The sequence below is a fragment of the Bradyrhizobium sp. JR4.3 genome, assembly GCF_040547695.1.
Classification (GTDB): domain Bacteria; phylum Pseudomonadota; class Alphaproteobacteria; order Rhizobiales; family Xanthobacteraceae; genus Bradyrhizobium; species Bradyrhizobium canariense.
On sequence record NZ_JBEPQF010000002.1, the window covers coordinates 222,155 to 450,971 of the forward strand.

General features: G+C 64.0%; 206 protein-coding genes and 1 tRNA gene (2 of these 207 cut by a window edge). 95 read left to right on the forward strand and 112 right to left on the reverse strand.

The features are described from left to right. Positions 1–789 carry the beginning of an MFS transporter gene (locus tag ABIB91_RS04390; RefSeq protein WP_354159688.1) on the reverse strand. The gene continues 837 nt to the left of window position 1, outside the view, so 789 of the gene's 1,626 nt are visible here — the first part of the coding sequence; its start codon is at positions 787–789; the stop codon falls past the left edge of the window. 343 nt (positions 790–1,132) lie between these two features. On the opposite strand from ABIB91_RS04390, the gene ABIB91_RS04395 reads away from it, so the two are divergent. Beyond that, the gene (locus tag ABIB91_RS04395) at positions 1,133–1,804 is read left to right on the forward strand and encodes a response regulator (protein WP_007599462.1); all 672 of its coding nucleotides are present in this window, start codon (positions 1,133–1,135) and stop codon (positions 1,802–1,804) included. A 1,093-nt stretch (positions 1,805–2,897) separates the two neighbouring features. Here the strand turns inward: ABIB91_RS04395 and ABIB91_RS04400 are convergent. Continuing rightward, positions 2,898–5,738: an ATP-binding protein gene (locus tag ABIB91_RS04400; RefSeq protein ID WP_354159686.1), complete on the reverse strand. Its 2,841-nt coding sequence runs from the start codon at positions 5,736–5,738 to the stop codon at positions 2,898–2,900. Positions 5,739–5,935: 197 nt separating this feature from the next. On the opposite strand from ABIB91_RS04400, the gene ABIB91_RS04405 reads away from it, so the two are divergent. The 3 genes from ABIB91_RS04405 to ABIB91_RS04415 all read left to right on the forward strand — a co-directional run bounded on the left by ABIB91_RS04405 (position 5,936) and on the right by ABIB91_RS04415 (position 8,045). Beyond that, positions 5,936–6,355 (forward strand): organic hydroperoxide resistance protein, encoded by a 420-nt coding sequence (locus ABIB91_RS04405; protein ID WP_354159684.1) that lies wholly within the window; start codon positions 5,936–5,938, stop codon positions 6,353–6,355. A 37-nt stretch (positions 6,356–6,392) separates the two neighbouring features. Beyond that, on the forward strand, positions 6,393–7,424 hold the full coding sequence (locus tag ABIB91_RS04410; RefSeq protein ID WP_354159682.1) for an alpha/beta fold hydrolase: 1,032 nt from the start codon (positions 6,393–6,395) through the stop codon (positions 7,422–7,424). 117 nt (positions 7,425–7,541) lie between these two features. Beyond that, positions 7,542–8,045, forward strand: a complete 504-nt coding sequence (locus tag ABIB91_RS04415) for a cytochrome P460 family protein (RefSeq protein WP_354159989.1) — start codon at positions 7,542–7,544, stop codon at positions 8,043–8,045. 10 nt (positions 8,046–8,055) lie between these two features. Here ABIB91_RS04415 and ABIB91_RS04420 read toward each other — a convergent pair whose 3' ends face one another. From ABIB91_RS04420 to ABIB91_RS04445, 6 genes are all read right to left on the reverse strand, one after another. Next, positions 8,056–11,565, reverse strand: a complete 3,510-nt coding sequence (locus tag ABIB91_RS04420) for a PAS domain-containing hybrid sensor histidine kinase/response regulator (RefSeq protein ID WP_354159680.1) — start codon at positions 11,563–11,565, stop codon at positions 8,056–8,058. A 393-nt stretch (positions 11,566–11,958) separates the two neighbouring features. Further along, on the reverse strand, positions 11,959–13,188 hold the full coding sequence (gene hemA / locus ABIB91_RS04425; RefSeq protein ID WP_018458160.1) for a 5-aminolevulinate synthase: 1,230 nt from the start codon (positions 13,186–13,188) through the stop codon (positions 11,959–11,961). A 201-nt stretch (positions 13,189–13,389) separates the two neighbouring features. Further along, on the reverse strand, positions 13,390–14,451 hold the full coding sequence (locus ABIB91_RS04430; protein ID WP_354159678.1) for an MBL fold metallo-hydrolase: 1,062 nt from the start codon (positions 14,449–14,451) through the stop codon (positions 13,390–13,392). Between the two features lie 94 nt (positions 14,452–14,545). Then, positions 14,546–16,699: a methyl-accepting chemotaxis protein gene (locus ABIB91_RS04435; protein ID WP_354159676.1), complete on the reverse strand. Its 2,154-nt coding sequence runs from the start codon at positions 16,697–16,699 to the stop codon at positions 14,546–14,548. A gap of 164 nt (positions 16,700–16,863) precedes the next feature. Next, a complete protein-coding gene (locus ABIB91_RS04440; RefSeq protein ID WP_007599475.1) occupies positions 16,864–17,589 on the reverse strand; it encodes an outer membrane protein in 726 nt (241 codons plus the stop codon). A gap of 223 nt (positions 17,590–17,812) precedes the next feature. Then, positions 17,813–18,133 carry a hypothetical protein gene (locus ABIB91_RS04445; RefSeq protein WP_007599476.1) on the reverse strand — a complete coding sequence of 107 codons (321 nt, stop codon included), beginning with the start codon at positions 18,131–18,133 and terminating at the stop codon, positions 17,813–17,815. A 236-nt stretch (positions 18,134–18,369) separates the two neighbouring features. Here ABIB91_RS04445 and ABIB91_RS04450 point away from each other — a divergent pair, with 236 nt between their 5' ends. Beyond that, positions 18,370–18,717, forward strand: a complete 348-nt coding sequence (locus ABIB91_RS04450) for a hypothetical protein (protein ID WP_354063639.1) — start codon at positions 18,370–18,372, stop codon at positions 18,715–18,717. Positions 18,718–18,842: 125 nt separating this feature from the next. Then, positions 18,843–19,136, forward strand: a complete 294-nt coding sequence (locus tag ABIB91_RS04455; protein WP_354159673.1) for a hypothetical protein — start codon at positions 18,843–18,845, stop codon at positions 19,134–19,136. A 90-nt stretch (positions 19,137–19,226) separates the two neighbouring features. Here ABIB91_RS04455 and ABIB91_RS04460 read toward each other — a convergent pair whose 3' ends face one another. Both ABIB91_RS04460 and ABIB91_RS04465 read right to left on the reverse strand, forming a co-directional pair. Next, positions 19,227–19,436, reverse strand: a complete 210-nt coding sequence (locus tag ABIB91_RS04460; protein WP_007599488.1) for a hypothetical protein — start codon at positions 19,434–19,436, stop codon at positions 19,227–19,229. Beyond that, positions 19,433–19,597: a hypothetical protein gene (locus ABIB91_RS04465; protein WP_162847230.1), complete on the reverse strand. Its 165-nt coding sequence runs from the start codon at positions 19,595–19,597 to the stop codon at positions 19,433–19,435. Before ABIB91_RS04465 ends, ABIB91_RS04460 begins: the two co-directional genes overlap by 4 nt. Positions 19,598–19,943: 346 nt before the next feature. Here ABIB91_RS04465 and ABIB91_RS04470 point away from each other — a divergent pair, with 346 nt between their 5' ends. After that, complete coding sequence (locus tag ABIB91_RS04470) at positions 19,944–20,213, forward strand: hypothetical protein (RefSeq protein WP_246648674.1); 270 nt, start codon at positions 19,944–19,946, stop codon at positions 20,211–20,213. A gap of 18 nt (positions 20,214–20,231) precedes the next feature. Here the strand turns inward: ABIB91_RS04470 and ABIB91_RS04475 are convergent, their stop codons facing one another. From ABIB91_RS04475 to ABIB91_RS04495, 5 genes are all read right to left on the reverse strand, one after another. Continuing rightward, positions 20,232–21,851, reverse strand: a complete 1,620-nt coding sequence (locus ABIB91_RS04475) for an ABC transporter ATP-binding protein (RefSeq protein ID WP_354159670.1) — start codon at positions 21,849–21,851, stop codon at positions 20,232–20,234. 2 nt (positions 21,852–21,853) lie between these two features. Continuing rightward, positions 21,854–22,693 carry an ABC transporter permease gene (locus ABIB91_RS04480; RefSeq protein WP_018458168.1) on the reverse strand — a complete coding sequence of 280 codons (840 nt, stop codon included), beginning with the start codon at positions 22,691–22,693 and terminating at the stop codon, positions 21,854–21,856. Further along, on the reverse strand, positions 22,690–23,661 hold the full coding sequence (locus ABIB91_RS04485; protein WP_354159668.1) for an ABC transporter permease: 972 nt from the start codon (positions 23,659–23,661) through the stop codon (positions 22,690–22,692). Before ABIB91_RS04485 ends, ABIB91_RS04480 begins: the two co-directional genes overlap by 4 nt. A gap of 203 nt (positions 23,662–23,864) precedes the next feature. Further along, positions 23,865–25,415, reverse strand: coding sequence for an ABC transporter substrate-binding protein (locus ABIB91_RS04490; protein ID WP_354159666.1), 1,551 nt, complete (start codon positions 25,413–25,415; stop codon positions 23,865–23,867). A gap of 218 nt (positions 25,416–25,633) precedes the next feature. Then, positions 25,634–25,945 (reverse strand): hypothetical protein, encoded by a 312-nt coding sequence (locus tag ABIB91_RS04495; protein WP_007599501.1) that lies wholly within the window; start codon positions 25,943–25,945, stop codon positions 25,634–25,636. A gap of 177 nt (positions 25,946–26,122) precedes the next feature. On the opposite strand from ABIB91_RS04495, the gene irr reads away from it, so the two are divergent. Beyond that, entirely contained in the window at positions 26,123–26,605 is a 483-nt protein-coding gene (irr, locus tag ABIB91_RS04500) for a Fur family transcriptional regulator Irr (protein WP_354159664.1), read from the forward strand. A gap of 7 nt (positions 26,606–26,612) precedes the next feature. Here irr and ABIB91_RS04505 read toward each other — a convergent pair whose 3' ends face one another. After that, a complete protein-coding gene (locus tag ABIB91_RS04505; protein WP_354159662.1) occupies positions 26,613–28,163 on the reverse strand; it encodes a winged helix-turn-helix domain-containing protein in 1,551 nt (516 codons plus the stop codon). Between the two features lie 134 nt (positions 28,164–28,297). Here ABIB91_RS04505 and mddA point away from each other — a divergent pair, with 134 nt between their 5' ends. Both mddA and ABIB91_RS04515 read left to right on the forward strand, forming a co-directional pair. Beyond that, a complete protein-coding gene (mddA, locus tag ABIB91_RS04510; RefSeq protein ID WP_354159660.1) occupies positions 28,298–29,083 on the forward strand; it encodes a methanethiol S-methyltransferase in 786 nt (261 codons plus the stop codon). 229 nt (positions 29,084–29,312) lie between these two features. After that, positions 29,313–29,735 (forward strand): GFA family protein, encoded by a 423-nt coding sequence (locus tag ABIB91_RS04515; protein ID WP_354159658.1) that lies wholly within the window; start codon positions 29,313–29,315, stop codon positions 29,733–29,735. A 48-nt stretch (positions 29,736–29,783) separates the two neighbouring features. Here ABIB91_RS04515 and ABIB91_RS04520 read toward each other — a convergent pair whose 3' ends face one another. After that, a complete protein-coding gene (locus tag ABIB91_RS04520) occupies positions 29,784–31,343 on the reverse strand; it encodes a winged helix-turn-helix domain-containing tetratricopeptide repeat protein (protein WP_354159656.1) in 1,560 nt (519 codons plus the stop codon). A gap of 433 nt (positions 31,344–31,776) precedes the next feature. On the opposite strand from ABIB91_RS04520, the gene pcaB reads away from it, so the two are divergent. Beyond that, positions 31,777–33,138: a 3-carboxy-cis,cis-muconate cycloisomerase gene (gene pcaB / locus ABIB91_RS04525; RefSeq protein WP_354159987.1), complete on the forward strand. Its 1,362-nt coding sequence runs from the start codon at positions 31,777–31,779 to the stop codon at positions 33,136–33,138. Positions 33,139–33,251: 113 nt separating this feature from the next. Next, positions 33,252–34,508, forward strand: coding sequence for an aminopeptidase (locus ABIB91_RS04530; protein WP_063994582.1), 1,257 nt, complete (start codon positions 33,252–33,254; stop codon positions 34,506–34,508). Here ABIB91_RS04530 and ABIB91_RS04535 read toward each other — a convergent pair whose 3' ends face one another. Further along, positions 34,509–35,063: a hypothetical protein gene (locus tag ABIB91_RS04535; protein ID WP_354159655.1), complete on the reverse strand. Its 555-nt coding sequence runs from the start codon at positions 35,061–35,063 to the stop codon at positions 34,509–34,511. Between the two features lie 235 nt (positions 35,064–35,298). Between ABIB91_RS04535 and ABIB91_RS04540 the strand changes: the two genes are divergently transcribed. Continuing rightward, positions 35,299–35,754, forward strand: a complete 456-nt coding sequence (locus tag ABIB91_RS04540; RefSeq protein WP_007599517.1) for a cupin domain-containing protein — start codon at positions 35,299–35,301, stop codon at positions 35,752–35,754. Positions 35,755–35,852: 98 nt separating this feature from the next. Here the strand turns inward: ABIB91_RS04540 and ABIB91_RS04545 are convergent, their stop codons facing one another. The 8 genes from ABIB91_RS04545 to ABIB91_RS04580 form a co-directional block, all read right to left on the reverse strand. Further along, entirely contained in the window at positions 35,853–36,902 is a 1,050-nt protein-coding gene (locus ABIB91_RS04545) for an amidohydrolase family protein (protein WP_354159653.1), read from the reverse strand. A gap of 117 nt (positions 36,903–37,019) precedes the next feature. Beyond that, positions 37,020–37,541, reverse strand: coding sequence for a hypothetical protein (locus ABIB91_RS04550; protein ID WP_354159651.1), 522 nt, complete (start codon positions 37,539–37,541; stop codon positions 37,020–37,022). A 76-nt stretch (positions 37,542–37,617) separates the two neighbouring features. Continuing rightward, a complete protein-coding gene (locus ABIB91_RS04555) occupies positions 37,618–38,562 on the reverse strand; it encodes an EamA family transporter (protein WP_354159649.1) in 945 nt (314 codons plus the stop codon). Positions 38,563–38,632: 70 nt separating this feature from the next. Continuing rightward, a complete protein-coding gene (locus ABIB91_RS04560) occupies positions 38,633–39,448 on the reverse strand; it encodes an MBL fold metallo-hydrolase (protein ID WP_007599521.1) in 816 nt (271 codons plus the stop codon). 59 nt (positions 39,449–39,507) lie between these two features. Next, entirely contained in the window at positions 39,508–39,912 is a 405-nt protein-coding gene (locus tag ABIB91_RS04565) for a type II toxin-antitoxin system VapC family toxin (protein WP_354159646.1), read from the reverse strand. Further along, positions 39,909–40,163: an AbrB/MazE/SpoVT family DNA-binding domain-containing protein gene (locus ABIB91_RS04570; protein WP_354159644.1), complete on the reverse strand. Its 255-nt coding sequence runs from the start codon at positions 40,161–40,163 to the stop codon at positions 39,909–39,911. Before ABIB91_RS04570 ends, ABIB91_RS04565 begins: the two co-directional genes overlap by 4 nt. A 67-nt stretch (positions 40,164–40,230) precedes the next feature. After that, positions 40,231–41,757: a permease gene (locus ABIB91_RS04575; RefSeq protein WP_354159642.1), complete on the reverse strand. Its 1,527-nt coding sequence runs from the start codon at positions 41,755–41,757 to the stop codon at positions 40,231–40,233. After that, entirely contained in the window at positions 41,754–42,503 is a 750-nt protein-coding gene (locus ABIB91_RS04580; protein WP_219681133.1) for an ABC transporter ATP-binding protein, read from the reverse strand. The genes ABIB91_RS04575 and ABIB91_RS04580 overlap by 4 nt, the downstream gene beginning before the upstream one ends. A gap of 263 nt (positions 42,504–42,766) precedes the next feature. On the opposite strand from ABIB91_RS04580, the gene ABIB91_RS04585 reads away from it, so the two are divergent. The 6 genes from ABIB91_RS04585 to ABIB91_RS04610 all read left to right on the forward strand — a co-directional run bounded on the left by ABIB91_RS04585 (position 42,767) and on the right by ABIB91_RS04610 (position 49,553). Next, positions 42,767–43,642 (forward strand): branched-chain amino acid ABC transporter permease, encoded by an 876-nt coding sequence (locus tag ABIB91_RS04585; protein ID WP_354159640.1) that lies wholly within the window; start codon positions 42,767–42,769, stop codon positions 43,640–43,642. 4 nt (positions 43,643–43,646) lie between these two features. Next, positions 43,647–44,798: a branched-chain amino acid ABC transporter permease gene (locus tag ABIB91_RS04590; RefSeq protein WP_027515317.1), complete on the forward strand. Its 1,152-nt coding sequence runs from the start codon at positions 43,647–43,649 to the stop codon at positions 44,796–44,798. Further along, entirely contained in the window at positions 44,795–45,553 is a 759-nt protein-coding gene (locus tag ABIB91_RS04595) for an ABC transporter ATP-binding protein (protein ID WP_007599535.1), read from the forward strand. The genes ABIB91_RS04590 and ABIB91_RS04595 overlap by 4 nt, the downstream gene beginning before the upstream one ends. 4 nt (positions 45,554–45,557) lie before the next feature. After that, the gene (locus tag ABIB91_RS04600) at positions 45,558–46,346 is read left to right on the forward strand and encodes an ABC transporter ATP-binding protein (protein WP_354159985.1); all 789 of its coding nucleotides are present in this window, start codon (positions 45,558–45,560) and stop codon (positions 46,344–46,346) included. Between the two features lie 89 nt (positions 46,347–46,435). Continuing rightward, entirely contained in the window at positions 46,436–48,274 is a 1,839-nt protein-coding gene (locus tag ABIB91_RS04605) for an AMP-dependent synthetase/ligase (RefSeq protein ID WP_354159637.1), read from the forward strand. 79 nt (positions 48,275–48,353) lie between these two features. Beyond that, positions 48,354–49,553: an ABC transporter substrate-binding protein gene (locus ABIB91_RS04610; protein WP_354159635.1), complete on the forward strand. Its 1,200-nt coding sequence runs from the start codon at positions 48,354–48,356 to the stop codon at positions 49,551–49,553. A gap of 160 nt (positions 49,554–49,713) precedes the next feature. On the opposite strand, the gene ABIB91_RS04615 is transcribed toward ABIB91_RS04610, so the two are convergent. Both ABIB91_RS04615 and ABIB91_RS04620 read right to left on the reverse strand, forming a co-directional pair. After that, complete coding sequence (locus ABIB91_RS04615) at positions 49,714–50,838, reverse strand: lysozyme inhibitor LprI family protein (protein ID WP_354159633.1); 1,125 nt, start codon at positions 50,836–50,838, stop codon at positions 49,714–49,716. A 176-nt stretch (positions 50,839–51,014) separates the two neighbouring features. Further along, positions 51,015–51,746 carry a transglutaminase-like cysteine peptidase gene (locus ABIB91_RS04620; protein ID WP_354159631.1) on the reverse strand — a complete coding sequence of 244 codons (732 nt, stop codon included), beginning with the start codon at positions 51,744–51,746 and terminating at the stop codon, positions 51,015–51,017. Between the two features lie 620 nt (positions 51,747–52,366). Between ABIB91_RS04620 and ABIB91_RS04625 the strand changes: the two genes are divergently transcribed. Together ABIB91_RS04625 and ABIB91_RS04630 are read left to right on the forward strand one after the other, a co-directional pair. After that, entirely contained in the window at positions 52,367–59,950 is a 7,584-nt protein-coding gene (locus ABIB91_RS04625) for a VCBS domain-containing protein (RefSeq protein ID WP_502916946.1), read from the forward strand. Positions 59,951–60,012: 62 nt separating this feature from the next. Continuing rightward, positions 60,013–62,244, forward strand: coding sequence for a CHASE2 domain-containing protein (locus tag ABIB91_RS04630; RefSeq protein WP_354159627.1), 2,232 nt, complete (start codon positions 60,013–60,015; stop codon positions 62,242–62,244). A gap of 184 nt (positions 62,245–62,428) precedes the next feature. On the opposite strand, the gene ABIB91_RS04635 is transcribed toward ABIB91_RS04630, so the two are convergent. Next, positions 62,429–64,024, reverse strand: a complete 1,596-nt coding sequence (locus ABIB91_RS04635) for an ABC transporter substrate-binding protein (RefSeq protein ID WP_219681149.1) — start codon at positions 64,022–64,024, stop codon at positions 62,429–62,431. 210 nt (positions 64,025–64,234) lie between these two features. On the opposite strand from ABIB91_RS04635, the gene ABIB91_RS04640 reads away from it, so the two are divergent. The 12 genes from ABIB91_RS04640 (at position 64,235) to ABIB91_RS04695 (ending at position 77,501) form a co-directional block, all read left to right on the forward strand. Continuing rightward, on the forward strand, positions 64,235–65,893 hold the full coding sequence (locus ABIB91_RS04640; protein ID WP_354159625.1) for an ABC transporter substrate-binding protein: 1,659 nt from the start codon (positions 64,235–64,237) through the stop codon (positions 65,891–65,893). Between the two features lie 190 nt (positions 65,894–66,083). Next, a complete protein-coding gene (locus ABIB91_RS04645) occupies positions 66,084–67,037 on the forward strand; it encodes an ABC transporter permease (protein ID WP_354159623.1) in 954 nt (317 codons plus the stop codon). A 208-nt stretch (positions 67,038–67,245) separates the two neighbouring features. Further along, the gene (locus tag ABIB91_RS04650; RefSeq protein WP_354060920.1) at positions 67,246–68,148 is read left to right on the forward strand and encodes an ABC transporter permease; all 903 of its coding nucleotides are present in this window, start codon (positions 67,246–67,248) and stop codon (positions 68,146–68,148) included. Positions 68,149–68,150: 2 nt separating this feature from the next. Next, the gene (locus ABIB91_RS04655) at positions 68,151–69,212 is read left to right on the forward strand and encodes an ABC transporter ATP-binding protein (protein ID WP_354159621.1); all 1,062 of its coding nucleotides are present in this window, start codon (positions 68,151–68,153) and stop codon (positions 69,210–69,212) included. After that, positions 69,209–69,406 (forward strand): hypothetical protein, encoded by a 198-nt coding sequence (locus ABIB91_RS04660; protein WP_106941722.1) that lies wholly within the window; start codon positions 69,209–69,211, stop codon positions 69,404–69,406. The genes ABIB91_RS04655 and ABIB91_RS04660 overlap by 4 nt, the downstream gene beginning before the upstream one ends. Beyond that, positions 69,403–70,818 (forward strand): amidase, encoded by a 1,416-nt coding sequence (locus tag ABIB91_RS04665; RefSeq protein ID WP_354159619.1) that lies wholly within the window; start codon positions 69,403–69,405, stop codon positions 70,816–70,818. The genes ABIB91_RS04660 and ABIB91_RS04665 overlap by 4 nt, the downstream gene beginning before the upstream one ends. Further along, complete coding sequence (locus ABIB91_RS04670; RefSeq protein WP_219682973.1) at positions 70,815–71,792, forward strand: ABC transporter ATP-binding protein; 978 nt, start codon at positions 70,815–70,817, stop codon at positions 71,790–71,792. The genes ABIB91_RS04665 and ABIB91_RS04670 overlap by 4 nt, the downstream gene beginning before the upstream one ends. Before the next feature lie 97 nt (positions 71,793–71,889). Then, positions 71,890–72,159 carry a GlsB/YeaQ/YmgE family stress response membrane protein gene (locus ABIB91_RS04675; protein ID WP_148738875.1) on the forward strand — a complete coding sequence of 90 codons (270 nt, stop codon included), beginning with the start codon at positions 71,890–71,892 and terminating at the stop codon, positions 72,157–72,159. A 260-nt stretch (positions 72,160–72,419) separates the two neighbouring features. Further along, positions 72,420–74,165 (forward strand): type I secretion system permease/ATPase, encoded by a 1,746-nt coding sequence (locus ABIB91_RS04680; RefSeq protein ID WP_354159616.1) that lies wholly within the window; start codon positions 72,420–72,422, stop codon positions 74,163–74,165. Further along, entirely contained in the window at positions 74,162–75,496 is a 1,335-nt protein-coding gene (locus ABIB91_RS04685; protein WP_007599563.1) for an HlyD family type I secretion periplasmic adaptor subunit, read from the forward strand. Before ABIB91_RS04680 ends, ABIB91_RS04685 begins: the two co-directional genes overlap by 4 nt. A 173-nt stretch (positions 75,497–75,669) precedes the next feature. Further along, positions 75,670–77,148: an AMP nucleosidase gene (locus tag ABIB91_RS04690; protein WP_354159614.1), complete on the forward strand. Its 1,479-nt coding sequence runs from the start codon at positions 75,670–75,672 to the stop codon at positions 77,146–77,148. A 77-nt stretch (positions 77,149–77,225) separates the two neighbouring features. Next, positions 77,226–77,501: a DUF1488 family protein gene (locus tag ABIB91_RS04695; RefSeq protein ID WP_007599567.1), complete on the forward strand. Its 276-nt coding sequence runs from the start codon at positions 77,226–77,228 to the stop codon at positions 77,499–77,501. A gap of 118 nt (positions 77,502–77,619) precedes the next feature. On the opposite strand, the gene ABIB91_RS04700 is transcribed toward ABIB91_RS04695, so the two are convergent. Then, the gene (locus ABIB91_RS04700) at positions 77,620–78,708 is read right to left on the reverse strand and encodes a Zn-dependent alcohol dehydrogenase (RefSeq protein ID WP_027570101.1); all 1,089 of its coding nucleotides are present in this window, start codon (positions 78,706–78,708) and stop codon (positions 77,620–77,622) included. Between the two features lie 44 nt (positions 78,709–78,752). Beyond that, positions 78,753–80,537 carry an acyl-CoA dehydrogenase family protein gene (locus tag ABIB91_RS04705; protein ID WP_354159611.1) on the reverse strand — a complete coding sequence of 595 codons (1,785 nt, stop codon included), beginning with the start codon at positions 80,535–80,537 and terminating at the stop codon, positions 78,753–78,755. A gap of 232 nt (positions 80,538–80,769) precedes the next feature. Here ABIB91_RS04705 and ABIB91_RS04710 point away from each other — a divergent pair, with 232 nt between their 5' ends. Together ABIB91_RS04710 and ABIB91_RS04715 are read left to right on the forward strand one after the other, a co-directional pair. Next, positions 80,770–81,471, forward strand: a complete 702-nt coding sequence (locus ABIB91_RS04710) for an SDR family NAD(P)-dependent oxidoreductase (RefSeq protein WP_354159609.1) — start codon at positions 80,770–80,772, stop codon at positions 81,469–81,471. A 111-nt stretch (positions 81,472–81,582) separates the two neighbouring features. Further along, complete coding sequence (locus ABIB91_RS04715; RefSeq protein WP_354159607.1) at positions 81,583–82,413, forward strand: enoyl-CoA hydratase; 831 nt, start codon at positions 81,583–81,585, stop codon at positions 82,411–82,413. 51 nt (positions 82,414–82,464) lie between these two features. On the opposite strand, the gene ABIB91_RS04720 is transcribed toward ABIB91_RS04715, so the two are convergent. Together ABIB91_RS04720 and ABIB91_RS04725 are read right to left on the reverse strand one after the other, a co-directional pair. Beyond that, entirely contained in the window at positions 82,465–83,088 is a 624-nt protein-coding gene (locus ABIB91_RS04720; protein WP_354159605.1) for a GNAT family N-acetyltransferase, read from the reverse strand. 81 nt (positions 83,089–83,169) lie between these two features. Then, positions 83,170–83,373 carry a DUF1127 domain-containing protein gene (locus ABIB91_RS04725; protein WP_007599575.1) on the reverse strand — a complete coding sequence of 68 codons (204 nt, stop codon included), beginning with the start codon at positions 83,371–83,373 and terminating at the stop codon, positions 83,170–83,172. A gap of 110 nt (positions 83,374–83,483) precedes the next feature. On the opposite strand from ABIB91_RS04725, the gene ABIB91_RS04730 reads away from it, so the two are divergent. Further along, positions 83,484–84,383 carry a transcriptional regulator GcvA gene (locus tag ABIB91_RS04730; RefSeq protein ID WP_007599576.1) on the forward strand — a complete coding sequence of 300 codons (900 nt, stop codon included), beginning with the start codon at positions 83,484–83,486 and terminating at the stop codon, positions 84,381–84,383. 141 nt (positions 84,384–84,524) lie between these two features. After that, the gene (locus tag ABIB91_RS04735; protein WP_007599577.1) at positions 84,525–85,856 is read left to right on the forward strand and encodes an MFS transporter; all 1,332 of its coding nucleotides are present in this window, start codon (positions 84,525–84,527) and stop codon (positions 85,854–85,856) included. Between the two features lie 83 nt (positions 85,857–85,939). Here ABIB91_RS04735 and ABIB91_RS04740 read toward each other — a convergent pair whose 3' ends face one another. From ABIB91_RS04740 to ABIB91_RS04750, 3 genes are read right to left on the reverse strand one after another with little or no spacing between them, the layout of a single operon-like run. Next, the gene (locus tag ABIB91_RS04740) at positions 85,940–86,353 is read right to left on the reverse strand and encodes a Rieske (2Fe-2S) protein (RefSeq protein WP_007599578.1); all 414 of its coding nucleotides are present in this window, start codon (positions 86,351–86,353) and stop codon (positions 85,940–85,942) included. Further along, positions 86,353–87,462 carry an amidohydrolase family protein gene (locus ABIB91_RS04745; protein WP_354159602.1) on the reverse strand — a complete coding sequence of 370 codons (1,110 nt, stop codon included), beginning with the start codon at positions 87,460–87,462 and terminating at the stop codon, positions 86,353–86,355. Before ABIB91_RS04745 ends, ABIB91_RS04740 begins: the two co-directional genes overlap by 1 nt. Positions 87,463–87,485: 23 nt before the next feature. Next, positions 87,486–88,544 (reverse strand): amidohydrolase family protein, encoded by a 1,059-nt coding sequence (locus tag ABIB91_RS04750; RefSeq protein ID WP_354159600.1) that lies wholly within the window; start codon positions 88,542–88,544, stop codon positions 87,486–87,488. Between the two features lie 168 nt (positions 88,545–88,712). On the opposite strand from ABIB91_RS04750, the gene ABIB91_RS04755 reads away from it, so the two are divergent. After that, positions 88,713–89,195: a CinA family protein gene (locus ABIB91_RS04755; protein ID WP_354159599.1), complete on the forward strand. Its 483-nt coding sequence runs from the start codon at positions 88,713–88,715 to the stop codon at positions 89,193–89,195. Between the two features lie 29 nt (positions 89,196–89,224). Here the strand turns inward: ABIB91_RS04755 and ABIB91_RS04760 are convergent, their stop codons facing one another. The 8 genes from ABIB91_RS04760 to ABIB91_RS04795 all read right to left on the reverse strand — a co-directional run bounded on the left by ABIB91_RS04760 (position 89,225) and on the right by ABIB91_RS04795 (position 97,969). Beyond that, positions 89,225–90,697: an amidase gene (locus tag ABIB91_RS04760; protein WP_354159597.1), complete on the reverse strand. Its 1,473-nt coding sequence runs from the start codon at positions 90,695–90,697 to the stop codon at positions 89,225–89,227. 231 nt (positions 90,698–90,928) lie between these two features. After that, positions 90,929–91,900, reverse strand: coding sequence for an iron exporter MbfA (gene mbfA / locus ABIB91_RS04765; RefSeq protein ID WP_354159595.1), 972 nt, complete (start codon positions 91,898–91,900; stop codon positions 90,929–90,931). A gap of 62 nt (positions 91,901–91,962) precedes the next feature. Next, complete coding sequence (locus ABIB91_RS04770; RefSeq protein WP_354159593.1) at positions 91,963–93,114, reverse strand: alpha/beta hydrolase; 1,152 nt, start codon at positions 93,112–93,114, stop codon at positions 91,963–91,965. Between the two features lie 133 nt (positions 93,115–93,247). Continuing rightward, entirely contained in the window at positions 93,248–94,117 is an 870-nt protein-coding gene (locus ABIB91_RS04775; RefSeq protein ID WP_354159591.1) for an MBL fold metallo-hydrolase, read from the reverse strand. A 16-nt stretch (positions 94,118–94,133) separates the two neighbouring features. Further along, complete coding sequence (locus tag ABIB91_RS04780) at positions 94,134–95,327, reverse strand: serine hydrolase domain-containing protein (RefSeq protein ID WP_354159589.1); 1,194 nt, start codon at positions 95,325–95,327, stop codon at positions 94,134–94,136. Positions 95,328–95,352: 25 nt separating this feature from the next. Then, positions 95,353–95,964, reverse strand: a complete 612-nt coding sequence (locus ABIB91_RS04785) for a glutathione S-transferase family protein (protein WP_354159587.1) — start codon at positions 95,962–95,964, stop codon at positions 95,353–95,355. 183 nt (positions 95,965–96,147) lie between these two features. Next, positions 96,148–96,990, reverse strand: coding sequence for a fumarylacetoacetate hydrolase family protein (locus tag ABIB91_RS04790; protein WP_354159585.1), 843 nt, complete (start codon positions 96,988–96,990; stop codon positions 96,148–96,150). Between the two features lie 130 nt (positions 96,991–97,120). Beyond that, a complete protein-coding gene (locus tag ABIB91_RS04795) occupies positions 97,121–97,969 on the reverse strand; it encodes an MBL fold metallo-hydrolase (protein WP_354159583.1) in 849 nt (282 codons plus the stop codon). Positions 97,970–98,092: 123 nt separating this feature from the next. Between ABIB91_RS04795 and ABIB91_RS04800 the strand changes: the two genes are divergently transcribed. Further along, positions 98,093–98,572, forward strand: coding sequence for a DUF3775 domain-containing protein (locus ABIB91_RS04800; RefSeq protein ID WP_007599599.1), 480 nt, complete (start codon positions 98,093–98,095; stop codon positions 98,570–98,572). Between the two features lie 12 nt (positions 98,573–98,584). Here ABIB91_RS04800 and ABIB91_RS04805 read toward each other — a convergent pair whose 3' ends face one another. The 3 genes from ABIB91_RS04805 to ABIB91_RS04815 all read right to left on the reverse strand — a co-directional run bounded on the left by ABIB91_RS04805 (position 98,585) and on the right by ABIB91_RS04815 (position 100,997). Then, on the reverse strand, positions 98,585–99,574 hold the full coding sequence (locus tag ABIB91_RS04805) for an NADPH:quinone reductase (protein ID WP_354159581.1): 990 nt from the start codon (positions 99,572–99,574) through the stop codon (positions 98,585–98,587). Further along, positions 99,571–100,353 carry an SDR family oxidoreductase gene (locus ABIB91_RS04810; protein WP_354159579.1) on the reverse strand — a complete coding sequence of 261 codons (783 nt, stop codon included), beginning with the start codon at positions 100,351–100,353 and terminating at the stop codon, positions 99,571–99,573. Before ABIB91_RS04810 ends, ABIB91_RS04805 begins: the two co-directional genes overlap by 4 nt. Positions 100,354–100,484: 131 nt before the next feature. Beyond that, on the reverse strand, positions 100,485–100,997 hold the full coding sequence (locus ABIB91_RS04815; RefSeq protein ID WP_354159577.1) for a CvpA family protein: 513 nt from the start codon (positions 100,995–100,997) through the stop codon (positions 100,485–100,487). A gap of 104 nt (positions 100,998–101,101) precedes the next feature. Between ABIB91_RS04815 and ABIB91_RS04820 the strand changes: the two genes are divergently transcribed. Further along, positions 101,102–101,863 carry an SDR family oxidoreductase gene (locus tag ABIB91_RS04820; protein WP_354159575.1) on the forward strand — a complete coding sequence of 254 codons (762 nt, stop codon included), beginning with the start codon at positions 101,102–101,104 and terminating at the stop codon, positions 101,861–101,863. A gap of 153 nt (positions 101,864–102,016) precedes the next feature. On the opposite strand, the gene ABIB91_RS04825 is transcribed toward ABIB91_RS04820, so the two are convergent. Next, positions 102,017–103,615 (reverse strand): GMC family oxidoreductase, encoded by a 1,599-nt coding sequence (locus ABIB91_RS04825; protein WP_354159573.1) that lies wholly within the window; start codon positions 103,613–103,615, stop codon positions 102,017–102,019. A gap of 115 nt (positions 103,616–103,730) precedes the next feature. Further along, complete coding sequence (locus tag ABIB91_RS04830) at positions 103,731–105,188, reverse strand: coniferyl aldehyde dehydrogenase (protein ID WP_354159571.1); 1,458 nt, start codon at positions 105,186–105,188, stop codon at positions 103,731–103,733. Positions 105,189–105,500: 312 nt separating this feature from the next. Between ABIB91_RS04830 and ABIB91_RS04835 the strand changes: the two genes are divergently transcribed. Continuing rightward, positions 105,501–105,577, forward strand: a tRNA-Met gene (locus ABIB91_RS04835). 135 nt (positions 105,578–105,712) lie between these two features. Here the strand turns inward: ABIB91_RS04835 and ABIB91_RS04840 are convergent. Continuing rightward, positions 105,713–107,209: a tetratricopeptide repeat protein gene (locus ABIB91_RS04840; protein ID WP_354159569.1), complete on the reverse strand. Its 1,497-nt coding sequence runs from the start codon at positions 107,207–107,209 to the stop codon at positions 105,713–105,715. Between the two features lie 488 nt (positions 107,210–107,697). Next, on the reverse strand, positions 107,698–108,009 hold the full coding sequence (locus ABIB91_RS04845; protein WP_035973552.1) for an ArsR/SmtB family transcription factor: 312 nt from the start codon (positions 108,007–108,009) through the stop codon (positions 107,698–107,700). 93 nt (positions 108,010–108,102) lie between these two features. On the opposite strand from ABIB91_RS04845, the gene ABIB91_RS04850 reads away from it, so the two are divergent. Beyond that, complete coding sequence (locus ABIB91_RS04850) at positions 108,103–108,855, forward strand: SDR family NAD(P)-dependent oxidoreductase (RefSeq protein ID WP_354159567.1); 753 nt, start codon at positions 108,103–108,105, stop codon at positions 108,853–108,855. Between the two features lie 181 nt (positions 108,856–109,036). Here the strand turns inward: ABIB91_RS04850 and ABIB91_RS04855 are convergent, their stop codons facing one another. After that, positions 109,037–109,528, reverse strand: a complete 492-nt coding sequence (locus tag ABIB91_RS04855; protein WP_354159565.1) for a hypothetical protein — start codon at positions 109,526–109,528, stop codon at positions 109,037–109,039. 263 nt (positions 109,529–109,791) lie between these two features. On the opposite strand from ABIB91_RS04855, the gene ABIB91_RS04860 reads away from it, so the two are divergent. From ABIB91_RS04860 to ABIB91_RS04870, 3 genes are all read left to right on the forward strand, one after another. Continuing rightward, positions 109,792–112,848 (forward strand): ATP-binding protein, encoded by a 3,057-nt coding sequence (locus ABIB91_RS04860; RefSeq protein WP_354159563.1) that lies wholly within the window; start codon positions 109,792–109,794, stop codon positions 112,846–112,848. A gap of 313 nt (positions 112,849–113,161) precedes the next feature. Beyond that, the gene (locus tag ABIB91_RS04865; RefSeq protein WP_354159561.1) at positions 113,162–114,379 is read left to right on the forward strand and encodes an OpgC domain-containing protein; all 1,218 of its coding nucleotides are present in this window, start codon (positions 113,162–113,164) and stop codon (positions 114,377–114,379) included. A 46-nt stretch (positions 114,380–114,425) separates the two neighbouring features. Beyond that, positions 114,426–114,914 carry a DUF2059 domain-containing protein gene (locus ABIB91_RS04870; protein ID WP_354159559.1) on the forward strand — a complete coding sequence of 163 codons (489 nt, stop codon included), beginning with the start codon at positions 114,426–114,428 and terminating at the stop codon, positions 114,912–114,914. Positions 114,915–115,232: 318 nt separating this feature from the next. On the opposite strand, the gene ABIB91_RS04875 is transcribed toward ABIB91_RS04870, so the two are convergent. Continuing rightward, positions 115,233–116,435 carry an MFS transporter gene (locus ABIB91_RS04875; protein ID WP_354159557.1) on the reverse strand — a complete coding sequence of 401 codons (1,203 nt, stop codon included), beginning with the start codon at positions 116,433–116,435 and terminating at the stop codon, positions 115,233–115,235. 191 nt (positions 116,436–116,626) lie between these two features. On the opposite strand from ABIB91_RS04875, the gene ABIB91_RS04880 reads away from it, so the two are divergent. The 3 genes from ABIB91_RS04880 (at position 116,627) to ABIB91_RS04890 (ending at position 119,561) form a co-directional block, all read left to right on the forward strand. Next, entirely contained in the window at positions 116,627–117,427 is an 801-nt protein-coding gene (locus ABIB91_RS04880; RefSeq protein WP_354159556.1) for an MBL fold metallo-hydrolase, read from the forward strand. A gap of 154 nt (positions 117,428–117,581) precedes the next feature. Next, complete coding sequence (locus ABIB91_RS04885) at positions 117,582–118,598, forward strand: alpha/beta fold hydrolase (RefSeq protein ID WP_354159554.1); 1,017 nt, start codon at positions 117,582–117,584, stop codon at positions 118,596–118,598. Positions 118,599–118,613: 15 nt separating this feature from the next. After that, the gene (locus tag ABIB91_RS04890) at positions 118,614–119,561 is read left to right on the forward strand and encodes a fatty acid desaturase (RefSeq protein WP_354159553.1); all 948 of its coding nucleotides are present in this window, start codon (positions 118,614–118,616) and stop codon (positions 119,559–119,561) included. Positions 119,562–119,631: 70 nt separating this feature from the next. Here the strand turns inward: ABIB91_RS04890 and ABIB91_RS04895 are convergent, their stop codons facing one another. Next, positions 119,632–119,865, reverse strand: coding sequence for a hypothetical protein (locus ABIB91_RS04895; protein ID WP_007599629.1), 234 nt, complete (start codon positions 119,863–119,865; stop codon positions 119,632–119,634). A 100-nt stretch (positions 119,866–119,965) separates the two neighbouring features. Beyond that, positions 119,966–120,985, reverse strand: coding sequence for a helix-turn-helix transcriptional regulator (locus tag ABIB91_RS04900; RefSeq protein ID WP_354159550.1), 1,020 nt, complete (start codon positions 120,983–120,985; stop codon positions 119,966–119,968). Positions 120,986–121,067: 82 nt separating this feature from the next. Between ABIB91_RS04900 and ABIB91_RS04905 the strand changes: the two genes are divergently transcribed. Continuing rightward, the gene (locus ABIB91_RS04905) at positions 121,068–121,712 is read left to right on the forward strand and encodes a glutathione S-transferase family protein (RefSeq protein ID WP_354159548.1); all 645 of its coding nucleotides are present in this window, start codon (positions 121,068–121,070) and stop codon (positions 121,710–121,712) included. A 64-nt stretch (positions 121,713–121,776) separates the two neighbouring features. Here ABIB91_RS04905 and ABIB91_RS04910 read toward each other — a convergent pair whose 3' ends face one another. The 4 genes from ABIB91_RS04910 to ABIB91_RS04925 all read right to left on the reverse strand — a co-directional run bounded on the left by ABIB91_RS04910 (position 121,777) and on the right by ABIB91_RS04925 (position 125,594). Beyond that, entirely contained in the window at positions 121,777–122,562 is a 786-nt protein-coding gene (locus ABIB91_RS04910; protein ID WP_354159546.1) for an enoyl-CoA hydratase/isomerase family protein, read from the reverse strand. Between the two features lie 12 nt (positions 122,563–122,574). Further along, the gene (locus ABIB91_RS04915) at positions 122,575–123,684 is read right to left on the reverse strand and encodes a cyclic nucleotide-gated ion channel (protein WP_354159544.1); all 1,110 of its coding nucleotides are present in this window, start codon (positions 123,682–123,684) and stop codon (positions 122,575–122,577) included. Positions 123,685–123,796: 112 nt separating this feature from the next. Continuing rightward, positions 123,797–124,015, reverse strand: a complete 219-nt coding sequence (locus ABIB91_RS04920) for a hypothetical protein (RefSeq protein WP_354159542.1) — start codon at positions 124,013–124,015, stop codon at positions 123,797–123,799. Between the two features lie 133 nt (positions 124,016–124,148). Next, positions 124,149–125,594 (reverse strand): TAXI family TRAP transporter solute-binding subunit, encoded by a 1,446-nt coding sequence (locus ABIB91_RS04925; protein ID WP_354159540.1) that lies wholly within the window; start codon positions 125,592–125,594, stop codon positions 124,149–124,151. 401 nt (positions 125,595–125,995) lie between these two features. On the opposite strand from ABIB91_RS04925, the gene ABIB91_RS04930 reads away from it, so the two are divergent. Beyond that, entirely contained in the window at positions 125,996–126,343 is a 348-nt protein-coding gene (locus ABIB91_RS04930; protein ID WP_018458457.1) for a DUF3307 domain-containing protein, read from the forward strand. 275 nt (positions 126,344–126,618) lie between these two features. After that, complete coding sequence (locus ABIB91_RS04935; protein ID WP_219682946.1) at positions 126,619–127,017, forward strand: hypothetical protein; 399 nt, start codon at positions 126,619–126,621, stop codon at positions 127,015–127,017. Here the strand turns inward: ABIB91_RS04935 and ABIB91_RS04940 are convergent. Next, a complete protein-coding gene (locus tag ABIB91_RS04940) occupies positions 127,014–127,337 on the reverse strand; it encodes a YkgJ family cysteine cluster protein (protein WP_007599647.1) in 324 nt (107 codons plus the stop codon). The two genes, ABIB91_RS04935 and ABIB91_RS04940, sit on opposite strands and share 4 nt — an antisense overlap. A 13-nt stretch (positions 127,338–127,350) precedes the next feature. Continuing rightward, positions 127,351–128,049 (reverse strand): helix-turn-helix transcriptional regulator, encoded by a 699-nt coding sequence (locus ABIB91_RS04945; RefSeq protein WP_007599649.1) that lies wholly within the window; start codon positions 128,047–128,049, stop codon positions 127,351–127,353. A 113-nt stretch (positions 128,050–128,162) separates the two neighbouring features. Between ABIB91_RS04945 and ABIB91_RS04950 the strand changes: the two genes are divergently transcribed. Then, positions 128,163–128,468 (forward strand): hypothetical protein, encoded by a 306-nt coding sequence (locus tag ABIB91_RS04950; RefSeq protein ID WP_354159537.1) that lies wholly within the window; start codon positions 128,163–128,165, stop codon positions 128,466–128,468. 37 nt (positions 128,469–128,505) lie between these two features. After that, on the forward strand, positions 128,506–129,234 hold the full coding sequence (locus ABIB91_RS04955) for a glutathione S-transferase family protein (protein ID WP_354159535.1): 729 nt from the start codon (positions 128,506–128,508) through the stop codon (positions 129,232–129,234). 312 nt (positions 129,235–129,546) lie between these two features. Here ABIB91_RS04955 and ABIB91_RS04960 read toward each other — a convergent pair whose 3' ends face one another. The 11 genes from ABIB91_RS04960 to ABIB91_RS05010 form a co-directional block, all read right to left on the reverse strand. Continuing rightward, positions 129,547–130,698 carry an ABC transporter substrate-binding protein gene (locus tag ABIB91_RS04960; protein WP_354159533.1) on the reverse strand — a complete coding sequence of 384 codons (1,152 nt, stop codon included), beginning with the start codon at positions 130,696–130,698 and terminating at the stop codon, positions 129,547–129,549. Positions 130,699–130,776: 78 nt separating this feature from the next. Further along, positions 130,777–131,208: an acyl-CoA thioesterase gene (locus tag ABIB91_RS04965; protein ID WP_007599654.1), complete on the reverse strand. Its 432-nt coding sequence runs from the start codon at positions 131,206–131,208 to the stop codon at positions 130,777–130,779. A 10-nt stretch (positions 131,209–131,218) separates the two neighbouring features. Continuing rightward, positions 131,219–131,980 carry an SDR family NAD(P)-dependent oxidoreductase gene (locus tag ABIB91_RS04970; RefSeq protein WP_219682940.1) on the reverse strand — a complete coding sequence of 254 codons (762 nt, stop codon included), beginning with the start codon at positions 131,978–131,980 and terminating at the stop codon, positions 131,219–131,221. Between the two features lie 26 nt (positions 131,981–132,006). Further along, on the reverse strand, positions 132,007–133,890 hold the full coding sequence (locus tag ABIB91_RS04975; protein WP_354159530.1) for a feruloyl-CoA synthase: 1,884 nt from the start codon (positions 133,888–133,890) through the stop codon (positions 132,007–132,009). Continuing rightward, positions 133,887–134,696: a crotonase/enoyl-CoA hydratase family protein gene (locus tag ABIB91_RS04980; protein ID WP_007605285.1), complete on the reverse strand. Its 810-nt coding sequence runs from the start codon at positions 134,694–134,696 to the stop codon at positions 133,887–133,889. The genes ABIB91_RS04975 and ABIB91_RS04980 overlap by 4 nt, the downstream gene beginning before the upstream one ends. A gap of 181 nt (positions 134,697–134,877) precedes the next feature. Continuing rightward, positions 134,878–135,177, reverse strand: coding sequence for an addiction module antidote protein (locus ABIB91_RS04985; RefSeq protein WP_007599661.1), 300 nt, complete (start codon positions 135,175–135,177; stop codon positions 134,878–134,880). A 3-nt stretch (positions 135,178–135,180) separates the two neighbouring features. Beyond that, positions 135,181–135,477 (reverse strand): type II toxin-antitoxin system RelE/ParE family toxin, encoded by a 297-nt coding sequence (locus ABIB91_RS04990; protein WP_354159528.1) that lies wholly within the window; start codon positions 135,475–135,477, stop codon positions 135,181–135,183. 69 nt (positions 135,478–135,546) lie between these two features. Beyond that, entirely contained in the window at positions 135,547–136,008 is a 462-nt protein-coding gene (locus tag ABIB91_RS04995) for a DUF3237 domain-containing protein (protein WP_354159526.1), read from the reverse strand. 12 nt (positions 136,009–136,020) lie between these two features. Next, complete coding sequence (locus ABIB91_RS05000) at positions 136,021–137,340, reverse strand: TRAP transporter large permease (RefSeq protein WP_354159524.1); 1,320 nt, start codon at positions 137,338–137,340, stop codon at positions 136,021–136,023. A 2-nt stretch (positions 137,341–137,342) separates the two neighbouring features. Further along, positions 137,343–137,852: a TRAP transporter small permease gene (locus ABIB91_RS05005; protein ID WP_007605289.1), complete on the reverse strand. Its 510-nt coding sequence runs from the start codon at positions 137,850–137,852 to the stop codon at positions 137,343–137,345. A 199-nt stretch (positions 137,853–138,051) separates the two neighbouring features. Beyond that, complete coding sequence (locus ABIB91_RS05010; protein WP_354159983.1) at positions 138,052–139,068, reverse strand: TRAP transporter substrate-binding protein; 1,017 nt, start codon at positions 139,066–139,068, stop codon at positions 138,052–138,054. A 215-nt stretch (positions 139,069–139,283) separates the two neighbouring features. Here ABIB91_RS05010 and pobA point away from each other — a divergent pair, with 215 nt between their 5' ends. Next, positions 139,284–140,453: a 4-hydroxybenzoate 3-monooxygenase gene (gene pobA / locus ABIB91_RS05015; RefSeq protein WP_354159522.1), complete on the forward strand. Its 1,170-nt coding sequence runs from the start codon at positions 139,284–139,286 to the stop codon at positions 140,451–140,453. A gap of 218 nt (positions 140,454–140,671) precedes the next feature. Beyond that, positions 140,672–141,091 (forward strand): PaaI family thioesterase, encoded by a 420-nt coding sequence (locus tag ABIB91_RS05020; RefSeq protein WP_007599679.1) that lies wholly within the window; start codon positions 140,672–140,674, stop codon positions 141,089–141,091. Between the two features lie 85 nt (positions 141,092–141,176). Here ABIB91_RS05020 and ABIB91_RS05025 read toward each other — a convergent pair whose 3' ends face one another. Then, on the reverse strand, positions 141,177–142,061 hold the full coding sequence (locus tag ABIB91_RS05025) for a LysR family transcriptional regulator (protein ID WP_354159520.1): 885 nt from the start codon (positions 142,059–142,061) through the stop codon (positions 141,177–141,179). Between the two features lie 120 nt (positions 142,062–142,181). Here ABIB91_RS05025 and ABIB91_RS05030 point away from each other — a divergent pair, with 120 nt between their 5' ends. Continuing rightward, on the forward strand, positions 142,182–142,805 hold the full coding sequence (locus tag ABIB91_RS05030) for a pyridoxamine 5'-phosphate oxidase family protein (RefSeq protein ID WP_354159518.1): 624 nt from the start codon (positions 142,182–142,184) through the stop codon (positions 142,803–142,805). 224 nt (positions 142,806–143,029) lie between these two features. Here ABIB91_RS05030 and ABIB91_RS05035 read toward each other — a convergent pair whose 3' ends face one another. From ABIB91_RS05035 to ABIB91_RS05045, 3 genes are read right to left on the reverse strand one after another with little or no spacing between them, the layout of a single operon-like run. Continuing rightward, entirely contained in the window at positions 143,030–143,761 is a 732-nt protein-coding gene (locus ABIB91_RS05035; protein WP_354159516.1) for an ABC transporter ATP-binding protein, read from the reverse strand. Next, positions 143,758–145,527, reverse strand: coding sequence for a branched-chain amino acid ABC transporter ATP-binding protein/permease (locus ABIB91_RS05040; RefSeq protein WP_007599692.1), 1,770 nt, complete (start codon positions 145,525–145,527; stop codon positions 143,758–143,760). Before ABIB91_RS05040 ends, ABIB91_RS05035 begins: the two co-directional genes overlap by 4 nt. 7 nt (positions 145,528–145,534) lie before the next feature. Beyond that, complete coding sequence (locus tag ABIB91_RS05045) at positions 145,535–146,575, reverse strand: branched-chain amino acid ABC transporter permease (RefSeq protein ID WP_007599693.1); 1,041 nt, start codon at positions 146,573–146,575, stop codon at positions 145,535–145,537. Between the two features lie 176 nt (positions 146,576–146,751). Between ABIB91_RS05045 and ABIB91_RS05050 the strand changes: the two genes are divergently transcribed. Then, complete coding sequence (locus ABIB91_RS05050) at positions 146,752–147,273, forward strand: MarR family winged helix-turn-helix transcriptional regulator (protein ID WP_219682933.1); 522 nt, start codon at positions 146,752–146,754, stop codon at positions 147,271–147,273. A gap of 59 nt (positions 147,274–147,332) precedes the next feature. Here ABIB91_RS05050 and ABIB91_RS05055 read toward each other — a convergent pair whose 3' ends face one another. From ABIB91_RS05055 to ABIB91_RS05100, 10 genes are all read right to left on the reverse strand, one after another. Beyond that, positions 147,333–149,429, reverse strand: a complete 2,097-nt coding sequence (locus ABIB91_RS05055) for a putative bifunctional diguanylate cyclase/phosphodiesterase (protein WP_354159513.1) — start codon at positions 149,427–149,429, stop codon at positions 147,333–147,335. A 222-nt stretch (positions 149,430–149,651) separates the two neighbouring features. Then, complete coding sequence (locus tag ABIB91_RS05060; RefSeq protein WP_354159511.1) at positions 149,652–150,935, reverse strand: glycerate kinase type-2 family protein; 1,284 nt, start codon at positions 150,933–150,935, stop codon at positions 149,652–149,654. Between the two features lie 193 nt (positions 150,936–151,128). Next, positions 151,129–152,358, reverse strand: a complete 1,230-nt coding sequence (locus ABIB91_RS05065; protein WP_007599704.1) for an ABC transporter substrate-binding protein — start codon at positions 152,356–152,358, stop codon at positions 151,129–151,131. A 239-nt stretch (positions 152,359–152,597) separates the two neighbouring features. Beyond that, positions 152,598–153,824 (reverse strand): ABC transporter substrate-binding protein, encoded by a 1,227-nt coding sequence (locus ABIB91_RS05070; RefSeq protein ID WP_354159509.1) that lies wholly within the window; start codon positions 153,822–153,824, stop codon positions 152,598–152,600. A gap of 120 nt (positions 153,825–153,944) precedes the next feature. After that, positions 153,945–155,180 carry an ABC transporter substrate-binding protein gene (locus ABIB91_RS05075; protein ID WP_007599706.1) on the reverse strand — a complete coding sequence of 412 codons (1,236 nt, stop codon included), beginning with the start codon at positions 155,178–155,180 and terminating at the stop codon, positions 153,945–153,947. A 31-nt stretch (positions 155,181–155,211) separates the two neighbouring features. Further along, a complete protein-coding gene (locus tag ABIB91_RS05080; protein WP_007599707.1) occupies positions 155,212–156,228 on the reverse strand; it encodes a branched-chain amino acid ABC transporter permease in 1,017 nt (338 codons plus the stop codon). A 2-nt stretch (positions 156,229–156,230) separates the two neighbouring features. Next, on the reverse strand, positions 156,231–157,109 hold the full coding sequence (locus tag ABIB91_RS05085) for a branched-chain amino acid ABC transporter permease (RefSeq protein ID WP_007599708.1): 879 nt from the start codon (positions 157,107–157,109) through the stop codon (positions 156,231–156,233). 12 nt (positions 157,110–157,121) lie between these two features. Next, a complete protein-coding gene (locus ABIB91_RS05090; protein WP_007599709.1) occupies positions 157,122–157,835 on the reverse strand; it encodes an ABC transporter ATP-binding protein in 714 nt (237 codons plus the stop codon). Beyond that, a complete protein-coding gene (locus tag ABIB91_RS05095) occupies positions 157,832–158,629 on the reverse strand; it encodes an ABC transporter ATP-binding protein (protein WP_007599710.1) in 798 nt (265 codons plus the stop codon). The genes ABIB91_RS05090 and ABIB91_RS05095 overlap by 4 nt, the downstream gene beginning before the upstream one ends. Before the next feature lie 66 nt (positions 158,630–158,695). Then, complete coding sequence (locus ABIB91_RS05100; RefSeq protein ID WP_007599713.1) at positions 158,696–159,562, reverse strand: IclR family transcriptional regulator; 867 nt, start codon at positions 159,560–159,562, stop codon at positions 158,696–158,698. A 128-nt stretch (positions 159,563–159,690) separates the two neighbouring features. On the opposite strand from ABIB91_RS05100, the gene ABIB91_RS05105 reads away from it, so the two are divergent. The 6 genes from ABIB91_RS05105 (at position 159,691) to ABIB91_RS05130 (ending at position 168,391) form a co-directional block, all read left to right on the forward strand. Next, positions 159,691–161,787 (forward strand): 3-hydroxyacyl-CoA dehydrogenase NAD-binding domain-containing protein, encoded by a 2,097-nt coding sequence (locus tag ABIB91_RS05105; RefSeq protein ID WP_354159505.1) that lies wholly within the window; start codon positions 159,691–159,693, stop codon positions 161,785–161,787. Positions 161,788–161,992: 205 nt separating this feature from the next. Next, positions 161,993–163,687 carry a dicarboxylate--CoA ligase PimA gene (pimA, locus tag ABIB91_RS05110; protein ID WP_354159503.1) on the forward strand — a complete coding sequence of 565 codons (1,695 nt, stop codon included), beginning with the start codon at positions 161,993–161,995 and terminating at the stop codon, positions 163,685–163,687. Further along, positions 163,684–164,871, forward strand: coding sequence for an acetyl-CoA C-acyltransferase (locus ABIB91_RS05115; RefSeq protein WP_354127154.1), 1,188 nt, complete (start codon positions 163,684–163,686; stop codon positions 164,869–164,871). Before pimA ends, ABIB91_RS05115 begins: the two co-directional genes overlap by 4 nt. Before the next feature lie 132 nt (positions 164,872–165,003). Beyond that, a complete protein-coding gene (gene pimC, locus ABIB91_RS05120) occupies positions 165,004–166,194 on the forward strand; it encodes a pimeloyl-CoA dehydrogenase large subunit (RefSeq protein ID WP_027570171.1) in 1,191 nt (396 codons plus the stop codon). 132 nt (positions 166,195–166,326) lie between these two features. After that, positions 166,327–167,469 carry a pimeloyl-CoA dehydrogenase small subunit gene (pimD, locus tag ABIB91_RS05125; protein ID WP_354159501.1) on the forward strand — a complete coding sequence of 381 codons (1,143 nt, stop codon included), beginning with the start codon at positions 166,327–166,329 and terminating at the stop codon, positions 167,467–167,469. A gap of 148 nt (positions 167,470–167,617) precedes the next feature. Beyond that, positions 167,618–168,391, forward strand: a complete 774-nt coding sequence (locus tag ABIB91_RS05130) for an SDR family NAD(P)-dependent oxidoreductase (protein ID WP_354159499.1) — start codon at positions 167,618–167,620, stop codon at positions 168,389–168,391. A gap of 14 nt (positions 168,392–168,405) precedes the next feature. Here ABIB91_RS05130 and ABIB91_RS05135 read toward each other — a convergent pair whose 3' ends face one another. Next, positions 168,406–169,299, reverse strand: coding sequence for a hypothetical protein (locus ABIB91_RS05135; RefSeq protein WP_354159497.1), 894 nt, complete (start codon positions 169,297–169,299; stop codon positions 168,406–168,408). A gap of 1 nt (position 169,300) precedes the next feature. Beyond that, positions 169,301–170,659, reverse strand: a complete 1,359-nt coding sequence (locus ABIB91_RS05140; RefSeq protein WP_354159495.1) for an MBOAT family O-acyltransferase — start codon at positions 170,657–170,659, stop codon at positions 169,301–169,303. A gap of 419 nt (positions 170,660–171,078) precedes the next feature. Between ABIB91_RS05140 and glpK the strand changes: the two genes are divergently transcribed. Further along, positions 171,079–172,584, forward strand: coding sequence for a glycerol kinase GlpK (glpK, locus tag ABIB91_RS05145; protein WP_354159493.1), 1,506 nt, complete (start codon positions 171,079–171,081; stop codon positions 172,582–172,584). A gap of 266 nt (positions 172,585–172,850) precedes the next feature. After that, positions 172,851–173,456 carry a GNAT family N-acetyltransferase gene (locus ABIB91_RS05150; protein ID WP_354159491.1) on the forward strand — a complete coding sequence of 202 codons (606 nt, stop codon included), beginning with the start codon at positions 172,851–172,853 and terminating at the stop codon, positions 173,454–173,456. Positions 173,457–173,739: 283 nt separating this feature from the next. Here the strand turns inward: ABIB91_RS05150 and ABIB91_RS05155 are convergent, their stop codons facing one another. Next, a complete protein-coding gene (locus ABIB91_RS05155; protein WP_354236189.1) occupies positions 173,740–174,171 on the reverse strand; it encodes a DUF6636 domain-containing protein in 432 nt (143 codons plus the stop codon). Positions 174,172–174,288: 117 nt separating this feature from the next. Between ABIB91_RS05155 and ABIB91_RS05160 the strand changes: the two genes are divergently transcribed. Continuing rightward, positions 174,289–174,918, forward strand: a complete 630-nt coding sequence (locus ABIB91_RS05160) for a glutathione S-transferase family protein (RefSeq protein ID WP_354159981.1) — start codon at positions 174,289–174,291, stop codon at positions 174,916–174,918. A gap of 197 nt (positions 174,919–175,115) precedes the next feature. Here the strand turns inward: ABIB91_RS05160 and ABIB91_RS05165 are convergent, their stop codons facing one another. From ABIB91_RS05165 to metF, 5 genes are all read right to left on the reverse strand, one after another. Further along, complete coding sequence (locus tag ABIB91_RS05165) at positions 175,116–176,123, reverse strand: DUF3592 domain-containing protein (protein WP_354159487.1); 1,008 nt, start codon at positions 176,121–176,123, stop codon at positions 175,116–175,118. Between the two features lie 83 nt (positions 176,124–176,206). Beyond that, a complete protein-coding gene (locus tag ABIB91_RS05170; protein ID WP_219682920.1) occupies positions 176,207–176,995 on the reverse strand; it encodes a hypothetical protein in 789 nt (262 codons plus the stop codon). Beyond that, positions 176,956–177,087, reverse strand: coding sequence for a hypothetical protein (locus tag ABIB91_RS05175; protein ID WP_007599743.1), 132 nt, complete (start codon positions 177,085–177,087; stop codon positions 176,956–176,958). Before ABIB91_RS05175 ends, ABIB91_RS05170 begins: the two co-directional genes overlap by 40 nt. Positions 177,088–177,602: 515 nt before the next feature. Further along, entirely contained in the window at positions 177,603–181,466 is a 3,864-nt protein-coding gene (gene metH, locus ABIB91_RS05180) for a methionine synthase (protein WP_354159485.1), read from the reverse strand. 6 nt (positions 181,467–181,472) lie between these two features. Beyond that, on the reverse strand, positions 181,473–182,393 hold the full coding sequence (metF, locus tag ABIB91_RS05185; RefSeq protein ID WP_354159483.1) for a methylenetetrahydrofolate reductase [NAD(P)H]: 921 nt from the start codon (positions 182,391–182,393) through the stop codon (positions 181,473–181,475). Between the two features lie 393 nt (positions 182,394–182,786). Between metF and ABIB91_RS05190 the strand changes: the two genes are divergently transcribed. Beyond that, entirely contained in the window at positions 182,787–183,800 is a 1,014-nt protein-coding gene (locus ABIB91_RS05190) for an LLM class flavin-dependent oxidoreductase (protein WP_354159481.1), read from the forward strand. Between the two features lie 45 nt (positions 183,801–183,845). Here the strand turns inward: ABIB91_RS05190 and ABIB91_RS05195 are convergent, their stop codons facing one another. Continuing rightward, entirely contained in the window at positions 183,846–184,691 is an 846-nt protein-coding gene (locus ABIB91_RS05195) for a prephenate dehydratase (protein WP_354159479.1), read from the reverse strand. 21 nt (positions 184,692–184,712) lie between these two features. Next, complete coding sequence (locus ABIB91_RS05200) at positions 184,713–185,453, reverse strand: 3-deoxy-manno-octulosonate cytidylyltransferase (RefSeq protein ID WP_007599748.1); 741 nt, start codon at positions 185,451–185,453, stop codon at positions 184,713–184,715. Positions 185,454–185,684: 231 nt separating this feature from the next. Between ABIB91_RS05200 and ABIB91_RS05205 the strand changes: the two genes are divergently transcribed. The 6 genes from ABIB91_RS05205 to ABIB91_RS05230 all read left to right on the forward strand — a co-directional run bounded on the left by ABIB91_RS05205 (position 185,685) and on the right by ABIB91_RS05230 (position 194,172). Next, positions 185,685–186,239 (forward strand): c-type cytochrome, encoded by a 555-nt coding sequence (locus ABIB91_RS05205; protein ID WP_354159477.1) that lies wholly within the window; start codon positions 185,685–185,687, stop codon positions 186,237–186,239. A 207-nt stretch (positions 186,240–186,446) separates the two neighbouring features. Beyond that, complete coding sequence (locus ABIB91_RS05210) at positions 186,447–188,348, forward strand: extracellular solute-binding protein (RefSeq protein WP_354159475.1); 1,902 nt, start codon at positions 186,447–186,449, stop codon at positions 188,346–188,348. Between the two features lie 14 nt (positions 188,349–188,362). Then, on the forward strand, positions 188,363–190,243 hold the full coding sequence (locus ABIB91_RS05215) for an extracellular solute-binding protein (RefSeq protein WP_354159473.1): 1,881 nt from the start codon (positions 188,363–188,365) through the stop codon (positions 190,241–190,243). Beyond that, positions 190,240–191,349, forward strand: coding sequence for a microcin C ABC transporter permease YejB (locus tag ABIB91_RS05220; protein WP_007605353.1), 1,110 nt, complete (start codon positions 190,240–190,242; stop codon positions 191,347–191,349). Before ABIB91_RS05215 ends, ABIB91_RS05220 begins: the two co-directional genes overlap by 4 nt. After that, positions 191,349–192,530, forward strand: coding sequence for an ABC transporter permease (locus ABIB91_RS05225; RefSeq protein WP_007599755.1), 1,182 nt, complete (start codon positions 191,349–191,351; stop codon positions 192,528–192,530). Before ABIB91_RS05220 ends, ABIB91_RS05225 begins: the two co-directional genes overlap by 1 nt. A 4-nt stretch (positions 192,531–192,534) precedes the next feature. Beyond that, positions 192,535–194,172, forward strand: coding sequence for an ABC transporter ATP-binding protein (locus ABIB91_RS05230; RefSeq protein ID WP_354159471.1), 1,638 nt, complete (start codon positions 192,535–192,537; stop codon positions 194,170–194,172). Between the two features lie 6 nt (positions 194,173–194,178). On the opposite strand, the gene ABIB91_RS05235 is transcribed toward ABIB91_RS05230, so the two are convergent. Both ABIB91_RS05235 and ABIB91_RS05240 read right to left on the reverse strand, forming a co-directional pair. Continuing rightward, positions 194,179–195,033: a C40 family peptidase gene (locus ABIB91_RS05235; protein ID WP_354159470.1), complete on the reverse strand. Its 855-nt coding sequence runs from the start codon at positions 195,031–195,033 to the stop codon at positions 194,179–194,181. Next, complete coding sequence (locus ABIB91_RS05240; protein WP_354159468.1) at positions 195,026–196,399, reverse strand: leucyl aminopeptidase family protein; 1,374 nt, start codon at positions 196,397–196,399, stop codon at positions 195,026–195,028. Before ABIB91_RS05240 ends, ABIB91_RS05235 begins: the two co-directional genes overlap by 8 nt. A 200-nt stretch (positions 196,400–196,599) precedes the next feature. Between ABIB91_RS05240 and ABIB91_RS05245 the strand changes: the two genes are divergently transcribed. The 3 genes from ABIB91_RS05245 (at position 196,600) to ABIB91_RS05255 (ending at position 199,521) form a co-directional block, all read left to right on the forward strand. Beyond that, a complete protein-coding gene (locus ABIB91_RS05245) occupies positions 196,600–196,803 on the forward strand; it encodes a hypothetical protein (protein ID WP_007599763.1) in 204 nt (67 codons plus the stop codon). A gap of 266 nt (positions 196,804–197,069) precedes the next feature. Further along, on the forward strand, positions 197,070–198,584 hold the full coding sequence (locus tag ABIB91_RS05250) for a metallophosphoesterase family protein (RefSeq protein WP_354159466.1): 1,515 nt from the start codon (positions 197,070–197,072) through the stop codon (positions 198,582–198,584). 94 nt (positions 198,585–198,678) lie between these two features. Next, complete coding sequence (locus ABIB91_RS05255; protein ID WP_354159464.1) at positions 198,679–199,521, forward strand: tetratricopeptide repeat protein; 843 nt, start codon at positions 198,679–198,681, stop codon at positions 199,519–199,521. A 60-nt stretch (positions 199,522–199,581) separates the two neighbouring features. Here the strand turns inward: ABIB91_RS05255 and ABIB91_RS05260 are convergent, their stop codons facing one another. From ABIB91_RS05260 to ABIB91_RS05305, 10 genes are all read right to left on the reverse strand, one after another. Next, positions 199,582–200,556: a type II secretion system F family protein gene (locus ABIB91_RS05260; protein ID WP_007599767.1), complete on the reverse strand. Its 975-nt coding sequence runs from the start codon at positions 200,554–200,556 to the stop codon at positions 199,582–199,584. A gap of 9 nt (positions 200,557–200,565) precedes the next feature. Then, entirely contained in the window at positions 200,566–201,543 is a 978-nt protein-coding gene (locus tag ABIB91_RS05265; RefSeq protein ID WP_219682907.1) for a type II secretion system F family protein, read from the reverse strand. Between the two features lie 16 nt (positions 201,544–201,559). Further along, complete coding sequence (locus tag ABIB91_RS05270) at positions 201,560–203,020, reverse strand: TadA family conjugal transfer-associated ATPase (RefSeq protein WP_354159461.1); 1,461 nt, start codon at positions 203,018–203,020, stop codon at positions 201,560–201,562. A 21-nt stretch (positions 203,021–203,041) separates the two neighbouring features. Beyond that, positions 203,042–204,310, reverse strand: a complete 1,269-nt coding sequence (locus tag ABIB91_RS05275) for a CpaE/TadZ family protein (protein WP_354159459.1) — start codon at positions 204,308–204,310, stop codon at positions 203,042–203,044. Next, positions 204,307–205,044, reverse strand: a complete 738-nt coding sequence (locus tag ABIB91_RS05280) for a CpaD family pilus assembly protein (RefSeq protein ID WP_354159457.1) — start codon at positions 205,042–205,044, stop codon at positions 204,307–204,309. The genes ABIB91_RS05275 and ABIB91_RS05280 overlap by 4 nt, the downstream gene beginning before the upstream one ends. Positions 205,045–205,061: 17 nt before the next feature. Then, a complete protein-coding gene (locus ABIB91_RS05285) occupies positions 205,062–206,537 on the reverse strand; it encodes a type II and III secretion system protein family protein (RefSeq protein WP_354159979.1) in 1,476 nt (491 codons plus the stop codon). Between the two features lie 11 nt (positions 206,538–206,548). Next, a complete protein-coding gene (gene cpaB, locus ABIB91_RS05290; protein WP_219682905.1) occupies positions 206,549–207,346 on the reverse strand; it encodes a Flp pilus assembly protein CpaB in 798 nt (265 codons plus the stop codon). A gap of 127 nt (positions 207,347–207,473) precedes the next feature. After that, a complete protein-coding gene (locus tag ABIB91_RS05295; protein WP_007599781.1) occupies positions 207,474–207,998 on the reverse strand; it encodes an A24 family peptidase in 525 nt (174 codons plus the stop codon). A 121-nt stretch (positions 207,999–208,119) separates the two neighbouring features. After that, positions 208,120–208,260: a hypothetical protein gene (locus ABIB91_RS05300; protein ID WP_198288341.1), complete on the reverse strand. Its 141-nt coding sequence runs from the start codon at positions 208,258–208,260 to the stop codon at positions 208,120–208,122. Positions 208,261–208,332: 72 nt separating this feature from the next. Next, positions 208,333–208,497 (reverse strand): Flp family type IVb pilin, encoded by a 165-nt coding sequence (locus ABIB91_RS05305; protein ID WP_007599783.1) that lies wholly within the window; start codon positions 208,495–208,497, stop codon positions 208,333–208,335. A gap of 261 nt (positions 208,498–208,758) precedes the next feature. Here ABIB91_RS05305 and ABIB91_RS05310 point away from each other — a divergent pair, with 261 nt between their 5' ends. The 4 genes from ABIB91_RS05310 to ABIB91_RS05325 all read left to right on the forward strand — a co-directional run bounded on the left by ABIB91_RS05310 (position 208,759) and on the right by ABIB91_RS05325 (position 211,749). Beyond that, the gene (locus tag ABIB91_RS05310; RefSeq protein ID WP_354159455.1) at positions 208,759–209,586 is read left to right on the forward strand and encodes a sterol desaturase family protein; all 828 of its coding nucleotides are present in this window, start codon (positions 208,759–208,761) and stop codon (positions 209,584–209,586) included. Positions 209,587–209,739: 153 nt separating this feature from the next. Next, a complete protein-coding gene (locus tag ABIB91_RS05315; protein ID WP_007599785.1) occupies positions 209,740–210,237 on the forward strand; it encodes a pilus assembly protein N-terminal domain-containing protein in 498 nt (165 codons plus the stop codon). Between the two features lie 286 nt (positions 210,238–210,523). Continuing rightward, the gene (locus ABIB91_RS05320; RefSeq protein WP_007599786.1) at positions 210,524–211,096 is read left to right on the forward strand and encodes a TadE/TadG family type IV pilus assembly protein; all 573 of its coding nucleotides are present in this window, start codon (positions 210,524–210,526) and stop codon (positions 211,094–211,096) included. A gap of 23 nt (positions 211,097–211,119) precedes the next feature. Then, positions 211,120–211,749, forward strand: coding sequence for a TadE/TadG family type IV pilus assembly protein (locus tag ABIB91_RS05325; RefSeq protein WP_354159452.1), 630 nt, complete (start codon positions 211,120–211,122; stop codon positions 211,747–211,749). A gap of 77 nt (positions 211,750–211,826) precedes the next feature. On the opposite strand, the gene ABIB91_RS05330 is transcribed toward ABIB91_RS05325, so the two are convergent. From ABIB91_RS05330 to ABIB91_RS05340, 3 genes are all read right to left on the reverse strand, one after another. Continuing rightward, complete coding sequence (locus tag ABIB91_RS05330) at positions 211,827–212,039, reverse strand: cold-shock protein (RefSeq protein ID WP_007599788.1); 213 nt, start codon at positions 212,037–212,039, stop codon at positions 211,827–211,829. Between the two features lie 266 nt (positions 212,040–212,305). Then, positions 212,306–212,593 carry a translation initiation factor IF-1 gene (gene infA / locus ABIB91_RS05335; protein WP_007599789.1) on the reverse strand — a complete coding sequence of 96 codons (288 nt, stop codon included), beginning with the start codon at positions 212,591–212,593 and terminating at the stop codon, positions 212,306–212,308. A gap of 23 nt (positions 212,594–212,616) precedes the next feature. After that, entirely contained in the window at positions 212,617–214,197 is a 1,581-nt protein-coding gene (locus tag ABIB91_RS05340; protein WP_354159450.1) for a DEAD/DEAH box helicase, read from the reverse strand. 479 nt (positions 214,198–214,676) lie between these two features. On the opposite strand from ABIB91_RS05340, the gene urtA reads away from it, so the two are divergent. The 15 genes from urtA (at position 214,677) to ABIB91_RS05415 (ending at position 228,814) form a co-directional block, all read left to right on the forward strand. Then, complete coding sequence (urtA, locus tag ABIB91_RS05345) at positions 214,677–215,999, forward strand: urea ABC transporter substrate-binding protein (protein WP_007599797.1); 1,323 nt, start codon at positions 214,677–214,679, stop codon at positions 215,997–215,999. An 84-nt stretch (positions 216,000–216,083) separates the two neighbouring features. Then, the gene (gene urtB / locus ABIB91_RS05350) at positions 216,084–217,691 is read left to right on the forward strand and encodes an urea ABC transporter permease subunit UrtB (protein ID WP_007599798.1); all 1,608 of its coding nucleotides are present in this window, start codon (positions 216,084–216,086) and stop codon (positions 217,689–217,691) included. Further along, the gene (gene urtC, locus ABIB91_RS05355; protein ID WP_007599799.1) at positions 217,688–218,866 is read left to right on the forward strand and encodes an urea ABC transporter permease subunit UrtC; all 1,179 of its coding nucleotides are present in this window, start codon (positions 217,688–217,690) and stop codon (positions 218,864–218,866) included. The genes urtB and urtC overlap by 4 nt, the downstream gene beginning before the upstream one ends. Continuing rightward, positions 218,863–219,624, forward strand: a complete 762-nt coding sequence (gene urtD / locus ABIB91_RS05360) for an urea ABC transporter ATP-binding protein UrtD (protein ID WP_354159447.1) — start codon at positions 218,863–218,865, stop codon at positions 219,622–219,624. Before urtC ends, urtD begins: the two co-directional genes overlap by 4 nt. A 3-nt stretch (positions 219,625–219,627) precedes the next feature. Beyond that, on the forward strand, positions 219,628–220,323 hold the full coding sequence (gene urtE, locus ABIB91_RS05365) for an urea ABC transporter ATP-binding subunit UrtE (protein WP_007599806.1): 696 nt from the start codon (positions 219,628–219,630) through the stop codon (positions 220,321–220,323). A gap of 31 nt (positions 220,324–220,354) precedes the next feature. After that, the gene (locus tag ABIB91_RS05370) at positions 220,355–221,185 is read left to right on the forward strand and encodes an urease accessory protein UreD (protein WP_354159445.1); all 831 of its coding nucleotides are present in this window, start codon (positions 220,355–220,357) and stop codon (positions 221,183–221,185) included. A gap of 24 nt (positions 221,186–221,209) precedes the next feature. Next, positions 221,210–221,512 carry an urease subunit gamma gene (locus ABIB91_RS05375; RefSeq protein WP_007599811.1) on the forward strand — a complete coding sequence of 101 codons (303 nt, stop codon included), beginning with the start codon at positions 221,210–221,212 and terminating at the stop codon, positions 221,510–221,512. A gap of 111 nt (positions 221,513–221,623) precedes the next feature. Then, positions 221,624–221,929: an urease subunit beta gene (locus tag ABIB91_RS05380; protein WP_007599812.1), complete on the forward strand. Its 306-nt coding sequence runs from the start codon at positions 221,624–221,626 to the stop codon at positions 221,927–221,929. Between the two features lie 57 nt (positions 221,930–221,986). Then, complete coding sequence (locus ABIB91_RS05385) at positions 221,987–222,526, forward strand: HD domain-containing protein (protein WP_354159443.1); 540 nt, start codon at positions 221,987–221,989, stop codon at positions 222,524–222,526. A gap of 37 nt (positions 222,527–222,563) precedes the next feature. After that, on the forward strand, positions 222,564–224,279 hold the full coding sequence (gene ureC, locus ABIB91_RS05390; protein ID WP_007599814.1) for an urease subunit alpha: 1,716 nt from the start codon (positions 222,564–222,566) through the stop codon (positions 224,277–224,279). 142 nt (positions 224,280–224,421) lie between these two features. Beyond that, positions 224,422–224,721 carry a putative quinol monooxygenase gene (locus ABIB91_RS05395; protein ID WP_007599815.1) on the forward strand — a complete coding sequence of 100 codons (300 nt, stop codon included), beginning with the start codon at positions 224,422–224,424 and terminating at the stop codon, positions 224,719–224,721. Between the two features lie 14 nt (positions 224,722–224,735). After that, positions 224,736–225,359, forward strand: a complete 624-nt coding sequence (ureE, locus tag ABIB91_RS05400; protein ID WP_354159441.1) for an urease accessory protein UreE — start codon at positions 224,736–224,738, stop codon at positions 225,357–225,359. Beyond that, entirely contained in the window at positions 225,340–226,068 is a 729-nt protein-coding gene (locus ABIB91_RS05405) for an urease accessory protein UreF (protein ID WP_354159977.1), read from the forward strand. The genes ureE and ABIB91_RS05405 overlap by 20 nt, the downstream gene beginning before the upstream one ends. A gap of 157 nt (positions 226,069–226,225) precedes the next feature. Further along, a complete protein-coding gene (ureG, locus tag ABIB91_RS05410) occupies positions 226,226–226,849 on the forward strand; it encodes an urease accessory protein UreG (RefSeq protein WP_354159439.1) in 624 nt (207 codons plus the stop codon). A 297-nt stretch (positions 226,850–227,146) separates the two neighbouring features. Further along, positions 227,147–228,814, forward strand: coding sequence for a CHASE domain-containing protein (locus ABIB91_RS05415; RefSeq protein WP_219682899.1), 1,668 nt, complete (start codon positions 227,147–227,149; stop codon positions 228,812–228,814). Here ABIB91_RS05415 and ABIB91_RS05420 read toward each other — a convergent pair. Further along, on the reverse strand, positions 228,811–228,817 hold the end of the coding sequence (locus ABIB91_RS05420; protein WP_354159975.1) for a TetR/AcrR family transcriptional regulator. 602 nt of this gene lie beyond the right edge of the window; 7 of the gene's 609 nt are visible here — the last part of the coding sequence; its start codon lies beyond the right edge, outside the window — the gene reads right to left on this strand; the stop codon is at positions 228,811–228,813. The genes ABIB91_RS05415 and ABIB91_RS05420 overlap by 4 nt on opposite strands.

A 228,817-nucleotide genomic window follows, 5' to 3' on the forward strand; every position in this document is an offset into this window, starting at 1 on the left:
TTGCAGGAAGAACAGCGCGTAGAACTGGCCGGTGTACCAGACCACGCCCTGGCCCATCACGCCGCCAAGCAGCGCCAGCAGCACGAGCTTGCCGTTCTGCCAGTTGCCGAAGGCTTCCGTCAGCGGGGCCTTCGAACTCTTCCCCTCGTCCTTCATCTTCTGGAAGATCGGGGATTCGTTGAGGCGGAGCCGGATCCAGACCGAGACGCCGAGCAGCAGCACGGAGACGAGGAACGGAATGCGCCAGCCCCATGCCGCGAAGTCGGGTTCGCCGAGCGCGGAGCGCGTGAACAGGATCACCAGCAGCGACAGGAACAGGCCGAGCGTCGCCGTGGTCTGGATGAAGGAGGTGTAGTAGCCGCGCTTGCCGTTCGGAGCATGCTCCGCGACGTAGGTCGCCGCACCGCCATACTCACCGCCGAGCGCCAGGCCCTGGGCGAGACGCAGCGCGATCAGGATGATCGGGGCCGCGATGCCGATGGTCGCCGCATTGGGCAGCAGGCCGACGATGAAGGTCGACAGACCCATGATCAGGATGGTGACGAGGAAGGTGTATTTGCGGCCGACGATGTCGCCGACACGGCCGAACACGATTGCGCCGAACGGGCGCACCAGGAAGCCCGCCGCGAAGGCCAGCAGCGCGAAGATGTCGCGGGTTGCCGGCGGATAGGCCGAGAAGAACTGCGCGCCGATGATGCTAGCCAGCGAACCGTAGAGATAGAAATCGTACCACTCAAAGACGGTACCGAGCGAGGAGGCGAGAATGACGAACCGTTCGTCCTTCGTCATCCCTCCCGCGCCTGCTTGAGACACAGCCAATGTCGACATGTTGAGTCGCTCCCCGAAAAATCGTTTCCTCGCGCCCTGGATGTCCGGTCATGCCGGATCAACCCAAGCCTTGCCCCCAAGGTAACATTGGCGTGAAACCCGCCCCAATACGACTTTCGGCCTTTCGCACTGACGCTCACCTGACGCCGCGGGCGTTCCATCCGGCAACATAGTGCCGGCCTGTGGATTAACCCCGTTGCCGCAAAGGGATAATGTCCACTTGCATGCCACGGCTGGTCGGGAAACAATTGACCAAGGCCCTGCGCCGGCCTACCGGCCCGGTGCGATTGCCAGCAAGAGAACGATGAACGCTCCCTCCACCCATCTCGTCATTGCCGATGACCATCCATTGTTCCGCGCCGCGCTGCGGCAGGCGGTGGCGGGCGTCCTGAGCTCGGCCAGGATCGACGAGGCTGGATCGTTCGAGGATCTGACCAAACTTTTGGAACAGACCTCCGACGTCGACCTGATCCTGCTCGACCTCTCGATGCCCGGGATCTCCGGCTTTTCCGGCCTGATCTATCTGCGCGCGCAATATCCGGCCATTCCGGTGGTGATCGTATCGGCGTCCGACGACAGCGCCACCATCCGCCGCTCGCTCGATTTCGGCGCCTCCGGTTTCATTCCGAAGCGATTCGGCGTCGAGACCTTGCGCGATGCCATCCTCAAGGTGATGGAGGGCGACGTCTGGGTTCCCGCCGACACCGATCTGTCGGCAGTCGCCGACCCCGACATGACGCGCCTGCGCGACCGGCTGGTGACGCTGACGCCGCAGCAGGTCCGGGTTCTGATGATGCTGTCGGAGGGATTGCTCAACAAGCAGATCGCTTATGAGCTCGGCGTCTCCGAGGCCACCATCAAGGCGCATGTCTCGGCGATCCTGCAAAAGCTCGGCGTCGAAAGCCGGACCCAAGCCGTGATCGCTGCCGCGAAAATTGCCGGCGGCCAGTGGAAGCAGGGTACCCCGACAGGGTGAGCCTGGAAGAGGGCCTCTCGCAGCCTGTAGCCCGGATGAGCGAAGCGACATCCGGGACCGCTAGTGCGGCTAGCTAGCGAAAACCCCGGATATCGCTTCGCTCATCCGGGCTACGGGACCGCGCCTGTGTCGCGCGGCTGTCAATCCTTATGCCCAAAAATATTCCACTTTGCCGAAATTCGGTTTTAGCGTATGTGTCGCTCATCCCGGCTCATCCTTGAGGGGCGATCTTGTGGTCGTCACGTTCGCGAGCCGGGCTTGCGGTGGACGCGGCAGCGTTCGGGTACGAGTGGCTAAGGGCAGGGCGGATTGCTCTCCGTGAGCCCAAGGCTTCGTTCCGACGAGCGGCGCTGCTAGGCTTCGTCTCGTCTGTAAGTTTCCGGCTCTGTCGACAGGGCTGGAAAAACTGCGGCGAAATGGCGAGCCGTGCGTACGGCAAAACCGTGTGGTCCTGGCCGTCGTTGCTACGGTCAAGCCCTGGCGAATGCGGCATCTGCGTCAACCGGCGCGGTGTCGGTGACTTTCGTCGGGACGAGGGAGGCCAAAAGGAACTCGGCTCCCGGGAGAGCACGGCACAAGCCGTCCAATCATCGCGCAGGGAAGGCCGAGTGATTGGCACCACCTGTATGCTGCTGTGCGGTTTCCTTGCGCACCATTTTCGCGCAGCGGACCGCGGGTGCCAGCCGGCACCCGGCCTTCCCTGCGCCCTCTTGGACAAGAGGGTGGAGTGACGAAGCAAAGCTCGGGCGAAACACGCCGCGAGGACGCGAAGGTGTGTCTGCAAGTTGAATCTGCATTGGAGGATGACGATGCTGCCCCTTGCTCCGTCATTGCGAGCGCAGCGAAGCAATCCAGTGTCTTTCCGCAGAGGGATTCTGGACTGCTTCGCTGCGCTCGCAATGACGATGTGGAGAGAACGTGCGACATACTCCGCTCTCGTGCCCCGGACGCAGCGCAGCGTCCCTTCGACGATGCGCTGCAGAGCCGGGGCCCATCTCGCCGCACTGTATCATGTCACTGCTGGGTCCCGGTTCTGCGCAGCAACGCAAGAGCGTTGCAGCGCGCCCAGGACACGAGCTGCACCGAGTCCGCGTCACAATGTTTGCAACAACTTGTCGGCGGCCCGGATATCGGCTGTCTCTGAGCCCTGGGCGAAGCCTTCATACGCCAATTGAAGCCATCGCTTCGCTTCCTCGCGCCGGCCGCGTTCGGCAAGGAGCCCCGCGAGATCGATCGCGGCCCGCAGCTCCCAGGCTTTGGCGCCTTTGCGACGACTCAATTCCAGTGATTGGACGAAGTGGGCTTCTGCCTGATCAGCGTCGGGCTGGGGCCTCGCCAAGAGAACCCTTCCCTTCATGCGCAGCAGCTCGGGCATGTACAGATGATCGCCGCTTTGCTCGACGAGGCGGATCGCATCGTCGATCAGGCCCGCACTCCGCTCGATCTGCCCAAGCGCCATCAAGCCCTGAACAAGCGCGATGTTGAACGTCGTGGTGAGCAGCTCGTAGCCGGCATCGTGGAGCTCACGCAGACACGTCCCGATCGTCTCGACGCCTTCGGCGGCATGGCCGCGCCGGATCGCCAGTTCGCCTTTGACGCCGCGGCCGACCGCAAGATAGGGGCCCATGGAGCGCGATTCGGCATGGGCGATGAAGCGGTCGATGTTCTCTTCCGCGGCATCGAGGTCTCCGCTCCAGAGATCGATCGAGACCGCCCAGATCAACGCAATGCAGAGCGTGATCGGATGGTCCATCTGCGCGGCCTCGACGACCGTCTGTCGGGCCAGTTGCAGCGCATCCGCGGGGCGGCCCTGCAACCAGAACTCGCGCGCGAGCGAGATGCCGGCCCGGTTGCGGTGATCGAAGCCATAGACGGTGCTGATCCGTTCCGTGCCCGGCCCATGCCAGGCGGCCTCCAGCATCGTCAGCGCGTCGCGGTGCTCGCCGGCAAGATGCAAGGAGACACCGAGGAGCGAATGGGCGAGGGCGAGGGAGGCGGCATCGCCGAGTGTCCCGGCGACCGTAAGGCTTTGCTGCGCATAGCCGAGCGCGGCGTCGAACTGTCCCATCCGCTCGTGGAAGATATGCATGCGCCCGAGCAGCTGGAGCTGGTTCGGCGCGTCGCCGCGCGCCTCGGCGATCGCAAGGCTTCGGCTCAAGGCGGCACGCGCCGCTTCGCTGCCGCCGCGCGTGAACATCAAGGTCAGTCCGAGCGCGGCCTGGATGTGCATTTCCTCGGCGCCGCCGCGCGAGAAGGGATCGATCGCAAGCAGCGCCCGTTCAGACCAGCGCCGGCACTCGACCAGCAACGACATCGCGAGAAAAATTGGCGCTGCAGCTGCGGCCAGTGCAATGCCGATGCTGGCATCGCCGTCCATGCCAAAACACCAGTCCAGCGCCGCGCGCACGTTGTGAAGCGCGGAAAAGTGGATCGCGCGCTCGTCGGCGCTCGGCACCGTGGCCCACGTCGTGCCGGCCTGCTCCAGCCATTGCCGGTAATAGGTCGCGTGCCGGGCGGCGAGCGCCGCGTCATCAGGCTCGATCTCGAGCAGATAGGCGCGCGTCGTGTCGAGCAGACGGTAACGCATCATGGCGCCGACCGGCCGCGCCGCGACCATCGACTTGGCCACCAGGCCGTCGATGGCGTCGAACAGGCGGGAGCGGTCGACACGTTCGTCCGGCACGATCTCGAGTGCGGCGTCGATGGTGAAGTGACCGGCGAAAACCGCGAGCCTGCGCAGCACGAGGCGTTCGATGTCGGACAAGAGCCCGTAGCTCCATGCCAGCGTCGCCTGCAACGTCTTCTGTCGCGGCGGCGCGGTGCGCTGGCCCTGCCAGAGCAGATTGAGGCGCTCGTCGAGCAGTGCTGCGGTCTGCTCCAGGCCGTAGGCTTCGACGCGGCCGGCGGCGAGTTCGATCGCCAGCGCCATGCCGTCGAGCTTGCGGCAGATCCCGGCGACGATCGCGGCATTGACATCGTCGAGCGCGATCTGCGCGCCGCCGGCCGTGGCACGTTCGAGGAAGAGTTGAAGCGCGGGATAAGTCTGCGCCGCGGCCGCCGTCAGCCCAGGATTGTCGGGCGGAACGGCGAGCGGCGCCAAGCGATAGACCTGCTCGCCCTCGACCCGCAGGGCTTCGCGGCTCGTCGCCAGGATATGGACATGCGGTGCGGCGTGGAAGATGTCGGCGGCCAGCGGCGCCGCCGTGGCGATGACGTGCTCGCAATTGTCGAGGATCAGCAGCATCCGCTTGTCCCTGAGATGCGCGAGCAGGGCAGGCAGAGGATCCTCGGTTTGCGCCGGCAAGCCCAGCATCAGCAGGATCGAGGTGATCACGAGATCGGGATCGCTCAGCGCGGCAAGATCGACGAAATGTGCGGCGTCGGAAAATGTCGCGAGCAGATCGTGAGCAATCGCAACCGCAACGGCGGTCTTGCCGACACCGCCCGGGCCGGCGATCGTGACGAAGCGCGAGCCAACGAGCCTGTCGGAGACGGCGGCGACCGCATCGTCGCGCCCGACCATCCGTTGCAGCCGGTTCGGCAGTTTGACGGGCGGCAATTCCGTTTGCGCGGCGGTGCGCCGCTCTGCCGGGATATTCACCTGCGAGATTGGCGCCACGAAGCAATAGCCGCGGCCGGAGAGTGTGGTGATGTAGCGGGCACCGTCCTTGCCGTCGCCAAGGGCCTTACGAAGCGCCGCGACGTGAAAGCGGAGATTGGCGTCCTCGACCGTCATGCCGGGCCACACCAGCGCCATCAGATCATACTTGCTGACGACCTGGTTCGGCCGCGACATCAGTGCGAGCAGCGTGTCGAAGGCCTTTGCGCCGAGCGGCAGCGCGACGCCGTCGCGCGTCACAAGTCTTTCATTTGGCGTCACGGTGAATGGCCCAAACGAGAGGGTTCCCGTTGCGGTGCCGGCCGGCTCGATCATGGCGGAATCCTGATCCCTTCGAGCGGATCGGATAGCCAGATGATCGCAATCCGGCAAGGCCGTCCGCCGCCGCGATCAGACCGCGAATGCAGGCCCTTTGAGGAGCGCGAACCGAGACCTCACAACTTCTCACAAGTCCCAACGGGTGTGTCGCGGCAGCCGCTGCTAGTCAGTTGTGCGACGGCAAGGAGACCTTCATGACCCAGGCGGCAAAGTTGCTTTACACGTCCCGGACCCACACCAGCGGCGGGCGACAGGACGGGATATCGCGCAGTTCCGACGGCCGCCTGGATGTCAAGCTGTCGCCGCCGGGCGGCACCGGCATCGGTACCAATCCCGAGCAATTGTTCGCGGCCGGCTGGTCGGCCTGCCTCGAGGGCGCGATGGAGATCGCGGCCCGCAAGCGGAAGATCGAGCTCCCCAGGAAATGCGCGATCGATGCGGAGATCGACCTGGTGCTCGACGAGGGCGCTTATTCCCTCAGGGCACGCCTCGATGTCAGCCTGCCCGGCCTCGATCGCGAGATCGCGCGCGGGATCGTCGATGAGGCGCATCAGACCTGTCCCTATTCCAAGGCCGTCCGCGGCAACATCGACGTCACGGTCGCGCTGATCTGACGGCACCACCTCCAACCATCAACAAGGTAGCACCATCATGAAACAGATCATCGATCAGCACCGCCGCCAGTTTTTCGGCATCGCCGCCGGAACCGTCGCCACCGGCCTCGGCGTGATCGGCCTCGCCCACGCCGAATCGGAAGCGCCGCGCTCTTCCGCGACGAACGCGTCGTTCGGCGCGATCAAGCAGATCGATGCCGGCGTCCTCAACGTCGGCTACGCGGAGGCCGGTCCTGCGAACGGCCCCGTCGCGATCCTGCTGCACGGCTGGCCCTACGACATTCACGCGTTTGTCGACGTCGCGCCGATCCTGGCAAGGGCAGGCTATCGTGTCATCATCCCCTATCTCCGTGGTTACGGCTCGACCCACTTCCTCTCCGCCGAGACGCCGCGCAACGGCGAGCCGGCGGCAATGGCCGCCGACATCATCGCGCTGATGGACAAGCTCGACATCAAGAAAGCGGTGGTCGCCGGTTTCGATTGGGGCGCGCGCACCGCCGACATTATCGCCGCGCTGTGGCCGGAGCGCTGCCGCGCGCTGGTGTCGGTCAGCGGCTATCTGATCTCCAGCCAGGCCGCGGGCAATGCGCCGCTGCCGCCGTCGGCCGAGCTGCTGTGGTGGTACCAGTTCTATTTCTCGACCGAGCGCGGCCGCGCAGGATACGCGAAGTACACGCATGATTTCGCAAAACTGATCTGGAAGCTGGCTTCGCCGCGGTGGAAGTTCGACGACGCCACCTTCGACCGCAGCGCGGCGGCGCTGGACAACAAGGATCACGTCGCGATCACGATCCACAATTACCGTTGGCGGCTCGGGCTCGCTCAGGGTGAAGCGAAATACGAGGAGCTCGAAAAGAAGCTCGCGGCAGCTCCCGTCATCGACGTGCCGACGATCACGATGGAAGGCGACGCCAATGGCGCGCCGCATCCCGACCCAAGCGCCTATGCCAAGAAATTCTCGGGCCGATACGACTACCGCCTGATCACCGGCGGCATCGGCCACAATTTGCCCCAGGAAGCCCCAGAAGCGTTTGCCAAGGCCGTCATCGACGCCGACGGCGGTGCTTGATGATTTTGGCCACTTCGGTCCGGCAAGGCCGGACCGAGGCCTGACATGCGATCGCAGTTCAATGAAGCGTCAGCGAAAATGAAATCCGGAAAGTCAAGAATTCCATCCTCTACGGCGATGATCGTGTTGGCCGTGCTCCTCCTCGTCGTTGTCCTGACCTGCGTGCCGTATCTGGTCACGATCGCGTTCGCGCACGGGCAGGCCGATGCCTCGCCGATCTTCGGCGTCACTGTCCCGGAAGGCTACAAGCAGTGGGAGCTGATCGCGCCGGCCGAGGAGGCGGCTCCCCTGGACGAGCTGCGTGCCGTCGTCGGCAACAGGACCGCGATCGATGCTTATCAAGACAACAAGCTTCCGTTCCCGGACGGCACAATTCTGGTCAAGCGGGCCTGGAAGCGGAAGCAACCGCCCGAATTTGCGTCCGCGACGATTCCCGGTGAGGCCACCACCGTCCAGGTGATGGTGAAGGATTCCAGAAAATATGCCTCGACCGGCGGCTGGGGATTTGGTCGCTTCGTCAACGGCAAGCCGGTCGACGAGGCCCAGCATCGCACCTGCTTCGCCTGCCACGAAGCTCGTGTGAAGAGCCGCGACTACGTGTTTACGAGGCTTGCACCTTGAGTGCGGAAGTTCACTCCGCCGCCACCATCTGCTGCGTGCGCCACTGGCCGAGCAGGGCGCGCAGCGAAGCCGGCTTGACCGGCTTGTTGAGCACCGCGACCTTTTCGTCGCGCGCAGCCATTTGCACGGCGGGGCTGCGGTCGGCGGTGATCAGGATCGCGGGGATGCCGTCACCGAAGCGGCGGCGGATGTCGCGGATCGCCGCGATGCCGTTGCCGCGGTCGAGGTGGTAATCGACCAGCAGGCCGGTCACGCGGCGGCCGGCAGTTTCGATCGCGGCGATCGCGCCCTCGGGATCGGCGACCGCGATCACTTCGGCGTCCCAGGCCTTCAGCAGCGTGCGCATGCCGTCGAGGATCGCGGCGTCGTTCTCGATACAGACGATCAGGGTCCCCGAGATCGAGGTGCGTGCGAGCGGCGTCGCACTGGTCACGGCCGCGGTGTGGGTGATCGCCTTCGCCGTCGGCACCGTCACGGAAAACACCGAGCCGCCGCCGACATTGGAATCGATGGCGATGTCGTGCTTGAGCACGCGCGCCAACCGCTCGACGATCGACAGGCCAAGGCCGAGGCCGCGGGCAATCCGCGCGCCCTGCTCGAGGCGGTGGAATTCCTTGAAGATCTCGCTGCGCTTGACCGCCGGGATGCCGACGCCGGTGTCGTAGACGCAGATCTTGAGCGAGGCGCCGCGACGGCGGCAGCCGACCAGCACGCGCCCGCGCGGGGTATATTTGATCGCGTTGGAGATCAGGTTCTGGAGCAGCCGCCGCAGCAGGAGACGATCCGACTCGACCGGCAGCGAGCACGGCACGAAGACGAGCGCCAGATTCTTGGCGCGCGCGATCGGCGCGAACTCGATCTCCAGCGAACGCATCAGATCGGCCATCTTGAAGCTCGAGATCGAGGTCGTCATCGCGCCGGCGTCCAGCCTGGAGATGTCGAGCAGCGCGCCGAGGATCTCCTCGATCGCCTGGAGCGATTCGTCGATGTTCTCGACCAGTCGCGTCTCCTCGCCGCTGTGCTGACGCTCGACCAGGCTCGTGACATAGAGCCGCGCCGCGTTCAGCGGCTGGAGAATGTCGTGGCTGGCGGCGGCGAGAAAGCGCGTCTTGGAGATGCTGGCGTCTTCGGCCGCGCTCTTGGCCAGCGCCAGCTCGGAATTCAGCCGGGTCAGCTCCTCGGTGCGGTCGCGCACCCGCTTTTCCAGCGTCGCATTGGCGCGCTCGAGCGCTTCGGCCGCCTCGAACGTGGGCGTGACGTCGGTGAAGGTAATGACGAAGCCGCCGCCGGGCATGCGGTTGGTCAAGATCTCGATCACCATGTGGCGGTCGGGCAGGCGCTCGAGATAAGGCTCGCCGTCGGTGGTGTAAGCCAGCAGCCGGCGCTCCAGCATGGCCTCGCGCTCGATCGGATCGGTCGGCTCGCTCACGCCCATGAATTCCAGGATTTCACGCAAGGGCGTGCCGAACTGGATGAAATGCGGGGGAACATTGAGGAGATCGCCGAACTGCCGGTTGGAGCAGATCAGTTGCAGATCGGCATCGAACACCGCGATGCCCTGGCGCACATGGTTGAGCGCGGTCTGGAGGATCTCGCGGTTGAAATGCAGCGCCGCATGGGAATCGTCGAGCAACTTGAGCGCAGCCTTCGCCGACACCGTCCGTTTGCGCAACAGCAGCGACATCACCAGACGCGAGGAGGCTGCGCCGATCGAGGAGGCGATCAGGTGCTCGGCGTGCTGCAGCAGCTCGAAATCGGCGGGCGCCCCGGACTCCAGCCGCACATTGCGCCGCGCGGAGAATGCCTCGAACGAATGCCGCGCGCGGTCAGGCCCGAGATATTGCGCCACCGTGGTCTGGATGTCCTGCACCGTGACGGTGGTGCGCCAGCGCCGGAAATTCGGGGAAATCGGCGCGAGCGTGTTGGGGACGAACAGATCGGCCTGGACCAGCTCGATCGAAGACGGCCGGCGCGCCAGCGACAGCAGCACATAGGTGAGGATGTTGAGCGACAGCGACCAGACGACGCCGTGCATCAGCGGCGGCAAATCGGCGCCGAACAGCGCCTGCGGCCGCAGCGCCTCGATCCCGAACGGGCCGTGCTGGAGCAGCAGGATCCCCGCCGTCGAAGTATCCATGAAGCTCGGGATGAACAGCGTGTAGAGCCACACCGCGAAGCCGACCAGCATGCCGCCGATCGCGCCGCGCGCGGTCGCGCGCCGCCACAGCAGTCCGCCGAAGAAGCTTGGTGCAAGCTGGGCGATGGCGGCAAAAGACAGCAGGCCGATCGCCGCGAGCTGAGTGTTGCCGAGCGCGCGGTAGTAGAAATAGGCCATCACCATGATGGCGAAGATCGCGAGCCGGCGCGAACGCAACAGGAAGTCGCTGAAATCGGCGCCGCCGGTGCGCCCCTCGGGTCGTCGTTGCAGCACCAGGGGCACCACGAGGTCGTTCGAAACCATGATGGAGAGCGCGACGCATTCGACGATCACCATCGCGGTCGCCGCCGACAGGCCACCGACGAAGACGGCGACGCTGAGCAGATCCGCGCCGCCCTCCATCGGCAGCGCCAGCACGTACATATCAGGATCGGCCGCGCCGAACGGGAAGCTGACGAGACCGGCGAACGCGATCGGGATCACGAACAGATTGATGGCGATAAGATAGAGCGGAAACAGCCAACGCGCGCGGCCGACCTCGGCATCCGAGGAATTCTCGACGACGCTGACGTGGAACTGGCGCGGCAGTAGCATGATCGCGCAGAGCGACAGCAGCGTCATGGTCAGGAAGTTGCCGATCGACGGCGAATAGTTGATGACGCGCACCGCCTCCGGTGTCTTCATCGCGCGCTCGATCAGTTCGTGCGGCGAGAACATCCAGAACGTGACGAAGATGCCCGCGGCGAGGAAGGCGACCAGCTTGATGATGGATTCGGTTGCGACCGCCAGCATCAGGCCGTGCTGGTGCTCGGTGGCGTCCGTCTGCCGCGTGCCGAACAGCACCGCGAAGGCCGCCATCGCCAACGTCACCATCAGCGCCACGTCGCCGACGATCGGGATGTGGGAGAAGGCCTGGTCTTCGCTCAGGATGGTTTCGAGCGAGGAGGCCACCGCCTTGAGCTGCAGCGCGATGTAGGGCACCGAGCCGATGATCGCGATCAGTGCGACAGTTGCCGCCACCGCCTGGCTCTTGCCATAGCGCGCGCCGATGAAATCGGCGATCGAGGTGATGTTGTGGGCCTTGGCGAGCTGGATCACACGGCGGAGGACGCCGGCGCCGAGCCCGATCATCAGGATCGGGCCGACATAGATCGCGAGGAAGTCGGTGGAGGTGCGGGTGGCGAAGCCGACCGAGCCGAAGAAGGTCCAGGAGGTGCAGTAGATCGCCAGCGACAGCGGATAGATCAGCCCCGAGGCGCGGCCGCGCCCGGCCCGCGAGCGGCGGTCGCCATGGCTCGCCACCAGGAACAGAAAGCCGATATAGCCGAAGGCGGCGGCGATCACGCCCCAATCGTGCAGCATGGCGAGCGTGCTTCTCCCGGGGGCGCGCTGGCTGCGCCCGATCTCATTTTCCCTGTAAATCTAGCGCGTTGGGCGGGTGGAGGCGACAGCGAAATCCCGCGCGGGCGCGGGAACCGGGGTTGTCGTTAAGGTGCGCTGCCCCAAAGCTGCGCTGCCTCGGGCTCACCGAGAGAGTCCCCGCGCGGTACCCCCCTCCCTGACCCTCCCCCACAAGGGGGGAGGGAACGGAGAGAGCGTCCGCGTCGCAAGAATTCGAGACCGACCGTTACGCTGTGCGGCTACCCGATGTAAGGAGCCGCAACTCTCTCGCTCCCTCCCCCCTTGTGGGGGAGGGTGGGGAGGGGGGTAGCTCCGGGGACGGTGAAACTTAGATCGAAGAGAAGGCGAAGAAGCCTACTCCGCCGCCAGTGACTTCTCGCGAAGCGGCAAACCCAGGCGGTCCCACACTTGCAGCAGGGCTTCGGCGAGCTGATCGATCAGGCCGTCGTCGTGATAGGGCGAGGGCGTGATGCGCAGGCGTTCGGAGCCCTTGGCGACCGTCGGATAGTTGATCGGCTGGATGTAGATGCCGTGCTGTTCGAGCAAGAGGTCGGAAGCCTGCTTGCACTTCTCGGCATCGCCGATGAACAACGGGACGATGTGGGTGTCGCTCGACATCACCGGCAGGCCGGCGGCGTTGAGGATCGCCTTGACCCGGGCGGCGCGGTCCTGGTGACGCTCGCGCTCCCAGCTCGACGTCTTGAGATGCTTGATCGCGGCGGTCGCGGCCGAGCAGATCGCCGGCGGCAGCGCGGTGGTGAAGATGAAGCCCGGCGCATAGGAGCGCACGGCGTCGATGATCTGACCGTTGGCGGCGATGTAGCCGCCGAGGCAGCCGAACGCCTTGGCGAGCGTGCCTTCGAGAATGTCGATGCGATGCATCACGCCGTCGCGCTCGGCGATGCCGCCGCCGCGCGGACCGTACATGCCGACGGCGTGGACCTCGTCCACATAGGTCATCGCGCCGTACTTCTCGGCGAGGTCGCAGATCTTGGCGAGCGGGGCGATGTCGCCGTCCATCGAATACAGGCTCTCGCAGGCGATCAGCTTGGGCCGGCTCGGGCCGGCGGCCTTCAACAGCGCTTCGAGATCGGCGAGGTCGTTGTGGCGGAACACGACCCGCTCGCAGCCGGACTGGCGGATGCCCTCGATCATCGAATTGTGGTTGAGCTCGTCCGACAGGATCAGGCAGTTCGGAATGAGCTTTGCGATGGTCGCGATGCCGGTCTGGTTCGAGACGTAGCCCGACGTGAAGAGCAGCGAGGCTTCCTTGCCGTGGAGATCGGCGAGCTCGGCCTCGAGCTGCACCAGCGGATGATGCGTGCCGGCGATGTTGCGGGTGCCGCCGGCGCCGGTGCCGACGCGGGTCGCGGTCTCGACCATCGCGCCCACCACCTTCGGGTGCTGCCCCATGCCGAGATAATCGTTGGAGCACCAGATTACGACGTCGCGCTTGCCCTTGGGCGAGTGCCAGAGCGCATGCGGGAACCGGCCGGCGATGCGCTCGAGATCGGCGAACACGCGGTAGCGCCGCTCGGTGTGGAGACGATCAAGGGCGGAATTGAAGAACTGGGCGTAATCCATCGTCAAACCTGCAGCGGAACCGACCAAAGACCCGCATATCCTTAGAGCTTTTCCAGCTCCAATGTCTATGCGCTATCCCACATTTGGACCTGCGGGGCATTTGGGCAAAATGCCCTATCGTGCGATTTGAAACTTGATCCGGATCAAGTTCGCGCGAGATGCGATGTTGCCCTGCAACATCCGCGGAAGTGAAGTCGGCGCTCAGGTCGTCCTGAACTGCAGCACGCCGTCCTTCATCTCAGCCGTCAGCCGGCCTTCCACGATCATGTAGTTGATATGAGCGACCAGCTCGCCGGCGGCGAAACCCATCTGGTGTTCGTCCAGCACGTGCTTGTTGAACACCACGGGCACCAATGCGCGCGAGGTCTGCGGCACCTCGCGGCAGGCTTCCGCGATCAGGCGGCAGCGCTCCTCGTGGTGATCGGCGAGCTGCTTGATGCGGGTCTTCAGCCCGTAGAACGGCACGCCGTGGCCGGGCAGCACCAGCACGTCATAGGGCAGCGTCGTGGTGAGGCTGGCGAGCGAGGCCAGATATTCGCCGAGCGAGTTCTGGTCGGGTTCGACCGCCCACACGCTGACGTTCGGCGAGATCTTGCTCAGGACCTGGTCGGCCGAGAGGAACAGCTTGTCGTCGGCGCAATACAGCATCACCTGGTCGAGCGCGTGACCGCCGCCGGTGATCACCTTGAAGCGGCGCGTGCCGATCACGACGTCCTCGCCATGCGAGATGCGGCGGTAGGACGGCGGCAACACCGAGACGCGCTTGAGATAATCCTGGCCGCGGCCGAGCAGCTTTTCGGTGAGCGACTCGTCCATGCCGTGGCGGCGGAAGAACAGCCGTTGCGCCTCCTGCCGCTCCTCGGTGCCGCGGTTCTGGTGATAGACCGATTGCAGATATTCGACCTGCGACATCACCAGCGGGCAGTTGAACCGCTCGACGATCCACCCGGCCAGACCGACATGATCGGGATGGGAATGGGTCACGATCAGGCGCGTGATGTTGACGCCCTTCAGCGGTCCGTCGAACAGCTTCGTCCAGGCTTCGATCGTCTCCTCATTGCCGAAGCCGGCATCGATCATGGCATAGCCGTCGCCGTCGGCGAGCAGGTAGATGTTCACATGGTTGAGGCGGAACGGCAGCTTCAGCCGCGCCCACAACACGCCGGGCTTCACCTCGACGACCTGTTCGGGGCCGGGATGCTGTTCCCAGGGATAGCGCAGGGCGTCGGCGGAGGACTGCACGGTGTCGGTCTTTGCGTTCATGCTACCGGCTTAAACCCGCTCGCTGCGGCGCGCCAGCCGAAAAAGGGCGCTGGCGGGGCCCGCATAGCGGTCATTCCGGGTTACGGAACGGCGCCTACGCCGCCCGCATGTTGTTGAGAAACGCGTCGATCTCTCCGCGCAGCATGTCGGCCTCGCGGCGGAGCGCGTCGGAGGCACCGAGCACTTCGTTCGCCGCTGCGCCGGCTTCCGCCGAAGCCGTGGAGACGCCGACGATGTTGCTGGAGACCTCGCTGGTGCCACCGGCCGCATGCTGGATGTTGCGGGCGATCTCGCGTGTCGCCGCGCCCTGTTCCTCGACCGCGGCGGCGATCGTCGTGGTGACGTCGTTGATCTCGCCGATGATCCGGCCGATGCCCTGGATGGCGCCGACCGCCGAAGTCGTCACCGACTGCATGCTGGCGATCTGGCTACGGATCTCGTCCGTCGCTTTCGCGGTCTGGCTCGCGAGGCTCTTCACCTCGGAGGCGACCACCGCGAAGCCGCGGCCGGCTTCGCCCGCGCGCGCCGCCTCGATGGTGGCGTTGAGCGCCAGCAGATTGGTCTGCGAGGCGATGGTCTGGATCAGGTCGACCACGACGCTGATGCGGCTCGCGCTGTCGGCGAGGCTCTGCACCGTGGCGTCGGTCGCGCCGGCTTCGTCGACCGCCTTCCTGGCGATCGCGGCCGAGGTGACGACCTGCTTGCTGATCTCCTCGATCGAGGACGAGAGCTGCTCGGTGCCTGACGATACGGTCTGCACGTTGACCGAGGTCTCTTCGGCTGCGGAGGCAACCGCGTTCACCAGCGCATTGGACTGGTCTGCCGTGTTCGACATGCTCTGCGCGGTCGATTGCATCGAATTGGCCGATTGCGCGAGATTGTCGAGCGCGGAGCGGACCGTGCCCTCGAATTCTGCAATCTTCGCCTCCATCTGCGCCGCACGCTCGGCCTTGGCGACGCGATCCCTGTCCTGCTCGCTCGCAAGCGCCCGGGCTTCGATCATGCTGTCGCGGAACACCGTCAGCGTTTCCTTCATCGCGCCGATCTCGTCGTTCTGCCGGGAGCGGACGATCTCGGTGTCGAGGTCGCCGGCAGAGAGCAACTGCATGGCGCGTTGAAGCTCGCGAATACGGCGCAGGATGTTGCGGCCGACATAGAGCCAGACGAACAGCGCCGAGCCGACCAGCGTCAGAGCGCCGAGTGCCAGCATCGCGGTCGTCGCGAGCGAGATCTCCTGCCGCGCCTGGAAGGTCGACGCGTTGGTCTCCTTCTGCACACCCTCGACCAGCTGCTGCACGCTGATGCCGAGGCCGACATTGAGCTTGCGGGTCTCGTCCAGGATGGTCTGGCCGTAGTCGATCGCGTCGAGCTCCTTCTGGCGGATCTTGAACACGCCGGACTTGCCTTCGCCGAAGGCGAACAGCTTTTGCACGGTGTCGCGCACCGCTTGCATCGAGCCCATGTTCGGCAGGTCCTCGAGGTTCGATTTGACGCGGTCGCGCGTCGCCTTGAACTCTTTCTCGATCGCCTCCAGCGTATCGCTGTTGTTGGCCGACAGCGCCGCCATCATGTCGGCGGCCATCAGATTGCCGTTGGCGGAGATGGTCGCGACCTGGGAGACGGTGCGGGCGGCTTCGGTGGCATCATCGGCGGAAACTTCCGCCGCGCCGAGGATCGCGTTCAGGCGCGTTTGCGCATCCAGCATGGCAGGACCGGCCGCACCGACGAAGGTGAGCTGCGCCTTGCGGAGTGCTTCATATTGCTTGTCATGCAGCGCGCCGGCATCGAGCCGCTCGCGCGCGGCCGACACCAGGCTCTGGGTCGCCTCGTCGATGCTCTTGGCGGTGTCGCGCAATGCGGTTGCGATCTGCTTGTCGGCGCCGAGTTCGATGATCTCGCCAAGCTTGGCCATGGCAAGCTGCTGGATCTCCTGCACCTTCTTGGTGCGTTCGTTCAGCGCCTCATCGGACGGCGACGCCAGGAGACCCGGCCCCTGCGCCGCGAGCGTTGCGCTTTGCGATGCGAGTTGAAGGCTGGCGGAAAGGCGCGGGATGTCGCGGCCGCTCAGGTCCATCATGGTGCTGCCGAGATGGTTGAAGACGAAGCCGGCGCCGGCTGCAATCACGAGGCCCATGCCCGCGATCACCGCGAAGGCCGTGAACAGGCTGCCGCGCACGCCCCATGTCGGCGTTTTGAAACGGGGCCGGATACGACCAAGCAAACGGCCAAGGCCCAGACGGATCGCCATCGAAATTCCCCCACGCGTGATCTTTATGTTTTCGCCGCGGAGTATCCTCGGGTCAGGTTAAAAAATCGCAAGTCGCTCAATTGGTTGCGCACGTTCCGCACAGCGAAAAAAGAAGGGCCGGCAACGATGCCGGCCCGTCATCATGATAAGGTTTTGATAACCGTTCAGTAGCGCGCGACCGCCGAGTTGGCCCAGTTGAAGCGGTAGTTGACGCCCGCCTTGATGGTGTGGTCGTCGGTGGTGAAGTTGCCGGTGCCCGCCAGCGGACCACCGGTGAAGTGCGCGTCGCCGAAATTGTAGTACTGGTACTCGGCCTTGGCCGACCAGTTCGGGGCGAACATGTATTCGAGGCCGGCGCCGACGGTGTAGCCGTTGCGGTGATCGCCCGTGATGACGAAGGCCGCCGGCACGCCGCCGACAGTGACCTTCTCGTTGTTGTCGGAGTAGGCGTAGCCGCCCTTCACATAGAGCAGGCCCGGACCCCAGGTGTAGCCGACGCGGCCGGTGATCGAGCCGAGACCGCGCTGGTCGTTGGTGTAGGCGACGCCGCCCGGGAACACCGCGCCGACGCTGCCGGAGAGCCAGGAATACTGGCCTTCGACGCCGACGACGAAGTTCGGGTTGAACTGCCAGTCCGCACCAGCCTGCACGCCGCCGAGGAAACGGCCGTTGCCGTTATTGCCGGTGGAGAGGCCGCTGAAATTGTTGTCGCTGGAGAACGCGCCGCCGACATGGCCACCGATGTAGAAGCCGGTCCAGTTGTAGATCGGCGCGGCATAAGCGGGCGCGGGCGCCTTATAGTAATTGCGGTTACCGAGATCGGCACCGACCGCCGGCGCAGCAGCGCCCAGCACGAGCAGCGCAACGGTCGCAAACAGAATCTTCTTCATCGTCCAAACTCCAACACTTAGGTCCCCGGCAGGCGCGCTTTCCGCGCCGTCGTTGATTTTGCAGATAGCTCGCTTTTGACGAAAATGCTGTCACATCCGTGGCACAGCGGCAGCCAACCTAACGTATTGGGCCGTAAATGATTTTCGTGCTTAATGTCGGCTTAAGAAGTGGTGAAGGAAGGCTTAACTCGGCGCTGTCAGTGTAACTTGCGCGCGCATCTCATTAACCAAGACGGCGCCGCGCCTCATCGCGCATCTGTTCGCGGAATGCAGCGCGCTTTGCGGGCCGGTCTTCCTCGCGCACGTCATGACGATCGAAGACGTCGAACTTCTCCAGGATCGGGTAGCGCTCGCTCGCCATCGCGAGCACGCGCAGCACCTTGGTCGCGGACGGTGTCGGGCCGCTGACTTCCCAGCGCCGGATGGTGTCGGCGCCGCCCTTCTCCGGCAATCCGCAAAGCCGGGCCATGTCGGCCGCGGTGAGCTTGCGTTCGAGGACGTCCGAGAGATCGTTGCGGAGTTGCTTCAGTTCGGGACCGGTCATATCGCCTCAATACGCGAAGTCGATGAGGTGAATGCACTAGAGCATTATCGGTTCTGATTGAATCAGAACCGAAGCTCTAGATCCTTGTTTCGACGCGTTTTCTTCACGCGAACCGGCATCCACTTCGCTCGAAAACGCTTTAGCGCTGATTCGGGTCCATCCGAAGGCGAGGCGCGGTAGCGGGCGGGCGTGCTAGTCTCGCGCCCGCCGGGCTCAGCAAAGGAAAGAATAGTCGCATGCCCGTGTTCAAGCTGCCTCTGTCGGGGGACGTCGTGCAGTCCATCAACCCGATCACGTCGTTCTTCAGCCCGGCCGGCGGCCAGTTCGGTCTCGTGAACATCACGGTGGGCCAATCCTCGGCGCCCGATGTCGAGAAGGACCTACTGTCGGATGTCGGCAGTTACGGCAAGCAGATCGGCCAGGTCGCGGATGCGCTGCTCGTGGTCATTGAGCATCTGGAAGCGCTCGGTGACAGCGCACTCGGCGATGACAAGGCAATCGCGGCCTTCAAGGAGCTGATGCACTCGGTCGCGACCGTCAAGGAGCGCCACAACCGCAAGGCCTGTCGTCCGCGGCGGCGCTGATCATGCCGTGCGACCGCGCTCCGGCACCTTCGTGTGCGCACGGAGTTATGAACGGAAGTGCTATGGAATTCTTCCGAACAATGAACACTTGGCGTACGGGGTCTACGGCGACGAAAGGATCAGCGATGACAGGCATCAAATTCGCGATTGCCGCACTTATCACGGTTGGCCTAGCTACGACCCCCTCCGTTGTCGAGGCGAAGAAGCACAGGTCCGCCAGACACTACAGCTCCGTTATGGCGGCCCCGAGTTATGGCAGCGTTGGAGGGTCGATGGCCGTGCCGTCGAGGGCTTACGGCAGCTCAGGACAGACGGTGGGGACGGTCACGGCGCCGTCGATCGGCACGTATAATTGGCCTTCCGTCGGCGTCACCAACTCGGTTCCGACCTGGAGCAATACCAACCCGCCGGTCAGATAGCACACGAACGCTCTGGGCGAGAGCCGATGTCGATCAGCGCGGCCGGTCGCAAGGTGAAGATCGCAACGCCCCAGCAGGGAGCATGCATCCTCAGGCGCCCCGGCCGGCCTGTTGGCCGATCACGCAGCGCCATCCCGCGAGGCGCTCGGCCGGATGCTGGTTCATCCATTCGGCAAGCTGCGGCGCACCCATCAGGCACGATTGCATCGAGACGTCGGCGAAATCGGATGTGGTGACGGTTTGCTCATGACAGTTCGCTGGAGAGGCGAGGTTGCAGAGCACGGCGATGATCTTGATCACGCGAGGTTGCCTCCGTCGCTGCGACGCGCGGAGGCTCCGCTTGATCGTTCGCTCACCGGATCAGCCGGCGGGAAGATGCTGTCGTAGATCGCGCGCGCTTCCTGGATGAGGCGAATGCGCTCGCGCTCGGATTTCGAGACAAACTCAATAACCTGGCCCATGTCGTCTCCAATAGATTCTCAATCCATCATCACATGATGGAAATCATTTCATCTGGATGTGGGGTGTCGCCTTCGGCTTTGCAGCCGTGCGGGCGATCACGAGGGATAAAAAGCCCGTGAGGATTCCGCTCCTGAGGGGGACCGGGGTACCTTCAGCGATGCGCCGATCTCACGGCGCATCTGTTCGGCGGGGACCGCTTCGCAGCATCGTGATGAAGAGTTGAGCCCCGCGGGATGATGGCACTGCGGCACATTTTGTCGCGCGTGGAGTTGTAAGGTCACTCAGTGCACGGGTGCCTCGACGAACGGCATCGCGATTGAGAGACCGCGCCCGAAAGGATCAGCCATGACAAGAACGAAACGCTCCATTGCTGCACTTATCGCTCTCGGATTGGCTGCAGCGCCACTCGCCGTCAACGCACAAACGTCGGGGACGGGGACACCAAGCAGCACGAGCGGACGCTCCGGAGCACCAGTACAGCAAGGGACTATTGGAAGTTCCGGGCAGACCGTCGGGACCGTGACAGCGCCATCGGTCGGAACGTCCAACCAGCCCTCCGTCGGCGTAACAAACTCGGTCCCCACCTGGAACAACACGAATCCCCGACCGAAGTAGAAATCGCGATCGGCTGACTTACGCCGCCGGCGCGCGATCCTTGCGCCCCGGCACTGCCGCGAGCAGCTCGCGCGTATAGGCATGTTCGGGCGCGGCGAACAGCTGCGCGGTCGGCTTCAGTTCGACAATGGCGCCGCGCTGCATCACCGCAATGCGATCGCAGATTTGAGCAGCGACGCGCAGATCGTGGGTGATGAACAGCATCGACAGGCCAAGACGCGCCTTGAGGTCTTCAAGCAGTCTCAGCACTTGCGCCTGCACCGACACGTCGAGCGCGGAGACGGCTTCGTCGGCGACGATGATTTCGGGTTCGAGCGCGAGCGCGCGCGCGATGCCGATGCGCTGGCGTTGGCCACCGGAGAATTCGTGCGGATAGCGTTCGAGTGCGCCGGCATCGAGGCCGACCATCTTGAGGAGATCGCGGGCGCGGTCGAACGCCACCTTCGGATCGGTGCCGGCCGCAATCGGGCCGTCGGCGATGATGTGGCCGACCTTGCGCCGCGGATTGAGCGAGGCGAACGGATCCTGAAAGATCATCTGGATGCGGTGGCGCTCGGCGCGCAGCGCCTTGCCCGCGAGCTTTGTGAGATCGGTCTCGCCGATCCGCACGGTGCCGCGATCGGCTTCGATCAGCCGCATCACAAGACGGGCCACCGACGATTTGCCGGAACCGGATTCGCCGACCAGGCCGAGCGTCTCGCCCTTGAGAATCGTGAAGTTGACTTCGCGTGCGGCATCGACGCGACGGTCCTCGCGAAACCAGCCGCCTGAGGTGACGTAGGTCTTGTCCAGTCCGATCACCTCAACCGCTTTGGCCTGGTCGCCGAGGGGGTTGCGGGCGGGCGGGTCCATCGTGGGCACGGCGGCGAGCAGCGCCTTGGTGTAGTCGTGCTGCGGCGCGTTGAAGACGGCCGAGGCGGGGCCTTCCTCGACCACCTTGCCGTGGCGCAACACGATGACCTGGTCGGCGATGTCGGCGACCACGCCGAAATCATGGGTGATGAACATCACCGCCATGTTGCGATTGCGCTGGAGGTTGCGGATCAGTTTCAGGATCTGCGCTTGCGTGGTGACGTCGAGCGCGGTGGTCGGCTCGTCCGCAACCAGCACCGCCGGTTCGAGCGCGAGCGCCATCGCGATCATGGCGCGTTGGCGCTGGCCGCCGGAGAGCTGGTGCGGATAGGCGCGCACGATGCGCTCGGGGTCGGGGAGGCCGACCTCGCGCGCCAGCGACAGCGCCTTGGCGCGCCGCTCCCTCGGCGTGAGCAGCCCGTGCGCCTCGAACATCTCCGCCATCTGATCGCCGATCCGCATCAACGGATTGAGCGCGGTCATCGGCTCCTGGAAGATCATCGCGAGCCGGCGGCCGCGCAGATCTCGCCAGCCGTCGTCGTCGAGTTTGAGCAGGTCGCGGCCTTCGAACTGGATCTCGCCGGAGGTGACGGTGACCGTGTCAGGCAACAGTCCCATCAGCGCATGCGCGCACATCGATTTGCCGGAGCCGGATTCGCCGACGACGCAGACGATCTTGCCGGGCCGCAGATCGAGCGAGACGCCGTCGACCGCGAACGGACGCTCGGCGCCCTTGGGCAACGCGATCCGCAAGTTCTTGATGGAGACGGCGGGCGGAGCGGTCATGATCAGCGGCCCTCCCGCGACAGCCGCGGATTGAGCGCGTCGTTGAGGCCTTCGCCGATCAAATTGAGGCCGAGCACCGAGATCAGGATGGCGACGCCGGGAAACACGGTGATCCACCACGCCTGGCGGATCACGGTGCGGCCGGCACCGACCATGTAGCCCCAGGAGATCAGATTGGGATCGCCGAGGCCGAGGAACGCCAGCGAGGATTCGAGCAGGATAGCGGTCGCCACCATCAGCGAGGCCAGCACGATCACAGGCGACAGCGTGTTCGGCAGGATTTCGCGCAGGATGATCCAGGTGTTGCTCTGGCCCGTGACCACGGCCGCCTGGACGTACTCCCGCGTGCGCAGCGACAGCACCTCGCCGCGGACGAGGCGCGCGACCGGCGGCCAGCTTACCAGCGCGATCGAGGCGACGATCGAATAGATCGAGGGCTGCAGGATCGCGACCAGCACGATCGCGAGCGCAAAGCTAGGAATGGTCTGGAAGAACTCGGTGAAGCGCATCAGGGCGTCGTCGACCCTGCCGCCGAAATAGCCGGCCATGGCACCGATCGGCACGCCCACGACCAGCGCCACCAGGGTGGAGACCATGCCGACGAGCAGCGAGACGCGTGCGCCAAAGATCATGCCGGCGAACACGTCGCGGCCGAGCGCGTCGGTGCCGAGCGGCACGGTCGCGAGCGTGAACGGCGGCAGGAACGGCCGCTGCACCATGCGCCAGGGCGAGTTCGGGAACAGCATCGGACCGAACAATGCGACCGAGATCGCAAGCAGCAGGATGATCAGCCCGATGACGCCGCTCGGGCTTCTCAGCATCGATTTCCAGAATTGTTTCATGTGGTGAATTCGATGCGCGGGTCGACCAGGCGATAGACCAGGTCGGTGATGAGGTTGAAGGTCAGGACCATGGCGGAGCAGATCACGAAGACACCGAGCAGCAGATTGTAGTCGCGCTGGAGCAGGGCGTCGTACATCAGGCGTCCGATGCCGGGCCAGGCAAACACGGTCTCGGTGATGACGGCGCCGCCGATCAGGGTGCCGGAGTGGACGCCAGCGAGTGTCACGACGGGCAGCAGCGCGTTGCGCAGGACGTGGCGACGCTGGATCACGGCATCGGACAGGCCTTTGGCGCGCGCGGTCTTGACGAAGTCGAGACGCTTCACCTCCAGCATCGAGGCGCGCGTCATGCGGGTGTAGGTCGCCATGAAGAACACGCCGAGCGTCATCGCCGGCATGATCAGGTGCCTTGCGACGTCGACCACATGGGCAAGGCCGGTGAGGTTGGCGCCGACCGTCTCGTAGCCGAAGCTCGGCAGCCAATCCATGGTGACCGAGAACAGCAGGATGCTCATGAGCGCCACCCAGAAGATCGGCATGGCGTAAAAGATGAGCGCAAAGACGGTGATCGCGGTGTCGAGAAAGGTTCCGGCAAAGCGCGCGGCGAAGGTGCCGAAGAGAACGCCGAGCACGAGCGAGATCGCAAACGCCGTCAGCGTCAGTAGCAATGTCGCCGGCAGCCGCTCGCCGATCAGCTTCGCCACCGGCGCCTGCTGGCGGGAGGAGAAGCCGAGGTCGAGCGTAGCAATGCCTTTGACATAGATGAAGAGCTGCTCGGGCAGCGGCTTGTCCAGGCCGAACTTCTCCCTGAGCTGCTGGACGAAGATCTGGTCGCTCGCCCCGGCCTCGCCCGCCATCACGACGGCGGGATCGCCGGGCGCGAGCCGGATCAGGAAGAAATTAAGGACGACGATCGCAAGCAGGACGATCACGCCCTTCACGACACGCTGAGCGACGAAGGAGAGCATCTAGAGGGTCATATCTTGGAGCGTGACCTGAAGCCACGGGGGCATTGTGCTCCCTCGCCCCGCTCTTGCGGGGAGAGGGTTGGGGCGAGGGGCCTCTCTCCACGGGCGAGAATGCCGATGGATCTGTACCCCCTCACCCGCCGCGCTCTGCGAGCGCGTCGACCTCTCCCCGCAAGCGGGGAGAGGTGAAGGAAGGCACGCCCTCACTTGTCGAGCCATGCGTCCTTGAAGCCGTCATTGACGCCGATCCCGGTGGTGATCAGGTTCTTGACTTTGCAGCGCATGATGGTCGGGAATTGCAGCTCGAGCATCCAGGCCACCGGCACGTCCTCGACCAGGATCTTCTGCGCCTTCTCGTAGATCTCCTTGCGCTTGGAGTCCGGCGTAGCAACCGCGCCGTCGGCGAACAGCTTGTCGATCTCCGGGTTGGAGTAACCCTCGACGTTGTTGAACACCTGGCCCTTGGCGATGGCGCTGGAGACGTAGTTGCGGCCGACGCCGAGCGCGGGATCGCCGTACTGGTAGAGATAGGTGAAAGCGATGTCGTAGTCCCAGTCTCCGATCTTCTGGTTGCCGCCGGCAACGTCGGTGGCGATGGTCTCGATGTTCATGCCGACGTCCTGGAGGTTCTGCTTCACGGCTTCACCCCAGCGCTGCCAGGTCTCGCCATAAGCGAGCGGCAACAGGCGGATCTTCTCGCCCTTGTAGCCGGCTTCCTTCAGCAGCGCCTTGGCCTTGGCGGGATCGTAAGGGTATTTCGGCACGTCGTTGGTATAGTATTTGATGGTCGAGGCCGACGGGCCGGTCGCGACCTTGCCGAGCCCGTTCCAGATCACGTCCTTGGCGAAGTCGCGGTCGATCGCAAACATGACCGCCTGCCGCACTCGCTTGTCGGCGAGCGGACCCTGGCGATTGTTGAGCCACAGCCAGGCCAGCGGCGAGAAGAACTCCCAGCCGGCGCCGGTGACGCAGGTGTCCTTCAGCTTGGACAGCCGCGGCACGTCGAAATTCTCGACCGAGCCGCCGGGCAGCACGTCGACCTTGCCGGTCTCATACGCCACCGAGCGCGCCGCGGCATCGGGAATGATTTGCCAGTAGATCTCGTCGAGATAGGGCTTGCCCTTCTCGTAATAGTTCGGGTTCTTGACCAGGCGGATGAAAGAGCCCTTCTGCCATTCCTTGAACATGAAGGGGCCGGTGCCGACAGGGGCGTTGTTGTAGGGATTGGTCTTCCAGTCGGTGCCTTCGTAGAGATGCTTCGGTACCATCGGCATCGAGCCGACCTCGAAGATGCCGAGGAACGGACCGAACGGCTGCTTCAGCGTGAACACCACCGTGTAGTCGTCGGGAGCCTCGACCTTGTCGACCTGCGCCAGATTGTTGCGGGCACGCGCGTGGGTCTGCTTCAGCATCTCGATTGAGAACAGCACGTCGGCGGCGGTGAAGGGCTTGCCGTCGTGCCAGGTCACGCCCTTCCTGAGCTTGAACGTGTAGGTTTTGGCGTCCTCGCTGACGCTCCAGCTCTCGGCGAGCTCCGGCTGCGGTTCGAGCTTGGGGCTGTAGCGCAGCAGGCCTTCGAAAATGTTGCCCGACACCATCTGCACCGGGCCGTTCTGGACCATCGCCAGCATCAGGCCGGGCGGCTCGGGCTGAATCACGGCATTGATCGCTCCACCCGCTTTCGGCTCTTGCGCCAGCGCCGGGGCCGCGAGGCCGCAAGCCAGGAGGACACCAAGCAACACTCGTTTTGACATGTCGTATCTTTCTCAAGCGAGACCAGCCGCAAACGCTTCGCACGTCATGGCGCGCAAAGCTACGGCAGGCCCATCCCAGTCCCCATCCGGGATCGAGGCTCACACAGTCTCATTCGGCGCCGCAAGATGAAAGTCTCGACAGTGTTCGCCCAAAAAATGTACAGCGCGTCCTGTTATGGCATTTGACGCCCAAGCCGGCGCCGCCGCGCCGCCCTGCTTCAGGAGGGCCGCAGCACCCGTTGCAACTCGGCAAGCGCGTCCGCGAGTTGCTCCCGGTGCGCGATGTCGTCCTTGGGGATGGCCGCGACACTGCCCGCGAGTTCGCGCAGGATTCCGGCGAGCAGGCCGAAATTGAGGTGCAGGTGCACCGATTTGCGCTCGTCCGCCGTGCCCGGATGCTGCAGCACCAGCGCAACGCCGCTTCCGTCGAGACGTGCCTCGAACCGCGATGAATGCCCGAAGGTGCCGACATAGAACTTGTCGGGATATTCGAGCGCGATCTCTGCCTTGTCGGGAACCGGCTTGGACATGTGAGCCTCATTGATGTCAAGCTATTCTGGCCGGGAATAAACTCGGCCGCCTTGCGATAGGTCAGAGGCGGGCTCGTTCCGGATTTGATTCGGATCAAAGCCGGGCTGCCGCTTCTGCGATCTGATGGCAGGACGGGTGAAGCCCCGCGTGCCCGGTCAACTGCGAGTCCATCGGCGATGAACGTCCATTCCACCCCACCCGAAGCGGATTCAGACGATATCGCCATCTCCTTCGCGGACGAGGCGTCGGCGCGTTGCGCGCAATTGCTCGGCGATGCCGGCCTCAGGCTGACGCGCCACCGCCTGGCGCTCGGCCAAATGCTGTTCCTCTGCCCTCATCGTCATGTGACAGCGGAGGGGCTTTATGAAGAAGCCACCGCCGCCAATCTGCGGCTGTCGCTTGCGACCGTCTACAACACGCTGAACCAGTTCACCGAAGCCGGCCTGTTGCGGCGGATCGCGGCCGACGGCATCAAGTCGTTCTTCGACACCGATACGTCCGTGCATCCGCATTTCTACCTCGAAGGCGAGGATGTGCTGGTCGACGTCGCCGACGGCCTGACCTTCACCAGGATGCCCGAGGCGCTTCCGGGCCACGAGATCGCGCGGCTCGACGTCGTCGTCCATCTGCGCCGGAAGCGTGACGTAGACCCGGCATGACGATCGTCTAGCGCAAGCCCGCCCGCCGAAACCCTTCCAGATAGTGTTCGCGGTCGGCGTCGTTCGCCCATGGCAATTGCGTCGCGATCCAGCGCAGCGAGATGTTGGGCTGCGTGCGGCGGAGCTCGCCCAGCGCCATCTCCGCAAGCACGCCGTCGCCGGTCATGCCGGCAGAAACCGCGAGCACGCGGTAGGCGCCGGTAAGGTCGCCGCGGTGGCGGATCGCCTCCCGCGCGAGCGTGATGGCCTCGCCATAGCGCCGCTCGGTGAAGCGGGCATAGCCGGCGATGCCGTGATAGATCGCCAGGGATGGATCGCGCGGCGAGAGCCGCATGGCCCTCTGCGCTGCCTCGAACGAATCCTTCGGCCGCCCGGCATAGGACAGCGCGAGTGCGTAATAGCCCTGCGCCAGCGAGAAGTTCGGATTGAGCGCGAGCGCCTGCTCGAACTCGGACAGCGCGTCCGCAAGCCGTCGCGTCGAGAAGTAGACGCTGCCGAGCGCGGCGTGCGCCCAGGCATCCTCGTGGTCGCAGCGCACCGCGGCGAGCGCGGCGGCTTCCGCCACCGGCGCCACCACGGCGAGCTCGGCCCAGCCGAGATGCACGCCGAACATGTGATTCGCCGCGAGCACCGACAGCGCCTGGCCGTAGTTCGGGTCGATCCCGACCGCGCGCTCGAGCAGCGCCCGCGCGGTCTCGTGATCCCGCCGCGTCACCCGCCAGTAATGCGACAGCGCCCGCATCAGGAGATCCCAAGCATCCAGGCTCGCGGGGGGCTTGCGATGGGCGCGAAAACTTTCCGCCGCATGAATCTGCGGCTCGATCGCCGCCGCGATCGCGTTGGTGATTTCGTCCTGCACGGCGAACACGTCGACCAGCTCGCGGTCGTAGCGCTCGGCCCAGAGATGGCTGCCCGTCGTGGCGTCGTTGAGCTGCGCGGTGATGCGCACCCGGTTGTCCGACTTGCGCACGCTGCCTTCGACGACGTAGCGGACGCCGAGTTCCTCGGCGATCTGCCGGATGTGGACAGCGCGGCCCTTGTAGGTAAAGGACGAGTTGCGGGCGATCACCATGAACCAGCGCTGCTTCGACAGCGCGGTGAGGATGTCCTCGCTGATCCCGTCGCCGAAATAGTCCTGTGCGGGATCGCCGCTCATGTTCTCGAAAGCGAGCACCGCGACCGCGGGACGGTCCGCCAGGGCGCGCGGCAGGGCAGCGACGGGTTGCGCGGACGCAGTCGCGGCTGCCACTTCTTCCCGGACTTCGCCGACGAAACGAAAGCCCTTGCGCGGAATGGTCTTGATCAGCCGCTGGCTCGCACCGTCATCGCCGAGCGCCTTGCGCGCGGCGTTGATCCGGCTGTTCAGGGCGGAATCCGAGATGATCCGATCGCTCCAGATCTGACTGATCAGGTCATCCTTGCTGACCACACGGGTGCGCTGCGCCACCAGATAGAGCAGGAGATCGAACACCTGCGGCTGCAGCGGCACAGCCGCACCGCTGCAGGTGAGTTCCCGCAGGTCGCCGTCGAGCACGTTGTTTTCAAAGCGAAATCGCACGTTTTTGTCGTCTCAAGCAAAAATCAAAGTCGTCTCAGGCGAAAATCAACCGTCCGTGAAAGTCTTGGGACCTCCGGTGCGGCATGGTGCAGCGACCAATGAAGTGCCGGCGTTTTGGCACAACGGAGCTGTTTATGACCCAAATTGATCATCAGGTTCATCCTATCGGCCCGGTTGCGGGCTCACGCATTTTCAAGTTCATCGCCTTTCTGTACGGAATTGCGGCGTATCTCGTGTTTTTCGTCACCATTCTCTACGCCATCGGCTTCGTGATGGGGCTGGTGGTGCCGAAGACCATCGACACCGGGACCGACACGCCCGTGGCCGAGGCCGTCATCATCAACCTGCTCGTGATGGCCCTGTTTGCGGTCCAGCACAGCGTAATGGCGCGCCGGCAATTCAAGGCCTGGTGGACGCAGTACGTCCCCAAGCCGGTCGAGCGCAGCACCTATGTGCTGTTTGCGAGCCTGTCATTGCTTCTCCTGTTCTGGCAGTGGCGTCCGCTGCCCACGGTCATATGGGACGTCGCGAACCCGGATCTTGCTGTGACGATCGTCACGCTGTCGCTGGTGGGCTGGGTCCTGGTGTTTACCTCGACCTTCATCATCAATCACTTCGAGTTGTTCGGATTGCATCAGGTGACCAATCATCTCGTCGGTAAGGAGGCGTCGCCGCCGCGCTTCAAGACGCCGCTGCTCTACAAGTTCGTCCGTCATCCGATCTATCTCGGCTTCATCATCGCGTTCTGGGCGGCGCCGGTCATGACCGCGGGCCATCTGCTGTTCGCCGGCGTGACCACGGCCTACATCTTCGTCGGCATCGCGCTGGAGGAGCACGACCTCATCGATCTCTTCGGTGACGAGTACCGGCAGTACAAACAACGAGTGTCGATGCTTATTCCCTGGCGCAAGTCGGTATAGCTTGCGCGTCGTTCGGCCGCGTCCGCCGAAAGGAGGACGCGCGGCGGCGCCGAGGCGCGTAACGGAGCTTGCCGACCCGGCCTTCCACGTTTCTCGGGGTGAATCCCCCTCACCCCGACGCTATCAGTGCGAGCGAAGCTCGTCGCGACCCCCGCATTCCTTTTTGCCGAGTTATCGGCAAACAGGAGCGGGGAGAGGAATCTAATCAATCATCAACGGAGACGACCTAATGAAACATGTTGGAAACTGCTTCTGTGGCGCGGTCACGATCGAGGTTACAGGCGCGCCGGAGGCGATGGGCTATTGCCATTGCAGTTCGTGCCGCTCGTGGTCGGGCGGTCCGGTGAACGCCTTCAGCCTGTGGAAACCCGAAGCCGTGCGCATCACCGAAGGTGCAGAGAATGTCGAGACCTTTACCAAGACGCCGCTCAGCCAGCGCAAATATTGCAAGAAGTGCGGCGGCCATCTCATGACCAACCATCCGCCGCTCGGCCTGGTCGACGTCTTCACCGCCACCATTCCCACCCTCGCCTTCGCGCCCGGCGTCCACGTCAATTACGCCGAGACGGTGCTGCCAATGCGCGACGGCCTGCCCAAGCTCAAGGATTTCCCGGCCGAATTCGGCGGCAGCGGCGAGATGATGCAGGAGTGATGCGCTTTCTTCTCTCCTCTCCCCGCAAGCGGGGAGAGGAGAGATTCGCTATGTCATCCCCGCGCGCCGCAATCCCTCGAGGTAATGCTCGCGATCCTCGTCCCGCAGCATCGGTAGCTCGCGCGTGATCCAGGCGAGCGAGATGCCCGGTTGGGCGCGGCGCAAGCCTTCCAGGGCGGAAGCCGCGCGCGCGGGATCTCCCGACATTCCGGTGGCGGCCGTCAGCACGCGATGCGCGCCGACGAAATCGGCGCGCTGCCGCATCGACTCGCGCGCCATCTGTGCGGCGCCTTCGTAATCGCGGCCGATGAACCGGGCATAGGCCGCGACGCCGCAATAGATCGCCGCGAGCGGGTCGCGCGGGCTCAGCCGCAGCGCGCGGCGCGCGGCGACATCGCCGTTCTGCCATCGTCCGGCGTAGCACAGCGTCACGCCGTAGAAGGCGTGCGCCATCGCAAAGTTCGGATTGAGGTTCAGCGCCAGCTCGAATTCCGCCAGTGCGTCGTCGAAGCGGCGGCGGAATAAATAAGTGTATGCCAGGCCGTGATGGGCCCAGGCATCCTCACGATCGGCCTCCACCGCCGCGAGCGCGGCGCGCTCGGCGACCGGCACGGTCGCGGCCATGTCGGACCAGCCCATATGCGCGCCGAAGATGTGGCTGGTCGCGAGCAGGCCGAGCGCCTTGCCATAGGCGGGATCGAGCGCGACGGCCTTTTCGAGCAATCCTTGCGCGGCGGCATTGTCCTCGCGGGTGATGCGCCAGTAATGCGACAATGCGCGCATCACGAGGTCCCAGGCATCCAGGCTTCCCGGCGGCTTCTGCTGGGCGCGAAAACTCTCGGCGGTATAGAGCTGCGGCTCGATCGCGGCGACGATCGCCTCGGTGATCTCGTCCTGCACGGCGAAGATGTCGGCAAGCTCGCGGTCGTAGCGTTCGGCCCAGAGATGGCTGCCGGTCGAGACGTCGTTGAGCTGCGCGGAGATGCGCACGCGATCGCCGCTCCGCCGCACGCTGCCTTCGAGCACGTAGCGCACGCCGAGCTCGCGCGCGACCTCGTTCATGTGCACCGCGCGGCCCTTGTAGATGAAGGAGGAGTTGCGCGCGATGACGAAGAACCAACGCAGCTTCGACAGCGCGGTGATGATGTCCTCGCTGATCCCGTCCGAGAAATAGTCCTGCTCGCGGTCGCCGCTCATGTTGGTAAAGGGCAGCACCGCGATCGCCGGCCGGTCCGGTAGCGGCAGCGGGGCCTGCAGAAGCTTCGCTCCGAAATCGGATTCCGGCGCGGTTGCCCCACGCTTGGTCTCGACGTCGCCGACGAAACGAAAACCCTTGCGTGAGATGGTGCGGATCAGCGCCTGGCTCGCGCCGCTGTCGCCGACCGCCTTGCGTGCCGCATTGATCCGGCTCGTCAGAGTGGATTCGGAGACGCTGCGCCCGTGCCAGATCTTGTCGATCAGCTCGTCCTTGCTGACCACCCGGTCGCGGTTCTCCATGAGGTGGACGACCAGATCGAACACCTGCGGCTCCACGGCAACGGGAACCTGCTCGCGGCTCAGCTCGCGCAAGTCGGTATCGAGCAGGTGATCCCGGAACAGAAACTGCACGTCGAAACTCAGACCTCACGACGACATCGGGCAACGATGAAATCAAGACGGATTTCGGCTGATGTCTGTGAGTCCACCGAGGGGCCTGCCCGGTTCACCACGATCGCGTGATGGCAGGCATGCAGTTTACGGGGAGGAATGCAGCCTTGGTTAGAACGTGGCCGGTTCGGCCGGATTGTCGCGATTTCCTCACGTCATTGCGAGCGTAGCGAAGCAATCCAGCCTGTCGCCGCGCAGACAGCGTGGAGTGCTTCGTCGCAAGGGCTCCTCGCAATGTCGGTGTTGAGGCAATGGCGTGCGGGAGCTTCCCATGTTGTCCTGGCCTTCGCCGCGATGGCATCGAATGTGTGACGAACAATGAATGTCCATTGCCGAACAGTTCCGCGTGCGTAAGCTGCCGACCACACAAAACACCAACCACGAAGAAACGCCCATGCCCGCTTTTCATGCCTCGACCACCGTGCTCGATTCCGTGCTGTTCCGCGATGCCTTCGGCACGCCGCAGATGCGGGAGGTGTTTTCCGATATCGCGACGGTCGCGCGCTATGCTGAGGTCGAGGTGGCACTGGCGAAAGCGGAAGCGAAGTGCGGGGTGATTCCCCACGATGCCGCCGACCAGATCGCGGCGCGGACCGATGTTGCCGCGCTCGATTTCGACCTGTTGCGGCAGGAGACCGATGTCGTCGGCTATCCGATCCTGCCGCTCGTGCATCAGATGGTGAAGCAATGCGGCGATGCCGGCCGCTATGTGCATTGGGGCGCGACCACGCAGGACATCATGGACACCGCCGTGGTGCTGCAATTGCGCGCCGGGCTCGAGATCGTCGAGCAAGACATCGCCGCGCTGCGCACAATCCTTGCCGACCTCTCGAAGCGCTACCGCGACACGCCGATGGCGGGCCGCACCCATCTCCAGCAGGCGCTGCCGGTCACCTTCGGCTACAAGACCGCGATCTGGCTCGCGATGTTCGACCGCCACGCCGAGCGCCTCAGTGAATTGAAGCCGCGCGTCCTGGTCGGCCAGTTCGCCGGCGCCGCCGGCACGCTGGCCTCGCTCGGCGACAAGGGGTTCGAGGTGCAGGAAGCGCTCTGCGCCGAACTGAGGCTTGGCGTCCCCGCTTCGACCTGGCACGTCGCACGCGACGGTTTTGCCGAGGCCGTCAACTTCCTGGCGCTCGTCACCGGCTCGCTCGGCAAGATCGCGCTCGACATCATGATCATGGCCTCGACCGAATTCGCCGAGGTCTACGAGCCCTTCGTCAAGGGACGCGGTGCTTCCTCGACTATGCCTCAGAAGCGCAACCCGATCTCCTCGGAACTGATGCTCGCGGCGTCGAAGGCGGTGCGCCAGCACGCCGGCCTCATGCTGGATGCCATGGTGCAGGATTTCGAGCGCGCCACCGGGCCCTGGCACGCCGAATGGATGGCGATCCCCGAGAGCTTCGTACTGACCGCCGGCGCCTTGCACCAGGCGAAGTTCGCGCTCGCCGGCCTCATCGTGGATGAAAGCAAGATGAACGAGAATCTCGCCGTCAGCCGCGGTCTGATCGTGGCCGAAGCCGTCATGATGGGGCTCGCGCCGCAGATAGGGCGGCAGGAGGCCCATGACGTGGTCTATGACGCCTGCCGGCTCGCCAATGAGAAAGGTCTTACGCTGGCGGACGCGCTCTCGTCCGATTCCCGCGTCTCTGTCAGAATCGACCGTGCCACGATCGAGGCGCTGACATCACCGAAAAATTACCTCGGCCTTGCTCCCGCCATGGTCGACCGGGTGCTGAAATCGGCAACGCGTTGAAAACCAAAATGCGCGAAACTGCGTATCTTTGGGGGGTCGCAAGGCACTCGCGCACTTGTGTCTCGCGATGCTAGACTTAGATTGGACGAGAGACGTTCGGCAGAGGATCCGGCATGACTGATCAACGCATCACCTCCACTCCCATCGATCCCGTGAAGCTCGACCGGCTGGCCGAGGTGGCGGTGAAGGTGGGCCTGGGCTTGCGGCCGGGCCAGGATCTGCTCTTGACGGCACCTGCGATCGCGTTGCCGCTGGTGCGGCGGATCGCGGTGCATGCCTACAAGGCCGGCGCCGGCATCGTGACGCCCATTCTCTCCGACGAAGAGATGACGCTGGCGCGCTATCGCCACGGCCACGACGACAGCTTCGATCGCGCCGCCAACTGGCTCTACGAGGGCATGGCCAAGGCGTTCTCGAACAACACCGCGCGTCTCGCCATCGTCGGCGACAATCCGATGCTGCTCTCGGGCGAAGATGCTTCCAAGGTCGCGCGCGCCAGCAAGGCCAATTCCATGGCCTATCAGCCGGCGCTGGAAAAGATCGTCAATTTCGACACCAACTGGAACATCATTGCCTACCCGAGCCCGTCCTGGGCGAAGCAAGTCTTTCCGAACGATCCTGAAGAGGTCGCGATCGGCAAGCTCGCGGACGCGATCTTCGCAGCGTCCCGCGTCGATCGCGACGATGCGCCGGCCAATTGGGCGAGCCACAATGCGGTGCTGCGGGAGCGCACCAACTGGCTCAACGGCCAGCGTTTCCGCGCGCTCCAGTATTCGGGACCGGGCACCGACCTCACCATCGGGCTCGCCGACGGCCATGAATGGGAGGGCGGCGCCTCGCTCTCCAAGAACGGCATCAGCTGCAACGCCAATATCCCGACCGAAGAGGTCTTCACCACGCCGCATTGCCGGCGCGTCTACGGCCATGTCGTGAGCTCGAAGCCGCTATCCTACCAGGGCACGCTGATCGACAACATCGCGGTGCGCTTCGAGGACGGCCGGATCGTCGACGCCAAGGCTTCGCGCGGCGAGGAGGTACTGAACAAGGTGCTCGACACCGACGAGGGCGCGCGGCGTCTCGGCGAAGTGGCCCTGGTGCCGCATTCCTCGCCGATCTCGCAGAGTGGGTTGTTGTTCTATAATACGCTGTTCGACGAGAACGCGGCCTCGCACATCGCGCTCGGCCAGTGCTACTCGAAGTGCTTCGTCAACGGCGCCCAGCTCACGCCGCAGCAGATCGCGGCGCAAGGCGGCAACCAGAGCCTGATCCATATCGATTGGATGATCGGCTCGGCCGAGACCGACATCGACGGCATTCTGGCCGACGGCAGCAAAGTGCCGGTGTTTCGCAAGGGCGAATGGGCGAAGTAACTACGCCGCCGCGTTGCGCAGCATCGGGCTGTTGTCGATGCTGAAGCGGTTGAACAGCGTCGTGAACGGGCTGCCGTCGGTGGCCCGCACGACGGCGTCGGAGGCCGCCACCGCGTCGTAGAGCGCACCGACCGGATCATTCGCCTCGGGCAGGTCGAGACCCCCGCGGATTTGCTCGCGGGCCTCGTTGACGTCGTCCTCGTCGTCGAGTGTGGCCTCCAGCGCATCCGCCGCCCGCCGCATCTCATGGAGATCACCGCCGGCGGAAAATTTGAGGATGTCGAGCCAATAGGGGCGCGCCACGACGAGCTTGACGAAAGCCTCGAAACTCTTCGCGATGATTCCCGCGCGGCCTTCCGACGAGACGTAGAGCACATTCTGAGACGGCAGCAGAACGAACGCGCCGCCGGAGCCGTCACTGCCGATTTGCCGGGGGCTTTCGATGCCGTCGACGGTGAACCAAGGCTCCTCGTCGGTTGCGAAGGAGACATCGAGGCTGCCGAGCCAGGCCACGACCTCGCCTTGAGTTGCGAGAACCTCCGGGGTGAGGGGCATCGGCATGGCTCCTTTCAGATAGCTTCGCGCACTTTGTCGCACCCCGGAAAAGAAGGGTTCATGTGCGCGAAATTGCAGGGAAATTGCGGCGTTAACCGTTTCGCGTCTGCAACTTGCGGCTGATTGTCGGGCCCTGCGTAAGAAAGAATTAAAAACCGGCTACTAGCGTTCCCGCCATCTTTGAACAATCCGGGCCGAGACCCGGCGGATCATATTTTATCCCCTGGGGGAACAGATGTCGCGCGCATTGATTGAAATCAGTAGTTGCAATGTAGATCTCGAGCTGCGGCCGATCGAACCGTCCTGGATCATCGAAGGCAATCCGGTGTCGCGCTCGCACATCCTGTCCACCAGCGCCGACGGCACCGCTTCGACCATCATCTGGGCCTGCACCGAAGGCCGCTTCAACTGGTATTACGACATCGACGAGACGATCATGATCATGGAAGGGTCGATCGTGCTCGAAAGCGACGGCATGCCGCCGAAGCGCTACGGCCCGGGCGACGTCATTTTCTTCCGCAACGGCGCGCATGCCAAATGGCATGTCGAGGGCCACGTCAAGAAGATCGCCTTCTGCCGCAAGACCAATCCCGTGATGATCGGCTTCCTGATCCGCGTCCTCAACAAGCTCAAGAAGATCTTCGTCTCCACCGGCGAGCGCCGTCCTGCCTCGCTGATGGGCGCCGGTTAGAGTTCAATCAGCTTCAAGGACGCTTCCCAGCGGTCACGACGGAACAGGGGGCCGGGATCAACATCCCGGCCCCTGTTCTCGTCATGGCGCCAATCACTTTAAGGCAGATCGAGCCGGTAGAAATCACTCGCGGTCTGCGAGAACAACGCCGTCTTCTCGGTCTCGCTCAAGGGCGCCGCGATACGCTTGAAGGCGTTGAAGATTACCTGATAGCTGCACTGGCCCTTGTCCGGCGGGAAATTGCTCTCGAACATCGCGCGCGTGGGTCCAAACGCCTCGATGCAGGTTTCAATGTAAGGCCGCCACGCCGCGGCAAGCTCCTCGGATAACGGCGGCCTCTCGCGCAAATGGAAGTCGTAGCCGAGCAGGCACATCGCGAGCCCGCCGAGCTTCACCACGACGTTCTCGCATTTCGCGATCTCCCGGATCGAGGCGCGCCATTGCGCAAACACCTCCTCGCGTCGCCCGGCAAAGCGGCCGATTCCGGCCGGGCCGCCGCAATGGTCGAGCACGATCCTGGTGTCGGGAAATGCGCGGGCGAGCTCGGTCAGCTCGCCGATTTGCGGATGGAACAGCCAGGCGTCGAAGCTCAGGTTCAGCGGCGCGAGACAGGCAAAGCCCTTCCGGAAGGTCGGGTCCTGCAACAATCCCTGCGGCCGGCTCGCATACATGCCGGCGACTGCGGGATCTGCGTCCCAGGCCGAGGAATGCCGGATGCCGCGGAAGCGACCGTTGCCCGCCGCGATCTCGGCCTCCAACACCGGTTGTGCGGCATCGCCGAGCAGCAGGTTGACGTGGCTGACGATGCCGGCGCAGATCGCCGCCTTGCCATAGCCGCCGCTGGCGCTCATCGCGGCGACGCCATTGGCGAACTCGACCTCGCCGACCGGCCGGAATGCTTCGGGCCCGTGCGCACGATACATCGAGCGGCAATCGACATAGACGGTGGCGGTGATGTTGTGGCCGGAGGCGATATCCGCCGCCATCTCCTCGATCAAATAGCGGTGCCCGCGATTCCAGAGATGGTGATGGGGATCGACGACCGGCCGCGAGGGATCGATGATCTCCTCCCGATGGAGCGCGAGCCAGTCCTCGCGCGGCTCGACGAATAGCCCGCTCGTGTTGGCGGGCAAACCGCTTGCAGCCATCGGCGTTCGCTCCCTTGATGTATGCTTCTTGTTCTGGGAGCCTAACACCTCGTTCTCGCGTGCAGCAGCGCGCGTTTCGCAACCGCACCCGTCATCGCGGGCACAGCGGCGCCGTCGTCAATCTTTGCGCCGCTTCGCCCTCACATCGACCACAAGCCGCCAATCGGTTGCGGTGGCCGGCTTGACCTCGCCGAGCCAATGGAAGAAATCCTCGGCGATCTCCGTAAAACTCCAGCGCGTCAGGTCGCCGGCTTCGGTCGTGCCTTCCTGCACGATGTCGGCATCGCGTGGGCGGCCGATCTGCTGGCGGAATATGCAGCGGCCGGGATCGAACCAGGAAATCCGCCAGGCATCGATGGTCGGATCATAGACCCGCAGCGTCGTACCGTACCAATTGCCGGCGATCGGCAAGGCCGGGCTGCCAGCCTGGCGCGGAATGATCCAGACGTCTTGCACGGCGCGGCCCTCCAGCACCCAGCCGAAATGGATTTCGCCGGGCGCGGTGTGTTTCGTTCCATCGGGTCCATGGGCGGTGATCTCGGCGTCCCAATCGCCGACGAAGCGGCCATAAAGCTGGAGCGCCGCCGCGTGCTCGGGGTGCGGTCCGTCCGCGTGCAATAATCTCGCAAAGTCGGTCATGTCCCATCTCCTGTTTGCGAGGAGATCAGCACGACCGGACGGCAGCCGACTTGGAGAAAATTGCGCGGCGCCGCCGTCAAGTCTTGTTGGGCGACAGATGCCCTATGCCAGGACTGGGCCTATCGTTCGTTCGTCGGCTCGTCGCGCGTTCCGCGAGCCAAATGACGATGACGGAGACAATCACGAGACCCGCACCAAGCAACATCAGGCGCGAAAATGGCTCGCTCAGCACGAGGGTGCCGAGCAGTACAGCGATCACCGGGTTGACGAAAGTGTAGGTCGACACCAACGAGGTCGAGACGTTTTCCAGAAGCCAGTTGTAGGCAACGAATCCGATCACGCTGCCAGCGATGATCAGCCAAAGCGCCGCTGCAAGCGAGGTCAGCGAAACCTCGCTCGGCCTGAAGTTTCCAATCTCGCCTGTCAGCCAACTGATCGCAAACAACACGCTGCCGCCGATCGAAAGCTGGATGCCCGAAAGCGGGATAGCGGATGCCTGGCTCGACATGCTCCGGGACAAGACAGTCCCGGCCGACCATGACAAGGCCGCAGCCAGCAGCCAGACGACGGGAAGGATACTGATGCCGGCCTGCTCGACGTTTTGCCACGCCACGAGTCCGACGCCGAAGAAGCCCGGCACGAGAGCGAGCAGGGCGAAGGGCTTCGGTCGCTGATCGCCGGGGAACCAGACATCGATCAGCAGGATCCAGAACGGGATCGTGGCCAGCACGATGGCCGCCACGCCCGAAGGAACCGATTGCTGCGCGAAGGCGAGTACGCCATGGCAACCGACAAAGAACAGGAGCCCGCACAGGCTCGCCCTTATCCACGCCTGCGCGGATAGGTTCGCGACCTCACCGGCACTCATGGCCAGCAACAAGATGCCGCCACAGAACGAACGCAGCGCCATCAGCAGAAATGGCGGAATCGATTTCAGGCCCAAAGTGATGGCGAAGTAGGTGGAACCCCACAGCAAGTAAATGGCCGCAAATGAGCCTATGACCAGCAACCTTCTGCTCATGATTGCTCCGATCGTAACTGATTTCGAAGCAACCAAGTCGGAGGAGGCTCATGCGTTCCGGCTTGGCGCGTCACACCCCGTCGAGGATGATCACCGTCGGCTTCGACGGCAACGCATCCCGAGACATCCGGAAACTTCGTTCCATGCGCCGGTCGATCTCGAACTGCTGGCCGATACGTTGCATGAAATCGTCGAGCGGGGTGGCGAAGCGGTGCATCGGCAGCACGACCGAGGCGCGCAGCCGCTTGGTGATCTCGGAGACGCCGTCGAGCGACATGGTGTAGGTGCCGTCGATCGGCACCATGACGATGTCGAGCCGCCCGATCTGGGCAAAATGGCTGTCGTCGAGCTTGTGGTGAAGATGGCCGAGATGGCCGATGCAGAGGCCCGCGACCTCGAAGATGAAGATCGAATTGCCGTCGCGGATCATGTCGGCGCCGGAATCGTCGCCGAAATAGCGGCGGATGTCGGTGGTGACGTTGCGGATGAAGGTGTCGCCGATGCGCTCCGACACGATGGCCGGCTTGCCGTCCTCGCCCCAGCCATGCAGCACATGAGGAATGCGCTTGTCGGGATATAAAGAATAGTGCGTGCTGTGGGCCCGGTTCATGGTGACGACATCGGGCAGCCGGCCCACTTGATAGGCCCCGCTATAGTCGGTCGCGATGCGCAAGCCGCCGGGCGTGTCGATGAAATAGGTGGAATGGCCTGCATAGGTAATCTGGACTTCAGCGGAGGCTGCGGCCTGCCGGAACGCGACCGGCGTCACGCGGGGTGCCGCATTCGCCATCGCCAGGCATTCGCTGCGCTGAGGTGATTGCTGCGCGAAGGCAGATGTTACCAGCCAACCGAGAAGCGCACAGACCGTCAGCAACAATCGAGACATCAGGAACCGTCCGGCGCTTATCGACGATCTGATGAGTGTATCTACGAATTATCCTCGCGTCATGTGGTGCCGGCGAGCCGCGCCATTCCACCGCTTGCTTTGATCAGTTTCACGGCCGCTTTGTCGAACGACACGAAAGTATCGGCCCCAAGCCAGTTGCCTTCGTGGGCGATGACGCCATCGGCAAAGTCACCCCCGGCCTCGAGGAGCGCTAATCCAGCCTCAGCTATGGGCCGGTTGACGACGACATTGGATGCATTGATCAAGTGCCGGATCGAAGCCGCGATATTTCCAGCAGAGGTTTTGTAGCCTCGTGAGAGGACCCAAGCTAACTCACATAATGCGGGGATCGAGATGGCTATGAGGTCCGCGTTCTCGAGAAGGGCTTCGGCCACCTTGCTCTGTTCTGCATCATCTTCGACCAGCACCCGTACCAGGACGTTGGTGTCGGGTGTTATCTTCATCGCTTGCCCGCCCAGCCGTCAGCAATGACCGCATTCATCTCCTCGATCGAGAGCGATCGACCGTTCGTCTTTCCCTTCAGAAAGCCGAAGGCATCCGAAATCTCTCCGGTGGGCCGAACTGCTCTCACCTCGACTCGCCCGCCAGGAAGCTTTTCTATCGAAATCTTGTCGCCCGGATGTACACCGAGGTGCTCCAGGAGGTCTTTCCGTAGCGTAACCTGCCCCTTTGCCGTGACCGTGAGCGTGCTCATGGGATCCCTCAATACTGAGATCTCGATAGGTAAGGCATTTTATCCTTACTTTCAAGGCAGGCGGCCTTCACTCCCGCCTTGGGCTGAACTTCCAGGTGAGGGCGACGAGGCCCGCGGTGATCAGGCCGCTGACGAGACCGACGATGGGCAGCGTGAGCACCAGCGCGGCGCTGGCAGCCCAACCGATCGAGGAGAACGCCTCGGCGAAGGTCGCAAGCCGCGACGAGGTCTGGCGACGGCGAAATTGGCTGCGCCGGGCCTGCACCCGGAACCAGAGCTGGATTGCGGTGGCGGAGGCCGCGCTGACGATGACCGCACCGGCGCTGACCGCGGCCTGGAACGCCGAGGCGAAAGCGAGCGCCGCGATCAGCGGGCAGAAGACGATGGCGATCGCGATCAGCACCACCTCGATCTTGGCGCGGATGACGCTGGACGGCGTCAGCGGCGCGGTCGCAACCAGGTCGGGCGCGTCCTCGCCCGAGATCGTCAGCCAGGCAAGCCCGCCGGCGAGTTGGCCGGCCGCCATGACGATGACGGGCGTGATCAGCGTCAGCGCCGCGGAGCTGTCGGCAAAGTTGCGCCAGAGCAGCAGCGCCGGCGGCACCAGATAGAGCAGCTGCATCAGCGTCTGCGAGATCAGCCAGGGATCGCGCCAGAGCAGCGAAAATTCCTTGCGCCGCAGGGCATGCTGACGCGATCCGCCGCGGAACGGGCGCTCCTTCGCGCTGCGACGGCCGGACGCGCCATAGGCGGCGGCATCGATCGCCGTGTCGGCGAAGCGGCCCGAGAAGATCGCCATGACGCTTCCGAGCAGCACGAGCCCGAGCGCTAGGAGCAGCAGCAGCGCTTCGGCGTCTCCCATCGCCGCCCGCGCCGGCCACCACCAGATGCTGTCGGCATCGGGCGCGTAAGCGGCCAAGCTACCCGAGGTCAGGATGGTGAAGCGCGACAGCGTGCCGTAGGACATGATCGCCGCCACCTGAAGCGCGATCACGAAGCCGGCGCCGATGATGGCGGCGAGGATCTGGGCGACGAACCGTGTCCGCGCCGGACCGATCAGGCGAAAGAGCACGATGGTGACGGCGATCGCGATCGCTGCGGCCGACAGGCCCATGGCGACAACGACGCCGAACGCAGCAAGCCAGCGCGCGCCGCCCCCGAATACCAGCACGTCGATGAAGGGCGTCGAGAACAGCAGCGCCATCACCGTGATGGCGAGCGCGATCGCGGCGATGCGCACCGAGAACAGATTGGCCAGCGTCGCGGGTGAGGACATGATGAGGTCGAGATCGGCGCGTGCGTAAAACACCCGGGTCACCGATTCGATTGCCTGCGACAGCATCAGCGTCCAGGCGAGAAAAATCGTCGCCGAGATCACGATCAGCGAGGATTTGTCGAGTGGCAATTGCAGGTCGGCGAAGCGGCCGATCACCGCCCAGGCCGGTACGTGCAGCAGCGCCGCGAAGAACAGCAGGCCGATTACCGCGGCACGTGTTCGTTTGCGCCGCCCGCCGGTCATCATGGCGAGCCATTCGCGCCAGGCGAGCCGGAGCTCGTGGCGGGCGAACCAGGACAGCGCGGTGGCCGAGCTCATGCGGCTTCCGGAAGCGTCACCAGCGCGATGAAGAGATCTTCCAGGCTGGTGTCGGCGTGCCCGTTTTGCTGCCGGAGCTCGGTCAGCGTGCCCTCGGCAACCAGGCGGCCGGCTGCGATCACACCGATACGGTCAGCCATGCGTTCGGCGACCTCGAGGATATGCGTGGTCATGATGACGGTGCAACCGGCGCGGACGCGCTCGCTCAGGAGTCCCTTGACATGGCGGGCGGAGACGGCATCCAGTCCCGTCAGCGGCTCGTCGAGGATGATGAGGCGGGGATCGTGCACCAGGGCGCCGGCGAGGGCGACCTTCTGGCGCATGCCCTTGGAAAAACCCTCGCAGCGTTCGTGCCGGTGCGGCTCGAGCCCGAGCGAGTTCAGGAGACCCGCAGCGACCGGTTCCGAGGCCGATGGTGCGATGCCCCACAGACCGGCCACGAATTCGAGATATTCGAGCGGCGTGAGCTTGTCGTAGATCATGGGCTCGTCGGAGACCCACGCCATCACCTGCTTGGCGGCGACGGGGTTTTGGAGCGCATCGATGCCGAAGATGGAGACCGCGCCGGCATCGGGCCGCAAAAGGCCTGCAACCATGCGCAAAGTGGTGGTCTTGCCGGCGCCGTTGGGGCCGACCAGCGCATAGAATTCGCCGGCATGGATGGTGAGATCGAGGTTATCGACCGCCAGACGGTCAAAACACTTCGTTAACCCCATGACTTCGAGCGCCGAGTCGTCCGTCTTCATGGCGGCCACACCTTGCGGTTTTGCATCGCTCGCGACCATGCCCCGAAGATGTTTCGGCACCGTGAATCGCGCTGCCGCAAATTCCGTCATCCGGATTGGACTAATGGCAAGTCACCGTTTGTTGACAGCGCTTGGCGGTTCAGGCTGAATTGGCAAAGGGACGAATGGCGCTAACGCAGCGAAACGACTGCGTAGCGACTGAACACAAGATGCGGCAAGGCGGTCAGGAAGAACCGCCGGTTGTATCGGGAGGATGCGCGACGATGCTGGATTTCGTTCAGCAGCTGGTCAGCGGTGTTGCGCTCGGCTGCGTCTACGGCCTGATCGCGCTCGGCTTCGTGCTTGTCTATAAGGCCACCGAGGTCGTCAATTTCGCGCAGGGCGATTTGATGATGCTGGGCGGCTTCTTTGCCTTCACCTTCATTGGCATGATGGGGCTGAACTACTGGGTCGGCTTTGCCGGCGCGGTGGCGGCAATGGCGCTGTTCGGCATGCTCGCCGAGCGCGTGGTGGTGCGGCCGATCCTCGGCTATCCGCAATTCTCCATCATCATGGCCACCATCGGGCTCGGCTATTTCCTGCGCTCGGTCTCCGGCATGATCTGGGGCACCGACGATTTCAAGATCGACACGCCCTTCAGCCAGGGCGTGCTGCGGATCGGTTCGCTGGTGCTCGCCCATGACAAGCTCTCGGTGATCGCGGCCACCGTCATCCTCTGCGCCCTGCTCTGGCTGTTCTTCAACAAGACCACGCTCGGGACCGCGATGCGCGCCAGTTCCGAGAACATGCTGGCCGCCTATTACATGGGCATCCCGGTCAAGCGCGTGGTGTCGATCGTCTGGGCGATCAGCGCGGCGGTTGCGACCTGCGCCGGCGTGCTGCTGGCGCCGATCACCTTCATCCATTCCAATGTCGGTCTGGTGCTGGGGCTGAAAGCGTTTCCGGCCGCCGTGCTCGGCGGCTTCGGCTCGATCCCCGGCGCCGTCGTCGGCGGCGTCCTGATCGGCGTCATCGAGAGCATGGCCGGCTTCTATCTGGCCGAGGGCTGGAAGGACGTCGCGCCCTACGTCGTGCTGCTCGCCGTGCTCTTGCTCAAGCCCGAAGGTCTGTTCGGCCTTCATGTCCGCAAGAAGGTCTGAACGCATGCGCTTCCTGTTCAAGACCGACTACGAGGACGACATCAGGCTGTTTCCGCATTCTGGCTATTACGTCTCCTACGGTCTCCTGCTGGCCGTGCTGCTGATCGCGCCCTATGTGCTCTCCAGTTATCTGATGAGTCAGCTCGTCTTCGTCTGCATCTATGCGACCGTCGGCGTGGCGCTGCTGATTTTGACGGGTTTCACCGGGCAGGCCTCGCTCGGGCATGCTGCGTTTCTCGCGATCGGTGCGTATACGGCGGCCTATTTGCAGAAATATGGTGTGCCGTTCCCGGTCTACTTTCTCGCCGCCGGGCTCCTGACCGGGCTGATCGGTGCGCTGGTCGGATTCCCCGCGCTGCGGCTGCAAGGCATTTATCTCGTCATCGCCACCATCTCCTTCGCCTTCATCGTCGAGGAGATTCTGGCGCGATGGGAGAGCGTCACCAACGGCAACGAGGGCATGCGGATCAAGGCGGTGTCGCTGTTTGGGGTCGCAGTCTCGCGCGACAGCCCCACTTTCTATTTCCTTTGCCTCGCCGTGCTGGTGCTGACCATCGTCGGCACGCTCAATTTGCTGCGGTCGCCCACGGGGCGCGCCTTCGTCGCTATCCGCGACAGCGAGACGGCGGCGCGCAGCATGGGCGTCAATGTCGCGCTGTACAAGGTGAAGTCCTTTGCGATCTCCGCGGCGATCACCGGCTTCGCCGGCGTGTTGTTCGCGCACAAGCTCTCCTTCATCTCGCCGGAGATGTTCACGCTTCAGCTCTCGATCGAGTTCATCATCGTGATCCTGATCGGCGGCACCTTCAGCCTGCACGGCGCAGTGCTGGGAGCGATCTTCATCGTGATGATCGATCCGTTCCTGACCTACCTCAAGGACGACATGCCCGGCATCATCGCCGGCATTGCAGCGACGTTCGGAGCGGGCACGCAAGCCGCGGCCAATGTCCAGTCCAAGGTCGCGGCCTTTGCCTCGCTCAACGGCTTGAAAGGCGCCATCTACGGCATCATCATCGTATTGTTCGTGCTGTTCGAACCGCTCGGGCTTTACGGCCGCTGGCTCAAGATAAAGCTCTTCTTCCAGCTGTTCCCGCTTTACAAGCGCGCCACTTTCAAGCGGCAGAAGATCTACGTGAAGTCGGAGCGCAACCGATGAGCTATTTTCGCGCCGAGAGTTTGTCGCTGCATTTCGGCGGGCTGAAGGCCGTCGATGCGGTGTCGTTCGCGGTCGAAAAGGGCGAGATCCTCTCGATCATCGGGCCGAACGGCGCCGGCAAGAGCTCGATTTTCAACCTGATTTCGCGGATCTACCGGCCGACCTCGGGTCGCATCTTCTTCGAGGATCAGGACATCACGGAGCAGCCGCCCCATGACATCGCAAGGCTCGGCATCGCCCGCACGTTCCAGAACATCGAGCTGTTCGAGAATGCGACGGTGTTGTCGAACCTGCTGGTCGGCCGCCACCGGCATTCGACCACGCAGCTTTGGCAGGAGCTGTTGTTCCTGCCAGGCGTACGCGCCGACGAGAAGGTGCATCGCCGCAGGGTCGAGCAGGTCATCGAATTCCTCGATCTCGAGCCCTACCGCGACAAGCTGATCTCGGGTCTGCCTTACGGCGTGCGCAAGGTGATCGAGCTGGCGCGCGCGCTATGCTCGGAGCCGAAGCTGATCCTGCTCGACGAGCCGTCCTCGGGCCTCAACGTGGAGGAGACTGACGACATGTCGTTCTGGATCCGCGACCTGAAGAGCGAGCTCGGCGTCACCGTGCTGATGGTCGAGCACGACATGTCGCTGGTCAACCGCGTCTCCGACCGCGTCATCGCGCTGAACTACGGCAGGGTGCTGGCGATGGGCTCGCCGGCCGAAGTGCAAGAGCACCCCGATGTCGTCGCCGCCTATCTGGGAGCCTGACGCGATGGATGCCGTGGCGACACCAGATATCATCCTGAAACTCTCCAACATCGAGAGCTATTACGGGCCGATCATGGCGATCCGCGGCATCTCGCTCGAAGTGCCGCGCGGCCGCATCGTCACGCTGCTGGGCGCCAACGGCGCCGGCAAGACCACGGTGCTGAAGACGATCTCGGGCATTCTCGACCCGCAGAAGGGCGCCATCGAGTTCATGGGCAAGTCGATCCAGCGCATGGAGGCGGACAGGATCGTGCGGCTGGGCCTCAGCCACGTGCCGGAGGGACGCGAGGTGTTCCCGTTCCTCTCCGTGCGCGAAAACCTGATGATGGGGGCCTATCCGCGCAGCGATCGCGACGGCGTCGCGGAAGATCTGGAGCGCGTCTACGCCTATTTCCCGCGGCTGAAGGAGCGCATCAACCAGCCGGCCGGACAGCTCTCGGGCGGCGAGCAGCAGATGCTCGCAATCGGCCGCGCGCTGATGAACCGGCCGACGCTGTTGCTGCTCGACGAGCCCTCGCTTGGGCTGTCGCCGCTGCTGGTGAAGGAGATCTTCGCCATCATCCGTCGGGTCAACGAGGAGCAGGGCATGTCGATCCTGCTGGTCGAGCAGAACGCCAAGGTGGCGCTGGAGACGGCGCACTATGGCTATGTGCTGGAGATCGGCCGGATCGTGATGAACGACAGCTGCGACCGCTTGATGCATTCGAAGGACATCCAGGAATTCTACCTGGGCGCCAAGGAAGCGGGCGCACGAGGCGAGCGGCGCTGGAAAAAGAAGAAGACTTGGCGTTAGAGGAAGCCTTAAATACCAAAGCCCATCCGCTAATATAGACCGCCGGCAAGGCAGGCAGTGGAGGGGAGCGCGACAAGGAGGAGACGTGCATGGCCCGACCGGCGGTGCTGACGGTCGCTGACACGATCGCGAAAAGCTTTTTGCGCGCCGCGGAGACGCGGGGCGACAGGCCGGCTATACGCGAGAAGAAATTCGGGATCTGGCAGCCGACCAGCTGGCGCGAATGGCTGGAGATCTCGAAGGAGATCGCCTACGCGCTGCACGCCATCGGCTTCAGGCCCGGCGACGTTGCTTCCATCATCGCCAACGCCGTGCCGGAATGGGTCCATGTCGACATGGGCATTCTGTGCGCCGGCGGCGTCTCTTCCGGGATCTATCCGACCGATGCCTCATCCCAGGTCGAATATCTCGTCAACGATTCCCGGACGAAAGTGATCTTCGCCGAGGACGAGGAGCAGCTCGACAAGATCCTGGCCTGCCGCGCACGCTGTCCGTCCCTGCGAAAGATCATCGTGTTCGACATGGAGGGCCTTAGCGGCTTCTCCGACGACATGGTGATGTCGCTCGACGAGTTCCGCGCGCTCGGGCGCAACCACATGGCCGGCCGCGAGGCGCTGTGGCAGGAGATGGTCGACAGTCGCAGCGCGAGCGATCTCGCGGTCCTCGTCTATACATCCGGCACCACGGGCCCGCCCAAGGGCGCCATGCACGCCAATCGCAGCGTCACGCACCAGATGCGGCACGCCGATGATTTCATTCCAGCGCGCGAGAACGAGGAGCGGCTGATTTTCCTGCCGCTCTGCCACGTCGCCGAGCGGATCGGCGGCTATTACATCTCGGTCGCGCTCGGCTCGGTGATGAATTTTGCCGAGAGTCCCGAGACTGTGCCGGACAATCTGCGCGAGGTGCAGCCGACCATCTTCCTCGCGGTGCCGCGGATTTGGGAGAAGTTCTATTCCGCAATCACCATCGCGCTGAAGGATGCGACGCCGTTGCAGCAATGGGTGTACCGCCGCGCCATCGACATTGGTTATCGCATGGTCGATTGCAGGATCGAAGGGAAGCCGCCGCCGCTGTCGTTGCGCATCGCCAACGGCATCGCTTACCGGCTCGCTTTTCGCAACATCCGACGCATGATCGGGCTCGACCGATGCCGCATCGCCTTCACCGGCGCGGCGCCGATCGCGCCGGAGCTGATCCGCTGGTATCTCGCGCTCGGCATCGACATTCACGAGGTCTACGGGCAGACCGAGAATTGCGGGGTCGCCACCATGATGCCGGCGGAACGCATCAAGCTTGGCTCGGTCGGCAAGGCGGTGTCGTGGGGTGAAGTGGCGCTGTCGCCCGACGGGGAGATCCTGATCAGGGGCGACTTCCTGTTCATGGGCTATCTGAACCAGCCGGAGAGGACAGCAGAGACCATCGACCATCGCGGCTGGCTGCATACCGGCGACGTCGGCACCATCGACAATGAGGGCTTCGTCCGCATCACCGACCGGATGAAGGACATCATCATCACCTCGGGCGGCAAGAACATCACGCCGTCCGAGATCGAGAATCAGCTGAAATTCTCGCCCTACATCTCGGATTCCGTGGTGATCGGCGACAAGCGGCCATACCTCACCTGCCTCGTGATGATCGACCAGGAGAATGTCGAGAAGTTCGCGCAGGACCACGACATCCCCTTTACCAATTATGCCAGCCTGTGCCGCGCGGCGGAGATCCAGGATCTGATCTGGCGCGAGATCGAAGCGGTCAATGCCAATTTCGCCCGCGTCGAGACCATCAAGAGATTCTATCTGATCGAACGCCAGCTCACTCCGGAGGACGAGGAGCTGACGCCGACCATGAAGCTGAAGCGCGGCTTCGTGAACAAGCGTTATGCCGCCGAAATCGACGCGATGTATCCGGCGCGGGCGGTGGCTTGAACAATCTTGTTTAAATAACAGCGAAGGAGTGATGGCCCCACCCTTCGCACCATAAGGGCCCCAAGGAGAGGAGACGTCAATGTCGAGATCGTTGAGAACGTTCGGCTTTGCGGCAGGCGCGGTGGTGCTCACCTGTCTGCCCGCTGTCGCGCAAACCAAGGTCACCAATGAAGGCATCTCGGCGTCCGAGATCGTCATCGGCACCCATCAGGATCTGTCGGGGCCGATCAAGGTCTGGGGCGTGCCGGTCTCCAACGGCATGAAGATGGCGGTCGAGGAAATCAATGCGGCCGGTGGCATCAATGGCCGCAAGATCAGGATGATCCTCGAGGACAACGGCTACGATCCGAAGAAGGGCGTGCTGGCGTCCCAGAAGATGGTCGAGCGCGACAAGATATTTGCAATGATCGGCTCGATGGGATCGGCGCCGACGCTCGCCGCGCAGGACATCCTGTTCGATGCCGGCGTGCTCCAGCTCTTCCCGCTGACCGCCGCCGAGTTCACCTTCAAGTTCGACCCGGCTAAGCCGCAGGAGCGGCTGAAGTTCAACAACCTCTTGCCCTATGTCGAGAGCACGCGCGCCGCGCTGAAATACATGGTGGAGTGGAAGAACTTCCAGAAGCCCTGCATCATGCACCAGGACGACGAGTACGGAAAGAACGTGCTCGACGGCTTCACCCAGCAATTGACGGCCATGAAGCTGCAGCCGGCCTCGGTGACGAGCTACAAGCGCGGCGCCTCCGATTTCAGCGCGCAGATCGCCAAGATGAAGTCCGACGGCTGCGACCTCGTCGTGCTCGGCACCGTGATCCGCGAGACCATCGGCGCGATGACGGAGGCGAAGAAACTCGGCTGGGACGTCACCTTCCTGGGGGCAACGCCGACCAACGTGCTGGAAGTGCCGGCGCTCGGCAAGGACGCCGTCGAGGGCCTCTATGCGGCGAGCGGCTTCGAGATCCCCTATGAGGACACCGCCAAGGGCAAGGTCCACGACTGGCTCATCAACTACAAGAAGATGTTCAACACCGATGCCAACACGCAGGCGATCATCGGCTACAATGCGGTGACGACGTTTGCGTTCTACGCCAACAAGGCGGGCAAGGATCTCACCGGCCAGAAGATGCTGGACGCGCTGGAATCGGGCGACAAGTTCCTCGACATCTTCAACTCGCCGCCGACCAAATTCTCCAAGACCGACCACCTCGCCAACACCATCACCCAGGTGCAGCAGGTCAAGGGCGGCCGCTGGGTTCTGGTGAAGGACAACCTGATGTTTTGATTTCTTCGCCTCTCCCCGCATGCGGGGAGAGGCCGGGATTTGCGCAGCAAATTCCGGGTGAGGGGGCTCTCCGCGAGTCGAACTGTCACCGGATTCGCTGAAGCAGCCCCTCACCCCAACCCTCTCCCCGTAAGAACGGGGCGAGGGAGAGCACACAGCCCTACGATCCCCCACCCGCGGTGCCTGAATTCACCGGGGCCAGCTCGTCTTCCCGGCAGCGCCAGCCATCGGCGGCTTTGACAAACGCAAATGTGCGCTGGATTCGCAGGCGGCGCGTGACGTTGAAGGCGTCTGCGGAGCGCTCCTTGTTGCTGACGCCAGGCTGCGGACGACCCGTTCTGGCGTCCCAGCAGGTGCCCGTGCACGTCGTGGCGATCTTGCTACAGGTGGCGAAGGGCGCCAGCACGGCCATCTCGATTTCGCCCGTGACCTGCGCCTCCTGCTCGCCCACCTGGCTGTCGAGCGCATAGACGCGGTTGATGCGGAGGAAGTTGCCGCAGGAATTGGCCGCGTGGATTCGCGCGGCACAGAAGTCGACGGCATCGGTGTCGGGCGCGCGGGCTGCGACCTGCCGGCCGAACACCTTCTTCGGATCGCCTTTCGCCGCGCCAATCTCGTCGGTCTTGTGCTTCAGATAGCCGGCGAGACAGTCCTCCGCGGACTCGAGCTCCCCGAGCGGCACGTTCTCCTTGCCGACCAGATTGCATTTGCGATCGCGCTCCCGCGTCCACCGGCCATATTCGGCGAAGGCAAAGCGTGCCGCGGTCGGATCGAGCTTGCCGATCAAGCCGAGGACCTGGCTGTTCAAGTCGGTCTCGGCAAGCGCCAGCGACGGGTCCGCACAGATCAGTGCGCCCGCGGCGGTGTTGGCCGCGAGACAGTCGAAATCCGGATCGCGCACGATCGCAGCGCGCTCATCGGTCACCTTCAGAAGACATGCCTTCACGCGGTCGAAATCGTCGGTGCGGATCGCGGTCTGGCCGACGATGCCGCAACCGAGGTTGCGCTGGCGAATCCAGATCGCGTTCTCCTCGATCCCAGGCAGGCGATCGGGCAGGCGGGCAAGCCGTGCCTCGATTCCCGTGCTCAGCTTCTCGGCGGCGGCGGCAAGCTCGGCATCACCGCAGAACAATTGATTGCCGGGATCGCGGATCTGCTGGCAGTTGTTCCTGGCGAACAACGGCAGCCTGTCGGCGACGGAGCGGTCGGACGGGCTGGATTGCGCGAAGCCTGGCGCCGCCGGCAACGCCAGCAGTGCAAGCATAGTCAGCACGATGAACCGCATTCCGGTCGCCCCCGCATAGCCGCGGCCATGCTAGCGTCCCGAATCGCGCGGCGAAATGGCTTTGTGGGGTAAGCTACTTGATCCTGGTAGCCCGGATGGAGCGCAGCGCAATCCGGGATTCGTGCGACAGGCGGCGGCCCCGGATTTCGCTTCGCTCCATCCGGGCTACAAGAAAGTCAACGCGCCTCGGCGGCGATCATCGAGAACCGCACGGGTTCGTCGACATACTTCATCACGGCCGACTGGTAGAGCACGAACAACGGCTGGTAGCTCCGTGCGGCGTCGTCCTCGACCATCGCCATGCGGCGGTTGTCGAGCATCAGCCAGTGGCCGTCGAGCCGTGCAGCGACAACCGCATGCTCTTCGCCGGCCCTGACGTCGCGCACCACGACGATGCGGAGATCTTCGGCGGCAATGCCCGCGAGCTTAAGAGCGGCGAGCTTGGCAATGGCATAGTCCTCGCAATCCCCGGCGCCACGCGCGAAGGTCGCGAGAGGTGAACTCCAGACGTCCTCAGGACCGTCAGCGGCGGCACGGATGGCGAGGTTGATCGCGCGATTGGTCTCGCCCAGCAGAGCGCGGCCGTCGCGGCTGCGGGCCTGGTCGACGATGGCCAGCAGTTTCAGCGCAGCCGGCGAAGCGCAATTGTCCCGGTCGCCGTCGCACAGCGCGAGCTGCACCATGTCATCATCGAGCCTGGACCTCAGCGCGAGCCATTTTTGTTGCAGGCTGCCGGCGGAGATGGCGAAGGCGAACACGCCGAACGGCTCGGCGGATTTGCGCACGAGGACGCCGGCTCCCGGCGACAACAGCGTGCCAGCGCGAAGCTCGGCGGCCGATCCGAGCAGGATCAATCCGCACAGCACTAGGATTGCGCGCCAGGCGCGCGAACGAGCAGCGGTCTCCATCTGACATCCCCTTCCGGCTTCGCCAGGTCCCCCTCGACCTGCACGTGCCGGGCTTTGTTGCTTTCGCGGAGATAGTGCGAGGCAGGCGGTTTTGTTCTGCTTAACGCGCCCGGCTGGGGTCCCAAAACCGGGCAACAGGCTGAAACGGGCCTGCTCATATTGCGTAAAATTTTACGATTCGCCGGCTAGGAGAGCGGCAGTTGCCGCGAAGAAGGACCAATTGCAGGCACAAGTTGTGGTGGAACTGATTCTGCGCCTTATGGCTAACGGCTCGCTATTTCACGGCTTCTGTTAGTTGGATCACAGATTTGGCCCCGTATTTGCCGCAGGGTGGTGCGGGGCACCACGAACAAAAGATGACATAAGTATCTATTGTGGGATTTCTGCAATATAATACATGAGGTTACTTGGAATGAGCGAAAATAAGCGCTGCTTTACGTATGAGTATTTGAAAGATTACTTTGACTTCTCTGCAGGTGCCCAGCCGCCTGAGAGCATCGACCGCTTGGTGATGCGAAATCACACAAGCAATAGGTGGTTTCGCTAAGGACTTGGTAATGATATGCAAGTTTAGGCGAGCGATACTTACTTAGATTTTAACTCCTTTTTTGGTGCCCGGATTGAATTACGCTGGCAAATTTGACGCCGCGATTTCCTTGGACGGCTTGGGTTCCCGATCGCCCGCCGATGGCCACGTCGATTCCTTTACCGCAAAGGCACATGGTCATGTGCCTGACGGCGCATTCGTCGTTCCCGACCCGAACCTGATCTTCAACGGCGATTTCAAGCGCGCCGGTTTCGACCTCGTGCTGTCCCATGACGGCCACGACTTCGTCGTTCACGACTATTTTAGGGGCGACAAGCGCGCGGCGATCGCCTCGCCCGACGGCGCGCACCTCACCGGCGACGTCGTCAACGCACTCACCGGCCATGTGCAATATGCGCAGGCCGCCTCCGGCATTGCCGCCGCCCAGGTCATCGGCCACGTCACCAAGCTCTCCGGCAGCGCGACCGCGGTTCGTAACGGCGTCTCCGTCATCCTGAACAACGGCGACAACGTCGAGAAGGGCGACGTGGTCTCGACCGGTGGCGACTCGACGCTCGGCATCACGTTCATCGACGGCACGGTGTTCGGCCTGTCCTCCAATGCGCGGATGGTGCTGAACGAGATGGTCTACGACCCCAACGGGTCGAACAATTCCTCTCTCCTCAGTCTGGTCGCGGGCACCATCACCTTCGTTGCCGGCGAGACCGCCAAGCACGGAGACATGAAGGTCGACACGCCAGTCGCCACCATGGGTATCCGCGGCACGGCGGTGCTGAGCCAGATCAACTTCGTCGTTCCCGCCGGCGGCGGCGATCCGCAGCCGCAGGCGAGCTTCCAGGTGCTGGTCGAGCCGAACGGCACGACGGGCTCCTACATCCTGTTCGACAAGGTCACGCTGCTGCCGATCGCGACGGTCAACCAGGCCGGCCAGATGATCCAGATCAGCGGCGGCAACGTCTCGATCTCCAATGCGCTGATGTCGCCGGACATCCAGAAGCTGATCACGGACGTGTTCACGCTGAAGTTCACGGACAACAACAGCAACACCAAGCTGACCCAGAACTTCACCGACTCGATCACGCAGACCGGCAACATTGTCGTGATCAAGACGGACACCGGTGCCACCGCGACCGCGACCTTCACGAATCTCAATCAGCCGGGAGCGCAGGATTCCGGCCATGATCCGTCGAGCAGCACCCGCATTCCCGGCCCGCCCGATGCACGCAGCCTTGATCTCAATGGGAATGTGCAGAAGGCGTTCGCGCTGACTGAGCGTGCGGATACGACCGGCGACACGACGCATTCCGACACCATCTCCGGCCTGATCACCTTCGTCGACCAGAACCTGGGCGACCGGCCGACGGTGAGCATAGACCTCGGCGACGCGCCGAACTATCTCTACAAGAATGCCGGCCAGCAGGATGTCACCAGCGCGCTCTCTGCACTCCAGAAGCAGGACATCGCGGCAACGCAAACCCAGATCAGCGTCGCCGCAGCCGGCGGTAACAACAACAACGGCTCGGCGGTCTGGACCTACACGATTCCCGACCACGTCTTCGACTTCCTAGCGGCCGGTGAAACGTTGACGCTGACTTACAAGGTTCGCGTCAACAATAATTTCTCGGTCAATCCCGAAACGTCGCCCATCGACATCACCATCACGATCACCGGCACCAACGACAAGCCGGTGATCACCACCAGCGTTCCCGTCATCATCTTCGAGGGCGGCACCAGCAAACCCGGTGGCCCGCTCACCAGCGAGGTGCCGACTTCGGGCACGCTGACCTTCACGGATGTCGACCTCACCGACGCCCACACGGTCGCGGTCAAGCTGACCAGTGCGACCCTGCCTGATGGTAGCGTTCCGCCCGGCCCACTCGCGGCGTTCCAGAGCGCGATGTCGGTCGCGATCGCGGCGGGCGCCGATAGCACCGGAGACGGCACCGGCACCATCAACTGGTCGCTGGCTGACCTGCCGGTCTATCTCGCCGACTTCATCCCCAAGGGTGAGGTGCTGACGCTGGTCTACACCGTGACGCTCAAGGACGCGCAAGGCGCCACCTCGCAGCAGACCATCACCGTCACGATCACCGGCACCGACGCTCCCGCCGTGGTGTGGATCGCGACCGACAAGCCCGGTGCTCCCTCCGGCGGCTTCTGGAAGGATGCGGCCAATTGGGCAACCGGCACGGTCCCGACCATCAATGACGACGTCATCGTCATCACCGACCAGCTGCATGGGCTGACGCCGTCCTATCCGGTGACAATCGACACGGCGGCCTACGCCAAGTCGATCACGATGAACGACTACGACACCGCGGTCGGCCACAAGGCACCGGAAGTCATCAACAAGAGTGCGCTGACGATTGCGGGCGAGATCAGCCTCAAGGCCGATTCGAAGCTCACCAATTTCGCAGCAAGCACGATCTCGGTTGGTGGCAAGGCCGAGTTCCTGGACAGTAGCGTGCTCACCAATGCCGGCTATCTGACGCTTGCGGCCGGTGGCGATTTCGCTGGCGGTACCACGATCGCCAATTCCGGCACGATTGAGCTGTCCGGCGGCACGCTGAAGACGCTGGCCGCAATTAACAATGCCGGCGGCACGCTCAAGGCCGATGCCGGCACGACGCTGATCGTCGACACCGCCACGATCAGCGGCGGCACGGTCACCATTGCCGGCACGCTGGAACTCGACGGCACCAGCGTCCTCAAGGACGGCACGCTGAACAATTCAGGAGCGGTCAACGTCAAGGGCACGGCGGATTTCGCCCACGAGACCGTCTCCAACGCCTCCGGCGGCACGATCACGGTGCTGGCGAATGGCTGGCTGACCATTGATCAGGGCTCGACCGTTACCAATACCGGCAACGTCACGATCGATGCCGCTGGCAAGCTGACAGTGAGCGGCGCCACCATCAGCGGCGGCACGATCAACGGTCTCGGCACGATCGACGTTGCCGGCGCCAGTACGATCGACGGCGGTGCGACGCTGAGCACGAGCACTGTTACCGCCGATGCCAAGCTGACGCTGGACGGCATCACGGTTTCGGGCTCGACGATCACGGACAATGCCGGCATTGAGCTCGACAACACCGTCAAGCTCCAGGACGGCGCCAGCATCCAGGGTGGCGCGGTCGCCAATATCGGCGCGCTGAAGATCGCCGGCGCTGCAACGCTGCTCAATGACGTCGTGACCAACACCGGCACGGTGACGGTCGATGGCGGCCAGACGTTGACACTGTCCAGCACGGAGATTTCGGGCGGGGCTGTCAACGGCGTCGGCACGATCGATGTCATCGGCGCCAGCACGTTCGATGGCGGCGCCACGCTGAGCACGGCCACAGTTATCGCCGATGCCAAGCTGACGCTGGACGGCATCACGGTGTCGGGCTCGACGATCACGATCACGGACAATGCAGGCATCGAACTCGACAACACCGTCAAGCTCCAGGACGGCGCCACGGTCCAGGGGGCCTCAGCTGCGTCCAAGGGTGCGATCACCAACAACGGCACGTTGGAGATCGCCGGCGCGGCGACGCTGCTCAACGACATCCTGACCAACACCAGCCATATCGTCGCGATCGATGATGGACAGACGCTGACGCTGGCCGGCACCGAGATATCAGGCGGCACCATCAACAATTTCAACGGTGCGTCCGGCGGCACGGTCAACGTCGCCGGCGACAGCAAGATCGATGGCAACGCGGCGCTGAACAAGGGCGCTATCACGGTCGAAAACGGCATCACGCTGACGCTCGACGACGCGACCGTGACCGGCAGCGCGATCGCCAACGGCGGCATTGTCAAGGTCGATGCAACCAAGAAGCTGACGCTGGCGGGTGCGACCCTGACCGGCGGCACGCTCACCGTCGTCGGTACGCTTGCTTCCTCCGGCGCCACGACCATCACCGAGGCCAATATCTCGAATGGCACTCTGCTCGAGTCGACGCTCGACGGCCTACTGGCGCTGGTGGCGACGAATCCCGCTACCACGATCACGAACAGCGGCACGATCCGGGCCAGCCACGCCGAGCTCGACGTCAGCGGAGAGGCCGTCACCAACACGGGCACGCTTGCAGCCATCAATAACGGCACGCTGAAGCTGATTTCGAACACGGTGGTCAACGCAAGCGGTACCGTCTCGGTCGAGTCCGGCTCGACACTCGATCTCCAGGGCGCGACCATCGACGGCGGCACGGTCACGATTGCCGGTATGCTCGAATCGACCGGCACGAGCGCGATCGACAACGCCGACATCACCAACACCGGCACGATCACGGTCACCAGCGGCACGCTGACGATCGATCCCGCCACGCTTCACACCATCACCAATCACAATCTGATTCAGGCGAATGGTGGCGTGCTCGGCGTCTCCGGCGAAGACATCTCCAACACCGCGGATCTCGAGGCGATCAACTATGGTACGCTGAAGCTGACAAATCTGACTGTCAGTAACAGCAGCACCGGAGCGATCACGGTCGATGGTCACTCGAAGCTCTATCTGACCGACGTCTCGATCAACGGGGGCAGCCTGAGCAATGCCGGCAATCTCTACAGCGCGGGCGTCGATACGGTCACGGGCAGCGTCGCCAATACCGGCATCATCGAGGTCCAGAGCGGCACGCTCGACCTTGCGGGCGGCATCGCCGGTTCAGGCAAGGTGATCGTCGATATCGGCGCGACGCTGGAGTTTTCGGGCGCGACCGGTTCGATCCACATCGTCAATTCCGGCTCGATCGTGGGCACCGGTGGCAATGCGGCGATCCACATCCAGCAGGACACGACCGGTTCGGTGATCGACAATTCCGGCACCATCGGGCCGGCCGCCGCCTTGAGCGTGACCTCCGCGACCGATGCGATCGTCGAGACCGACGGCAGCCTCACGATCAACAACACCGGCCACATCAACGGCAATATCTCGGTCGCCAGCGCGACCTTCAACAACGAGTCCGGCGGCACCTGGACGGTCGCCGGCACGAGCGTGTTCGGCAATGCGTCGACGATCGTCAATGACGGTGTCATCGATCTCCTCAACGGCGCCTCGATCTCCCTGAGTGGGCCTGGCCTCGTCAATCACAACCACATCGACAGCTGGGGCACGGTGTCGATCTCGGGCACCATCGCCAATACCGGCACCATCGAGGTCCATGATGGCGAGTTGTCGCTGTTCGGATCGCTTTCGGGCACGGGCTCGGTCACCGTAGATGTCGGCGCGCTGCTGAAGCTCGAAGGCACGGTCGCGCAAACGATCGCACTTCACGGCAACGGCGCCGCGCTTGAGATCGATACGGACACGTTCGGCGGCTCGATCGCAGACTTGTCCGTGAACGACACGATCGAATTATCGACGATCCAGTGGGGCCCCGGCACCAGCGCCGTCTACGTGCCCAATGCTGCCGATCCTGCGAGCGGCGGCATGCTCACGGTCACCGGCAACGATGGCAAGGCCATCGACCTGATCCTCGTCGGCGACTATCGCAACGCGCACTTCGCGGGCAGCGACGATGGCGGCCACACGCTGATCACGATGCATGCGATCGACGACGCGCCGGCGTTCGACATGGTCAATGCATCCCTGACCGCGAACTTCTCCGAGCGCGAAAGCACCACCGGCTCCGGCGATTCCGACCCGCTGCCCGCCGCAACCGGCTCGATTCACTTCACCGACATCGACCTGACGGACCGTCCGATAGCGACAGTTGCAGTCACCGACCAGGCTGTGACCTGGCTGGATGGCGGCACCGACCTCACCGCGTCGCTCACCGACGACGAGACCGCCGCGTTGAAGGCCGCGCTGATCTATGGGCAGACTGGCAAGAACAACGGCACCGTCACCTGGAGCTATTCGATCCCCGACGGCGCGCTGGACTTCCTCGCCAAGGACCAGACCGCGAAGGTCGACTCCACCATCACGCTCACGGACGATTACGGCAAGATCCATACGGCCGAGGTCAGCGTCACCATCACTGGCAAGAACGACATTCCGACATTGGCCGCGGTCACCACGGGTCCACTTGTTGACACCGCCGCCACCGATAGCTTCCCGAACATCACGGGAACGCTGGTCGGGACCGACGCCGACCATGGCGAGACGGCAACGTTGCACTACGCGGTGATGGATGGAGCGAACGCGGTCACGGCGGTCGCCGGTCATTACGGTTCGCTGACGGTGGATGCCGTCGGCAGCTACAGCTACGTTCCGGATGCTGCGGCGATCAACGCGCTGTCGGCAGGCCCTTACTCGGACGTCTTCACGATTCAGACCAAGGACGCGCAGGGTGCTGTCGGCACGGCGTCATTCACGGTCGCCGTCACCGGCGCCAACGACACGCCGGTGTTGTCCAATGGCAGCATCGGGAAACTCACCGACACGGCCGCAGCGGATAGTTTCTCCGACCTTACGGGACAGGTGGTCGGGACCGACGTCGACACCGGCGACACGCTGAGCTATGCCCTGCTTGACGCAGGTCACCAGGCCGTCGCGACGGTCACGGGTCATTATGGCGCGCTGACGCTCAATAGCAACGGCAGCTATAGCTACGTTCCCGACGCTGCGTCGATCAACGCCCTGCCGGGAGGCTCCTATTCGGATAGTTTCACGGTCCAGATCACCGACGCGCATGGCGCTGCCACCACCGCGACATACACGGTGGACCTGACGGGCGCCAACGACACGCCGAAGCTGTCCGATCTCAACATCGGCTCGCTCACGGACACGGCTGCGACTGACAGTTTCGCCAATCTCACCGGCAAGCTGGTCGGGACCGATGCTGACAGTGGCGAGACGGGGTCGCTGACCTATGCCGTGCTTGATGCGACGCATCATGCGGCTGCAACGGTCGCGGGCCACTACGGCTCGCTAACGGTGAACGCGAACGGCAACTACAGCTACGTTCCGGATGCAACCGCCATCAACGCACTGCCGCAGGGATCCCATTCGGATACGTTCACGATACAGACGACGGACGTTCATGGGGCCGCGGGCACGGCGACACTGACAGTCGGCGTGACCGGCGCGAATGACACGCCGATGTTCGATCTCGATCACGTGAGTGTTAGGCAAGACGACGACGAGCAGGTGATCGTCCATGGCCTTTCGTTGGTCGACCCGGACGCTGCTCCGAATGAGATATTCACGCTGGCTGCCACGACTGAGGCTGCCGGCAGCAATGCGAGCCCGTCGTCGCGCTCCGGTCTATTTGCAAACATCAATGGGAGCCTGAATACCGTTATCTACAATGAAGGCAGCGCAGAGCCGCCCACGGACAAGATCACGCTCACCGTGACCGACGGGCACGGGGCGAGCGATACCATTCACTTGATTTTCAACCTTCCTGAAAGTGCGAACGACCACGCGCGGATCACCGGCACGACCGGCAAAGATCTGTTCATCGGAACCGGCTATCAGGATCAGTTCGTGTTCGCGGCCGACTCGAACCGCGATATGATCGTGAATTTCACGCCGGGTCAGGACCACATCGATCTCTCGGCAGTTGTGACGACCTCCAATCTTTCCGCCTGGATGGCCCAGCATGTGGCCGGGTCACCTACCAATTCGGCGGACACCCTGATCACGATCGACGCGGCAGACACGATCGTCCTGAAGGGCGTCACCGCGGCCCATCTCCATGCGAGCGACTTCATCGTCCACGCCTGATGACCGCTTGGGTGCCAAGCCGCCGGCTGCCATTGCCCGTGAAAGCGTGATATTCAACCGCCATGAAACGTCTCAAAATCCTGCGGCGGTGGTTTGCGCGGAAGTTGGGGTTTGCGCGGCTGATGTGCCTTGCGCTGCTGGTCGTGTTTGCCGGCGCTCGCCTGTGGGATCCGCCGCCGATCCAGGAACTGCGGCTGCGCACCTTCGACATGTTTCAGTTGATCGATCCGCGCCACAAGGCGGCGCGGCCGGTCACGATCGTCGACATCGACGACAAGAGCCTCGCCAAGCTCGGCCAATGGCCGTGGCCGCGGACGCGGATCGCCGACATGATCCAGAACCTTACCAGCAACGGCGCGGTCGCGATCGGCTTCGACGTCGTGTTCTCGGAGGCCGACCGGCTCAATCCGGATCTGGTCGCGAGCCACATGCGCTACCTCGACGATGCCACCCGCGCCAAGTTGCGCGAGCTGCCGAGCAACGACCAGATCCTTGCCGAAGCGATCAAGCGCTCGCGCGTGGTGCTGGGCGAGACGGGGCTTCCAGCAGTCTTGTCCGAACTCGACAAGTCACTTCCATTCACCGGCGTAGCGACGCTCGGGGAGGACGGGTCTGAACGCTTCATGTTCGACTTCCCGGGCTTGTTGCGCAACGTGCCTGTGATCGAGAAGGTCGCGGCCGGACGCGGCCTGTTCTCGATCAGACCCGAGCGCGATGGCCTGATCCGCCGCGTGCCGATGATCCTGCGGGCGCAGGACAACATCATGCCCTCGCTGAGCCTGGAGATGCTGCGCGTCGCCACCGGCACGCCGACGCTGCTGATCAGGACCGACAAGAGCGGTATCCGCACGATCCGCCTCAAGGGCCTGGAGATCCCGACTGACAAGAACGGCCAGCTGTGGATGCATTACGCCCGCCCGGACCCCTCGATCTACGTCTCTGCGGCCGATGTGCTCGACAATAGCGTGTCGCCCGGCAAGATCGCCGGCAAGCTGGTCCTGATCGGCACCTCCGCGGGCGGGTTGAACGACCTCAAGACTACGCCGGTGTCCTCGACCATGCCCGGCGTCGAGATCCACGCCCAGGTGCTGGAGAGCGTGCTGAGCGGCGCGGTGATCTCCCAGCCCGGTTATGCGCTCGTTGTCGAGCTGCTCGCCGCGCTCGTCATCGGCTTGCTCGTCATCATCTTCACGCCGAACCTCGGACCGGTCCGCCTCGTACTTGCCGGCGCGACCTTCGCCGCGATCCTGATCGGAGTGTCCTGGTTCTACTATGCCCAGCGCCGCTATCTCATCGACTTCACCTATCCGCTGCTCTCGACCACCGCGATCTATCTGACGCTGATCTTCGCGAGCTTCGTGCGCGAGCAGCGGCAGCGCGTGCAGATCCGCGGCATGTTCGCGCAATACATGTCGCCGGTGCTGGTCGAGCAACTCGCGCAGTCACCGGAAAAGCTCGTCCTCGGCGGCGAGGAGCGCGAAATGACGATCATGTTCTCCGACGTGCGCGGCTTCACCACCATATCGGAGACCTACAAGCACGATCCGCAGGGCCTGATCGCGCTGATGAACCGTTTCCTGACCCCGCTGACCGATGTGATCATCGATCAGAAGGGCTATATCGACAAATATATGGGCGACGCCATCATGGCGTTCTGGAACGCGCCGCTCGACGATGCCGAGCACGAGGTCAACGCCTGTGAGGCCGCGATCCAGATGTTGGAGAAGATCGACGCGGTGAACAAGGACCGCGAGCAGGAGGCCATTGATGGCGGTCACGTCTACCTCCCGCTCAATGTCGGTATCGGTCTCAACACCGGCATCGGCGTCGTCGGCAACATGGGCTCCGACCTGAAGAAGAACTATTCCGTGCTCGGCGACAGCGTGAACCTGGCGTCGCGCCTCGAAGGCCAGTCGAAGGAGTACGGCTTTCCCATCATCGTCGGCTCGAGGACCGCGCTCGCCGCCAAGGACAAGTTCGCGATCCTCGAGCTCGACTTCATCATGGTCAAGGGCAAGACCGAGCCCGAAGTGATCTACGCCATCGCCGGCCGCGAGGACGTGATGCATTCCGGCGCCTTCCAGCGCCTGCGCAACGTCACCATCGAAATGCTGGCCTGCTATCGCGGCCGCGACTGGCAGGGTGCGCTGGACGCCATCGAACGCGGGCGCAGGAGCGAGGATGCCGACACGCTGGAAAAGCTGTTCAAGCTCTATGAAGTGCGTATCAAGGAATTCCAGGTGAATCCGCCGGCGGAGGGGTGGACCGGGGCCTATGCACTGCTGACGAAGTAGGGGGCAGATGTGCGGTTTTGAAGCTAACCACACACTCGCTGTCGTCCTGGCGAACGCCAGGACCCATTACCCCAGGGAGAAGTTGTTACGGCGAGCGGCCAACCACCAATCTTCGGCAAACGAAATTCGGTGGTTATGGGTCCTGGCTTTCGCCAGGACGACGGCAGAGGGTTGAGCTGTCGCCTCACTCCGCCCCGATCGTCGTCAGATCCTGGAACCAGTGCTGTGCCTGGACGAACTGCTTGACCTTGGGCGACAGCGCATGCGGGTTGGTGTCGTGCACCACCCACACCAGCGTGGCGTCGTCGACGATCAGCGCGTGCGCCTGCGCCAGCAGCTCGTCCTGCTTGGTGCTGTCGAAAGTCTGCTTGGCCTCGTCGATCAGCGCGTCGACCTTCGGGTTCTTGTAGCCGCCCCAGTTGACGCCCACCGGCGCGATCTGGCTCGAATGGAAGAAGCGGACGATGGCGTAAAGCGGGTCGGAGGTGACGTAGGCGATGTTGTTGGCGGTGATGCCGGCGTTCATCTCGTCGGCCGCGCCCTTGCGCCAGTGCGTATAGAGCGTCTCGAGCTCCACGACCTTGAAATCGATGTCGATGCCGATCTCCTTGAAGCTCTGCTGCAAAAATTCATTCATCGGCAGCGAGAGCATCTGGCCGGTGCCGCCCTGTGCGATGATGAAGGTCGCTTTCAGCGGCTTCGCCTTCGAGTAGCCGGCTTCCTCGACCAGCTTCTTCGCCGCGGCGACATCGTATTTCAGCTCGAAGCTCGGCTTGCCGAACCACGGGCTCGACGGATCGACCTGTCCCTTGGCGGGTTTCGCAAGGCCATTCATCAGGCCCACCACGGCCTCACGATCGATCGCGAGGTTCAGCGCCTTGCGCAGGCGGATGTCGGTCCAGGGCGAACCCGGCAGCACGCTCAGATGATAATTCCAGACATGCGGCGTGACGTTGTCGACGAGCTTCATGCCGGCCGCCTTGAGCTGCGGCACGGCATCCGGCGCCGGCGTTTCGATCAGATCGACTTGCCCGGCCAGCAGCGCATTGGTGCGCGTCAGCGCTTCCGGCATCGGCACCAGCACGAGCTTGTCGACCTTGGGAATGCGCTTCTTGTTCCAGTAATCCGGATTCTTCGTGAGCTCGGCGAGTTCGCGCGGCACCAGTTTGGTCAATTTGAACGGGCCGGTCCCCGAGGGCTGGCTCGCGAACTTGTCCCAGTCCTTGCCGAGCTTCTCGTATTGCGTCGGGCTTGAGACCAGGAACCACAGCATCTGATAGGGAAAGAAGGAATCGACCGTCTTGGTGGTGATCTCCACCGTGGAGTCGTCGATCTTGGCGTAGCTCGCGACAGAAGGCAGGCGGGTCTTGACCTGGGCACTCTGGCGCTTATCGAATTGCGGCGCCTTGTCGTTGAGCACCTTGTCCAGATTCCAGATCACGGCGTCGGCGGTGAACTCGCTGCCGTCGTGAAACTTCACGCCCTTACGCAAGGTGAAGCGCCATTTGGTCTTGTCGGTATCGTCGACCTTCCATTCGGTGGCGAGCCCCGGCACCAGTTTGCCGGGTCGATCGGCGACGTCCATCTCCCAGGCCACGAGCGGATCGTAGATGGTGTAGGCCGTGAACTGATAGGCGCCGGCGCCGCGATCGGGCTGGCCGGTGGTCAGCGGGATGTCCGCCATCGAAATGCCGTAGCGCAGCACCGTTTCGGCGCCCGCCGGAATCGCGGACAACGCCAGTGCAAGCACGGCGAAACAGGTCGATAGTCGGATACGCATGGCCAAAGCTCCAAGGAAGACTTCAAGGGAGAATTGGAGCCAAACCTGCAATCTTGATGCCAGAATAGGCAGCGAGGTGCTTTCGCCGACGTGTCATCACAAGGACTTGTCGTCGCAGGGGCAATTTGCAGAATAAGTTTCCCCATTGGCATAGGCATTGCATACGATTGCATCAAAATTAGTCATCGAAGCCGGAAAAGGATTGAGGCAATGCTGATCAACAAAAACAAGACCCGCGCGGCGCTGATCGCGTTGCTGGCGCTCAGTAGCGCGGCTGCGTGGCCGCGCGTCGCCAGTGCCGAAACCGTGCTGCGCATCGCCATGACGGCTGCCGATATTCCGCGCACGCTGGGCCAGCCCGATCAGGGTTTTGAAGGCAACCGCTTCACCGGCCTCACCATGTATGACGCGCTCACCGGCTGGGACCTGTCCTCGGCCGACAAGGCGAGCGTGGTGATCCCCGGCCTTGCCACCGAGTGGAAGGTCGACGATGCCGACAAGACCAAATGGACTTTCAAGCTGCGCTCCGGCGTCACCTTCCATGACGGCTCGCCGTTCAATGCGGACGCCGTGGTGTGGAACGTCGAGAAGGTGCTGAAGCAGGACGCGCCGCAATTCGACGCCAGCCAGGTCGGCGTCACGGCCTCGCGGATGCCGACGCTGGCGTCCGCGAAGAAGATCGACGACATGACGGTCGAGCTCACCACCAAGGAGCCCGATAGCTTCCTGCCGATCAACCTCACCAATCTCTTCATGGCGAGCCCGGCGAAGTGGCAGCATTTCTACGAGAAGGCGGAAGGCGCTGACGCCAAGGCCAAGTCGCAGGCCGCATGGACCGCGTTTGCCAAGGACGCCGCGGGCACCGGCCCGTGGAAGATGGCCGCGTTCACCCCGCGCGAGCGGCTGGAGCTGGTCAAGAATGCGAGCTACTGGAACAAGGACCGCGTGCCCAAGGTCGACAAGATGGTGCTGTTGCCGATGCCGGAGGCGAACGCGCGCACCGCGGCGCTGCTCTCCGGGCAGGTCGATTGGGTCGAGGCACCGGCGCCGGACGCTTTGCCCGAGCTCAAGCAGCGCGGCTTCAAGCTCTACGCCAACGAGCAGCCGCACGTCTGGCCGTGGCAGTTCTCGCGCGTCGAGGGCTCGCCCTGGAACGACATCCGCGTGCGTAAGGCAGCAAACCTCTGCGTCGATCGCGAAGGACTCAAGGACGGCCTGCTCGCGGGGCTGATGGTGCCCGCGACCGGCACCTTTGAGCCCGGCCATCCCTGGCGCGGCAAGCCGACCTTCGAGATCAAGTATGACAAGGCGGCTGCGCAGAAGCTGATGCAGGAGGCCGGTTTCGGCCCGAACAAGAAGCTGACGGTGAAGACCCAGACCTCTGCCTCCGGCTCGGGCCAGATGCAGCCGCTGCCGATGAACGAATATCTCCAGCAGGCGCTGGCCGAATGCTATTTCGACGTGCAGCTCGACGTCATCGAGTGGAATACGCTGTTCACCAATTGGCGCCGCGGCGCCAAGGATCCCAGCGCCAACGGCTCGAACGCGACCAACGTCACCTACGCGGCGATGGATCCGTTCTTCGCGCTGGTGCGCTTCCTGCAATCGGGCATGGCTCCGCCGGTCTCGAACAATTGGGGTTTCATCAACAATCCCAAGTTCGACGAGCTGGTGAAGAAGGCGCGGCAAACCTTCGATCCCGCCGCGCGTGACGCGGCGCTCGCCGAACTGCACGCGGCCTCCGTCGATGACGCAGCCTTCCTCTACGTCGCCCACGACGTTGGCCCCCGTGCCATCAGCCCGAAGGTGACAGGCATCGTGCAGCCAAAGAGCTGGTTCATCGACTTCTCGCTGGTGTCGATGCAGTAATTCTCTCAGCTTGCTCAGTGCACCCTCTCCCCTTGTGGGAGAGGGTGGCCTCGCAAAGCGAAGCCGGGTGAGGGGTCTCTCTCCGCGAGTGACCATCTCTCATTAGGAATAGCTGTACTCGCGGAAACAACCCCTCATCCGGCGCTTCGCGCCACCTTCTCCCGCAAGGGAGAAGGAAGAAAGAACTGCAGTGCTCGCCTATATCGCCAGACGCATCGTCTACGTCGTCCCGATCGTCATCAGCGTCGCGCTGGTGTGTTTTCTGCTCGTGCACATCACGCCGGGCGATCCGCTGGTGGCCGTGCTGCCGGCTGACGCCTCGCAGGAGCTCGCCGCGCAGCTCCGCACCGCCTATGGTTTCGACCGCCCGCTGCCGGTGCAGTTCGGGCTTTGGCTGCTCCGCGCAATTCATGGCGATCTCGGCAATTCCATCGCCACGGGCCGCCCGGTGCTGGCCGAGGTCATGCGCGCGGTCAGCAACACGGTCACGCTGGCGATTGCGGCGGCGATCATCGGCTTCACCATGGGCATCCTGCTCGGCCTGATCGCCGGCTATTTCCGCGAGACCTGGATCGACAAGCTGGCGACATCCTTTGCCATCGCCGGCGTTTCGGTGCCGCATTACTGGCTTGGCATGGTGCTCGTCATCATCTTCTCGGTTCAGCTGAACTGGCTGCCCGCCGTCGGCGCCGGACCCGGCGGCTCGGCCGCCTGGGCCTGGGACTGGGCGCATTTGCAATATCTCGTGCTGCCGGCGATCACGACCTCGGTGATCCCGATGGGCATCGTCACCCGCACGGTGCGCGCGCTGACCGGCGACATTCTCAGCCAGGACTTCGTCGAGGCGCTGCGTGCAAAAGGCCTGCACGAGCGCGGCGTGTTCCGCCACGTCATCAAGAACGCCGCGCCGACCGCGCTCGCGGTGATGGGACTTCAGCTCGGTTACATGCTTGGCGGCTCGATCCTGATCGAGACCGTGTTCTCCTGGCCGGGCTCGGGCTTCCTGCTCAACTCCGCGATCTTCCAGCGCGACCTGCCGCTGCTCCAGGGCACGATCCTGATCCTGGCGCTGTTCTTCGTCTTCCTCAATCTGCTGGTCGACATCGCGCAAGCCGCGATCGACCCGCGCATCAAGCGGGGCTAGCGATGAGCGAGGCTGGAGCCGTGAAAAGGGTGCGCTCCCTCCCCCGCCTGCGGGGGAGGGTTGGGGAGAGGGTGCCTCCTCAATCGAGAGTCCCCAAGAGGAGAGAGCCCTCACCCGGCGCTGCGCGCCGACCTCTCCCGCACGCGGGAGAGGTGCACCGCCGCCTTGGCGAGGATCGAATCCCTCGATGCATAACGGAGGCTCGCCGATGAGCGAGCTTCCGTTGTCCGTCACCTCCGATGCCGCGCTTCAGTCCGCGCCCGCGACCAAGGCGCGCGGCTATTGGGCGACCGTCGGCCGTCGGATCCGGCGCGACAAGGTCAGCATGGTCTGCGCGCTGGTGCTGCTGCTGATCTTCCTGTCGGCGATCGTTGCGCCATGGCTCGGTCTGGAAGATCCGTACAAGGGCTCGATGATCCGGCGCCTTCGGCACATCGGCACAACAGGCTACCCGCTCGGCACCGACGAGCTCGGTCGCGACATGCTGGCGCGGCTGATCTATGGCGGGCGGCTGTCGCTTCTCATCGGCATTTTGCCGGTGATCCTCGCCTTCTGTATCGGCACCTCGCTCGGCCTCGTCGCCGGCTATGTCGGCGGCAAGCTCAATACCGCGATCATGCGCACGATCGACGTGTTTTACGCGTTTCCGTCTGTGCTGCTGGCGATCGCGATCTCCGGCGCGCTGGGCGCGGGCATCCTCAATTCCATCGTGTCGTTGACCGTCGTGTTCGTCCCGCAAATCACCCGTGTCGCCGAAAGCGTCACCACCGGCGTGCGCAACATGGACTTCGTCGACGCCGCGCGCGCCTCCGGTGCCGGTCCCTTCACCATCATGCGCGTGCACATTCTCGGCAACGTGCTGGGTTCGATCTTCGTCTATGCCACCAGCCTGATCTCGGTTTCGATGATCCTCGCGGCAGGCCTGTCCTTCCTTGGACTCGGCACTAAGCCGCCGGAGCCGGAATGGGGCCTGATGCTGAACACCTTGCGGACCGCGATCTACGTCAACCCCTGGGTCGCTGCGCTTCCCGGTGCAATGATCTTCGCGGTCTCGATCTGCTTCAACCTGCTCTCGGACGGCCTGCGCAGCGCCATGGACATCAGGAACTAGCCATGAGCGAAATCAGCACGTCAGTCGTAATGCTGGAGCCGATCGAAGACCTCGGCGGCGTCGCCCAGCCGCTGCTTCAGGTCAACGGCCTGACCAAGCATTTTCCGGTGCGAGGCGGCCTGTTCGCCGCAAAGCGCACCGTGCGTGCCGTCGACAATGTCTCCTTCTCTGTCGCCAAGGGCGAGACCGTCGGCATCGTCGGCGAGTCCGGTTGCGGCAAGTCGACCACCGCGCGGCTGCTCATGCATCTGATGCCGCGCGACACCGGCGATATCATTTATGACGGCATGAGCGTCGGGCAGTCGCTCTCCCTGCGAGAGCTGCGTCGCGGCATGCAGATGGTGTTCCAGGATTCCTACGCCTCGCTCAATCCGCGCCTGACCATCGAAGAGTCGATCGCCTTCGGCCCGAAGGTGCACGGTATGGCCGACGGCGCCGCGCGCGCGCTGGCGCGCGAGCTGCTCGGCAAGGTGGGCCTGGTTCCCGCCAACTTCGCCAACCGCTACCCCCACGAGGTCTCCGGCGGCCAGCGCCAGCGCGTCAACATCGCACGCGCGCTGGCGCTCTCGCCGCGGCTGGTGATCCTCGACGAAGCGGTCTCCGCGCTCGACAAATCCGTCGAGGCGCAGGTGCTCAATTTGCTTGCCGATCTCAAGAGCGAGTTCGGCCTGACCTATCTCTTCATCAGTCACGACCTCAACGTCGTGCGCTACATCAGCGATCGCGTGCTGGTGATGTATCTCGGCGAGGTCGTCGAGCTCGGCCCGGTCGACCAGGTCTGGGACCAGCCGGCACATCCCTATACGCGCGCACTTCTTGCCGCGATGCCGTCCTCGGATCCGGACCGCCGCACCGAGACGCCGCCGATCACGGGCGATCCGCCCAATCCGATCGATCCGCCCTCGGGCTGCCGCTTCCACACCCGTTGCCCGTTTGCGGAGCCGCTCTGCGCAAATGCGACACCAAAACTCACCGCGCTCGATAGAATGGGCCACGAGGCCGCGTGCTACATGGCGATCCCGGGTTCAGGCCATAGCCGCGCGCCGAAGGAGGAAACCGTATGACGAGACCGACGACAAAAGAGATCAAGGCGACGGCACAGGTCGCCGGCGTTCCCGTCGACGACGAGATTGCGACGCGCATCTCCAATTCCATCGGACCGGCCTTCGAGGGCTTTGCGGCCATTGCCGGCACGTTGCCGTTCGATCTCGAGCCCGCGCTCTATCCGATCGCGCAGACTGCGAAGCTCTCGAAATGAGCGCCGAGCCCGCATTGATGACGCTCATCGAGGCCGCGCGCGCGATCGCGATGAAGCAGGTGTCCTCGCATGAGGTGACGCGCGCGCTGCTGCAGCGTATCGCGCAGTGGCAGCCGCACCTCAACGCCTTCATGTCGATCGAGGCAGAGGCGGCGCTGAAGGCCGCCGATGCCGCCGACGCCGAACTCGCCAAGGGGGAAGTCCGCGGTCCGCTGCACGGCGTGCCGCTCGCGCACAAGGATATGTATTACGACGCAGGCCACGTCGCGACCTGCGGCTCGCTGATCCGCCGCGATTTCGTTCCGACAGTGACCTCCACCGCCTTGCAGCGGCTGAAGGACGCCGGCCAGGTTCGGCTCGGCACGTTGCATCTCGCCGAATTTGCCTATGGCCCGACCGGCCATAACGCCCATTACGGCCCTGTTCGGAATCCCTGGAACGTGGCGCACATCACCGGCGGCTCGTCCTCGGGTTCGGGCTCGGCGGTCGCGGCGCGACTGACCTATGCCGCGCTCGGCTCCGACACCGGCGGCTCGATCCGCATGCCCGCGCATTTCTGCGGCGTCACGGGATTGAAGACCACCGTCGGCCGGGTCAGCCGCGCCGGTGCGATGCCGCTGTCGCAGTCGCTCGACACGGTCGGCCCGCTCGCCCGCACCGCCGAGGATTGCGCGCTGTTGCTGGCGCTGATGGCCGGCCCTGATCCCGAGGATTCGACTGCGAGCCACGAGCCGCTGTCTGACTATGTCGGCGCGACCAAGGGCTCGCTGAAGGGCCTCAAGGTCGGCGTCCCCTCGTCCTTCTATGTCGACGATCTCGACGGCGAGGTCGCGCGCGTGCTGGACGAAACCATCGCGGTGCTCAAGCGTGAGGGCGCCGACATCGTCACGGTCGAGCTGCCCGATCAGCGGCAATTGTCCGCGGCAAGCCAGCTCGTGCTTGCGGCCGAAGCCGCCGCCTTCCACAAGCGCTGGATGATCGAGCGGCCGCAGGATTACGGCCCGCAGGTGTTGATGCGGCTCCAGAACGGCCTTGCGGTCCCCGCCATCACCTACCTCGAGGCGATGCGCTGGCGCGGGCCGGCACTGGCCGCGCACAACGCTGCGACATCAGGTGTCGACGCGATCATCGCGCCGGCGTCTCCGGTGCCGGCGCCGACGATCGAGGAGAGCGACGTCGGCGGCGGGCCGAACGCGCCGGCGCTGTTGCAGCGGCTGACGCTGTTCACCCGTCCGGTGAATTACCTTGGCCTGCCGTCGCTCACGGTGCCCTCGGGCTTCACCAAAAATGGTCTTCCGATCGGCATGCAGCTGATCGGCCGCTCGTTCGATGAAGCGACGCTGCTCACCATCGGCGCCGCATTCCAGCGCGCCACCGATTATCACGACAGGCTGCCGAAACTTCCGTCATGACAAAGCTCGTCGAGATCTCAGGCCTGAACATCCGCTTCACCGGCGAGCGCACGGTCTATGCCGTGAACGATCTCAGCCTTTCGCTCGGCGACGGCGAGGTACTCGGCCTGCTCGGCGAGTCCGGTTCGGGCAAGAGCGTGACCTTGCGTGCGCTGATGCGGCTGTTGCCGAAGAAGCGCACGCAGATCACGGGCAAGGTCAACGTCATGGGCCGCGACGTGCTCGCGATGAACGAGGAGCAGCTGTCGTCGTTCCGCGGCCAGACCGTGTCGATGATCTTTCAGGAGCCGGCGCTCGCGCTCGATCCGGTCTACACCATCGGCGCGCAGATCGCCGAAAGCGTGGTGCGTCACGAAGGCAAGTCCTATGCGGAGGGCAGGGCGCGCGCACTCGAAATGCTCGATGTCGTGCGCATTCCTTCCGCAAAACGCCGGCTCGATGCCTATCCGCACGAGATGTCCGGCGGCATGCGTCAGCGCGCGATGATCGCGCTGGCGCTCGCGTGTCGGCCAAAGATCCTGCTCGCGGACGAGCCGACCACCGCGCTTGATGCCACCGTGCAGATCCAGATCCTGCTGCTGTTGCGCGAGCTGCAGCGCGAGTTCGGCATGTCCGTCATCTTCGTCACCCACGACATCGGCGTCGCCATCGAGATCTGCGACCGGGTCGCTGTGATGTATGCCGGCCAGATCGTGGAGCAGGGCACGCTTCGCGACATCGTCCGCTCGCCGGTGCATCCCTACGCCAAGGGCCTGCTCGCCTCGACCGTCCACGGGGCCAAGCGGGGACAGCGGCTCGAGACCATCCCCGGCACCCCGCCGTCGCTTGGCGAGAGGCCGCACAACTGCTCCTTTGCGCCCCGCTGCGCCGCTGCCCAGCCGCGCTGCCTGGAGCAATTGCCTGGGAATGTGGACGTCGGGCCGGGCCGGGCAGCACGGTGCGTGCTGGCAGAGCCGGTCACCGCGCTGTCATGATCTTTGGACCGCCAGCGGGGAACGGGGGAACAGCATTCAGACCTCGTTCATCCCGGTTCCGCTTCCATGGAACCGTTCACGGAGAGGGACCTCACTTATGTACATTTCCAATGAAGGCCTGCTTGTCATCCTGTTCGTCGGCCTCGTGGCTGGCTGGTTGGCCGGCAAAGTGGTGCGCGGAACCGGGTTCGGCATCATCGGCGACATCGTGGTCGGCATCGCCGGCGCGCTGGTGGCAAGCTTCCTGTTTCCGAAGCTCGGCATTCACATCGGCACCGGACTGATATCGGAGATCGTCTATTCCGCGATCGGCGCGGTCATCCTGCTGCTGGTGGTGCGGCTGGTCCGCGGCGGCGGCCGATTCTAATGGCGCCCGAGTTCAATTGATCGAACTTTTGACCTCTCCCCGCCTGGGGAGAGGTGACATGTCTGCAAGAAAAAGCCGCAAGATCGTGAGATTCCGGACTTGCGTGCAAGGTCGGTCGAGGGTGATGTGGGCTATAGGGGTCCCGGGTGTTCGACTGCGTTGGGCGATGAGCGCAAACGCGATGTTAATCCGGGTCAATTACTCCTGAATTTGCCTTTGAAATCAGGGGCTTTGGCCCCTACCCGAAAGAGATCAGACTGATGGCAGCCGTTCCCGGCGTCCGCCGCTCAGAGCTCGGTGATGCGCTGCGCGCCTGTCGCACGGCGTTTGTCGGCGTCGGCTTGATGAGCTGCATGATCAACCTGCTCTATCTGACCGGGTCGATCTTCATGCTGGAGGTCTACGATCGGGTGCTGCCGAGCCGCAGCATTCCGACCCTGGTCGGCCTGATCGTCCTCGCCAGTTTCCTCTACATGGCGCAGGGCGTTCTGGACATGATCCGCAACCGGATTTTGGGCCGGGTCGGCACCGCGCTGGACGAAGCCTTGAACAAGCGGGTGTTCGACACCATCGTCCGCCTGCCGCTGCTGGTCGGCAGCCGCAACGAGGGGCTTCAGCCGCTGCGCGATCTCGACAATGTCCGCTCCTTTCTTGGCGGCATGGGCCCGAGCGCGTTCTTCGATCTGCCCTGGCTGCCGCTCTATCTCGCCATCTGCTTCGCCTTCCACGTCATGATCGGCGTCACCGCGCTGGTCGGCGCCGTCATCCTGGTCGGATTGACGCTGGTCACCGAGTTCATGTCCCGCCAGCCGGCGAAAGACGCGATGGGGCTTGCCGCCCAGCGCAACGATCTCGCCCAGGCCAGCCGCCGCAATGCCGAAGTCATGGTGTCGATGGGCATGGCCGGCCGGATGAACGCGCGCTGGAGCGAGGCCAACGAAAAATATCTCGACGGCAACCAGCGTGCGAGCGATGTCGCCGGCGGTCTCGGCGCGGTCGCAAAAGTGCTGCGCATGATGCTGCAATCGGCCGTGCTCGCGGTCGGCGCCTATCTCGTCATCCACCAGGAAGCGACCGCCGGCATCATCATCGCCGGCTCGATCCTGTCGGCCCGTGCGCTCGCGCCGGTCGATCTTGCCATCGCGCACTGGAAATCCTTTGTCGCGGCACGCCAGAGCTGGCACCGCTTGACCCGCCTTCTGGAGCAGATGCCGGCGCAGACGATGCCGACCCAGTTGCAGGCGCCCACCAGCCGCCTCTCGGTCGAAGGCATCGCCATGGTGCCGCCGGGCGACCAGCGCCTCATCGTGCAGGACGTCACCTTTGCGCTCGAAGCCGGCAACGGCCTCGGCGTGATCGGACCGAGCGGCTCCGGCAAGTCGTCGCTGATCCGCGCGCTGGTCGGCGTCTGGCAACCGGTTCGCGGCAAGGTGCGGCTCGACGGCGCGGCGCTCGACCAATGGGCGTCCGACATGCTCGGCCGCCATATCGGCTACCTGCCGCAGGACGTCGAATTGTTCGGCGGCACCATCGCGCAGAACATCAGCCGGTTCGATCCCGAGGCCACCTCCGACGGCATCATCGCCGCCGCCAAGGAGGCCGGCGTGCACGAGATGATCATCAAGATGCGCGAGGGCTACAACACCCAGGTCGGCGAGCAGGGCACGGCGCTCTCCGCGGGCCAGGCGCAGCGCGTGGCGCTGGCGCGCGCTCTCTATGGCAACCCGTTCCTGATCGTGCTCGACGAGCCCAATTCCAATCTCGACACCGAAGGCGACGAAGCGCTGACCCGCGCCATCCGTGCGGCACGCGAGCGCGGCGCCATCGTCATCGTGGTGGCGCACCGTCCGATCGGCGTGGAAGCGGTCGACCAGATCCTGGTGCTGCGCGACGGCCGCATGCAGGCCTTCGGGCCGAAGGAGCAGGTGCTCGCCCAGGTGCTCCAGCCGCGCGTGACACCGCCGGCGCCGATCAAGATCGTCAGCGAAGGCGGAGCCAAGGCATGAGCACGATGGCGCTCGGCGGCGCGAAGCCCGCCGCGAAGAGGACCGTACGGCAGTCGATCCGGTTCCACCTGATGCTCGGGCTTGGGATCGTGCTGGTCCTCCTGGTCGGCCTCGGCGGCTGGGCTTCGACGGTGCAGATTTCCGGCGCGCTGATCGCGCCGGGTCAGATCGTGGTCGAATCCAACGTCAAGAAGGTCCAGCATCCGACCGGCGGCGTCGTCGGCGAGCTGCGCGCGCGCGATGGCGACGTGGTCAAGGCCGGCGACATCGTGGTGCGGCTCGACGACACCGTCACCAAGGCCAACCTCGCCATCGTCACCAAGAATCTCGATGCGGCGCAGGCGCGTGCGGCGCGGCTCCAGGCCGAGCAGCGCGGCATCGACAGGATCGACTACCCGCAAGCGCTGCTCGATCGCAGCAACGATCCCGACGTCAAGGCGCTGCTCTCCGCCGAAACCAAGCTGTTCGACGTCCGCGTCAACGGACGCGCCGGCCAGAAGGCGCAGCTGCGCGAGCGCATCCAGCAGCTCAACGAGGAGATCGAGGGCCTCTCCGCGCAGGAGCGGGCCAAGGACAGGGAAATCTCACTGGTGCAGCAGGAGCTCGTGGGTGTCCGCGATCTCTATGACAAGCACCTGGTGCAGATCTCCCGCCTGACCACGCTCGAACGCGATAGCGCCCGCCTCAACGGCGAGCGCGCGCAATACATCGCCTCGCGCGCGCAGGCCAAGGGCAAGATCACCGAGACCGAGCTGCAGATCATCCAGGTCGACAAGGACATGGTCAGCGAGGTCTCCAAGGATCTGCGCGAGACCAACGACAAGATCGGCGAAATGATCGAGCGCAAGGTCGCCGCCGAGGACCAGCTTCGCCGCGTCGACATCCGCGCGCCGCAGGACGGCATGGTGCTGCAATCGACGGTGCATACCGTTGGTGGCGTCATCACCGCCGGCGACGCCCTCATGCTGATCGTGCCGCAGGCCGACGATCTCCAGGTCGAAGCCAAGGTCAATCCGGTCGATATCGATAAGCTCCAGATCGGCCAGAAGACGCTGCTGCGCCTGTCCGCCTTCAACCAGCGCACCACGCCGGAGCTCAACGGCGTCGTCAGCCGCGTCTCGCCCGACGTCACCACCGACCAGCGCACCGGCCAGAGCTACTACACCATCCGCGTTTCGCTGTCCGCAGAAGAGGTCGCCAAGCTCGGTGACTCCAGGCTGATCCCCGGCATGCCGGCGGAAGCCTTCGTCCAGACCGGCGACCGCACCATGCTGTCCTATCTGATGAAGCCGCTGCACGACCAGTTCATGCGGGCGTTCCGCGAGAAGTGACGCGGGGAAGCGTCGCCTCCTTTCGTCATCGGTAGCGTAGCGAAGCAATCCAGGTTGCCTCCGCGGCGAGATTTCTGGATTGCTTCGCTACGCTCGCAATGACGGGCGGCTTCTTTCTTGCTTTAGTTTTCTTGCTATAGTTCGATTCAGCCCCAGCAACCCGGCATCGAACAATGCAATCCGTCCAATCCCCACCCTCCGTCGCCACCGAATCCTTTTCCGACGCCGGCCTCGCCGTCGCCCGCCTCGAAGAGATCTACGAGCGCAACACGAAGTTCCTGCGTGATCGGTTCGAAGCTTACGTCAACGGCGAGGCAATCACGACGCGGGTGCGGGCCTTCTATCCCTTCGTCCGTGTCACCACCGCGACGCATGCGCGGCTGGATTCGCGTCTCGCCTACGGCTTCGTCGCCCGGCCCGGTGTGCACGAGACCAGCGTCACGCGTCCGGATCTGTTCCGGACCTATCTCACCGAGCAGATCGGATTGTTGATCCAAAACCACGGCGTCCCGGTCGAGATCGGCCAGTCCAGCGAACCGATCCCCGTTCACTTCGCCTATCGCCGCGACATCAACATCGAAGCCGCCATCACCACCAGCGAGAACTCGCCCGTGACGCGATCGCTGCGCGATGCCTTCGACGTGCCTGATCTGGCCACCATGGACGATGCCATCGCCGACGGCACTTTCGAGCTCCAGCCCGGCGCGCCCGAGCCGCTGTCCTTGTTTCGGGCGGCCCGCGTCGACTACTCGCTGCGCCGGCTCTACCACTACACGGGCACAGATCCAGAGCATTTCCAGAACTTCGTGATCTTCACCAACTACCAGTTCTACGTCGACGCCTTCGCGCAGCTCTGCCAGCAGCGGCTTCAGGCTGGCGAGGCCGGCCTCGATGCCTTCGTCGCTCCCGGCAACGTGATCACGCGCAGCGGCGGCGCGTCGACGGGCGTTGCGCCCGCGCGCGCGCCGCAGATGCCGGCCTTCCATTTGGTCACCCCCGGTTATCGCGGCATCACGCTGATCAACATCGGCACCGGTCCGTCCAACGCGCGTAATGTCACCGACCATGTTGCCGTGCTGCGGCCCCATGCCTGGCTGATGCTCGGCCATTGCGCGGGCCTGCGCAACACGCAGCGGCTCGGCGACTACGTGCTCGCCCACGGCTATGTGCGCGAGGACCATGTGCTTGATCGTGAGTTGCCGCTGTGGGTGCCGATCCCGGCGCTCGCGGAGATGCAGGTCGCGCTCGAGGAGGCGGTCGAGGACGTCACCGGGCTCGAGGGGTTCGAGCTCAAGCGCCTGATGCGTACCGGCACCGTCGCGAGCGTTGACAACCGCAATTGGGAGATCAGCGGTCCCGATGTCATTCGCCGCTTGTCGCAATCGCGCGCGGTTGCGCTCGACATGGAATCGGCCGCGATTGCCGCCAACGGCTACCGCTTTCGCGTCCCCTACGGCACGCTGCTGTGCGTCTCCGACAAGCCTCTGCACGGCGAGATCAAGCTCGCTGGCATGGCCAGCGAATTCTACCGCCGGCGCGTCGGCCAACATCTCGAGATCGGCTTGAAGGCGCTGGAACGGCTTAAACAGCAGGAATCCGAGCGGTTGCATTCGCGAAAGCTCCGCAGTTTCGCCGAAGTCGCATTTCAGTAGGCCATGGATTGCCTTTGCTGCTGACAAGCAGCGGGATTTTCGGCATTTTCGGCGCGGGGGTCGACCGGGACGACTTGATGCCACTCATGCGCGACAGGATCATTGGCCATGATCTCGAACGGCTCGCCTTTCGCTTCACCATGCTGAACGACGGCGAAGTCGTACACTGCCAGATCAGCGACGCCGCGATGGACGAGCTTGCGGGCATGCAGGGTACCGAAAGCAGCGCGCGGCAGGCCCAGTTCTTGTCGTTGCGCGAGACCATCGAGCGGCTCGCCTCAGACCTCTACGACGAGGCGCCGCGGGTCAGGGGTCACGTGGTGCGGATCTTTACGCGACATCTGCAGCGGTAGTTCCGCTCCAGCCTCTGCCGTCATGCTCCGGGGCAGTTCATCGGTTGGTCAAGATCTGGTCTTGCCGGGGTTACCTTCCCGCAACGTGCCTGGCGGGCTGAGGACCGCGTCTCTTGCATCAGCTGTCAAACATGATCACGCTGCGCAGCGTCTTGCCGGCCTTCATGTTGGCAAAACCTTCGTTGATCTCGGAGAGCTTCAGCTTGGCCGAAATCCAGTCTTCCAGGTGCAGCCGGCCGCGCAGGTAGAAATCCACCAGCCGCGGCATGTCGACACGAAAATGGTTCGAGCCCATCGATGAGCCCTGGATCCTGCGCTCGCGCAGGAAGTCGAAGCCATGCAGCTCGATCTTCTGGCCGAACGGGATCATGCCGACGATGGTGGCCGTGCCGCCCGAGGCGAGCATGCCGAAGGCCTGCTCGGCGGTCTCCTTGCGGCCGAGCACCTCGAAGGAATGATGCACGCCGCCATTGGTGAGATCGCGCACCTGCTTCACGACGTCGCCGTCGGCGGGGTTGATGATGTCCGTGGCGCCCAGCTTGGTCGCGAGCTGGAGCTTGGCCGGATTGGTGTCGATGGCAATGATGCGGCCGGCGCCGGCGATCTGCGCGCCGTTGATCGCAGCCATGCCGACACCGCCGCACCCGATTACGGCTACGGTCTCGCCGGCCGTCACCTTCGCCGTGTTCACGACCGCGCCGTAGCCGGTAATGACGCCGCAGCCGATCAGCGCCGCAAGATCGAGCGGCATCTCCTTGCGGATTTTGACGATCGCGTTCTCGTGCACCAGCATCTGCTCGGCGAAGGACGACAGGTTGAGAAACTGATGCAGCTTCTCCGAGCGTGCCCATTGCATCCGATTGGATGCCCCCGGCAGCAATTTCACCGTAGTGTCGGTGCAGAGCACCGTGCGGCCCGTGGTGCAATTGTCGCAGGTACCGCAGAACACCGAAAGACAGGTGACGACATGATCACCGGGCTTCACATAAGTCACGTCGGAGCCGACCTGCTCGACGACACCGGCCGACTCGTGCCCGAGCACCGCAGGCAGCGGATGTGGATACAGGCCTTCCATGAAGTGCAGATCGGAGTGGCAGAGACCTGCGACCGACGTCCGGATCAGGACCTCGCGCGGGCCGGGCTTCGGCAGGCTGACATCCTCGATGACCAGGGGCTTGTTGACTTCATGGAGGACGGCGGCCTTCATCGAGCACTCCCTATCGCTTTTTTTGCTTTGAACGCGGGTGCAGCCTACGCTGCCAGGACCAGTTCGCCAACCTCGCTCATGCCAGCATCACGGTCGCCGAGCAGCAGTGCGGCGATCTTCTGCTGTACGGCATTTTCCGTCAGCCGGAACGGATCGCTCGGCGACACCCGGTGATCGATCACCAGCCGCGACAACAACAGCCTTCGCGCATCGCCACGCATGCCGTGAATACGATGCGCCTCCCAGGTGAGCGCGACGGCGCTGGCGACGTGATAGAGCAGGCTGGTGGCGCGGCGCGCATCGGCCTCATTGTCGGCCTTGCCCGCGACCTCGCGTGCGAAGCCGACCGCGCGATCGGTGAGGGTGTGCAGCCGGTCGCGCCAAGCCTGCGGCACCGAGGGGCTGTCATCGAGGCGGGCGTGCAGATCGGCTGCGAGCGCGGATTCGGCGCCGTGGCGACCGACGGCGCGCCTCAACGCATCGATCGCGACGATGTTGCCGGTGCCTTCCCAGACCGAGCCGAGATGCGCGTCGCGCAGCAGGCGGGCGGTCGCGAACTCCTCGATGTAACCGATGCCGCCGCGCATCTCGAGCGCATCGCCGCAGACCTTTCGCGCATCACGGGTCGCACGGAATTTCAGCGTCGGGGTCAAGATGCGCAGCAGTGCGGCCGCATCCTGGCTGCCCGCCTCGGCGCGGTCGAGCGCGTCCGCGGTGAGAAAGCTCATCGACAACGCCTGCTCGACCGGCAGCATGATCTTCAGCATTTGGCGCCGGCCCAGCGGCAGGTCGATGATGCGGTTGCCGAACACCACGCGGTTTCTCGCCACCGTCATCGCGTCATGGTAGGCGCGGCGCATCAGCGCGGTGGATTTGACGCCATTTGAAAGCCGCGACGAGTTCACCATCTCGGCCATCTGCACGAAGCCGCGGTCGAGCTTGCCGACCGCGTAGGCGATCGCGCCTTCGAGCTTGATTTCACCCGAGGCCATCGAGCGCGTGCCGAGCTTGTCCTTTAGACGTACGATCCGGTAGTGGTTCTGCGAACCGTCGTCGAGGAAGCGCGGCATCAGGAACAGGCCGACACCGCGCGTGCCGGGGCCGGCGCCTTCGGGGCGCGCCAGCAGCATCACGATCTTCGCGTCGGCGTTCGAGCAGAACCATTTTTCGCCGCTGAGGCGCCAATGGTCGCCTTCCTGCACCGCTGTCGTGGTCAGCGTGCCGACGTCGGAGCCGCCTTCCTTCTCGGTCATGAACTGGCCGCCTTGCGTCAGCTTGCTCATGTCGGTCTGGGTCAGGCCGTCGAGATATTTCGCCTTCAGCGCCTCGCTGCCGAAATTCGCCAGCAGCTTGGCGCAGCCGTCGGTGACGTTGATCGGGCAGCCCATGCCGAATTCGGTCTGGTTGAACAGGAAGGTGAAGGCGTGCTTGGCGACGACGGGATATTTGTCCGGCCAGCCCATGATGCCCTTGCGGATCGAGAGCGCGTGGATGCCGAACTCGCCGAACGCTGCCTTCTCCAGCTCGCGATAGGCCGGGTGGTATTCGATCCACTGCAAATCGCGGCCGAACTTGTCGCGCTGGTGCAGCACCGGCGTGTGCCGGTCGGCGAGCCGCGCGCAATCGTCGAGATGTCCGCCGGCGAGTTCACCAAGGCGATCGAGATGCGGCTCGACGTGGCGGAATAGCGTCTCCGGCAGATGGATGCGCAGGAGATCGGTGAGGGCTTGGTCGGCGCGGTAGAAATTCATGCCGGTAGTGTCGGGAGCCAGCAGTCCGGATGGTGCGGCCGCGACCTGTTTTGCCTGCGCAGGGGCCGGCTTGTGCATGATCGTCCTCTTCGTTTCCGCCTTGCGGTCATTTTGCGCTGATTTGGCGCTTGCCGCTTGAGATGATGTCGATCATGCTCCAGTCGCGAAAGCGGATAAAGCCGCAAATTGTCAGGGAGGCATGATCGCCGCGTCGGAGCAATTCGCTCTGCGGAATTGTGATCCTCCCCGAGTGGTTGTCCGCGCGGACCGTGCATAGATCAGCGGCTTCCCGTCCTCGAGAGATCACGTCATGGAACACCCGAAATACAAGATCGCCCTCATCGTCGGCGCCGGCGAAGGCCTGAGCGCCTCGCTGGCGCGGCTGTTGTCCGCCCAGGGCATCCGCGTCGCACTGGCCGCGCGAAAAATCGAGAAGCTCGGCGCACTCTGCAGCGAGACCGGCGCCAAGGCCTATGCCTGCAACGCCACCGACCCTGATGAGGTCGAACGCCTGTTCGGCCTGGTCGAACGCGAGATCGGTACGCCCGATTTGGTCGTCTACAACGCGAGCGGCCGGGCGCGCGGGCCGTTCGTCGATCTCGTTCCGGCCGACGTGGCGCAGGCCATTGCGGTCAGCGCCTATGGCGGCTTCCTGGTGGCGCAGCAGGCGGCCAAGCGCCTGCTGCCGAACCAGCACGGCGCGATCCTGTTCACCGGCGCTTCGGCAAGCGTCAAGGGCTATGCGCAGTCCGCGCCATTCGCGATGGGCAAGTTCGCACTGCGCGGGCTGGCGCAGAGCATGGCGCGCGAATTGTCGCCGCAAGGCATCCATGTCGCACATTTCGTGATCGATGGCGGCATCAGAAGCGCAGCGCGCACGGAAGCGCCGGAGAAGCCGGATTCGATGCTTGATCCCGATGCCATCGCGGAGAGCTACTGGAACGTGTTGCAGCAGCCGCGCAGCGCCTGGAGCTGGGAGCTGGAGCTGCGGCCCTGGGTCGAGAAGTTTTGAGGCAAGCTGCCGTAGGGTGGGCAAAGGCGCATAGCGCCGTGCCCACCATCAACCACGAAACAGCAAATGGTGGGCACGCTTCGCCTTGTCCACCCTACAAGGGCGGGAATCATGAGCACGGAAATCACCATCGATACCGGCACCAACGAACTCCTCTGCGCGATCCGCGATCGCGTCGCATTGATCACGCTGAACCGGCCGGAGGCGCGCAACTCGCTGTCGGACGCGCTGACCCCGGCGCTACGCACCATGATCCGCTCCTGCGGCGAGAACCCCGATGTCGGCGCGCTGCTGATCACCGGCGCGGGCGAAGCGTTCTGCGCGGGCGGCAACGTCAAGGGCATGGGCGCGCATCGCGACCCGAAGAAGCTGGAAATGTCCTTTGACGACAAGGTCGCCGATCTCCAGGAGCGGCAGCGCCTGCTCACCGGCGCGCTGGTCTCGGTGCGCAAGCCGACCATCGCCGCGCTGCCGGGGCCGGCGGTCGGCGCGGGGCTCGCCATCGCCATGGCCTGCGACATCCGCATTGCCGCGCAATCGGCCTTCGTGGCTACCGGCTATGCGCGCATTGCGCTCAGCGGCGATTATGGCATCGCGTGGCTGTTGACGCGCCTCGTCGGCACCGCGCGGGCACGCGAGCTGCTGTTCACCGGCGATCGGGTCGATGCTGCCAGATGCGAGGCCATCGGCCTCGTCAACCGCGTGGTGCCCGACGACAAATTGCAGGCAGAGGCCTTTGCGCTGGCAAAATCCCTCGCTGAAGGTCCGCGCCTCGCGCTGCGCTACATGAAGGACAATCTCGACGAGGCCCTGCTGTTCGATTTCGAGACCGCGCGCGACCACGAAGCCGAACGTCTGGTCCGCCTGACCACGACCGCCGATCACAAGGAAGCGGTGCAGGCCTTCATCGAGAAGCGCCAGGCGGTATTCACGAGGAAGTAGCGGCAAAAAAATGCCCGGCTCTGGTTTTCGCCAGGCCGGGCTCGAGTGGTGTCAGACCGAGGCTGAGGGGCTATCGGCCTGACGGGAAAGGGCAACGAGACGCCAACTCGCGCAGGGAATGTCCTTCGGTGCGACGGAAATCTCCTTGTCGAAGCGCACCAGCTTCCAGTCGTCAGGATGATTGACGAAGGCGAAGTCCGATTTGCGCGCGAGCGAGATCATGGCCGCGTTGGAGCGCAGCGTGTCGCCGAACATGTGGTCGGCGCCAAGCGCGGCCGCGCGGCATTCGAGATTCTTCATCAGCACGGTGGCGATGCCGTGGCCCTGCCAGCGGTCGGCAACCGACAGACCGAATTCAAGCGTCGCGGTTTCGGCATGCAGTGCGTAGCGCGCTTCGGCGACGATGGTCTCGAAGCCGTCGACCATCATGGTCGCCACCACGGTAAAACGCTCGCGCTCGCCGACCTGGAGGAATTCGTGCAGCAGGCCCTGCGGCAGTTCGCTGATCGCGCCGAAGAACCGGTTGTAGCGGGAGCGCGTCGAGAGCGAGCGAAAATAGTGCTGGAGCTCCTCGGTGTCGCGCGGCTCGACGAAGCGAACGCGCAGCGCCTCGCCATGTCGCGTGCGCAGCGTGTCCGAATATTGCTTCAGATCTTCCAGGCGAAGGGTGCTCATGACACGCGCCCCCAAGGGGACCAATGGGAGAAAGGACCGCCGGCGCCCCCAACAGTCAGGCGGCGCCGGCCTGGCGGCCAATCAGGCCCGCCAGAAGGGTTTGTCGGCCTCATAGGCCACATCACTCCAGGATAGCCCGACGTCCTGAAGGTCACGCGCGGACCAGTTGGTGAGCTCACGCCTTGTCCGGTAGCGCTCGTGCCAGACGTGAAGGGTCTCGCCGATCTGGTGGATCAGCCCGGGCGCATGATGATTTGTCATCGAATTCTGGGTCAAAGTAGACATTGTCAGCTCCTGGAGCTAAGTTGACCGCTAATATCTGCTTGCTGGTGCACTGCGACAAACGACAATTTGTACTCCTTCGCATGAAATAACGTCATGTATCCTGCTGCCAGATGACTGCCAGATTGCCCTCCCTCAACGGATTGCGGGCCTTTGAGGCCGCCGCGCGCCATCTCAGCTTCACACTGGCTGCGTCCGAGCTGAACGTGACCCAGACCGCGATCAGCCATCAGATCCGCAGGCTCGAGGAGGAGCTCGGCATCCGCCTGTTCGTCCGGCAGAACCGCGCACTGGCGCTGACGCCGGAGGCGCGCGACTATTTGCCGGGCGTCCGTGCCGCCTTCAACGACCTTCGGCTGGCCACCGACCGGCTGCTGCGCAAGGACGACGACAAGGTGCTGACGGTCTCGACGCTGGCATCGCTGGCCGCAAAATGGCTGTTGCCGCGGCTGACCGATTTCCAGGAGCACCATCCCGGCATCGACGTCCGTATCACCACCTCGACCAGCCTCGTCGACTTCCAGCGCGACAATGTCGATGCCGCGATCCGCTACGGCCGCGGCCAGTGGCCGGGTCTGCGCGCCGACTGGCTGATGGCGGACGAGCTGTTTCCGGTGTGCAGCCCGTCTCTGTTGCGCGGTGACAAGCCGTTGCGCTGTCCCGAGGACCTCAAGAGCCACATGCTGCTGCACACCTCCAACGCCAACAGCGACGACTGGCGGCTGTGGTTGACGGCGGCGGGTCTGCCGGCCGACATCGCCAGGCAGCCCGGCATCACCTTCGACATGATCTTCATGACGATCCAGGCCGCCATCGACGGCATCGGCGTGGCGATGGGGCGGACCTCCTACGTTCAGGACGACATTGCCAAGGGCCGGCTCGTCGTTCCCTTCAAGATCGCGCTGCCGGCAGATGCCGGCTTTTACCTGGTCGCGCCGGAGGGGCGCCGCGAAGCACCGAAGCTCGCCGCATTCCGTGAGTGGATGATCGCTGCAACGCGGAATAAAGCCTGAAAAATCATCAGCTTCCGCGGCAAAATCGATTGACTCGCAACCCCCCGCGCGGGAAGGGGTAAGACAGATTGTCGCAGCAATAATCCGTCGCCCGCCGTGAAGTGAGTTCCGGTCCGGCCGCATCTTCAGGGGAGTAACGCCATGGCTGGACCAGCAGCATCGACCAATCCGCCCGAGATCAAGTCGCGCATCGGCGCGATCCTGCGCGCAACGAGCGGCAATTTCCTCGAGCAGTTCGACTTCTTCCTGTTCGGCTTCTACGCCGCCGCCATCGGCAAGGCATTCTTCCCGTCCAGCAACGAGACCGCCTCGCTGCTCAACACCTTCGGCGTGTTCTGGCTCGGCGCGTTGATGCGTCCCGTCGGCGCGATCGTGCTCGGCGCCTATATCGACCGCATCGGCCGCCGCAAGGGCCTGATCGTCACGCTCGGCATCATGGCCGTCGGCACCGTCGTCATCGCGTTCTGCCCGAGCTATGCGACCATCGGAATCGCCGCGCCTGTTATCGTGCTGATCGGCCGCCTCCTGCAGGGCTTCTCCGCCGGCGTCGAGCTCGGTGGCGTGTCGGTTTATCTGTCGGAGATTTCGACGCCCGGCAATCGCGGCTTCTACACCTCGTTCCAGTCGTCGAGCCAGCAGGTCGCGATCTTCGTCGCCTCGATCCTGGGCTACCTTCTATCCGAGGTAATGCCGGCCGACACGGTGGCCGCATGGGGCTGGCGCATTCCGTTCTTCGTCGGCTGCCTGATCATTCCCCTGATCTTCTTCCTGCGGCGGACTCTCGAAGAGACGCCGGCCTTCCTCGCCATGAAGAAGCATCCGACGGCGAACGAAGTGTTCGCCTCCGCACTCGCCAATTGGCGCATCGTCCTTCTCGGCATGATGATCGCGGTCCTGACCACGACGACGTTCTACTTCGTCACGGTGTACACGCCGACCTTCGGCAAGACCGTGCTCAAGCTGTCGAGCCAGGATGCGCTGTTGGTGACGCTGCTGGTCGCCGTGACCAACTTCTTCTGGAATCCGGTCGGCGGCGCCTTGTCGGACCGCATCGGCCGCAAGCCGGTGCTGATCACCATCGCCTGCCTGTCGCTGGTCACCGCCTATCCGGCGCTGCACTGGCTGGTGGCAGCGCCGAGTTTCGGCAAGCTGCTCGCCGTCGAGATGATGTTCTCGTTCTATTTCGGCGTCTACAGCGGCACCATGCTCGGCGCGCTGGTCGAGATCGTGCCGGCGCATGTCCGCACCACCTGCTTCTCGCTCGCCTTCGCTCTCGCGGCCGCCCTGTTCGGCACCTTCACGCCGTTCGCCTCGACCCTGCTGATCGAGCACACCGGCGACAAGGCCTCGCCCGGCTTCTGGCTGATGTTCGCGGCGCTGCTTGGCGTCATCGCGGCCTCGGTCGTCTATCGCGGCGGCGGCAAGGCGGTGCCGACATATGATGCGGTGGTCGAGCCGGTGGCGGGACACTAGGCCGGTGTCATTTCTCCTGGTACTCCCGTGGCACGATGGACTCCGGGCTCGCCCTTCGGGCGCGCCGGAATGACCGCGGGAGCTTACAACTCCACCACCACGTAGTCGCTCTCCACGCTGACCGGAATCGTCTCGGCGACATACGGCCCCTTCACCACGCTCGCACCCGGCTCGACATGAGCCGGGTAGGCCTTCACGCGGAAGCGGCGGGGGTCGCAGTAGGACTGGCCGGTACGGATGTCGAACTCCCAGCCATGCCAGGGGCAGCGAATGATCTCGCCGAGCTTGGTGTATTCGATCTCGCCCGGATCCTTCGATTGCGCGAGCCCGATCAAGGGTCCCTCGCACAGCGCCGCGCCCTGATGCGGGCAGCGGTTCATCAGGCCGAAATATTCACCCTTGATGTTGAAGATTGCGATCGGCCGTCCGTCGATCTCCAGAAATTTTCGCGTGCCGGGCGGAAGCTCATCGACCGCGGCAATCACATGCCGCGCCATCAAGCGATCCCGTACAGCTTCTTCGCATTGCCGAGATAGAAGGCCTCGCGGTCATCGTCGCTGACGCCCGCGGGCAGCACGCGCGACGGCTCGTCATAATCCCAATGGGGATAGTCGGTGGCGAACAGCAGCCGGTCCCAGCCGATCCACTTGATGACGTCGAACAGATCCTCGCGCCGCTCCGGATCCTCCATTGGCTGCGTCGTCCACCACACCTGCTCGCGGATATATTCCGACGGCGGCCGCTTCACATGCGGCACCTCGCTGCGCAGCCGCTGCCAGACCTTGTCGAGCCGCCACGCCAGCGACGGCGCCCAGCCGAAGCCGGCCTCGATCATCACCATCTTCAATTTCGGGAAGCGCTCGAACACGCCCTCCAGCACCAGGCTCGCAAGCGCCGATTGCTGGCACTGCGAGTGGCCGACCATCTCCTCGATGTAATAGGAAGGCCAGCCCGACGGCGTGATCGGGTTGCCGCCGAAGCCGAAGGCGTGGACGCCGACGGGAAGGCCGGCCTCTTCCGCGGCCTGATAGATCGGCCAGTAGCGGCGCTGGCCGAGCGGCTCGACATTGCGGCTGAGCAGCAGCACCTGGACGAAATTCTTGTCGCCGGCGCGTTCGCGGATTTCGGCGGCGGCCGACAGCCCGTCCTCATTGCCGACGACGATGGATGCCTTCAGCCGCTTGTCCTTGCTGGTCCATTTGTCGATCTGCCAGTCGTTGATCGCCGAGCACAAGGCGGCCGAGAGCTCGTGGTTGCGGATGCCCTGCCCGGTGTTGAGCGGATTGAGCACGCCGAGCTGAACGTTGTTGGGATCGAGCAACTGCTTCTGCATGAAGGACAGCGAGGAGCCCTGCGGCCCGCCTTCCGGCGGGTAGGCGTCGCGGCGCGAGGCGTTGGGCTGGGCCTTCGGATAGGGCGGACCCTCCATCATGCCCTGATAGGCATGGACGCCATAGACTTCGAGATGATGCTGCCAGCGTTTGGCGAGGTAAGGATAGAGCTCGGCGCGGGTCGCGCGGGCCGGGTGGATGTCGCAGTCCGCGATCGCGGTTTTGACGGCCAGAGGGGAAGCGGCTTCGGAGCTTTCGCGGAACTGAATATTCATCGCCTTGCCTCCTTTGGCAGCGGCTAAGTCAGGCGGGGATAGGTCGCATGCGGATTATCGATCATGATCTTGCGCACGAGATCGGGGGTGAGACCTGCGGGCAGCGCCTCCTGGCCGTCGAACTGCCAGTGCGGATAGTCGGTGGAGAATACGACCAATTCGTCCGACTGCATATGATCAAACAGGCGAATTAATGTCGCCTCGTCCGGCGGCGCATCGAATGGCTGTAACGAGAAGCGGATGTTGCTGCGCACAATGTCCAGCGGCGCGCGGTCGACCCACGGCGTCTCCATCCGCACCCCACGCCAGAACTTGTGCAGGCGCCACAGAAATGGGGAGATCCAGGACACGCCAGATTCCAGCATCACCATCTTCAGTCGCGGATATTTGGCGAACACGCCCTCGACGATCAGGCTGGTGAGCTGGGTCTGGAACGCCTGGGCCTGACCGGCATAATCCTCGATGTGGTAGGAACCCCAGCCCACGGCGGTCGGCGGATTGTGATAGGCGGAACCGGCATGAATGCCGATCGGTAATTCCAGCCGTTCTGCCGCCTCATAGATCGGCCACAGCGCGCGCTTGCCGAGCGGCGTATCGCCCATCACCAGCATCAGCACCTGCACGAAGCGGCGGTCCGTCGCACAGCGCTCGATCTCGGCGACGGCCTTCTCGACGCTTTGGGTGGGGATCACGATCGAGCCGCGCAGCCGCGGGTCGCGATCGAGCCATTCCTTCACGAGCCAGTCGTTCAGTGCGCGGCAGAAGGCGGCCTGCAGATCCTCGGAAAACACCATCTGCACGCCATAGAGCGGATTGCAGATGGCATGCGAGAGCTGAAAGGGATCGAGCACATGGCGCTGCATGTCCGCAAGGCTCTCGCCCGGCTTGCCGCTTTCGGGGCGCCAGTCGGGCCGCGCCGTGATCGGCGAGTTCTGCGGGTAGGATTGCGAGATGAGATCGACCATGCCGCGCGTCGTCACCTGATCGCGCCAATAGTCGTTCAGGTACGGCAGCAGGCTGGTCAGATGCGGCACGGCCGGATGCACATCGCAATCCACCCCGCCGGCGATCAGGGACGCCATGACGTGTCCTTCACGTTTCCTCGTCGCGTCTTCTCGCGGGCGGCGCTTGGCCGCTCCGCCTCTTGACTGCCATTCAAGCAGGCCTGCCCGTTGGCTGCAACTCGGCCAAGGCCGCTGTCATATGCTAGAAAGGCCGAGCTCGGTTGCGAAGGCATAAGGGGTCAAGGAATGAAAGAGCTCGTCGGCGTTGCGGAACAGGTCGCAGCGAAACTGATAGCGCGCAAACAGACAATTGCCGTGGCGGAATCCTCGACCGGCGGCCTGATCTCGGCCAGCCTTCTCGCGGTACCCGGCGCGTCCGCTTATTTCCTCGGCGGCGCCGTGGTCTACACCCGCGATGCCAGGCGCGTGCTGATGGATATTTCGGACGAAGGAATGAAGGGCTGTCGTTCCTCGTCGGAGCCCTACGCGCAATTGCTGGCCGAGCGGATGCGCAGCCGCTTCAATTGCGATTGGGGGTTGTCCGAGACCGGCGCGGCGGGTCCCACCGGCAATCGCTACGGCGATGCGGCGGGCCACAGCTGCATGGCGGTCGCCGGGCCCGCAGTCGAGGTGATGGCGCTGGAGACGGGCAGCAACGACCGCTTGGCCAATATGCAGATGTTTGCGGCGACAGCGCTGAAATTGCTGCTGAAGAATCTGGAGCAGTGACCTGGCGCGCCGTCGCAACGACGAACGCATCAATCGTCGAACATCTTCGGCGGCACGAACCCGCCGAACTCGCGTTCGATAAGCTCGGCGAGCTTGAGCGGCGTCCGGTCCTCGAGGAAGGGCCCGATGATCTGCACGCCGACCGGCAGGCCGTCCTTCGACAGACCGAGCGGAATAGCCGTTGCCGGCAGGCCCGTCAGCGTGGCGATGCCGGGCCACGCAAGCTGGTCCGGATAGGCGTGGTCCTTGCCGTCGATATTGATCCGGCGCTTTTCCTGCTCCGGCGAATGATCATGTGGATAGGCCGGCGTGGGCATGATCGGACAGATCACCGCATCGAATGTCCTGAACAAGTGCCGCCATTGCGCGCGCAGGCCGGCGCGGGCGCCTTCGTCGAACACCCAGGCCTGATGCGTGCTGGTGATACCACGCAGCCGTTCGGCAGCGAGGCTCTTGTCGTCGGGTGAGAGCTGCGCTGCACCGGCACGCGCGCCCGCGAGATCGTCCGGCGGAAGGAAGGCGCCGAGGAAGCTCATCAGCATGCGCATGTAGAGGCGAGAGGCATCGGTGAAGTCGGGAAACAGAGGGCTTTCCCGCGTGATGCTTGCACCTGCGCCCGCCAATTGTTTCGCCAGCTTCTCGATCGTGCTGCGAATATCGGCATTCGCAGGCAGCAGCGGATGGCTGTCGATCACCAGCACGCGGAAATCCTTCAGCGCGCGGTGTCGCGCCTCCGGCAGCGCGAGCTTGTATCCGATGCCCAGGTCCAACGGATCGGGGCCTGCCATCACATCCAGGAGCAGGGGCAGGTCGACTGCGCTCCGCGCCATCGGACCGATCACCGCCATGTCGCGCTCCATCGGGATGGCCGGAAAGGGCGGCGGCGTGTGGCCGCGCGTTGGACAGAGATTGTAGGTCGGCTTGTGCGCATAGACCCCGCAGTGGAAGGCGGGCACGCGCAGCGAGCCGCCGATGTCGGACCCGAGCGAGAGTGGTCCGTAGCCTGCCGCCAGCGCCGCCGACGAGCCGCCCGACGAGCCACCCGGCGTGCGGCCGAGATCGAATGGATTGTTCGTCGTGCCGTAGATCTCGTTGTAGCTCTGCCAATCAGCTAACCCCACGGGCACGTTGGTCTTGCCGAGGATAACGCCACCGGCCTCCTTCACCCGGGCGATCGACAGCGCGTCCTCCACCGGCTTGAAATCTTTCTGCGGCGTCCAGCCCCAGCTCGTGGGCAGGCCGGCGATGTTGAAGGATTCCTTGATCGTCATCGGCAGGCCGAGCAGCGGCTTGCGCTCGCCGCGCGCCAATGCGGCGTCCGCCTCGCGTGCGGCGTCCAGCGCGCGATCAAAATCCCGCACGCAGATCGCATTGACCTTGCCGTCGTGCCGTTCGATGCGATCGATCGCATCGCGGGTGAGCTCGACCGCGGAAACCTTCTTCGCGGTCAACGCGGCCGACAGCGCGACCGCGCTCTTGAAGCTCCATTCGGATTTGGCCATGGCGCATCTCCTGTTCTTATTGTCGAACGATGATGCGCAGTTTGGCCCAGCACCGCAACCGCCGTTTGATCGCGATTGACGTGTGAGCAAGACGGAACGCGGTGAGCCAAGCACCCACTCGCAGTCATCGCCCGGCTTGACCGGGCGATCCAGTATTCCACCGGCGCCGATCGGACGCGGAGAGGTCGCGGCGTACTGGATGCCCCGGTCAAGCCGGGGCATGAAAACGTCCTACGCGGCGCCGATCAAGATCCCCACCGCCAGCACGATCGCGCCGCCGAGCACGATCTGGAACACGGCCTGGAGGAACGGCGTGTCCATGTAGCGCGCGCGGATGAAGGCGATCGCCCACAATTCGAAGAACACGACAATTCCGGCGATTCCGGTCGCGATCCAGAATGCGTTGGACCAGCTGTCGGGCACGAGATAGGGCAGGGTGTGCCCAAGCCCGCCGAGGGTCGTCATCAAGCCGCAGGTGAGACCGCGCAGCCAGGGCGAACCGCGCCCGGTCAGTGAGCCGTCGTCGGACAGCGCTTCCGCAAAACCCATGCTGATGCCGGCACCGATCGAGGCGGCGAGGCCGACCAGAAATGTTTGCCAGTTCTGATGCGTGGCGAAGGCAGCCGCAAACAGCGGCGCCAGCGTCGAGACGGAGCCGTCCATCAGGCCGGCGAGACCTGGTTGCACATATTGCAACACGAACATGCGCCGGTTGGTGCGGTCTTCCTCGGCGCGCACGTCTGAGCTCAGGATCTGGTCCGTCAGCTTCGCCGCCACCTCTTCGTGGCCTTTCTCGGCTTCGGCCAGATCGCCGAGCAGGCGGCGCACGCCGACATCCTGCGCCTGTTCGGCGGCCTTCACGTAAAAGCGCTCGGCCTGCAATTCCATTGTCTCGACTTCCCTGCGGATGGTGTCGAGCGGCAGGTTCTTGGTGAGCCAGACCGGACGGCGGCGCAGGAATCCTTTGACGTCTTCGCGGCGGATCGGGGGCAAATGCGGACCGAAGCGCTGCTCGTACATTTCCAGCAGCATGTGACGATGGCCGCGCTCTTCCTCGGCCATCTGCTCGAAGATCTTGGCGGAGTCCGGATAGCGCTCCTTCAGGTCTTCGGCGAAGCTCATGTAGATGCGGCTGTCCTCCTCCTCGGAGGAGATCGCGACCGCAAGCACCTCGCGTTCGGTCAGATCAGCAAAATTCTTCACGGCGGCCCTGTCTGATTAGTTTAGAACAATTCTAAACTATATAGGGCGCTTGGGTTCCCGGGTCAAACCACGCCGCGGCTCTTCGCCAGGAAATCGAGCAGCAGGCGGCTCACCTCGGCCGGTTGCTCCTGCTGCACCCAGTGACCGGCGCCGTCGACGAGGTGGCAGCCGAGCAGCTTCGTGCAGGCCCGCGCCTGCATGGCCTCGAACACGCCGGGGCGCTGATAGGTGCCCCAATCCTGCTTGCCCGAGATGAAGCAGGAGGGCACGTCGATGGTGCGGCCGGCCAACAATTGGAACTGGTTGTTGAATGCACCCGATGTTCCGCAGCGATACCATTGCAGGCCGCCCTGGAATCCGGTTCGGTCGTATTCGGCGCTGTAGTAGCCGAGCTCATGGTCGGGCAGCCAGTGATTGGCAGCGATCGCGGCCGGCGAGGGCATCTCCTTCGCGACCGTCTCCGCCATGGTCTCGTTCAGGTCCATCACATAGTAGGTCGGCAGTTTCGCCAGTTCGTTCGCCGACCAGGATTTCAGCGGATACGGCTTGTTGTCGGTCCAGTCCGCGCTCTTGTGATGATAGTAGGCGCGCAGGAAATCATGCACGCCCTGCGGTGCGCGGTGCATGTCGGCATTGGCCGGGCGTGTCGCATAGTACCACTGATAATGCTTGCGTGGACGCGGCAAGGCGGCGAGCTCGCGATGCACGGGGTCTTCGGACGGTGGCTTTGCCGGCGCGTCGATCGTGTTGAACGGCAGCGGCGGCGCTCCGCCGAACGGCGCGCTCATCATCGCCACCGAACGAAACACGTCGGGCCGCATTAGCGCGCACCAGGCCGCGACCGGGCTGCCGAAATCATGTCCGACCACATCGACCTGCCTGTAGCCGAACGCCGACACCAGCCCGAGCGCATCCCGCACCAGGTTGAAGAGCGAAAAGGGCGCAAGATCGCCGTCGTACTCCGCGCTCCATCCCGTCGTCCGGCCATAGCCGCGCTGGTCCGGAGCGATCACGTGATAGCCGGCCGAGCCAAGCGCCGGCATCACCTTGCGCCAGGAGAACGCAAGCTCCGGAAAGCCGTGCAGCAGCAGGATGCAGGGTCGCCCCTTGGTCTCGAAGCCTGCCTCCAGCACATGCATGCGCAAGCCGTTGATATCGTCGACATAGCGTGAGCGAATGCCGGCGGGGAGCGGGACGTCGGGGAGCGTTGTCATTGCTTTCTCCACACGGGTGGAAGCGTAGGGTGGGCAAAGGCGCGCTTCGCGCGCCGTGCCCATCATCATTCTATAACGCGTTTGGCATGGTGGGCACGCTTCGCTTTGCCCACCCTACGGCATATCGGCTAGATCACACCGCCGCGCAGACGAAGCCGCTGCCCTTGCGCCGGATCTTCCCCACCGAAGGCGAGGGGAAATGCGCGGTGCAGCACAGCGTGTCGGTGTCGCAATAGCGTTCCAGGAAGCTGCGGCGCGTTGCTGCCGCCCTGGCCTGATCGAGGTCGAACTTGACCGACAGCTCCGGATAGAGCGTCTGGATCGGCGAGTGCATGAGGTCGCCGGAGAACACAGCGTCGTCCTTGCCGTGGCCCATCGTGATGGCGATATGGCCCGGCGTGTGGCCCGGCGTCGGCAGGATGCGGACATGATCGCCGATCTGGTGATCGTTGCCGATGAGCTCGTGGCGTTTGGCCTCGACCACCGGCAGCACGCTGTCGGCGAAGGGCGGCACTTCTGCCTTCGCGTTCTGCTCGGTCCAGTGATCGAATTCCTGCTTGGCGAAGACGTAGCGCGCGTTGGGGAAAGTCGGCACCCAGCGGCCGTTCTCCAGCCGCGTGTTCCAGCCGACGTGATCGACATGCAGATGCGTGCACATCACGAAGTCGATGTCGTCAGGCGAGAATCCGGCAGCGTTGAGTCCGCGCAGATAGGTGTCGTCGGTCTTCATGTTCCATTTCGGACGCTGCGGCCGCGGCTTGTCGTTGCCGATGCAGCTGTCGACCAGAATGGTGTGGTGCGGCGTCTTGATTACATAGGACTGGAAGCACAGCATCAACGTGTCGCTGTCATCCAGGGCTTTCGCTTCCCTCATCCACGTTCGGTTCTCGGCCAGCAGCTCCGGCGTCAGCCCCGGCAACATCTCCAGCGCCGGCACGAACGAGGTTTCCTGCTCGACGACGCGATGGATGGTGAGGTCGCCGACCTCGTATTTCAGGCTCATGCTCGCTTCCTTGCACTCAGCGTGCGTCACGCACGGACGGAATGACGATGTTGGAGAGGACGTCGATCGCGGCCAGCCCTTCCTTCGGCTGGCCGTATTGGGCAGCGGTGGTCATCATGACGAGATCAAGCTCGGGCACGATGAAAATGCGTTGTCCGCCCCAGCCGAAGGCGCCAACCCATTTGATTTCCCTCCCGCCGGCCAGCGAGCGGCCCATCCACCATTGATAGCCGTAGAACAGCGTGCCGCCGAAATAGCCGATCGCCTGGAAGCGCGGTGCGATCGATTGTGCAATCCAATCGGCCGAGACGATTTGTTGGCCGTTCCACTGGCCGCGATCGAGCACGAGCTGGCCGAGCTTGGCGGCATCGCGCGGACGCAAGCGCAGGCCGGCGGCCGCCGCGATCTTGCCGTTCTTCGGGTAGGCCTTCCACGCGAAATCGGCGATCCCGAGCCGCTGGAACAGCGCCTCGCGCGCAAACGTCTCCAGCGGCTTGCCCGAGACGCGTTCAAGGATATTGCCGAGCAGTTCAGTCCCGCCGCCATTATAGGTCCAGAGCACATCCGGCGGCGCGGCGACCGGCCTTCCGAGCACATAATCGATCGGATCGGCTTCAAAGGTGAGATGCGGCTCGTCGTTGTTCGGATCGGTCCATGCCCGCGCCTCGTCCCATTTCATTCCCGAGGACATCGTCAGCAGATGGCGCAGCGTGATGGCCTCCCAGCCCGCCTGCTTCACCGCCTGATGGTCGGGGAAGAATCTGAGCACAGGCTCGTCGACGCCTTCGATCAGCTTGCGATCGATCGCGATGCCGACGAGCAGCGAAACGACGCTCTTCGATGCCGAACGCATATCGTGCTTCGTCGTCGCGGTGAATTCGTGCTGTCCCTCCGGTTGTCCCCAGGGTTCGTCGTAGCCGGCGAAGTATTGCTCGAAGACGAGCTTGCCGTGGCGCGCGACGACAACCGAATGGACCGAAGTCGCGCGTTGCCCGAGTCGTGCGGCGATGGCGCAGAGTTGTGCGCCGTCCATGCCGACGCTGTCGGGCGACGCAGTCGTCCAGCCGTCGTCGGTTGACGATGGCGGCTCGCAGGCGAGGTTTCGCTGTCCAGGCACCATGCCGTCGGCTTGCACGGAAGTGGTTGAGACGGTCAACGCGAGCATGAGGCTCGCGCCGAGAATGCTGAGGCGGGGGAAGCGATCGCGCATCATCCTTCTCCCCGCCGTCGCGATACTACGCCGCGGGCGGCACCGAGATCTTCACCGAGGGCCGCTCCAGCATCTTCTGGTGGAAGGCGTCGAGCTTCGGATAGGCCTTGCGCCAGCCGCAATCGGCGAAGCGGAAGTCGGCATAGCCGAGCACGCAGACGAGGCCGATCTGCGAGATGTCGAACGGGCCGTTGAGGACATCGGGCATGTTTTCGAAGCGCGCCATGCCGGTCCAGGCCCGGTTCCAATGGTCGTCCGACCACGCCTGCCATTGCAGGCCCTGCGGCCGCACCATCTTCTCGTAGCGGCACAGCAGCATGGAATCGAGCATGCCGTTGATCAGGGCATGATTGGTCTTGGCCTTCCAGCGCCGCGGACCGTAGTCGGGAATCAGGCTGCCGCCGGCCATCTCGTTGAGATATTCGACGATGACGTACGAGTCCAAAATAACGTCGCCGTCATTGGTGATCAGGACCGGTAGCTTCTTCAGCGGCGTGATCTTCGAATAGTCCTCGTTGGCCGTGCCGGGCGCGACGGCTGCCGGCGTGAACTCGATCTTGTCGATCAGCCCGAGCTCGATTGCGGCGATGCGCACCTTGCGGGCGAAGGGCGAGGCGGGGGAGAAGGTGAGCTTCATGGGAAATAACCTCTAGCCAAACATACAGACCTCATCCTGAGGAGCGCGCCGCTTGGCGCGCGTCTCGAAGGATGGCAACGGGAGGCGCTCTCTCGTCACCCGGCGCGAACGCCGGGCGACCGTGGTCTTGGCCTATCCTTCGAGACGCGCGCTGTGCGCGCTCCTCAGGATGAGGACGGAGGCTTACGCTGCGACGATCTCCTGGCGCTGCTCGCCGAGGCCCTCGATGCCGAGCGTGATGACGTCGCCGACATTGAGGAAGGTCGGCGGCTTCATGCCGAGGCCGACGCCGGGCGGGGTACCTGTCGTGATGATGTCGCCGGGCAGCAGCGTCATGAACTGCGAGACATAGGAAATGCACTTCGCCATCGAGAAGATCATGGTCTTGGTCGAGCCGGTCTGGCGGCGCTGACCGTTGACGTCGAGCCACATCGGCAGGTTCTGCACGTCCTTGATCTCGTCCTTGGTGGCGAGCCAGGGGCCGAGCGGGCCGAACGTGTCGTGCGACTTGCCCTTGGTCCACTGACCCAGGCGCTCGATCTGGAAGGCGCGCTCGGAGACGTCGTTGCAGACGCAGTAACCGGCGACGTGGTTGAGCGCGTCGGCTTCCGAGACGTATTTTGCGCGCGTGCCGATGATCGCGGCGATCTCGACTTCCCAGTCGAGCTTGGTCGAGCCGCGCGGCTTCTCGATGGCGTCGTTCGGGCCGGACAGCGAGGTGTTGGCTTTCATGAAAATGATCGGCTCGCTCGGGATCTCCGCGCCGGTCTCCTTGGCGTGGTCGCTGTAGTTGAGGCCGATCGCCACGAATTTCGACATGCCGGTGACGGGGGCGCCGAACCGCGGCTTGCCGGAGACAGCGGGCAGCGAGGCGGGATCGAGCGCCGCCAGCTTCTTGAGGCTCTCGGGCGAATAGGCCTCGCCGGTCAGGTCCTTCACATGCGCCGACAAGTCGCGCAACTGGCCGGATCTGTCGATCAGGCCGGGCTTTTCCGCACCCTTCTCGCCATAACGAACAAGCTTCATTCTCGTTTCTCCCTGGACTGGACCGATCGGTTGAACAGCTTCATGGAACAGGGCGGCGGGAAATTCAACCGCTCAAAGAGGGGCGCAATGCAGCCCTCTCAATTCGGGAGGTTCGTCGGGGCCACGAGACCTAGGCCAGCGCCTCGAACCTGAACGCGTCCCTGTCCCGCTTGATATGCCCGGCCGAAAAATGCCCGCCGATCACCAGCGTCGGGGTGTCGGCAAACCGGCCGAACAATTCGCGCCGCGTCGTAGCCGATTGGCTTTGGTCGGAATCCGCGGTCGAGGACCAGCCGAGATGCGCCATCTGGCAGGGATGATGGGCGACGTCGCCCGTCAGCAGTCCCTGCTCGCCGTCCGACTGGATCAGAATGCTCATATGCCCGGGGCTGTGGCCGGGGGTCGGAATCATGCTGATCTCGTCGCTGAGCCGGTGGTCGCTCGGGATCAACTCGGCCCGGCCGGCATCGACGATCGGCTTCACGGAATCGCCAAACACGGCCCGTTTGTCCGGTTCGGTGGAGTGGTCGCGCCAATGCTCATACTCGGTCTTGCCGAAGACATAGCGCGCGTTGGGGAAGGTCGGCACCCATTTGCCGTCGACCCATTTCGTGTTCCAGCCGACATGGTCGACATGAAGATGCGTGCACAGCACGGTATCGATGCTGTCAGGGGGAAAGCCCGCCGCCATCATCGTCTCCAGGAACGGCGTGGTACGATTGTTCCAGGTCGGGACGTTGCGGCCCTGCTTGTCGTTGCCAAGCCCGGTGTCGACCACGATGCGGCGCGTCGGCGTCTCTACCACCAGCGAATGGATCGACATTTTCAGCCGGCCCTCTTCGGTGGCGAAATGCGGGATCAGCCAGGGCAGCTTCTGGATTTCTGCATTGCTCGCCAAGGGCAGAATGAAGCGGGTCGAGCCGACCGTCTCTAATTCCACGACCTCAGTGATTTTGACCCTGCCGACCTTCCACTGCATCCGGCGCATCCTCATGTTCTTGCTTTGGCGGGGAACATGCGCAGTTTCGCTGTCAGGCGCAATGGATCATCTGACGCGGTGCGGCGTTATCGCGGGAACCCAGGGAAAGACAAAGGGCCAGCCATGCCAGAGCTTGCGATTTCCGCGGAGAAGGTCGCCTTCATCATCGAAAAGGCGCGTGAATTCGACGTCAAGCAGGCGGATTCCGATCCGGATTCCGGCTCGAATGCGACTGATGACGATGCGGTCGACGTCCTCGAGGATGACGGCTCCGATCCCGTCGTCAACGAACTCGGAAGTTTCATCGTGGCCTTGAACGAGGACGAGCAGATCGATCTCGTCACACTGACCTGGCTCGGCCGCGGCGACGGCACGATCGACGATTGGGACGATTTGCGCGCACGCGCGGTGGAGGCGCGCGCCGAGTATCGCAGTCCCCGGCGCGAGACGGCGCATTATCTGCTCGGTGAGCCGATGCTGGGCGATCTGCTCGCCGACGGGCTCGACGAATTCGGCGTCGACTGGACCGACGGAAACCCAGTCGCCGATTCATCCAGTCCGAGCCAGCGGGACGAAGACGAGCCCACCAAGCAACAGCGGTGATTCCGGCCGATATCAGCGCGCGCAGTCGACGACCACGGTGCCGAGCTTGTCGCCTTTTTCGACGGCGACATGGGCCTGCGCCGTCTCCGACAGCGCAAACTGCGCCGCGACATTGTGGATTCGCGGCCCCGCCGCCAGCCATTTCGAGATGTCGGCCTGCGCCGCCGCAAGCAGCGCCGGCGGCAGCGCGAACAAGACGAGCGAGCGGAGCGTGATGCACTTTTCCATCAACTCGCGTATCGGCACGGTCGGCGTGCGGTTGCCATTCGTGGCGTAGACCGCGATGGTCGAATTCATGGCCATCAACTTCAGGGTCGTCGCGATGTTGCCGCCGAAATCGACATCGACCAAGTGGTCGACCCCGCGTCCGCCGGTGAAGGCCATGGCGTTGGCAACGACATCTTCGTCCCTGTAATTGACCACGAGATCGGCACCGGCCTGTCGCGCCTGCTCGCCTTTCATCGCCGAGCTGACGGTCGCGATCACCTGCGCGCCGCCCCATTTCGCGAGCTGCACGGCGTAATGCCCGACTGCACCCGCGCCGCCGGTAACCAGCACGGATTTGCCGACAATCGGTCCGTCCGCGAACAGGGAGCACCACGCCGTCATGGCGGGAATGCCCAGCGTCGCTCCTTCCGCAAAAGAGAGATTGTCCGGCAGCGGCGTCACCAAATGCTCGGCAAGCGCGATATGTTCGGCCGCCGTGCCAAAGGCGCGGCCGTTGCGCTGGCCATTGAACAGCCAGACCCTGTCGCCGATCTTGAACCGCGTCGCGCCATCGCCGATCTGGTCGATAAAGCCCGCGCCATCGCTGTTCGGAATGACGCGCGAAAATTCCTTCGCGCGATAGCTACCCCCGCGCCGGCCGACATCGGCCGGATTGACGCCGGAGGCTTCCAGGCGAATACGAACTTCGCCTGGACCTGCGACCGGCGTGGCCATCTCACCATAGGTGAGGACGTCCGCCGCCGGTCCTGTCTCCTCGTACCAGACTGCCCTCACAGCGTTCCCGGGAAGGCACCGCCGTCGAGCAGAAGGTTCTGCCCGGTGATGAAGCCCGCCTTGGCGCCGCACAGGAATGCGCAGGCGTAGCCGAACTCCTCGGGATCGCCGAAGCGGCCCGCGGGGTTGAGCTTGGCGCGCTCGGCCAGAACCTGGTCCGGCGTGATGCCGCGCTTCTCGGATTCGCCTTTCGCGGTGCTGCGCAGGCGGTCGGTCTCGAACGGGCCCGGCAGCAGGCCGTTGATGGTGACGTTGTTGATCACGGTCTTGCGCGACAGGCCGGCAATGAAGCCGGTGAGGCCGGCGCGCGCGCCGTTGGAGAGACCGAGAATGTCGATCGGCGCCTTCACCGCGGCCGAGGTGATGTTGACGATGCGGCCGAATTTGCGCGTCATCATGCCGTCCACGGTCGATTTGATCAGCTCGATCGGGGTCAGCATGTTGGCGTCGATCGCCTTGATCCAGTCGTCGCGGGTCCAGTTGCGGAAATCGCCGGGCGGCGGTCCGCCGGCATTGTTGATCAGGATGTCGGGCTCGGGGCAGGCCTTCAGCACGGCCTCGCGGCCCGCCGGCGTCGTGATGTCGCCGACGATCTCGGTGACGGTCACATCAGGATAGGCCTTGCGGATGTCGTCGGCCGTCTTCTTCAGGGCCTCGGCGCCGCGCGCGGTCAGCGTGACGTGAACGCCGGCCTCGGCCAGCGAGATGGCGCAGGCGCGTCCGAGGCCTTTGCTGGATGCGCAGACGATGGCGCGGCGGCCTTTGATCCCAAGATCCACTGTTTCACTCCCGTAATGTCAGCTAGGTTTTTAGAGCCGCTATTCTAGCCAACCTTGGCGCCGCTGATAAGGGATTGGCTCGCATCAAAATGCATGCGCACTTGCGCGGCGATGCAAATGTGCGGGCATCATCAGATGTGCCGCTCCTGCTTGAGACGGTCGATCGCGGAGGCCGCCTCCGGCGGCAGCGACTTGAAGCCCATCCGGCCGACCGTCGAGAACAGCGGCCGCAGGTGCGAACCGGCAAGAAACGGCGGCTCGCGGTTAGCCGGCACGATCTGGTCGAACACCAGCACCAGGGTGGTGGCGACGAGGCCGACCCTGATGGCGCCGAGCGCTGCGCCGCCAAGCCGGTCGCCGATGCCGGCCTGCCGTATCGTGTCGCTCAGCGCCAGCCGGCCGAGATGTCCAAACAGCATGCCGACCACCACGAAGATAACGAAGAACCAGAGCCAGTTCTGCAACAGCGGCGCATTCGGATTGCCCGCGACCTGCGGGACGATCAGCGGCATCAACGCGACGGCGATGGGGGCGGCGAGGAGATAGGCCAGGATCGTCATGGCGCTGCCCAGCAGACCAGTCCTGAAACCGAAGCCGATCGCGATTGCGAGCGCCGCATAGACGGCGAGATCGAAACTGTTCATGCGCGGGAGCCTGCCATGGAACGAGTGAACGCAGAACCGATCATTCCGGTTTCAGATCGTTAAAATCGTCTGTATTGATGGCTGCAAAGCTCAAGGAAAGCGTCATGTCAGACCTATTCGACGTCAGTCAGGAAACCATCCTCGTCACAGGTGCGAGCCAGGGCTTGGGGCGGCAATTTGCCCGGGTGCTGGCGGCGCATGGCGCGGCCGTCGCGCTCGCGGCGCGGCAGACCGACAAGCTGAAGAGCCTGGAAGAGGAGATCCGCGGCAAGGGCGGCCGTGCCGCCGCCGTCGCGCTCGACGTCACCGACACGGCATCGATCGCCCGAGCCGTCGATGCCGCGGAAGCCGCGCTCGGCCCGGTCACGGTGCTGATCAACAATGCCGGCATTGCGATCGAAAAGCTCGCGACCGAGCAGACCGAGGCCGATTGGGACGCGGTGATCGGCGCCAATCTCAAGGGCGCCTATTTCTTAGCGACCGAGATCGCGCGGCGCATGATCGCGCGCAAGCAGGCAGGCAACATCGTCAACATCGCCTCCGTGCTCGGCACCGGCGTGCTGAAGGCGGTGTCGCCTTACGCGATCTCCAAGGCCGGCATCATCCAGGCGACCAAAGCGATGGCGCTGGAGCTCGCGGGGCAGAACATCCGCATCAACGCGCTGGCACCCGGCTACATCGACACCGAGATGAACCACGCGTTCTGGTCGACGCCGTCGGGCGAGCGCCTGACCAAGCGCATCCCGCAGCGCCGCATCGGCGCCGAGTCCGATCTCGACGGCGCGATCCTGCTGCTGGCCTCGAAGGCCTCGCGGTACATGACGGGCAGCGTGGTGACGGTGGACGGCGGGTTCTTGTTGAATTGAGGAGCTGCCGCACGCTCCGCCCTCATCCTGAGGAGCCGCGAAGCGGCGTCTCGAAGGATGAAGATGAGTGCGAGGTGCGTCCTTCGAGACGCGCGCAAGAGCGCGCTCCTCAGGACGAGGTCGGAGCAAGTGGCTGCCGTAGCCCGCGCAATGCTAGTTTACCCGCATCTCCGCCCTGATCATATCCGCCGCCTTCTCTCCGATCATGATGGTCGGCGCATTGGTGTTGCCGCCGATCAGTGTCGGCATGATCGAGGCGTCGACGACGCGCAGGCCCTCGACGCCGTGCACCTTCAGCGCCGGATCGACCACGGCCATCGCATCCGTTCCCATCTTGCAGGTGCCGACGGGATGATAGACGGTGTCGACACGCGCGCGCAGGATGGCGCGGATGTCGTCGTCCGTTCTCACATCGGACGTGAACATGTCCTTCTTCTGCAACGCGCGCATTGCGGGCGTCTCCATCAGCCGTCGCGTGGTCTTGAAGCCCGCGACCATCGTCTCGAGATCCTCCGCCTCGCCCAGAAAATTCGGATCGATCATCGGCGCCGCCAGCGGATCGGCGCTTTTCAGCCAGACGCTGCCACGGCTCTTCGGCCGCAACAGGCAGACATGGCATGAGAAGCCCGCCTCCTTGTGCTTCTTGCGGCCATGGTCGTCGAGCATCGCGATGATGAAGTGCAGCTGGATGTCGGGCACATCGAGGTCGGCCCGGGTCTTCAGGAAGCCGCCACACTCGGCGAAATTGGTGGTCATCAGGCCGCGCCGTTCCCGGCGGTAGCGCTGGATGGCGCGGAGCAGGGATGGCAGCCGGCCGATCGAAGAGTGGACGAAGTGCGGATAGTCGGAGGCGTAGACGAATACGAAATCCGGATGATCCTGCAGATTGCGTCCGACGCCCGGCAAATGATGCACGACGCCGATCCCGTGCGCGGCAAGCGCCTCGCCGTCGCCGATGCCCGAGAGCATCAATAGCTGCGGTGACTGGAAGGCGCCGGAGGCGAGGATCACCTCGCGCCGCGCGCGCAGCTGCTTTGTCTGCTCGCCCTGGACATATTCGATGCCGATCGCGCGCCGACCTTCGAACAGGATGCGCGTGGCATGCGCCTGCGTCTCGACACGCAGATTCGCGCGCTTGTCCATGTGGGGATGCAGATAGGCGCGCGCCGCGCTCCAGCGCTCACCATTGTGCTGGGTCACCTGGTAGCTGCCGAGCCCTTCGTGGTCCTCTCCGTTGAAGTCCTCGCGGATGCGGAACTGCGCCTCGCGGGCGGCCTGATGGAAGACGTCGTGGATCGGATTGTCCGAGCGCAGCCTGTTGACATGCAGCGGGCCGCCCTTGCCGTGATATTCGCCGTCGAAATCGCTGTTGTTCTCCGAGCGCTTGAAATAGGGCAGCACGTCCGCGTACGACCAGCCGGCATTGCCGAGCGAGGCCCAGTGGTCGTAGTCCCATTTGTTGCCGCGGATATAGACCATGGCATTGATCGCCGATGACCCGCCGAGCCCCTTGCCGCGCGGTTGATAGCCGATACGGCCGTTCAATCCCTTCTGCGGCACGGTATCGAAGCCCCAGTTCGCGACCTTGTACGGCAAAGCGAGTCCGAACGGCGTGGTGATCCGCCAATTGTCGTTCCGTCCGCCCGCATCGAGCAGCGCCACGGATGTCCCCGCATCCTCCGACAGCCGCCCCGCAACCGCGCATCCGCCAGAGCCCGCGCCCACGACGACGAAATCGAATGTGTTGGTCACTGATGTTTCCCCCTCTTGCATTTTTCTTCTCGTCATTGCGAGCAAAGCGAAGCAATCCAGAATCCCACCGCGGAGACAGTCTGGATTGCTTCGCTGCGCTCGCAATGACGAGCAATTACGACATGAACCGCATCATCTTCTCCAGCCGCGCGATCTTGCCGCCGTGGGGCGGATAGAGGTCGGCGAGCCGGTTGAATTTCGAGCGATAGAACACCGGCTTCAGCTTGCCGAACGTGCGAAAGCCCCATTCACCGTGATAGGCGCCGGTGCCGGACGCGCCGACGCCGCCCATCGGCTGGTTGATTTGCGCGAAATGGAACAGGCAGTCGTTGATGGTGACGCCGCCGGAGACGGTGCGCGCCAGCACTTCGTCCCGCGCAATGCGGTCCTTGCCGAACCAGTACAGCGCCAGCGGCCGGTCGCGGGCATTGACGAAGGCGATGGCGTCGGCCGGTTCGCGATAGCCGAGCACCGGCAGCACCGGTCCAAAAATCTCCTCCTGCATGACCGCCATGTCTACGGTCGCGCCTGCGATCAGCGTCGGCGGGAATTTGCGGTGCGCCTTCCAGTTCGGATCGTCCGCCTGCGCCGGCTGCAGGATCTTTGCGCCGCGGCTTGCCGCATCCGCGACGAGATTTTCCAGCCGCGCATAATGCCGGTCGGAGATCACGGAGGTGTAGTCCTTGTTGGAGGGGTCGGTGCCGAACATACGTCGCATCTGCGCGCGCACTTTTTCGGCGAAGGCCTGCAGCGAGCGCTCGGGCACCAGCACATAGTCGGGCGCGATGCAGGTCTGCCCGGCATTGAGCAGCTTGCCGTAGGCGATGCGTTCGGCGGCCTCTTCGAGGTCGGCCGAGGCGTCGATGATAACAGGCGACTTGCCGCCGAGCTCGAGCGTGACGGGCGTCAGATTGCGCCCCGCGGCCTCCGCGACCAGCCGCCCCACCCGGGTCGAGCCGGTGAACACCAGATGATCGAACGGCAGCGATGCAAAGGCTTTTGCGATCTCGTCCTCGACCCCGGTGACGAGCACTTCCGCAGCGTCGAACCGCGCGGCCACCGTCTCCTTCAGCAGCGCGGAGAAGTGGGGCACGAGCTCGCTCGGCTTGATGATGACACGGTTGCCGGCGGCGAGCGCGCCGATGGCGGGCGCGAGCGTCAGCTGCAGCGGATAATTCCAGGGCGCGATGACGCCGACGACGCCGAGCGGCTGCGGCATCAGCCGGTTGCGCGCGGGCAAAAATTGCAGCGCCGTCGAAACGCGCTGCGGCGCCATCCAGCTCTTGAGGTGCTTGGTGGCATGACGGATCTCGGAGAACACCATCATGGTCTCGGCGATATTGGTCTCGACCGCGCAGCGGTGGCCGAAATCGGCCGAGATCGCCTGCCGGAAGCGCTCCTCGTTGTCGGCGACGACAGTCCGCAGCCGCGTCAGCCGGTCGAGCCGCTCGGCAAGGTCAGGCGCCGGCTCGGCCCGCGACCGCGCGACCATGGCATGGAAGGCGTCTTCGAGGGCACGAAGCGGTGCGGTCACCGGGGGGCGGTCCAAGGGGCCGTCCAAGGTGTGGTCCATGGCGTTCTCCCCCTTTAAGTGGCGTTTCCGCCTGGTTTTGTGGCCGCAAGCTGGCCCCTTGTGGAACTTCTGGCAAGGGCGGGCCAAGCAGGCCGCAAATTCGTCCACCGCGCTGTCATAAAGTCGAAAAAAACGTCCCCGCAGCCCTTTCCAAAGCCACCCCGGGTTGGTACATACCGGCCGCACCCAACGGGCTTTGCCCGGGGTTGCCTTCCAAGGAAGCCTTCGGGACGGACGAAGCAAGCCACGCGAACAGCGCCGGCCCTTCATTCACCGTCCCCGGCACTTTCACGAAGGCAAAGCAACGGTTAACGCGGGGTGGAGCAGCCCGGTAGCTCGTCAGGCTCATAACCTGAAGGTCATAGGTTCAAATCCTATCCCCGCAACCAGACTAGCCTCTTATTTTACGAGGTTTTCTGAAAGCCGCCCTTCGGGGCGGCTTTCTTGTTTTCGGCGATGTCGCCACCTCACCGTCTGTGCGGGGGCTGAAGCTCAACCGCAAGCCTTCCGGCATCTGCCTCCCCCTACTTTGCTCCCTCGGACCGCAGAATGCGGCGCTCCAGATTGCGGCGCCGGCGCTTTTGTTCCGCGGACACGGCCGCGGCCTGCTTCAGATACGCCGCCTTTTCCTTTCCCTTCAATTTCTTGGCGAATTCCAGCATCGTATAGTACCAGCTGTGATGCGCGGCCGTATACGTCGGCTCAATCTCTGCAGCCCGGCGGTATTTCTCAAATGCTGCCTTATAGCTCTTGGCGGCGCCGGTTCTACGGGCGAGATCGGCGAGCGCGTGGCCCCAGCTCAGATAGACGCTGTAATAGTTTGGATTGGCCGCTCCCGCAGCCTGGAAATGCACCATCGACTTCTTAAACAGGACGAGGTCGTCCGTGATCCGCGCCAAATCATGTAGTGCCTTGGCAAAATTAGTGTGAACGAGGTCGGGCGTCTGGGTGTGTCGGAGCGCCGCTTCATAATGACCAAATGCTTCTCTCAGTATCGCATTGTCGCTGCGGGGATGTTCTGCGCGCGCCAGATCCGCCAACGCATTCGCCAAATTGTTGTGGGCCTCTGAAAATTGTGGATCGATGGCCAGTGCAGCCCGATATTTCACAACGGCGCGGTTGAGCAGCGCTTCCGCCGCCCTAGTCATCACTTCCGGTGCGCCATCCCGGACCGCCATAGACAGGTCGAACAGGACGTTACCCCAGTTGTAGAGGGCATCAGCTTCTGTGACCTGAATTTTCGCCGCGATGGCGAAATGCTCAGCGGCTTTCCGATAAACGTCGCGATCATCGTCGATTTTCGCCGCCGAGTGCGCGCGATCGCCCAGAATCATTTGGGACCAGCCGTAAATGTCCCGTTCCCGTTCGGTCAGCTTCTTCAGCTGCCGGCCCTTGAACAACGCGGCTACGCGCTCATGCTCGCCTGCGAGGAAATAGTATTCGGCAGATAAGGCTTGCTCTTGGCCGGCGATCAGCGCGTCGAGCTGGGGCCGTATGACGGCGGCGACGTCAAACCGGCTTTCACGGAGACCAGGCTCGTCGTCCAGATTGTTTCTCGGAGCTTTGTAGTCCTTCAGCATCTGAAACATAGATTTCAAATGCGAAAACGGCTGCGTTACGAAACGCGGGGGAAAGCATCCGAGCTTTTGAGCCAGTGTGACGAAGAAATCATCGGCATCCCAATCACCCAAGAAGTGCGTGCCGCGTCCGGGAGCGAGGAGCCGTTTGGAGACGTGGGCCGGCGGCGCCTTTCCATAGCCTACCCAATAGAGCCCATACTCGAACGTCCTAACATCGGCCAGAAGATCAAAAACCGGATCGTTCTCGCCACTATAACCGACCACAATCCAAATCCGGCCTTTGTGCGCGTCCTCGAAAACAGGTTTCACATAGCGCCGGTGTTTGTTTACTTCTTCACGCGTGTTGAGAAGCACGAAGCCATCACGCTGACCATGGAGATGGAATATCGACTTTTCACTCACCTGGTCGGGATTGAAAAAGATGCGATGCGGCGAAGTCATAAACCGCCGGGAACGAATTTATAAGTGAGCAGGCCCTGGAAACGAGAGGATCAAAATTGGTGGTTAGTACCCGATCGACAAAGTCGTGATCAATAAGTTGAGCGAGCGCGAGGTGGGCCCAATTGATTTTCGCACTGTCGATGTATCCGCCAATAAGGTCGCGCCGGACCCCCCTGTCGAGTGCGGCCATGCAGCCAGGATAGTCTTTCGGGGTCGCACGCGCGTAGGCGGCAGGATATGCGGTCCTGATATGCTCTACCACGGCACCTGCCGACGGAATCCCCGCGCTGATCGAACAGCCAGCACCGAGTAGCACGGTGCATTTTCGCGTTGTGCCTGGTTTTGGCCGCAGCGCCTCTACAATATCTTCTAACGTGCGTGGGGGCGTTGGCGTCAAATTATTCTCATGTTGGGAATTGAGTGCATCACGACTCAGCACCGTCGGAGTTGAGTGCACCGTAATCTCCGACCAAGAGTAGACCAAGCCCTCACTCCGGATAGCTCAGGATCATCTTCAGCAGTTTCGGGAACCGCGCATTAATGTCCTCCTCGCGCAGGACATTGCGGTGCTGGACGCCTTGCTTGGACGTCCGGATCAGGCCGGCCTCGCGCAGGATACGAAAATGGTTCGACAGGGTCGACTTCGCCATGTCAGGGCAAGGCGCCGCCTCGGTGCACGACATGCAATCGTTTTGCGCGGCCAGGCTTTTGACAATCCGCAGCCGCATAGGGTCCGCGAGCGCTCCCAGCACCCCAGCCAGTGAAATCTCGCTCCGCGGTGGGTGAACGAACTGCACCATGCATAAAATATAGCACCTCCCTTGAATTCATTCAATAGTTCACTAGTATCGAACTATTGATTATTGGCGTCGTGCCGGATGGTGGAGAATGTGATGACCAAGAGACTCGAAGGAAAAGTGGCGCTCGTGACCGGCGCATCCAAAGGCATCGGTGCCGAAATCGCCGCCCGGCTCGCGGCCGAGGGCGCGGCGGTCGCCGTCAATTACAGCTCCAGTAAGCAGGCCGCCGACCGCGTGGTTGCCGCCATCATCGCCAAGGGCGGCAAAGCCGTCGCGGCCCACGGCAATCTGGCCGACGCCAAGGACGTGACAAGCGTGGTCGCAGAGACCGTGAAGGCGTTCGGTGCGATCGACATCCTGGTCAACAACGCGGGCGTTTACGAGTTCGCGCCGCTCGAGGCCATCACGCCCGAGCATTTCCACAAGCAGTTCGACCTCAATGTGCTTGGCCTGCTGCTGGTCTCGGGGGAAGCGTCGAAGCACTTCAACGCTAATGGCGGAAGCATCATCAACATCAGCTCCGGTGTATCGACCATCGCGCCGGCAAACACCGCTGTCTACACCGCGACGAAAGCCTCGGTGGATGCGATCTCCGCCGTGCTGGCGAAGGAACTGGCGCCGCGCAAGATCCGCGTCAACGCCGTCAACCCGGGCATGATCGCCACCGAAGGCGTCGTCTCGGCCGGCCTGCACGAAGGTGACATGCGCAACTGGATCGAATCCACCACCCCGCTTGGCCGCATCGGCAAGGTCGAGGAGATCGCTGCCGCGGTGGCCTTCTTCGCTTCGGACGACGCATCGTACGTCACGGGCGAGACGCTTCACGTCACCGGCGGCCTTCGCTGAACCTGTCGGCCTAAGGAGGAAATGGCGCGCCTTGCGCGCCATTTTTTCTTGGAGCTCAAGGCAGCTCAGAACTGCGCAATAGCCTTCCCGGCCGCCGCCAACCAGGATCGACAGCGCCTCGGCGAGCGGGAAGATCCGGGAGGCGTGGCAGCCATTCTGTCGCGTCGAATATATCTGAAGATCAGGATCTGTGCGGGCAGACCATCGTCAGATTGAGCAGCACCGGCTTGTCCGAGCCCTTCTTGTAGTCCCACTCCAGCCGGATCTCGTGCCGGTGCGCGAAAGCGTCGCTGGCTTCGTGGGTGATGATCTTCGTCTTCATCGGGATCGGCGGCTCGGAGTTGAAGCATTTCCGGACGCAGGCGTCGAGCAGATCGCATCGTGTCAGGGGAATGACGCCCGGCTCATCCCTGGACAGGGGGACCGTGTTCGGCTGGGTGCTGAGGTCCACCCGGGCCCGGCCCTTTTCCTTGTGCCAGTACTTGGCGCTGCCCTGCGGCCAGTTCGATGCCGGGTTCAGAATCAAATGGTACTGGCCGTATTCCAAGGTCGGCAGGTCGATGTCGTCGGACGCCTTGAGCTTCGCGACGCTCTTCTTCATGTTCGCCAAAGGATAGTAATTGCTGTTCATCAAGTCTCGAAATGCCTTGCCGCTATATACCAGTCCGGCCATCGCCTCTTTCCTCGATATGTCTGTTTGTCGAAATCTCTGGCGGGGTGGCCGAAAATACGCGTCACGCTACGGCCGATCACGCGATTTGTTGTGCGCAGTCAACGCTACCACTCAGGAATGTACTTCGTCCAGAGAGCCTCCATCCGGTAACCTCGCCCATGTCGCAAGCCCGATTGCCATGCACTTTCCTATAGGTATTGTTGGGTCGAACGCCTCGTCGGTGTTGGAGCGGGGCTGCCGAGGCAGTGGTTGAAGGCGCTGGAATGCATTGCTTCGCGTGTCAGTCGGCGATTGGTCCGGGCGACAGCTGGTGCTCCAAATGCGGGGCGGCGGTGCGCCAGCGCGTCGATCCCGACAGCGAACGAAGGTTTGTGACGATTCTGCGCGCCGACGTCGTCGACTCCACGGGTCTTGTGGCCGAACTGGAGCCGGAGGCGGCGGTATCGCGCCTCGAACCGGCTCTTGCCGCGATGAGAGGCGCGGTGCGCCAGTTCGGCGGCATCGTCAGCAAGGAGTTGGGTGACGGGTTGGCCGCCGTCTTCGGCGCCCCGATCGCCGACGACAACCATGCGCCCCTGGCCTGCCACGCGGCCATCGAGCTGGTCCGGCGTGTTGGCAGCCTGGGCGATCCAGGACTTCAAGTCCGGGTCGGCCTGCACTCGGGTCATGTGGTGGCCTACATGGTGGCGAGTGAATTTTCCAAGGTCTACGAGATCGGAGGCGCCGCCCAGCATCTGGCGGCGCGGCTGGAGACGGCGGCCGAGGCGAACCAGATCTACGTCTCCGAAGCCTGCCAGGAGCTGGCGGACGGACACGTCCGCTTTGAATTCCTGGGACGCAAGGTGCTCCGTGGTTTCGGCGAGCCCCTGCCTGTCTACCGGGTCATGGGTGCGAGCGACCTGTCGAGCTGGCGGGTCCGACGTGCGCGGAGCGTTTCCCGATTCGTCGACCGCACGACGGAACGGGCGTTGTTGTGGCGCGCTGCGGATAGGGTTGCTGCCGGCCGGCAGACGGTTCTGCTGATGGGTGACGCCGGCATTGGCAAGTCGCGGCTTGCGCATGAATTCGCGCAGGATCTCCGGGCTGGCGGCTGGCGGCTTATCGATGTCGAGTGCAGCCCGAATCTCCAGGGTGCGCCGTACAGCGCGCTCAAGCGCCTGTTGCTCTCGATCCTTGATACGGCAGCAAGAGATCAGACCAGGACGGATGATCCGAGAGACGCGTTGCCGGTGGTGCAACAGCGGGCTGTCGACGCGATCCTGGATTTGCCGGTTTCCGATCCGCAATGGGATGAATTGGAGCCTCACGCGCGCGGTCGTGCGATTTCAGACGCAAGCTGTGCGATCGTCGAGAGCGTCGCCCGTCGTCAGCGCACGATCCTTCTGATCGAAGACCTGCACTGGATGGATCGGGCCAGCGATGCGGTCGTCGCCACCCTTTCGGGGCTTCAATCCCCTGATTTGCTTGTGCTGCTGACGACGCGGCCCAATGGGATGCCGGTGTGGATCGCGAGCTGCCGCGCGGAAATCGTGGCGATGCGGCCTCTCGATGACGATTCGGGCCTGGCCATGCTCGCGGACATGCTTGGTCCCGCCACGACCAACGAAGACCTGAAGAATCGGATCATCTCTCATACGGCCAACGTTCCGCTGTTCATTGAGGAAGTCTGCCGCAGTCTGAAGGACAGCGGCATGCTTCTTGGTCAGTGGGGCGACCTTTCCCTTGCGCGTCCCGTGGACGAACTCGGCATTCCCAGCAGCATTCAGGGTGTGATCGCGGCGCGGCTGGATCGTGTGTCACGACAGGAACGGTCGCTTCTCCAGATCGCCGCGGCGCTCGGACCCCGGGCCGACCAGGCCACACTGCGAAGAGTGGCAGCCTTGCCGGAGGACGTCCTGCAGGATTGCCTCACCGCGCTCGATCGGGCCGAGCTGCTCGTCAGGATCGATAGTGAGTTGGAGGACTCGCTCGAATTCCGGCACGAGATGGTCAGGCAGGTGACCTACGATTCGATGGTCGAGAAGGTGCGGGAAAGCATCCATGCCAGCATTCTGGCGGCTCTCGAGACCGACGAGGCATGGACCGACGGTCCCGATACGCTCTGCTATCACGCGACCAGAGCGAAGGATTGGCGGAAGGCTTTTCAGCATGGCAGGAGCGCGGCTCGAAAATGTCTGGTGCGCTCGGCCTTTGCCGACGCGGTCGACTATTTCGAGATCGCGATGGGATCTCTCGACAAGACCCCGGTGACGCACGCGCGCGAAACGGACGCCATTGACCTTCGGATGGAAGCGCGGTTGGCCTTTGCGGGGTCGGGGCGTGTCGCCGAAGCCCTGGATTTGGGGAGCGAAGCCGAACGGCGAGCCGATGCGATCGGCGACATTGGACGCAAGGTCGCGGCCATGACCATGAGAGCGGGTGCCCAGAATTTCTATGGAACGCCGGTCGAGGCTGTCGCGATCGGAGAAGATGTGGTGCATCTGGCGGAAAGCTCGGCCAATCCCGCCTGGCGCAATCTCGCGCAATACAGTCTCGGGCAGGCCTATTTTCTTTCCGGCCGCTACGATCGCGCCGAGAAGATGCTGGCCACCGCCCGCGTCCATCTCGAGGGTCTGACAGCGAGTGCTCCGATCGGCACGACCCCACGATCTTTGCTCCTCCTCTGCTGCATGATGAGCAGCATCACTCGCACCGTGATGGGCGAGTTCGAAGCCGCCGAGCAGCTCCAGCAGCAAGCCGCCGCGATCGCGGAGGAAACGGGCCGCCCCTACGACCGCGTCGCCGCTGCCTATAGCGGCGGCTGGCTGAAGCTCGGCCGCGGCGAGCCGGCGGCGGCCGCGGCCATTCTCGAAGACGGTTTTGTCCTGGCGCAGAAGCACGGCATCCGGCTGTTCGTGCCGGTGCTCGCCTGTCATCTCGGCATGGCCTATCTGGAGCAGGGGCTGTTCGACCGGGCGCGCGGCATGCTGACAGAAGCGCGCGATGAGGCGAAGGCGGTCGGCTATACCTCGGCGGTGCTGCGCAGCTCGATCTATCTGGCGCTCGCCACCCACCGTCTCGGCGACGTCCAGGCCGCGCAGAACATGCTGCGCGAAGCGCGCAACACCGCGCGGCAACAGGGGTTCTCCGGCCTGGAGGCGGAGGCGCTGTTCGGCGAGGCAGTGGTGACGCCGCCGTCGGATGCGGAGGCCAAGGCGGCCATCCTTGGCGCCCTGCGCGCGACCATCGCGATCGCCGCTGAGAGCGGCGCGCTGCCGCTGCGGCACAAGGCCGAGGCGATGCTCAACGAGATGCAGGCGACCGGTGACGAGCTCAGCTGACGGCAGCGGCGGCTGGGCCGCCATCGCGGCCCAAATCTCCCCGACGCGCCAAATAAATTCAGTAGGCGCCGCAACGACTTAGCTACTGTGCATGGGGTTGTTTTCGCCCTTTTATCTTGAAGGGCCCTCCATGGTGCAGCGCGGAGGACGGCACGCTTGTGCGGCCCGCTCCGATGACTATGCCCTTGCACGCGCCGCAAGGTCGGCTACCGTCGGCCCTGGCCACACGGCCAGGCGACTTTTGATTTCAATTTTTTAGCATCCGATTTTCCGGCGCCGCGACGGCGCGACGCCCACCGAACGAGGCGGGGCCATGATCACACGGGACCAGTCAGCGCTGCTCGCGCCGGTCGAGCGGGATTTGCGGCTCGATCTCTTCCGCGGCATCGGTCTGTGGATGATCTTCCTCGACCACATCCCGCACGACGTCGTGGCCTGGCTGACGTTGCGCAATTACGGCTTCAGCGACGCCGCCGAATTCTTCGTCTTCATCTCCGGTTATCTGGTCGGCTGGATCTACGGCCCGATCGTCGCGGGCGGCTGGTTTGCCGCCGCGCTGAAGCGGCTGTGGCGGCGCGCGGTCGAGATGTATGTCGCCCACATCATGCTGTTCCTGCTGTTCACGGCACAGATCGCCCGCACCGCGCGCCGCTTCGACAATCCGATGTACGAGCACGAGTTCAACGTCTTCAATTTCCTGTCGCATCCGGACGAGCTGATCGGGCAGGCGATCCTCCTGAAGTACAAGCCGGTCAATCTCGACGTGCTGCCGCTCTACATCACGCTGGTGTTCGCATCGCCTTTCATCGTGTGGTGCCTGGTGCGCCGGCCGAACCTGACGCTCGCCGCATCCGTGGTGCTCTACGTGCTGGCGCGCTGGTTCGACTGGAATGTCGCCTCCTATCCGCCCGGCACGCACTGGTACTTCAACCCGTTCTGCTGGCAGCTGATGTTCGTGTTCGCGGCCTGGTGCGGCATCGGCCAGATCGACAAGATCGCGAGATGGGTGTGGTCCAAGGCGGCAATGACGTTGGCCGCGGCCTGGCTGGCGTTCGCGCTGCTGATCGTGATGACCTGGCACGTCCCCTCGCTCGATGCCCTGATCCCGAAATGGATGATCAAGGCGATCTACCCGATCGACAAGACCGACCTCGACATGCTGCGCTTCACGCATTTCCTGGCGCTGGCGATCTGGGTGACGCACTTCATCTCGCGCAAATGGCGGACCCTGCACGGGGCCTGGCTGCGCCCCGTGATCCTCTGCGGCCAGCATTCGCTGCCGATCTTCTGCCTCGGCGTCTTCCTGTCGTTCTCGGCGCACTGGATCCTGACGCAATACACCAAGGGCGTCTGGGAACAGCTCGCGGTCTCCGTCGTCGGCATCGTCATCATGGTTGCAGCCGCCTGGCTGCTCGACCGGACCGAGCGGGTGCCGAACCTGTTCGTGAAGGTGACGGAGATCGAGGAGGCCGACACCGTCCTGGAAAGCGCGCCCGCGGACAGGTCTGCCGTGGCGCCCGCGGGTCATTGAGGATCGCCGGCCTGCATTTTCGTGGAGAGATCCAACGGAGAAGTTTATGTCCAGACTTGTGTTGACGATCGCCGGCACCCTCCTGCTTCTGATCTCGGGTGCATCGGCGCAAGCACCCTCGCCGGAGGCGATGAGCGCGGCGCGCAAGCTCGTGGTCACCCTGAAGATCGCGGATCAGTATCGCGCGCTGTTGCCGCAGCTCCTGCTCAAGCTGAGGCCCGTGGTCGCGCAGGACAGGCCGGAGATCGAACGCGACTATGACGCAGTGACGGCACCCGGCTCCGAGATCTACACTCCGGCCCTCACCTCGATGATCGACCAGGTCGCCGCTCTCTACGCCCAGAGCTTCAGCATCGACGAGCTGCGCCAGATCGAGGCCTTCTATGTTCAGCCGGCCGGGAAGAAGCTACTGGAGAAGTCGGATGCGCTGGCGCAGGCAAGCGCGCAGATCGGCCAGGACGTCGGCCAGAAGACGGCCGACGAATTGAAGCAGCGCCTCATGGAGGCGCTGCGCCAGAAGGGGCACAAGCTCTGAGCTTGCCGCGCTCGCTGGCTGATTTGACGCGGCCAGCGCCCGCGCGGCTCGACGTGTTCTTGGGGCCGCAAATCTATCTCGGCGCCTCCGGCGTGATCACGGGCAAGCCTGCGGCCGACAACATCCTCTCATTGATCCAGGCGCACAAGGTCACGTCGTTCTTCGCGCCGCCGACGATCTGGATCGCGGGCAAGCGCGAGCTGCGCCAGCGCTTCGTCGGCGGTGAACGCTCGACAAGGCGATCCAGAAGAATTTTGGGACTTGACGCATTCCTCTTCTCGCTCTCCCGCAAGAACAGGGAGAGCGAAAAAGGACGCCTCAATACTTCTTCACATGGGCACCGAACGCGAACCACAGCGCCATCGACGCGAGGCCAAAGCCGCCGAGCAGCAGGAACGTCGGGCCGTAGCCGATCCATTGCGCGATCCAGCCACCAAGCGCGGGACTGAGGCTCGCGCCGATGCCCTGCACAGTGATCACGGCACCCTGGCCGAGATTGATGCGGCCGGTGCCGTTGAGCGCGCGCGCGACCATGCCGGGGACGGCAACCGTCTGGAGTCCCGTGCCGATGCCGTCGAGCACCTGCATCGGCACGACGCCCCACCATCCCGTGACGAAGAAGGCGAGCACGCCGCGGATGGGCAGGAACATGAAGGAGACGAGGATGATAGGCCAGTAGTTGCGCTTGCTCGCGGCCTTCATTGCGATCAGCGATGTGATGATCATGACGCCTTGCGCGATCACCACGGTGGTCGCGACGAAGCTCGGGCCGTTGGCTTGGCCTTCCGCGACCGCCGCCAGGCCATAGAGCGGAACGATGGCGGCATTGCCGAGATGAAACAGCGCGAGCGCCAATGCCAGCACCAGCAGCGCGCGGTGCTTGAGCAGCATCGTGAACGCGTCCGGCGCGCTGTCGGGATCGTCCTCCTTGCTGCCGCGCGCAGCGCGATCGTCGATCGCCTTGGCCGGGATCACCATCACGCAGGCGATTGCGATGGCGCCGAACACAGCCGCCAACACGAACACCGAGACGTAGCCGAACTTGTAACCCAGATAGCCCGACAGCGCGGCGCCGACCATGTTGCCGGCGTGGTTGAAGGCCTGGTTGCGGCCGTTGAGCGCGTTGAAGCCCTTCTGCTTGGCGATGCCGAGCGTGATGCCTGTGACAGCCGGCACGATCGCGGCACTCGCCAGCGATTGTGCCACTTGCGAGAACGTTACCGCCCAGAAATTTTGCGAGATCAGGATGATCGCGGACGCGAGCACCACGCAGATGCCGGGAATCACGACCCACATCCGCTTGTTGCGGCTCGCGTCGATGAAGCCGCCGATCGGCGTGGTGATCAGCATGCCCGCGACATTGCCGATCGTCATCGCGGTGCCGATCAAGCCGCTCGCCCAGCCGCGCTCCTGGAGGAAGACGCCGACGAAAGGGCCGATGCCCGACTGCATGTCGGCCATGAAGAAGTTGAGAGCGAACAGGGGCCAGATACGAGACGAGGAGGGGGACCGCGATGTCATCGATACCAAAACGTGGTCTCAGCCGGGATACGGCGGGTGGGACATTATCCTTTCAGCCAATCGTTCTGGCGCGGACGAGAGTTTAACGAGCGCTGATCGGGTTGGTTCCAGGTTTCGCCGGGTCGGCGGGGCTTGCGATCACGGCCAGCAATTCCCTATTGACGTTGGATCGTCTTTGTCGGGAGTACGGCATGCCCCTCTGGACCTGCGAAACCTGCGGCGCGCAATTTCCGGGCGAAAATCCGCCAACGTCCTGTGAAATTTGCGAGGACGAACGGCAATACGTCGGCTGGAACGGACAGACTTTCCTCACGCGCGAGGCGCTCTCGGAACGTCACCGCATGGTCTGGCGCGACGATCTCGGCCTGACCGGCATCGCGCTCGAGCCAAGCTTTGCCATCGGTCAGCGCGCGCTGCTGGTGCCGCTCGCGGACGGCTGGCTGATGTGGGACTGCATCCCGCTGGCGACGCCGGAGGCGATCGCGCATGTGCGGTCGCTCGGCGGGTTGAAGGCGATTGCGATCTCGCATCCGCATTATTATGGCGCGCTCGCCGACTGGAGCGAGGCGTTCGGGGGCGTGCCGGTCTATTTGCACGCCGATGATCGCCAATGGGTGACGCGTCCGCATTCCTCGATCGTGCACTGGACCGGCGAAAGCCATCGCCTCTCCGACGATGTGCTGCTGCTGCGCACCGGCGGTCATTTCGCCGGCGCCACCATGCTGCACCATGCGAGTGGTGCGGACGGCAGGGGTGCGCTGCTCACCGGCGATATCGCGCAGGTCACGATGGATCGCCGCTTCGTCAGCTTCATGTACTCCTATCCGAACTACATGCCGCTCAACGCCGCCGCGGTGCGACGGATTGCGGCTGCCGTCGAGCCGCTGGCCTTCGACCGCGTCTACGGCGCCTGGTGGGATCGCAACATCGCCGCAGGCGCCAAGGCCGCATTCGCGGCCTCTGTCGCGCGCTATCTGGCCGCCATCGCATGAGCCGGCGCGAGACCGCATTTATCTTGCTCGTCCACAATAAATGGACTATAAGTACAGTTATTAAGCGTGACGCGACGATGCGTCTGCGGGACCGGCATGATCGATGCATCGCTGTTTCCGCGGCGCGCTTGCCGCGTGAGCGGGAGTTCGGTCCATGACGGCAGGGCGCGACTACGAGATCTTCGAGGCCGGCGACGTCGCGCTCCGGTCCGGGGTCGTCGTCCCTTCGCTCAAGCTCGCCTACAAGACCTACGGCACGCTCAGTCCGGACAAGGACAACGTGATTCTCTATCCGACCTCGTTCAGCGCGCAGCACGCCGACACCGAGTGGCTGATTGGCCCCGACGGGATGCTCGACCCTACGCGGTACTTCATCATCATCCCGAATCTGTTCGGTAACGGGCTGTCGTCCTCGCCGTCGAATACCGCCGCGCCGTTCCCGATCCTGACCTATCACGATGCCATCGCGGTCCAGCACCGGCTGCTCACCGAGCGGTTCGGCATCTCGAAGCTTGCCCTGGTCTATGGCTGGTCGATGGGCGGCATGCAGGCCTATCACTGGGCGGCGCTGCATCCCGATATGGTCGAGCGGGCGGCCGTCGTCTGCGGCAGTGCCCGCTGCGCGGCCTATAATTACGTCTTCCTGGAAAGCGTGAAGGCCGCGCTGACCGCCGACCCCGCCTTCCGCGACGGCCGCTTCGCCGAGAAGCCCGTCGCAGGCTATCGCGCCATGGGGCGCGTCTACGCGGGTTGGGCGATGTCGCACGGTTTCTATCGCGACGAGATCTGGCGCGAAGCGGGCTTCACCTCGCTGGACGACTATCTCGCCCGCAGCTGGGACGCGGCGTTTGCCCGGCGCGATGCCAACGATCTCCTGGCGCAGATTGGGATCTGGCAGAACGGCGATATCAGTCGCTGCGCCACATTCAACGGCGATTTCGATCGCGCGCTCGGTGCGATCACGGCCCACATGCTGCTGATGCCCGGTGCGACCGACCGCTATTTCGACGTGCGCGACAACGAGGACGAACTCGGCCGGCTGGTCAATGCGCGCTCTGCGGTGCTGCATCCGATCGCGTCGCTGCACGGCCATCGCGCCGGCAACCCCGTCAACAATCCGCGCGATCAGGCCTTTATCAAGGCCGAGATCGCGGAGCTTCTCGGCAAGTAGGACAGGCATCCGATCATGACTGACGCAACCGTTTCAGACTCCGGCCATCGGCTGAAGCCGCTGGCGCCGGCGATGCTGCGCGAATTGTCGGTGCGCTCCAACCTCAGGGGCGCCGCGCAAAGCCTCAGCCACTACGGCCTGGTCGTACTGGTCGGCGCGCTGATCTGGAGGGTCTCTTCGACCTGGGGTGTCCTTTGGGCGTTGCCGCTGATGGCGGTGCAGGGCTATCTCGTCGCCTTCCTGTTCATGGCGGTGCACGAGACGGCGCACAAGACTGCGTTCAAAAGCCGCGGCCTCAACCTCGTGGTCGGCTATCTCTCAGGCTTCATCATCGGATTGCCTTACGAATATTATTGCCTGTTCCATTGGGACCATCACCGCTACACGCAGGATCCGGACAAGGACCCCGAGCTGGTCGTCGGCGTCAAGCCGAAATCCGACACGCAGCTCGCGCTCGCCTATAGCGGCGTGCTTCAGGTCGCCGGACGCCTGCGGCTGATGCTCGGCCATGCCGTCACCGGCAAGGTCGTCGTGCCCTGGATTCCCGAGAACAGGCGCGCCATCATCGTCACCGAGGCGCGCGCCTATGCCGCGCTCTATGCGTTGCTGCTCGTTCTGTCCTTGTGGTTCTCTTCCGCGCTGCTGCTCTGGGTCTGGATCGTCCCGCTGATCATTGGGCAGTTCTTCCTGCGGCCCTATCTCTACGCCGAGCACACCGGCTGCGAGCGTACCCGCAGCGCATTCCAGAACACGCGCACCACCTACACCGGCGCGATCGTCAAATGGATCGCGTGGAACATGCCCTATCATGTCGAGCACCACGCTTATCCCTCGATCCCGTTCCACGCGCTGCCAAAGCTGAACGGAATCGTCGACGGCGAGATCGTCCATCGTGGCCGCGGCTACATCAGGACCACGCGCGAGACCTGGGCCTGGTTTCGCCGGCAACGTCAGGGCGGCTAGCGGAAGAAAATTCGACGCGCAAAGGCCCCGATCGCGGTGCGATCGGGGCTTTGTCGTGAATGCGGGGATATCAGTAGATCCCGTACGCGCACACGTTCACGACGCGGACGCGCAGGCCGTGGCGGGTCTGGACGACGCGCTCCTGATAGCAATTGTTGACGCCGCTGTTGACGTAGACGCCGCCAAAGCCCCAGCTGGGACCCCAGTGATGGTGAAAGCCGTGGGCCGACGCGGCGGTGGGGGCGAGAGCGGCAACGCCGAGCGAGCCGGCGGCGATCAGACCAAGTGCAAGCTTACGAAACATCTTCATTCTCCAGTATGGCGCAAAGGGCCGTTGTTGTGTCCCTGCATCTCGGTCGAGCCGAAACGCGGATGCGTTCATGCAGGGAGGGGAGAATCGTGTTTCAGGAGTGTTTCGTCGGTCGCGGCGCATTGCGCCGCCGTCCTCTTTTCCGCGCCGCGCGATAGCGCACAGCCATCGCCTCTGTCAGCTCGGTCATCTTCTCGCGCAGATCGGCCGGCTCCAGCACTTCGGCCTCGGGCCCGAGCCGCAACAATTCGGCCGCGGCATGCCATGACGTCTTGCCGGTCGGCACTCTGGCAATGCGCCAGCCGTCAGCATCTGCGGTCTCTTCGAGCTGCGTACGCGCCCTGACGTAAGGCTGGCTCAGTGCATCGAGCAGTTTCACGCCGAAGGGCGACAGCCGGACGACCGCCACATTGGGATGCATCTCGGCCTCGAGACGCAGCGTTGCGTCCCGCCAATAGCCGGCGAGATCGAAGCCGGCGGGCCGCTCACAGCGATCGTCGAGCGCCATGCAGTCGAGCACGCGCGCGACGCGATAGGTCCGCACGCTGCCGTCGACCAGACCTGCGAGATACCAGCTGCCGCCTTTCAGCACGAGACCGAGCGGCGCGACGCGGCGCTGCTTCTCGGCGCGCCAGCTCTGGTAACGGATTTTGATTAGTGTCCCGCGCAGGGTCGCGGCAGCGATGGTGCGCAGATGCTTTGGCTCTTCCGCCTCGCCGAACCAGCCCGGCGCGTCGAGATGAAAACGCTCCTGCATCCGTCCCGCGTCTTCGCGCAAATTGGCGGGCAGGGCGGCCATCAGCTTGTTCTGTGCGGCGATCATCGCCGCATCCAGCCCGAACGCCGCCGCCGGGCCCGGCAATCCCGCCAGAAACAGCGCTTCCGCCTCGCTTTGCGACAGACCGTTCAGTCGTACGCGATAACCGTCGAGCAGGCGATAGCCGCCCTCCGCACCGCGGTCGGCATAGACAGGGACGCCGGACGCCGCGAGCGCATCGATGTCGCGGTAAATCGTGCGCACCGAGACTTCGCAGGCCTCCGCGAGCTCGGGCGCGGTGACCTGCCTCTTGGCCTGGAGGGTGGTGAGGATCGACAGCATCCGGCTCGCGCGCATGATCTCTTAAACCATACCTGACACAGGATGTCAGGTATGGTCCGCTACAACGCCATCGCCAGCCGGCCAGATGGAGACCGCCATGACCGATCCGAACCGCATCACGTTATATTATTCGCCGCAAACCCGGGCCACCGGCACGCGGGTGCTGCTGGAGGAGCTGGGAGCGTCCTATGATCTTCATGTCCTCAACATGAAGGCCGGCGAGCAGCGCCAGCCGGCCTATCTCGCCATCAACCCGCTCGGCAAGGTGCCGGCGATCCGCCACCAGGGGCAGCTTGTGACCGAGCAGGTCGCGATCACCATCTACCTCGCCGATCTGTTTCCGGAGGCGGGGCTGACGCCTGCGCTGAACGATCCGCTGCGCGGCCCCTATCTGCGCTGGATCGCCTATTACGGCTCATCCTTCGAGCCGGCCCTGATCGACAAGTTCATGCAGCGCGAGCCGGCACCGATCACGCAATCGCCGTATGCCGACTATGACATCATGCTCGGCGCGCTCGAGGCGCAGCTGTCGAAGGGACCGTATCTGCTCGGCGAGCGCATGACGGCCGCGGATGTGCTGTGGGGCGTCGCGTTCAGCTGGACCATGATGTTCGGCATCGTGCCGAAGAAGGATGTGTTCGTCCGCTATGCCGAACGGATGACGGCGCGGCCGGCGTTCCAGCGTATCACTGCGGCCGATGCCGAGATGGCTGCGCAGCATGCTGCGGCCGCCGGTGGGTAAGGCGCACTAGGCCGGGACGACACTGAGGGTGTGGCGCGCTGTTGCGAAATAATGTCCATCTCACTCAAAACCGAGGCAGTCGTTTTTCCGCGAACGCCTTGATGCCTTCCTTGATCTCGTCGCCGCGCATGCTGTCGCGGTGACGGTGGTCGGCGGCTTGCTGGTCGAGTTCGCCGCGGGCAAATTCGTTGATCGCGCGCTTCATGCCGCGCATCGCCTGCGGAGCGTTGCCGGCGAGAATGTTGGCGAGCTTGTCGACCTCCTCGTCCAGAAACTCGACCGCCACCATATCGGTGAGGTAACCGATCCGCAGCATCTCCGGCGCGCTGATCTTTTGCGCGGTCAGGAACAGTTTTTTTGCATTGTCGACGCCGAGCCGCGTCACGTAGCGTTTGATGCCGCTGCTGTAATAGTGCAGCCCGAGCCGGGCCGCGGGCATGAACATCTCCGCGGTATCGACCCCGATGCGGAAATCGCAGGCGAGCGCGAGATCGGTCGCGCCGCCATAGACGCCGCCATTGAGCCGGCAGATCGTGGGTACGCCCAGATCCTCCAGCCGATTGACGACGACCTCGAACGCCGAGCCCGCGCTCTGCTGCTCGCTCGCACTGACCGCGCGCTCGGCAACGGAATTGAGATCGTAGCCCGCGGAGAAGGCCCGTCCCGTGCCGGTCAGCACCAGCACGCGGATGGCGGGATCGGCCTCGACCCGGTCGAACAGCTTGACCAGCTCGCCGAGATCCTCGGCCTGGAGCCGGTTGAGATGTTTGGGCCTGTTGAGGCGAATGGTGGCGCGTGCGCCGGTGATTTCGAGCACGGGGCCAGAGGCCGCGTCGGTGATATCCGACATTCTTGTCTCCATTTATTTGTTTTCGAGCGTGCGCCGCTTCGCCTCTGCATCGATGGTCTCGGCGAGATCGGGATGCCGTGCCATCAGCACGCGGAAGTCGACGAGGTCGAGCACAAGAAGCCGCGACACCTTGGTGGTCGAGACATTGGCGCCGCGCAAATTGTTGCCGAGCAAGGCCATCTCGCCGAAGAAGGCGCCGTCGCCGAGCTGCACCTTCTTGCCGGGCAGGTCGACCTCGACCTCGCCGGCGGCGATGAAATACATGCAGTCGCCCTGCGTACCCTTGCGGATGATCATGGTGCGCGCCGGCAGCTCCATGGTGCGCAGCATGTGGGTGACATCGGCGATGGCGGCCGGTCCAAGCGCCGCGAAGAACGGCACCTTGCTGACGGATTCCCAGGTCTTGAGGAAGTTGTCACGCCGGGTCTCGGCGGCAAAGCCGGTCGCCAGGATGCCGGTCCAGAGGCCGAACACACCGAGGCCGGAGATCATCACCAGCGCCGCCACCATCCGGCCCAGCGGCGTCACCGGCACGACGTCGCCATAGCCCGTCGTCGTCAGGGTTGCGACGGCCCACCACAGCGCGGCGGGGACGCTGCCGAACGTCTGCGGCTGCACGTCCCGCTCCAGGAAATATTCGGCGACCGAGGCCAGGAAGACCACCATCAGGAAGATCACGAGCACGCTGACCAGCGGTCCCGATTCGAGCACCAGCACGCGGCGGAGCTGCCGCAGGCCGGGAATGCCCGGCACCACCTTCAGCACCCAGAGCACGCTGAGCAGCCACGCCGTCCTGGGCTCGATCCCGAGAATCAACGCGGCCGGCACAGCCAACGCTCCGACCGCGTCGACCAGCCCGGCGGAGGAGGACATGTAGAGTGCAAGGCGCCCCTGTCGCGCCATATGGCGTAGCCGGACCACCCATTCGAACACGAAGTAGACGAGGCAGGTCCAAAGCAGGGCATCGACCCAGCGATGCGCTGTCTCATAGGCCGGGTTGACCGTCAGGAGCACCGTGGCGAGCACGCCGACGGCGACGGCCACGTAGGCCGCCCTGGTCATGTTGCGGCCGGCTGTGGCGGCCGCGAACTGGGCCATAGCGGAGATCAGCGGCTTGGACATGCGGGAAGGCGGCTCGGTTTTGTCTTTGCGGTCCCCGGCTGGAACCTCGGTGCCAAAGTGCCTGCCCGGGCCGAGGTCGTCAACGACGGGCGCGTCCGCCGGCCACGCGCCGCTACTTGAAATGCGGCGGTTTGTCGTAGCCGCGACGGCTGCTGAAGAACAGCAGCACCATCAAGCCGATGCCGACAACAACGGAAAACCCGGCCCCCAGCGCCAGCGCCACATAGCCTTCCGTCGGGATCGGCTCGCCCTCGACCGTCATCGCGGAATAAGCGAAGTAGCCAACCGCCGCCAGCATTCCCAGCAGGCAGATGATGAGGAGTGCACGCATGGCGCGGTCTCCGGTTGTATTCGGGAGCAAACGGTTGTGGACGGGGACGGTTCCCTGACACGGCCCCCCGGTCGCTGAGCCCGCCGCAGGCGGGCGTCTCGAAGGATGGCCGCCGCAGTCGAGCTTCGATAGGTCAGGCACTCTGAGCTGTCTTCACCACCACGACGTTGCTCTCGTCGTGGTGGGGAGCGGCCACATCCTGAGCTGCCTTCTCGCCCTCGCCGGCATGGCGCTTGAGGTAGTCGCGGCGCATGCCGATCTCGTCGCGGACGAATTCGTAGCCGAGCTTGAACGTGTCGAGCCCGTCGGTACTGATCGTGCCGTCTCTGAGGCCGATGACGGCGCCGCGTAAAATGCCTTCCAGCTCGTCCTGGAGACATTCGAGCTGGTCCAGCGAATGAGCGTGTTCGATCCGCTCACCGATGTCGAGAATGGCGGTGGAGAGCTCGCTCGCCTTCTCCGGCGCGATCCGGGTGATCTTGGCGTAGATCGCGGCGAAGATCGAGCCGATGACGCTGAGCGCGGCAGCGCCCAGATACATCAGGTCGCTGTACTTATCCATGAACGACTTGGTGTCGTCGTTGATGTAGTCGGCCGCCCCTTGATGCGCCATCACTAAGGCGTCCTTCTCGACGGAGGCGGGCTCGATTCTGCTGGCAAAGCCGCTGTCGAGCCCGAGCGCGGACTTGTTCTCGTAGACGGTGCGCGCGAGCTCCCCGGCCGCCGTCGGCGACATCCTGGATTGGGCGACCAGCAACCATTCGAGACCGATCGTGTCGAGATCGTCGTCGGGAATTTCCGGCGATGCAGACAGCGTCCCCGCCGTCAGCGTCTCGCTGGAAATGCCGGGGATCCTGCGCGCCAGCGCTTTCGCCTCGTCGATCGCGTTCAGTGTGAAGCCGCCACGCCTGGCGACCTGCTCATACGCCTTGTCCCGCACCGCCCGCGAGGCGTGAACGAGGGCGACGACCGCGCCAAAGCCGCTCGCCGGCGCGAACAGCTTGTCGAGCGTTGCGCCCTGCGGCGCCATCTGGATCTTCGCCGCGTCCGGACCGTCGGGAATGTCGAGGATGCCGCGGACGAAGGCGAGCGAGGATTCGCTGTCGGCGAGGACGGCGACCTTCTTCTTCTTCAGCTCGGCGAGCGACTTGATCTTCTTGTTGCCGGGCCCGAGCAGCAGCACGAGATCGTGCTCGAGGATCGCGAGCGTGCGTGCCCGCAGCGGCACCTTGGCGTCGGTGCGCAGCACCGCGAGGTCGGCCTGCTTGCGGTCGAACTGGACGATCGCCTTGGCGTTGTCGGCGTTGTTGACGATCTTGATCCGGAAGCGCGAGGCATTGTTCTTCAGGACGGCGGCGAGCTTGGCCGCGAACAGCGCCTCGTCACTGTTGGCGGCGCCGACGGCAAAGGTCAGCGTCTCCGAATTATGCACCAGCATGCGGCCGCCCCAGACGGTGGCAAGCGACAACAGCAGGGTCAGCACGACGTAGAGGAAGACCTGCTGCTGGTTGGTCTTGATCACCTTGGCTCGCCGGGGCGGTGGCTCGATCGGCGATGAGGTCGGGCCCTCAGTACTCATGGCAGCACTCTGGCCTTATGCTTCCGGTGGCGGGCGGCTCGCGGATGTGATCGCTGCGGTCGCCCTGCAATTCGTAAACGTCTGAAAAAAGAACGATATTCTCTACCGGCGATGATAGCGCGCAGCCCGCGGAATGCAAATTCCGAGCCGAAGGTAACCTTACTCAAGTCGGCCGCGGCGATTGGCCATCCTATCACCAGTTAGCCACAGTTGGCGATTTTCCGGTTCCCCCCGGCTGCATTCCGCCGCGGGAGGTGTCATAAATCGCAAGTCCCGGCGATTTGACCGGTCCAGGAAGAGATTGCGCTGAACGCTCCAATTCTTCTTGTCACGTCAACGAGGGCGCCTTGTCGTTTCCACCCCTGTCATCGGCGGTTCCGGTCGAAGCCCTCATTGGTTGGATGTTGCTGCTGACGTTCAAGCACATCATCGCCGATTTCGTCCTCCAGACCGCCTGGATGGCGCACGGCAAGGACCAGAAGCACGGCTGGGCCCTGCCGCTCCTGGTACACTGCCTGGTTCACCTCGCGGTTGCGCTGCCGCTGATCCTGATCGTGGCGCCGAAATTCTGGTTCGTGGCGTTGATCGACTTCGTGATCCACATCACGATCGACCGCGCCAAGGGCCTCGTCTCGGCCAATTTCGGCGTCGACCTTGCGCATCCCTGGTTCTGGACCCTGATCGGTGTCGACCAGGCCCTGCACCATTTGACCGGCTTCGGCCTCTCCATCTTCATGGCGGCGAACTGAAGGACGGCGGCCCTCTGAAGTGGCTGTCGGGCCTGCATGGTTCGAGACGGCGCTTCGCGCCTCCTCACCATGAGGGGTGAGAATCTTTCAGCAGAAACAGACCTCATCCTGAGGGCCCGCCGAAGGCGGGCGTCTCGAAGGATGGCCACAGAGAAACCCTTTCCAGCCCATTGATTCGCTGCCCACGCGCAAGCACCCCGGGCGACTACCGGGCAGCGTGGTTAACCTTTCATTAGAGAATTGCATTGCATCTTCCCAGACGAGGGAGAACTGCAATGTTTTCAAGCCGCGATACCTTTGAAGGCGATTCGTGCCCGGTCCGCGACGAGCTCCTTGGCGAGATGTACCGCGCCAGCGAGAGTGGCCTGCCGAGGCTGGTTGAAAGTGTTTCCCCTGACGCACGCGCCAGGCTGGCGCTGTTCTGCTATCGCCGCAGCCATCTGCACTCGCTGGCGGTCGCGATCGCAAGCAGCTGCAACGAGCGCGACCTGATCGAGAACGGCGGCCGTGTCGGTTCGACGCTCTACGCTCTTGCGCGCGAAGGCGCGGCGAAATCCTCGCCATCGCTGTCCGGTGGCCGCAAGCCGATCACGCTGTCGACCAAGCCGCTCTCGGTGCTCGCGCCGCTGGACGACGAGATCGACGACGAGATCAGCGAAGCCGTCCCGGCCTAAACGCTCGCGATAATTGGCAGCCCGAATTTCCGCCGCGCCATCGCGCATTCGGCATCGCCCGGCATGCAGGTGCGGCACACCTCCGGCCGCACTGCGTAGATGCCGCACGCGGTCGCTTTTCCAATTTCTCCCTGCAACGCCGAACAGCGATCGCCTTCGCAGCGCATGCCGGATTGACGCGCGTTGACGAGCGCTTCGGGAATCGCGGCGAGCTCCTCGTCGCTCTCGATCGAGAAGCGAGGCCAGTTCGCCGAATAGCCGCAGCAGGCGCCGCAACTCTGGCAACAGCTCGACAGGTCGACGGGGGCGTTCTCGTCCATCGTCACGTGTCCTTCACGTATCCTTGGGCGGGCCCCAGACCAGGCTTTGCCGCCATTTCGCGCGCAGCACGTCGCGCCGCTCAGGATATCTCTCGTCGGGATAGCTCGCATCCACCACGCGGTCGGTGCGGAAGCTGCGGAAGTCGCCGCGCAGCTCGCACCAGGCCGCGAGCAGGCGCACGGCTTCGAGATAGCCGATCGAAATCGGCCAGATCATGCGCTCGCTGGCGCGGCCCTGCTCGTCGCGATAGCGCAGCATGATCTTCTTGCCTTCGTGGATCTGGGTGCGCGTCCGTGCCATGTCCAGGCGGTCCGGCTCCCTGTTCCAGCTCGGCCGGGCCCGGCTTGCCGGCTCCAGCACGAAGGGACGCAGGCGTTCGGGGACAGTGTCGGCGATCTTGGCCATCAAGTCCTCAGCCGCGCGCGCCAGCGCGGGATCGGCATGGCCGGCGACCCATTGCGCGCCCAGCACCGCCGCCTCGATCTCGTCGGGTGTCAGCATCAAAGGCGGCAGGTCAAAACCCTTTTCCAGGATGTAGCCCATGCCGGCTTCACCGCGGATCGGCACGCGCTGGCCGATCAGCGTGGCGATGTCGCGATAGATCGTGCGCTTCGAGGTCTCGAGCTCGGCCGCGATGGCGTCAGCCGTCAGCGGCTTACGCGTGCGCCTCAGCACCTGGATGATTTGAAACAGCCGGTCGGCGCGTCTCATGACGGGTCTCTTGTCGGTGGTTTTTTCAGAAGGCGGCGCGCGGCTGCTGACAGGATGTTGGCAGCAGGGGAGTTCTATACCGGGTCAACCCGTCGACTGAAGAGGATTTGTCCATGATCATTCCAACTCATTTTGGCCCGGCCGCTGCGCTGTGGCGGACCCAGCCTTTACAGGTCCAGCCTTTGCGAGTCCCGCGTTTGCAAGTCCGAGCTTGGTACGCGTGGGTGTTCGGCCGTCTCGTATCCCTTGATCTCATGGTCCTCGATCTCCGCCTTGCGCTCGCGACCGTGGTGGCTCGCTTCCTGGTCCAGTCCGCGGACGCGCTGGTCCGTCATGTCATGGCCCGCGCCTGGCGGGGGGCTCGTTTCGCAGAAGATATCACGGCTGCTGCCACCATGGTGGCAGCAGCCCGCGGTTAAGTTCCCTCAACTCTTTCGGTCGTTCAGGAGAGCCTTCATGATCACGCTTTACGGCTTTGGCACCGGCTTCGGCCTGCCGGAAATCAGCCCTTTCGTCACCAAGACGGAGGTGCAGCTCAAGATGGCGGGATTGCCCTACCGGAAGGAGCGGGCGATGCCGCCAGCCTCTCCCAAGGGGCAGCTGCCTTTCATCGACGATGGTGGCGAGGCGGTGGCCGATTCCACCTTCATCCGCGCCCATATCGAGCGCCGCTACGGCTTCGATTTCGACGCCGGTCTGTCGCTTGCCGAGCGCGCACAGGCTTGGGCATTCGAGCGCATGATCGAGCATCACGTTTATTTTGCACTGGTCGGGGCCCGCTGGGTCGACCCGGTCAACTTCGCCAAGGGGCCCGCGCATTTCTTCGACGGCGCGCCGGAGCACAATCGAGAGAAGTTGCGCGAGGACGCGCAATTCCGTGTCGCCGAGAACTATTTGCTCTCCGGACTCGGACGGCACGCGCCCGATGACGACGTCGATCTCGCCGTGCGCTCTCTGTTTGCGCTCTCGGTGCAGCTCGGCGACAAATCCTATCTGATGGGCAACAAGCCCTGCGGCGTCGATGCCACTGCCTTCGGTGCACTCGCCGGCATCCTGACGCCGTTCTTCGAATCCGCACTGCGCCGTCGCGCCGAAGGCTTCCCGAACCTCACCGCCTATGTCGACCGGATGATGGACACTTACTATTCGGAGTTCGCCTGGACCCCGCTGCGGCAGGCGGCTTGATGCCTGATGGAATGAGACCGATCTAGCGCCCGAGAAACGTGCGTTCCCTCCCCCCTTGTGGGGGAGGGTTAGGGAGCGGGGTGGCCCAGGAAAAGGTACTGGTTGTTGATGGTGCATGAGGGCAGGTGCGCGACGGAGAGAATCCTCGTGTGGCACCCCCCTCCCTGCCCCTCCCACACAAGGGGGGAGGGAACGGAGAGAGTGCTGCTGCTGGCCGAACTCTATTTGACTCCACGCTTGCCAATCACAATCCCAAAAGAAAAGAGCCGGCCCATCGGGCCGGCTCTCGTCGTCTCAATCCTGCGGCCGTGCCTACTTGACCAGCATGTACTTGCCGTTCTTCACCGTGAGCAGGATACGCGAGCGCTCGTCGAGGCCGTAGCGGTCCTTTTCGGTGAAATTGTAGACGCCCTGGCTCGCCGCAAGCTCCTTCTCCGACAGCAGCGCCTGGCGGACCGCCTCGCGGAATTCCGGCGTACCGGGCTTCGCCGTCTTGAGTGCCGCCGGGATGACGCGCTTGAGAATCTCGAACGCATCGTAAGAGTGACCGGCGAACTGGCTGCGGCTGTTCGGGCCGTACTTGGCTTCATAGGCCGAGTTGAGCGCGAGGCCCGGCTTCTTGGTGGCGGCCTCGTCAGGTTGATCTTCCGGGTCCATCACCGGGCCCGACGCCATCAGAACGCCTTCCGCCGCTTTGCCGGCGATGCGGATGAAGTCCATGCTGGCGGCACCATGGGTCTGGTAGATCAGGCCCTGATAGCCACGCTCGCGCAGCTCGGTCTGCGGCAGCGCGGCTGCGGTGCCGGAAGCGCCGACCAGAATGGCGTCGGGATTCGCAGCCACGAGCTTCAGCACCTGTCCGGTCACCGACGTATCCGGGCGAGCGAAGCGCTCCTCGTCGGCGATGGTTATGCCCATCGGCACGGCCTGCGCCTTCAAATCGTTGAACCAGAGGTCACCATAGGAGTCGGAATAGCCGATATAGCCGATGGTCTTCACGCCCTTGGCCTTCATGTGATCGTACAACACCTTGCCCACGATCGGGATCGGCTGCGGCATCGCCACCGACCACTTCATGCGCTCCGGCGTGATCGGGAACGGCGCCAGGCCGAAATGCGGAATGCCGGCTTCGTTGGCGACGTTCGACACCGCGATGGTCGGCGGCGTCAGCGCCGAGCCCATGATGATATCGGCCTTGGATTCGGTCACGAAGCGGCGGGCGTTGGTGGTCGCGGTGGTGGGATCGCCGCCGTCGTCGAGCACGATCACCTTCAGCGGCACGCCGCCGATCTCCTTCGGCACGAACTCCAGCGCATTGCGCTCGGGAATCCCCAGCGCTGCGCCCGGGCCGGTCGTGGTGGTGGTGATGCCGATGGTGACCTCGGCGGTCTGGGCCAGCGCGGGCACGGCCGGCAGCGCAAGCGCGGCCGCGGTGACGGCGGCGGTCAGGTAAAAGCGTTTCATCTATTCCTCCCTTTATGTGTTTCTTTGAAAGCAGAAATCGGGGGGTAATTCAGCCCCCTCTTTTGGTGATGTGGCGATTTAGCTCCGGGCCTCGCTCCCCGTGAATTTGGCTACCATTTCCGCGGGAAACGGTGCCGATTTCAGTTTGTCGGGGTTAACGGGGTCGCGGCCGACCAGCACGCGCGTCTCGAAACCTTCGATCGCCAGAGCTTCGCCCTTGAAGACGCTGTGCTTCACCTCGAAGCTCGAGCGCTTGATGCTCTCGACCTTCGTTTCGATGGTGATCCAGTCGCCATAAGTCGAGGGGATATAGAACTTGGCGCGCGTGTCGACCATGGGAATACCCACCAGACCGTATTTGCGGACCAGGTCCTGCTTGGAGAACCCGGCGACTTCGAACAGGGTCGATGTCGAATCGTCGAACATCGCGAAATAGCGCGGGTAGTAGACGATGTTGGCGGGGTCGCAGTCACCCCACTGGATCTGGACGTCGCGCCGGTTCACGAACATATGTCGCGCCCTATTTCGGTGCCATGCGCAGCGATCCGTCGAGGCGCACGACTTCGCCGTTCAGATACGAATTCTCGACCATGTGCAGCGCCAATGCCGCGAACTCGTCGGCGTGGCCGAGCCGGCGCGGGAACGGGATTGCGGCGGCGAGTGAGTCCTGGGCTTCCTGCGGCAGGTTGGCGAGCAGCGGCGTGAGGAACAGGCCGGGCGCGATCGTCAGCACGCGGACGCCGAACTGCGCCAGCTCGCGCGCGATCGGCAGCGTCATGCCGACGATGCCGCCCTTCGAGGCCGAATAGGCCGATTGCCCGATCTGGCCGTCATAAGCGGCAACCGACGCCGTGTTGATGATGACGCCGCGCTCGCCGGTTGCCTGCGGCTCGAGCTTGGACATCTCGTTCGCGGCAAGGCGAAGCATGTTGAAGGTGCCGATCAGGTTGACCTTGATCACCTTGTCGAAATCGGCGAGCGCCATCGGGCCGTCGCGGCCGACGACGCGCTTGGCAACGCCGATGCCGGCGCAATTCACCAGCACGCGCGCTGGTCCATGGGCCTTGGTCGCCTGGGCGATCGCAGCTTCCGCGGAGGCCGCATCGGAAACATCGCAGGTCACCGCGACGCCCTTGATCTCGGCGGCCACGGTTTCCGCGAGCTTGGCATTGAGGTCGCACACCGCCACCCGGGCGCCCTGCGCCGCCAGCTTACGCGCGGTCGCCGCGCCCAGTCCCGATGCGCCGCCGGTGACGATGACTGCCTGATCCTTCAACAACATGGCGTTCTCCCTGTAGCGATGTTTTCTTAGCCGACCGATATCACACGGTCCGATGGATTGGCAGCGTAGAGCTCCTCGATCAGCAGGCTGCAATGCTCGAGCACCGCGCGCTGGTTGATGGACCCCTTGTCGGTGACTTCGCCCTTGTCGATCGAGAGCGGCGTGTCCATGAGGATCGCGCGCGTGATCCGCGTCGAGGATCCCGTGGCCGCGCCGAGAAAGCGGGTCAGCCGTTCGCGAAATGCCTCGCGCACCAGCCGGTCGCGGGTCGCGACGACGAGATCGTCGGTCGGCAGCGTCGGGTTGATCAGCCGGCAGCCGTCGAGATCGAGTACGACGAGCGCGGAAACTTCGTCACGGTTGATGCCGGCGATGACGACGTCGCGCACCAGCGGTGCGCAGGCCGCAACGAAGCGCGCGCGCAATGGGCCGACGCTGACCCAGGTGCCGCTGCCGAGCTTGAAATCCTCACCGATGCGGCCGTCGAAATCGAAGCCGGCGTTGAGATCGTCGGGATCGACAGGCTTGAGCGCATCGCCGAGCTTGTAGAAGCCTTCTTCGTCGAACGAATTCGCGGTGATGTCGGGCTGGCGCCAGTAGCCGGGCATCACGTTCGGTCCCTTGCAACGAACTTCCATCTTGCCGTTGTTCGGCACCAGCTTGGCGTCGTTGCCGGATACGGGAAGCCCGACATGACCGGAGCGGCTGGTGCGCGGGTTGACCGACATGAAGAACGGCGCGGTCTCGGTTGCACCGAGGCCGGTCAGCATCGGCACGCGGTAGCCTTTTTCCTTGACCGCGAGCTCGTCGAGGCTGTTCCAGACGAACGGCGACAGCGCCGCGCCCGAGAAGAACATCGCGTGCAGCCGGTCGAAGAATTTCGCGCGCAGGCCCTGGTCGTCGCGCAGATAAGGCAACAGCGACTCGTATCCCTTGGGGACGTTGAAATAGACTGTCGGCGAAATCTCCTGGAGATTGCGCACGGTTTCGTCGATGCCTCCAGGCACCGGCTTGCCGGCATCGAGATACATCGAGCCGCCATTGTAGAGCGTCAGCCCGATATTGTGGTTGCCGCCAAAAGTGTGATTCCAGGGCAGCCAGTCGATGATGACGGGCGGCTCGTCCTTGAGGAAGGCGAGCGTCTCGCGCAGCATCACCTGGTTGGCGCAGATCATGCGCTGGGTGTTGATGACCGCCTTGGGGTTGCCGGTCGAGCCCGAGGTCAGCAGGAATTTCGCGATGGTGTCGGGACCGATCTTGCCGTGGACTTCGTCCAGATCGCCGCGGATCGGGGTTGCCATGAGGTCGGCGAGCGAGGTGACGTCGCGGCCCGGCACGTGGCCGTAGGACGCGGCGATTTCGGTGCCGAGCGAGACGTTGGCCGCGAGCGCGTCGGCGAACTTGTCGGCGTCCTCGGCGAAGACGAGGCCGGGCGTCAGGAGCTTCATCAGGTAGGAGAGCTTGCCGTAATCCTTCGAAACCAACGAATAGGCCGGCGACACCGGGCAGAACGGAATGCCGGCATAGAACGCGCCAAACGCCAGCAATGCATGGTCGATCGAATTGCCGGAGAGGATGACGACCGGCCGCTCCGCCGACAGCCCGCGCGCAATGAGTCCTGAGGCGATGTGCCGGCTCGCGGCGAGCAGCTCGGCGTAACTGATCTTGCGCCAGCCGCGACCGCCTTCGCGCTCGGCCATGAAGACGCGATCGGGCGTTGCGCTCGCCCAGTGATGCAGGCGGTCGGTGATGCGGGCCGGATAGTCGCCGAGCGGCTGTTTGGGCCGCAGGTAAATCGTGCCGTCGTCGCGCCGCTCGATATTCACGACGGGATCGCCGAATGAAATGGGCCGCAGCGGGGAAGTGCTCGCGCCGCGCTCCATGCTGGAAGAGGACGGCTGCGCGCTCATGATTTCGGCTTCACCTTTGCGGTCTTGTGCTCGAGGAATTCGCGGATCCTGCGCTTGGCTTCCTTGTCGCTCTGCGCCACCGTCGCCATCAGCGATTCCATCAACAGGCCGGTCTGCGGATTGGCCTCCGCGATCATCGGCAGCGCCTGGAGCACGGCGAAGTTGGTCAGCGGCGCGTTGGAGGCGACCTTGGTCGCAAGCTCCATCGCCTTGCCGAGGCCGTTGCCGGCTTCCGTGACATATTGCGCAAAGCCGTAGGAGGTGCCTTCGGTCGCGGAATAGACGCGGCCGGTCAGCATCATGTCCATCATCCTGGCGACGCCGATCAGGCGCGGCAGGCGCACCGAACCGCCGCCACCGACGAAGATGCCGCGCTGTCCCTCCGGCAGCGCGAAATAGGTCGACGGTTCGGCGACACGGATATGCGCCGCGCAGGCGAGCTCCAGCCCGCCGCCGATCACGGCGCCCCTGAGCGCCGCGATCACGGGCACGCGGCTGTACTGGATGCGGTCGAACACCCGGTGCCACATCTGGGAATGGAGAAGGCCGCCGGTGGCATCATGGTCGGTCAGTTCGGAGAGGTCGAGACCGCTGGAGAAATGGTCGCCGATGCCGTGGATGACGACCGCGCCGATATCCTCGGGCAGGGACGCAAAACACTCGCCGATTTCCAGGATGATGCCGTCGTTGAGCGCATTGCGCTTGGCCGGCCGATTGAGGCCGACGGTCAAAACCCGGTCCGCCCGCTCGATCTTCAAAAGCCCGGAGGCGCCCGCGTCAGCGGTCTCGGCGTTTCCCTGTGTCATTTGCGTCCTTGTCAGAATAGTTATGTTGTATAACGAATTCAGGGGGAGTCAATACGGCTGTCAGCGGGGAAGCCGATGCATCGTCCGGAAAAGGGACGACAGTCCGGGTACAGAGCCCGTACCCGAATGCCCGGCGCGCAAGATTGGGATGAATATCGCGGACGCCGATGCTATCCGGCCGCTACGCCGCCTTAGTTCCGCTTTGGGGTTGCGCCACAAGATTGATACCCATGGCGTGGAGAACCTTTATCACAGTGCCGAATTCGGGTTTGGCCTCGCCGCCAAGCGAGCGATACAAGTTCTCACGGGATAGACCGGCTTTTTCGGCAATGGCGCCCATGCCCTGAGAGCGGGCTACGGCGCCGATTGCCATCGTTATTGCGGACGGATCGTCGGATTCAAAGGCTTCGGTGAGATAGGCCGCAACCATCTCCGGACTGTCGAGGTACTCCGCAGTATCAAAGGATTTCACTTTTGCCATTGCTCAGACCTCCAATTCGCTCGCGATCTTCTTTGCCAACGCTATGTCCCCTGGCTGAGAGCCTTTATCGCCACCGCAAAGAAGAATGATGATCTCCTCGCCTCGGGCAACGTAGTAGATCCGGTATCCAGCGCCCTCGTGAACTCTCATTTCGCTGATGCCGCCTCCGACCGGAGCAACGTCTCCGGGATTGCCGAGCGCCAGCCGATCGATCCGGGCCAGGATTTTTGCCTTCGCTCTCCGGTCCCGCAGGTTTCTAAGCCAGTCAGAGAATTCGTCGGTTCTCTTGATCGTCGGCATCTGTAGCGTATACGCTACATAAGTGGCAATGTCAATGGACCAGCCGGCCCTTGGTGCGGCGCCACGCGTTCACATCACCTGATGCACGTCGATCACGACGCGGTCCGCATGCCGCGCTGCTGAGCCGACAAAAATGTGCTGCATCAGCCAGCGGTACTTCTCATGCCCGGTCTCGAACTTCGGCACGGTGCGGAAATAGATCAGTTTAGGATCCACCGGCTCGCCGCGCTTGAGCTTTTGTAACAGCTCGACCGGGCCGAAGCGCATGCCCTTGTTCTCGACATAGACGATGGCGCCGTCGTTGGTTTCGAAAGCGTACTTCGCTTCGAGATCAATCAGCTCGTTGGGGCGGATGGTCTGGAAATCGGCGCCGAACGGCAGCACCTTGCCGGCGATCGCGCCCGAGACCTCGCCGCCGATGATCGGGATGATGCGGCGAATGCCGATGCCGGTCTCGCCGGCGGTGACGACGTCGCCGATACGTGCAGTGACGGTGAAGACGTATCTGGTTTCCAGCGCCGGCGTGGTCATCGCTTCACCTTCTCAATGCGCCATCATCCGCGTCGGCAGCCATGTCGCCAGCAGCGGGAAGGCGATCAGGATCACGAGGCGCACGAGGTCTGTCGCCACGAACGGAATCACCCCCTTGAAGATGGTGGAGAAGGAAACGTCCTTCACCACGCTCTTGATGACGAAGACGTTCATGCCCACCGGCGGGTGAATCAGGCCGAGCTCGACCGTCATGACGATGATGACGCCGAACCAGATCGGGTCGAAGCCGAGATGCATGATCACGGGGAAAATGATCGGCACGGTGAGGATGATCATCGCCATGGCGTCCATCAGGCAGCCGAGCACGAGATACATCACCATGATCAGCGCCAGCACGCCGTAGGGGCCGAGGCCAAGGCCGGTGAGGAATTCCGTCACCTTCTGCGGGGTCTGCGTCACCGTGAGGAAATAGCCGAAGATCAAGGCGCCGATCAGCACGGTGAACACGGCGGCCGCCGTGCGCGTCGCCTGCAGCAGCGACGCCAGAATTTTCTCGCGGTCGAGGCGGCCCGTCGCCACGCCGATGATGAAGGCGCCGGCAGCGCCGACGCCGCCGGCTTCCGTCGGCGTGAAGCGCGGCAAATAGGGCAAACCGTAAAGGCCGCCGATCACGAACACGAACAGCAGCACCGGCGCCCAGATGTCCTTCAGGCCGGCGAAGCGATCGCGCCACGGCAGCACCTTGCCCTTGGGCAGAAAGTCCGGCCGGAAATAGCCGATCAGGAAGATCGTGATCATGTACATGGTCATCGCCAGAATGCCCGGGATGATGCCGGCGATGAACAGCTTGCCGATGTCCTGCTCGGTGATGATGCCGTAGACGGCGAGCACGGTGGAGGGCGGCAGCATCGCGCCCAGTGTGCCGCCGGCCGCGATCACGCCGGTGGCAAACGACTGCGGGTAGCCGAAGCGGCGCATCTCGGGGTACGCGACCGCGGAGAAGGTCGCGGCGGTCGCGACCGAGGAGCCGCAGATCGCGGCAAAGCCGCCGCAGGCACCGACGGTGGCGATGCCGAGCCCGCCGCGCAAATGGCCGACAAAGCCGTTGGCGGCGCGGAATAGCTCGCGGCTCATGCCGGAATTGCTGACGAAGGAGCCCATCAGCAGAAACATCGGAATGACGCCGAAGGTGTAGTCGGTCACCGTGCGCATGGAGGTCTGGCCGACCAGCTTCAGCGCCGGCGTGGCGCCGACGAGATAGGAGAAGCCGGAGACGCCGACGAGGCCCATGGCCATGCCGACCGGCACGCGCAGCAGCATCAGGGCGAACAGGGAAACGAAGCCGATAACGGCGACGGCATCGGTGCTCATGATTACTCCGTCGCCTTCAGCTTGGGGTCGTGCATCTCTTCGGGATGGAAGATCAACCGGTAGGTGCGGATCGCGATCAGCAGCACGGCGGAGACGTCGCCGATCCAGGCGATCGCGAAGAACGGCCAGGTCGGCATGTGCATGTCGAAGGTCTGGACGTTGTCGTTGTAGGTGCCGCGGACCTTGTCGAACAGCGTCCAGGTCTGCACCGTCACGACGAACAGCAGCACCAGTGTCGCGAACACGTCGATCCAGCGCTGGTAGCGCGGCCCGACATTGCCCCAGACCAGATCGACCGTGATGTGGGTGCCGCGATAGGAGGTCGCGGCGATGCCCCAGAAGATGAGGATGCCGAGCAGCATGCGGCCGATGTCGAAACTGTCGGGGATCGAATAGTTCAGCGTGTTGCGCAGCAGCACCGACAGGAAGATGTCGAGTGCGACAATGCCGACGAAGGCGGCTGCGATCCACTCGATCGAATCGATAACGCGATCCATCCAGCTGCGCTTCATGGGAGCTTCCTGCTCGAGATGAGTGCGAGTTGCATCAACAGCGATGCTGCACTCCCTCTCCCACTTGCGGGGGAGGGCTGGGGTGGGGGTGTCGCCGCAATGAACGGACCCCGAGTGGAGAGAGCCCCCACCCGGCGCTTCGCGCCGACCTCCCCTGCAAGCGGGAGAGGTGCAGCGAGTCTGCGGCTCCGATTCAGCGTCACTCCGCCAGCGCGTTGTACTTCTTCAGCGAGGCCTTCAGCTCGCTAAGCGCCGCATCCGGATCCGCGCCGGCCTTCTTTGCGCCGTCGGCCCAGGTCTTCACCAGCGGCTCGGCAGCCTTCTTCCAGGCGGCGGTCTGCTCGGGCGTCAGCTTGTAGACCTCGTGGCTGGTTTCCGCCTTGACCTTGTCGATGCCGGCATCCTCGAACTTGCCCCAGTGCTCGCCGACCACACCGGCCATCTCGACCGTGCAATTCTTGTCGATCGCGGCCTTCTGCTTGTCGGACATCGCATTGTACTTGTCCTTGTTCATCACGAACACGAAGGTCGTGGTGTAGAGCGGCGCCTCCATGTCGTACTTGGTCACCTTGTCGATGCCGAACAGCACCAGCGAACCCCAGGGGAAGGTGACTCCGTCGGCGACGCCGCGCTCGATGATATCGCGCACTTCTGGCGCGGAGGACTGCACATTGGTGCCGCCGAGCGAGGTGACGAAATTCGCCATGGTAGCGTGGGCGGGGCGGATCTTCAGGCCCTTCACGTCCTCCGGCATCACGATCTTCTTGGTGCGGGAGTGGAAGGAAGAGGGCGAATGGACGAAGGCGAGGCAGTACTTGACGTCCTTCATCTCCTTCTCGGCGTATTTGCGATACCACGCATCCAGCCCCATCGAGCCGCCCTTGGCATCCGAGATCAGGAACGGCAATTCGCCGGCGCCGATGATCGGGAAACGGCCGGGCTGGTAGCCGGGATTGACATAGGTGACGTCGGCGATGCCGTCGCGCGCCATGTCGTAATGGTCGAACGCCTTGCCCATCTGCTGGGCCGGGAACACCTTGCCCTTGATGGTGCCGCCGGAATCCTTCTCGACCGCGGCGGCCCAGTCCTCGAGCGATTTCTGCAGTGGATGCGAGGCCGGCACCCAGTGCGAGATCTTCAAATCGAAGGTCTTGTCCTGCGCGAGCGCAGGGCTCACGCTTGCTGCCAGCAGCAACGCCAGACAGGCTTTCCTCATCACGCGTCTCTCCCTCTTTTGACGGCGGGCTTCGATGGCCCGGTCTCGTTAATTAACATGTTATCTAATTGGCCGGCGCGTTCAAGCCGGAACTGGCGCGGCGTGCCGTCGCGCACTCCCTTTTTACCCAACCGTTATATGATATAATTATCGCGCGCGGACGGCTGCGACAAGCAAGCCGCGCGGAAAGCCTACAGGATCGGGAGGAGCAAGTATTGCGGACAAAAGTCGCAATCATCGGGGCAGGCCCGGCTGGATTGTTGCTTGGGCAACTGCTGCACCGTTACGGCATCGACAATGTCATTCTGGAGCGGCAGAGCCCGGACTATGTGCTCGGCCGCATCCGTGCCGGACTGCTGGAGGAGGGAACCGTCGCGCTGCTCGACCAGATCGGCGCCGGCGCACGGGCGCATGCCGAAGGGCTGGTGCATGAAGGGATCGAGCTCGCCTTCTCGGGGCGCCGGCACCGCATCGACATGAAGGCTGCGACCGGCAAGACGGTCATGATCTACGGCCAGACCGAGGTCACGCTCGACCTGATGGATGCGCGCAACGCCGCCGGTCTCACCTCGGTCTACGAGGCCAAGGACGTACAACCGCACGATTTCGACGGCGGTCACCCGCGCGTAACCTACATGAAAGATGGCGTCACCCACACGATCGATTGCGACTTCGTCGCCGGCTGCGACGGGTTTCACGGCGTCAGCCGCGCCAGCGTTCCGGCTTCGGCCATCGAGGAGTTCGAGCGCATCTATCCGTTCGGCTGGCTCGGCATCCTCTCCGAGACGCCGCCGGTCAGCCACGAGCTGATCTATTCCAACCACGCCCGCGGCTTTGCGCTGTGCACCATGCGTTCGACCAGGCGCAGCCGCTACTATGTGCAGTGCGCGCTCGACGACCATGTCGACCAGTGGCCGGACGATCGATTCTGGGACGAGCTCAAGCGCCGCCTCGACCAGGACGCCGCCGACAGCCTGATCACGGGCCCCTCGATCGAGAAGAGCATCGCGCCGCTGCGCAGCTTCGTCGCCGAGCCGATGCGTTTCGGCAAGTTGTTCCTGTGCGGTGATGCCGCCCATATCGTGCCGCCGACCGGCGCCAAGGGGCTGAATCTGGCCGCGAGCGATGCGCATTATCTGTCGAGCGCATTTCGCGAGTTCTACGACGAAAAATCCAGCGCCGGCATTGACGCCTATTCGGCGAAGGCACTGGCGCGGGTCTGGAAAGCCGTGCGGTTCTCCTGGTGGATGACCTCGATGCTGCACAAATTTCCGGACACCGGTACGATTGGGGCGCGCATCCAGCTCGCCGAGCTCGACTACGTCACGCAGTCCCAAGCCGCGATGACATCACTGTCGGAGAACTATGTGGGGCTGCCGTTTTAGGACGGTGCTGTAGGGTGGGCAAAGCGAAGCGTGCCCACCAGCGTTGTCTTCGCGCGAGATGGTGGGCACGGCGCTGCGCACCTTTGCCCACCCTACGAGTGCTCGCGTCGGCGCCACTCCTTTCAAACACCCGCGCAAATTCCGTTTAAAACTTTGTAGGTGGTGCAACCGTCACGTCCCTCGCGTTCAATGGCGCCAGCCACCAACGCGAGACAGACATGACCAGCACCGACATTCCCGCCGGCTTCGAGCCGCATTTCCGCAAAGCCCCGCTCACCGATCCGTGGGAGCCGCTCTACTCCAGGAAGACCGACAACGGCGTCACCGTGGGATTGCGGCTGGCGACACCGCACACCAATGCGCGCGGGCTGATCCATGGCGGCCTGATCGCGGCGCTGGCCGATGCCGCCATGGGCTACAGCTGCGCGCAGGCGACCGGCTGGACCACCTCGTTGGTCACGATCTCGCTGTCGGTCGACTATGTCGGCGCCGGCGAGATTGGCCAATGGCTCGCGGTCGAGGGTGAGGCGATCAAGACCGGCAGCACGATCTGTTTCGCGCAGTGCCTCGCGAAGGCCGACGGCGCCGTGATCGCGCGCGCCAGCGGCACCTTTCGCGTCGTGCCGAAAAAGGGGTAGTCGTCATTCCGGGGCTCGCGAAGCGAGAGCCCGGAATCTCGAGATTCCGGGCTCGGTCCTGCGGACCGCCCCGGAATGACAGTTGTTACCCGAATTTCCACTCCGCGATCTGCACCACGAGATCGACGAAGGCGCGCACCTTGGCGGAGAGCAGGCGCGAGGTCGGGTAGACGATGTGGATCGGCAGCGCCGGCTGCTCGTATTTCGCCAACACGATTCTGAGCCGCCCGCGCCGCAAGCCCTCGGCGGCCTGATAGGCCAGCACCCGGGTCACGCCGCCGCCGGCCTCGGCATATTGCAGGGCGGCGTCGGCGCTGTTGCTGGCGAAGCGTGGATTCGGCGCCACCTCGATGTCGCGGCCGTCCTGCACGAAGCGCCAGTTCGCGGATAGACCGAACGCGATGGTCTGGTGCGTAAGCAGTGCCTCCGGCGTCTTCGGTTCGCCATGGCGCTTCAGATAGCCTGGCGTCGCCACCACGATCCGACGCATCTCGCCGACCTGGCGCGCCACGAGCGAGGAGTCGGCGAGATGGCCGATCCGCACCGCGACGTCGACGGCATCTTCCACGAGATTGACGAGGTTGTCCGACAGCCGCAATTCGCAGGCGACCTCGGGATAGCGTTTGAGGTAGGCGGTCATGACAGACCCGACATGGAGCCGGCCGAAGCCGACCGGCGCCGACACCACCAGCCGCCCGCTCGGCCGGTTGCGCTCCTCCCGTGCCGAGCCGTCGGCCTCCTCGACATCGGCCAGGATGCGACGCGCACGCTCCAGATAGCGCGTGCCGACGTCGGTCAGGGTCACTTGACGGGTGGTCCGCTGCAACAGGCGCGCGCCGAGATGCTCCTCCAGCGCCGCGATCAGCCGCGTCACCGCGGAGGGGGACAACCGCAGTTTTCGTGCCGCCGGCGCGAAGCCGTGCAGGTCAGCGACGGTGACGAAAACATGCATGGCCTCGAGGCGATCCATGGTATTGTTGCATATACCGCAATGATGAAGTGTCAAGCGGGCCGATTGTTTTAGCCGGCGAAAAGTCCATTTTAGGTGGCGAAGACGCAGGGATGCGCCGGGATTTCAGGAGATGGTCCGATGACGGCAACTCACACCTATGCCAGCGACGTCGCATTCACGCCGGCGGTGAAGTCGATCCAGACCCGAAAGGGATCCCGCGAAGGCTATGCGCATGCCGAGCAGCGCGGCTGGCGCACCGAGGTCGATGAAAACCTCGCGGCGTTCCTGGCCGACGCCAACAGCTTTTATCTTGCCACGGCCTCGGCCGACGGACAGCCCTACATCCAGCATCGCGGCGGCCCGAAGGGCTTCTTGAAAGTGCTGGACAAGCAGACGCTGGCTTTCACGGACTATGCCGGCAATCGGCAATACATCACGCAGGGAAATCTGTCCGAAAATCCCAAGGCCTACATCTTCGTGATGGACTACGCCCATCGCCGCCGGGTGAAGATCTGGGGCGAGGCGCGGGTGGTCGAAGACGACGAGGCGCTGACGGCATCGCTGATGCCGAAAGGCTACCGCGCCCGGCCGGAGCAGGTGATCCTGTTCAAGATCGAAGCGTGGGACACGAACTGCCCGCAGCACATCCCGCAGAAGTTCGACGCGACGGATGTGGCAGCGGCGCTGGCGGCAAGAGATGCGAAAATCATGGAGCTGGAGGCGGAGGTCGCGGCGCTGAAGGGGGAGAAGGCCGCGAGTTGAGCTTACCTGCCAATGAAAGCTAGAGCGATTTGCGGCGTGCACCCTCTCCCCTTGCGGGAGAGGGTGGCTCGTCGCGGAGCGACGAGACGGGTGAGGGGTCTCTCTCCACGAATGAAGCACTTTCCGTTTAGATAGATACCCCTCATCCGGCGCTTCGCGCCACCTTCTCCCGCAAGGGGAGAAGGGAAGAAGACAGCGCGTGCGGCGTCAGCAATTTCTCGAACTTACAGCCCGCTCGCGCCTTCGTGCTGGAAGCCGAGATAGCTGGCGGCGACGCGCTCGTTCGCCGCAATGTCGCTGGCCTTACCGCTGAGCACGAACTCGCCGAGCTCCATGACATAGGCCTGATCCGCGATCTTCAATGCGGCCTGCGCGTTCTGCTCGACCAGCAGTACGGAGACGCCGGCGGCGCGCAGTTCGGTGACGATGCGGAAAATGTCGGCGACGATGATCGGGGCGAGGCCGAGGCTCGGCTCGTCCAGCATCAGGAGCTTGGGCTCGCCCATCAGGGCGCGGCCCATTGCGAGCATCTGCTGCTCGCCGCCGGAGAGCGTGCCGGCGAGCTGCTTGCGCCGTTCCTTGAGCCGCGGAAACAGCGCGTAGACCCGCTCCATCGAGGCTTTCGCCTTGCTTCTCTCGATGCGGAAGGCCCCCAACTCGAGATTGTCCTCGACATTCATGGTCACGAACAATTCGCGGTGCTCGGGAACGAGGCCAAGTCCCATGGCGACGCGGTCCTCGATGTCGAGTCGCGACAGATCCTGACCTGCGAATGCCACGCGCCCCTTCAGCGGAAAGATGCCCATGATCGCGGAGAGCAGCGTGGTCTTGCCGGCGCCATTGGCGCCGACGATGGTGACGATCTGGTTCTGGCCGACTTCGAGCGAGACCGAGCGCACGGCCTCGACCTTGCCATAGGCGACATGGGCGTCGGCGACGGACAACAGCGCGCTCATGCCGCCACTCCGAGATAGGCCTTGATCACTTCGGGATTGGTCTTGATCGTGGCCGGCGTTCCTTCCGCGATCTTGGTGCCGAAATCGAGCACCACGATGCGGTCGGCGAGGTTCATGACGAAGCCCATGTCGTGCTCGACAAGCAGCACGCTCATGCCGCCGTCGCGCAGCTCCCGCAGGAGGCTCGCGAGCCGCTGCTTCTCCATGTGGCGCAGGCCGGCGGCCGGCTCGTCGAGCAGCAGCAGCATCGGATCGACGCACAACGCACGGGCGATCTCGACGATCCGTTGCTGTCCCAGCGAAAGCGAGCCTGCGAGCTGATGCATCTGCTCGCCAAGTCCGACCCGCTCGATCTGGCGGGCGGCTTCGGCGAGCAGCTTTGCCTCATCAGTGCGGTCGAGCCGCAGCATCGAGGAGATCGGCCCCGAATGGCCGCGCAGATGCGCGCCGATCGCGACGTTTTCCAGCACGGTCATGTCAGGCACCAGCTTGACGTGCTGGAAGGTGCGGGAGATGCCGAGCTTGACGATCTCCTGCGGCGGTGCCCTGTCGACCTTGTTGCCGAGCACGGAGATCGAGCCTGAGGTGGCCGACAGCACGCCGGTGATCAGGTTGAAGGTGGTGCTCTTGCCGGCGCCGTTGGGGCCGATCAGCGCGACGATCTCGCGAGCCAGGACGTCGAAGGAGACGTTGTTCACCGCGACCACGCCGCCAAATTGCTTCCGGGCCTTCTCGACCTGAAGCAGGACGCTGGATTGGCCGGGGGAGCGGGTGCGCTGCTCCAGCTTGAGCGAGGTGTCCGGCTTTTTGCCACCGGTGCGCTGGGGCAGGAACGACATCAGCCAGGGCCAGACGCCGCCGGGTGCGAGCTGAAGCAGCGCCACCAGCATGATGCCGAACACGATGGTCTCGACCTGGCCGGAGCCGGGCAGGATCAGCGGCAGATAGCTCTGCAGCACTTCCTTGAGGACCACGACGAGCGCTGCGCCCAGGACGCCACCCCAGACATAGCCGGCGCCGCCGACCACGGCGATGAAGAGATACTCGATGCCGGCCTGCGCGCCGAACGGCGTCGGGTTCACCGCGCGCTGAAGATGGGCGTAAAGCCAGCCGGAGAGGCCGGCGAGCACGGCGGCATGGATGAACACCAGCATTTTCGCCCGCGGCGTGTGCACGCCGAACGCCTCGGCCGCGACATGGCCGCGCCGGAGTGCGCGGATGGCGCGGCCGGTGCGGGAGTCCAGCAGGTTCATCGTGAGCAGCGCCGAGAGGATCACGGCAACCCAGATCGCGTAGTAGATCGAGCCGGGCGAGAGCATTTTGAACGAGCCGATCGACAGCGGCGGGATCGCCGAGATGCCGTCGTTTCTTCCCAGGAATTCGAGCTTGCTGAAGAGATAGAACAAGCCGAGCCCCCAGGCGAGCGTGCCGAGCGGCAGATAATGGCCGGAGAGACGGACCGTGACGAGGCCGAGCAGCACCGCCAGCAATCCGCTGACCAGCAGCGACAATGGGAGCGTTAGCCAGGGCGACATGCCGTAGGTCGTTGACAGCACCGCGGTGGTGTAGGCGCCGAAGCCAACGAAGGCCGCTTGTCCGAACGAGGTCAGGCCGCCGACGCCGGTCAGCAGCACGAGGCCCATCGCGACCAGGGCGGTGAGGCCGACATTGTCGAGCAGCACGATCCAGAACGGGGGCATGCCCGGAACAAAGGGGATCGCCGCCATAATCAGCGCGAAGATGAGGATGGGGAGCCGGCTCTGCATCTTGGCGTCAGTCCTTCTCTTCCTCGACCGCAGGCGCTGCGAGCGATCGCAGCAGCAGCACGGGAATCAAGAGCATGAAAACGATCACCTCCTTGTAGTTGGAGGCATAGAAGGACGAGAACGCCTCGACGATGCCGACGACCAGCGCCGCGACCGCGGTGAGGGGGTAGCTGACAAGCCCGCCGATGATCGCGGCGACAAAGCCCTTCAGGCCGATCAGGAAGCCCGAGTCGTAATAGAGCGTCGTGATCGGCACGATCATGATGCCCGACAGTGCGCCGATGACGGACGCCAGTAGGAAGGCGATCTGCCCGGATAGCGTGGTGCGGATGCCGACGAGCCGGGCACCGAGCCGGTTCACGGCGGTCGCGCGCAGCGCCTTGCCGTAGAGTGTCAGCCCGAAGAACAGCCACAGCCCGACGATGAAGGCGATGGTAATGCCGTAGACCGTGATGCTCTGGCCTGTGAAGCGCAGCGCGCCGGTGGTGAAAGATCCCGACAGTACGGCAGGTCCGCGCTGACCTTCGGCGCCGAAGAACAATAGGCCCAAACCCTGAAGTGCGAGGTGGACGCCCACCGAGGCGATCAGCAGCACCAGCACCGAAGTGTGCGCCAGCGGCTGGAATGCGATGCGGTAGAGAAACAGGCCGATCATCGCCACGATCACCAGCGACAGCGCGATGCAGACCGCAACCGGCGGCTTCTGAGCGGTGTAGTAGACAGTCAGCGCCAGCACGATGGCCGGCAGCACGATGTTGGTCAGGATGCTGCGCAGCACCAGGCGCCCGTGCAACGCCTTGCGCGCGGCGAACAGGTCGAACGCGAAGGCGCCAAGGCCCAGGGCGAGCGCGAGTTTCGCCGTACCCGGCATCTGGCCCGCGGCCAGCGAGGCATAGGTCAGCGCGCCATAGGTGACGAATTCGCCCTGCGGGATGAGGATGACGCGGGTGACGGCGAACACCAGCACCAGCGCCAGGCCGAGCAGCGCATAAATCGCGCCATTGGTGATGCCGTCCTGCAGCAGGAACAGCATGATGGTGGTATTCAAGACCGGACGCTCCCCCTCAAAGATTCAGGACCGGTCCCCTGATTGTGGTGGACGGTCCGCTCACAGCCATTGAACAGCGCTGACGATATTTGGTATGGTCCATAACAATTATCAAATATAACATCAAGAGTGGCGAACGATCCTCCCGAACTTAACGGGATTGCGAGCATGAGGCGATGACCGTTTCCAAAACCGCTGAAAAGTCCTCTGAAAAACCCGCCGAGACCGCCAAGGGCCGCAAGGACGCGGCCGACGGGCCTGGCGAAGCCCTCCAGCTCGGCGAGCTCTCGGAGCAGCTCGGCTATGTCCTGAAGCGGGCACAGCTCAAGGTGTTCGAGAACTTCCTGCGCTGCATGGCCTCGCTCCAGCTCACGCCGGCGCAGTTCTCCGTGCTGCTGCTGGTCGAGAAAAACCCCGGCCGTAACCAGACCGAGATCGCCTCCACCCTCGGCATCCTGCGCCCGAACTTCGTGGCGATGCTCGACAATCTCGAGAGCCGCGACCTTTGCGCGCGGATCCGCTCCACCAACGACCGCCGCTCGCACATCCTGGTGCTGACCGATAAGGGCAAGGCCGTGCTGGCCCGCGCCAAGAAGCTCGTCGCCACCAAGCACGAGGCGCGGCTGAACGAGGTGCTCGGGCCGTCCAACCGCGCAGCCCTGCTCGGGATGCTCTCGAAGATCGCCAACGAGTTTTGACGGTTGATTACCCCGGCGACCGGGCATCAAACCCGGAAGCGCGGGCGGGCTGGCGGCGGTTACGCCGCAGCGAACCGGTCGGGCATGGCAGGTGCTTCCGCGGACAGGAAACGGCGCTCGATTTCCACGGCGGGCAAGGGCGGGCTGAACAGATAGCCCTGCATTTCAGTGCAGCCCTCCGCTGCGATCCGGTCCCTTTGCTCCGCGGTCTCCACGCCCTCCGCCGTCGTCGTCATGCCCATCCCGCGCGCCAGCGCCGCCACCGCGCGCACGATGCTGAGGGATGCCGCATTGTTTTCCACGCCGCTGACGAACGACCGGTCGATCTTGATCTTGTCGAAGGGGAAGCATTGCAGATAGGTCAGTGACGAATAACCGGTGCCGAAATCGTCCATGGCGACCTTGATGCCGAGCGCCCGGAGCTGGTGCAGCGTCGTCAGCGTCCCATGCCTGTCCTGCAGCAAAACGCTTTCCGTGATCTCGATCTCCAGCCGCCGCGGATCGAGGCCGGAGGCCGCCAGGGTGCCGACGATCACCTCGGTCAGGCCCGGCTGGCGGAATTGCACCGCCGAGATATTGACGGCGACATGCAAATGGCTCGGCCACCGGCTTGCAGTGGCACAGGCCTGCCGGATCACCCACTCACCGATCGGCACGATCAGGCCGATCTCTTCCGCAAGCGGGATAAAGCTGTTCGGCGCGACCAGTCCGCGTCGTGGATGTCGCCAGCGGATCAAGGCTTCGAAGCCGCTGATCTCGCCGCCGTCGGTCTTCACGACCGGCTGGTAGTGCAGTTCGAACTCGCCGGCGGCAAGGCCGTTGTGCAGGTCCTGCTCCAGCGCGCGGCGGCTTTGCGCCTCTTCGCCCATGGCCGGTTCGAAGAAGCAGTGCATGCCGCGGCCGTCGCTTTTCGCGCGATACAGGGCTAGATCGGCATTGTGCAGGAGTTGCTCGGGCGTCGAGCCGTCGCCGGGCGCAATGGCGATCCCGATGCTCGCGCCCACAATAGCCTGGTGTCCGTCGAGCCCGAACGGAGCACTCAGCGTGCTGACAACGTCGCGCGCCAGCGTGTCCGCTTCGCTCGAATCGGAGATCGGCGACTGGAGGATGACGAATTCATCGCCACCCATACGCGCGACGGTATCGCTGTCGCGGGCGAGCTGCTTGAGGCGGCGGCTGACATCCTGCAGCAGGATGTCGCCGGCCTGATGGCCAAGGGTGTCGTTGACGGCCTTGAACTTGTCGAGATCGATGTGGTGGATCGCGAACATCCCGCCCTGTTCGAGCGCCTGCTTGAGGCGCTGACCGAGCAGGGCGCGATTGACGAGGTCCGTCAGCGCGTCGTGGTGCGCCATATGCGCGATCTGCAATTCCGCCTTGCGCTGCTCGGTGATGTCTTCGTGGGTCGCGACCCATCCGAGATCGGGCATCGGTCGGTGCCTGATCTTGAAGGTCCGCCCGTTCCGCATCTCGACGATGCTGTCCATGGCCTCGGCCGACGTGGCGACATCGGTCCGCCATGTGGCGTATTCCTCGCGCGTCATGGCCGGCACGCTGCCGGCTTCGAAGCGCAGGTCGAGGATCTCCTGGAGCGGCGTGCCCGGACGAACGCGGTCGGGCGGCAGGCCGTACATTTCGATATAGTGCGTGTTGCAGACCAGCAGCCGGTGGTCGGCGCTGAAGAAGCAAAGTCCCTGCGACATGTTGTTGATCGCGATGTCGAACTGGAAATTGCGTTCCTGTAGCCGCGCACTGAGCTCTTCGCGCTCTGTAATGTCCTCGTGCGTCGCCATGCCGCCGCCGTCGGGCAGGGGATGGATGGTGTAGGCGATGATTCGTCCGTCGGCGAACTGCTGAACCGTCTGCTCGCTGACGACCGAACCCTCGGTGCGGGCACGGACATAGGCGCCGGCTTCTCCGCCGATGTTCAGGCCCAGTTCGAGCCGATGCTGGATCAGGTCCTTGATCGGCGTGCCCGGATGCACCTGCTCGGGCGAGAGCGCGTACATCTCGCGGTAGCGCGGATTGCAGAAAATGACCCTGCGGTCGCTGCCGAACAGGATGATCCCGAGCCACAGATTATTGGCGGCGCACTTGAGCAGCTCGCCGAGCACGAGCGGATCAATGCTTGCGACCTCCTGATCATTCTCCGCCATGCGCCTTGCCCCCGAAACGACGCGATTAGAGCAGGCGGTGGTGAATCAGCCCAACAATTCGCCCAGTTTCGGGACATGTTCCTGAAACTGCGGCGAACGCGAGGTTAAGGGCGGCGATGCCCGCCCCCTGGAAAAGAGGACGCCGACAAGAATTCAGAGATCGTTAACCATGTCGTCCCGCCGAACCGCGCGCGGTGCCGGCGGGATGGCGATGCCGCCCGATCAGTCGACCAGGATCACCCGGATATCGTTCACATTGGTCAGCGTGGGACCCGGCAGCAACAGGTCGCCCGTCGCCTCGAAGAACGTCGTCGCATCGTTGTTGTCGAGATAGGCCTGCGGCTGCAGCCCCTGCGCCCTCATCTTCGCGAACGTCGCCGCGTCGATCAGCGCGCCGGCGGGGTCGGTGGGGTGGCCGGCGCCGCCATCGGCGCCGTCGGTGTCGCCGGCGAGCGCGGAGATGTCAGGCGTGTCCTTCAAGAGGCCGGCGAGCGCCAGCGCGTATTCCTGGTTCGGGCCGCCGCGGCCCTGGCCGCGCACGGTGACCGTGAGCTCGCCGCCGGAGAGGATCGCCACGCGCTTGCCTTCCGCGCGGGCCTGAAGCGCCAGCCTGGCGTGAGCGGCGGCAACGTCGCGGGCCTCGCCTTCGAGGTCGGCGCCGAGATCGATCGTCTCGTAACCGGCCTCATGCGCGAGCCTCACCGCAGCGTCGAGCGATTGCTTCGGACGTGCGATCAGTTCGAAATGCGCGCGCGCGAACGCTGCGTCACCGGGCTTGCAGCTCTCGTTGGCGGGGTCGTCCAGCGCGCGGCGGACGGCATCGTCGATGTCGAGCTTGTATTTGCCGACGATGGCGCGCGCATCATTGAGCGTGGTCGGATCGGGCACGGTCGGACCCGAGGCGATCGCCGAGGGGTCGTCATGCGGCACGTCGGAGATCGCGAGCGTCACGATCTCCGCGGCATTTTTGCCCGCGCGCGCCAGCCGGCCGCCCTTGATCCGCGACAGATGCTTGCGCACGACATTCATCTCGCCGATCGGCGCGCCGGAGCGCAGCAGCGCCTTGTTGACCGCCTGCTTCTGCGCGAAGCTGATGCCGTCCACGGGCGCGATCCAGTTCGCGGAGCCGCCGCCGGTGAGCAAGACCAAAAGCAAATCGTCGGGCCCGGCCTCGGCTGCGAGCGCGAGCGTATCGGCCGCGCCCTTCAGGCCGGCTTCGTCAGGCACGGGATGACCGGCCTCGACCACGCGGATGCGGCGCGTCGGCACGCCGTAGCCGTGTCGCGTGGTGGCGATGCCGACGAGACGTTCCGGCGCGAGCCCGAGCGCGTCGAGATAATGCCGCTCGGCGGCGGCGGCCATCGCGGCCGCGCCCTTGCCGGCGGCGAGACAGATCACGCGTCCCCTTGGCGCGGGCCGCAGATGCGGCGCCAGAATCGTGCTCGGATGAGCGGCGGCAACGGCGGCGTCGTAGAGCGCGCGGAGCAGGGGGCGTCGATCGGACATGACGAAGGGCCTTGAGCGGACAGGAAAGACTGGCGGCAAACGCGCCGCTCACCTGCCTACCGCATCATGCGCCAAAGCGTAAGCCGGCTTCACCATCATTCGATTGTGCAATCGCGTGATCATAATCGACGCGCAAGCAAAAACCCCCTGCGATGGTTCGCAGGGGGTTTTCATCGTCGTGGGTATCAGGCGGTTAGCCGCCGACGTCGGCGCTGATCACGTCACCGAACAGCTCCCACTTGTCGCCCTTGAACTTCTCGAGCTGGAGCTGGCTGATCGGCGCGAAGTCGGTCGGAGAGGTGTTGATCTGCACGCCCGGCAGCAGCACTTCGGTGCGGAAGTTCTTCAGGCTGGCGGCCTGCTTCATGACGTTCGCGCGCGTGAGATCGTCGCCGCACTGCTTGAGGACTTGGACCAGGGTCTGCGCCACGCCGTAGCCGACGATGGTGCCGTGGTCGAGCTTGTCGCCGTCCGGAAAGTACTTGTTCATGAACGCGACGAAGTCCTTCATGCCGGGATCGCTGTTCCACGCCGGATCCGAAATGTCCTTCAGGTAGTCGGCGGAGATGATGTCCTGCGAGTTCTCGAACCCGGCGGGCTTGAGCACGCTGCCGACGGACGCCGAGACGTTGTTGAGGAAGTGCAGCGGCTTCCAGCCGATCTCGGCATTCTTCTTGATTGCCTGCGCCGCGAATTTCGGCGTCGTGATGTTCATGAAGACGTCGGCGCCGGTCGATTTCAGCTTGACGATGTGGTTGTCGATGGTCGGCTCGGAGGTCTCGTAGCTCTCCTCCATGACGATCATCGACGCGGCCTTGGCGCCGAGGCCGTCCTTCAGGCCCTTGAGATAATCCTTGCCGTAATCGTCGTTTTGGAACAGCACGGCGATCTTGGCATCCGGCTTGTTCTTGAGCAGCCATTTCGCGTAGATCTGCGTCTCGCTCTGGTAATTGGGCTGCCAGCCCATGGTCCAGGGGAAATCCTTCGGGTCGTTCCACTTGGTGGCGCCGGTCGCGACGAAGAGCTGCGGCACCTTCTTCGAGTTCATGTATTTGTGAATCGCGGAGTTCGGCGGCGTGCCGAGCGAGTTGAAGATGAACAGCACCTCGTCGCTCTCGACCAGCTTGCGCGCCTGCTCCACCGTCTTCGGCGGCGAGTAGGCGTCATCGTAGCTGATGAAGTTGATCTTGCGGCCGTTGATGCCGCCTTCGTCGTTGATCTTCTTGAAATAGGCCGCTTCCGTCCGTCCGATGATGCCGTAGGCGGAGGCCGGTCCGCTGTAGGGCATGATGTTGCCGATCTTGATCTCGGTATCGGTCGCGCCGGTATCGTATTTCTTCTGGGCCGATGCAGTGGAGGCCGAGGCCGCAATGAGCGCGAGCGCGAGTGACGCGGCCGCAAGTTTGCCGGTGACAGCGGGCATTCCTATCTCCCTATTTTCTTGGTGTGTGCGCGTCCCTTTTCTTGTGTTGCCTGTTTTTGGTGACGCAGCCGCAATTCAATACGATTTACCGGACGCCTTCAACAGAAAGCCCCTGCGGCGGGGGCGCAGGGGCTGCTTCTTTAGTAGTCACGGACGGGCGCGGGCTCGTGTGCGACTGCGAGAAGGTGCATCCGTCTGAGTTGACGAACCGATCTGGAGCGAGTTTGAGTTGCGTGGCTTCAGTGGCCGAGCTCGCTCGAGATGATGTCCCCGAACAGCTCCCATTTCCGACCCTTGAACCGCATCATCTGGAGCTGCTCGATCGGGGCGAAATTATCGGCTGCGGTGTTGATCTTGATGCCGGGCAACAGGGTGTCGGGCTCGAAATCCTTCAGGCTTGCCGCCTGCTTCATGACGTTGTCGCGGGTGAGGTCGTCGCCGCACATTTGCAGCACCTTCACCATGGTCTGCGCGGCGGCATAGCCGAACACCACGCCGGCATCGAGCTTGTTGGCCTTGGGATCGTATTTGGCGAGGAAGTTGTAGAACTTCTTCATGCCGTCATCGGCATTCCATTGCGGGTCGGAGCCGTCCTTGGTGTAGCTCGCCGACAGGATGCCTTGCGAGATCTCGAGCCCCGCCGGCTCGAGCACGCCGCCGACCGAAGCCGAGACGTTGGAGATGATGTGGACCGGATGCCAGCCGATCTCGGCCGCTTTCTTGATCGCTTGCGCTGCAAATTTCGGCGTGGTGATGCTGACGAAGATGTCGGCGCCGGAGGCCTTCAATTTCACGACGTGCTCGTCGATCGCCGGCTCCGAAGTGTCGTAACCGTCTTCCAGCACGATCATCGAGGCCTTGGGCCCAAGGCCGTCCTTCAGCCCCTTGAGATAGTCCTTGCCGAAATCGTCGTTCTGGTAGAGCACGCCGATCTTGCCGTCCGGCTTCTCCTTCATGATGTACTTGGCGTAGATGCGCGCCTCGCTCGCGTAGCTCGGCTGCCAGCCCATGGTCCAGGGATATTGCTTCGGATCGTTCCACTTCGAAGCGCCGCTCGCCACGAACAATTGCGGCACCTTCTTCTCGTTCATGTATTTGCGAATGGCGCCGTTGGTGGAGGTGCCGAGCGAGCCGAAGATCAGCAGCACCCCGTCGCTCTCGACCAGCTTGCGGGCCTGCTCCACCGTCTTCGGCGGCGAATAGCCGTCGTCGTAGGTGATGAACTTGATCTTGCGGCCGGCGATGCCGCCCTCGGCATTGATCTTGTTGAAATAGGCTTCCTCGGCTTTGCCGATCGCCGCATAGGCGGAGGCCGGGCCGCTATAGGGCATGATGTTGCCGATCTTGATCTCGGTATCGGAAGCGCCGCTGTCGTATTTCTTCTGCGCCAGGGCCGGGCTGCCCATCGCAGTGCACAACGCGAATGCGGCCAGTACGCCCGCAACCTGAAATCGAACGGCAGTCATCTTTCACCACCCGGAACGGATCGCCGCCGCATTGAACAAGATTGATGCGGGACGTCAACAAAAAGCCCCCGCGATCGTTCGCGGGGGCTTCTCGAGCTGTCGGACTATTGCGTCAGAGGGTCACTCGGTGGCGATGTCGCCGCTGATGATCTCGCCGAAGAGTTCCCACTTCTCGCCCTTGAAGCGCTGCATCTGGAGCTGCGCGATCGGGGCGAAGTCGGTGGGGCCGGTGTTGATCTTGACGCCGGGCAGCAAGGTGTCCGGTGCGAAATCCTTCAACGAGGCCGCCTGCTTCATGATGTTGGCCCGGGTCAGATCGTCGCCGCACATCTCCAGGACCTTGGCCAGCGTCGACGCTGCGCCGTAGCCATAGACCATGCTGGTGTCGGACTTGTCGGCACCCGGCATGTACTTGTCGACGAACTCGTTCCACTTCTTCATGCCGGGGTCGTTGGCCCACTGCGGGTCCGTGGAGTCCTTGGCATAGGCGGCCGACAGCACGCCCTGTGAGGCCTCGAAGCCGGCCGGCTTCATCACGCTGCCGACCGAGATCGACACGTTGGTGAGGATCTGCAGCGGCTTCCAGCTCAGCTCCGCGGTCTTCTTGATGGTCTGGGCCGCGAACTTCGGCGTCGCGTAGATCAGGAGCACGTCGGGATTGGCCGCCTTAATCTTGACGATGTGACCGTCGATCGAGGGCTCGGACACCTCGTAGCTTTCTTCCATGATGATCATGGACGCGCCCTTGGCGCCCAAGCCGTCCTTGGTGCCCTTGAGGTAGTCTTTGCCGAAATCGTCGTTCTGATAGAGGATCGCGATCTTGGCGTCGGGCTTTTCCTTCAACAGCCATTTCGCGTAGATCTGCGCTTCGCTCTGGTAGGAGGGCTGCCAGCCCATGGTCCAGGGGAAGTTCTTCGGGTCGTTCCACTTGGTGGCGCCGGTGGCGACGAACAGCTGCGGGATCTTCTTGGCGTTCAAATACTTCTGGATCGCGCTGTTCGAGGGCGTGCCGAGCGGGTTGAACACGACGATCACTTCGTCGCTCTCGACCAGCTTGCGGACCTGCTCCACGGCCTTCGGCGGCGAATAGCCGTCGTCATAGGTGACGAAGTTGATCTTGCGGCCGTTGATGCCGCCCTTGTCGTTGATCATCTTGAAATAGGCTTCTTCGGTCTTGCCGATGATGCCATAGGCCGACGCCGGACCGCTGTACGGCATGATGTTGCCGATCTTGATCTCGGTATCGGACGCGCCGGTGTCGTATTTTTTCTGGGCAAAAGCGGCGCCGGAGGTGAGAGTGATGACCGCCGTTGCCGTTACCAGCGCAGCGGTTCGCAGTGTTCTTTCAAAAAACAATTCGGGTCTCCTTGGCTTAATCAACGGGTTGTCAGTTCTTTCTGAGCCGGCCGACGAGTTGCTGGCCCATGATCGCGATCTGCCTCGCGCCGTGCGGCACCAGGTAGATGACGGCGAACAGGAGTACGCCGAATACGGCGCCGGAGAGGCCCTTGGAGATGCCCTCCGCCATGTTCGGCACGAAGATGATGAAGGCTGCGCCGACGAACGAGCCGGGCAGCCAGCCGACGCCACCGACGACCATGCCGAGGAACAGCGAGATCGCGAGCGTGATCGTGTAGCTGTCGGGCGCGACGAACTGCACGGCGATGGCGCCAAGCGAGCCGGCAACGCCGGTGATGCCGGCGGACACGCCGAAGGCCAGTGTCTTGTACAGTGCGACGTTGACGCCCATCGAGGAGGCCGCGATCTCGTTGTCGCGGATCGCCATGAAGGCGCGGCCCGAGCGGGAGCGCAGCAGGTTCACAGAGAAGATGTAGATCGCGAGCACGACCGCGAGCGAGAAGTAGTAGAGCCATGTGTCCTGCGACATCGGCAACCCGAACGGCGCGTCGGGCTTGGTGACGACGAGGCCCTGCACGCCGCCCGTCCAGTGCTCGAGGAAGTTCAGCTTCAGCAGCTGCGGCATCGCGGTGGCAAGCGCAAAGGTCGCGAGCGCGAGATAGACGCCCGACAGCCGCAGTGCCGGCTTGCCGAACAGGTAGCCGAAGGCGAAGCAGACCGCGGCGGAAACCGGAATTGTCAGCGCATAGTTGACGTTGAAGTACTCCATCAGCACCGCCGACGTATAAGCGCCCACGGCATAGAAGGCGCTCTGGCCGAGCGAGAACTGGCCGGAGCCGCCCGTCAGAATGTTCAAGGCCAGCACCGCGAGCCCGTAGATCAGGAGCATCGTCATCTGGAAGATGATGAAGTTCTTGACGAACATCGGCACGATCAACAGCACCGCCAGCACTAACAGGGAGGTGCCCGTGCCCAGCGTCATCGCCCGCTTCGGAACCGCCTCGACGGCCGGGGCTTCCGTGACGACGTCTTCTGCAGCGCTCATGATCAAACTCGCTTGACGATTTGCCGGCCGAACAGGCCAGCGGGTTTGACGACCAGGACGGAAATGATCAGCGCGAGCGCGATCGGAAGCTTCAGCTCGTTGCCGACGCCGGGAATGTAGGTGCCGGCGAGGTTTTCGAAGACACCGACCAGGAAGCCGCCGACCACGGCGCCGAACGGGCTGGTCAGTCCGCCGAGCACCGCCGCGGCGAAGCCGTAGATCAGCACGCCGCCCATCATGTTGGGCTCGAGGAACACGACTGGTGCGATCAGCATGCCGGCGATCGCACCGATCGCGGACGCCATGCCCCAGCCCAGCGCAATCATCCAGCTGGTGTTGATGCCGACCAGCCGGGCCGATTCAGGCACGGAGGCGGCCGCGCGCATGGCGAGGCCGATCTTGGTGTACTGGAAGAAGAAGTAGAGGCCGAGCAGCAGCAGCACCGTGACGCCGATCATGCCGGCCTGGTGAGTCGAGATCAGCTGGCTGCCGAGGAACGGCGAGGAGCCGAACGGGGTCGGATACTGCTTGATGGTGAAGTCCCAGATCAGACCGGCCGAGGAGTTGATGATCGCGAACAGCGCGATGAAGCCGGCGACGTTGGTCAGCACCGGCGCCTTGGCGAGCGGCTTGAACAGGATGCGCTCGATCGCGATGCCGCCGACAAAGGACAATGCCAGCGTGATCACGAAGGCGGCCCAATAGGGGATGCCCCATTGCATCAGCTGCCAGGAGATGAAGGTCGAGAACATTGCCATCTCGCCCTGAGCGAAGTTGAGATGGTCGATCGCCTGATAGATCATGACCACGGCGAGCGCCATGCAGGCGTAGATCGCGCCCGTGGCGATGCCGGCCAGCACTTGGTTGGTGAACAGCTCCATCGTGCCGGCTCCTCAGTAACCCAGGTAGGATTTGCGGATTTCTTCGTTGTTCGCGATGTCCTTGGCGTTGCCCGACATCACGATGCGCCCGGTCTCGATCACATAGGCCTGGTCGGCGAGCTCGAGCGCGAGCTGGGCGTTCTGCTCGACCACCAGGATCGACACCTTGTCCTCGCGGTTGATCTTGCCGAGGATGCCGAACAGGTCGCGCACGACTAGCGGCGCCAGGCCGAACGAGGGCTCGTCCAGCAGCATTAGCCGCGGCCGCAGCATCAGGGCGCGGGCGACCGCGAGCATCTGCTGCTCGCCGCCCGAGAGCGTGCCGGCCTGCTGCGTATGCCGCTGCTTGAGCACCGGGAAATGCGCATACATGCGCTCGATGTCGGAGACGATGCCGGCGCTGTCCTTGCGGGTGATGGCGCCGAGCTGGAGGTTTTCCTCCACCGTCATGGTGGTGAAGGTGCCGCGGCCCTGCGGCACATGGGCGATGCCGAACCGCACGATGCTTTCGGTGGAGCGGTTGTTCAGCGGCTTGCCGTCGAACTCGATGCCGCCGGTCGAGCGCACCATGTTGCAGATCGCGCGCAGCGTGGTGGTCTTGCCGGCGCCGTTGGCCCCCAGCAGCGTGGTCAGCGATCCCTCGCTGAGCGAGAAGGAAAGGCCGTGGAGCGCCTGGACCTGGCCGTAATAGGCGCGCAGGTCCTTGACGTTGAGCAGCGTCGTCATTGGTCCTTGCTCCCGAGATAGGCCTTGATGACGTCGGGATCCGCCTGCACCTGGGCCGGCGTGCCTTCCGCGAGCTTCTTGCCGAAATTCAGCGCGACGACGTGGTCGGCGATCGACATCACGAGGCCCATGTGATGCTCGACCAGCAGCACGGTCATATGGCGTTCGTCGCGGATGCGGCGGATGAGGTCGCCGAGCACGTAGACTTCCTCGTGGTTGAGGCCGCCGGCGGGCTCGTCGAGCAGCAGGATCTTCGGATCGGCAGCGAGCGCGCGCGCCAGCTCGACGCGCTTCTGCGTGCCGAACGGCAGGCCCGACACGACGGTGTGGGCGACGTCCTCGAGGTCGAGATAGGCGAGGATCTCATGCACCTTCTTGTTGACGTCGCTCTCGCTGCGGCGAACCCAGGCCAGCCGCAGCGAGTCGCTGATGATGTCGCTGGAGGTGCGGGCATGGGTGCCGACGCGGACATTGTCCATAACAGACAAATTCGGAAACAGCGCCACGTTCTGGAAAGTGCGGCCGATGCCGATCTCCGCGATCCGGTGCGGCGGGCGCGTCAGGATGCTCGCGCCCTCCATCAGGATGTCGCCGGACGACGGCTGGTACAGCCGCGAGAGGCAGTTGAAGAGCGTGGTCTTGCCGGCGCCGTTAGGGCCGATCAAGCCGAGGATCTGGCCCTTGTGCATGTCAAAGGACACGCCGTTGAGCGCGACGATGCCGCCGAACACGACGCTGACGTCGCGAACCGCGAGCAGGGGCGATGTCCCCTGCGCGAGCTGTGCCTGCGTCATCTCGTCTCGCCCACTGTGTTCAGTGAGCGAAGGGGCGATGTGAACCGCTCCCGACGACGACAAAGGCTATCTGATCCCCTCGGCCACACGCGCAACTTTCCCTCCTGATTTCAGCTTTTTGCTGACGTCTTTTTTGGAATGCGGCATCAGACCCCCAAGTGCCGCTTCGATGTTCCTTACCATCGCAAGCAGACGCGGTCCAATGTCGTTGATCAAACGCTCTTCCGTGAAGCGGAATGCCGGCGCGCCGCAATTGAATGCGTAAGGACCGGTTCCGTCGTTGAGCCTGAGCGCGACGCCGGCGGCGCCGATATCGTCGTGCCAGTCGCCGACCGAAATCGCAAATCCGTATTTCGCGACCGTCTCGCCGGAGCGTTCCAAACCGTCGCGCATCTTGGGCCAGCGGCTGCCGTAATGTTCGCGCAAGACACGAGACAGTTCCGCCCGATCGTTTTCCTCGAGCGCCCAAAAATAGGCGCGACCCATCGCGCTGGTTGCAATCGGCACGCGGGAGCCGACGTCAAGTTGAACGCCGACCGTCTCGCTGCCGCGGCTTTGCCCGAAATAGATCATGCTGTGACGGTCGCGGCCGCCGACGGCAACGGCTCCGCCGGTCGCGCGCATCATTTCCTCGCGGAACGGTTCGGACAAATGCCGAACGCCGAGATTGGACAACGCGGCGTAGCCGAGCGCCATCGCGGCCGGCGCAAGCTGATATTTCTCGAAGCGGGGAACCGGCGTCAGATAGCCGAGCTTCGTCAACGTATAGGTCAGCCGCGAAACGGTCGGTTTGGGCAAATTGGTACGGGCCGCGATTTCCTGATTGCCAAGAAGTCCGTCGCTGGGCTGGAATGCGCGCAATACGTCCAGCCCGCGGGAAAGCGCGACGACGAAATTCCGATCGGTCGCTGTCTTCTTTCCTGTACGCTTCATCCCTGATCTGCTTCTTGCGCGGAGTCGTTGACAAGCCACGTGCTTCAAAATAACCCTGCCGTCAAGATGCGGAATTAAATTCCGCAGTGCGAAATTGAACAAAAGTTACCCCACCAAGGAGGGACACCGTGAGCGAAGTGGTCAAGCTTGAGCGTCATGACGAAGTCGGGATCGTCACGGTCGACAGCCCTCCGGTCAACGCGCTGAGCGCCGCGGTTCGCGGCGGAATTCTGGAATGCATCAAGGCCGCGGTCGCCGATCCCGCAATCAAGGGCATCGTGCTGACCTGCGCCGGCCGTACCTTCATCGCAGGCGCCGACATCACCGAATTCGGCAAGCCGCCGAAGCCGCCCGCCCTCAACGACGTGCTTTCCGAGATCGAGAATTCACCGAAGCCGGTCGTCGCCGCGATCCACGGCACCGCGCTCGGCGGCGGCCTCGAGGTCGCGCTCGCCTGTCATTTCCGTGTTGCGGTGAAGGAAGCCAAGCTCGGCCTGCCCGAGGTGAAGCTCGGCCTGCTGCCGGGCGCCGGTGGCACCCAGCGCCTGCCGCGCGCAGTCGGACCGGAGCTCGCGGTCAAGATGATCGTCGGCGGTGATCCGATCGGCGCTGCGGAAGCGCTGAAGAACGGTCTGATCGAGGAGATCGTCGAGGGCCCGGCCGCCGGAGGCGAAGCCTTCGTACGAAAGCTGCTGGCTGAAAAGCGTCCGCTGCGCCGCCTGCGTGACGACGACTCCAAGATCGCGGCGGCCAAGGCCGACCGCTCGATCTTCACCAATGCGGTCGCGGCCATGACCAAGAAGTCACGCGGCCTGGAAGCGCCGTTCGCGGCGGCCGACGCCGTCGGCTACGCCATCGACCTGCCATTCGATGAAGGGCTGAAGAAGGAGCGCGAGGGCTTCCTGAAGCTCGTTGCCAGCGATCAGTCCAAGGCGCAGCGTTATGCCTTCTTCGCCGAGCGCGAGGCCAGCAAGATCGCCGGCGTTCCTGAAGGGACCAAGCCGCGGCCCGTGAACCGCGTCGCCATCCTCGGCGCCGGTACGATGGGCGGCGGCATCGCGATGTCCTTTGCCAATGCCGGCGTTCCCGTCACTCTGATCGAGACCGGCGAGGAGCAGCTCAAGCGCGGCATGGGCATCATGCAGAAGAACTGGGAAGCGACCGCGGCGCGCGGCGGCATCCCGGCGGACGCGCCCGCCAAGCGCATGGCGCTGATCAACGGCGTCGTGGGCATCGAGAACGTCGGCGACGCCGACCTCGTCATCGAAGCCGTGTTCGAGACCATGGCAGTGAAGAAGGAAGTGTTCGGCAAGCTCGACCAGTACGTCAAGCCGGGCGCCGTGCTCGCCTCCAACACCTCGTACCTGAACATCGACGAGATCGCGAAGTCGACCAAGCGGCCGCAGGACGTGCTCGGCATGCACTTCTTCTCGCCCGCCAACGTCATGAAACTGTGCGAGATCGTGCGCGCCGACAAGACCGCGCCCGATGCCCTCGTCACGGCTGTCTCGATCGCACGCAAAATCGCAAAGGTGCCGGCCGTGGTCGGTGTCTGCGACGGCTTTGTCGGCAACCGCATGCTGGCCCAGCGCGGCAAGCAGTCGGAGAAACTGCTGTTCGAAGGCGCGCTGCCGCAGCAGGTCGACGCCGTCGTGACGAAGTTCGGCATGCCGATGGGGCCGTTCGCCATGGGCGACCTCGCCGGCCTCGACATCGGCTGGCGCTCGCGCAAGGACCGCGGCATCAAATCGGAGATCGCGGATGCGCTCTGTGAAGCCGGGCGCTTCGGCCAGAAGACCGGCAAGGGCTATTACAAATACGAAGCCGGCTCCCGTTCGGCGCTGCCCGACCCCGAAGTCGAGAAGCTGATCGACGAGACGCTGCTTCGATTGGGCCGCAAGAAGCGCGTCGTCAGCGACGACGAGATCCTCGAGCGCATGATGTATCCGATGATCAACGAGGGCGCGAAGATCCTGGAAGAAGGCATTGCCGCGCGGCCGTCCGATATCGACGTGGTCTGGCTCTATGGCTACGGCTGGCCGATCTACCGCGGCGGCCCGATGTTCTGGGCCGACACCGTCGGCCTCAAGCACATCGCCGATCGTCTCTCTTTCTATGCCAAGGAGACCAACGACCCCAGCCTCGAGCCCGCGCCGCTGCTGAAGAAGCTTGCGGCGGAGGGCAAGACCTTCGCCTCGCTCGCGGCCGGCTCGAAAGCGGCGTGATTGGATTGGGCTCGGTGATTGCGGACACCTTTGCCAGAGCAAGGCTCTCTCCGTTCCCTCCCCCCTTGTGGGGGAGGGTCAGGGAGGGGGGTAGCTCCGGGCGAGGTCCGAGTTCGTGGCACCCCCTTCCCCCACCCTTCCCCACAAGGGGGAAGGGAGCCCATCTGTCCGTACCCGCCTTACGTTTGCAGAGCATTGATCGTTGATGACCCATCCCGGCGAACAGTTTTATCCCGAGGGCGTGCGCTGGGACGACACCATCGTCCAGGGCACGCTGCCTGACCTGCTGGCAAAAGCCGCCGCCGAGTACGGACCGCGCACCGCGCTGGAATTCCGGGATCGTCCGATCAGCTACACCGAACTCGCCGCGATGGCGGAGCGTGCGGCTGCCGCGTTCCTGCGCGCCGGTTGCGGCACGAACACATGCATCGCGCTGTTCCTCGGTAATACGCCGGACCACCCCGTCAATTTCTTCGGCGCGCTGAAGGCCGGCGCCCGCGTCGCGCATCTCTCACCGCTCGACGGCGAGATCGCGCTGACGCACAAGGTCTCCGATTCCGGTTCGCGCCTGCTCGTGACCACCAACCTCGCGGCACTGCTGCCGACCGCGCTGAAATTCCTGGAAAAGGGCCTGATCGACCGCCTGGTCGTCTGCGAGGAGGACAGTTGGGGCAAGGTCGGCACGCCGCAGGCCGCGATCCCCAATGATCCCCGCATCGTCACCTTCAAGGCCTTTGTCGAGGGCGCGACCGCACCGGCGCAGTGGCCATCCGTGACGATCGACGACGTCGCGCTGCTGCAATATACCGGCGGCACCACCGGTCTGCCCAAGGGCGCCATGCTGACGCACGGCAACCTCACCTCGGCGGTGTCGATCTTCGACATCTGGGGCAAGCCGTCCCGAGCCGCGCGTGGCGACGTGGTCGAGCGCGTGATCGGCGTGCTGCCGCTGTTCCACATCTATGCGCTGAGCCTCGTGCTGCTGTGCTCGCTCCGCCGCGGCTATCTGATCTCGCTGCATCAGCGCTTCGATGTCGAAGCCGTGATGCGCGACATCGAGGTCAAGCGCGCGACCTATTTCCCGGGCGTGCCGACGATGTGGATCGCGATTGCAGCGCTCCCGGATCTCGACAAGCGCGACTTCTCCTCGCTCAGCACGATCGGCTCCGGCGGCGCGCCGCTGCCGGTGGAGATCGCGAGTTTCTTCGAGCGCAAGGTCGGCAAGAAGCTCAAGAGCGGCTGGGGCATGACCGAGACCTGCTCGCCCGGCACCGGCCACCCGCCGGTTGGTCCCGACAAGCCGGGTTCGATCGGCCTGATGCTGCCCGGCATCGAGCTCGACGTCGTCGCGCTGGACGATCCGACCCGCGTATTGCCGCCGGGCGAAGTCGGCGAGATCCGCATCAAGGGCCCGAACGTCATCAGGGGCTATTGGAACAAGCCCCAGGGATCCGCGGAGGCCTTCGTCGACGGCCGCTTCGTCACCGGCGACATAGGCTACGTCGATAGCGACGGTTATTTCTTCCTGGTCGACCGCAAGAAGGACATGATCATCTCCGGCGGCTTCAACGTCTATCCGCAAATGATCGAGCAGGCGATCTACACCATACCAGGCGTGCACGAGGTGATCGTGCTCGGCATTCCCGACTCGTATCGCGGCGAGGCCGCAAAAGCCTTCATTGCGCTCAGGCCCGGCGCAAAGCCGTTCTCGCTCGACGAGCTGCGCGCGCAGCTCGCCGGCAAGCTCGGCAGGCACGAATTGCCGGCGGAGGTCGAATTCGTCGACGATCTGCCGCGCACGCCGGTCGGAAAGCTGTCGCGCCATGAGTTGCGCCAGCAGCAGAAACCATCACAATCCGCCCAACTTGCCACCCGACTTGCATCAGGAGACCGCTCTTGACCGACGCCGTCATCGTTTCCACCGCCCGCACCCCGATCGGGAAGGCCTATCGCGGCGCGCTCAACGCCACCGAGGGCGCAACCCTGCTCGGCCACGCCATCGGCGAGGCCGTCGCGCGCGCCAAGGTCGACCCCAAGGAGGTCGAGGACGTCGTGATGGGCGCAGCGCTGCAACAGGGCGCGACCGGCGGCAACATCGCGCGCAAGGCGCTGCTCCGTGCCGGTCTTCCCGTCACCGTCGCCGGCACCACCATCGACCGGCAATGCGCCTCGGGCCTGCAGGCGATCGCGCTCGCCGCACGTTCGGTGATTTTCGACGGCGTCGAGATCGCGGTCGGCGGTGGCGGCGAGTCCATCTCGCTGGTGCAGAACGACAAGATGAACGGCTTCCATGCGCAGGACCCGGCGCTGCTCGAGATCAAGGGCGAGGTCTACATGCCCATGATCGACACCGCCGAAATCGTGGCCAAGCGCTACGGCATCTCACGGGAGAAGCAGGACGAATATTCGCTGGAGAGCCAGCGCCGCACGGCCGCGGCCCAGCAGGGTGGCAAGTTCAGGGACGAGCTCGCGCCGATCACCACCAGGATGGCGGTGACCGACAAGGCGACCGGTGCAGTCTCCTTCAAGGACGTCACGCTTTCGCAGGACGAGGGCCCGCGCCCCGAGACCACCGCTGAAGGTCTCGCCGGCCTCAAGGCCGTGCGCGGCGAGGGATTTTCGGTCACCGCCGGCAATGCCAGCCAGCTTTCGGACGGCGCCAGCGCGAGCGTGATCATGAGCGACAAGGAAGCGGCGAAGCGCGGGCTGAACCCGCTCGGCATCTTCCGCGGCTTCGTCTCCGCCGGCTGCGAGCCGGACGAGATGGGCATCGGCCCGGTGTTCGCGGTGCCGCGCCTGCTCAAGCGTCATGGCCTCACCGTCGACGACATCGGCCTGTGGGAACTGAACGAAGCCTTCGCGGTGCAGGTGCTGTATTGCCGCGACAAGCTCGGCATCGACCCCGACAAGATCAACGTCGACGGTGGCGCGATTGCGGTCGGCCATCCCTACGGCATGTCGGGCGCGCGCCTCACCGGCCACGCTCTGATCGAAGGCCGCCGCCGCAAGGCGAAGTACGCGGTCGTCACCATGTGCGTCGGCGGCGGCATGGGCGCGGCGGGGCTTTTTGAGGTGTTGCAGTAGCCGTCGTCCTGGCGAAAGCCAGGACCCATACTCCGCAGCCGGAGTGTGGTGCTCAGACAGCCTTCGCATAACGAAGGCCGGTGGTAATGGGTCCTGGCTTTCGCCAGGACGACGAGGAAACAGGAGGATCCGATGGATCTCGCATTCACGAAAGAAGAGCAGGCGTTTCGCGAGGAAGTGCGGTCATTCTTCCGCGACAACGTGCCGCCGGATACGCGGCGCAAGCTGGTCGAGGGCCGCCACCTCTCGAAGGACGAGATGGTGACGTGGTGGCGCATCCTCAACAAGAAGGGCTGGGGCGTCAGCCACTGGCCGAAGCAATATGGCGGCACCGGCTGGACCTCCGTGCAGCACTACATCTTCAACGAGGAGCTGCAGTCCTATCCGGCGCCGCAGCCGCTCGCCTTCGGCGTCAGCATGGTCGGCCCCGTCATCTACACCTTCGGCAATGAAGAGCAGAAGAAGCAGTATCTGCCCCGCATCGCCAATGTCGACGATTGGTGGTGCCAGGGTTTCTCCGAGCCCGGCTCCGGCTCCGACCTCGCCTCGCTGAAGACGAAGGCCGAGCGCAAGGGCGACAAGTGGATCATCAACGGCCAGAAGACCTGGACCACGCTCGCCCAGCACGCCGACATGATCTTCTGCCTCTGCCGCACCGACCCGTCCGCCAAGAAGCAGATGGGCATCTCCTTCATCGTGTTCTCGATGAAGTCGAAGGGCGTCACCGTGCGTCCGATCCAGACCATCGACGGCGGCGCCGAGGTCAACGAGGTCTTCTTCGACGACGTCGAAGTGCCCTACGAGAACCTGATCGGCGAGGAAAACAAGGGCTGGGATTACGCCAAATTCCTGCTCGGCAATGAGCGCACCGGCATCGCCCGGGTCGGCGTCTCCAAGGAGCGGCTGCGCCGCATCCGCGACCTCGCCGGCAAGGTCGAGTCGGGCGGCAAGCCGATCATCCAGGACGCAGCCTTCCGCGACAAGCTCGCGGCCTGCGAGATCGAGCTGAAGGCGCTCGAGCTGACGCAGCTCCGCGTCGTCGCCGACGAAGGCAAGCACGGCAAGGGCAAGCCCAATCCGGCTTCCTCGGTGCTGAAGATCAAGGGCTCCGAGATCCAGCAGACCACCACCGAGCTGCTGATGGAAGTGATCGGCCCGTTCGCAGCGCCCTACGACGTGCACGGCGACGACGGCTCGAACGAAGCCATGGACTGGACCGCCCAGATCGCGCCGAGCTACTTCAACAACCGCAAGGTCTCGATCTACGGCGGCTCCAACGAGATCCAGCGCAACATCATCGCCAAGGCGGTGCTGGGGCTGTGATCGTACACTATTAACACGCACTCACCGTCGTGGCCGGGCTTGACCCGGCCATCCACGCTTAGCGCTACCAAAGAACGTGGATACCCGGCACAAGGCCGGGCATGACGACATCGATACCGGAGAGCAAAGAACATGGATTTTGATCTGAACGAGGAGCAACGGCTTCTCAAGGAAAGCATCGACGGCCTCTTGACCGATTCCTATGATTTCGAGAGCCGCAAGAAGTACATGAAGGAAAAGGGCGGCTGGAGCAAAGCCGTTTGGGGCAAACTCGCCGAGCAGGGCCTGCTCGGTCTGCCCTTCCCGGAGGCCGATGGCGGCTTCGGCGGCGGCGGCGTCGAGACCATGATCGTGATGGAAGCGCTCGGCAAGGCGCTGGTGCTCGAGCCTTATCTCGCGACCGTCGTGATCGGCGGCGGCTTCCTGCGCCATGCGGGCAGCGATGCGCAGAAGGCCGCGCATGTGCCCGGCATCGTCGACGGCAGCAAGACGCTCGCCTTTGCCCAGCTTGAGAAGAACTCGCGCTACGATCTCTTCGACGTCACCACGACGGCGAAGAAGAAAGGTGATGGTTGGGTCATCGACGGCGAGAAGTTCGTCGTGCTCAACGGCGAGAACGCAGACACCCTCATCGTGACCGCGCGCACCAGGGGCGAGCGCCGCGACAAGAGCGGCATCGGCGTGTTCCTGGTGCCGGCCGACGCCAAGGGCGTCGCCAAGAAGTCATACCCGACCCAGGACGGCCTGCACGCCGCCGACATCACCTTCACCGGCGTCGAAATCGGTGCCGATGCGGCGCTCGGCAATCCCGACGATTCGCTCGCGCTTATCGAGCGTGTGGTCGACGAAGCCCGCATCGCGCTCTGCGCCGAAGCGGTCGGCCTGATGGACGAATCGCTCAAGACCACGGTCGAGTACATCAAGACGCGCAAGCAGTTCGGTGTCGCGATCGGCTCGTTTCAGTCGCTGCAGCACCGCGCCTCCGACATGTTCGTCGCCACCGAGCAGGCGCGATCGATGTCGATGTTCGCGACCATGGCTGCTGATTTCGAGGACGCCAAGGAGCGCAGCAACGCCGTTGCCGCGGCCAAGGTGCAGATCGGCAAGTCGCTGAAGTTCGTGGGGCAGCAGGCGATCCAGCTCCACGGCGGCATCGGCATGACCATGGAGGCGAAGATCGGCCATTATTTCAAGCGCCTGACCATGATCGAGAACTCGTTCGGCGACACCGAGTACCATCAGCGCCGCGTGGCGGATGGTAGCGGGTTGATCTAGTCGCAAGATCGCTGTCATCCCCCGCGCAGGCGGGGGATCCAGTACGCTGCGGCTTCTCGGTTCTAGCTGCGCCGTCTCTGGAATACTGGATCGCCCGGTCAAGCCGGGCGATGACGACTGAACAAGTGGCCTCAACGGAGCAACAACAATGAAAAACACCCCGTTCGATCTCACCGGCAAGGTCGCCGTGGTCACCGGCTCCAGCCGCGGCATTGGCCGCTCTTCCGCCGAACTGCTCGCAAAGCTCGGCGCCAAAGTCGTGGTCTCCTCGCGCAAGGCCGATGCCTGCCAGGACGTCGCCGACGGCATCAAGGCGGCCGGCGGCGAGGCAATCGTCATTCCCTGCAACATCGCGCGCAAGCAAGAGGTCGAGGCGCTGATCGCGGGCACGACCAAGCACTATGGCAAGATCGACATCCTCGTCTGCAACGCCGCCGTCAACCCGTATTACGGCCCGCTGCTCGACATCACCGACGAAGCCTTCGACAAGATCATGGGCTCGAACGTCAAGAGCAACATCTGGCTTTCCGCGCTGGCGATCCCGCAGATGGCCGAGCGCGGCAACGGCTCCGTCGTCATCATCTCCTCGATCGGCGGCCTGCGCGGTTCGACCGTGATCGGCGCCTACGGCATCTCCAAGGCCGCCGACTTCGCGCTGTGTCGTTCGCTCGCCGGCGAATGGGGCCCGAAAGGCGTCCGCGTCAACTGCATCGCGCCCGGCCTCGTCAAGACCGACTTCGCCCGCGCGCTGTGGGAAGACGAAGCAAACCTGAAACGCCGCACCGCCACCACCCCGCTTCGCCGCATCGGCGAACCCGACGAAATCGCCGGCGCAGTGGCCTACCTCGCCTCCGACGCGTCGAGCTTCATGACCGGACAGACTATCGTCATCGACGGCGGCGTGACCACGGCGGCGCCGTAGCCGCCGCTCCTCCGCTACGGGCGGCGCTCGGCCAAGGTGCGTTCGATGGCGCTCTCGATGGCGCGTACGACGATCAGGGCCGAACGTTCGTCGAGATGCACGCCGTCGTCCCAACGCAGCTCGCGTCGCGGCGGATCGATCGGCAGCCAAAGCGCGCGATCCGGGAAGGCTTCGTCGACGATCTCGTTGGTGATCCGGACCATGCGCGAGCCTTCGATCTCCGGCGCAAACGGAACGTGAATCAGAAACACGCGGGTGCCGCGCCGCTGCAGTTCCTCGATGAGCTGTCTGACGTGGACCACATTCGCGCGTACCGGCACGGTCGGGTCAGCTTCGTTCATCTGCTCCAGCGCGCGGTCGAGATAGACCTTGTTGTCGAACGTGCCCGGCGGCTGGCTGAGCAGGCGATCCCGCTCGGCGCGCGCCCGGGCGGGATCGGGTTCACCGTGTTTCCAGCTTTCATAGCCCGCGACCGCTGTTCGCACCGGGCGCAGCAGCAGCGCTTCGGTGCGCGCGCCGCCGGAAAATTTCTCGATCAGCGCGCTATCCGGCTCGCGCGTCAGGACATTCGTCTCGATCAGCACGATCTTCGGCGGGGTCGGTCGGTTCGCGACGATCTCGAGACCCGTCACCGGTGAGCCGCCCGCCAACGAAAGATTGCGGACGCGCGGCGGCGAGAAATACTCCTCCTTGAGGCGCCAGGCGACCGAGCTGCCGACCAGCACGATATCAGGCGTGGGATCCCGCACATAGCGGTTGAGACTGACGAGGCTGCCGCCGCGGGTCGTGACCGCCGGCTGCTGCAGGGCCGAGCCGATGCGCGCCGTGGTGAAGGCGCAGGCCAGCAGCAGCGCGGCTGCCGCCACCGCGCACTTGATCAGCCATGAAAGCGAAAAATCCTGCTGCATGTCAGAACTGGAAGTAGATGAAAGTGCTGTCGGGCCCCGCCTCGAGACAGGCGAGCGCTGCGAGCGCGCCATAGAGATACGGCTCCCATCGCCGCAAGCGGCCTTCGACGAACGCGCCGATGCCGATATGCTGGATGATAACAGGCAAGGCGTAAAGCAAAGCCAGATTGGTGAACAGTTTTGGTGGATTGGGCGCGTCCGTCGCCATGAACATTCCCTTGAGATAGCTGAGCGCGTGGTCGAAGTTCGGCAGCTTGAAGAAGATCCAGAGCATCGTGACGCAGAAGAACACGATGCCCATCCGGATCACCCGCACCGCGGGGCTTCGATCGCCCAGCAGCTTCAGGAACGGTCGTTCGATCACGAGCAGAAACCCGTGCGCCATCCCCCACAGCGCGTAGCTCAGACTTGCACCATGCCAGAGACCGCCAAGCGTCATCACGATCATCAGGTTGAGACAGGTTCGTGCCGGTCCATGACGGTTGCCGCCGAGCGGAATGTACAAATAGGTCCTGAGCCAGCTCGACAACGAGATGTGCCAACGCGTCCAGAACTCCGAGAATGAAATCGAGATGTAGGGCAAATTGAAGTTCACGGGCAGGCGATAGCCGAACAGCAGGCCGAGGCCGAGCGCGATCGCCGAGTAGCCGAAGAAGTCGGCGTAGATCTGGTAGCTGTAGAGGAACACCAGCAACCAGCGATCCTGCGTGCGCAACGTCTCGTAGAGCGGGAAGTCCATATAGGACGTCATCTCGTTGAGATTGTTCGCCACATACAGCTTGAAGAAATAGCCGACCAGAATCCACTTCGCGGCCTCGACGAAGGCAACGTCGCCGAGCCGCTTGGGAACGATCTGCGGCATGAACTGGGCCGCACGCGTGATCGGCCCGGACACCAGCTGCGGAAAGAAGATGATGTAGAGGAACACCTCGCGCAAGCGCACGGTGCGCTTCTCGCGCGTCAGATCGACCAGCAGGCTGATGTTGTGGAACACGAAGAACGAGATGCCGATCGGCAGCGGCAGCCGCAGCAGGAAGTCGATCGGCGCGGAGCCGGTCAGATGGGCCGCGGCGGCGTCAACGAACAGGAACTTGTATTTGAAGAACGCCAGCATGCCGAGATTGAAGACGATGCCGGCCGGCATCCAGAAAGTTCGGTTATCAAACGCAAGCACGAGGCAGAGATGGGTGCCGAGCACCGCAACGAGCAGCAGCGGCAGCAGCTCGGGCTGGCCGAAGCCATAGAAGAACACGCTTGCGAGGACGAGCAGCGGGACCTGGAAGCTGCGCAGCGAAGGCAGGTAATAGACGCCAAAGACGATCGCGACGAAGACGCCGAACTGAAAAGAAGTGAAGGTCATGCCGCCCCATCTGCCCGCCCGGCATGTAGCATTTTCGCATTCCCCGTCCTAGTCCGGTGTCCTCCCCCGCTCCAGGGCAGTGGCATATGAAATTCAAAAGGACCGCGCCGCTTGCTCCGCCTCTCCCGCTTGCGGGAGAGGCCGACGCGCCCCGGGCGATGCGAAGCATCGTCCGCGCGCGGCGGGTGAGGGCTCTCACTCCTTGGGGATTCCCTCCGCAATTCTCGACAATCCCATTGCGGAGACAGCCCTCACCCCAGCCCTCCCCCGCAAGCGGGGGAGGGAGCGCACTGCCGATGCCGCCGCACCCCCCCAGGGGAGGATCAACGCCCGCGCCTTGACCTGCTGCCGGCAATCCCGTTTTCTCTGCCCCAACACAACAACCCCTCCTCACGGGAACACGCCAAGGGCAAGCCGCCATGTCTTTCGTCCTCGCCATCGACCAGGGCACCACCTCCTCGCGCGCGATCGTGTTTCGCGGCGACATTTCCATTGCGGCAAAGGCGCAGGCCGAGTTTCCGCAGCATTTCCCCGCCTCGGGCTGGGTCGAGCACGAGCCCGAGGACATCTGGACCTCGACCATGACGGTCTGCCGCGAGGCGATCGCGCAGGCCGGCATCAGTGCAAAGGACATCGCCGCGATCGGCATCACCAACCAGCGCGAGACGACCGTGCTGTGGGACCGCGCCACCGGGCAGGCCGTGCATCGCGCCATCGTCTGGCAGGACCGCCGCACCGCCGACATCTGCGCGAGACTGAAAGCCGACGGCCGAGAGCCCGTGATCTCGCAGAAGACCGGCCTGATCATCGATCCCTATTTCTCCGGCACCAAGGTCGCCTGGATTCTCGACCACGTCCCCGGCGCGCGGGCGCGTGCCGCGCGCGGCGAATTGATGTTCGGCACCGTCGATTGCTATCTGCTGTGGCGCCTCACCGGCGGCAAGGTGCATGCCACCGACGCCACCAACGCCTCGCGCACGCTGCTGTTTAACATCCACACCGGGCAGTGGGACGACGAGCTCTTGGAGATCATCGGCGTGCCGCGCTCGATGCTGCCCGAGGTAAAGGATTCCTCAGCCCGCTTCGGCGAGAGCACGCCGGATCTGTTCGGCGGCGCGATTGCGATCTCCGGCATCGCCGGCGACCAGCAGGCCGCGACCATCGGCCAGGCCTGCTTCCGTCCGGGCATGATGAAATCCACCTACGGCACCGGCTGCTTCGCCCTGCTCAACACCGGCACCACGCCCGTGGCCTCGAAGAACAAGCTGCTCACCACCATCGCCTACCAGCTCGGTGGCAAACGCATCTACGCGCTCGAAGGCTCGATCTTCGTCGCAGGTAGCGCGGTGCAGTGGCTGCGCGACGGCCTCGGCATCATCAAGCACGCCGCCGAGACCGGACCTCTCGCCGATCAATCGGATTCGATGCAGAGCGTCTATCTCGTCCCGGCCTTCGTCGGCATGGGCGCGCCGTACTGGAATCCGCGCGTGCGCGGCGCGCTGTTCGGCCTCACCCGCAACACCGGCCCGGCCGAGCTTGCCCACGCCGCTCTGGAAAGCGTCTGCTACCAGACCTTCGACCTCTGGGCCGCGATGCGGGCCGACTGGCCGAGCTCGGAAACCGCCAGCGTGGTGCTGCGCGTCGATGGGGGCATGACCGCATCCGACTGGACCATGCAGCGCCTCGCCGACCTGCTCGACGCGCCGGTCGATCGCCCCGTGATCCAGGAGACGACGGCACTGGGCGCCGCCTATCTCGCGGGTCTCGAGGCCGGCGTCTATCCCGAACCGACCAAGTTCGCCGACAACTGGCGCCTCGAGCATCGCTTCAAGCCGAACATGAGCCAGGCGACGCGCGAGCGGAAGCTGGCGGGCTGGGCGAGGGCGGTGAAGGGCGTGCTCGCGAGCGACGAGGGCGAGGGTTAGGCCGATCTCGTAGCCCGGATGGAGCGCAGTGAAATCCGGGGTTCTCTGGAAGCGATTACCCTGACGCCGCGATGAACGAGGCGTATCCACAAACTCCGCCGTCGTCCTGGCGAAAGCCAGGACCCATAACCACCGTGCTAAGTTGCCTTGGACCGCTGTCGGCCCCAGCCTGCCGCAACGGCGACCAGCTGTGGTAATGGGTCCTGGCTTTCGCCAGGACGACCCGGAATGTGTGGCCGGCGCTCAGCTTCAACGGGACGCATCCCATGATCCTCCCCGACGGCTATTCCGACATCCCCGCCGGCAAGATCGTTGCCGTCGTCACCCATCTCGAGATGACCGCGCGCCCTGCGCGCCGCGCCGATCCGCCGGGCGCTCCATCAGGTCTTTGGACCCTGCGCAAGGTCGATACCCCCGCGCTTCATTGGTATCGCGACCTCCATCGTCGCGTTGGCGAGGAGTGGTTGTGGTTTTCGCGGGCGCGCATGAACGACGCCGAGCTCGCCGCAATCATCCACGCACCGGGCGTCGAGGTCTATGGGCTTGTCGTGGACGGCCACGATGAAGGCCTGCTGGAGCTGGACTTTCGCGAGGCCGGCCAGTGCGAGCTCGTGTATTTCGGTGTCACCGCGAAACTGATCGGGAGCGGTGCCGCCCGTTCTATGATGAACCGCGCGCTTGAGCTCGCATGGTCACGCGACCTGTCCCGCGTCTGGGTGCACACCTGCACCTTCGATCATCCGTCGGCCGTCGCGTTCTACCAGCGCTCGGGCTTCCGCCCGTTCCGCCGCCAGATCGAGATCGCCGACGACCCGCGCCTCGATGGCACCGCGCCACGGACCGCGGCCAAGCATGTGCCGATCATCGAATAGTGCGCAGCTGCCTCCCCGCCGTCATTGCGAGGAGCCCTTGCGACGAAGCAATCCAGACTGTTTCCGTGGAAAGATACTGAGCCTCCCCTAAATCGGTGGCTGGATTGCTTCGCCGCGCTCGCAATGACGGAGTGTGACGCTGTCGTCGCGTTTCATTCGGGCTACGCGCTCCCAAGTTGACGCGACGCAAGCAATCAAGCCTCGGAAGCGTAGCCCGGATGGAGCGGAGCGAAATCCGGGACAGCGTCCCCGCATTCCGCTCCGCTCCATGCGGGCTACACGCTCAAAACACCTTCTGCTCTGCCCGTGCCAACGAAAACCCTCGCTGCATCACATTGAAGCACGTCAGCCCCGTCGGCTCCGACCGGCATGTAAACCCCGCGCGCTGCCAGACCTCGCCATAGGACAGCACCGGCAATGACGGGTCCATGATGGTATCGCCGGCGCAGATGCGGCCTGCGCTGCCTTTCGCACTCATCTCGAAGGCGTTGCCCCATTCGAGCTCGCAATCGGCGGGACGGCGCGGCCGCGTCTCCAGGTTCATGATGTCGCAGCGGAGCACGCCTTGGTCATTCCTTTGGCCGTTGTCGGTGAAGAACTGGCAGGCGATGTTTTTCGACGGCGTCTGGAAGCCGATCGGGCGGTCCTGCGCGTGGGCGAGGCTCGCGGCCAGCACGGAGAGCCCAAGTGCGACCGTTGCAAGTCGTTGCATCATGCATGCTCCTGCGCCCAGCTCTGTCATGCATGGACTTGATCCGGGCATCCATCGCTTCCTAATCTGAGGAGAGATGAATTGCCGGGTCAAGCCCGGCAACGACGAAAGGCCAAAACCATGTTCCTGATCGGCCAATACGACTCCCCCTTCGTCCGCCGCGTCGCGATTGCGCTGCGGTTTTACGGGCTCGCCTTCGAGCATCGGCCGTGGTCGACCTTCGGCGATGCCGACAAGATCGCGCCCTATAATCCGCTGCGGCGCGTGCCAACGCTGGTGCTCGACGACGGCGAGGCGCTGATCGAGAGCACGGTCATCCTCGATTATCTCGACGAATTGGTAGGACCGGAGAAGGCGATGCTGCCGCGCTCCGGTGCCGAGCGGCGGCGTCACTTGCGCATCTGCGCGCTCGCCTCCGGTCTCGGCGACAAGGCGGTGAGCCTGCTCTACGAGCGTGTGCTGCGGAAGGAGCAGCTTGCGCTGTGGGTCGAGCGTTGCCAGGCGCAGATCGCGGACGTGCTGAAGGTGCTTGAGGCCGAGCGCGCCAAGGTGACCACGCCGTACTGGCTGGGGATGCGCATCGGCCACGCCGACATTGCGGTGGCCTGCGTCGTCCGCTTCACCCGCGAGGCCCATCCGCAGCTGTTCGAACCCTCGCGCTATCCGGCGCTGTCGGCGCACGCCGACGCGTGCGAGGCGCTGGCGCCGTTCCAGGAGATCGTGCAGCCACTGTCACCGCCGAAGGGGTGAATCCGCTTGCATGCGGGCGGCGGCGCCGACCGAATGGAAAGCTTGCGCCCCAAGCTCGTCATTGCGAGGAGCGAAGCGACGAAGCAATCCAGTCTGTCGCCAGCCGAGAGAGTCTGGATTGCTTCGCTTCGCTCGCAATGACGGAGAGTGTGGCGCCGCCTTTGCGCGCGATCGACAGACGACGCGTCGCGGTGCCGCTACGCGAATCCGACCTTGATCAGGATCATCAGGAAAAGGCCGCCGACGACCGCGCAGACCGCGGCACCGATCAGCGGCCCCAGCGCGCCCTCTCGGCGTGCCGGCTCCAGCACGGCCTGTCCCGGCTGGTCCGGATCGTAATAGACCTGGACGCTCTTCCCGGGCCGATATTTCGCAGCGCCCTCTTCGGCGACCTCGCGCAGGCCGGAGATCATGGTGCCGTTCCAATCGACTTCGGTGCCGATGAAGTCGCGCTTGCCGACCCTGTAGGCGTAGCGCAGGTCGACCTGATAGCGGTGGACGAGCTTTGATGTCGTCGGTCGATTGTCGTGCTCGGTCTTCTCTTCGATGATTTCCTCGATCACGTCGCAATGGATGACCCTGCCCGACGCGGTCGGCCAGCGCAGGCTGGCGCTCGCCAGCCGGCGCGTCCGGACATAATCGGCGGCGAAGAACACCCCGCCCACGAGCACGATGATCGGCACCGCGAACGCGAATAGCGGGACGCCCTTGTCGGCGTAGAGCACGTGGCCTGCGAACGAATGCGCGGTCAGGGTGGCGGCGATGATTCCGAACACCAACGTGAACGCCACCAGCGCCGCGACGTTCTGCGCGGCGGCAGGCTCCAGCAGCGCCTCGGTCGGTTGCTTCGGATCGACATGGACCTCGACATGGGCGCCGACCGGATAGCGTCCGGTCAGTTTTGCGGCCAAGACCCTCGTCGTGATGACGGGGCCGCCGACAAAGATCTTGTCGCTTTCCAGCTCCTGGCCGCCGGCCTGATAGCGATAGCGGATGATGGGCTTGGCGTCGTTCCGATCGTCCGAGGAATGCGCCGCCGGCTGGTCGACTCGGGAGACCGTGATGATGCCCTCCACCTTGTCCCAGCCCCGCGCGGCCACCATCCGGCCGCGCATGCGGACCAGGTTGAACAGCGTCAATCCAAACAGCAGCACGGCGATGCCGGCGGCAATCTGTGTCCACATCAATTGTTGGGCGTTCAGCATCCGATTCCCCTGCGCTTCGGCGGCGACCGCCATTGGTCGCAGCGAACGCGGGTTGCGTTCATGGCAGGGGTGCGGCGCCGATCCTATCTCCTCGTGCAGGGCTTGATCTCGCCCGAGGCAGAGTGCATCACGATCGGATTGGGCGACAGTCTGATGCCAAAGAACAATTGAGAGCCGGAGACCTTGTCGTTCGTCCCCTCATGGACGTCCAGATCGAGCTTCGTCGCGATCTCGGAGGTCAGTTTGGCCCTCTCCTCCATCGAAATCGCGTTGTGATATTTGATTTCGTAGACGACGTCGGCCTCCAGCACGGACCGCGTCTGGCACACGACGCCGCCGCTCGAAACGTTCTGGGTGACCGCGTCCTCACACTCGGCCTTCAGCAAGGCGTTGCGGGCCGAGATCAGCGACTCGTCGGATATCAGCAGAATGCTGGCGTTCTCGAGCTTGAGGTTGACGGCCTCGACCTGCTGCATTCCGGCGAGGGCCGACAGCTTGTCCTTGACCTGGGCCGACACGTCGAGCCTCTTCTCGAGCGACTGCTTCAGGTCCCGGTCGACGGTCCGCGATTTCTGGATCTTGCCGGTCAGCAGCGTCGGATCGACATCACAAGTCGGATGCAACTCCAGCCGGCCGTTACTCAGATACTCGATGGTGTTGATCGTGCCGGGGCCGCCGAACGTGCTTGGCGGCACCACCTCGAAATATCCGGTCTCGGAGAGGATGGCCGTGATCGTCTGCTTCTTCCGCGGGAATCCGGCGTAGACCGCGACCATCACGAGGCCGATCGCGATGAAGACTCCGCTACCAAGCCAAAGCCATTTGCGGCTTGCTATTTTCCCGGGCAGCACAACTGATTTTTCTCGCCGCATGGCACATAGCCTTTCGGACAGTCCGCCGCGGCAATCGTGGGCAGCACGACGAGAGCGATCGCGGCGAGGAACGGTGCAATGAACTGCTTCATTTGTTCGATCCCAAGCAAATCGTCGGTTGAAGGTAGTAGGCCGAGAGAGTAGCGAACCAAGGTTGAGCGGACAAGTGAACGAGTTCACAAGCGGCCGATTCTTGCGAGGGCGCATTCGCAGCTGTTCGATGTGCTGCGTCGTTCCGGTACAGGCTGAGCATTTGCTTCACCAATGTCGTCCTGGCGAAAGCCAGGACCCATGACCCAAATGGGTCATTTGGCGAAGATTGGTCGTTCGGTATTACCAGCGATGGTCACCGATGGATCACGCGGTATGGGTCCTGGCCTTCGCCAAGACGACACCGAACGGACGACACCGAACGTGTGGTACGCGCGCATGATCGCGACGGACGAGGCAGCGAGTGTCAAACGGGCGCGGTGGGCGATCATGCATTCATACAGGTGTTTTGCCCGACGCCGCAAGTCATTTCGGCAAGACCGAAATTTATCGAGCTTTTTCAACCCCATGTCTACTGTGCATGGGGTTGATTTCTCGCTTTTTGTTTGGAGGGCGCCTAACCCGCGCCCGCGCGCTTCTTCTGCCAGACCAGGTGCACCGCGCAGGTGCAGCCCGGCGGATGCGAGGCAAGCTCCTTCGACGTTTCGTCGTTGGCCGGTGTTGCCGCGAACGCCGCCTTGTCGCCTGCGCTCTCTCGCGCCGGGATGTAGTTCAGGATCGGCGCGAGCCAGCGCTCGGCCTCGGCGACGCTCATGCCCTTGCGCGCAGCATAATCCTCGACCTGATCGCGCTCGATCTTGCCGACGCCGAAATAATAGCTCTCGGGGCTAGCGAGATAGAGCCCCGACACCGAAGAGCCCGGCCACATCGCAAAGCTCTCGGTCAGCTTCACGCCGGCGGTGTTCTCGGCGTCGAGCAGCTCGAACAGCGTCGCCTTCTCGGTGTGATCGGGCTGCGCGGGATAGCCGGGGGCGGGACGGATGCCCTGGTACTTTTCGAGGATCAACTCGTCGGTCGAGAGCGTCTCGTCCGGCGCATAGGCCCAGAACTCGCGGCGGACGCGGGCATGCATGCGCTCGGCAAAGGCTTCGGCGAGGCGGTCGGCCAGCGCCTTGCACAGGATCGAGGAGTAGTCGTCATTGGCCATCTTGAACCGGTCGGCGACCACATCCTCGCCGATGCCGGCGGTGACGACGAAGCCCCCGACATAATCGGGCACGCCGGTGGTGGCGGGTGCGACGAAGTCGGACAGCGCGGCGTTGAAACGGCCCTCGCGCTTCTCGAGCTGCTGGCGCAGCGTGTGCAGCGTCGCGATCGTCCTGGTCCGGCTCTCGTCGGCATAAAGCACGATGTCGTCGCCCTCTGCATTGGCCGGCCAAAAGCCGACGGTGGCGCGCGCTCGGAACCATTTTTCCTTGACGATCAGGTCGAGCATTTTCCGCGCGTCTTCGTAGAGCGAGCGCGCGACCTCGCCGACCTTGGCATCGCTAAGGATGGCGGGGAAGCGCCCGGCGAGCTCCCAGGTCTGGAAGAACGGCGTCCAGTCGATATAGGGCACCAGCTCGGCGAGATCGTAGTCGTCGAAGCTCCTGGTGCCGAGGAAGGTCGGCTTCACCGGCTTGTTGGCGGCAAAATCGACCGGCACGCGGTTGGCGCGGGCGGTCGCCAGCTTCAGCCGCTTCTTGTCGGCCTGGGCGCGCATATGGGCGTCCGAGATCTTTGCGTATTCGGCGCGGACTTCGGCGGCATAGGCCTCGCGCCTCTCGGGCGACAGCAGCGCGGACGCAACACCGACCGCGCGGCTGGCGTCGTTGACATGCACCACGGGGCCGGCGCGATAGCTCGGGTCGATCTTGACCGCAGTATGCACGCGGCTCGTGGTGGCGCCGCCGATCAATAGCGGCAGCTTGAGGCCTTCGCGCTGCAATTCGCCGGCGAAGAACGCCATCTCGTCGAGCGAGGGCGTGATCAGGCCGGACAGCCCGACGATGTCGGCCTTCTCCGCTTTCACGGTCTCGACGATCTTGGCCGCCGGCACCATCACGCCGAGGTCGATCACCTCGTAATTGTTGCACTGGAGCACAATGCCGACGATGTTCTTGCCGATGTCGTGGACGTCGCCCTTGACGGTCGCGAGCACGATCTTGCCGGCGGACGAGGAACCTTCCGTGCCGATGCCGTTGGCGAGATTGCGCGCCTTCTCCTCCTCCATGAACGGCATCAGCCAGGCGACAGCCTGCTTCATCACGCGTGCCGACTTCACCACCTGCGGCAGGAACATCTTGCCGTCGCCGAAGAGATCGCCGACCACGTTCATGCCGGCCATCAACGGGCCCTCGATCACGTCGAGTGGCCGCGTCGAAGCCTTGCGGGCCTCCTCGGTATCCTGCTCGATGAACTCGGTGATCCCATGCACCAGCGAATGCGACAGCCGCTTCGCCACCGGCCATTCGCGCCAGCTGAGATCGGCTTCTTTGGTCTGGGTCTTGTTGCCGCGGAATCTTTCCGCGAGCGCCAGCAGACGCTCGGAGGCGCCGGGGTCGCGGTTGAGGATGACGTCCTCGCACACCTGGCGCAATTCGGGATCGATGTCGTCATAGACGATCATCTGCCCGGCATTGACGATGCCCAGGTCCATGCCGGCCTTGATGGCATGATACAGGAACACCGAGTGCATGGCCTCGCGCACCGGCTCGTTGCCGCGGAACGAGAACGACAGGTTGGACACACCGCCAGAAATGTGCGCGCCCGGCAGATTCTTGCGGATCCAGCGCGTCGCCTCGATGAAGTCGACGCCGTAATTGTTGTGCTCCTCGATGCCGGTTGCGATCGCGAAAATATTCGGATCGAAGATGATGTCTTCCGGCGGGAAGCCGACGCGGTTCACCAGGATGTCGTAGGCGCGCTTGCAGATCTCGGTCTTGCGGGCGAACGTGTCGGCCTGGCCGACCTCGTCGAACGCCATCACCACGACGGCCGCGCCGTGGCGGCGGGCGATCTTGGCCTCGTGAACGAACTTCTCCTCGCCCTCCTTCATCGAGATCGAGTTGACGACCGGCTTGCCCTGCACGCATTTCAGGCCGGCCTCGATCACCGAGAATTTCGAGGAATCGACCATCACCGGGACTCGGGCGATGTCGGGCTCGGCGGCGACGAGGTTGAGGAAGGTCACCATCGCGGCTTCCGAGTCCAGAAGACCCTCGTCCATGTTGACGTCGATGATCTGCGCGCCGTTCTCGACCTGGTCGCGCGCGACCTGCAGCGCGGCGGTGTAGTCGCCGGCGGTGACCAGCTTGCGGAAGCGGGCAGAGCCGGTGACGTTGGTGCGCTCGCCGACGTTCACGAAAGGAATCGCGTCGGTCAGGATGAACGGCTCGAGGCCGGAGAGCCGCAAGCGAGGTTCGATCTCCGGCACGATGCGCGGCTTGTGCGGCGCGACCGCAGCCGCAATCGCCGCGATATGGTCCGGCGTGGTGCCGCAGCAGCCGCCGACGATGTTGACCAGGCCATCGCGTGCGAACTCGCCGACCAGCCGGGCCATGTATTCCGGGGTCTCGTCATACTGGCCGAACTCGTTGGGCAGGCCGGCATTGGGATAGGCACAAACAAGCGTGTCGGCGACGCGGCCGATATCGGCGATATGCGCGCGCAGATCTTCCGCGCCGAGCGCGCAGTTGAAGCCGATGGTAACGGGCTTGGCATGCTGCACCGAATGCCAGAACGCTTCCGGCAACTGGCCGGACAGCAGGCGGCCTGACTTGTCGGTGATGGTACCTGACACCATCACGGGCATGTCGATGCCGCGTTCCTCGGTGATCTCGGCGATCGCGTAGAGCGCCGCCTTGGCGTTCAGCGTGTCGAAGATGGTCTCGACCAGCAGCAGATCGACGCCGCCGTCGAGCATGCCGTTGATCTGCTCGCCATAGGATTTGCGCAAATCGTCGAACGTGACGGCGCGGTAGCCGGGATTGGACACGTCGGGCGAGATCGAGGCGGTGCGGTTGGTCGGACCGATGGCGCCCGCGACGAAGCGCGGCTTGCCGTCCTCGGCCTCGACGCGGCGTGCGGCATTGCCGGCGAGGCGGGCGCCTTCGCGCGCCATCTCGTAGACGATGTCTGCGAGATCGTAATCGGCCTGCGCGATCGAGGTCGTGGAGAAGGTGTTGGTGGCGACGATGTCGGCGCCGGCACGCAAGTAAGCGGCGTGGATGTCCTCGATCGCCTGCGGCTGGGTCAGGATCAGGAGGTCGTTGTTGCCGCGCAAATCGCGATGGAAGTTCTTGAAGCGCTCGCCGCGGAAAGCGGCTTCGTCGAACTGGAGGTTCTGGATCATCGTGCCCATGGCGCCGTCGAGCACGAGAATGCGCTCGCGCGCGGTGTTGAGCAGGGCGGTTCGCTTGGGAGAGGTGGATACGGTCATGGTGTCTTAAGCCGCCTTCTGCGCGCTCTTGGCGCGGATGCCGAGCAAATGGCTGATCGCGAACACGAGATCGGCGCGGTTCATGGTGTAGAAATGGAAGGTGTCGACGCCGTGCTTGGCCAGCTTCTGCACCTGGCCGGCGGCGACGGTGGCCGCCACCAGCTTGCGGGTCTCGGCGTCGTCGTCGAGGCCCTCGAACTTCGCGGCGATCCAGTCCGGCACGGAGGTGCCGTTGCGGGTGACGAAATTGCGAGCCTGCTTGAAATTATGCATGGGCATGATGCCGGGCACGATCGGGATATTGATCCCGCGCGCCCGCACGCGGTCGAGATAGCGGAAATAGAGGTCGTTATCGAAGAACACCTGCGTGATCGCGCGGGTCGCGCCCGCATCGACCTTGGCCTGCAGCGTGTCGATGTCATCGTCGAAGTCGCGCGCCTCGGGATGCTTCTCGGGGTACGCCGAGACCGACACCTCGATATCGCCGTGCCGCTTCTTGATGCCGGCGACGAGGTCGGCGGAGCTCTGGTAACCATCGGGATGGCTGGAATAGGCCGTGCCGATGCCGCCGGCGGGATCGCCGCGCAAGGCCACGATGTGGCGGACGCCGACCTCGTGATAGCGGTCGACGATCTCGTCGATCTCCCCGCGCGAGGCGCCGACGCAGGTCAGATGCGCGGCCGGCAGCAGCGCGGTCTCTTTCAGGATGCGCGAGATGGTCGCGTGGGTCCGCTCACGGGTCGAGCCGCCGGCGCCATAGGTCACCGAGACGAATTTCGGGTCGAGCGGGGCCAGCCGGTTGATGGTGTCCCAGAGATTGCGCTCCATATCTTCCGTCTTGGGCGGAAAGAACTCGAAGGAGATCGCAGGCCGCTTCAGGTGCTCGTCTTGCCCGTCGGTGTAGGTAGGCATCGTCGCGTCAGTCATGGGCACCACTCACTCCAAGGGCGCGCCGGGTCGCTGGCGGCCGGCGGTCAGGTCTAGATTGGGAGAGGTCAAGATAGGCCAAAGCGGCCGCACTCGACAGCCCATCAGTGATGGGAAATTGCCCACTTTACGGGTATAAATTAAGAAACGTCTGAGGGTTAGAGGTCGAGGTGGGAAGTTCGATTTTAGATAAAATATCTGATATATCAGATATATAATAGAAGAGGATGGTTCGTTCGGCGCGAATTTATCGGTGGGCAATATGAAAATGATACTATTAGCGCGGTCGCTGTCCCAACACTGCGGCGAAGTCCCGCGAGTCCGCGGCCTGCACGTCAGACCTGCGCGCCCGGCCCATTGCCGCTGCGCCGCTCTCCACTACGTTAGCGCGCCATGATCCCGCTCTCAGTCCTCGACCTCTCCGTCGTCACAAGCGGCACAAAGCCCGCCGCGGCGCTGCGCAACAGCATCGACCTGGCGCGCCATGTCGATGGGCTCGGCTATGTCCGCTACTGGCTCGCCGAGCATCACAATCTCGCCTCTGTCGCTAGTCCGGCGCCCGACGTGATGATCGGGCAAATCGCGGCGGTGACGAAGCACATCCGCGTCGGCTCCGGTGGCGTGATGCTGCCAAATCACGCGCCGCTGGTCGTGGCCGAGCGCTTCAAGATGCTGGAGGCGTTGTTTCCCGGCCGCATCGATCTCGGCCTCGGCCGCGCCCCCGGCACTGACGGTGCCACGGCCTATGCGCTGCGCAGCCGGCTCGACCGCCGCGAAGGCGATGATTTCCTCGAGCGGCTGCACGAATTGATCCTGTGGCAGACCCGGGAATTCCCCTCGGGCCATCCCTACCACAACGTCGTCGCGATGCCCGACGATACGCCGTTGCCGCCGATCTGGCTGCTCGGCTCCAGCGATTATTCGTCGGAGCTCGCCGCGCAGGTCGGCATGGGCTTCGCATTCGCCCATCATTTTGCGTCCCACGATGCGATCGATGCGATGGTGCGCTATCGCAATCGTTTTCAGCCCTCGGCCTGGAGTGCGAGTCCGCGCGCGATCCTCGCGGTCGCCGTCATCACGGCCGACACCGATGACGAAGCCGAAAAGCTCGCCGCGTCTTTCGACCTCAACCGCCTGCGCCGCGACCGCGGCCAGTATCTTCCGTTGCCGAGCGTCGAAGAGGCGCTGGCCTATCCCTATAGCGACTCGGAGCGCATCTCGATCCGGCGCAACCGCTCGCGCCTGTTCGTCGGCAGCACTGCAACCGTGCAGAAGACACTGCAGCCGTTGATCGACGCGAGCAAGCCGGACGAGTTGATGGTGATCACCGCCGTGTACGATCACGAGGCGCGCAAGAAATCGTATTCGCTGCTGGCGGAGGCGTTCGGACTTAAGGCGGTCGGATAAAGCTCTCGTGCCCCGGCTCGCGCTTCGCGCGTCCGGGACACGGGACTATTCCATCGTCGCGCGGAACGGGTGGCCTGGATACACGCCGACGATGCGGAATTCGCGCGAGAAGAATTTCAGCTCCTCGATCGCGAAAGCGAGGCCCTTGTCCTCGGGGTGGCCGTCGACGTCGGCGTAAAACTGGGTGGCGAAGAAATTGCCGTCGACCATGTAGCTCTCGAGCTTGGTCATGTTGACGCCGTTGGTGGCAAAGCCACCGAGCGCCTTGTAGAGCGCGGCCGGCAAATTGCGCACCCGGAACACAAAAGTCGTGACCAGCGGACCGGAGCCCTGTGCGGCCCATTTCGGTTCGCGCGCCAGCACCACGAAGCGCGTGGTGTTGTGGGCCTCGTCCTCGATGTCCTCGGCGAGGATGTCGAGGCCGTAGATCTGCGCGGCGAGCCGCGAGGCGATCGCGGCGACAGTCTTGTCGTTACGCTCGGAAATGTCGCGGGCGCTGCCGGCGGTATCGGCGTGCACGATTGGCTTGATGCCAAGCTTGCGGATGATGCGCCGGCACTGGCCTAGCGCGTGCACGTGGCTCTCGACGCTCTTGATGTCTTCGAGCCGGGTCCCCTTCACCGCCATCAGCTGATGCCGGACCGGCAGAAACCATTCGCCAATGATGAAGAGGCCGGAGGCCGGCAGCAAATGATGGATGTCGGCGACGCGGCCCGCGACCGAATTCTCGATCGGGATCATACCGAGATCGGCTTCGCCGGACGAGATCGCCGACAAGGCGTCCTCGAAGGTGGCGCAGGGCATCGGCTCGGCGTCGGGATAGGCTTCGACGATGGCGATGTGGGAATTGGCGCCAGGCTCGCCCTGGAATGCGATTTTCAGCTTGCTCATGCTCGGCCTTGTAACAGCGGCTCAGGATTTGGAAAGGATGCTGCGGGCGGTTTCCAGGTCCGCCGGCGTGTCGACCCCGCGGGGCACGGTATCGACAATGGTGAAGTCGATGCGCATTCCGGCCTCGAGCGCCCGGAGCTGCTCGAGCTTCTCCTGCAATTCCAGCGGCGAGGGCGGGAGCCGGACGTAGCGTTCCAGCGCGGCACGGCGATAGGCATAGAGACCGATATGGTGGTAGCGCGGTCCGTCGCCGGTCGGGGCGGTTGCGCGGGTGAAATAAAGTGCGCGCATACGTCTGCCGCCGAGCGAGGTCCCGATCGCCTTCACGACGCTCGGCGCGAGGTCCTCCTCCTCGGTGTGGATCTGCGAAGCCAGCGTTGCGATGTCCACGACGGGGTCTTGCAGCGGCGGCAGCACCTCGCGGATGTTGTCGATCGTGATGGTCGGGAAATCGCCCTGCAGATTGACCACGATCTCGGCTTTGCCGTCCGGATCGAGCTTCAGCATGGCCTCGTGGATGCGGTCGGAGCCGGACGGGTGCTCCGGGCGGGTCATCACGGCCTCGCCGCCATGGGCGGTCACGACGGACGCGATCTCCGCCGTGTCGGTTGCGACCGCGACCCGGCCTATCCCGGCGGCTTCGGCACGGCGCATGACGTGCACGATCATCGGCTGCCCCGCGATATCGGCGAGCGGCTTGCCGGGCAGGCGGGTGGCGGCCATGCGGGCCGGAATAAGCACCAGGATGCGGGGATCGATCATGATTCAAGGGCCTGGGTTCAAGGGCCTGGAAACGAGGCGTTTTCCGCGCCGAGAAATGGGTGGGGACGGGCGTGAAGCCCGCTCGCTTATACGGGTTGCCAGACCCCGGGCAAACCGATATCTCAATGGCAAAACTCGGGGAAACAGTCAGGAACGTTGATTCTCCGAGGCTCGTCCTGGCGGCCGCATTGGGCCGCTCGATCCTTCTTGCGGTGTGGGGCCTGGCCGGAAATGGACTCTTTCGAACTGAACAAGATTCTCGGTGCCGTGCTCGGCACCTGTCTCCTTCTGCTGGTGACGAGCTTCACCGCCCAGGCGTTGTTCTCGCCCAAGATGCCGGAAAAGCCGGGCTTCGAGATCGCAGTGAAGGAAGACGCCGGCCACGGCAAGGAAGGCGGCGCTGCCCCCGCGGCCGCCGAGCCGATCGAAAAGCTGCTCCAGACCGCCTCGGTCGAGAAGGGCGCCGCCGCCGCCAAGAAGTGCGGCGCCTGCCACACCTTCGAGAAGGGCGGCCCCAACCGTGTCGGTCCGAACCTCTACGGCGTTGTCGGCGACCATGTTGGCGAAGGTCGCGGCGGCTTCAACTTCTCGGCTGCGATGAAGGCCAAGGGCGGCACCTGGGACTTCGATGCGCTCAACAAATTCATCGCAAATCCCAAGGCGGCTGTCCCGGGCACCGCGATGGGCTTTGCCGGCATCCCGAAGGATAGCGAGCGCGCCGACGTGATCGCTTACCTGAACAGTCTCTCCGAGAGCCCGAAGCCGCTGCCCACCGCTGCGAAGTAAGGCCTGTCGACACGATCTGGGAACGCGGCCGGGCTCAAAGCCCGGCCGTTTGCTTATCCGGGCCTCGCGGCGTTGTTATCGGGGCGTTTGGCCGCAGCGTTCAGCCAGCCGGCCTTCCAAGATGAGGAAAAAGCAACATATTCCGTCGAAACCTCGCCTATATTGGGAACTTAAAGGAGTAGCCTCCTTCAAGACAGGAATGTTGATTTGGCCCTTACCCGACGCGATCTCCTGCTCACTGGCACTGCTGCCGTAACGCTCCCCGCCCTTGGTTCCGTAGCGGGCCTTCCCGCCGTCGGCGTGGCACACGCGCAATCCGCCAACGAGCCCACCTGGCGCCATGCTCTGTCGCTGTTCGGACAGGTCAAATACCCCGCGGACTTCAAGCGCTTCGACTACGTCAATCCGGAAGCGCCAAAAGGCGGCGTCGCGCGCCAGATCGCCGTCGGCACATTCGACAATTTCAACATCGTCGTCTCCGGTGTGAAGGGGCAAGTCGCCGGCGCCGTGGCATTCATCTACGAATCCCTCACGACGGCCGCGCTCGACGAAGTCTCGACGGAATACGGCGCGCTGGCCGAGGCCGTCAGCCATCCGGATGATTTCTCCTTCGTGACTTACCGCTTGCGGCCGCAAGCCAAATGGCACGACGGCAAGCCGGTTACTGCGGACGACGTGATCTTCTCGCTCGATTCCTTCAAGAAGCACCACCCGCAGTACTCGGCGTATTACAGCCATGTGGTGAAGGCCGAGAAGGTCGGCGAGCGCGAGGTAAAATTCGTGTTCGACGCGCCGGGCAACCGCGAATTGCCGCAGATCGTCGGGCAGCTCACGGTCCTGCCGAAGCATTGGTGGGAGGGCACGGACGCGCAGGGCCGCAAGCGCGATGTCTCCGCTACCACGCTCGAAGTGCCGCTGGGGTCGGGCCCCTACCGGGTCAAGGAATTCGTTGCCGGACGGTCGATCGCGCTGGAGCGCGTAAAAGATTATTGGGGGCGCGACCTCGCGGCCAATGTGGGCCGTAATAATTTCGACGAGCTGCGCTACGAGTATTTCCGCGACGCCACCGTGGCGATCGAGGCCTTCAAGGCCGATCAGGTCGATTGGCGCACCGAGAACAGCGCGAAGAACTGGGCGACAGCCTACGACTTCCCGGCCGTCACCGAAAAGCGCGTGATCCTCGAGGAGTTCGCCAATCGCAGCTCGGGCGTCATGCAGGCCTTCGTGCCGAACCTGCGCCGCGCCAAGTTTAAGGATCCGCGCGTGCGACGCGCGCTCAATTACGCGTTCGACTTCGAGGAGATGAACAAGCAGATCTTCTACGGCCAGTACAAGCGCATCAGCAGTTATTTCGACGGCATCGATGAGCTGATGGCGACCGGGTTGCCGCAGGGCAAGGAGCTCGAGATTCTCGAGACGGTCCGCGCCGAGGTTCCGCCCGAAGTCTTCACGGCGGCCTATACCAATCCAGTCGGCGGCAGTCCGGAAGCCGTGCGCGACAATCTGCGCGAAGCGCTGCGCCTGTTCAAGGAAGCCGGCTACGAGGTGCGCGACCGCAAGCTGATCGACGTCAAGACCGGCACCCAGTTCTCCCTGGAGTTGCTGAACTCGGATCCGAGTTTCGAGCGGATCACGCTGTTCTATAAGCCCTCGTTAGAACGGCTCGGCATTGCCGTCAGCGTGCGGACGGTGGATCCCACCCAGTACGAGAACAGGACGCGCGAGTGGGATTTCGACATCGTCACCAACTCCTGGGGCGAGTCGCAGTCGCCGGGCAACGAGCAGCGCGAATTCTGGTCCTCGAAGACGGCCGACATCGCCGGTTCGCGCAATATCACCGGCATCAAGAATCCAGCTGTCGACAAGCTCATCGAGCGGGTGATCTACGCCAAGGGTCGCGACGATCTCGTCGCGGCAACCAAGGCACTCGACCGCGTGCTCCTGTGGAATCACTACGTCGTGCCGCAGTGGACTTATACGAAGGTCCGCACCGCGCGCTGGGATCGGTTCGGCCGGCCGGCGGAATTACCCAAATACGGTCAGTCCGGCTTTCCGTTCATCTGGTGGTACGACGCGGACAAGGCGGCGCGGATCGCAAAGAAGTCGTGAAGGACATTCTCCGCATGGCGCAGCTTTCACGCCGGCATGTGCTGGCCTTGGGTGCCGGTGGCGCGTTCGGCGTCTCCTGGCTCCGGGGCGCGGCAGCGTCCGAGATGCCTGCCGAGGCCCACGGCATGTCGGCCTTCGGCGACCTCAAATATCCCGCCGATTTCCATCACTTCGACTACGTCAATGTCGACGCGCCGAAGGGCGGCACCTTCTCGCTGATTCCGTCGGTGCGCGCCTACAACCAGTCCTACCAGACCTTCAACTCGCTCAATGCCTTCATCCTCAAAGGCGATGGCGCGCAGGGCATGGACATGACGTTTGCGCCGCTGATGGTGCGAGCCAATGACGAACCGGACGGGATGTACGGGCTTGCCACGAAGTCTGTAAATATATCGGCAGACAAGCTGGTCTATCGCTTCACCATGCGGCCCGAGGCGAAATTCCACGACGGCACCAAGCTGACCGCGCACGACGCGGCGTTTTCGCTGACGTCGCTGAAGACGAAGGGCCATCCCCTGATCATCGTGCAGATGCGCGATATGGTCAGCGCGGAAGCTGTTGACGATGCGACGCTTGTTGTGACCTTCGCCAAGGGACGCGCGCGCGACGTGCCACTCTATGTGGCGAGTCTGCCGATCTTCTCGAAAGCCTACTATGCCTCCCGTTCGTTCGACGAAACGTCTCTGGAGATCCCGTTGGGTTCGGGGCCCTACAAGGTCGGCAAGTTCGAGGTCAACCGCTACATCGAATACGAGCGCGTCAAGGATTGGTGGGCTGCCGATCTGCCCCCCTGTCGCGGCAGCTACAATTTTGACGTCGTGCGCTACGAATTCTACCGCGACCGCGATGTCGCCTTCGAAGGTTTCACCGGTAAGAACTATCTCTACCGCGAGGAGTTCACCTCTCGGATCTGGGCGACCCGCTATGACTTCCCTGCGGTGAAGGACGGTCGCGTCAAGATGGAGGTCGTGCCCGACGACACACCGTCCGGCGCGCAAGGATGGTTCATCAACACGCGGCGGGACAAGTTCAGGGATCCCCGCGTGCGCGAGGCACTGATCGACGCCTTCGACTTCGAGTGGACCAACAAGACCATCATGTACGGTGCTTATGCCCGCACGGTGTCGCCATTTCAGAACTCGGACCTCATGGCGAGCGACGGGCCTCCCCCGCCGGAAGAACTGAAGCTGCTGGAGCCGTTTCGCGGCCAGGTTCCCGACGAGGTGTTCGCCGCGCCGTTCACGCCGCCGGTCTCGGACGGCTCCGGGCAGGACCGCAGCCTGTTGCGCAAGGCGCAGCAACTGCTCAGCGACGCCGGCCTGCCAATCAAGGAGGGCAAGAGGGTGCTGCCAAACGGCGAGATCTTCAGGATCGAATTCCTGTTGGACGAGGCTTCGTTCCAGCCGCACCATGGGCCCTACATCAAGAATCTCGCGACGCTCGGCATCGAAGCGAGCGTGCGCCTCGTCGATGCCGTGCAACACAAGGCGCGCCAGGAAGATTTCGACTTCGACATCACGATTCAGCGCTTCAGCATGTCGGCGACACCGGGCGATGCTATGCGCGCGTTCTTCTCGTCGCAGGTCGCGGCGACCAAGGGCTCGTATAATCTCGCGGGCGTCGCCAGTCCGGCCATCGACGCCATGATCGAGAAGATCATGGCGGCGGACAATCGCGAGGACTTGACCATCGCCTGCCGGGCCTTCGATCGGCTGTTCCGCGCCGGCCGTTATTGGGTGCCGCAATGGTACAACAAGACGCACCGGCTTGCTTATTGGGACCAATTCGGTCATCCGCAGAAGCCGCCGCGTTATGCCAACGGCGTCGGTGCCCCCGACATCTGGTGGTACGAGGGCGGCAAAGCCGCCAGGCTCGAGCAGGCGAAACAGCCATGAGCGCCTATATCGCCCGCCGCATCCTGCTGATGATCCCGACCTTGCTCGGGATCCTCTTCGTCTCCTTCATCGTCGTGCAGTTCGCGCCGGGCGGGCCGGTCGAGCGCGTGATCGCGCAGCTCTCGGGCGCCGATACCGGCGGGACCTCGCGCATTTCGGGCGGCAGCGACTTTGCGCAACGCGCCCCGGGGCAGTTAGGCGCCGGCGGCGACGCTATCAATTCGAAATATCGCGGCGCGCAAGGCCTCGATCCCGATTTCATCAAAAAGCTGGAAGTGCAGTTCGGCTTCGACAAGCCGGCCCCGGAGCGCTTCGCGCTGATGGTCTGGAACTTCGCCCGCTTCGATTTCGGCAAGAGCTATTTTCGCGACGTCAGCGTATTGCAGCTCGTCAAGGAGAAGTTGCCGGTCTCGATTTCGCTCGGCATCTGGCTGACGCTGCTGACCTACCTGATCTCGATTCCGCTCGGCATCCGCAAGGCGGTCAGGGACGGGACGCGCTTCGACACCTGGACGTCGAGCGTGCTCGTGCTCGGCTACGCCATACCCGGCTTCCTGTTCGCGATCCTCCTGATCATCCTGTTTGCCGGCGGTTCGTTCTTCAACTGGTTCCCGCTGCGCGGACTGACATCGGACGGCTGGTCGCAATTTCCGTGGTACTGGAAGATCATCGACTACTTCTGGCATTTGACGCTGCCGCTGATCGCCATGGGGCTCGGTGCGTTCACCACCATGACGTTCCTGACCAAGAACTCGTTTCTGGATGAGATCCGCAAGCAATACGTGATGACCGCGCGCGCGAAAGGCTGCAGCGAGAATCGGGTGCTTTACGGTCACGTCTTCCGCAACGCGATGCTGATCGTCATCGCCGGCTTTCCCTCGACCTTCATTCACGCCTTCTTCTCGGGCTCGCTTCTGATCGAGACCATCTTCTCGCTGGACGGGCTGGGACTGCTCAGCTTCGAGAGCGTTCTCAACCGCGACTACCCCGTGGTGTTCGGCACGCTCTTCATCTTTTCGCTCGTCGGCCTCGTGATCAACCTGATCTCTGACCTGACCTATATGTGGATCGATCCGCGAATCGATTTCGAGGCGCGGGAGGTCTGATGACGCTGGCCGCCCCCACCACGCCGATCGAAACCACTGCGAAGTCGCCGCTCGGCAATGCCGTGCCGATCACGCGCAAACCGTTCGTGCCGTCGCCGCTCAACAGGCGCCGCTGGCAGAATTTCAAGGCGAACCGGCGCGGCTATTGGTCGTTCTGGATCTTCCTGATCCTGTTTGTGGTGTCGCTGTTCGCCGAGCTGATCGCCAATGATCGGCCGTTCCTGATCAAATATGATGGCCACCTTTATTGGCCCTCCGTCGTCACCTATTCGGAAACCACTTTCGGCGGCGATTTCGAAACGGCGGCCGACTATCGCGATCCCTATCTGCAGAAGTTGATCAAGGACAAGGGTGGCAGCATCGTCTGGCCGCTGATCCGCTATTCCTACGACACCCACAATCTCGATCTGCCGACGCCGGCGCCGTCGAAGCCGACCTGGATGCTGACGGAAGCGCAATGCAAGCCTGTCGTCGAGAAGAAAGGCCTCAAGAGCTGCCGCGATCTCGAATACAACTGGCTCGGCACCGACGATCAGGGCCGCGACGTGGTGGCGCGGCTGATCTACGGCTTCCGCATCTCGGTGCTGTTCGGCCTCTGCCTGACCATCGTCTCCTCCATCGTCGGTATCGCGGCCGGCGCGGTGCAGGGCTATTTCGGCGGCTGGATCGACCTGTTGTTCCAGCGTTTCATCGAGATATGGACTGCGATTCCTTCGCTCTATCTACTGCTGATCCTGTCGTCGGTGCTCGTGCCCGGCTTCTTCGTGCTTCTCGGCATCCTGCTGTTGTTTTCCTGGGTGTCGCTGGTCGGACTCGTGCGCGCGGAATTCCTGCGCGGACGCAATTTCGAGTATATCCAGGCGGCGCGGGCGCTCGGCGTGTCGAACAAGGTCATCATGTTCCGGCATCTGTTGCCGAACGCGATGGTCGCGACCATGACGTTCCTGCCGTTCATCGTGTCGAGTTCGGTGATGACGCTAACGGCGCTCGACTTCCTCGGGTTCGGACTGCCGCCCGGCTCGCCGTCGCTCGGCGAGCTGCTGTCGCAGGGCAAGTCCAACGTGCAGGCGCCCTGGCTCGGTTTCTCCGGCTTCTTCTCGGTCGCCATCATGCTGTCGCTCTTGATTTTCATCGGCGAGGCCGTGCGCGACGCGTTCGATCCGCGCAAGACGTTCAGGTAAGCCAATGGACGCGATCAACCAGCCCCTGCTCAGCGTGCGCGAGCTCTCGGTGGCCTTCCACCAGGGCGGCGTCACCACGCTCGCGGTCGACAAGATCTCGTTCCAGATCAGGCGCGGCGAGTGCGTGGCGCTGGTCGGCGAGTCCGGCTCCGGCAAGTCGGTCAGCGCGCTCTCGATCCTCAAGCTCTTGCCCTATCCGAACGCCTCGCATCCTTCGGGCAGCATCCACTTCAAGGGCCAGGAACTGATCGACCGGTCGGAGCAGGAGATGCGGGAGATTCGCGGCAGCGACATCTCCATCATCTTCCAGGAGCCGATGACCTCGCTCAATCCACTGCACACGATCGAGGCGCAGATCGGCGAGATCATCCAGCTGCACAATCCGACCAGCAACGCCGAGGCGCGCAGGCGGACGCTGGAATTGCTGACGCAGGTCGGCATTCCCGAGCCTGAAACGCGGCTGAAGAGCTATCCGCACCAGCTCTCCGGCGGCCAGCGCCAGCGCGTGATGATCGCGATGGCGCTCGCCAACGAGCCTGACCTCTTGATCGCGGACGAGCCGACCACGGCGCTCGACGTCACCGTGCAGGCGCAGATCCTGACGCTGCTCGCGGAGATCCGCAGTCGCCTCGGCATGAGCCTGCTCTTCATCACCCACGATCTCGGCATCGTGCGCCGCATCGCCGACCAGGTCTGCGTCATGAAGGGCGGCGAGATCGTCGAGCAGGGGCCGGTCGAGCAAGTGTTCAAGACCCCGAAGCATCCTTACACGCGCGACCTGCTTGCCGCGGAGCCGAAGCCGGATCCGGCGCCGCCGCAGCCGGATGCGCCGGTGGTGATGTCGGCCGACGACCTGAAAGTCTGGTTTCCGATCAAACGCGGGTTGATGCGCAAGACGGTCGGTCACATCAAGGCGGTCGACGGTGTCAGCATCGCCGTGCGCAAGGGCGAGACGCTTGGCGTCGTCGGCGAGTCCGGCTCGGGCAAGACCACGCTGGGGCTCGCATTGCTGCGGCTGATCTCGTCGAACGGACGCATTGTGTTCCTGGGAAAGGATATCCAGGGCCTGCGCTTCAAGGAGATGCGGCCGTTCCGGCGCGACATGCAGATCGTGTTCCAGGATCCGTTCGGCTCGCTCAGCCCGCGCATGTCGGTCGCCGACATCGTCGCCGAGGGCCTCACCGTGCATCAGCCGCAGCTCTCGCGCGGCGAGCGTGAGGAGCGCGTCGTCAAGGCGCTCGAGGACGTGGGACTGAAGCCGGATACTCGCAACCGTTATCCGCATGAATTCTCCGGCGGCCAGCGCCAGCGCATCAGCATCGCCCGGGCGGTGGTGCTGGAGCCGGATTTCGTCGTGCTGGACGAGCCGACCAGTGCGCTCGACATGCTGATTCAGGCGCAAATGGTCGATCTGCTACGTGAATTGCAGCGCCGGCGCGATCTCACCTACATGTTCATCTCGCACGATCTGCGCGTCGTCGCCTCGCTCGCCAGCCATCTGATCGTGATGCGCGGCGGCAAGGTGGTCGAGGAAGGCCAGGCCGCCGAGCTCTTCAAGAACCCGAAGACGGATTACACGCGCGCGCTGTTTGCGGCGGCGTTCCGGCTGGAGACGGCGGGGAATGGGTCTGCGGCGACTTAGCGTCCGTCAGAGCCGCTTGATCGCGGTGACCTCGCTGCCGGCTTGCTTGATCCTTGCGATGGCCGGCTCGATCGGCTCGATCGCCGTTGCCATGTGATGCGCATTGGCGTGGACCATAGTGTCGGCGTCGCGGACGATGGCGACATGACCCTTCCAGAAAATGAGATCGCCGCGCAGCAAGCTGCTCCGCTCATGCGGCTCCAGCGCGCGGCCGAGGCCGGCCTGCTGCATGTCGCTGTCGCGCGGGCAGCCGATGCCCGCTGATGTCAGCGAGATCTGGACGAGGCCGGAGCAATCGACGCCGAGGCTGCTCTTGCCACCCCAGAGATAGGGCGTGCCGACGAAACGCTCGGCGACTGCGACGAAATCCGGCTCGCGATGGCCAAGCGGGGCGAGATGGGCCTTGGGCAGATATTGTCGGTCGCCCGTCACGGCGAAGCTGCCGTCCTCGCGTGCAACCGCGATCTTCGATCCCATCACCAGCGTGTCCGCCGGCGGCAGCTTGATCGAGGGGCCGGGGAAGGCAAAGGTTCGTAAAGCCCTGACTATGTGGGTCGGCGCGGCCGCGGGCTTCATGAGCGCTGCGTCCGGCAGCCAGCCGACATAGCCGTCAGCGGAAAGCTGACCCCATGCCCAGCCTTCGCCGTTGCGGTCGTAGACCGTGACGCGCTCGCCGCGCAACGCTTGCGTCATCAGCATCGCGTTCGGCGACGGCTGCTCGCGCACGGGCGCGATCGCCTCGATCATCTCGAATTCCTCGCCCGTGACGAAGCGATCCGCCTGCACCGTGCCTTCGAGATACTTCGCGGCGAGGTCGCCGCGCGCGGGTGTCAGCCTTGGATCTCGTCCAGGATCACGCATAGCGCTCGCTCAGCAATGTGTAGATCGCGCGCGCGGCCTGGCACTCGCCGCCCTCGGGGCGTGCGGGCTTCGCCGACGGCGTCCAGCCGTAGATGTCGACATGCAGCCAGCTCCTGGCCTGTTCGACGAAGCGTTGCAGGAACAGCGCGCAGATGATCGAGCCGGCAAAGCCGCCTGACGGTGCGTTGGTGATGGTGGCCGTCTTGGAGTCCAGCCACGCATCGTAAGGCGGCCACAGTGGCATGCGCCACAACGGATCGTTCTCCCTCGCCGCGCATCGTGCGACGTCGGCGGCCAGCGCCTCATCATTGGTGTAAAAGGGCGGCAAATCCGGCCCCAGCGCGACGCGTGCCGCTCCCGTCAACGTGCCGAGATCGATCAGCAGGTCCGGCTTTTCCTCGTCCGCCAGCGCCAGCGCGTCCGCGAGCACCAGCCGTCCCTCCGCGTCCGTATTGCCGATCTCGACGGTGATGCCCTTGCGCGAGGTGAAGATGTCGAGCGGGCGGAAGGCATTGCCCGCGACCGCGTTCTCCACGGCCGGAATCAGCACGCGCAGTCGCACCTTCAGCTTCGCATCCATCACCATGCGCGCCAGCGCCAGCACGTTGGCGGCGCCGCCCATGTCCTTCTTCATGATCAGCATGCCGCTCGAAGGCTTCAGGTCGAGCCCGCCGGTGTCGAAGCAGACGCCCTTGCCGACCAGCGTCACCTTGGGATGCGCCGGGTCGCCCCAGCCGATGTCGATCAGCCGCGGAGCGCGGCTAGATGCCATGCCGACAGCGTGGATCAGCGGAAAATTCGCCTTCAGGTCATCACCGATGGTGCAGGCAAAGCTTGCGCCGAATTCGGCGGCGAGATCCTGCGCGGCCGCGGCCAGCTCCTCCGGCCCCATGTCATTGGCCGGCGTGTTGATGAGGTCGCGCGCCAGTGTTGCGGCGTCCGCCATGCGGTTGATCTCGGTCGCGTCGACGCCGTCGGGCGGCACGAGGCGGACCTCGGGGCGATCCGCCTTGCGGTACCGGGCGAAGCGGTAGCTGCCGAGCGCGAAGGCGAGTGCGGCGAGCCGTGCATCGTGCGGTGCATTGGCGAAGCGATAGATGCCCGGCGGCAGCAGGCCGGGCAGGGCGCCCGGTCGGAACAGGTCGCGCGATCTTGCACCTTCGTCCTCGAGCCCGAACAGCACTTGCGCGATCGCGCCATCGAGCGCGGGCAGCGCGAGATAGCCGCCCGGCTTTGCGGTAAAGGCGCTCGCAATGGCGAACTGGCGTTGCGCCGCCGGTAGCCCCTCGGCGACCTGATCCCAGCTCGACTTGGTGACGAAGGTGATCGGGATGGCGGTAGGCGACGTCTCGAAGACAGAAGGCATTGGCGGGTCCGGATCCAGATCGAGCGGGTCATACGAACGGACGAGATTTCGCAGAGTTTTGCCGCCGCCGCAATCAGCTTTGCTGCCACCGTTCAGCGATCCGCTACTCGCAGCAAGGGGGCCATGCTAGGTTCCGGCAACGGCCGTCGGGTGCGGAGATCTCCGGCGGCCGACGACAAAGCCGGCCGGGAGGAAATGCAATGGAATTTGTGTGGAGCGTGGTCACATTCATCGGCCAGGCGGTCGAGGCGATTTTTGGCTATGTCGAGCATCATCATTGGATATTCGCGTTCCTTGCCGGCGGTTACGCCTTCTATCTCCACGACCGCTCCGTTCACGCGCGGTTCGATGCACTGGACAAGCGCATTGACGAAATCCGCAAGCGGCTCGCCATCGAATATTGATCAAGTGTGCGAAACCATCATCGGGCGGGCCCCGTATCTCATGTCAAGATCCGCGGTTCGCGCGAGCGGCCGCGGGGCTTTACTAGCGCTGCGGTTGTGGCATTATTGGCCAATATTTTAGATTGTGTCGTGCGGGTTCTGCACGTGGCGAAAGTCATTGCTACCTGGCTCATCACGGCCTGGGTTGAAACCGGCCTGAACCTGATCGTCGAAGGCATTTCTCTCATCGTTTGCGCGGCGCGACATTCGCAAATGAGCGACGCAAAATGGATAGATCGTTCGTCATCGTACAGATTTCGGACCTGCATCTGGACGGGTCTGGTCGACTGCTTGCGACGATCGAGACGCTCAATGCCGCAATTCGCGAGAGGATGGCGGACTTCGCGGACATTCCCGATCGCATCCTGCTGATCACCGGCGATATCGTGGACGACCCGACGCCGCCTGCGCTCGACGAAGCGCTCGCAGTCATCGCGTCCTTCCGACAGACCGGGCTGTTCACCGACATCCAGGCAATCGCCGGCAATCACGACGTCAAGCGCTCGAGCCAGCGTGCAGGCCGCTACGACGTGTATGATTACCTGCATTTGCCGCGGACCTCGAAGAGCGTCTACTACCGTCAGGCCGGCCTCGATCTGGTGCTGCTGGATTCCAACCGCGCGAGCCTCACGACGCTCGCGAGCGGCAACGTCGACCAGAGCGCCTATAACGCCATGGTTTCGGATTCCGCGCGGCTGAGCGTCGAGCTCGCGGGCAGCCTCGGCTCGGGCGGCCGCGCCGATTATGCCGAGCCGGTGGAAAACCTCGTGCGCGTGCTGGCGCTGCACCATCATCCACTGCCGCAGGCGACCGGAGAAGGAAAGCGGTTTCTCGGCGTGCCCGACGAACCGCTGATGTATCTCGCCGCGCCCGCGACCTTCCTCGAAGCGGCGACATCGCTCAACGTCGATCTGGTTCTGCACGGACACCGGCATGTCGAAGGGTTGACGCGCTATTCGATTCCCGATCCGCGCGCCATGTCGAGCGAGAGCGATGAAGCATTCTGGCGCACGATCTACGTCTTGTCCTGTCCGTCATCGACCGGGCAGGCCGGTGACGACGCCGGCTTCAACGTCATCCATTTCGGCCCGATGTCCCACCCGATGTCCCATGACGGCCGCACCGAGTATCGCTTCGCGATCGCCCGCTACTCACGTCCGCGCAAGGATGGTGTCTTCAGGCCGCTCGATTCCAACCTGCCGCACGGCGTCGTCGGGCTGCCGGCCGGGCGGGATTTTTCCCGAGATCCGGCCGTCCAGTCGGGCATCGAGATCGACGCATGCACGACGCTGAAACGGGATCAGGTCGCGGCATTCGCCCGCCGGCTCCTGCTGCGCGGCGCCTTCTATGCCGATGGCGAGGCGGATTGGGCCGATTTGCTCCACGTCTATCTCGTCACCTCCCACGCCTGGGCCGATCTCGAGAGCAAGTTATCGAGATCCGCACGCAAGCATGACGTCGAGGCCGCGGCCGCGGTGACATCGCTACTGCGTCGGTTGATCGAGCAATCCGCAAATGTGCTCGGCATCGACGATTTTCAGCTCGACGAGCTCCGAGCGAGGCGCCTGGTCAATCGTGACGATCTTCGGCGCGAATTGCCGAGGGTGGCACGCCCGGGCATCGATCTCGAGATCGAGACGCGGCAACGATTGCAATTGCTGCGGGACCTGAACGAGCAGGCAAAGGCGCTCGGTCTCGATCCGGGTCTCGGCGGCAAGGTCCTGCCGCAGGCGCCCCAGTGAGGGACGCGGGTCCGGGGAATTAACCGGCCGTTAGGGTTAACAGTCTATTGCTGGCGCGTTCGGCTCGATCAATCGGCTCGAGAGTCAAAGCGTCATGCGTCAACGGTTCGCTCTTGAACGGTTCAGTCTTGGACGGCTCAGTCTTGCCCGGCTTTTCGCGTCCACCTCGCTGGTCGCGGCGGTGGCCATGGGCCTCGGCGGCTGCACGGCGATGTCGAAACTCTCCGACGTCACGGGCTCGGTCGGGCCGCGAGCGGAAGCCGCTCCCACCGATCCCGCGCGTGCTGCCGAAGTCTATGGCGAGCGCTATCGTGCCAATCCCAAAGACGCCGATGCGGCGCTCGCCTACGGTCAGGCCTTGCGCGCCAACGGCCAGCACGCCCAGGCCGCCGCCGTGCTCGAGCAGGCGACCATCGCCAATCCCGGCAACAAGGCGCTGATGGCCCAATACGGCCGCGCGCTCTCCGACAACGGCAATTTCCAGCAAGCCTTCGACGTGTTGTCGAAGGCGCATTCGCCCGATAACCCGGATTGGCGCCTGCTCTCGGTACAGGGGACCGCGCTCGATCAGATGGGCCGTCACGAGGAAGCGCGCTCCTATTATGCGAGCGCGCTCAAGATCGCGCCTGGCGATCCCGGTGTGCTCTCCAATCTCGGCCTGTCCTATATGTTGTCGAGAGACCTGCCGAAGGCCGAAGACGCCCTGCGGCAAGCCTATGCCTCGCCGCGCGCAAACGCGCGGGTGCGGCAGAATCTCGGTCTGGTCGTCGGTCTCCAGGGCCGCTTCGCCGAAGCCGAGACCATCGTGAAAGCGGACCTGCCGCCGGACCAGGCCGCGGCCAACGTCGCCTATCTCAAGGAAATGCTGACCCGCAACGACGTCCGGCGTGGTGCGCCGAAGCGGATTCCGGTCGCCTCGCTCGGCCAGTCCGACTGATCAGAAGTGATCTTCCGATCTTGAAGGCGCCCGCGGACCGTGCGCGGTCCGCGTCTAACGTCATTGCATCTCGGTGACCTTGATCCCCGTCGGCCCGAGGATGACGACGAACAGCACCGGCAGGAAGAACAGAATCATCGGTACCGTCAGCTTCGGCGGCAGTGCTGCGGCCTTTTTCTCGGCTTCGTTCATGCGCATGTCGCGATTTTCCTGCGCCATCACCCGCAAGGATTGACCGAGCGGGGTGCCGTAACGCTCGGCCTGCTGGAGCGCGAGACATACCGACTTGACGCCCTCGAGCCCGGTGCGCCGCGCGAGGTTCTCGTAGGCGACCTTGCGATCCTGCAAATAGGATAGCTCGGCCGTGGTCAGGGTGAACTCCTCGGACAGCGCGATCGACTGGCTCACGATTTCGACCGCGACCTTCCGGAACGCCATCTCGACCGACATGCCGGATTCGATGCAGATCAGGAGCAGGTCGAGCGCATCGGGAAAGGCGCGCTTGATAGAGAGCTGGCGCTTGGAGATCGCGTTCCTGAGGAACAGCATTGGCGCCTGAAGTCCGAGATAGGCCGCACCGACGCAGATGCCGATCTTGATCGGCAACGACTGCTGCATGTGCGCGATCAGGAACACGTAGATGACCGAACCGACGAATAGCACGATCGGGGCAACCAGGCGGGCGAACAGGAAGGTGATGTAGGGCGCCTGGCCTCGATAGCCCGCCATGATGAGCTTGTCCCGCGCAGCTTCCTGCGCGAGCCATTTGGTCAGGTTGAAGTCGTCGACGACCTTCGAGACGAGCTGCTTCGGCGTCTGTCGCAGCGAGACTTTTTCACTCTTGTGGAGGCGCTCGCGCTCGCGCTGCCGGATGCGCTCACGTTCGTTCGCAACCGCCTTCATGCGCTTGGAAAGGCCCTCGCCGGCGAACAGCGGCATCACCAGCGTATAGACGGTGGCGCTGGCGGCGATGGCCGCCAGCAGCATCGTCATGAAGTGAACGTCGTGAAGTTTCGCAACGAGGAACTCTACCATAAGGCACCATCAGAAGTCGAAATTGATCATCTTCTTCATCACCATGATGCCGATCGACATCCAGACGACGCAGCCGACCAGCATGAGCTGGCCGGTGGGATGAGTCCAAAGCATCGAGATGTATCCCGGCGTCGTGAGGTAGACGAGAAACATCACGATCGGCGGCAGCGAGCCGATGATGCCGGCCGAGGCCTTGGCTTCCATCGACATCGCCTGGATCTTCTCTTTCATCTTCTTGCGGTCGCGTAGCACCTTGGAGAGGTTGCCGAGCGCTTCGGAGAGGTTGCCGCCCGATTTCTGCTGGATCGAGATGACGATGCCGAAGAAATTGGCCTCGGGCAGCGGCATGCGATCGTAGAGTCGCGTGCAGGCCTCGCCGAGCGGCATGCCGATCGCCTGCGTCTCGATGATGGACAGAAACTCGGAGCGTAGCGGCTCTGGCGCGTCGGCGGCGACCACCTTGATCGATTCGAACAGCGGCAGGCCCGCCTTGATGCCGCGGACGATGACGTCGACGGCATCGGGCAAGGCGGCCAGGAACTTGTTTTCGCGGCGCTTCTTCAGGAAGCCGAGCGCCCAGCGGGGCAGACCGAGCCCTCCGGCAAAAGCGAAGCCGGCGGCACCGAGCAGGCCGCCGCCGATGAACAAGGCGACTGCGAACAGCACGCCCGCCACGACGGCGGATGCGATCCAGAATTTCTGCGGCGTCCAGTCGAGGCCGGCCTGCGACAGGCGAACACTGAGCGATACGCTCTTCTCCTGCTGGCGCCGCGCCTCGAGATCCTTGAGCGAGGTTTCGACCTGCTCGCGGCGCGAGCGCTGCGTCTTCTCGGCGGCGCGGGCCGTGGGCGCCTCGGCGCGCGAGATCGAGGCGCGGCGGCTCTCGGCCTTCCGTTCCCCGGACAGCATCGGATAAAGGAAGACCCAGGCCAGGCCGCCGACGGTCGCGGTGGCAAGGAAGGCGAGGGCAAGGACTTGCATGTTCATGGCTGTGCTGACCTGCTCACGTCGGCGGCGCCACTTCCGCGGCGTCGAGCGCCGCGGCAAGGCGCTTCTCTTCGCCGTAATAGCGGGCGCGTTCCCAGAATTTCGGGCGGCCGATTCCGGTCGACCGGTGCCGGCCAATGATCTTGCCGTTGGCGTCCTCGCCGACCATGTCGTAGAGGAAGACGTCCTGGGTGATGATGGTGTCGCCTTCCATGCCCATCACTTCGGTGATGTGGGTAATGCGGCGCGAACCGTCGCGCAGCCGCGCTGCCTGGACGATGACGTCGATCGAGGCGCAGATCATCTCGCGGATGGTGCGTGAAGGCAGGGAGAAGCCGCCCATCGTGATCATGGATTCGCAGCGCGATAGCGCCTCGCGCGGATTGTTGGCGTGCAGCGTGCCCATCGAGCCGTCATGGCCGGTGTTCATGGCCTGGAGCAGGTCGAACGCCTCGGGTCCGCGGACTTCGCCGACGATGATGCGCTCGGGACGCATACGCAAGCAGTTGCGCACCAGTTCGCGCATGGTGACCTGGCCTTCGCCCTCGATGTTGGGCGGGCGGGTTTCCAGTCGCACTACGTGCGGCTGCTGGAGCTGGAGTTCGGCGGCGTCTTCGCAGGTGATGACGCGCTCGTCGTGCTCGATGTAGTTGGTCAGGCAGTTGAGCAACGTGGTCTTGCCCGAGCCGGTACCGCCGGAGATCAGCACGTTGCAGCGGACGCGGCCGATGATCTGGAGGATTTCCGCGCCTTCCGGCGAGATTGCGCCGAACTTGACGAGCTGATCGAGCGTCAGCTTGTCCTTCTTGAACTTGCGGATGGTGAGCGTGGGGCCGTCGATCGACAGCGGGGGCACGATGGCGTTGACGCGGGAGCCGTCGGCCAGGCGCGCGTCGCAGATCGGCGAGGATTCGTCGACGCGCCGGCCGACCTGGCTGACGATACGCTGGCAGATGTTGAGGAGCTGCTGATTGTCGCGGAAGCGGATACCGGTGCGTTGGATCTTGCCGGCGACCTCGATGTAGACGGTGTCGGCGCCGTTGACCATGATGTCGGCGATGTCGTCGCGCGACAACAGCGGCTCCAGCGGACCGTAGCCGAGGACGTCGTTGCAGATGTCGTCGAGCAGCTCTTCCTGCTCGGCGATCGACATCACGATGTTCTTGATCGCGATGATCTCGTTGACGATGTCCCGGATTTCCTCGCGCGCGGACTCCGAATCGAGCTTGGCGAGCTGGGCGAGGTCGATGGCTTCGATCAGCGCGCCGAAGATGGTCGCCTTGACCTCGTAATAATTGTCCGAGCGGCGGGCTTCCATGGTCGGCGCAGGCTTCGCCGGGGCGAGCGGCGGCGACGAGACTGTCGGCTGCGGCAAGCGCGACACGGCGGGCGCCGGAGCCTGGGCAGGCTCTGGCGACACGGCACCGGGCTTCGGGGCCCGGGCGTCGGCGTCTGTTCCGCTACGCTTACCGAACACTTAAAAACTCCATGCGGCGACCTATTTTCCCCGCAACTTGTCAATCAGGGGTGAAAGCAGGGACGATTTTTGCTTCTTCGTTTCGCTGCGGCCGGTCAGGCGCTGGGCGATCTGAAGGAACATCTCGATCGACTTATGGTTGGCCGAGATTTCCGCGATCATCTGGCCGTTATTGGCCGCCGAGCCGAAGATCTGCGGCTCGAACGGGATCGAGACGACGGGCTGGCTCTCGATCGCCTTGGCGAACTCCGCCGCGGCGATTTCGGGCCGTTTCGGCACGCCGACCTGGTTCAGGCAGTAGAGCGGCGGCCGGTCGTTGGGGCGCGCGGCTTTCAGGAGGTCGAACATGTTCTTGGTGTTGCGCAAATTGGCGAGGTCGGGCGCCGCCACGATCAGGATGTCGTCCGCTCCGATCAGGGCGCGTTTGGTCCAGCCCGACCATTGGTGCGGAACGTCGAGCACGATGCAGGGCATGGTGGAGCGCAGCGTGTCGAACACGGCATCGAAAGCGTCGGCGCCGAAATCATAGACCCGGTCGAGCGTCGCCGGCGCCGCCAGCAGGCTGAGGTGGTCGGTGCATTTCGACAGCAGGCGGTCGATGAAGGCGGTGTCGACGCGATCGGGCGAGAACACGGCGTCGGCAATGCCCTGCGGCGGATCCTGGTTATAGTCGAGCCCGGCCGTGCCGAAGGCGAGGTCGAGGTCGGCGACTACCGCGTCCATCGCGAGATCGCGGGCGATCGCCCAGGCGACATTGTGGGAGATAGTTGACGCGCCGACGCCGCCCTTGGCGCCAACCACCGCGATGATGCGGCCGACGGCCTTGGCTTCCGGCGCCGAGAACAGGTTGCAGATTGAGCGCACGACGTCGATCGCGCCGACCGGCGCGAGCACGTAGTCGCTGACGCCGCGGCGCACCAGCTCGCGGTAGAGCGTGACGTCGTTGATGCGGCCGATCACGACCACGCGGGTGCCGGCGTCGCAGACGGTCGCGAGATGGTCGAGCCCGCCCAGCAGGTCGTTGCGGCCGTCGCTTTCGAGCACGATCACGTTCGGCGTGGGTGCCGAGCGGTAGGCTTCCACCGCAGCCGCCATACCGCCCATCTGGATCTTCAGATGGGCCTTGCCGAGACGGCGATCTTCGCCGGCCGACTGCACGGCGGCCGCCGTTTCCACGGTCTCGCAGAAAGCCTGGACGGAAACGCGGGGCGCCGGCGCAATATGCTCCTCGACCGGCGGGAGCGATGCATCGGACTGTTCTTCTTGGGGCTGGCGAGCGTAGCTGATCATCTGCCGGTGTCGCTGAGTTTGGCCTTGTCGGCCTCGGGATAGGCGACCGCCGTCGGCATTCCCTTGCGATACTTCTCGAACGCGGCGGTCCGCCGCGGCGTGTAGGACGGCGTTTCGGGCCGCGGCTGCTCGAGATCCGACGGATTGTCGACCATCGCCGCGAGGTTGCGCTGATAGGCGCAGCCGTAATTGTAATAGTCCTTGTTCTCGAACCAGCTCTTGTTCTTCATCGAAGGGCCGACGTCTTCCGGCCACAGGCCGCAGGGGCCCGCGACCGCGGCGATCTTGGAATAGGTGAGCCGGATCGGCGGCAGGAAGCGCTTGTCTTCCGGTTGGTAAGAGCGGGCGCTGACGCCGCGCGGCGGAACGCCCGCCGCCGACAGGATCGCCTGGATTTCACGCATGGTGTCCGCGACCGGACGCGTATTGGGCGTGCCGGACGGTACGTCGATCCGGATCGCGCCGGTGCCTTCGTGCATCCAGGCCGACGCAACGCCCATCACGTCGGCGCGCTGGGCCGCAGTCAAGCCGCCGCGGGCATGGCCGACGAAGACGACGATGGAGCGATTCTGCTCCTCGATCGCGATCGGATGGCGCTGCTTGTAGTCGTCGGGAATGGAGGCTGTGACCGCTTCGTCATGCTGGCAGCCGCCAAGGGCGAGCGCCATGCCGACGAGCGCGCCGCCCAGGTGGATGGCGCGCCTGCGAATCTGGGGTGGTCTAGTGATCTTCATGAAGTCCCCGTTCCGCCTCAGTCGGTGATGAAGCCGTAGGTGCCACGGTAGTTCTTGGCCGGTTCGCTCCGGCCGGGCACGCCGTAGATGCGGTTGATGTTGCCGAGCAGTTCGGCCTGCGGATCCGCAGGCGCGGAGAAGCCATCATCCGGCCGCGACAGATCCTTTTGCGCAACTGCGCGAACGATATAGGGCGTCACGATCACGACCAGCTCGGTCGCGTTGTTGACGAAGTCGCGGCTGCGGAACAGCGTGCCGAGGACCGGGAGCTGCATCAGACCCGGCAGTCCGCTGACCGCCTGCTTGGTCTGCTGCTGGATCAGGCCGGCCATCGCCATCGCGCCGCCGGAGGGAATTTCCAGCGAGGTTTCTGCGCGGCGGGTCTTGATCGAGGGCACCGTAAGCGAGTTGACCGAGGTCGAGGTCACGGCTTGGGACAGCGTGATCGCGTTCTCGTTCGAGAGCTCAGAGACCTCGGTCATCACCCGCAGGCTGATCTTGCCCTCGGTGAGAACGACGGGGGTGAAGTTGAGCGAGATGCCGAACTTCTTGAAGCTGATTTGGGTGGTACAAACGTGCGTGGTGGGGTCGCACGCGTAGCCGGCGGGCACCGGGAATTCACCGCCGGCGATGAATGTTGCCGATTCACCGGAGATCGCGGTCAGGTTCGGTTCGGCCAGCGTCCGGATCACGCCCGCGGTTTCCATCGCTCGCAGGGTGGCCTGCACCGACGGCGCCCCGCCGAATTTGGTGGTCAGGTTGTTACTGTCGACGAGGTTATGGCCGAGAGCCGTGAACGGATTGGAGTTGCTGAAGGTGACGACCGAGGTGCCGTAGCTGAGGTTGGCGGTGAGGTCGATTCCGAGCTGCTTGATGATGCTGCGCTGCACTTCGGCGACGGTCACCTTGAGCATGACCTGGTCGCGGCCGCGGACCACGATCGAGTTCACGACCTTCTCGGGACCGCCGGCGAGGCGCGCAGCGAGGTCGTTGGCCTGCTGGGCCTCGACTGGATTCGCGGCCGAACCGGTCAGGATGATGCCGTCGCCTAGCCCGTCGACCTGGATGTCTGAGTTCGGCAGGACCTGCTTCAGCGCGGCCCGCACGCCGTTGAGGTCGCGCTTGACCGCGATGTCATAGGCCGCAATCTGCTGGCCGGCTGAATCGAAGAACACGATGTTGGTCTGGCCGATCGAGGCGCCGATGATGTAGGCGCGCTGCGCCGAGCGGACGACCGCATTGGCGATCTTGGGATCGGCGACGAGCACGTCCTTGATGTCACGCGGAAGGTCGATCACGATCGACTTGCCGATGCCGAGCGAGAGGAATCGCGCGTTCATCTGACCGTCGGCCGCAGCCTGCGCCACAGGGCGATAGTCGGCGGCGACCACAGGGGTCAGCACCGGGTTGAGCGCGAGCGCGACGGCGGCCGAAAACGACAGGGCGCGGACCACAGAGGTTCGCATCGTCGCCAAATTCGCCCTGCATTTCATGTCGACAGTCCTCATCGTGCCTTCGCCGTCGAGCTTGGGATACCGTACCGAATGATCGAAACGCCGTCGCGCTTCTGCGCGGAATCATCGAGCGTGATCTCGCTCAGCTTGACGTCGACGATGCTGCGCAACGCCAGCGACAGCGTGCCGCTCTGGCGTGCCGAGGAGAGCGTCGCAGTCTGCGCAGGATTGAGCTCGAGGGTGACGGTCTTGCCGACCACCGCGTTCTGCCCGTCCTTCTCCTTCGGCGCCTGGTCGATGGCCAGGACGCGGATATTGGCCAGGATGATCTCGGACGTGACCACATCGGGAGCGCCGCTGCTCTGGTCCGGGTTCTTGAGACGGCGCGTCAGAAGCACGTCGACGCGGTCGTTGGGGAGGATGAAGCCGCCCGCGCCGGTTTCCGGCGAGATCTCGGTCGAGATCGCCCGCATGCCGGTGGGCAGGATTGCCGCCATGAAGCCGGAGCCTTCCGCCTTGACCAGCTTCTGGTCGCGGATCGGCTCACCCTGGATGAAGGGGGATCGTGCGATCGAGCCGGTGACCTGGGTTACGCCCTCGGGGCGCTCGTTGCGGCGAATGAAGGTGGCGCTGGCGGTCGCGGACGGCCAGGTCTGCCATTGCACGTCTTCCGGCTTGACGGTCTGGCCGAGGCCGATGTCGTTCTTGGCGACCAGGACGTCGACGGTGGGAAGCTGCGCGACCGGAGCCGGAGGCGGCGCAGAATTGTCCGAGCCGCTCGCCAGATACGCGGCGACACCGCCGGCGCAGATGGCGACCGTCAGGACGACAATGCGTGCCCTATTCATACGCTTCACTTTCCACCAAACGCCGCGACGCTGACGCCGCCGTAATCGGCAGTTGACCAGCTATTCGTCAAAGCATGGTTAATGAGGCGTATCTAAATCGCCTTAACGCCGGGTTTACCCGATGCGTTCAGCGCAATGCGAGGTGAGCGAGATCGATCGCCTTCACCCATTCGGTCTCCGGGTAGACCATCAGCGCGCTCAGTGCGAGCGCGATGCCATAGGGAATGCCGCTCTCCTTGGCGTGCAGCCGCGCGAGCCAGGCTTGGCCGGCGAGCCCGTAAGGCAGCGGCCACTGCCGGAACTGGAGCAGGAGCAGCGTCAGCGCCCCGCCGAACAGCGAGGCGTAGAGCAGGAAGTTCATCAGCTGTGCGAAACCGAACCAAAGTGCGACGGAGGCCGCGACCTTGGCATCGCCGCCGCCGACCCAACCCATCGCAAAACAGGTGAAGGCCACGACCAGGACAAGCGTGCCTGAGCCGACATGGCTCAGCATCTCGTAAGGTGCCATGCCACCGGCGAGAGCGAGCGCGAAAAAGCCGGCGACCAGCGCCAGCGATACGCGGTTGGAGATCGTCATCGTGAAGAGGTCGCTTGCGGCGGCAAACGCCATCAGGGCCGGGAAGAGCAGAAGGCGCGCAAGGTCGAGGATCATGGGCTGCGTCTTGAGGCCTGGGTTCGCCGCGGAGCTGGCGTCGCCGGATTCTAGCCGGCAGTGCTAAACAAACCGAAAACGGCGGCAGCGGCTCGAGGGGTGGAACCAGCCGAAGGCGTGCTCACCAAAGGGAGGCGATGCGTGCGGCGAGCGCGACGGTCGCAAGCAGCAGGGCAAGGCAGACCCAGTAGACCGGCGAGCCGGTCTGCGTGGCCTCCGCCGCATTTGCCGCGACCGCGGCATCGGTTCTGTACTTGCTCAACGCCACTGGAACTCGCCGTCTGAAACACAAAGCCCCGGAGGCCCGGGGCTTTTGCCGTCGTTCGTCGATCGCTTACTTCAGCGAGCTGCTGATCGAGGTGAACTTGGCGTTGAGCGTGGTGCCGAGATTGTTGACGACGGTGATGATGGCCAGCGCGATGCCGGCAGCGATCAGACCGTATTCGATGGCGGTGGCGCCGGATTCATCTTTCGCGAAACGCGCAATGAGGTTCTTCATGAACAAAACTCCATCTGGGGTGGGATCGCCTCGTTCGGCGTTGTGCTTGACGCAATGACCATGAGATCCGAGCTCTTTCGGGAGAGTTAATTAGATCGGGCAAACGCGCTTGCCGCTGGCCAGAGTGAATTTCGCCTTAAGGCCGCCATCTGCAATTCGTTCCGGTTCCGAATGCGCAGCAAGCGCGGCACCGGCTTCACCGTCCCTTAAATTTAGGGGAGTACGCGTAGGTAGGACCAGCAATTCGCAAGAGAGGCGACGATGTCGAGCCTGCCCATGGAAATCGCCCTGATGCTCGGCGAGACCATCGCGAAGGTGATCCCCACGACCTTCGCGCTCGCGGTGGTCTTCACCGTGCTCGAGCATGTCTGGGCCTGCAATCCCGGCGTGCCCTGGTGGCGCAAGCGGGAGATCGTCACGGACATCTGCTACTGGTTTGTCGTTCCGGTGTTCGCACGCGTCATGCGGATCGGCCTTCTGATCGTCGGTGCGAGCTTCGTCTTCAACATCCATGATGCCGACGAGCTCATCGCCTTCTACGACAATGGCCACGGCCCGCTGGCGCTATTGCCGCTCTGGGTCCAGGCCATGCTGTTCCTGGTGCTGTCCGATTTCATGCTGTACTGGCTGCACCGGCTGTTCCACGGCGGCGGGTTCTGGAAGTACCACGCGATCCATCACTCTTCGGAGGAGATAAGCTGGATTTCTGCGGCCCGCTTCCATCCGGTCAATCTCGTGCTTGGTACGATCGCGGTCGACGTCGTGCTGCTGATGGCCGGCATTTCGCCGAACGCCATGGTCTGGCTCGCCCCGTTCACGACCTTCCATTCGGCCTTCGTGCACGCCAACCTGAACTGGACCTTCGGGCCGTTCAAACATGTGCTGGCGACGCCGGTGTTCCACCGCTGGCACCACACCTCGCTAGCAGAGGGCGGCGACACCAATTTTGCCGGCACGTTCCCGATCTGGGATGTGCTGTTCGGCACTTTCCGCATGCCCGAGGGGCAACTGCCGCAGGATTACGGCAAGGATGAAGCCACCATGCCGAAGGAAATCGGAGGGCAGCTTGCCTATCCGTTCCGCCGCTAGGTTCTCGAGGGCCGCGAAACGCCAGTCCGTTCAAACAATAGTCGGCGAGTTTGCGGAACGTTCACGAATTGAAGGCAGGTTAGCCGGGTCGGGCACCGGCTCGGCTGTTATGTGATTGCTTCTGCCGGTTTGTGACGTCCCGGGGGTAAGAGTATGCGTAAACAATTGCTGCGCCGTCGTGCGCGCGTCTGTCTTCTGGTTGCGGCCGCGGTGCTGGCATCGCCGGCTGTCGTCATTGCCGAGCCGACCGCAGATGCCATTGCCGTGAATGTCGACCAGGCCAAGCTGGTGCGGTTGCCCGGCAAGGTGGCGACCATCGTGGTCGGCAATCCCATGATCGCCGACGTCACACTCCAGCCCGGTGGCATGATCGTCGTGACCGGAAAGGGCTATGGCGCCACCAATTTCATCGCGCTCGACCGGGGCGGCGAGATCCTGGTCGATCGCCAGATCCAGGTCGAAGGTCCGAGCGATCGGCTCGTCACCGTCTATCGCGGGATCGACCGCGAGTCCTACAGCTGCATGCCGATTTGCCAGCGTCGCGTGACGCTCGGCGACAGCGACACCTACTTCAACAACACGATGAGTCAGGCCGGTTCGTTGAGCAGCACGGCCAGCGGCAATGCCGGTGCGGGCGCCAAGACGAACTGACCAAGACGAACTGAGCAAGACTAACCAAGTAAGACCAACCAGCGAGTTTGATTGGCGGGTTTGCCGGGGCAAGGATCGTCCTCGCCCGACGCACGCGCGCGAGTTTCTCTCTCCGCGTCCTCGTCTCCATGCCCCGCCCCATGCCCTCGTCTCCGTGCCCTGGGTCGTTTGCGGTTAACCCGCCGTTAACGGCCCGGGCCGCCGGGTGCGGATCGCCTGAACACTTAAACAATCAGTTTCCGCTATTGAACATGGCAGATGATTGCTGCTGCTGCTGGGGAATTTGATGCCTTCGCCTGCACCTACGAGATTCACGCTCCTCGCCACGTTGCGCCGGTTTCGCGGCAGCCGCCGCGGCTCCGCAGCCGTCGAGTTCGCGCTCGTCGCGCCGATGTTTTTCGCATTGCTGTTCGCCATCATCGAGTCGGCGTTGATGTTCTTGGCGAGCCAGGTGCTCGAGAGTGCCGCGCAGAATTCTGCACGCGTGTTGCTGACCGGGCAGGCGCAAACCGGCACGCTAACAGCCTGCGCGGTGTCCGGCGTGAGCACACCCTGCTCGCAAACGACGTTCAAGGCTTACGTCTGCAATCAGATCCCGGCGCTGTTTGATTGCACCAAGCTCTACGTCGACGTCGTGAGTACAAGCTCGTTCGGAGCGCTAAGCCTCACCAACTATGGCGATTCCTGCAGCTTCAATCCAACCGGCGTGCAGTACAGTGCCGGGGCCGCCAACCAGGTCGTCGTGGTGCGGCTGTTCTATCAGTGGCCGCTCTTCGTCACGGGCCTTGGCTTCAACATGGGCTGCAGCAACAAGCGGCTGCTGATTGCGACTGCGGCCTTCAAGAATGAACCCTTCTGAGACAGATGGATCCGAGCCCACCGATGCAGGCGATTGCAAATATCTGGAAAAATGCCAGTAGTTCCGTCCGCGACTTCGTCGCCGACAGGCGCGCGATCGCGGCGACCGAATTCGCGGTCATCGTGCCGCTGATGCTGGTGATGTTCTTCGGTACCGTCGAATTTTCATCGGCCGTGGCGATCGATCGCAAAGTTACGATGATTGCACGGACGCTGTCCGACTTGACGTCGCAGTCGATCGCGATCAACGGTCCGGCCATGCAGGACACGTTCACGGCAAGCATATCGATGATCATGCCGTATGACGCTACGCTCGTGAACGGTACGGTTGCCCAGATCTATATCGACTCAAGCAAAGTCGCCACGATTAAATGGAGCAAGTCCGCCACCATTGCGAACGGCGCGACGCAGGCCACGGTGACGGACGCGCCTCCATCTCTGGCGCCTGATACCACGGTCACCTCGATGATTCCGCCAACGCTCTTGATCGCGAAGACCTACCTCATTTACAGCGAGGCGAGTTACCTCTACACGCCTTCCGTCAAATTCGTCCTGAAGTCGGGCATCACGCTGAGCGATGTCTCCTACACGCGGCCGCGCCAGGTCACCTGCGTTCCTTACGACGGTGTACCGTCGCCGTGCCCCCTAAACTAGAAAAAAGGCCGGGCATCGCGCCCGGCCTTTTCTTTTGATTTGTTCGCTCGAGCCGATCGGGGCCGTAAGCGGTAGGCTCAACCGGCGGAACGAAGGTTGTCCGCTGCCGACTTGCCGGAACGGCGGTCGGCCACGATCTCGTAGGAGATCTTCTGACCTTCGCGCAGCGTGCCGAGGCCCGCACGTTCCACAGCGCTGATGTGGACGAACACGTCCTGGCCGCCATCGTCGGGCTGGATGAAGCCGAAGCCTTTGGTCGCGTTAAACCACTTCACGGTTCCCATGCTCATGGGGGTAGTCCCTTCTCAGATAACACAATGTCAGAGCCCGCTTGCGCGGACAGGTTAGATCGAATTTTTGGAAGGGTCGTCAGCGTGTCTGAACCGGCTGTACCGGTGGATGCTAATGTCGTCCGGCCGAAAATCGATTAGTTCATTTTATTGGAAACACAGCTCCAAAACAATGCTGACGTGCACGATTTTTTGATCCGCCGTGATGGTCACGGCGGATCAGCATGCAGGTCGGAATCTTAGGTTCGCGCTCGCGCGCCGAGCCCCTAGCGGCGGCGGAACTGGCCGCCGCGCTGTCCGGGACGCGGAGGTCCGCCCATCCCGCTCGGACGTTCGTCCTTGTGGCGGAAAATCAGCCGTCCCTTTTCGAGGTCATAGGGCGACATCTCCACCGTCACGCGGTCGCCCGCCAGAGTCTTGATGCGGTTCTTCTTCATCTTGCCGGCGGTGTAGGCGACGATCTCGTGTCCGGCGTCGAGCTGCACGCGGTAGCGCGCGTCGGGGAGGATTTCGGTGACCAGTCCTTCGAACTGGATCAGCTCTTCCTTAGCCATGAATTTCTCCAGGTCGTGGACGGCTAGTGCGAATGGGGTTTGCGGTTCGGTTGGCCGTTCGGCCGACTCTCGCGGCGCAAAAAGGCAACGCCTTGTATCCCATCAGACGCCCCGGCGCTATGCGCGGAACGCTGTTCCGGACGGCCGTTTGGCGAAGAATGCGCCTTGCCTCCGGTGTGGTCGCGACGAGGAGTCTTCGAAGCCTTCGAGCCACTGCCGGGCCGTGCGTCAGCACGCCTGGCGTCGCCATGCCGTCCCTCGCCGGGCCTTCCGTCGCCCTGCTTGGCGGCACTGTGGTGACGACCGTCAGCATGCCTTTCGTCGGCACGCCGCCCGTCGCCATGCCGTGCGCCGTGCGGACGCTGGCCTGGGCGGCTGGGCCGGCCCTGACGTTGCTGGGACGGGGGAGGACCCGCATCGCGGCGGCCGGCGTCGGTGCGGTGGTCTTCGCGCGGCAGCGTCACTTTGATCAACCGCTCGATGTCGCGGAGATAGGCAAGTTCCTCGCCGCCCGCGACCAGCGAGATCGCGGTGCCCTCGGCGCCGGCGCGCGCGGTGCGGCCGATGCGGTGCACGTAAGTCTCGGGCACGTTGGGGAGGTCGAAATTGATGACGTGGGTGATGCCGTCGACGTCGATGCCGCGAGCGGCGATATCGGTGGCGACCAGCGTGCGGATTTCACCGGTGCGGAACTGGGCTAGCGTCCGTTCGCGATGGTTCTGCGACTTGTTACCGTGGATGGCGCTGGCGGGGATTCCCGCCTTCTCGAGTGTCTTTACGACCTTGTCGGCGCCGTGCTTGGTGCGCGTGAAGACCAGGGCTCGGTTGACCGGCTCGTCCTTCAGCAGCTTGGCTAGTAAGGCCGGCTTCGCGGAGAAGTCGACCTGGATGATGCGCTGCTGGATGCGCTCCACGGTCGAGGAGACCGGGGTCACCGCGACGCGGGCGGGGTCGCGCAGCATGGCGTCGGCCAGCTCGGCGATGTCCTTCGGCATGGTGGCCGAGAAGAACAGCGTCTGCCGCTTGATCGGCAGCTTGGCAACGATTTTGCGAATGTCGTTGATGAAGCCCATGTCGAGCATGCGGTCGGCCTCGTCGAGCACGAGGAATTCGACGCTTCCAAGCTTCAGTCCGTTGCTCTGCACGAGATCGAGCAAACGGCCAGGGGTGGCGACCAGCACCTCGACGCCCTGCATCAGCGAGCGGACCTGACGGCCCATCGGCACGCCGCCGATGGCGAGTGTCGAGGACAAACGGATGTGGCGGCCATAGGCGTTGAAGCTGTCAAGGATCTGGCCGGACAGCTCGCGGGTCGGCGACAGCACCAGGACGCGGGTCGTCTTCGGCTGCGGCTTGATGCGATTCTCGAGCAGGCGGTGCAGGATCGGCAGCGCGAAGGACGCGGTCTTGCCGGTTCCGGTCTGGGCGATGCCGACGACGTCGCGGCCGGTCAGCGCGGTCGGAATCGTCTGGGCCTGGATCGGGGTGGGGGTGACGTAGTTCTCTTCGGTGAGAGCACGAGCGATGGGTTCGGCGAGGCCGAAATCCTGAAACGAAGTCAAAAGATGGGTTCTTTCCATGTCAAAAGCGGGCGCCCGGCGCATTCGGCGCGGCGCGCGCAAAAGGGTGTCGAGAGGGACACCTGCGTGTTTGGGGTGTCGGATGGCTTGATGGGATGGGGCAAGCCAGACGCCCGTAAGGGCTTAAGAACACGCGGCTCGCAACGGTCTCTGATTCGCAAGAGACCTCGCCCTCCATATGGAACATTGAGGCGGCGCTTTCAAGGCAGGCTCACCCCAAATGGCGATCGCGGTGCAGAAATAGTTATGCCGGAAATTTAGCCAGAGTGGCAAATTTGCTCAAAAAATAGCCCGCCTGCCACATTCGCATACATTCGATTTGCTCAGTGTTTAGGCGGCGCGGTCATGGCGAGGCTTTGTTTTCCGTCCATTTTAGCAACAAGGCCAATGGCTTAATTGGTGTCTAATCCATGGCACGGTTCTTGCGAATCCGTTAATCGCAGGCGGCCGTTGGGGCCGTTTCGCAGCGTTTTTCACGTCTGCGTCAGGGAGATGAGACACTCATGCATAGCAAATCCACTCACGATATAGCGGCGCCATTTAGCCGCCGTGGCGTTCTCGCCGCGACCGCCGGACTGATGCTTGGTCTGGCTTCCATTTCTGGTGCGAAAGCCGCGGACGACACCATCAAGGTCGGCGTGCTTCACTCCCTCTCCGGCACCATGGCCATCAGCGAAACCACGCTGAAGGACACCATCCTCTTCCTGATCGACGAGCAGAACAAGAAGGGCGGCGTCAACGGCAAGAAGCTCGAAGCCGTCGTCGTCGATCCCGCTTCGAACTGGCCGCTGTTCGCCGAGAAGGCGCGCGAGCTGATCACCAAGGACAAGGTCTCGGTGGTGTTCGGCTGCTGGACCTCGGTGTCGCGCAAGTCGGTGCTCCCGGTGTTCAAGGAGCTGAACAGCATCCTGTTCTACCCCGTGCAGTACGAGGGCGAGGAGAGCGAGCGCAACGTGTTCTACACCGGTGCCGCGCCGAACCAGCAGGCGATCCCCGCCGTCGACTATCTGATGAAGGACGAGAAGGTGAAGCGCTGGGTGCTCGCGGGCACCGACTACGTCTATCCCCGCACCACCAACAAGATCCTGGAAGCCTATCTGAAGTCCAAGGGTGTCGCCCAGGAAGACATCATGATCAACTACACGCCGTTCGGTCATTCCGACTGGCAGACGATCGTGGCCGACATCAAGAAGTTCGGCTCGGCCGGCAAGAAGACCGCGGTGGTCTCGACCATCAACGGCGACGCCAACGTTCCCTTCTACAAGGAGCTCGGCAACCAGGGCATCAAGGCGAAGGACATCCCGGTCGTCGCGTTCTCGGTGGGTGAGGAAGAACTCGCCGGCATCGACACCAAGCCGCTGCTCGGCCATCTCGCCGCCTGGAACTACTTCCAGTCGATCAAATCGCCGGAGAACGAGAAGTTCATCAAGGCGTGGCAGACCTACACCAAGAATCCGAAGCGCGTGACCAACGATCCGATGGAAGCGCACGTGATCGGCTTCGACATGTGGGTCAAGGCGGTCGAGAAGGTGAAGTCGACCGATCCGGACAAGGTGATCGATGCGCTCCCGGGCATCGAAGCCAAGAACCTGACCGGCGGCACCTCCAAGATGCTCCCGAACCATCACATCACCAAGCCGGTGTTCATTGGCGAAATCAAAGCCAACGGCCAGTTCGACGTGGTGTGGAAGACCCCGGGTCTTGTCGCAGGCGACGCCTGGTCGAAGGAGCTCGATGGCTCCAAGGACCTGGTCGGCGACTGGGTCGGCAAGAAGTGCGGCAACTTCAACACCAAGACCAACAAGTGCCTCGGTTCGGGCTCCTGATCCGGATCTGACGCTCCATTGCACGATCGGAGAAGGCGGCGATCCCGCCGCCTTCTCCACCCTTTTCTGCCGGGGTCTTTCACAGTGCCAGCCAATTTGTCCGCCCGCCTCTGTTCGCTCCTGCTCTCGTTGTTCCTGATCGCGTTCGCACTGCCGGCCTTGGCCGGCCCATTCGAGGATGCGGTCGCCAAATTCGCCAACGACGATTATTCCGACACGGAAGAGGCGATCGGCGTGGTCGCGGGCAGCGGCAACAAGCTGGCTTTCCCCATCATCAGCGCGCTCCAGGACGGCCGACTCATGGCCGACCCGGATAGCAAGAAGGTTTACGTCACCGGCACCGACGGCAAGTCGATCGATGCCGCGACCGGCCTGGCTGTGGCGAGCGTGCCCGACAGTGCAAGCGCGGTCCGCCTCAACAACCGCTTGCGCCGCAGCGTCGATGCCGCGATCGGCAGCCTGACGCTGCAGTCACCGGACATCGGAGCGCGGCTGCAGGCCGCGCAATCCGTCTTCAAGTCGCATGAGGAGACGTCGCTCGAAGCCGTCGATGGCGCGCTCGCCAAGGAAACCAACCGATCCGTCAAAGCTGCGCTGGGCGACGCCCGCGCGGCGATCCTGTTGTTCAAGCCTGATGCCACCGAGGTCGAGAAGCTCGAAGCCGTTGCCACCATCAAGGCGCGCGGCGACCAGGAGGCGATGGCGCTGCTTACCGGCATGGGCGACCAGCCGGCCTCGGTGACCAAGGCTGCCGCGAGCGCAATCGGCTCGATCCAGAGTTCGCTCGCGGTCTGGTCGATGGTGCAGAATGCCTGGTACGGCCTCTCGCTCGGTTCGGTGCTGCTGCTTGCTGCGATCGGGCTTGCCATCACGTTCGGCGTGATGGGCGTCATCAACATGGCCCATGGCGAGATGGTGATGATCGGGGCCTACACCACCTTCGTGGTGCAGGAGGTGATCCGCACCCGCTATCCCGGCCTGTTCGACTATTCGCTGCTGATCGCGGTGCCGCTGGCCTTCCTGGTGGCGGGCGCGCTCGGCGTCGTGATCGAGCGCAGCATCATCCGCTTTCTCTATGGCCGTCCCCTGGAGACGCTGCTGGCGACGTGGGGCTTGTCGCTGGTCCTGCAGCAGGCGGTGCGCACCATGTTCGGCCCGACCAACCGCGAGGTCGGCAACCCCTCCTGGATGAGCGGCGCGTTCGAGCTCGGCCAGATCACGATTACCTATAACCGGCTCTGGATCCTTGTCTTCACGCTCGCGGTGTTCGTCATTCTGCTCGCGATGCTGCGCTACACGGCACTCGGCCTCGAGATGCGCGCGGTGACGCAGAACCGCCGCATGGCGGCCTCGATGGGCATCGCCACTTCGCGCGTCGATGCGCTGACCTTCGGCCTCGGCTCGGGCATTGCCGGCATCGCCGGCGTGGCGCTGTCGCAGATCGACAATGTCAGCCCCAATCTCGGCCAGAGTTACATCATCGACAGCTTCATGGTCGTCGTGTTCGGAGGCGTCGGCAATCTCTGGGGCACGCTGGTCGGCGCCTTCACGCTCGGCATCGCCAACAAATTCCTGGAGCCGGTCGCCGGCGCCGTGCTCGGCAAGATCGCCATCCTCGTTCTCATCATCCTGTTCATTCAAAAGCGGCCGCGCGGCCTGTTCGCGCTCAAGGGCCGTGCGGTGGAAGCATGACCCCTCACATGCTGACGCGATCGCTGGACCGCGGCGCGACGATCTTCCTTGCGGTCGTCGTGGCCTGCGGCATCCTGATCCCGCTCTCCAACCTTCTGCTGCCCGCCGGCTCGTTCCTGCAAGTGCCGACCTATCTGGTCGCGCTCTGGGGCAAATATGTCTGCTACGCCATCCTGGCGCTCTCGATCGACCTGATCTGGGGCTATTGCGGCATCCTCTCGCTCGGCCACGGTGCTTTCTTCGCGCTCGGTGGCTACGCGATGGGCATGTACCTGATGCGGCAGATCGGCAGCCGCGGCGTCTACGGCAACCCGATCCTGCCTGACTTCATGGTGTTCCTGAACTATTCGAAGCTGCCCTGGTACTGGTACGGCTTCGACATGTTCTGGTTTGCCGCGCTGATGGTGCTGATCGTGCCGGGCCTGCTCGCCTTCTGCTTCGGCTGGCTCGCCTTCCGCTCCCGCGTCACGGGCGTGTATCTGTCGATCATCACGCAGGCGATGACCTATGCACTGCTGCTGGCCTTCTTCCGCAACGATTTCGGCTTCGGCGGCAACAACGGCATGACCGACTTCAAGGACATTTTGGGCTTCAACGTGCAGGCCGAAGGCACCCGTGCTGCGCTGTTCGCGCTGAGCTGCCTGGCGCTGATCGCCGGCTTCCTGATCTGCCGCGCCATCGTCTCGTCCAAGCTCGGCAAGGTGCTGATCGCGGTGCGCGATGCCGAATCGCGCACGCGCTTCCTCGGCTACCGCGTCGAATCCTACAAGCTGTTCGTGTTCACGGTGTCGGCCTGCATGGCAGGCGTCGCCGGCGCGCTCTATGTGCCGCAGGTCGGCATCATCAACCCGAGCGAATTCGCGCCGGGCAATTCGATCGAGGCGGTGATCTGGGTTGCGGTCGGCGGCCGCGGTACGCTGGTCGGCGCTGCGCTCGGTGCCGTCGTCGTCAATTACGCAAAGACGTTCTTCACCTCCGGCATGCTCGCGCCCTACTGGCTGTTCATGCTGGGTGCGATGTTCATTCTGGTGACGCTGCTGCTGCCCAAGGGCATCGTCGGCACTTTCAACGCCTGGTGGGACTCGTCGAAGGAAAGGCGCGACGCCGCGACCATTGCGAGCGCCGCGGCCGAAGATGGCGTCGCCGAACCCAAAATGGCGGAGGAGGCGCAATGAACGTCATGGACACCCGCGCGACCTCCGCAATGCTGTATCTCGACGGCGTGCACGTCTCGTTCGACGGCTTCCACGCCATTAACAACCTCTCGCTGACGCTCGAGCCCGGCGAGATGCGCGCCATCATCGGCCCGAACGGCGCCGGTAAGACCACGATGATGGACATCATCACCGGCAAGACCAAGCCCGACGAAGGCACCGTGCTGTTCGACGGCGTCACGGACCTGACGCGGCTTGACGAGACCCGCATCGCCGAGCTCGGCATCGGCCGCAAATTCCAGAAGCCGACCGTGTTCGAGAGCCAGACCGTGCAGGACAATTTGCTGCTCGCGCTCAGTGTCGACCACAGCGTCAAGGCTACGCTGTTCTGGCGCGGCAGCCGGGCGGAATCCGAGCAGATCGACAAGGTGCTGGAAACGATCCGCCTTACCGATGCCCGCAACCGTCTCGCCGGCAGCCTCAGCCACGGCCAGAAGCAGTGGCTCGAGATCGGCATGCTGCTGGCGCAAGATCCGAAACTACTCCTCGTCGACGAGCCGGTCGCCGGCATGACCGACGTCGAGACGCATCTCACCGCCGAGCTGCTCAAGGAAATCAACAAGACCCACACCGTGATGGTGGTCGAGCACGACATGACGTTCGTGCGCGAACTCGGCGTCAAGGTCACTTGCCTGCACGAAGGTACCGTGCTCGCCGAAGGCACCATCGACCAGGTCTCGTCCAACGAGCGGGTCATCGAAGTCTATCTGGGGCGGTGAGCGATGCTTGAGGTCAAGGACATCAACCTGTTCTACGGCGCGGCGCAGGCACTGCGCGGCGTGTCGATCGCGGCCGAGCCCGGCAAGGTGACCTGCGTGCTCGGGCGCAACGGCGTCGGCAAGACCTCGCTCTTGCGCGCCATGGTCGGGCAGTACCCGATCTCATCGGGCGCGATCGTGCTCGACGGCAACGATATTACGGGCCTGAAGCCCTATGAGCGCGCGCGCAAGGGCATCGGCTTCGTGCCGCAGGGGCGCGAGATATTCCCGCTTCTGACGGTCGAGGAGAATCTCAAGACCGGCTTCGGCCCGCTCAGGCGCGAGGACAAGCACATTCCGGACGACGTGTATTCGCTGTTCCCGGTGCTGCAATCCATGCTCGGCCGGCGCGGCGGCGATCTCTCCGGCGGCCAGCAACAACAGCTCGCGATCGGGCGTGCGCTGGTGATGCGGCCAAAGCTGCTGCTGCTCGACGAGCCGACGGAGGGCATCCAGCCCTCGATCATCAAGGATATCGGCCGCGCCATCTCGTACCTGCGCAATCTCGGCAACATCGCCATCGTGCTGGTCGAACAATATCTCGACTTTGCCTGCGAACTCGGCGACAGTTTTGCGGTGATGGATCGCGGCGCGGTGAAGTTCACCTGCGACCGCTCCAATCTCGACGCGAGCGAAATCAGCCGCCAGATGGCGCTGTAGGCCATTCTGCCGCGACCGGCTGGGGAGGCGGATGCGCAGCGACGTTTTAGCGACATCTTCGGTGTTCGACGCCAACCGTGCCCGCGGAGCGGTGCGCTTCGACGTCCACGCGCGCGACGGTGTGACACGTCGCGGGATCTTGCATGAGTCCGGCTCCCTGCGCGTGCGCTTCCCTTCGCCGGAGGACGAGGGGCTCTCCGGCGTGTTCGTCAACACGGCCGGCGGCGTCGCCGGCGGCGATCGCTTCGACATCGAAATCGCGGCCGCAGATGGTGCGAAGCTGACGCTGACGACGGCGGCCGCGGAAAAGGTCTATCGCGCGCCAGGGCAGGCGGCGGAGCTCAATATAGCGCTGAAGGTTGCCGCAGGCGCACATCTCGGCTGGCTGCCGCAGGAGACGATCCTGTTCGACCGGGCGCGCGTGCGCCGTCGCTTCGACATAGACCTCGATGCGACTGCCTCGCTCCTGCTGTGCGAGATCGTGGTGTTCGGCCGTACCGCGATGGGTGAGCGGATGGAGCAGGGCGAGTTCGTCGACCGCTGGCGACTGCGTCGCGGCGGCAAGCTAGTGTTCGCCGAGACCGTCAGGCTCGACGGCAATATCGGCGCAAAGCTTGCGCGATCGGCGGTGGCGAAGGGCGGCGCTGCGATCGGGACGGCGCTGATCGTGCCCGGCGACGAGGCCCTGATCGAGCGTCTCCGCGAGGCCTCGGAATCCTTCGCCGGTGAGGTCGGGATGTCCGCCTGGAATGGCTTTGCAATGGCGCGGTTCTGTGCCCAAGATGCGGCGCGCCTGCGTGGCGACATGATGGCCGTATTGGTGCGCACCGGTGCGGCGCTGCCGCGGCTCTGGCTGAATTGACGAAGTGAACGGAAGAGATTTCGTATGAACCTGTCTCCGCGCGAAAAGGACAAGCTTCTGATCTCGATGGCGGCGATCGTAGCCCGCCGCCGGCTGGATCGCGGCGTCAAGCTCAACCATCCGGAGGCGATCGCGCTCATCTCCGATTTCATCCTCGAAGGCGCGCGGGATGGCCGCACCGTCGCCGAGCTGATGCAAGCGGGTGCGCAGGTCCTCACGCGCGACCAGGTGATGCCGGGCATTCCCGAGATGATCCACGACATCCAGGTCGAGGCGACCTTTCCGGACGGCACTAAGCTCGTCACCGTGCACGAGCCGATCAGGTAGTATTGAATTCGTCATTCCGGGGCGCCTGAAGGGCGAACCCGGAATCCAGAGATTGTTGATCGAGATTCCGGGTTCTCGCTGCGCGGGCCCCGGAATGACGAGGAGGATAGAATGATTCCCGGCGAACTCTTCATCCAGGACGGCGAGATCGAGCTCAATGCCGGCCGCAAGACCGTGACGCTGACGGTCGCCAACACCGGTGACCGCCCGATCCAGGTCGGCTCGCACTACCATTTCTTCGAGACCAACCCGGCGCTGAAGTTCGACCGCAAGAAAGCCCGCGGCATGCGCCTCGACATCGCCGCCGGCACCGCCGTTCGCTTCGAGCCCGGCCAGACCCGCGACGTTCAGCTCGTCGCGGTGGCCGGCAAGAAGACCATTTACGGCTTCCGCGGCGACGTGATGGGGAAGCTGTGAAATCCACAGGAACGAGCGTGGCGCGGCATGGTTGAGGCGAAAACGGAGGACTTTGCCATGCTGTCACCTGTCCGCCTCGTCTCCGAAGCCGCCGAGCTCGCCGCGCGCCGTCACAACGGCATGGCGCGCAAGGGCCGTGGTCATGAGCCCTACATCAACCACCTCGCCGAGGTCGCGAACCTGCTTGCCACCGCGACCGACGGCGCCGACGCCGAACTCGTTGCCGCAGGCTGGCTGCACGATGCGATCGAGGACACCGACACCACGCGCGAGGAGCTCGCGCTAAAATTCTCCGACCGTGTCGCGTCGCTTGTCGAGGAATGCACCGACGATATGAGCCTGCCTAAGCCGGAGCGGCGGCGGCGTCAGGTGCTCGACGCACCGAAGAAATCGGCTGGCGCCAGGCTGATCAAGATCGCCGACAAGATCAGCAATATCGGCGCGCGCGTGCATTCCGATCCGACGGCCGAGGAACGTGACGATCTCGTCGACTACACCGACTGGGCCGAGCAGGTTGTCGCCGGTTGCCGCGGCGGCAACTCTTGGCTCGATACGACATTCGACGATACGGTGCTCACAGCGAGGACCTCGCTGTGAGCACCGGTCCAAAATTCAAACGCAAACGGGGCTTGTGATGTCCGTCAAAATAAAGCGTTCGGTCTATGCCGACATGTTCGGCCCGACCACCGGTGACAAGGTGCGGCTGGCCGACACCGACCTCATCATCGAGGTCGAGAAGGATTTCACCACCTACGGCGAGGAGGTGAAGTTCGGCGGCGGCAAGGTGATCCGCGACGGCATGGGTCAGTCGCAGGTCACCAACAAGCAGGGCGCGGCGGACACCGTCATCACCAATGCGCTGATCGTCGATCACTGGGGCATCGTGAAGGCCGACGTCGCGATCAAGGACGGCATGATCGCCGGCATCGGCAAGGCCGGCAATCCCGACATCCAGCCGGGTGTCACCATCATCATCGGCCCGGGCACCGACGTAATCGCGGGTGAAGGCAAGATCCTCACCGCCGGCGGCTTCGACAGCCACATCCACTTCATCTGTCCGCAGCAGATCGAGCACGCGCTGATGTCTGGGGTCACCTCGATGTTAGGGGGCGGCACCGGGCCCTCGCACGGCACGTTCGCCACGACCTGCACGCCGGGGCCGTGGCACATGGGGCGGATGATCCAGTCGTTCGACGCCTTCCCGGTCAATCTCGGCATCTCTGGCAAGGGCAACGCCTCGCGGCCCGCCGCGCTGGTCGAGATGATCAAGGCCGGGGCCTGTGCGCTGAAGCTGCACGAGGACTGGGGCACGACGCCGGCCGCGATCGACACCTGCCTCTCGGTCGCCGACGACTACGATATCCAGGTGATGATCCACACCGACACGTTGAACGAATCCGGCTTCGTCGAGGATACCATCAAGGCCTTCAAGGGCCGCACCATCCACGCCTTCCACACCGAGGGCGCCGGCGGCGGTCATGCCCCCGATATCATCAAGGTCGCGGGGCTCAAGAACGTGCTGCCGTCCTCGACCAACCCGACGCGGCCCTTCACGCGCAACACCATCGACGAGCATCTGGACATGCTGATGGTGTGCCACCACCTCGATCCCTCGATCGCGGAAGATCTGGCGTTCGCGGAAAGCCGCATCCGCAAGGAGACCATCGCGGCCGAGGACATCCTGCACGATCTCGGCGCGCTCTCGATGATCTCGTCGGACTCCCAGGCCATGGGCCGCCTCGGCGAGGTCATCATCCGGACCTGGCAGACCGCCGACAAGATGAAGAAGCAGCGCGGCTCGCTGCCGCAGGATAAGGGCAAGGACAACGACAATTTCCGCGTCAAGCGCTACATCGCCAAATACACGATCAATCCCGCGATCGCCCATGGCGTTTCGAAGCTGATCGGCTCGGTGGAGAAGGGGAAGCTCGCCGATCTCGTGCTGTGGTCGCCGGCCTTCTTCGGCGTCAAGCCCGATTGCGTCGTCAAGGGCGGCATGATCGTCGCCGCTCCCATGGGCGATCCCAACGCCTCGATCCCGACCCCGCAGCCGGTGCATTATCAGCCGATGTTCGGCGCCTTCGGCAAGGCGATAACCGCATCCTCAGTGGTGTTCACCTCGAAGGCCGCGATCACCGGCGGCCTCGCGCGTAAGCTCGGCATCGACAAGAAGCTCTATGCGGTCCAGAACACCCGCGGCAGGATCTCGAAGAAGAGCATGATTCACAACGACGCCACGCCCAATATCGAGGTCGATCCGGAGACCTATGAGGTCCGCGCCGACGGCGAGCTTTTGACCTGCGCCCCCGCCGAGGTGCTGCCGATGGCGCAGCGATATTTCATGTACTGAAGTAGCGCCTCAACGCATGTCTCAGGAACATGTCCTGGTCGCATATCCGGGGGCAGCTTTTCCGGGTTTTGCGTTCGATCCCGCTTGGTCTAAGGTCCCGCCGGGTATCTGAAGCCCAGAAGAAAAGCCGGGAGGATTTCTCGTGATCTATGTCGTCGCCACCTTGACCATCAAGCCTGAAACGCGCGCCGAATTCATTGCAGCTGCCACCGCCTGCATCAAGGAGACGCGGAAAGAGCCCGGCAATATCGCCTATGATCTGCATGAGAGCGTCACCGATCCCGCCAAGATGGTGTTCGTCGAGCAGTGGGAGAATGCCGAAGCACTGGTGCCGCATCGCGCCATGGAGCACATGAAGACGTTCGGCCGCGTTGCGGTGAAGTGTTTTACGGCGCCGCCGAAGATCGAAGTGATCACGCCCGAGAAGGTCGAGACACGGTAACGGGGTAAAAGCGCATGATCCGGGCGACGCAGGTCAGGGGACAACACCGCTTCGCGGAAGCGCCGGCGGATACGGTCGTGCTCGATTTCGACGATCGACACCGCCGCCGGATGGCGATGACGGGAACGCGGGGGCTCGAGTTCCTGCTCGACCTGGAGAATGCCGTCGCCCTGCGCGGCGGCGATGCACTGGTGTTGGAGGACGGCCGACTGGTCGAGGTGGTCGCCGCGCCCGAGCCGTTGCTCGAGATTCGCGGCCACGATCCGCACCACCTTATTCGCGTCGGCTGGCATCTCGGCAATCGCCATCTGCCGACGCAGATCATGGCCAAGGGCCTGCGCATCCGCCGCGACCACGTCATCGAAGCCATGGTGAAGGGCCTCGGTGCGCGCGTGATCGAGATCGAGGCGCCGTTCGATCCCGAGGGCGGCGCCTATGCCGATGCCGGTCATGCGCATGGACACGACGACCACGCGCATCACGATCATGGCCACGACGATCATCCTGATCATCACGGTCATGACCACCATCATGATCATGCTGCACACGGCGACGGTCACGATCACCATCACCACGACGAGCATTGCGATCACCCCGATCATCACCATGGCCACAAGCATGCTCATGACCACAAATGAGCCGGTCGCGGCCCGCGACCTCGCGGAGCGCGAGGCGGCGGCGCTGTACCGGTTGATGACCTGGCTGTCGCCCGCATTTCCCGTCGGCGGCTTTTCCTACTCCAGCGGCATCGAATGGGCGGTCGAGGCCGGCGACATCACCGACACCGCGTCGCTGGCGGACTGGCTCGACGCGATGCTTCGGGATGGCTCGGGCTTCTGCGATGCGATTTTTCTGGTCCACGCCTATCGCGCCACTGAAGCGGGCGAGGGCGACACCTTGAGCGATATCGCCGAGCTCGCCGCGGCCTTCGTGCCGTCGCGCGAGCGGCAGCTGGAGACGACATCGCAGGGCCGTGCCTTCATCGACATCGCCCGCGCCGCGTGGGATGCCGACGGGCTGGATACCATGGTTGCAGCATGCCGCACGCCACTGGTCTATCCCGTTGCTGTTGGCGTGGTCGCCGCGATGCACGGCGTGCCGCTGGCGCCGACGTTGCACGCCTTCCTGCATGCGCTGGTCTCGAACTGGATCTCCGCGGCCAGCCGGCTCATTCCGCTCGGCCAGACCGACAGCCAGCGCGTGCTGGTGAGGCTGGAAGCCGCGGTTGCCGCGACGGCAAGTCGTGCGCTGAATGCGACGTTGGACGATCTCGGCGGCGCGACGTTTCGCGCCGACCTCGCCAGCCTGCGGCACGAGACGCAATATACGCGGCTGTTCAGATCTTGAGTTGTTCGGGACTTATTCGATTGTCGTCCCGGCGAAGGCCGGGACCCATAACCACGAATCTTTGTGGGGATGGAGGGATGTGGCCACAGCCCGCCACATCAACTGAGTTCGGTGGCTATGGGTCCCGGCCTTCGCCGGGACGACGTTAGGAGAGAGCATGTCGAAATCTCACGGCCCCTTGCGTGTCGGCATCGGCGGTCCGGTCGGATCGGGCAAGACCGCGCTGATGGACCTGCTCTGCAAGACCATGCGCGAGCGCTACGACATCGCCGCGATCACCAACGACATCTACACCAAATGGGATGCGGAATTCCTGGTCCGCTCCGGCTCGCTGACGCCGGATCGCATTGCCGGGGTCGAGACCGGCGGCTGCCCGCACACCGCGATCCGCGAGGACGCCTCGATGAATCTCGCCGCGGTAGCGGATATGCGCGCCAAGTTTCCCGGGCTCGATCTCGTGCTGATCGAATCCGGCGGTGATAACCTCGCTGCCACTTTTTCCCCGGAGCTTGCCGATCTCACCATTTACGTCATCGACGTGGCGGCGGGCGACAAGATCCCGTCCAAGGGCGGCCCCGGCATCACCCGGTCCGACCTCCTTGTCATCAACAAGATCGACCTGGCGCCCTATGTCGGCGCCTCCCTGGAAAAGATGGAGACGGACGCCAGGCGCATGCGCGGCGAGCGGCCGTTCGTCATGACCAACCTGAAGAAGAGCCAGGGGCTGGACCGCATCATCGGCTTCATCGAGGCCAAAGGCGGCTTGAAACGGGCCGGCTGACCGCCGCGACCACCTAACGCAGGCGTTTGCCCCCGTTAACGCCATAGGCAGAGCCGTGTCCACGGAACAAATTTCGGTCACGGCAATTGATTACCTCCGGTGCCCGGAGCAAATCCGTCCCGGCCGGACCAGCGGCGGGCCGATTTAAGCTTCTCAGGCGACCAAGTTGCGTACCGATGTCTCCTCCTTCATTATCCCGGCCATTGGGGTCCACCCTGTTTCGGCACGTGCCCGTTCGAGCGGCGTCCATATGCTCCGTGTTTATTGCCGACCTCCTGCTTTCGCCTGAGTAGTCGCGTGGTCCGGCTGGGTTTCATCATCGGCTTCATTGCTCTTCTCGGAGCCCTGCTCTCCGGGCTTGCGGCCTATCGCGTCCACGACCAGGAGCTGGCGCTGGACCGGATCGCGCTGGCGCGCGCGATCGACGTCCATGCGAGCCTCGTCCAGGACCGGCTCACCGAGCGCGAACTGCTCGCGCGGGTTGCCTCCGGCCTGTTCCGGGCGCCGTCGGTGCTCAAGCCAAACATGCTCGAGCCGCTGCGCTCGGCCATCTACGCCTTCAAGACCGATTTCGTGGTGGCGGGCTGGGTCGCCCGCCTGAAGCCGAACGAACTTGCCGCAGCACAGGCCGCCATCGCGAGCGCCGGCTTCCCCAATCCGCGAATCCGCACCTATGACGACAAGCCGATCGATCCCGCAGGTGTCACCCAGCCGATCGACGTGCTGATGGATCTCGAGCCGCGCAGCAACGAGACCAAGGGGCTGCCCGGCCGCAGCTACGACCAGGATCAGGTGCGCAGCGCCATGCTGGCGCGCGCCAGAGTGGAGAAGAGATCGGTTGCCTCAGAACCGGTTGCCCTCCTGCGTAGCGGCGGGCCGATCGGCATCATTGTGGCCGCTCCCGTCATCCCCGAGGGCGCGACGGAGCCGGCGGGCTTCATCACATTTTCCTACGAGCTCTCTTCCCTGATGCTGACCAACGACGACATGTCGTTGTTCGCAGTCGCACTGAAGGATCCGCGCCGGGAGGGGGGCGAACTCGTCGCCAACGATCAAGGCGTGGTCTCGGCCCGAACGACAGCGGCTGAGGGGCCGGCGCCGTCGGCGACGCGCACGGTGAGCTTCGGTGGTCGCGACTGGCAGCTCGGCTATTACGCCAAGACCAATTCGGCGCGCCGCGCCGAGCAGACTGCGATCATCGTGGCGGCGATCGGCTTTGCGATCACCGCGATGGTGTGCGGCCTGTTCGGCTATGTCGCCTACAACAATTTGCGGCTCAGCCGGGAAATCCAGGTCAGAATCGGCTTCGAGCGCCGGTTGACTGCTGTCATCGACGAGCTCAACCACCGGGTCAAAAACATCCTGGCGGTGATCCAGTCGATCGTGACCCGCACGCTGCGCCATGGCTCGGACATCGATGTCGCGCGCGAGCTCCTGATCGGCCGCATCCACGCCATGTCCAACGTCGTCTCACTGCTCAGCGAGAGCCAGTGGCAGGGGGTCAAGCTGAAGGGCCTGTTCGAGGCGCGCGCCATCCCGCATGCCGACCGCATCGCCGTCACCGGTCCTGATATCGCAGTCAGCGCGCGCGCGGCGCAGAGCCTGTCGCTGCTGTTCTTCGAGCTCGCCTCGCACTCCGACGAGGGCCTGTCGCTGGTCGGCAAGCATCCGCACATCACTGCCAATTGGACGGTGACGAACGAGGGGGCCGGCGAGGTCTTCTATTTCCGCTGGGAGGAGTTCAACACCAGCGAAGCGACGCGCCGCCCGGATTCCGATTTCGGCCTGATCCTGCTCGACCGCGTCGCGCCCGAGGCGCTCGGCGGCACCGCCAAGCGCTATTTCACCGACGTCTCCTATGTCTACGAGCTGACCGCGCCGATGGAGACGGTCGAGGACATGACCGAGCGCGACCGCACCGACAAGCTATCAGCACCGATCCGGCCGGCGCGGAAAACGCCCTAACTC

Excerpts from the sequence above, each read along its gene's own strand:
- ABIB91_RS04395 (WP_007599462.1), top strand. The coding sequence starts at position 1,133 with ATGAACGCTCCCTCCACCCATCTCGTCATTGCCGATGACCATCCATTG.
- ABIB91_RS04400 (WP_354159686.1), bottom strand. The coding sequence starts at position 5,738 with ATGATCGAGCCGGCCGGCACCGCAACGGGAACCCTCTCGTTTGGGCCA.
- ABIB91_RS04405 (WP_354159684.1), top strand. The coding sequence starts at position 5,936 with ATGACCCAGGCGGCAAAGTTGCTTTACACGTCCCGGACCCACACCAGC.
- ABIB91_RS04410 (WP_354159682.1), top strand. The coding sequence starts at position 6,393 with ATGAAACAGATCATCGATCAGCACCGCCGCCAGTTTTTCGGCATCGCC.
- ABIB91_RS04415 (WP_354159989.1), top strand. The coding sequence starts at position 7,542 with ATGATCGTGTTGGCCGTGCTCCTCCTCGTCGTTGTCCTGACCTGCGTG.
- ABIB91_RS04420 (WP_354159680.1), bottom strand. The coding sequence starts at position 11,565 with ATGCTGCACGATTGGGGCGTGATCGCCGCCGCCTTCGGCTATATCGGC.
- hemA (WP_018458160.1), bottom strand. The coding sequence starts at position 13,188 with ATGGATTACGCCCAGTTCTTCAATTCCGCCCTTGATCGTCTCCACACC.
- ABIB91_RS04430 (WP_354159678.1), bottom strand. The coding sequence starts at position 14,451 with ATGAACGCAAAGACCGACACCGTGCAGTCCTCCGCCGACGCCCTGCGC.
- ABIB91_RS04435 (WP_354159676.1), bottom strand. The coding sequence starts at position 16,699 with ATGGCGATCCGTCTGGGCCTTGGCCGTTTGCTTGGTCGTATCCGGCCC.
- ABIB91_RS04440 (WP_007599475.1), bottom strand. The coding sequence starts at position 17,589 with ATGAAGAAGATTCTGTTTGCGACCGTTGCGCTGCTCGTGCTGGGCGCT.
- ABIB91_RS04445 (WP_007599476.1), bottom strand. The coding sequence starts at position 18,133 with ATGACCGGTCCCGAACTGAAGCAACTCCGCAACGATCTCTCGGACGTC.
- ABIB91_RS04450 (WP_354063639.1), top strand. The coding sequence starts at position 18,370 with ATGCCCGTGTTCAAGCTGCCTCTGTCGGGGGACGTCGTGCAGTCCATC.
- ABIB91_RS04455 (WP_354159673.1), top strand. The coding sequence starts at position 18,843 with ATGACAGGCATCAAATTCGCGATTGCCGCACTTATCACGGTTGGCCTA.
- ABIB91_RS04465 (WP_162847230.1), bottom strand. The coding sequence starts at position 19,597 with ATGGGCCAGGTTATTGAGTTTGTCTCGAAATCCGAGCGCGAGCGCATT.
- ABIB91_RS04470 (WP_246648674.1), top strand. The coding sequence starts at position 19,944 with ATGACAAGAACGAAACGCTCCATTGCTGCACTTATCGCTCTCGGATTG.
- ABIB91_RS04475 (WP_354159670.1), bottom strand. The coding sequence starts at position 21,851 with ATGACCGCTCCGCCCGCCGTCTCCATCAAGAACTTGCGGATCGCGTTG.
- ABIB91_RS04480 (WP_018458168.1), bottom strand. The coding sequence starts at position 22,693 with ATGAAACAATTCTGGAAATCGATGCTGAGAAGCCCGAGCGGCGTCATC.
- ABIB91_RS04485 (WP_354159668.1), bottom strand. The coding sequence starts at position 23,661 with ATGCTCTCCTTCGTCGCTCAGCGTGTCGTGAAGGGCGTGATCGTCCTG.
- ABIB91_RS04490 (WP_354159666.1), bottom strand. The coding sequence starts at position 25,415 with ATGTCAAAACGAGTGTTGCTTGGTGTCCTCCTGGCTTGCGGCCTCGCG.
- ABIB91_RS04495 (WP_007599501.1), bottom strand. The coding sequence starts at position 25,945 with ATGTCCAAGCCGGTTCCCGACAAGGCAGAGATCGCGCTCGAATATCCC.
- irr (WP_354159664.1), top strand. The coding sequence starts at position 26,123 with ATGAACGTCCATTCCACCCCACCCGAAGCGGATTCAGACGATATCGCC.
- mddA (WP_354159660.1), top strand. The coding sequence starts at position 28,298 with ATGACCCAAATTGATCATCAGGTTCATCCTATCGGCCCGGTTGCGGGC.
- ABIB91_RS04515 (WP_354159658.1), top strand. The coding sequence starts at position 29,313 with ATGAAACATGTTGGAAACTGCTTCTGTGGCGCGGTCACGATCGAGGTT.
- pcaB (WP_354159987.1), top strand. The coding sequence starts at position 31,777 with ATGCCCGCTTTTCATGCCTCGACCACCGTGCTCGATTCCGTGCTGTTC.
- ABIB91_RS04530 (WP_063994582.1), top strand. The coding sequence starts at position 33,252 with ATGACTGATCAACGCATCACCTCCACTCCCATCGATCCCGTGAAGCTC.
- ABIB91_RS04535 (WP_354159655.1), bottom strand. The coding sequence starts at position 35,063 with ATGCCCCTCACCCCGGAGGTTCTCGCAACTCAAGGCGAGGTCGTGGCC.
- ABIB91_RS04540 (WP_007599517.1), top strand. The coding sequence starts at position 35,299 with ATGTCGCGCGCATTGATTGAAATCAGTAGTTGCAATGTAGATCTCGAG.
- ABIB91_RS04545 (WP_354159653.1), bottom strand. The coding sequence starts at position 36,902 with ATGGCTGCAAGCGGTTTGCCCGCCAACACGAGCGGGCTATTCGTCGAG.
- ABIB91_RS04550 (WP_354159651.1), bottom strand. The coding sequence starts at position 37,541 with ATGACCGACTTTGCGAGATTATTGCACGCGGACGGACCGCACCCCGAG.
- ABIB91_RS04555 (WP_354159649.1), bottom strand. The coding sequence starts at position 38,562 with ATGAGCAGAAGGTTGCTGGTCATAGGCTCATTTGCGGCCATTTACTTG.
- ABIB91_RS04560 (WP_007599521.1), bottom strand. The coding sequence starts at position 39,448 with ATGTCTCGATTGTTGCTGACGGTCTGTGCGCTTCTCGGTTGGCTGGTA.
- ABIB91_RS04565 (WP_354159646.1), bottom strand. The coding sequence starts at position 39,912 with ATGAAGATAACACCCGACACCAACGTCCTGGTACGGGTGCTGGTCGAA.
- ABIB91_RS04570 (WP_354159644.1), bottom strand. The coding sequence starts at position 40,163 with ATGAGCACGCTCACGGTCACGGCAAAGGGGCAGGTTACGCTACGGAAA.
- ABIB91_RS04575 (WP_354159642.1), bottom strand. The coding sequence starts at position 41,757 with ATGAGCTCGGCCACCGCGCTGTCCTGGTTCGCCCGCCACGAGCTCCGG.
- ABIB91_RS04580 (WP_219681133.1), bottom strand. The coding sequence starts at position 42,503 with ATGAAGACGGACGACTCGGCGCTCGAAGTCATGGGGTTAACGAAGTGT.
- ABIB91_RS04585 (WP_354159640.1), top strand. The coding sequence starts at position 42,767 with ATGCTGGATTTCGTTCAGCAGCTGGTCAGCGGTGTTGCGCTCGGCTGC.
- ABIB91_RS04590 (WP_027515317.1), top strand. The coding sequence starts at position 43,647 with ATGCGCTTCCTGTTCAAGACCGACTACGAGGACGACATCAGGCTGTTT.
- ABIB91_RS04595 (WP_007599535.1), top strand. The coding sequence starts at position 44,795 with ATGAGCTATTTTCGCGCCGAGAGTTTGTCGCTGCATTTCGGCGGGCTG.
- ABIB91_RS04600 (WP_354159985.1), top strand. The coding sequence starts at position 45,558 with ATGGATGCCGTGGCGACACCAGATATCATCCTGAAACTCTCCAACATC.
- ABIB91_RS04605 (WP_354159637.1), top strand. The coding sequence starts at position 46,436 with ATGGCCCGACCGGCGGTGCTGACGGTCGCTGACACGATCGCGAAAAGC.
- ABIB91_RS04610 (WP_354159635.1), top strand. The coding sequence starts at position 48,354 with ATGTCGAGATCGTTGAGAACGTTCGGCTTTGCGGCAGGCGCGGTGGTG.
- ABIB91_RS04615 (WP_354159633.1), bottom strand. The coding sequence starts at position 50,838 with ATGCGGTTCATCGTGCTGACTATGCTTGCACTGCTGGCGTTGCCGGCG.
- ABIB91_RS04620 (WP_354159631.1), bottom strand. The coding sequence starts at position 51,746 with ATGGAGACCGCTGCTCGTTCGCGCGCCTGGCGCGCAATCCTAGTGCTG.
- ABIB91_RS04630 (WP_354159627.1), top strand. The coding sequence starts at position 60,013 with ATGAAACGTCTCAAAATCCTGCGGCGGTGGTTTGCGCGGAAGTTGGGG.
- ABIB91_RS04635 (WP_219681149.1), bottom strand. The coding sequence starts at position 64,024 with ATGCGTATCCGACTATCGACCTGTTTCGCCGTGCTTGCACTGGCGTTG.
- ABIB91_RS04640 (WP_354159625.1), top strand. The coding sequence starts at position 64,235 with ATGCTGATCAACAAAAACAAGACCCGCGCGGCGCTGATCGCGTTGCTG.
- ABIB91_RS04650 (WP_354060920.1), top strand. The coding sequence starts at position 67,246 with ATGAGCGAGCTTCCGTTGTCCGTCACCTCCGATGCCGCGCTTCAGTCC.
- ABIB91_RS04655 (WP_354159621.1), top strand. The coding sequence starts at position 68,151 with ATGAGCGAAATCAGCACGTCAGTCGTAATGCTGGAGCCGATCGAAGAC.
- ABIB91_RS04660 (WP_106941722.1), top strand. The coding sequence starts at position 69,209 with ATGACGAGACCGACGACAAAAGAGATCAAGGCGACGGCACAGGTCGCC.
- ABIB91_RS04665 (WP_354159619.1), top strand. The coding sequence starts at position 69,403 with ATGAGCGCCGAGCCCGCATTGATGACGCTCATCGAGGCCGCGCGCGCG.
- ABIB91_RS04670 (WP_219682973.1), top strand. The coding sequence starts at position 70,815 with ATGACAAAGCTCGTCGAGATCTCAGGCCTGAACATCCGCTTCACCGGC.
- ABIB91_RS04675 (WP_148738875.1), top strand. The coding sequence starts at position 71,890 with ATGTACATTTCCAATGAAGGCCTGCTTGTCATCCTGTTCGTCGGCCTC.
- ABIB91_RS04680 (WP_354159616.1), top strand. The coding sequence starts at position 72,420 with ATGGCAGCCGTTCCCGGCGTCCGCCGCTCAGAGCTCGGTGATGCGCTG.
- ABIB91_RS04685 (WP_007599563.1), top strand. The coding sequence starts at position 74,162 with ATGAGCACGATGGCGCTCGGCGGCGCGAAGCCCGCCGCGAAGAGGACC.
- ABIB91_RS04690 (WP_354159614.1), top strand. The coding sequence starts at position 75,670 with ATGCAATCCGTCCAATCCCCACCCTCCGTCGCCACCGAATCCTTTTCC.
- ABIB91_RS04695 (WP_007599567.1), top strand. The coding sequence starts at position 77,226 with ATGCCACTCATGCGCGACAGGATCATTGGCCATGATCTCGAACGGCTC.
- ABIB91_RS04700 (WP_027570101.1), bottom strand. The coding sequence starts at position 78,708 with ATGAAGGCCGCCGTCCTCCATGAAGTCAACAAGCCCCTGGTCATCGAG.
- ABIB91_RS04705 (WP_354159611.1), bottom strand. The coding sequence starts at position 80,537 with ATGCACAAGCCGGCCCCTGCGCAGGCAAAACAGGTCGCGGCCGCACCA.
- ABIB91_RS04710 (WP_354159609.1), top strand. The coding sequence starts at position 80,770 with ATGGAACACCCGAAATACAAGATCGCCCTCATCGTCGGCGCCGGCGAA.
- ABIB91_RS04715 (WP_354159607.1), top strand. The coding sequence starts at position 81,583 with ATGAGCACGGAAATCACCATCGATACCGGCACCAACGAACTCCTCTGC.
- ABIB91_RS04720 (WP_354159605.1), bottom strand. The coding sequence starts at position 83,088 with ATGAGCACCCTTCGCCTGGAAGATCTGAAGCAATATTCGGACACGCTG.
- ABIB91_RS04725 (WP_007599575.1), bottom strand. The coding sequence starts at position 83,373 with ATGTCTACTTTGACCCAGAATTCGATGACAAATCATCATGCGCCCGGG.
- ABIB91_RS04730 (WP_007599576.1), top strand. The coding sequence starts at position 83,484 with ATGACTGCCAGATTGCCCTCCCTCAACGGATTGCGGGCCTTTGAGGCC.
- ABIB91_RS04735 (WP_007599577.1), top strand. The coding sequence starts at position 84,525 with ATGGCTGGACCAGCAGCATCGACCAATCCGCCCGAGATCAAGTCGCGC.
- ABIB91_RS04740 (WP_007599578.1), bottom strand. The coding sequence starts at position 86,353 with ATGGCGCGGCATGTGATTGCCGCGGTCGATGAGCTTCCGCCCGGCACG.
- ABIB91_RS04745 (WP_354159602.1), bottom strand. The coding sequence starts at position 87,462 with ATGAATATTCAGTTCCGCGAAAGCTCCGAAGCCGCTTCCCCTCTGGCC.
- ABIB91_RS04750 (WP_354159600.1), bottom strand. The coding sequence starts at position 88,544 with ATGGCGTCCCTGATCGCCGGCGGGGTGGATTGCGATGTGCATCCGGCC.
- ABIB91_RS04755 (WP_354159599.1), top strand. The coding sequence starts at position 88,713 with ATGAAAGAGCTCGTCGGCGTTGCGGAACAGGTCGCAGCGAAACTGATA.
- ABIB91_RS04760 (WP_354159597.1), bottom strand. The coding sequence starts at position 90,697 with ATGGCCAAATCCGAATGGAGCTTCAAGAGCGCGGTCGCGCTGTCGGCC.
- ABIB91_RS04770 (WP_354159593.1), bottom strand. The coding sequence starts at position 93,114 with ATGACAACGCTCCCCGACGTCCCGCTCCCCGCCGGCATTCGCTCACGC.
- ABIB91_RS04775 (WP_354159591.1), bottom strand. The coding sequence starts at position 94,117 with ATGAGCCTGAAATACGAGGTCGGCGACCTCACCATCCATCGCGTCGTC.
- ABIB91_RS04780 (WP_354159589.1), bottom strand. The coding sequence starts at position 95,327 with ATGCGCGATCGCTTCCCCCGCCTCAGCATTCTCGGCGCGAGCCTCATG.
- ABIB91_RS04785 (WP_354159587.1), bottom strand. The coding sequence starts at position 95,964 with ATGAAGCTCACCTTCTCCCCCGCCTCGCCCTTCGCCCGCAAGGTGCGC.
- ABIB91_RS04790 (WP_354159585.1), bottom strand. The coding sequence starts at position 96,990 with ATGAAGCTTGTTCGTTATGGCGAGAAGGGTGCGGAAAAGCCCGGCCTG.
- ABIB91_RS04795 (WP_354159583.1), bottom strand. The coding sequence starts at position 97,969 with ATGCAGTGGAAGGTCGGCAGGGTCAAAATCACTGAGGTCGTGGAATTA.
- ABIB91_RS04800 (WP_007599599.1), top strand. The coding sequence starts at position 98,093 with ATGCCAGAGCTTGCGATTTCCGCGGAGAAGGTCGCCTTCATCATCGAA.
- ABIB91_RS04815 (WP_354159577.1), bottom strand. The coding sequence starts at position 100,997 with ATGAACAGTTTCGATCTCGCCGTCTATGCGGCGCTCGCAATCGCGATC.
- ABIB91_RS04820 (WP_354159575.1), top strand. The coding sequence starts at position 101,102 with ATGTCAGACCTATTCGACGTCAGTCAGGAAACCATCCTCGTCACAGGT.
- ABIB91_RS04830 (WP_354159571.1), bottom strand. The coding sequence starts at position 105,188 with ATGGACCACACCTTGGACGGCCCCTTGGACCGCCCCCCGGTGACCGCA.
- ABIB91_RS04840 (WP_354159569.1), bottom strand. The coding sequence starts at position 107,209 with ATGACTTCGCCGCATCGCATCTTTTTCAATCCCGACCAGGTGAGTGAA.
- ABIB91_RS04845 (WP_035973552.1), bottom strand. The coding sequence starts at position 108,009 with ATGGTGCAGTTCGTTCACCCACCGCGGAGCGAGATTTCACTGGCTGGG.
- ABIB91_RS04850 (WP_354159567.1), top strand. The coding sequence starts at position 108,103 with ATGACCAAGAGACTCGAAGGAAAAGTGGCGCTCGTGACCGGCGCATCC.
- ABIB91_RS04855 (WP_354159565.1), bottom strand. The coding sequence starts at position 109,528 with ATGGCCGGACTGGTATATAGCGGCAAGGCATTTCGAGACTTGATGAAC.
- ABIB91_RS04860 (WP_354159563.1), top strand. The coding sequence starts at position 109,792 with ATGCATTGCTTCGCGTGTCAGTCGGCGATTGGTCCGGGCGACAGCTGG.
- ABIB91_RS04865 (WP_354159561.1), top strand. The coding sequence starts at position 113,162 with ATGATCACACGGGACCAGTCAGCGCTGCTCGCGCCGGTCGAGCGGGAT.
- ABIB91_RS04870 (WP_354159559.1), top strand. The coding sequence starts at position 114,426 with ATGTCCAGACTTGTGTTGACGATCGCCGGCACCCTCCTGCTTCTGATC.
- ABIB91_RS04875 (WP_354159557.1), bottom strand. The coding sequence starts at position 116,435 with ATGACATCGCGGTCCCCCTCCTCGTCTCGTATCTGGCCCCTGTTCGCT.
- ABIB91_RS04880 (WP_354159556.1), top strand. The coding sequence starts at position 116,627 with ATGCCCCTCTGGACCTGCGAAACCTGCGGCGCGCAATTTCCGGGCGAA.
- ABIB91_RS04885 (WP_354159554.1), top strand. The coding sequence starts at position 117,582 with ATGACGGCAGGGCGCGACTACGAGATCTTCGAGGCCGGCGACGTCGCG.
- ABIB91_RS04890 (WP_354159553.1), top strand. The coding sequence starts at position 118,614 with ATGACTGACGCAACCGTTTCAGACTCCGGCCATCGGCTGAAGCCGCTG.
- ABIB91_RS04895 (WP_007599629.1), bottom strand. The coding sequence starts at position 119,865 with ATGTTTCGTAAGCTTGCACTTGGTCTGATCGCCGCCGGCTCGCTCGGC.
- ABIB91_RS04900 (WP_354159550.1), bottom strand. The coding sequence starts at position 120,985 with ATGCGCGCGAGCCGGATGCTGTCGATCCTCACCACCCTCCAGGCCAAG.
- ABIB91_RS04905 (WP_354159548.1), top strand. The coding sequence starts at position 121,068 with ATGACCGATCCGAACCGCATCACGTTATATTATTCGCCGCAAACCCGG.
- ABIB91_RS04910 (WP_354159546.1), bottom strand. The coding sequence starts at position 122,562 with ATGTCGGATATCACCGACGCGGCCTCTGGCCCCGTGCTCGAAATCACC.
- ABIB91_RS04915 (WP_354159544.1), bottom strand. The coding sequence starts at position 123,684 with ATGTCCAAGCCGCTGATCTCCGCTATGGCCCAGTTCGCGGCCGCCACA.
- ABIB91_RS04920 (WP_354159542.1), bottom strand. The coding sequence starts at position 124,015 with ATGCGTGCACTCCTCATCATCTGCCTGCTGGGAATGCTGGCGGCGGTT.
- ABIB91_RS04925 (WP_354159540.1), bottom strand. The coding sequence starts at position 125,594 with ATGAGTACTGAGGGCCCGACCTCATCGCCGATCGAGCCACCGCCCCGG.
- ABIB91_RS04930 (WP_018458457.1), top strand. The coding sequence starts at position 125,996 with ATGTTGCTGCTGACGTTCAAGCACATCATCGCCGATTTCGTCCTCCAG.
- ABIB91_RS04935 (WP_219682946.1), top strand. The coding sequence starts at position 126,619 with ATGTTTTCAAGCCGCGATACCTTTGAAGGCGATTCGTGCCCGGTCCGC.
- ABIB91_RS04940 (WP_007599647.1), bottom strand. The coding sequence starts at position 127,337 with ATGGACGAGAACGCCCCCGTCGACCTGTCGAGCTGTTGCCAGAGTTGC.
- ABIB91_RS04945 (WP_007599649.1), bottom strand. The coding sequence starts at position 128,049 with ATGAGACGCGCCGACCGGCTGTTTCAAATCATCCAGGTGCTGAGGCGC.
- ABIB91_RS04950 (WP_354159537.1), top strand. The coding sequence starts at position 128,163 with ATGATCATTCCAACTCATTTTGGCCCGGCCGCTGCGCTGTGGCGGACC.
- ABIB91_RS04955 (WP_354159535.1), top strand. The coding sequence starts at position 128,506 with ATGATCACGCTTTACGGCTTTGGCACCGGCTTCGGCCTGCCGGAAATC.
- ABIB91_RS04960 (WP_354159533.1), bottom strand. The coding sequence starts at position 130,698 with ATGAAACGCTTTTACCTGACCGCCGCCGTCACCGCGGCCGCGCTTGCG.
- ABIB91_RS04965 (WP_007599654.1), bottom strand. The coding sequence starts at position 131,208 with ATGTTCGTGAACCGGCGCGACGTCCAGATCCAGTGGGGTGACTGCGAC.
- ABIB91_RS04970 (WP_219682940.1), bottom strand. The coding sequence starts at position 131,980 with ATGTTGTTGAAGGATCAGGCAGTCATCGTCACCGGCGGCGCATCGGGA.
- ABIB91_RS04975 (WP_354159530.1), bottom strand. The coding sequence starts at position 133,890 with ATGAGCGCGCAGCCGTCCTCTTCCAGCATGGAGCGCGGCGCGAGCACT.
- ABIB91_RS04980 (WP_007605285.1), bottom strand. The coding sequence starts at position 134,696 with ATGACACAGGGAAACGCCGAGACCGCTGACGCGGGCGCCTCCGGGCTT.
- ABIB91_RS04985 (WP_007599661.1), bottom strand. The coding sequence starts at position 135,177 with ATGGCAAAAGTGAAATCCTTTGATACTGCGGAGTACCTCGACAGTCCG.
- ABIB91_RS04990 (WP_354159528.1), bottom strand. The coding sequence starts at position 135,477 with ATGCCGACGATCAAGAGAACCGACGAATTCTCTGACTGGCTTAGAAAC.
- ABIB91_RS04995 (WP_354159526.1), bottom strand. The coding sequence starts at position 136,008 with ATGACCACGCCGGCGCTGGAAACCAGATACGTCTTCACCGTCACTGCA.
- ABIB91_RS05000 (WP_354159524.1), bottom strand. The coding sequence starts at position 137,340 with ATGAGCACCGATGCCGTCGCCGTTATCGGCTTCGTTTCCCTGTTCGCC.
- ABIB91_RS05005 (WP_007605289.1), bottom strand. The coding sequence starts at position 137,852 with ATGAAGCGCAGCTGGATGGATCGCGTTATCGATTCGATCGAGTGGATC.
- ABIB91_RS05010 (WP_354159983.1), bottom strand. The coding sequence starts at position 139,068 with ATGAGGAAAGCCTGTCTGGCGTTGCTGCTGGCAGCAAGCGTGAGCCCT.
- ABIB91_RS05020 (WP_007599679.1), top strand. The coding sequence starts at position 140,672 with ATGACCAGCACCGACATTCCCGCCGGCTTCGAGCCGCATTTCCGCAAA.
- ABIB91_RS05025 (WP_354159520.1), bottom strand. The coding sequence starts at position 142,061 with ATGGATCGCCTCGAGGCCATGCATGTTTTCGTCACCGTCGCTGACCTG.
- ABIB91_RS05030 (WP_354159518.1), top strand. The coding sequence starts at position 142,182 with ATGACGGCAACTCACACCTATGCCAGCGACGTCGCATTCACGCCGGCG.
- ABIB91_RS05035 (WP_354159516.1), bottom strand. The coding sequence starts at position 143,761 with ATGAGCGCGCTGTTGTCCGTCGCCGACGCCCATGTCGCCTATGGCAAG.
- ABIB91_RS05040 (WP_007599692.1), bottom strand. The coding sequence starts at position 145,527 with ATGCAGAGCCGGCTCCCCATCCTCATCTTCGCGCTGATTATGGCGGCG.
- ABIB91_RS05050 (WP_219682933.1), top strand. The coding sequence starts at position 146,752 with ATGACCGTTTCCAAAACCGCTGAAAAGTCCTCTGAAAAACCCGCCGAG.
- ABIB91_RS05055 (WP_354159513.1), bottom strand. The coding sequence starts at position 149,429 with ATGGCGGAGAATGATCAGGAGGTCGCAAGCATTGATCCGCTCGTGCTC.
- ABIB91_RS05060 (WP_354159511.1), bottom strand. The coding sequence starts at position 150,935 with ATGTCCGATCGACGCCCCCTGCTCCGCGCGCTCTACGACGCCGCCGTT.
- ABIB91_RS05065 (WP_007599704.1), bottom strand. The coding sequence starts at position 152,358 with ATGCCCGCTGTCACCGGCAAACTTGCGGCCGCGTCACTCGCGCTCGCG.
- ABIB91_RS05070 (WP_354159509.1), bottom strand. The coding sequence starts at position 153,824 with ATGACTGCCGTTCGATTTCAGGTTGCGGGCGTACTGGCCGCATTCGCG.
- ABIB91_RS05080 (WP_007599707.1), bottom strand. The coding sequence starts at position 156,228 with ATGAGCGCTGCAGAAGACGTCGTCACGGAAGCCCCGGCCGTCGAGGCG.
- ABIB91_RS05085 (WP_007599708.1), bottom strand. The coding sequence starts at position 157,109 with ATGGAGCTGTTCACCAACCAAGTGCTGGCCGGCATCGCCACGGGCGCG.
- ABIB91_RS05090 (WP_007599709.1), bottom strand. The coding sequence starts at position 157,835 with ATGACGACGCTGCTCAACGTCAAGGACCTGCGCGCCTATTACGGCCAG.
- ABIB91_RS05095 (WP_007599710.1), bottom strand. The coding sequence starts at position 158,629 with ATGACGCAGGCACAGCTCGCGCAGGGGACATCGCCCCTGCTCGCGGTT.
- ABIB91_RS05100 (WP_007599713.1), bottom strand. The coding sequence starts at position 159,562 with ATGAAGCGTACAGGAAAGAAGACAGCGACCGATCGGAATTTCGTCGTC.
- pimA (WP_354159503.1), top strand. The coding sequence starts at position 161,993 with ATGACCCATCCCGGCGAACAGTTTTATCCCGAGGGCGTGCGCTGGGAC.
- pimC (WP_027570171.1), top strand. The coding sequence starts at position 165,004 with ATGGATCTCGCATTCACGAAAGAAGAGCAGGCGTTTCGCGAGGAAGTG.
- pimD (WP_354159501.1), top strand. The coding sequence starts at position 166,327 with ATGGATTTTGATCTGAACGAGGAGCAACGGCTTCTCAAGGAAAGCATC.
- ABIB91_RS05130 (WP_354159499.1), top strand. The coding sequence starts at position 167,618 with ATGAAAAACACCCCGTTCGATCTCACCGGCAAGGTCGCCGTGGTCACC.
- ABIB91_RS05135 (WP_354159497.1), bottom strand. The coding sequence starts at position 169,299 with ATGCAGCAGGATTTTTCGCTTTCATGGCTGATCAAGTGCGCGGTGGCG.
- ABIB91_RS05140 (WP_354159495.1), bottom strand. The coding sequence starts at position 170,659 with ATGACCTTCACTTCTTTTCAGTTCGGCGTCTTCGTCGCGATCGTCTTT.
- glpK (WP_354159493.1), top strand. The coding sequence starts at position 171,079 with ATGTCTTTCGTCCTCGCCATCGACCAGGGCACCACCTCCTCGCGCGCG.
- ABIB91_RS05150 (WP_354159491.1), top strand. The coding sequence starts at position 172,851 with ATGATCCTCCCCGACGGCTATTCCGACATCCCCGCCGGCAAGATCGTT.
- ABIB91_RS05155 (WP_354236189.1), bottom strand. The coding sequence starts at position 174,171 with ATGATGCAACGACTTGCAACGGTCGCACTTGGGCTCTCCGTGCTGGCC.
- ABIB91_RS05160 (WP_354159981.1), top strand. The coding sequence starts at position 174,289 with ATGTTCCTGATCGGCCAATACGACTCCCCCTTCGTCCGCCGCGTCGCG.
- ABIB91_RS05165 (WP_354159487.1), bottom strand. The coding sequence starts at position 176,123 with ATGCTGAACGCCCAACAATTGATGTGGACACAGATTGCCGCCGGCATC.
- ABIB91_RS05170 (WP_219682920.1), bottom strand. The coding sequence starts at position 176,995 with ATGCGGCGAGAAAAATCAGTTGTGCTGCCCGGGAAAATAGCAAGCCGC.
- ABIB91_RS05175 (WP_007599743.1), bottom strand. The coding sequence starts at position 177,087 with ATGAAGCAGTTCATTGCACCGTTCCTCGCCGCGATCGCTCTCGTCGTG.
- metH (WP_354159485.1), bottom strand. The coding sequence starts at position 181,466 with ATGACCGTATCCACCTCTCCCAAGCGAACCGCCCTGCTCAACACCGCG.
- metF (WP_354159483.1), bottom strand. The coding sequence starts at position 182,393 with ATGACTGACGCGACGATGCCTACCTACACCGACGGGCAAGACGAGCAC.
- ABIB91_RS05190 (WP_354159481.1), top strand. The coding sequence starts at position 182,787 with ATGATCCCGCTCTCAGTCCTCGACCTCTCCGTCGTCACAAGCGGCACA.
- ABIB91_RS05195 (WP_354159479.1), bottom strand. The coding sequence starts at position 184,691 with ATGAGCAAGCTGAAAATCGCATTCCAGGGCGAGCCTGGCGCCAATTCC.
- ABIB91_RS05200 (WP_007599748.1), bottom strand. The coding sequence starts at position 185,453 with ATGATCGATCCCCGCATCCTGGTGCTTATTCCGGCCCGCATGGCCGCC.
- ABIB91_RS05205 (WP_354159477.1), top strand. The coding sequence starts at position 185,685 with ATGGACTCTTTCGAACTGAACAAGATTCTCGGTGCCGTGCTCGGCACC.
- ABIB91_RS05215 (WP_354159473.1), top strand. The coding sequence starts at position 188,363 with ATGGCGCAGCTTTCACGCCGGCATGTGCTGGCCTTGGGTGCCGGTGGC.
- ABIB91_RS05220 (WP_007605353.1), top strand. The coding sequence starts at position 190,240 with ATGAGCGCCTATATCGCCCGCCGCATCCTGCTGATGATCCCGACCTTG.
- ABIB91_RS05225 (WP_007599755.1), top strand. The coding sequence starts at position 191,349 with ATGACGCTGGCCGCCCCCACCACGCCGATCGAAACCACTGCGAAGTCG.
- ABIB91_RS05230 (WP_354159471.1), top strand. The coding sequence starts at position 192,535 with ATGGACGCGATCAACCAGCCCCTGCTCAGCGTGCGCGAGCTCTCGGTG.
- ABIB91_RS05235 (WP_354159470.1), bottom strand. The coding sequence starts at position 195,033 with ATGCGTGATCCTGGACGAGATCCAAGGCTGACACCCGCGCGCGGCGAC.
- ABIB91_RS05240 (WP_354159468.1), bottom strand. The coding sequence starts at position 196,399 with ATGCCTTCTGTCTTCGAGACGTCGCCTACCGCCATCCCGATCACCTTC.
- ABIB91_RS05245 (WP_007599763.1), top strand. The coding sequence starts at position 196,600 with ATGGAATTTGTGTGGAGCGTGGTCACATTCATCGGCCAGGCGGTCGAG.
- ABIB91_RS05250 (WP_354159466.1), top strand. The coding sequence starts at position 197,070 with ATGGATAGATCGTTCGTCATCGTACAGATTTCGGACCTGCATCTGGAC.
- ABIB91_RS05255 (WP_354159464.1), top strand. The coding sequence starts at position 198,679 with ATGCGTCAACGGTTCGCTCTTGAACGGTTCAGTCTTGGACGGCTCAGT.
- ABIB91_RS05260 (WP_007599767.1), bottom strand. The coding sequence starts at position 200,556 with ATGGTAGAGTTCCTCGTTGCGAAACTTCACGACGTTCACTTCATGACG.
- ABIB91_RS05265 (WP_219682907.1), bottom strand. The coding sequence starts at position 201,543 with ATGAACATGCAAGTCCTTGCCCTCGCCTTCCTTGCCACCGCGACCGTC.
- ABIB91_RS05275 (WP_354159459.1), bottom strand. The coding sequence starts at position 204,310 with ATGATCAGCTACGCTCGCCAGCCCCAAGAAGAACAGTCCGATGCATCG.
- ABIB91_RS05280 (WP_354159457.1), bottom strand. The coding sequence starts at position 205,044 with ATGAAGATCACTAGACCACCCCAGATTCGCAGGCGCGCCATCCACCTG.
- ABIB91_RS05285 (WP_354159979.1), bottom strand. The coding sequence starts at position 206,537 with ATGAAATGCAGGGCGAATTTGGCGACGATGCGAACCTCTGTGGTCCGC.
- cpaB (WP_219682905.1), bottom strand. The coding sequence starts at position 207,346 with ATGAATAGGGCACGCATTGTCGTCCTGACGGTCGCCATCTGCGCCGGC.
- ABIB91_RS05295 (WP_007599781.1), bottom strand. The coding sequence starts at position 207,998 with ATGATCCTCGACCTTGCGCGCCTTCTGCTCTTCCCGGCCCTGATGGCG.
- ABIB91_RS05305 (WP_007599783.1), bottom strand. The coding sequence starts at position 208,497 with ATGAAGAACCTCATTGCGCGTTTCGCGAAAGATGAATCCGGCGCCACC.
- ABIB91_RS05310 (WP_354159455.1), top strand. The coding sequence starts at position 208,759 with ATGTCGAGCCTGCCCATGGAAATCGCCCTGATGCTCGGCGAGACCATC.
- ABIB91_RS05315 (WP_007599785.1), top strand. The coding sequence starts at position 209,740 with ATGCGTAAACAATTGCTGCGCCGTCGTGCGCGCGTCTGTCTTCTGGTT.
- ABIB91_RS05320 (WP_007599786.1), top strand. The coding sequence starts at position 210,524 with ATGCCTTCGCCTGCACCTACGAGATTCACGCTCCTCGCCACGTTGCGC.
- ABIB91_RS05325 (WP_354159452.1), top strand. The coding sequence starts at position 211,120 with ATGCAGGCGATTGCAAATATCTGGAAAAATGCCAGTAGTTCCGTCCGC.
- ABIB91_RS05330 (WP_007599788.1), bottom strand. The coding sequence starts at position 212,039 with ATGAGCATGGGAACCGTGAAGTGGTTTAACGCGACCAAAGGCTTCGGC.
- infA (WP_007599789.1), bottom strand. The coding sequence starts at position 212,593 with ATGGCTAAGGAAGAGCTGATCCAGTTCGAAGGACTGGTCACCGAAATC.
- ABIB91_RS05340 (WP_354159450.1), bottom strand. The coding sequence starts at position 214,197 with ATGCGCCGGGCGCCCGCTTTTGACATGGAAAGAACCCATCTTTTGACT.
- urtA (WP_007599797.1), top strand. The coding sequence starts at position 214,677 with ATGCATAGCAAATCCACTCACGATATAGCGGCGCCATTTAGCCGCCGT.
- urtC (WP_007599799.1), top strand. The coding sequence starts at position 217,688 with ATGACCCCTCACATGCTGACGCGATCGCTGGACCGCGGCGCGACGATC.
- urtD (WP_354159447.1), top strand. The coding sequence starts at position 218,863 with ATGAACGTCATGGACACCCGCGCGACCTCCGCAATGCTGTATCTCGAC.
- urtE (WP_007599806.1), top strand. The coding sequence starts at position 219,628 with ATGCTTGAGGTCAAGGACATCAACCTGTTCTACGGCGCGGCGCAGGCA.
- ABIB91_RS05370 (WP_354159445.1), top strand. The coding sequence starts at position 220,355 with ATGCGCAGCGACGTTTTAGCGACATCTTCGGTGTTCGACGCCAACCGT.
- ABIB91_RS05375 (WP_007599811.1), top strand. The coding sequence starts at position 221,210 with ATGAACCTGTCTCCGCGCGAAAAGGACAAGCTTCTGATCTCGATGGCG.
- ABIB91_RS05380 (WP_007599812.1), top strand. The coding sequence starts at position 221,624 with ATGATTCCCGGCGAACTCTTCATCCAGGACGGCGAGATCGAGCTCAAT.
- ABIB91_RS05385 (WP_354159443.1), top strand. The coding sequence starts at position 221,987 with ATGCTGTCACCTGTCCGCCTCGTCTCCGAAGCCGCCGAGCTCGCCGCG.
- ureC (WP_007599814.1), top strand. The coding sequence starts at position 222,564 with ATGTCCGTCAAAATAAAGCGTTCGGTCTATGCCGACATGTTCGGCCCG.
- ureE (WP_354159441.1), top strand. The coding sequence starts at position 224,736 with ATGATCCGGGCGACGCAGGTCAGGGGACAACACCGCTTCGCGGAAGCG.
- ABIB91_RS05405 (WP_354159977.1), top strand. The coding sequence starts at position 225,340 with ATGCTCATGACCACAAATGAGCCGGTCGCGGCCCGCGACCTCGCGGAG.
- ureG (WP_354159439.1), top strand. The coding sequence starts at position 226,226 with ATGTCGAAATCTCACGGCCCCTTGCGTGTCGGCATCGGCGGTCCGGTC.